Here is a 230,686-nt window from a genome sequence, read left to right as displayed (position 1 = left end):
CGCATTTGCCCAAAGCGCGTGGTCACGGGCCTCTCCGGGGCCATTCATCTCGGCAAAACGGATGATTCCATCCTTGTCGATGACAAAGGTTCCACGGTTTGCGAAGCCCAGCTTGTCGTTGAACACGCCGTACTTCTGCGCAACCTCACCGTGCGGCCAGAAATCGGAAAGCAACGGGAAGGTGTAACCCTGCTCGGCGGACCAGATCTTGTGCGTCGGCGAAGCGCCGACGGAGATGGCCAGGATTGCCGTGTCGTCGTTTTCGAACGTCGGAAGCTCGTCGCGGACCTTGCAGAGTTCACCCTGGCATGTTCCGGTGAAAGCCAACGGGTAGAAGACGAGCAGAACGTTCTTCTTACCGCGGAAGTCTGCGAGCGACACTTCCTGGTTGTTCTGATCCTTCAACGTGAATTCGGGTGCCTGAGCACCAACTTCGAGAGGCATGAATTTCATCCTTCACTGACGATAGGAAAAGTTTCGGAAAATACAACAGTGCATCGGACGTCGCGCTTGCGTCATCCGATGCACTGTTGCTTATTTACCTGCTTGATCAGCGCTTGCCCGCCGGGCGAGCCTTCGGCTGAACAAGTCGGCTTGCCGACCAGTCACCGAGGTTCGCAGCAGACGTCTGAGTCAGTCCTGCTGTAGGGGCAGATTCAGCGATCTCGCTGGGCTCGACGTGTCCGTCGCGCCCTGTCTTAGGAGTGAGAACCCAGACAAAACCTTCGTCTGCGAGAGGACCGATGGCATCCATCAGGGCGTCGACAAGGTCTCCGTCTTCGTCGCGCCACCACAGCAGCACGACGTCAATGACTTCGTCCGAATCCTCGTCGAGCATTTCCCCGCCGATGGTTTCCTCAACCGCGGCACGAATGCCGTCGTCGGTATCCTCATCCCAGCCCAGTTCCTGCACCACCATATCGGCAGTAATCCCGAGTTTCTGAGCGTAGTTCTGGGCATCCGCCGCGGCGACCACGGTGGGGTCCTCCTTTTGTTGATGGTGCACGGAGTCCCCGTGCACCGACCTTTTAACGTTCGATTAGGGAAAGCGAACAGGGTCGAAGGCGTTAGCGCAAGCCGACCACGCCGAAAACTTTTCCCGATTTGTGTCCGCAGACACGCCCGGAACCCTACGCCTCCGGAAATCTGCAGGTCACAGCGCTCCGCATTCGGTGCGGATCGAATCCCGAATTGAATTGGTCGTATCGGTGATCGAATTGATTTCGTCCGGCGAATGATCGCGCGTGACGACGTCGGCAATCGATCGCAGGTTGTCGGCCAGGTCGCCGAACAGTCCGGACAGCGAGGCGGGGACGTCCGCGGTCGCGGTGTCGAGCCACCCTGCGAATTCGTCTGCCGAAGACGCAGCTGCCTGCGCTTTGCTCATCACGTCGGACGCGTCGTTGTTGTTGGCGTCGATGTAGGCGTTGAAGACGGCCACGTCGTCCTTCGATCGGCGGATCAGCTGTTCACAAGTTTGGAATGCGATCTCGACCGCGTCGGCCGCAGCTTTCGACGAAGACGCCGCAATCGACGCTGTCACCTCGGCCTGATAGGCAGCAGCCTGCACCCTGTTCGGAGTCGGTGATCCCTCGACGGCACCCGAACACCCCACGATCACCACAGAACCCACCGTCAACGCGCCGATCCCGATAACCAATCCACGACGTCGATACCGGTCCACGCTTTTTTCCGATCCCCTGACCGGTCCCGCCCTCATCACCGACGAATCCCCCCTCACATCGCGTTGCCATCGGCAACTATTGCAGCCGAACGTCGAACTCGAGAACGCTACCCGACGGTAACCGGGGCCACAGTGTGCCAGGCCGACCGGGATGGTGAAAGATGAGGTACGCGCCATATTCATCATGGAAGTGGATCGGGCCTAACAAGGTTCCGGTCACCTACGTAAGGACGCCCAACCACGCGTCCCTAACCCCTCTGAGGAGCACACGTTGTCTGACCTGATCCAGGGTCCCCCGTCCGAGCCGAACGCCGAATCCGGGGGCACCGGAGTGCCAGGTTCACCATCCCCAAGCGCACCCCCTGGAGCGGACGGCCGTGTCCGCGTCATTCGCGAAGGCGTCGCGTCGTATCTGCCGGACATCGACCCGGACGAAACCACTGAATGGCTCGAGTCGTTCGACGGACTTCTGGATCGATCAGGCCCGACCCGCGCCCGCTACCTGATGCTGCGCATGCTCGAACGCGCCGGCGAGAAGCACGTCGCACTGCCGGCTCTGACGTCCACCGATTACGTCAACACGATCCCGACCGAGAACGAACCGTGGTTCCCGGGCGACGAAGAGGTCGAGCGTCGCTACCGCGCCTGGATCCGCTGGAACGCGGCCATCATGGTGCACCGCGCACAGCGCCCCGGCGTCGGCGTCGGTGGCCACATCTCGACGTACGCGTCCTCCGCCGCGTTGTACGAGGTGGGCTTCAACCACTTCTTCCGCGGCAAGGATCATCCGGGCGGCGGCGACCACATCTTCATCCAGGGCCACGCCTCCCCCGGTATCTACGCGCGAGCATTCCTCGAAGGCCGCATCCCGGCCGAGCAGATGGACGGCTTCCGTCAGGAGCAGAGCCACGCAGACAAGGGCGGCGGACTCCCCTCGTACCCGCACCCTCGCCTGCTCCCCGACTTCTGGGAGTTCCCGACGGTATCGATGGGCCTCGGCCCGATGAATGCCATCTACCAGGCGCGGTACAACCACTACCTCAATGACCGCGGCATCAAGGACACCACCGATCAGCATGTGTGGGCATTCCTCGGCGACGGCGAGATGGACGAGCCGGAGTCACGCGGTCTCGCGCACGTCGCGGCCACCGAAGGCCTCGACAATCTGACGTTTGTCGTCAACTGCAACCTGCAGCGCCTCGACGGCCCGGTTCGCGGCAACGGCAAGATCATCCAGGAACTGGAGTCGTTCTTCCGCGGCGCAGGCTGGAACGTCATCAAGGTCGTGTGGGGCCGCGAGTGGGATTCGCTGCTGCACGCCGACAAGGACGGCGCGCTCGTCAATCTGATGAACGTGACCCCGGACGGCGATTTCCAGACGTACAAGGCCAACGACGGCGCGTTCGTGCGTGATCACTTCTTCGGTCGCGATCCGCGCACCAAGGAATTGGTCAAGGACCTCACCGATCCCGAAATCTGGAACCTCAAGCGAGGCGGCCACGACTACCGCAAGGTTCACGCCGCTTACGCCGCCGCGATGGCTCACAAGGGCCAGCCGACGGTCATCCTCGCGCACACCATCAAGGGCTACACGCTCGGCAAGCACTTCGAGGGCCGCAACGCGACGCACCAGATGAAGAAGCTGACGCTGGACGACCTGAAGGCCTTCCGCGACATGCAGCACATCCCGATCTCGGACGCCGAGCTCGAGAAGGATCCGTACCTGCCTCCGTACTACCACCCAGGCAACGACGCTCCCGAGATCCAGTACATGCTCGATCGCCGCAAGGCTCTCGGTGGTTTCCTGCCGTCCCGCAACACGGACGCAGCACCGCTCAAGCTTCCCGAGGACAAGACGTACGACGTCATCCGCAAGGGTTCCGGTAAGCAGGAAGTGGCCACCACCATGGCCATCGTCCGCATCCTCAAGGAACTGCTGCGCGACAAGGAGATCGGCAAGCGCATCGTGCCGATCATCCCGGACGAGGCCCGCACCTTCGGTATGGACTCGTGGTTCCCGTCGCTGAAGATCTACAACCGCAACGGACAGCTCTACACGTCCGTCGACGCCGAACTCATGCTCGCCTACAAGGAGAGTCCGGTCGGCCAGATCCTGCACGAGGGCATCAACGAAGCCGGCTCGACGGCGTCGTTCACCGCGGTCGGAACGTCGTACGCGACGCATGGCGAACCGATGATTCCGCTGTACATCTTCTACTCGATGTTCGGTTTCCAGCGCACCGGCGACGGCCTGTGGGCAGCAGCCGATCAGATGGCCCGCGGATTTGTTCTCGGCGCAACTGCCGGTCGCACCACACTGACCGGTGAGGGCTTGCAGCACGCCGACGGACATTCGCTGCTCCTGGCATCCACCAACCCGGCCGCGGTCACCTACGACGCGGCGTTCTCGTACGAGTTGGCGCACATCGTCAAGGACGGCCTGCGTCGTATGTACGGCGGCACGGAAGGTGTTGCCGGCTTCGGCGGCGAGAACATCTTCTACTACCTCACCATCTACAACGAGCCGTACGTGCAGCCTGCCGAGCCTGCCGATCTCGATGTCGAGGGACTGCTCAAGGGCATCTACCTCTACAAGGCATCCGATGCGCAGGGCCCCAAGGCTCAGATCCTCGTTTCCGGTGTTGCCATGCCGGAAGGCCTGCGGGCTCAGCAGATGCTCGCAGAGGACTGGGGCGTCTCGGCTGACATCTGGTCCGTCACGTCGTGGGGCGAACTGCGCCGCGAGGGTGTCGAGTGCGAGCGTCAGGCACTGCTCAACCCGGGCGTCGACGCTCCGGTTCCCTTCGTCACCAACGCGTTGGCGTCGGCGCAGGGTCCCGTTGTGGCGGCATCGGACTGGATGCGCGCTGTCCCCGATCAGATCCGCCAGTGGGTTCCGGGCGACTACATCACGCTGGGCACCGACGGTTTCGGATTCTCCGATACCCGCACCGCCGCTCGTCGATACTTCAACGTCGACGCCGAGTCAATCGCCGTGGCCGTGCTCAACGGTCTGGCCAAGGAAGGTTCGATCGACCGAAGCAAGGCCGTCGAGGCAGCTGGTCGGTACCGCATCGACGACGTGAATGCTGCTCCCGAGCAGACCGGGGACACCGGTAGCGCATAGTTTTCATTGCTACTGGAACCACTTCCGCCCATTGCTGCGGGTGTCATCACGACATCCGCAGCGATGGGCGTAGGTTTTTGTCATGCCTGATCCTGATTCTGAAGTGCCTGCAACCGGGGCACCTCCGGTAGGAGTGCGACGCATCCGGTCGTCGACTTCCGGGTTGCAGGCGTCGCTGTCGCGGCGGCGTCAGGTTCGTGATCCACTGCCCGAGGCTTTGCTGCGGCGGGTCAAACAGTTCTCCGGACGGTTGGCGACGGAAGCCGTGACGGTTATGGAAGAACAACTCCCGTTCTTCGACACCCTGGACGCGTCCCACCGCGCAGACGTTCAGCTGTTGGTGCAGACGTCAGTGGTGAACTTCCTCGAATGGCTCAGGCAGTTGGATTCGGAGATCAGCTTCGGATACGAGTCATTTCCGGTCATTCCTCAAGAGTTGGCGCGGCGGCTGACGCTGCGGCAGACGGTTGACATGGTGCGAGTTGCCATGGAGTTCTTCGAGAAGTGGTTGCCGGCGTTGGCTCGCAACGATCAGCAGCTCATCGCGTTGACCGAGGCCGTTCTCCGGTACGGACGTGAACTCGGATTTGCTGCCGCATCGGTGTACGCCAGCGCCGCTGAATCGCGTGGCGCATTGGACAGCCGACTCGAAGCGCTGGTGGTCGACGCAGTGGTGCGCGGAGATACCGGCTCCGACATGCTCTCGCGTGCAGCCACATTGAATTGGGATGCAACGGCGCCGGCAACTGTCATCGTCGGATCACCGCCGCCGGATGAACGCGTCTCGGTCGCGGGAACCGTCCATGCCACCGCTGAGGCGCACGGCCGAGCAGTACTCGCAGTCGTTCAGGGCAGCCGCCTGGTGATGGTTGTCAGCGGCGACGTGACCAGCAAGTCCGCGCAGAGTGAGTTCATGCAGGATCTTCTGCGGAGCTTCGCAGGTGGCCCGGTGGTGATCGGCCCGACGACCCCGAGTCTGAGTGCCGCGCATTTCAGTGCGTCCGAGGCTTTTGCCGGAATCAGAGCGGTCGAGGGCTGGCGGGGAGCGCCGCGCCCGGTGTTTGCAACGGAACTGTTGCCGGAACGCGCACTACTCGGCGATCAGGCTGCCGTCGATGCTCTCCAGGATCATCTCGTCACTCCGTTGGCGGAAAGCGGCTCGGTCTTGACCGACACTTTGGACACTTATCTCGACTGTGGAGGTGCGGTTGAGACTTGTGCACGTCAGCTGTTTGTTCATCCAAATACGGTGCGGTATCGCCTGAAACGAATAACCGAAGTGACCGGTCGGGATCCCACCAATCCGCGCGATGCTTACGTACTGCGCATAGCCGCTACGGTGGGCCGATTAAGCGAAATCGATAACAAATCAGACACAACGTTCACTCCCGTCACACCGTTCACAGTGTGACAAATTGCCTTGTAACCCTTTCGCGTCCAATTCCGATGAGCAAACGCGACGTGGGAATTTGTAGGAAACCTACAAAACACGTCACCAGAGTTCATGGGCACCGACATCTCGAACTTCACTGCTGCCAGTGTTCTCTTAATAAGTGATTTCCTTGCTTGCCCCCGGACAGGGCTCTCAGACACCCGGCATGCTCAGCCCCTGGCTGGCATTGCCCGGAGCGCAGGACCGCCTGGAAATGTGGTCGAAAGCCGCTGGTCTCGACCTCGTCCGTCTCGGAACTACCGCGACAGCGGAAGAAATCACGGACACGTCCGTGACACAGCCCCTGGTCGTGGCAGCAGCGCTTCTTGCATACGAGGAAATCGAATCTCAGGGCCTCCTCGGCGCTGACGTCATTGCCGCCGGTCATTCGGTGGGCGAACTTGCCGCAGCAGCAATCGCCGGCGTCATCACCGCTGACGAGGCGATCGCACTCGCGGCACTTCGCGGCGCAGAGATGGCCAAGGCATGCGCACTCGAGCCCACCGGCATGTCAGCGGTTCTCGGCGGCGACGAAGCCGAGGTGCTGGCGCGCATCGAGGAACTCGGACTCGAAGCCGCCAACCGCAATGCTGCCGGCCAGATTGTTGCAGCCGGTTTACTCAGCGCCCTCGAAGAGCTCGCAGCCAGCGCACCCGAGAAGGCTCGCGTGCGGGCACTTCCCGTCGCCGGCGCCTTCCACACCCGATTCATGGCTCCGGCTCAGGACGCCGTTGCAGCCGCTGCCGCGAAGATCACCCCCTCCGATCCCACGCGCACGCTGCTGTCCAACTCGGACGGCGCACCGGTCTCCTCCGGTGCCGACGCCCTCACCAAACTTGCCGCGCAGGTAACTCGCCCCGTTCGTTGGGACCTCTGCTCCGCTTCGTTGCGGACCGCAGAAGTCACCGCGATCGTGGAACTCCCGCCGGCCGGAACCCTCGTCGGTATTGCCAAGCGCGAAATGCGTGGCACACCGACGGTGGCCCTCAAGAACCCGGAGGATATCTCCGCTCTGTCCGGACTGACCTAGTCCGGGCGCTCCACCCTGAGTTCAGCTATCCAGAAGCTGGACTTGGTTTACCACCTCAATCGATCAAGAAGGGAGCCACACCAGTGGCCCACACTCAGGAAGAAATCATCGCGGAACTCGGCCAGATCGTCGAGGAGGTCACCGGAATCGAGCCTTCCGAGGTCACCGCTGACAAGTCGTTCGTCGACGACCTCGATATCGACTCCCTGTCCATGGTCGAGATCGCCGTTCAGACGGAAGACAAGTACGGCGTCAAGGTTCCGGATGAGGACCTTGCCGGCCTGCGCACGGTCGGCGACATCGTCGCGTACATCCAGAAGCTCGAAGCCGAAGGCGCCGAAGCCAAGAACGCAGAGTGAGCCGACCGTGACTTCCGCTTCTACCCGCAGGGGGAAATTTCCCGACATCGTTGTCACGAGCCTCGCGACGACGACGTCGGTGGCTGGTGATGTGGATGGCACGTGGAAGGCTTTGCTCGCCGGCGAAAGCGGCATCGGAGTCCTCGACGACCCGTTCATCGACGAATTCGACCTTCCGATTCGCATCGGCGGGCACCTCAAAGTTTCACCGGACGAGGGTCTGTCGAGAGTTGAAATCCGACGGATGAGCTGGGTCGAGAGACTCGCACTGACTCTCGGCCGGACTGTGTGGAGCAATGCCGGTAGCCCCGAGGTCGATCAGGACCGCCTTGCGGTTGTCATCGGCACCGGACTGGGCGGCGGCGACACGCTGATCGACGCAGTCGACAAGCTTCGCGGAGGTGGATACCGCAAGGTGTCCCCGTTCTCCGTGCAGATGGTCATGCCGAACGGGCCGGCGGCAACAGTGGGACTCGAGCTCGGCGCCCGTGGTGGCGTCATCACTCCCGTCTCCGCATGTTCGTCCGGCTCCGAAGCAATCGCCCACGCACACCGCATGCTCGTCATGGGTGACGTGGACATGGTGGTGGCCGGCGGTGTGGAGAGCTTCATCGACGCCGTTCCGATCGCAAGTTTTGCCATGATGCGTGCGATGAGCACCAACAACGACAATCCGACTGCGGCTTCGCGTCCGTTCGACAAGGACCGCGACGGATTTGTGTTCGGTGAAGCCGGCGCGCTCATGATCCTCGAAACCGAGGAACATGCAAAGGCCCGTGGCGCGACGATTCACGCCCGTTTGTTGGGCGCGGGAATCACGTCAGACGGTTACCACATCGTGGCACCGCATCCCGAGGGTCTGGGTGCGGCGCGAGCCATGACGCGGGCAATCGAGATGGCTGGTCTCTCGAAGGCCGACATCAAGCACATCAATGCTCACGCCACCGCGACGCCGATCGGCGACATCGCGGAGGCAACGGCAATCAACTCCGCCGTGGGCAACCACGCGGCGGTGTACGGACCGAAATCCGCACTGGGACACTCGATCGGCGCTGTCGGCGCCCTCGAGTCCGTTCTGACGGTTCTGGCTGTGCGCGACGGCATCATTCCGCCGACGCTCAATCTCGACAACCAGGATCCAGAGATCGATCTCGACGTCGTCAAGGGCGAAGCCCGAACCGGCACTTTCGATTTCGCACTGAACAACTCGTTCGGTTTCGGTGGGCACAATGTTGCGCTCGCTTTCGGCCGGGCATAGCCAGTCGTTGACCTTGTCCGCGGGTGATGTTGGAACGGAAATGACAACATCACCCGCGGGCACACCGATCGGCATTTCTGCCGAAGGCACGTATTGAAGGAGGACGCGATGACCATCCTGGCCCCCGTGACTAAGTCCGAATCGTCGACAGATCCGCGCGATCCTCTTGCGCGCCTGGAGAATCTGTTCGATCCGGGAACCACGGTTCCGCTTCACCCGCGCGACAAGTCAGGTGTACTCGCCGCATCCGGAAAGATCGACGGCGTCCGCACCATCGCCTACTGTTCCGATGCCACCGTCATGGGCGGCGCCATGGGTCTCGACGGGTGCAAGCATCTGGTCGACGCCATCAACACCGCCATCGACGAGCAGACTCCCATCGTGGGGCTCTGGCATTCCGGTGGTGCTCGCCTCGCTGAGGGCGTCGAAGCTCTGCACGCTGTCGGACTTGTCTTCGAGGCAATGGTCCGCGCATCAGGCCTTATTCCACAAATTTCGGTGGTCCTCGGATTTGCCGCAGGCGGCGCCGCGTACGGACCGGCCCTGACCGATGTCGTCATCATGGCGCCCGAAGGTCGCGTGTTTGTCACCGGACCCGACGTCGTACGCAGTGTGACCGGCGAACAGGTCGACATGGTCTCGCTCGGCGGACCGGACACACACAGCAAGAAGTCAGGCGTTGCGCACATCGCCGCGCACGACGAGTCCGATGCTCTGCACCGGGCCCGTCGACTCGTCTCCATGCTCTGCGACCAAGGCACGTTCGATCAGCGTGCCGCCGAACTCGGTGATTCCGATTTGCGGGCCATGATGCCGGCGTCGGCGAAGCGCGCGTACGACGTGCGTCCGATCGTTCACGAACTGCTCGACAACGTCGAGGGTGAATCGAGTTTCGAAGAGCTGCAAGGTAACTACGCGCGCAGCATCGTCACAGGATTCGGCCGGATGGCCGGTCGCACGGTTGGTGTCATTGCCAACAATCCGCTGCGACTCGGCGGCTGCCTCAATTCCGAGAGCGCCGAGAAGGCTGCACGTTTCGTTCGCCTGTGCAATGCCTTCGGCGTGCCGCTCGTTGTGGTCGTCGACGTCCCCGGATACCTCCCCGGCGTGTCGATGGAATGGGAAGGCGTTGTCCGCCGCGGGGCAAAGCTGTTGCATGCCTTTGCCGAGGCTACAGTCCCCCGCGTCACCGTTGTCACCCGAAAGATCTACGGCGGCGCCTACATTGCGATGAATTCGCGGGCGCTCGGTGCCACGGCTGTATTCGCGTGGCCGAATTCCGAGGTCGCAGTCATGGGCGCAAAGGCCGCGGTGGGAATCCTGCACAAGCGCGCCCTCGCCGCTGCGCCCGACGACGAGCGTGAAGCCCTCCACGACCGGTTGGCCGCTGAACACGAAGCCATCGCCGGCGGCGTCGATCGGGCCGTCGAGATGGGTGTGGTGGATCGGGAAATCGATCCCGCGAAGACTCGCAGTATCGTCACGGCCGCTCTTGCCGCCGCTCCGAATGTGCGTGGCCGGCACAAGAATATTCCGCTGTAAATAGCGCCTCGAACGTAAGGTGAGCCCCGCCGATAACTGCGAGGCTCACCTTTTCATTCATGCTTTGCGGATCAGCTGACGCGGCGGTGCAACCACATCACTTCAGCGCCCTCGCCGGAGCATCGATACGGTTCCAGCTCTTCGTCCCAGGGTGCACCCATTGCCCGGTCGATTTCTCCGACGATGTCGCCGCCCGCGTCGATGATGGATCGCAGCCGCAGTTCGCCGACAACAACGTCCCCGTTGGCACTGGTGGAACCGCGCCAGAGTCCGAGACCTGGCACGTGGCTGTAGCGCTCACCGTCGACGCCGGCACTGGGGTTCTCGGTGACCTCGAATCGCAGCTTCGGCCACGCGCGTAGTGAATCCACCAGCCGGGCACCGGTTCCGACGGGCCCCGACCAATCCGTTGTTGCACGCAGCAGTCCATTGTCTGCCAACTGCGATGTCCACCGCAGTTTGGCAGGACAGCCCAACGCGGCGGACAAAGCCCAATCCACGTGCGGGCATAACGCTGCGGGTGACGAGTGGATGTAGACCACACCAGTCGTCAGTTCCGCGAGGTGATTCGGTTGCACTCGAGCCTCCTGCTTCGACGAGGGACGTCTTCCCCAACGACCTCTGTCGAATATGTGGAGCAGGCTCGATTGAATAGTGTGCCTGTGTTACTCGTGTTGCGCCAGTGGAACAAGAGAAAATTGTTACCGAATGTCCGTTACTACATGATCAGACAATTCAGTCCATACCGGCTTTGCCCAATCACCGAAGGCGCGATCGGTGAGAACAACGCAGGCAGCGTCGATTTCGGGATCCACCCACAGGAAGGTTCCGGACTGACCGAAATGACCGAACGTTGAAGAAGAATTCTCGAGTCCGGTCCAATGTGGATTCTTGTCTCCACGTATTTCGAAGCCCAATCCCCAATCATTAGGCCGCTTGGAGCCGTATCCCGGCAAAATGCCGTTGAGCCCGGGGAATTGCACCGAAGTCGCGGTTTTGTACGTCTGCGGCGAAATCAGCGTCGGGGCGAGTAGTTCTGCAGCGAAGCCGGCCAGGTCGGCCGCCGATGCCTGGGCTCCGTGGCCGGCCGGTCCGACCAGCGCCGCAGTCGTCATCTGCAGTGGTTCGAAGACCGCCTCAGCCAGGTAGTCGGCAAACGGAATCGAGGTTTCGCGTTCGATCAATTCTGCGAGCACCTCGAACCCCGCACTCGAATAGATCCGCTTCGACGCAACGGGGGCTTGGACGGTCCGCTCCCCGAAAGCCAGCCCCGACGCGTGAGCCAGCAGATGCCGCACCGTGGAACCTTCGGGACCCGCCGGCTGATCGAGTTCGACGGCGCCCTCCTCCACGGCAACCAGAATTGCGTAGGCGCACAGGAGTTTTGTTACCGAAGCCAACGGGAACACGCGGCTCTGGTCGCCGTACGACGCAAAAATGCGGCCGCCCCCGCGGGAATGTTCTCCCGTGAGGACGACCGCTGCCGCGTTGTCGACGGGCCACTGATCGATTACGTCAAGACTGTGCACTCGATCAGAGTACTGGCCCACGAATTCAGCTGTAGATCACCAGTCCGCTTCGGTGTAACGGATCACGCCGCGGATATTCTTGCCGTCCAGCATGTCTTGGTAGCCGTCGTTTACGCCTTCAAGGGTGTACGTGCGGGTGACCATGTCATCGAGGTTGAGCTTGCCTGCCTTGTACATCGCGAGCAGGTTCGGAACGTCTTGGCGGGCATTGCCGCCGCCGAAGATGTTGCCCTGGAGATCCTTCTGCAGCATCGACATCAGGAACAGATTGAGCTTGACGTCCATGTCCGTCAGGTGCCCCATTGCGGTGACAACACAACGTCCGGCCTTGGCCGTGAGGATCATCGCCTCTTCGACGTATTCGCCCTTCATCTCACCGACGGTGATGATGGTCTTCTGAGCCATCCGTCCGTGTGTCGCTTCGATGATGGGTTGAATTGCCGCAGCGGCACTCTCGAACGCGTGCGTGGCACCGAACTTCAGAGCCTGCTCACGCTTCCACGGCACCGGATCGATAGCAAAGACGTACCGCGCACCGGACGCAACGGCGCCCTGCAGAGCACTGATGCCGACGCCGCCGACACCCATGATGACAACGTCTTCGCCTGGCTTGACGTCGGCAATGTGCGTCGCAGAACCCCAACCGGTAGGAACACCACAACCGACAAGCGCGGCAACCTCGAACGGGATGTCCTTGTCGATTTTCACCACCGAGGACTGGTTAACAACCATGTACGGGGCAAACGTTCCGAGCAGGCACATCGGGATCACGTTCTCGCCGCGAGCCTGAATTCGGTACGTGCCGTCACTGATGGCCTGACCGCTGAGGAGCCCCATGCCGAGATCACAGAGATTCTGATGTCCGGCCGAACAGGCCGGACAGGTTCCACAGGCCGGGATGAAGGACAGTACGACATGATCGCCGACCTCGAGACCGGAAACCTCGGGGCCGAGTTTGGTGATGACGCCCGAGCCTTCGTGGCCGCCCATCACGGGGAACGACGGCATCGGCGTGGCGCCGGTGACGATGTGGTGATCGGAGTGGCACATCCCGGCCGCTTCCATGCGGATCTGGACTTCACCGGCTACCGGATCGCCGATCTCGATCTCCTCGACGGACCATTTCTCGCCCAGGCCCCACAGGATTGCACCCTTGGTCTTCACGTCAGTTCACCCTTTCATTTGCACACCCGCATCTATCACTGTGACCATAGCCACAAATAACGGAAATTGGAACGTGTTCTAACGAAAGTTTTCGTTCCGCAGGTCAGACGTCCAATTGAGCTGGGAAAACACGTGCCGGGCATTTCGGAATCAGCCCGCTCAGTGGGACAACAACTCAGTGGGACAACTCTGCCGACCACGGCGGGTCCGCGCCGGGTCGTGACACCGTGACGGCAGCAGCGCGCGCCGCGAACTCCAGCGCGGCCTCCCATTGAGGTGCCGTGAAGCTGCGAACAGCTGCGGGATCGAGCGCGTCGTGGCGCTCCAAGTAAGCCAACAGAGCGCCGTGCACCGTGTCCCCCGCTCCGATGGTGTCGGCGACGCGAACCGTCGGCGCCGGTACCGAAACCTCGAATCCCGATGTCAGCACTGTCAATCCATCGCCGCCTCGCGTCAACAAGATTGCTCCGACACCGTCGGCCAGCCACTCGCGACCGTCGACCGAGCCCAACCACGCCGCGTCGTCGTCGCTCACTTTGAGGATGTCGATAGATGGCAACCAGGTGCGGAACCGTCGACGGTAGGCGTCGGGGTCGCTGATGACCGCGGGTCGAATATTGGGGTCCACCATCGTGAGTCGTCCACGCGTATGGGCCTCGATCAGCATCGCTTCGTATGCGGACGCTCCGGGTTCCAACACCAGCGAGAGGGTTCCGAACGAGAATGCGCGGGCATCGGGAAGTTCCGGCGCACTGAACAGCCGATCCGCTGTGCCCTCCAGATAGAAGCTGTACCGGGCACTGCCGTCGCCGGAAAGATTGACGACGGCAAGTGTGGTCGGCTCCGGGCCACGTTCCACCGCACCGGTGTCGACACCCGACGCGGTCAACGAGTCGATCATGCGATCACCGAACGCGTCGGCCGAGAGCCGGGAGACAAACCCGACAGCCGATCCGAGTCTGCCCAACGTGAGTGCGACGTTGAACGGTCCGCCGCCAAGTTTGGGTGAGAAGTTCTCCCCCACCGGCACCAGATCGACCAGGCCCTCACCACACACCACGACGGATCGATTTCGGGTATCACTCATCGGTAGACCTTAACTTTGAGGCGATCATGGTAATGCCCTGCTCGGCGCGATCGAGTTCGAGCGCCGAGCAGGGCACGATTTCGGATGGGACTCAGTTACCCACGCGCTCACCGGTCGTGGGATCGAAGAGGTGAACCGGTCCGTCTACCCGCTCGAATCCGAGCGTCTGGCCGTACTGCAATTGCGATCGTCCACCCGTACGGGCGACGAGTGAAATGGGATCGGCATCCGTTCCCGGCACGTGGGCGTAGATGTACGACTCGTTGCCCAGTTCTTCGACCAGATCGATCTGAGCGGCGATACCGGTTCCCGCGGGAACCACCTGGAATTGTTCCGGCCTGATTCCGACGGTGACCGAATCCAACCCGGCGGCAGCAATTGCCGTCATCTGCTCACGGTCGAGCGGAACGTCGACGGAACCGAACCGAACGCCGCCCGAGGTTACCGGCGCCGTCACCAAGTTCATTCCCGGCGATCCGATGAAGCCGGCGACAAACGCGTTTGCGGGACGATCGTAGAGCTCGGTCGGTGATGCAAACTGTTGCAATTTGCCACCTTTGAGGACTGCGACTCGATCGCCCATCGTCATCGCTTCCACCTGATCGTGAGTGACGTACACGGTGGTGGTTCCGAGTCGACGCTGCAATGCCGCGATTTGCGTACGCGTCTGGACCCGCAGCTTCGCGTCGAGGTTGGACAGCGGCTCGTCCATGCAGAACACCTGAGGTTCACGAACGATGGCGCGTCCCATGGCAACTCGCTGACGCTGACCACCGGACAGTTTGGCGGGCTTGCGGTCCAGGTACTCGGTCAAGTCGAGGAGTTTTGCAGCTTCGGCAACCTTCTTCTTTCGTTCCTCCAAAGGAACCCCACGCATCTTCAGCGCGAAGCCCATGTTCTCGCCGACGGTTTTGTTGGGATACAGGGCGTAGTTCTGGAAAACCATGGCGATGTCGCGATCCTTCGACGGGACATCGGTCATGTCCTTGCCGTTGATCGTGATTGCACCCGAGTCGATATCCTCGAGCCCGGCCAACATGCGCAGCGCAGTGGACTTTCCTGATCCTGACGGTCCGACGAGGACGATGAACTCGCCGTCCTTGATATCGAGATCGAGGGAATCGACAGCGAGGGTTCCGGCACCTTCGTAGATGCAAGACGCTTTCCGGTAAGAGATTTCAGCCATGACGAACTCCTGAAAGTGTGGGGCGAATGAGTGGATTGCACCGGGTCATTTGATGGCGCCGAAGGACAGGCCGCGCACCAGCTTGTTCTGGGCGAACCAACCGGCCAGGATGACGGGCAATGCCGCCATGGTTGCTGCTGCAGAAAGTCGGGCCCAGTAGAGTCCCTCACCGGTGATGAATCCGACCAGGAACACCGGAATCGTCTGGGCCTGAACAGCAGTCAGGTTAACTGCGAAGAAGAACTCGTTCCACGAGAAGATCACGCAGATCAGCGCAGTGGCAGCGATGCCGGGCGAGATCAGCGGCAGGATCACCTCACGAACCGAGGTCCACAAACTCGCGCCGTCCATACTGGCGGCTTCGAGGAGCTCGCCGGGAACTTCGAGAAAGAACGACCGCATCATCCACACCGCGATCGGCAGATTCATCGATGTGTACAAGATGACCAGTGCCCAGATGTTGTCGAGCAATCCGATGTCGTTGACGATCACGTACAGCGGCACGATCGCTGCCACAACGGGGAGCATCTTGGTGCTGATGAAGAAGAACAGCACATCCTGCGTCTTCTTCACCGGACGGAGCGAGAGGGCAAACGCTGCCGGAACACCCAGTAGCAGAACAAGAATGGTGGACATTCCCGTGGCGAACGCCGAGTTCGCCAGCGTGGTACCCAGACCCGAATCGAGAACGGCGCGGAACTGCTCGAGCGTCGGGGTGAAGAACAACTTCGGCGGATCCGTGTACGCATCGGCTTCGGTCTTGAAGGCCGTCAGAACCATCCAGAAGACCGGAAAGAAGAAGCCCAAGGCGGCAATCCATGCCACAACCGACCAGGGACTGAACTTGCTGCTTTTCTTTTTCTTCACCACGGGCTTGTCGGTCGTCGCGCTTGTCGTATCTACGGTAGTCATCACGCAGCCTCCTCATTACCGGTGAAGCTCTTGAAGATCAATCGGAGCGCGAGTGTCGACACGATGATGGTCGCGATCACTGTCACGACGCCCATCGCCGCAGCTTGACCGACGTCGAAGCCGAGAAACGCACGCTGGTAGATGTAGAACGGCAGGTTCGAGCTGGCGACTCCTGGCCCTCCCGCCGTCATCATGTACACCGCGTCGAAGGTGTTCACGAGGTAGATCGCACCGAGCACTGCGCCGAGTTCTATGAAGCGGCGCAGGTGCGGCAACGTCAATTCGCGGAACATCGCAAACGGCTTGGCGCCGTCGACTCGCGCGGCCTCGAGAATGTCGCGGGGCATGGACTGCAGCCCGGCCAGGATCAGCAACATCATGAACGGGGTCCACTGCCAGATCAGATTGATCATGACCGCCGCGAGCGGAAACTTGCTCACCCAGTCGACCTGGCCGACACCGAACGGCTGGAGAACGAAGTTCACGATGCCGAACACCGGGTCGAACATCGTTGTCTTCCACAGCAATGCGCCGGCGACCGGGGTGATGAGGAACGGCGTGATCAGCAGCGTTCGCACAATTCCGCGGCCGAGGAACGCCCGGTCGAGAAGCAGTGCCAGCGCCAGTCCGAGGATCACGGACACGATGACCGTTCCCACGATCATGATGACCGTGTTGACAGCCACCTCGCGGAACTGACTGTCCTTGAACACCTCGATGTAGTTGTCCAACCCATTGAAATGCCGTGATCCCGGCCGCACGAGGTTCCACGACTGCGTGGAGTAGTACAGCGTGAACAGGAACGGAATCTGGGTGACGACAATCGCGAAGATCAACGCCGGCAACAACGGACCTCGACGACGCCACCCCTCGGCGCGAGAGATCTTCTTGTCGATTCGGACCGGCGGCGCGTCGTCCACCGCAGTTCTGTGCTCAGCAACCGTAGTCATCGGTTCTCCTGATAGGTCTTGCCGACCACCTCGGCATACTGCTGCGATTGTTCGAGTGCTTCTTTCACACTCTTCTGACCCGCGATGGCAGCGCTGATCTGCTGGCTGACGCGAGTGCCCAGATCCTGAAACTCAGGAATCGTGAGGAACTGGACTCCGGTGTACGGAACCGGTTGCACTGTAGGGTTTTTCGGATCTGCATTGTTGATCGATTCGAGAGTAATCTCAGCGAACGCCTTGGCGGCTTCCTGATACTCCGGGATCTCATAGGTCGAAAGACGACTTCCCGGAGGGACTCTCGACCACCCGAGTTCCGTGCCGACTCGCTGGATGTACTCTTTGTTTGTCATCCACGAGATGAACTTCCACGCGTCGTCCTTGTTCTGGGCCGACTCCGGAATACCGAGCGCCCACGTGTACAGCCATCCGGGATCGGATTTCTCGACCTTCGGAGCCTTTGCGTAGCCGATGTTTCCGTACACCTTCGACGACGCGGGATCTTCCAGCACCGATACCGCCGACGTCGCGTCGTACCACATCGCGGTATTGCCCTGTGCGAATTGCGTTGCACACTCACCGAATCCACTGGTCGCAGGACCCGGCTGACCATGCTCCTTCACGGTGTCGACGTAGAACTGAACGGCGTCTTCCACCTCCGGACTGGTCAGCTGCGCATTCCAGTCTTCGTCGAACCAGCGGCCACCGAATGTGTTGATCACGGTGTTCAGCGGCGCGAGAACCTCGCCCCAGCCGGGCTTTCCACGAAGGCAGATACCCGACATTTTGGCGTCAGGGTTGTCGAACCGCTCTGCCCAACCGGCAACTTCCTGCCACGTCGGATCTTCGGGAACCGTGATGCCGGCCTGGTCGAACAGGTCTTTGCGATACATCAGGAACGACGACTCACCGTAGAAAGGAACGGCGTACATGTTGTCCTCATAGGACAGGGACGTCTTGATCGACGGAATGAAGTCGTTTTCGTCGTAACCCGGTGTGGCATTGGCATGCTCGGACAGGTTCTCGAGCCAACCGTTGGCGGCCCACTGCGGCGTCTCGTAGTTACTGATCATGACTACATCGAATTCACCGCCACCGGTAGCCGTCGATGCCGTGATCTTGGCGCGCGCCTGATTCTCGGAGAGGCTGACGAACTTGAGGTCGATCCCCGGGTTCTCGGCTTCGAAAGCGGGTGCCAATTTGATGGCGTCCTGCATCTGTGAGTTCGACACCATCGCAATGGTGACGGTTCGTTCGCCGGAACCACCGAGTGCGCCCGCACCCGCACATCCCGACACCAGGAGGCAGAGAGCTGCAGTAGCAGCGCCCCACACTCGTCTTCCTGTTTTCACGGATTACCTTCCTTCACACTCACGTGTCAGTTGCACGCTCAGCAGGCAGAACTCGTGAGAGCGCTAGCTTTCGAGCAGCCACTGGGCGCACTCGACATCGGTGACGATTACGTGTGCCAAACCTCCGCGCAATGCGCCCAGAACGGCCTGGCGTTTGTGTGTTCCCCCCGAAATCAGAATGGTCTGATCACAGGATTTCACTGCATCGAGCGATACGGAGACCGTCCGCTCGGGCAGTGGCCCCTCCACTGGAGTTCCGTCGACCGTGTAGAAACGGCCCCCGATTTCACCAACCGCGCCGCGACTTTCCAACTCGTCGAGCATGGTCGAGTCGACAAAGCTACCGGCAAACAACGTGGTAGCCGTGGATACGGCACCAACACCGAAAACCATTATGTCGGAATCGATTCCGGCTTGCATAGCCCTCGATATGACCGAATCGTTTCGCAGCGACTCCACCGTCGCCGGATCGGCGTAGAGCGGAGCATTGAGACGAATCGGATTGGCCTGCAACTGTTGTGCACATCGGCCGATAGTGAAGTCAACGCCGGTTTGATAGTCGGTCACCGTCATGGAGCCGTCAAGTTGTACCACAGCCGAGCACTTGGCCGCCCGATCCGGCAAAGAACCTGCAACCGCAACGGTTTCCGGGCCCCACGTGAATCCGAGAATGCTCGACGGCTGCAAACGCCGCACCAGCACGTCAGCAGCGCGACGACCCAACGCATCGTAGTCGGGATCATCCGAATCCGAATTCGCTTCGGGGACAACCAAAACCTCAGCCAGACCGAATCGCTTCTCGAGTTCGGACTCCAGTTCCGTGTTTACCGAACCTTCCAACTCCGGCGGAACCAAGATCTCGACCCTGACCAAACCTTGCGACCGTGCCCGAGCCAGCAAGCGGCCCGCCGTCGGCCTCGAGACACCGAGTTTTGCCGCGATCTCCGCCTGAGTAGCACCTTCGAGGTGATACATCGTTGCCGCACGCAGCGCGAGTCGGACATCTTCGGAAGCCGGCGTCTTCGACGTCTTGAGTCCTGTGGGCTGAGCCGGCTGGTTCACGCGTTCTCCTCGTAAATTTCTTTTGGTCGTGAGCAAATGCTCACTAGATGTTCTTATGCTCATTAAGCTAACATCTACGTTGTGACGCACACAACAGTTTCCGGTGAATCCATCGATCTACCTGCGACAATTCGGGCAAATGTCCTTATTGAGGTCGGAAAGATGCAGATGGAGGAAAGACCGCGACCGTCGCCCGGGCCTGGCGAAGTCCTCATCCGTGTCCACGCGGTGGGCGTATGCGGATCGGACGCGCATTACTACCGCGAAGGCCGCATCGGCCCTTATGTGGTCGACGCTCCCCTCGTTCTGGGACACGAGGCGTCAGGTCGGATCGCAGCCGTCGGGGACGGCGTTGATCCCAGCCGCATCGGACAACGGGTTTCCATCGAACCGCAGAAACCCGATCCGACCAGTTCGGAATCGAAATCCGGCCGGTACAACCTCTGCCCCAACATGGAGTTCTTTGCGACGCCTCCCATCGACGGTGCATTGACGGACTACGTGACCATTGGCGCCGACTTCGCGCATCCCATCGCCGATTCAGTGTCTTATGAGGCCGCAGCGCTGTTCGAGCCACTCTCCGTGGGCATTGCATCTGTCCAGAAGGCGGGCGTCACCGGTGGGTCCCGAGTCCTCGTCGCCGGCGCCGGACCTGTGGGAATTGTGACGACGCAGGTAGCCAAGGCTTTTGGCGCCACCGAGGTCATCGTCTCGGACATCGACGCCGCCCGACGCGAGGTGGCACTGAAATTCGGCGCCACCACCGTGGTCGACCCCCGCGAGAGCGATGTACGTTCACTCGGCGTCGACGCGTTCATCGACGCCTCGGGAGCCACAGCCGCCGTGATCGACGGCATTCACGCCGTTCGGCCGGCCGGGACAGTTGTGTTGGTCGGGATGGGCGCAGACGAAATCCCGCTTCCCGTCCCCATCATTCAGGGTCGCGAACTCGTCCTCACCGGCGTGTTCCGATACGCCAACACGTGGCCGATCGCCGCGGCACTGGTCGCTTCTGGTCGAGTAGATCTGGATTCGATGGTCACAGCCCGCTTTTCACTCGAACGCTCGCGCGAGGCACTCGAAGCCGATCGCGTACCCGGCAGCATCAAAGCCGTTGTCATCGTCGCCGAAGGAGACTAGAACTTTCATGGAACTCAACACGAAGACCATGCACGACTTCGATGCTTCACTCGAAGTGCCGAACTACGACCGGAGCAAAGTCACTACCGGCATAGTGCATTTTGGTGTCGGCGGCTTTCACCGCGCGCATCAGGCCATGTACATCGATACCCTCCTACGCCAAGGAGAAGGCTTCGAGTGGGGCATCTGCGGCGTCGGAGTGATGCCGTCGGACAAACGGATGAAGGATGCGCTCGGAGCCCAGGACGGGATGTACACGCTGGCGCTCAAGCATGCCGACGGAACGCTCGAGGGTCGGGTCATCGGATCTATCGTCGAGTACCTGTTTGCTCCGGACGATCCACGTGCTGTCATCGAGAAGATGGCGTCGGAGTCGACAAAGATCGTATCCCTCACCATCACCGAGGGCGGATACAACATCTTGCACACGACGGGTGAGTTCGACGCGTCCAATCCCGATGTCGTGCATGATCTTCGGCCAGGAGCTCTCCCCCGCACGACTTTCGGGCTGGTGTGCGATGCCCTCGCTCTTCGCCGAGAACGCGGCCTCGCGCCTTTCACGATCATGAGTTGCGACAACATCGAAGGGAACGGAGCCGTCGCACGAACGGCTTTCGGAGCCTTTGCCGCCCTGAAAGATCCGGAACTTGCAGAGTGGATCGAGCAGAACGGTGCGTTCCCCAACTCCATGGTCGACCGGATCACGCCCGTCACCACAGCCGAGGTCACTGCCGAGATCGCCCAAGTATTCGGCGTCGACGATCAGTGGCCCGTCGCCGCCGAACCCTTCACCGCATGGTTCCTCGAGGACGAGTTCACGGTGGGCAGGCCACCTTTGGAAAACGCCGGCGTGAATGTGGTGCCGGACGTTCGCCCGTACGAACTCATGAAACTGCGCCTTCTCAATGCCAGCCATCAGGGCATCGCCTACTTCGGCTATCTCGCCGGATACCGTCTCGTTCACGAGGCGTGCCAGGACGAACTCCTGTCCGGGTTCCTGCTCGACTACATGAACCTCGAAGCGACCCCCACCCTTGACCCAGTCCCCGGCGTCGACCTCGACCAGTACAAGAAGACGCTCATCAAACGCTTCTCGAACCCGCAGGTTCGTGACACGATTGCGCGACTGTGCGCCGAGTCGTCCGATCGAATTCCCAAGTGGCTCTTGCCGGTGATCCGGAAGCAACTCGAGACCGGAGGACCCATCAATCTGTCCACCGCAATCGTGGCCAGTTGGGCGCGTTACGCCGAGGGCGTCGATGAGAACGGCGACCCGATCACCGTGGTCGATCAATTAGCTGACACGTTGGTGCCTCTTGCTCGGAAGCAGTCTGTCGACCCACTCGCCTTCATCGGCAACCGCGCCGTTTTCGGCGACCTGGTCGACAACCGGCGATTTGTCGCGACCTTCCGAACTACTCTCGACTCGTTGCACGCCGTCGGAGCCCGGAAAACTCTCGAGGAGGTGCGCAGGCTCTGACTACCTGCGACCGCTACGCGCCATCGGCGACGCACCCGCCGAAAACATGTGCCGAGGGTCCCGCGAATCACCTCGAGAATTCCACTGAAAACATTGGTACACAACTGAACTCGTAAATGTATGCCGACTCGCCAGATGACCCACACCTACACTGCTTCGTACGAGGACTCGACACCGCCTACGAAGCCATCCGCAAGGGGCTGAGCCTGCCCTGTAGTTCCGGCGCCGTCGACGGGCATGTCGACAGATCGGATACTCAACCGCAATCTGCACCCGGCGCACTTCGTCGCGTAGTCGGGTAGTCGTCCGGACAACCGAGTCCAGGAACACTCACCGGTGACGGAGTTCAGTTCAACGGCGCCTACACACGAACACCACCGACGCCCATCCGAACTCACTGCGACGATTAGCTAGCGAACCTCGCGGATTCGAATCGGAGAATCACCGCAAGCGATAATTCGTTCGGAAACGGTACTGGACATAGATTCGGTCAAACGTGATGCTGAATGCCGACCCTCGAGAAAAATTCTCATCGAAAGGAACCCATGAAAACGGAAATCAGTTGTGGGCCCGCATTCGCGCTAGCCGAGATCAGTGTCCCCGCAGGCGGATCAGTCCGCGTCGAAGCCGGAGCAATGGCGATGATGCGGGGCGACATCGCCATCACCACGTCGACCCGAGGAGGCTTCATGAAAGGTCTCCGCCGCTCCCTCGGTGGGTCGAGCTTCTTCGTCAACGACTTCAGCAGCGAGCACGGTGGTGTCGTAGGCGTCGCCGGAGCACTGCCCGGCGATGTAGTCGAAACCACCATCGACGAAGGGACGGCGCTGCTCGTCCAGTCCGGCTGCTGGCTCGCATCCGACCCGACTATCGACGTCGACTCGAAGTGGGGCGGCAGCAAAGGATTCTTCAGCGGAGCCGGCCTTGTTCTGCTGCGGTGCAGCGGAACAGGCGAGATCCTGCTCTCCAGCTACGGGGCAATCCGGCCGCTGACCCTCACCGCAGGAGAAACGATGACACTCGACTCTGGTCACGTCGTCGCATTCGACGAATCCGTCCAGTACCGCATCCGCAAGGCCGGCGGCTGGAAATCGATGATCCTCGGCGGCGAAGGCGTTGTCACCGAATTCACCGGCCCCGGCCGAGTCTGGATGCAAACCCGCAGTGCAACAGACCTCGTCGACTGGCTCCGCACCCGAATGCCATCGAACAGCAGCGGCACTAACAGCAGCAACAGCAGCTGATCGCGACGAGAAAACCGAGACACTCACCGGCCATGCCGCGAGAAGATCCAGCACATCGCCGCCATCGACCCGACGTGCCCGCCTTGTCAGCAGACCATTCAGAAGATTCCTCCGTTTTTGCGACTGACCCCACTGACGAGACCGTGGAGAATCGAAACCGCGCCTTAACGATGAAGACCCTGCCTCGACGTACGAGGCAGGGCATCTGACGTGGGGCGGGCGGGGCTCGAACCCGCGACCAATGGATTATGAGTCCACGGCTCTAACCGACTGAGCTACCGCCCCATCCGAGTTGCATGACATCTCGGCGCGTCCGAATGTTACCGGCACCGCTGACGTGAATCACAACCGGGCAGGGTGTGACTGGTGTAACTCATATCGGAGCAGGTACCTCTACTTGGTTCGCATGGGTGCCGGAACCCGATAACGTTGGAGAGCACACCCCACTGAACAGGATCATCACATGAAGCTTGCACTCTCTGAATTCAAGAACTCCAAGGCCACGATCCGGATCATCATGTCCGACGGCGCGAAGCTCAACGGCACCGTCAAGGATTTCACTGAGGACACGTTGGTTCTCAACTCCCCCAACGGGGTCTACTACATAAACCCCGCCCACATCGTTCGCTTGTTCGAGCCTTCGGACCGCGCAGCGAAGTAGTCGCTCGCACCATGAACACCAAAGCCCGGCGCAGAATCCTGCGCCGGGCTTTTGCTTCGAACGACCATCGACAAGAAAGGCATCAGATGAAGGTCACCGCAAAGGTCACGAAATCCGGCGATTGGTGGGCAGTCGAGGTGCCCGAGGTCGACGGAGCGTTCACCCAGGCCCGCCGACTCGATCAGATTCCCGACATGGTCGCTGACGCCGTGCACCTTCTCACGGATGTTCCTGCCGAGGATGTCGAGGTCACGCTCGACATCAACCAAACCCACAGCCCCGGCGTGTAATTCGGATAGCTGTCAGTCGGCCGCGTCGCCCTGCAGCCTCGCGAGCTCGGCCCGGAGTTGCCGGGCCACGTCAGACCGGAATCCCATGAGCTGCATCGTGGTCACTGCTTCGGCTCCGATGGGCGACACGCCCAGAAGCTGGATGACGGCGTCACGTGCCGCCTGCCCACTGTCCGCAGCTGCAATCGCTCGGAGAACGTCATGCGGCCGCTCGAGGGCATCGAAGACCTCCAGCAGGCTGCTCTCTTTCGGCCCCGCCATATGCACCAGGACGCCGGTAATGCTGTCGAAAGTCAGCAGAGCACTGTCGCCAGACGGTGAAGTCAAGGTGACCGACCACGCCGCCCTGCCGCCAACGGTGGCCTGCTGAGCAACTGATGGTTCCATTCGCGCACTCATCCGTCGCAGCATGGAATCCAGCCCCATCAGGTCCAACGGACTGAATGCGGGCCCGAGGTGGACGGTTCCGAAATCGCCTCTCTGACGCTGCATCTCGCCGTCGACACGCACGATCGCGTCGCCACCCGCGCTGGAGATGTACACAACCTCGTCGTCACTCTCGATACGCCAGCGCCCATTAGGCCCATGCCAGAATCGGAAGCGCTCGGAGAGGACCCGGTCACCCTTGTTTCCGGTCACTCGCATTTCCCCAGAAACGTACATCGCCTCCGCTGCCACATTTCGTCCGACGAGTTCGACCCATGAAGGTGCTGTCATGACGCCACAATAGGCACGGCACGACTGTTCACAGACGGCACGACCGGACGGACTCTGGAATGCGGGGCTTCATGCCCGATTCGCCCACCGGTCTGTCTGCGGCATCGCTCCGGCGCATGGCGGAGTCCGCACCGTCTCGCCACAAGTTCGGCAGTAGTGCGTCCGGTGCCCACCGTTTTCAGCTTGTGCGCATCCACAGACTTCCCAGCCGACGAGGCAGGTGCCCCCGGTAAGCGCGTGCCCGCTGGGGCAACTGGTCGGCGCAGATTCGACAGACATACTCGCATCTTCGCACACACATTCGAATGCATGTTGTTGGTCGCGCGGAGCCTCACCGGCATCGACTGCCGCAGTGACCACTGGGCCGAGCCAGTCATTTCTCACCCCCTGACATCTGGCGAGGCATTAGGTCCCGTTAAGACCGGTCCGTCTGGTATTAGTATCTAGCGCTCACCGAGCAACGCGTGGGCAAATAATCGAAGGGCAGTGCAGTGACGCAGCAGGGGATTCAGGCTACGACTCAGCAAGCGACTATCAGGAAACAGGGTGCGTGGGGGCTGTGGTGGCTGACCGGCATCACGCTAGGGATCTACTACCTCGTCTGGTACGACCGCATCAACGGCGAACTCGCAGCCTTCACCGGCAGTGAACGCGAGGGTTGGACTCGATGGTGGTCGCAGATCATTCCGTTCTACGGGCTTGTGGGCCTGTCTCGCACCGCGAAGCGACTGAATCAGGCGCACGGGATGATGAACTCGCCGGTGCAAGTATCGCCAGTAATGACCTGGTTGTGGGCCCCCGTCTGGTTCGGGTCCCACACCCGGTACCTGCAGCGCCGTATCAACGCGCTCGCCGATATCCAGGCAAGTCACAGGATTTAACCTCGAAAGCGACGACTCCCACCCTCCTAGCGAGGGTGGGGGCGCTTTGGGTTGAGACGCTGCCGCTGCAAGGAATCACCTGTGACAATTCGTGACAGGCCTCCGACATAATTGTGCAACAAAAAAATCCCTGATCCGCATTGCTGCGGATCAGGGATTCTTCTGAACGCTCCCCCGGCTGGACTCGAACCAGCAACCGTCCGATTAACAGTCGGAAGCTCTGCCAATTGAGCTACAGGGGATTGTCTTGCTCGCTTCGCCCGTTCCGGCGTTGCCTGAGAAACTGTAGCGAATCCACCGCCGAAGTACCAAATCGCCTGCCCAGCGAGTCATCAGGCAGGATGGAGTCAGGACGATCGGTGCTGGAGGGAAGCAGGAATGATGCGTTTGTTGATCGGTGTTGCCGCTGGGTACGTCCTGGGGACGAAGGCAGGCCGCGCCCGGTACGAACAGATCAGTCGGGCCGCGAAGGCGGTGGCGACCAGTCCTGCCACGAAGAAGGTGCTCGACGCGTCGCGTCAGAAGCTGGCTGATTCGCTCAGCACGCAGCCGAAATTGGAGCCCATGAAGCCGATCAACGAGGAGACCACGATCCTGATCCCCCATGACCAGTTGAAGAAGAACCGCTAGATCAGACGCTGTTGTCGCCGACGGCTTGCTCACGCAGCTGTCGGCGGTACTGCTCGAGGGCGACGAGGTCGCCGAACAGCGAGTTGTACTCCTCGGGTGCTGCGGCGGGTGAGATGCGCTGCAGTTTCGATTTGAGGTCTGCGACCTGTTCGCCGACCCAGGCCTCCTGCAGCCGAGCTAGCACGCCGCTGATGTAGCGGGGAACTGTGTCCTCGTCGCACGGCATCGGTTCGACGGCCAACTCCGAGATCACTGAGGCAACTGTCACATCTTCGACGCCCTTGGTGACAACCTCGATCCATTCGGCGCCGCCGAAGCCCTTGCTGGTGCCGCCGGCGTCGGACATCGACTGCCTGATTGCCACGTAGGCGGGATGGGTGAACGTCTCGACAGGCAGTGAGTCGAACACCGTTCCGGCGATCCCTGGGTACTGCAGGGCCGCTTTGAGCACCGCTCGCTGCGTGGACAGCCCCGGATCGTTAGGCCGGGGCCGTGAGATGCCGATCGGGAGGGCAAGCGCGTCGTCGCTCGGCTCCGGAATGACCTGACGACGCTTCGGCGCGGGTGAGGAACCACGGGTGGATGCGCGTTTGCGAGCTTCGTCACGGACGCGTCGACGCACGGACGGTAGGTCGTCCCAACCGACCCATCCGCACAGCAGGTTCGCGTAACTGTCGCGCAGAGTCGATTCCTTGATCTGCGCGACGACGGGAACGGTGCGGCGCAGCGCCTCGACGCGGCCTTCCGCTGTGTCGAGATCGTGCTCGGTGAGTATCGACTTGACCACGAACTCGAACATCGGGGTCCGCCTCGCCACGAGGTCGCGCACTGCAGCATCACCCGACGCCAGCCGAAGATCGCACGGGTCCATTCCGTCGGGTGCGACGGCAACAAACGTCTGCCCCGCCATCTTCTGATCACCCTCGAAAGCCTTCATCGCGGCAGCTTGCCCTGCGGCATCGCCGTCGAAGGTGTAGATGATCTCACCGCGAAAGTAGCTGTCGTCCATCAGGAGTCGGCGCAGCATCGCGAGGTGTTCCTCACCGAATGCTGTACCGCACGAGGCGACGGCGGTTTTGACGCCCGCCAGATGCATCGCCATGACGTCGGTGTATCCCTCGACCACCACAGCCTGATGCCCCTTGGCGATATCGCGTTTCGCCAGATCAAGGCCGAACAGAACCTGAGACTTCTTGTACAGGATGGTTTCCGGGGTGTTGACGTACTTGCCCGGCATGGTGTCGTCGTCGAAAAGTTTGCGGGCGCCGAAGCCGATCACGTCGCCGGCGACGCTCCGGATGGGCCACAGGAGTCGACGATGAAAACGGTCGATCGGGCCGCGTCGCCCCTCTTTGGACAGTCCGGCCGCTTCGAGTTCTTTGAACTCGAAACCCTTGGCCATCAAGTGTTTTGTGAGAATGTCCCAGCCGTCGGGTGCGTAGCCGCACCCGAATTGCAAAGCCGCAGCACCGTCGAAATTTCGTTCTGTCAGATAGTCGCGGGCAGCTTGGGCGTCAGGTTCCTTCAGCCGCGCGGCATAGAATTCCTGCGCGGCGGCGTTGGCTGCGATCAAGCGGGCACGCGTGCCGCGATCGCGTTGCACGGAGGGCCCGCCGCCCTCGTAGGAGATCGAGTAGTTGAGCCGATCGGCCAACTGTTCGACAGCCTCGACAAAACTGATGTGATCCATCTTCTGCAGGAACGAGTAGACGTCGCCGCCCTCACCGCAGCCGAAGCAGTGATAAAGCCCATGGTTGGGGCGAACGTGGAACGACGGCGACTTCTCGTCGTGGAACGGGCACAGCCCCTTGATGGAGTCGCCGCCCGCTCTCTTGAGTGAAACGTACTCACCGACGATGTCTTCGATACGTGTGCGTTCGCGAATGGCCGCGATGTCTCTGTCAGAAATTCGGCCCGCCACGTATGTCAGTCTAGGCGGTCCACGAACTGCGCCTGACACCGCAAGTTCGTCACGGGCGGTCTGGATCCTGGCGGTAGGAGTTCGGCGTGAAACCGAGGACGTTGCGGAAGTCGGCGGACAGGTGGGCGTGGTCTGCGTAACCGAGATCGGCCGCCACCTGCGCGATCTTTACCGACGGATCTTCGCGTAGCCGCTGCGCGGCTTCCTGAAGTCGGTAGCGCCGAATGATCGCCAAGGGAGGCAACCCGACGTATCGCTGGGCGAGGCGTTGGACACCACGGATGGAGGTGCCGAGAAGTTCGGCGATATCACCGACACGGATCACTGTCCGATCCGAAGCGATCAGGTCTTCCATGGCATTCGCCAGTCGACCACTCTCGTCGTCCGGCGCAATGTGCTCGGCCGCCCACTCGGAGAAGGCCGCAATCGCACGCTGCCTACCCACCTCATGGTCAGACTCACCCATCGCCGACATCACTGCCTCGTGCAAGTCCGGCGCCGCGATACGCACTTCGGTGTTCTGGATGGTCTGCGGATCAGCTCGCAACGACGCGAGGCCCGCCGGCCGCAACAGTGCACCCACCGCCCAGCCACTGCCGCACAGGTCACGGTGCGACGCCCCCGTCGACGGGCCGACCAGGGACACCCCGCCGGGTTCGACCACGAGATTGGACGCGGGGAACGGCAGCACTTCCTGGCGAACGGTTCGGCCGGGCGCGAGCTGCCATCGCGGAATCCAGAACCAGCGGATGCGCCCTTCCAACGAGGCGTCGGCCGGTTCGCGGTGGAACGTCGGGAGCTTGGTCGGGTACAGAATCCCGCGACTGTCACCGGGCGTGACCAACTGTCGTCCTCCTCGTTCGTCGCGAATCTTCAAGCCACACCCCATCTGACGGCGCTACCTTCGTTTCATGAACCCAGACAGCATTTCCCAGCAGGGCGTGACCGGCGAGCACACTACAGACGGCATCCCGCACGGCTCGACGAGCCTGACCCCGTTTCTGGCGATCAAGGGAGCCGCCGACGCGATTGAATTTTACCGGTCGGTGTACGGCGCACGCGTCGTCGACATCACCGAGTTCAGCGGCGTCGTCGTCCACGCCGACCTCGATTTCGGAAATGGTCGGCTCCAACTCGGCGAACCCAACCCCGACTACGGCCTCGTCGAGGCGCCTTCCGGCGACGCCGACTCCTACTCGATGGGCCTGTACTGCTCAGATGTCGACGCCGTCGTCGAGCGCGCAGTACAAGCCGGCGCGACCGTTCGTGAATCGGTGAGCACGTTCGTCTCGGGCGACCGGTTTGCCTCGATCCGCGACCCCTTCGGCGTGCGTTGGTCCATCATGACGCGTGTCGAGGACCTCAACGAAGCCGAGAGTGCGCGCAGGGTCGCAGAATGGGCGCTGACGCAAACGCCCTCTAGCTGAGTAGTCAGCCCCAACTGGCCTGCGCGCCGAGGCTGGCTTTATCTACCCGTTCGAGGCGACTCTCGGTGTACGACGCGATCTGATCCACGACAACGCGGGTGCGCGCCGCGTCGTTTTCCGCTCGCTCCCAGGCCGGCAGCAGGATGGGGTCCAATCCGGCGGGCGCGGTTGCCAGCAGCCATTCCGCGACGCGATGAACTCGGTCGCGTTGACGGTCTTGGCGGGCTTTGTGTCCGTTGTCGGACATCACGTAGTACAGCGCAACGGTTTTGAGCAGGGCGACTTCGGATGCCACCGCTTCGGGGATGTCGAGGTCTGCTTGGTATCGCGACAGTGGCCGGTCGCCGTTGGTGAGGCGGGTGCGGGCGATAGCTGCTGTCGCAAAGCGTCCGACCAATTCGCTGGTCAGGTTTTTCAGTGCCACGGAACTGTTCAGGGTTCCGTCGTAGCTGCCGACGCTCTGAACTACGGGCAGTTCCGACAACCGCTGGGCTGCGTCGATCAGATCGTCGATCACAAGGCCGCGGAACTCCGAGGCACCCAACTCGGCGAGAGCACGCTGCTCGCTCGGATCAGCCAATGAACGAAGGTCGATACGACCGGCGATCACGCCGTCCTCGACGTCGTGCACCGAATAGGCGACGTCGTCGGCCCAGTCCATGACCTGCGCTTCCAGCGCTTGCCGACGCCCGGGCGCACCGTCGCGGACCCAGGCCAGCACATCGGCGTCGTCGTCGTAGGCGCCGAACTTGGCTCCGGGTTCCGGCCGGGTCCACGGATACTTGATCGCAGCGTCGAGGGAAGCTCGGGTGAGGTTGAGTCCGGCGCTGCGTCCGCCTGGCCCCAAAATCTTGGGTTCGAGGCTCGTGAGGATGCGCAGGTTCTGGGCGTTACCTTCAAACCCGCCGCAGTCCTTCGCGACTTCGTCGAGTGCCTTCTCGCCGTTGTGACCGTACGGGGGATGCCCGATGTCATGGGCCAGGCCGGCGAGGTCCACGAGATCGGGATCACAGCCGAGGCCGTCGGCGATACCGCGACCGATCTGCGCAACTTCCATCGAGTGCGTGAGCCGGGTACGCGGGGTGTCACCGTCGCGAGGACCGACTACCTGGGTTTTGTCGGCGAGGCGTCGTAGCGCCGCAGAGTGCTGGACGCGAGCGCGATCCCGTGAAAAGTCGGATCGATGTTGGGCGGCGGCAATTTGTGTACCGGGCAATCCCGCGCGCTTGGGCGCCTCGACAATCAGGCGCTCCAGATCGTGCTCGGAGTAGGTTCCGCCGCCGTAGGTGGTGTGTGCCGTCATCTCGGTTGTTCCTATTGCCCTGCCGTGTAGGGGAAGTCAGCGGAGAAGTGCGTCAGTTGGTACCAGAGCAGAGCGCCGGTTTCGCGCGCGATGCCATGCAGCTGGGATTCGCGGGTGAACACGGCCGGCCCTTGTCTTGTGGGAGCGGTCCAGGCTTCGAGGCCGGTGTCGCGTGCCATCGTTCGGGTCCGCAGGGAATGCCACGGGTCACTGACTAGAACTGCGGAATTGATTCCTTGCGAGGCCATTTCGTCGCTGACAGCATCAATACTCAGCAGGGTGTCCGAGCCGGTTTCGACGGCGGTAATCGCACTCGACGGAATCCCGCGGTCGGTGAGATACATCTTTCCCGACGCGGCCTCGGTGTACTCGTCGCCCTCCTGCTTGCCGCCGACCGTGATGATCTGCGGCGCCACTCCACGCTTGTACAGCTTGTACGCCTGCTCGAGCCTGGCTTCGAACACCGAAGACGGAGTTCCCGAATACTGAGCGGCCCCGAGAACCACGATCGCGTCGGCGGGTGTTGTGTCGTCGATCCGCGCAACCTGCCAGACCCGGACCGCTGTTCCACCGATCAAGACCAACGCCATCAGCAGTGCCCCGGCGATGAGGCGTCGGGTCCATCGCGCCAGACCTTCGCCGAAGCCGCCACCAACCCCGGAGGGCGCAGAGTTGCGGGAGCGGTTGCCGAAAGCTGGTTTCACTCCCGCAATTGTGCCAGCCCCGATCGCTCCCCCGCGCTGCCGACGCGCCATAACGGTTAGATTTGCGTCATGGCCTTCGCAGCACACATCGAGCAGTCGTCTCCAGCAGACCACGACCGGGCATTCGTCCGGCCGATCCGGCGTTGGGGAAGCGCGAGCGCCGTCGCGGCGATCTTCGCGATCCTGGCATTGATCTTCAGTCCCGCCGCTGCGTCGGCTGATCCGCCGCTGGTCCTCCCCAACCAGATCACCGACACTTCTGGCGTGCTGGGCGATGGCCAGAAGGACGACATCCAAGCTGCGCTCGACCAACTCAGCGAAGACCATCAGATCGACCTGTGGGTTGCGTTTGTCCCCGACTTCAACGAGATGGGTGGCCAGGCGTGGGCTGAGCAGACAGCAACGAAGTCCACTCTCAGCGGCACCGACGTCCTGCTTGCCGTCGCGACCACGGAAGGCGCCTACTACCTCGACGTGCCGCCAGGCCTGACCAACATCACACAATCCGACATCGACTCCATCAAGTCCGACGCGACGGAACCGGCTCTCGTGGACGGTGATTGGGCAGGTGCCGCGATTGCCACCGCCGGCGCGCTCGGTGACGCAAACGCCAAGAGCGGCGGCATGTCGGTGAGCACCCTCCTCATCGGTGGCGGCGCGGTGACCGTCGGAACGGGTGGAGTGGTTCTGTACTCACGCAAGCGGAAGAGCGACCGAGACAAGGCCAGCCTCGAGGCCGCAAAGAACATCGCACCCGACGACATCGCCGCCTTGAACGCACTTCCCTTGCCGACGCTCGACGAACGAGCTCAGGCCATTCTCGTCGAGACCGACAACGCCATCGCGTCGAGTCAGGAAGAACTCGAACTCGCGCGCAGCGAATTCGGTGATGCGGCAGTCGCGCCGTTTGCCCAGGCCTTCGACAAGGCCAAGGCGACACTCGCCGGAGCCTTCGGCATCAGGCAGAAACTCGACGACGCCATCCCGGAGTCACCCGAGCAGCGACGCCAGATGCTCATCGACATCATTTCCTCGTGTGGCCGTGCCGATCAGGAACTGGAAGCGCGGGTCGACGAGTTCGACACGATGCGTGACCTTCTCATCAACGCGCCCGCTCGCCTCGATGCACTGACTCAGGCTGTTGTGGCCGTCAGTGTGCGTCTGCCGGAGTCCGAGAAGATCCTGACCGAGCTGAAGAACCAGTTCCCCGCTCCGACGTTGGCGCCGGTTGCCGGCAACGTCACGATGGCCGGTGAACGGCTGACTCTGGCCGAGCAGTCCATCGAGCAGGGCCGCGACGCCGTTGCCTTGCCAGCCGGTAAGCAGGGCGCTGCCGTCACAGCGATTCGGACCGCGGAGGCCGCGCTGGACCAGGCTCGCAAACTTCTCGACGCCGTGGATCACGCGGCGGACGACATCCGCAACGCTATCGCTACCCTCCCCGCCGCGATGGACGACGTTCAGCAGGGCATCACCGCTGCCGACGCCTACCTGGCCCAGGGCGGCGATCGATTGGCCGCCGCCCAGGCCGGCGCTCGAGCCGCGTTGGCTCACGCACAGACATCGAAGGACAGTGATCCACTCGGCGCTTTCAACCAGATTGTGGCCGCCGACGCACAGCTCGACGCTCTGCTCGCGGAGGCTCAGGAGCAGAAGCAACAGCTCGAACGGGCACAGCAGCGCCTCGCGCAGGACATCCTGGCCGCCCAGGCACAGGTCACTGCTGCCGGCGATTTCCTCAATACGCGACGCGGCGTCATCGGCGCCGAGGCTCGTACCCGCTACGCCGAAGCGCAGCGCCATCTGCAGGCGGCTCAGCAGTTGCAGGGCACTGATCCGTCGACGGCTCTGCAGCACGCGCAGGCTGCAACAACGCTGGCCACCCATGCTCTGCGGGCGGCTCAGAGCGACGTCAGCACATGGGAGGCAAACCAGCGTCCCCGCGGCGGCGGCAGCGGCGGCGGTAACAACGCGGCCGGGGCCATTCTCGGCGGCATCCTGATCAACAGTGTTCTCCGTGGCGGCGGCGGTGGACCGCGTTCGTACGGCGGTCCGAGCAGCAGCGGCCGGGGCGGCGGATTCGGCGGTGGAGGGTTCGGCGGCGGAGGTGGAGGACGCGGCAGTCGCGGCGGTGGCGGCGGCGGCCGGTTCTGAGTCAACTACTCGAGGTAGTAAAATTCTGACTTTGTTCGCGACCGACCTCGTCGTACGCTTCATCCGGCAAGTCGGGATCACAGATCATACGAAGGTGTTATGAACAACGTCGCTCCGCAGATTACCGTCGTGGTACCCACGTACAACGAGCGCGAAAACCTGCCCAAGCTCGTCGATCGTCTCGCCGCATTGAAGATCCCGAACCTGGCAGTACTCGTCGTGGACGACAACTCCCCCGACGGAACCGGCGAGGTCGCTGACAAGCTCGGCATCGACGGCCCCATCCCGGTGGGTGTTCTGCATCGCACTGCCAAGGACGGACTTGGCCGCGCGTACGTCGCCGGCATGACGCGGGCCCTCGCCGAGAATGCCGACATCGTCATTCAGATGGACGCGGACCTGTCCCATCCGTCCGAAGTTATCCCCGCCATGATCGAGATCCTCACCACAACCGACGCCGCGGTGGTGCTCGGTTCGCGTTACGTCGAGGGCGGCGCCGTGGCCGGCGACTGGCCGTGGCACCGCAAGGCACTGTCGGCGTGGGCCAACTTCTACGTCAACGCAATCCTGCGGCTGCACGTCAAGGATGCCACCGCCGGATTCAAGGCGTGGCACGCAAAGACGTTGCGCGCCATCGACGTCGAATCGGTGCAGAGCAACGGCTACGCCTTCCAGGTCGAGATGAATTACCGAGTTGTGCAGCGCGGCATGAAGATCGCCGAAACCCCTATCCGTTTCGAGGAGCGCACCGACGGCGTCTCGAAGATGAGCCTGGCCGTTCAGATGGAATCGGCCCTGGTTCCCTGGAAGCTGAAGTTCGGCAAGAAGTCACTCTGATTTCGCGCGGAAGAATTCCGCGGTCTCGCGGTCGGACGGATAGAAGCATTCGATCGCAATCTCGGCCAAGGTGACATCGCGCGGCGTACCGAACACGGTGGTGGTACTGAACATCGCCAGTTCGGTGTCGCCCGCGCGAATCCGCAAGGGCACCAAGAGTGAACTCTCGTCCTCGTGCCACTCACCGCCGCTGGGATACGTCAGCAGTTCTTCCAACAGCGCACCCAACTGTGGGTCGCCGGTTACCTCGACCTCGCGGCGCAACCGGGCGACCACGTGATTTCGCCACTGCGCCAAGTTCACAATGCGCGGAGCCATGCCTTCGGGATGCAAACTCAGCCGCAGAACATTGACCGGCGGCTCCAGAAGAAACGGCGCAGCACCCTCCGTCAGGATGCTCACCGCCCGATTGCCGACGATCAGATCCCACTGGTGGTCGACCACCACAGCCGGGTACGGGTCATGCGCGTCGACGATGCGGTTGATGGCGTCGCTGACAGCGGACATCGGCGTTTCCGCCAGCGCACTCTCCGAATACGCCGGTGCGTGACCGCCCGCCAACAACAGCGTATTCCGCTGCCGTAGTGGCACTTCCAAACATTCGGATAGATGGATGATCATGTCCTTGCTGGGTTTCGATCGACCGGTTTCGATGAAACTGAGGTGCCTCGTCGAAACTCCGGCAGCGGAGGAAAGCCCTAACTGAGTGAGCCGTCGTCTCTCACGCCACGACTTGAGCTGGGCTCCCACATGCACGCTCTGGGTCATCCACTCAACGTAGCGACAAGATGCAACTCACGCCATGACCTCCGAGGTAATCGACTGGCGTCACATCCGCTTGGCACAGTGATCTCAGCCGGGGAACAAACCCCCGGACCTCGACAACCAGGAGGATCCGCCATGAGTGACTTCGACGCAATCGCACACGCCTACATCGATCTGTGGAACGAAACCGATGCCGGCGCCCGTCAGGAACGAATCGAGCAACTGTTCGCGGCCGACGGCCGGTACACCGATCCACTGGCGGATGTGACCGGGCACAGCCAGATCGACGCGATGATCAGCGCTGTGCAGCAGCAGTTTCCGGGCATGATCTTCACACTCGCCGGACCGGTGGACGCACACCACAGCCAAGCCCGATTCGGTTGGAAGCTCGGCCCGGTCGGTGCAGAATCCTTGATCGACGGATTCGATGTGCTCGAGCGTAACGACGACGGTCGGTTGACCCTCGTTCTCGGGTTCCTCGACAAGGTGCCTTCAGCCTGAAATCCCCCCACCGACGGCGCTGAGCTTGCGGCGCTGTCGGTGGCCCATGCCATCATCAGTCTCGATGAACGCCGACGGATGTACCTGGTCCACACCGATTCCCGAACCCAAGGGCCTCGTGTACCGACGCGCAAAGACTACGCCCACCAAACTCGGGCAGTTCGTGACGCTGTGGCGACGATCAGACGCTGGGCCGATCCGCCCGTACGATGTTTCCGACGGCGTCGAATTGTTCATCGTGGAGGTATACGACGGAGAACAGCTGGGGCACTTCATTTTTCCTGTCGACGCCCTCATCACGAATCGAGTGGTCTCGACAGACTTCACGGGCGGGAAACGTGCTGTCCGCGTCTACCCGCCATGGGTCACGCCGACCAGTGCACAAGCCCTGAAAACTCAGCGCTGGCAACTGGAATTCTTTGCCCCAGTCACTGCAGCTGATACGTCGCGATGATAACTCCCGTTGAGGTGGAAACACTTTCGGTGAGAGTGAACCGGGAGAGTGCGGCGCCGTCGGGAAACAATCTGCGTCCCGTTCCGAGAACCACAGGATGGATGAGCAGAATGTAGGTGTCGATCAATCGGCGCTGCGCCAACGACGTGATCAGCTCACCGCTACCCAGAATGACCAGATCCGGGCCCTCGGTGCCCTTCAACTCGGCAACCGCGTCGGCGGCGTCACCGCGGAGCAAAGTCGAGTTCTTCCACGGCAGCGGTTCGGTCAATGTTCGTGACGCAACATATTTCTGCGTGTTGTCGAGCACTTCGGTGAACGGATTGTCGGTCTGGTGCGGCCAGTACGAGGCAAAACTCTCGTACGTCCTTCGACCGAAGAGCAACTGCGATCTGGCAGCCATTCCCTCGCCCATCTTCCGCGCCATGACCGCGTCACTGAACGGCGCAGCCCATCCCCCGTGATCGAAGCCGCCGCGACGGTCCTCGTCGGGTCCGCCGGGTGCCTGCATGACACCGTCGAGAGTCACGCTGTTAGTCACGCTGAGTTTTCTCATATGTCTGTTCCTACGCCTCGAAGGCTCTCGGGAACAGCAAAACGGGCGGCCTCCCCCGTTGTCGAGGAAGGCCGCCCGAGAAGGATTCGGCTTAAGAACCGATCAGTCGTGTCGCAAGGTAGCTCTCGACCTGGTCGAGTGCGACGCGTTCCTGCGCCATGGAGTCACGCTCGCGCACAGTGACTGCCTGGTCTTCGAGGGTGTCGAAGTCGACCGTGATGCAGAACGGGGTTCCGATCTCGTCCTGACGACGGTAGCGGCGGCCGATGGCGCCGGCGTCGTCGAATTCGACGTTCCAGTTCTGACGCAACTGCGCTGCAAGATCTTTTGCCTTGGGCGTGAGATCCGCATTGCGCGAGAGCGGCAGGACAGCGGCCTTGACCGGGGCGAGACGACGATCCAGGCGCAGCACCGTGCGCTTGTCGACGCCACCCTTGGCGTTGGGGGCTTCGTCTTCGGTGTACGCGTCGACGAGGAAGGCCATGAGTGAACGGGTGAGGCCGGCGGCCGGCTCGATGACGTACGGCGTGTAGCGCTCGCCGGTTGTCTGGTCGAAGTAGTTCAGCTCGGTGCCCGAGTGCTTGGAGTGCGTCGAGAGGTCGAAGTCGGTGCGGTTCGCGATGCCCTCGAGCTCACCCCATTCGCTGCCCTGGAAGTGGAAGCGGTACTCGATGTCCGTGGTGCCCTTGGAGTAGTGCGAGAGCTTTTCCTTCGCGTGTTCGTACAGGCGCAGGTTGTCCTTGTTGATACCGAGACCGGTGTACCAGTCCATGCGGTAGTCGATCCAGTACTTGTGCCACGCGTCGTCCTCGCCGGGCTTGACGAAGAATTCCATCTCCATCTGCTCGAACTCGCGGGTGCGGAAGATGAAGTTGCCTGGGGTGATCTCGTTGCGGAAGCTCTTGCCGATCTGGCCGATGCCGAACGGCGGCTTCTTACGCGACGTGGTGAGTACGTTCGCGAAGTTCACGAAGATGCCCTGGGCGGTTTCGGGACGCAGGTAATGCATGCCCTCTTCGCTCTCGACGGGGCCGAGGTACGTCTTGAGCATCATGTTGAAGTCACGCGGTTCGGTCCACTGGCCGACGGTGCCGCAGTCGGGGCAGCCGATGAGGTCCATCGTGACGTCGTCCGGGTTGTCGAGCTTCTTCTTCTCCGCGTACGCCTCCTGCAGGTGATCCTGACGGTGACGCTTGTGACAGTTGAGGCACTCGACCAGCGGGTCGTTGAAGACGCCGACGTGTCCGGATGCAACCCACACCTCGCGGGGCAGAATCACCGAGGAGTCGAGGCCGACAACGTCCTCGCGGCTGGTGACCATGTTCCGCCACCACTGACGCTTGATGTTCTCCTTGAGCTCGACACCCAATGGGCCGTAGTCCCATGCGGACTTGGTTCCTCCGTAGATCTCACCGCACGGGTAGACCAGGCCTCGCCGCTTGGCGAGATTGACGACGGCTTCGATCTTGGACTTGGGTGCCACTGGATTGCTCTCCATCTGGGTAATAGATGCACGGTTTTCCTGCGCTTTTTGCATGTCCAGACTAACCGGCCCCGGAAGTGGACTTCGCGCCACGGTTGACATGCGTACTTGTGCATATCAAAATGAATGTGATTTGCAATAGTGTGGTCTGATGGCTACGCAGGAACGTTGTGACACATCCCTCGAAGGAGCCTCGCTGTGAGCATTGCGGATACCGGCGATCTCCACAACCACCATGATCACGACGCGCTCGATCACACCCACGACCCGTTCGAACCCGTCCCCCCGGCCGTGGTTCCGCCCAAGGAAACTCTGACCGCGGCCGGAGAGATCCTGCGAGCGCTCGCCGCACCTGTTCGCATCGCGATCGTGCTCCAACTCCACCAGTCGCAGCGGTGCGTCCACGAACTTGTCGGCGCCCTCGGCGTCACCCAACCGCTCATCAGCCAGCACCTTCGTGTTCTGAAGGCTGCGGGCGTCGTGCGTGGCGAACGCCACGGACGTGAAGTTCTCTATCGACTGGCCGACGACCATCTGGCCCACATAGTCGTGGACGCTGTCGCCCACGCAGAAGAAGGATGATCATCACCACCATGAACACCACCGGTCAGTCTGCATTCAAGCGCAGCGCCACTGTCGGCATTCGATCGACCAAGCAGCGCAGCGCGATCTCCGCGCTGCTCGACGACATCGGCGAGTTCAAGTCGGCGCAAGAGTTGCACGACGAACTGCGCAAGCGTGGTGAAGCCATCGGCCTGACCACCGTCTACCGCACCTTGCAGACCCTCGCCGACGCCGGAACCATCGACGTTCTGCGCACCGACACCGGCGAATCCGTCTATCGCCGTTGCTCTTCCGGCCATCATCACCACCTCGTATGCCGCAATTGCGGATACACCGTGGAGGTGGAAGGCGCGATGGTCGAGCAGTGGTCGCAGACCATCGCCGACGACAACGGTTTCACCGACGTCAGCCACACCGTCGAAATTTTTGGTACCTGCCGCGATTGCGCGGCCGCAGGCTAGTCGGCGAGCTCAGTCAGCCAGCGAGAACCGAAGCAAATTGGATTCGCGCGGCTCGAAACCGAGTTTCCGGTAGAGCTGATTCGCGGCTACCCGTGAGCTCCTCGACGTCAGATCCACAGTGCGGGCGCCGAGTTCCTCCGCACGAGCGAGGGCTGCTGTGGTCAGCGCAGATCCGACCTGTCGGCCTTGAGCCGCTCCGTCGACCACAACATCCTCGATCCAGGCCCGATGACCCGTCGGGGTGGGAAAGACGACGAGCGTCAGCGTTCCGACGATGTGGCCGTCGAGCCTGGCCACGAAGAGTGTGTTCGTAGAGCAGGCCACAACCTTCTCGAGCGACGCCGCGGTGACTGGTGGCGCCGACTTCGACAGCTGAGGAATGAGTCTCGCGCAGGCTTCGACCAGCTCGTCGGTGACTTCGCAGGCCTTGTGGATCTCGAGCGCCATGAACTACTCCTCGGGAGCATCGATGTATTCGGATTTAGGGAAGTAGTCCCTGTCGAGCCGTATCGGCTCCCGTGAGCGCCAGCAGCAGCATCGTGGTGAGCGCTTCGTCTTCCAGTCCCGCCGCCGGGAACGTGTACCGCAGAATGACATCCGCGAGACTGCCGTGCCCGAACACCGCGATGGATCCGAACTGGATGGTGCGGTTGCGCTCGGCCACCTTGCGGTGCAGCGCGGCGCTGACCGGACGGTCCCACGCCAGCACGCACGTCATCGACAGAACGTCGAGGCCTTCGGAGAGGTTCATCGCCTGAACCGAGCACAGCGCGCCGGCGTACTGGAAACCCAGTGAACCGTCTTCGGCCACGTCGACGGTCACAAAATGTGCCAGCGCTTCGGCGGCACGCTCTTGCAGTCGCGCGGCGTTGTCGGTCTCGGTCATATTTTCACCTGTCATTTCACTCCACCAAATCGGCGGTCACGTGAGGCGTATTCGACACATGCGGCCCACAGGTCACGACGGTCGAAATCGGGAAACAGCTTCTCCTGGTACACCATTTCGGCGTACGCGGACTGCCAGATCAAGAAGTTGGACGTGCGCTGCTCCCCTGATGGACGCAGGAACAGATCGACGTCCGGCATATCCGGTTCGTCGAGGTACTTGGCAACGGTCGCCTCGGTGATCTTGTCGGGATTGATCTCGCCGGCGGCAACGCGCTTGGCGATTTCCTTGACCGCGTCGGCAATTTCGGCGCGCCCGCCGTAGTTGACGCACATCGTCAAGTTCATCACCGTGTTGTTCTTGGTGAGCTCTTCGGCGATCTCGAGTTCCTTGATGACGCTCGCCCACAAGCGCGGCTTCCGGCCCGCCCAGCGAACCCGAACGCCCATCTCGTTCATCTCGTCGCGTCGACGACGAATCACATCACGGTTGAAGCCCATGAGGAATCGCACCTCGTCGGGGCTGCGCTTCCAGTTCTCGGTGGAGAACGCATACGCGGAGAGCCACTCGACGCCCATCTCGATGCAGCCACATACCGTGTCCATCAGTACGGCTTCGCCGCGCTCGTGACCGGCTGTGCGCGGCAGTCCACGCTCCTGAGCCCAGCGTCCGTTGCCGTCCATCACCAGCGCAACGTGGCGCGGGATCAGTTCGGTTTGCAGGATCGGCGGTTTTGCTCCGGACGGGTGTGGGTCCGGGGGCCGGATCACCCGATCTGCAGCAGAGTCAAGCGGGGTGCGCGGTTCGCGTCGTCGAATCACGCGTTCCATCCTGCCCCACCGCTGCAGCGCCCTCGACCGCCGCATGCGGCCTTGACCGTTCGATGAGCGGTAGCGTGCGCAATTGCCGCTCCAGATGCCACTGCAAATGCGCTGCGACCAGGCCACTTGCCTGAGTGCGCAGCGAGGTCGGTGCCACGTCGGTACCTTCCCACTCCCCCCGCAGCAACGCTTCCATCAGATCCAGGACACCGGGTGACGGCGTCGCAGATCCGGGTGGGCGACAGTACGTACAGACCGCCCCGCCTGCCGCGACATGGAAAGCGCGGTGCGGACCGGGAGACGAACACTTGGCGCATTCCCCGAGTGCGGGCGCCCAACCTGCATAACCCATTGCTCGGAGAAGAAAAGCGTCGAGAACAAATTCGACAGGACGGCCCTGCTCGGCAATAGCCCGCAAGGCTCCGACGGTGAGCCGCTGAAGTTGCGGCGCCGGTGCACGTTCTTCGCCGGCCAGTCGTTCCGCGGTTTCGAGCACCGCACAGGCCGTGGTGTACCGGCTGTAATCGTCGACAATGTCGGTGGCAAAGGCGTCCACCGTCTGGACCTGCGTGATGATGTCCAGATTTTTACCCGGCAGAAGTTGGACGTCGACATGCGCAAACGGTTCGAGTCGCGCACCGAACTTGGAGGTGGTTCTGCGGACACCCTTGGCCACGGCACGCACCAACCCGAATTGACGGGTGAGCAGCGTGACGATGTGGTCGGCTTCGCCCAGCTTATGCAGGCGCAGCACCACCGCCGTGTCTCGATACAACCTCACCGAACAAGTGTCCCACGCGGCACCGACGGTTTATACGACCGCTAGCGGCGGGATTTTGTCCATCGCCTGGGTTCCCCGCGATACCGGGCCCGGTCGCCGGCGATTCCGAACTTTTTCCACGCCCGCCGCGAGACGGGATTCATCAGCCCCAACTCGTCTGCCAATGCTCGCATTTCGCCGAAGTAGTTCCCCAGGATTCGACGCGACGTAGGACTGTTCCAAAATGCTTCCCGGATCACCGAGTCGGGAATGTCGAACTTTTCCGCAAACTCCTTGGGCGGCGCCATGATTTCGCCGGACAGCCAACGCATCGCGCCGGGGAAGGCGACAGACGTCATCGCACGGCCGAACGGACTCAGTCTCGGAACATGCGTGCGCAGGAAATCATGCGCGAAGGAAATGTGCCTGGCCTCCTCCGCAATGTGAATCTCCATGGTGCGCAACATCACCGGGACGGTGTCCTTGCCTTCGCGGATGAGATCCTTCTGGAAGTGATCGATCGGTTCCTCACCGGCCAGGATGCCAATGAAGAAGATGACCGGGAATCTAGCGCCCAGCAAGCCGACATACGGAGACATTCGGCGAAACAGCGGGCGCATCCCCGGCACGTCGACGCCAACCCGATTGACGAATTCCTGGAACATCTGAATGTGATTGCACTCTTCGGTCATCTCGTGCAGGCAGTACCGAAACTCCGGGGATTGGTTCGGCAGCGCCATGATGTAGTCCATCATTCCGCGAATCAGGATGCTCTCGAACGCCGAACCCACCTTGGTGACATTGGCCTGGCGCCACTTCCCCATCGCGATGCGGCGCTCGAGCGACTGCTCCTGATACCAACTCGTGGCACCGAGCGGATCGGATATCGACGACAGCACCCAGCGCGGATCATCGGGGTCGATCGCGTATTCCGGTGCATCCCAATCGATATCGAGATAGGGGTCGAACCGTCGGTGCACTGAGCCGTCGGACAGCGTCGCCAGCAACTCGCGATACGACTGGTCCATGGTGATCGATGTCGACCTGGCCATCGGTGTCTCCTCACAGTGCCTGTAACTCGATGTGGCTCAACTTAGTGCTACGGCGAGTCTCACACAACCCCTCTAGCGTCGACCTGCTCACTTCAGCTCATTCATCGCCTCTTCCCGAATACGCGGAAACTGCTCACCCATGGCAGCCGCAAGCGCGGTGGCACCCGACAGCGGCCGAACCATCACCGTGAACTCGTCGATCAGCCCGTCGTCGTCGAAATGCAGAAAGTCGCAACCGTTTACGAGCTTGCCGTCCACTGTTGCCTCGAATACCAGCGCATGATCGCGCCCGTCGGCCGACTCGATCTCGCGCACATACCGGAAATCCTCGAACACCCGCATCACACCGCGCAGAATCGACGCCGTGATCGCCTTGCCGGGATACGGCTTGAAGGCGACGGGACTGGTGAAAACCACATTGTCGGAGAGCAGCGCCTCGATGGCGTCGGCATCGCGCGCTTCGACAGCACTTCGGAAGGACTTCATGGTGACTCCTCGTCATGGGGTTGTTCGGTGGGGTTTTCGGCGGCCACGTAATCATGCGCGCTGCGACGCTCAGCCACGCAGCAATCGAATACCCTCGTTCAGCCCTATCGCACGTGTCACTCGACCGAGGACAATGGAACGTACGCCGAAGGGGGTCGAAACATGAACGAGAAGCACTGGTCGGTGGATATCACCATCGACGAACACACATCCGACACGGCCAATCGAACTCGCGCCATCGCGCGGCTACGGGCGCAGGAAGAGACACATTTCGCAGGGGCCGGTTTCGCGCGCTGCAATCCCGCCGACCCAGATGTACCCGAGATCGGTGACGAACTTGCGGTCGCGCGCGCTTTAGCCGACCTGTCTCGTCAATTGATCGAGGCCACAACTTCTGATCTCGCACGCGCTACACACGAAACAATTCGGCTGACGTCCTGACGTTGCGCGGGCAACCCGGCTAGTCCGGGAGCAGCGGCACCGAAACGTCGGGATCGCGGCCGATCAACACTGCCCGCGTCAGAGCCGCCGAGCCGAACTTCTTCCGCACGCTGTCCATCGCGGAGTCGAGGGCAGCGGTATCCGGTCCGCCGTCGAAGGACAGTTCCAATTGCTCGGCGCCGCTTCGGTCCAGATTGGATACGGCAACACCGATCAGCGTGATGCCCTTGTCGGCGATGAGGGGCGCCGCATCGCTCAGCAGCACCATCGCCGCATTCAACAGATCCGTTGTTTCCGCCGTCGAACGGCGCAGCGTGTGGGAACGAGTTGCCCGCGTGAAATCGCCGAAACGCAGCCGGAGTGTGACGGTACGGCCGGTCTGCTGCGCTGAGCGCATACGGCGCGACACCCGATCGACCAGCGACATCAACGACACCTCGAGTTCGGATCGCGAGTGCACGCCTCGACCCAACGCGTGCTGAGCACCCATCGAGCTTCGGCCGCCGTACGCACGTACCGGCCGAGGATCCCGGTTATGCGAGAGCGCGTACAGGTGTCGGCCGGCGCCGCGACCGAGAATCGACACGATCGACGACTCGTCGTGCCGCGCGATGTCCCCCACCGTCGCGATATCGAAATTTCGCAGCTTCTGCGCGGTGATCTTGCCGACGCCCCACAGCCTTTCCACGGGCAGCGGGTGCAGGAATTCACGTTCACCGTCCGGTGGCACCAGCAGCAGACCGTCGGGTTTGGCGTAGGCGCTGGCGACCTTGGCCAGGAACTTCGTGCGGGCAATGCCGACGGTGATGGGGAGGCCAACCTGCTCGGCCACATCTCGTCTGAGGTTGGCACCGATCTGCAGCGGGGTTCCGACAATGCGTGCCAGTCCCCCGACTTCGAGGAAAGCTTCGTCGATCGAGATTCCCTCTACCAGCGGTGATGTGTCGTGAAAGACCTCGAATACGTCCTTGCTCGCTTGTGAGTACGCGTCCATGCGCGGCGGAACGACAATTGCCTGCGGGCACAGCGCACGTGCCTGACCACCGCTCATGGCAGTCCGGACACCGAACGCTTTGGCCTCATAGCTCGCCGCCAGCACCACACCCCCGCCCACGATGACGGGCCGGCCGAATAAACCAGGGTCGTCTCGCTGTTCGACGGAAGCGTAGAACGAGTCGAGATCGGCATGCAGGATCGTGGCGCCACCGGACCGGTGATCGCCGCGGGCATCTGACGACATCGACACGAACAGATGTTCGCACAGCCCACCGACACATTTCACCTCTTCCAAGGGGCAGCGCTGAGGCGCACGATTAGGTGGTGGACGCCTTCACCGGAACTTCGACGCCAATGGCCTCGTGGCAGGTACACCAGCCTGGGCCGGTCCGAACGCACCCACTTGTCGAGGTGCAGCAATCGCGGCCGGTCCCTACCTCGGGCGAACTACTGGTCCGGGTTCTCGCCTGCGGAGTGTGCCGCACCGATCTGCATATTGCCGAAGGTGAATTGCCCGTCCATCGCGCAAACGTGGTTCCCGGACACGAAATAGTCGGTGTGATCGAAGAGGTCGGCCCGGCGGTCGAAGACTTCTCCCCTGGTGATCGCGTCGGAATTCCGTGGCTGCATTCCACGTGCGGCCAGTGCGAGTACTGCTTGCGTGGACGGGAGAACCTGTGCCCGAACTCCACGTACACGGGCTGGGACATCGACGGAGGGTACGCCGAATATGCCGTGGCGACAGCCGAATTCGCGTTGCGCTTGCCGGATGGGTACAGCGATGCCGAAACCGCACTGCTGCTGTGCGCCGGCATCATCGGATTTCGGGCGCTCCAGCGCGCCGAGGTCCCCGACGGTGGACGACTGGGGATTTACGGTTTCGGTGGGAGCGCACACATTGCCGCGCAAGTCGCGATGGCGCGCGGCGCAGAAGTCCACGTCATGACGCGCAGCGAATCGGCGCGCGCACTGGCTTCACAACTCGGCGCGGCCTCGGTGCAGGGTGGCCGTGACCGTCCACCCACTCCGCTGGATTCAGCCATTCTCTTTGCTCCTGCCGGAGATCTGGTTCCGACTGCACTCGTGGCGTTGAATCGTGGCGGAATCCTGTCGATCGCCGGGATACATCTTTCCGACATACCGAGCCTGAACTATCGGCACCACTTGTTCTACGAGCGCGAAATTCGTTCGGTCACCGCAAATACGCGGCGCGACGCTCGGGAGTTCCTGGCGTTTGCCGGCGAGCATCACCTCGAGATCACCACAAACACGTATCCACTAGCCGATGCGAATCGCGCCTTGGTCGACCTGGCCGAGGACCGAATCACCGGCGCTGCCGTCTTACTGCCTCAACTTGTCGACTCAGGAGGACGAGCATGAATGCACCAATTGTCGTGGGCGTGGACGGTTCGACGCGCTCGTTGGACGCGGTTCGCTGGGCGTCGCACGAAGCAGTTCTCCGGGGTCGGCCACTTCATATTGTTGCCGCGATCCGCGGCGAACCGAGCACCTACGGAAACGCGTTCACCCTCGGTGCGCCGCAGTTTGCCGCGAAGCGCCGGGAAGGAAAACTTCGACTGTCCCGTGGTCGCGCGGCGGCGCAGCCTGCAACGGGTGACGGCGCGGTTATCACCGAACATCTCGGTTTCGGTCACCCGGTCGACATATTGCTCGAACAATCGGCCGACGCGGCAATGCTGGTCGTTGGTTCGCGTGGCCTCGGCCGCTGGGCTGACGGGCTACTCGGTTCGATCAGTACGGCGATCGTCCTGCATGCGCGGTGTCCGGTTGCCGTGATCCGAGAACTTCCGCCTGAGGACGAACCGGCGCGAGGCCGTCCCGTTGTAGTCGGCGTCGACGGCAGCGAACACAGCGAACCGGCACTGGCCGAAGCCTTCGAAACCGCGTCGCTGCACGGCGTCGAACTGGTTGCCGTGCACGCCTGGAGCGATTCACACCTGTCCACGGCATTCCGCACCGATCCCGACGGTGAGTCTCTCGACTGGGATGCCGTCGCTATCGCCGAGCACGCAGTTCTTGCCGAACGGCTTGCCGGATGGAAGGACCAATATCCCGACGTCGAAGTTCGTCGAGTTGTAGTGCACGACAACCCGGCTCAAGAGTTGATCACCGAGTCGAAGTCGGCGCAACTGGTTGTTGTCGGCCGACGGGGACGCGGCGGTTTCAAGTCCATGTTGCTGGGCTCGACAAGTCGAAACCTTCTACACCGGGCGTCGTGTCCACTGCTGATCGTCACGCACCCCTGAACTCACACCACCGAGCTATCACACCACAAAGCGGTAACCCATCCCCGCTTCCGTGATCAGATGCTTGGGGTGCGCCGGATCGTCCTCGAGTTTGCGGCGCAGTTGAGCCAGATACACCCGTAGGTAGTGGGTCTCGGTATCGTAGGCCGGACCCCACACCTCGCGGAGAAGTTCCTTCTGACCGACCAACTTTCCCCGGTTGCGCACCAGCATCTCGAGCATTCCCCACTCGGTGGGCGTCAGATGCACCTGCTCGCCGCGCCGACTGACCGTCTTCGCCGACAAGTCGACAGTGAACGAGGCCGTCTCCACCGACGGTTCCGACGTGTCGGTTGCCGATATTCCTCGGCGCGCTGCCGCGCGTACTCTCGCCAGGAATTCGTCCATCCCGAACGGCTTGGTGACATAGTCGTCCGCACCGGCGTCCAACGCTTCGACCTTGTCGGCCGAGTCGGTGCGTGCGGACAACACGATGACCGGCGCGGTGCACCAGCCGCGCAGTCCGGCAAGCACTTCGGTGCCGTCCATGTCCGGCAGCCCGAGGTCGAGAATCACCACGTCCGGAGGCCGTTCCGCTGCAGCGCGCAGCGCACCGGCGCCGGTGGACGCCGTCACCACGTCGTATCCACGCACGGTGAGATTGATGCGTAGTGCCCGCAAGATCTGCGGTTCGTCGTCGACTACCAGTATCCGGCTCATGACTCGCTTCCATTCGTTCCTGCGCCGGCCAGTTCCACGATCATCGTCAACCCGCCGCCCGGAGTGTCGGTGGCACTGACCGTTCCGCCCATCGCGTCGACAAACCCGCGTACTACGGAGAGCCCGAGTCCGACGCCGCCCGTGTTGTCGCGGTCGCCCATTCGCTGGAACGGCTGGAACATCGATTCTGCTTCACCACGGGGTACACCGGGGCCGGTATCCGCGACGGTGATGACGGCACAGTTGCCGACGCGTGCGGCGTCAACCCGCACCGGCGATCTGCCGCCGTATCGCACTGCGTTGTCCACGAGGTTGGCAATCACTCTCTCGAGTAGACCCTGATCGGCTTGCACGGCAACGGTACCCACGTCGACAATCACGCTGTGAGACCGGGAGTCGGACCGGCCGCCGATGCCCAGTCCGAGTAGCGCCCGGTGAACAACTTCGTCGAGATACACCGGCCGCAACGTCGGCTTCACCACTCCCGCAGCCAGTCTGGACGAATCGAGCAGGTTGCCGACCAGCGCCGTCAACTGATCCGCCGACTCCTCGATGGTGGCCAGCAGTTCTGCCGTGTCCTCTGGTGAGAACTCGATGTCGTCGCTGCGCAAGCTCGACACAGCAGCCTTGACGCCGGCGAGAGGCGTCCGAAGGTCATGGCTCACAGCCGAAAGCAGTGCTCGGCGCAGTTGATCGGCCTCGGTCAATGCCGCCGCTTTGCTTGCTTCGACTGTGAGCTTGTCCTGACGGATCATGCCAACCGCCTGGTGCGCAACAACGGTCAGCACTCGTCGATCGCGCGCGCTCAACTCCGGCCCCGACAGCAGCAGTGCGTATTCGCCGTCGTTGACCTCGCACACGGTATCCGCGTCAGCCTCACGCGTGGGCGGTTCTGCACCCACCCCCGCGACAACGCCGTCCTCGTGATGCACTACCGAAACCCCACGTTGACGGTAGATTTCGCGCACCTTCTCGAGCAGCATGGACAGGTCCGCGCCGCGGAGCACCGACCCCGCGAACAGTGTGAGAAGCTCCGCTTCCTCCGAAGCTCGCTTCGCTTCCCGCGCTCTTTTGGCAGCGGCGTCAACCAAAACGGCCACTGCCACAGCCACTATCAACAGAACCACCGTCGTGATGAAGTTGTCGGGTTCGGCGATCGTGAAGCTGTACTTGGGATCGGTGAAGAAGTAATTGAGCAGTAGTCCTGATATCAGAGCAGACACCATCGCCGGCCCAACACCACCGAGCAGAGCAACCAGAACCACCACCACGAAGAACAACGCGTTTTCGCCCTGCACCCCGGAGATCCGGTCGACCAACCCCATGAGCCCTGCAGCAACCGTCGGAACCACCACTGCCGCAATCCACGACAGCAGGCGTCGCTCGGATCTGCCGAACAACGAGATCCGTCGACGGACGGTCGCTTCCTCGTGCGTGACCATGTGCACGTCGATACCACCGGACTGCTGAACTACCGCCGCGCCGATCCCCTCGTCGAGGATGCGGGCCAACCGCGACCGGCGCGAGGTACCAAGGACCAACTGCGTGGCGTTCTCCTCACGCGCGAACTCGAGGAGCGTCGACGGTACGTCGTCGCCGACCACGGTGTGCAGGGTCGCGCCCACCCCGGTGGCCAGTGCGCGGACCTTTCCCATCTCCGGTGCCGAGACACCGGTGAGGCCGTCACCGCGGACGACGTGCACCACCATCAGTTCGGCACTCGACTTGGACGCGATCCGAGAAGCGCGTCGGACCAGCGTTTCCGATTCCGGTCCCCCGGTCACCGCGACGACAACGCGCTCACGCGCTTCCCAGGTGTCCGTGATCTTGTTCTCGGCCCGGTACTTCGCCAGGGCGGCGTCCACCTGATCGGCTACCCACAGCAGTGCCAACTCGCGTAGCGCGGTGAGGTTTCCGCGCCGGAAGTAGTTTCCGAGAGCCGCGTCGACCCGTTCGGGAGCATAGACGTTTCCGTGGGACAGTCTGCGTCGCAATGCTTCCGGAGTGATGTCGACCAATTCGACCTGCGCCGCACCGCGCACAACTTCATCCGGAACCGTCTCCTGCTGCGTTACTCCCGTGATGTGTGCGACAACGTCGTTGAGACTTTCGAGGTGTTGCACGTTGACGGTCGAGAGGACGTCGATCCCGGCGTCCAACACCTCCTGCACGTCCTGCCACCGTTTGTGGTTCTTGCTTCCCGGCGTGTTGGTGTGCGCCAATTCGTCCACCAACACCAGGGCCGGACGACGCGCCAGAACTGCCTCGACATCAAGTTCCGGCATCCGGGTACCCCGATACTCGACCAGCTTGGGCGCGATGATCTCGAGGTCGCCGATCTGCTCGGCGGTGCGGGCGCGGCCGTGTGATTCCACAACGGCCGCGACCACATCGGTACCACGATCACGGCGACGATGAGCCTCGCCGAGCATCGCAAAGGTCTTTCCGACGCCTGGTGCTGCGCCGAGGTAGATGCGCAGTTCACCTCGTTTGCGCGTACCGACCTTCTCAGAAGAACTCACGTGACAATCATCCACCAGTGCTGGACGTGGCACACGCAGGCGCCGTCAATCCGAGAGCCAGATTCAGCTCGAGGACGTTGACGCGCTCCTCACCGAGGAAGCCCAACTGACGCCCGTCGGTGTGCTCGCTCACCAATTCCCGTACCGCGTCTTCGGATATCCCGTTGATCGTGGCAACCCGGGGCACCTGAAGCTGAGCGTAGGCGGGGCTGATGTGCGGATCGATGCCCGAGCCCGAGCCGGTGACGGCATCGACCGGGACGGATGACGGGTCTACACCCTCGCGATCTGCGATGGCGGCCCGACGCTCGACGATGAAGTCGGCAAGAATCTCGCTACTGGGCCCCTGGTTCGACGGCAGCGCAGCCGCAGGATCACCCGTCGCAAAAGGATCCTCGTCCGCAACCGAGCCGACAACTCGGTTGTGGAAGAACGGATCGCGCGCGCCCTCCGGCACCTGCGGATCGATTCCTACCCAAGCACTTCCGACCACACACCCGGCCGCGTCGGTCACGGGTGATCCCTCAGCGGAACCGGAACTGATGCGGCCCACTCCCCACACCGCGGCGGGATAGATCACGCCGAGAATCACGGTGAGAGACAGCAGAACGAGAAGGCCCGCCCACGCCTGTTTGGCAAATCCGATAGTGAAACGCATGGCAGGTCACCCAATCCCGGGAATCAAACGAACAACAAGATCGATCAGCCAGATACCGATGAACGGCGTGATCACACCGCCGAGCCCGTACACGAGCAAGTTTCGGCCGAGCAGCGCCGACGCCGTCGACGGCCGGTATCGAACCCCCTTGAGGGACAGCGGAATCAACGCGATGATCACGAGCGCATTGAAGATCACGGCCGAGACGATTGCCGATTCGGGAGTGGCCAGTCGCATGATGTTCAGCGCATCCAACTGTGGATAGATACCACTGAACAGAGCCGGCAGAATGGCAAAGTACTTCGCGAGGTCGTTTGCCAGCGAGAACGTGGTCAAGGCGCCGCGAGTGATCAGCAACTGCTTGCCGATCTCGACGATCTCGATCAACTTGGTGGGATCGGAATCAAGATCCACCATGTTACCGGCCTCTTTGGCCGCCGAGGTACCGGTGTTCATCGCAACACCGACATCCGATTGTGCCAGTGCGGGAGCGTCATTGGTACCGTCGCCGGTCATGGCCACGAGACGACCACCCTCCTGTTCCTTTCGGATCAGCGCAAGCTTGTCTTCCGGCGTGGCTTCCGCCATGAAGTCGTCCACACCAGCTTCATCGGCAATGGCCTTGGCGGTCAACGGATTGTCACCGGTGATCATGATCGTGCGGATTCCCATGGCGCGCAGTTCCGCAAACCGCTCCGCCATACCGGGTTTGACGACGTCCGAGAGTGCGATGACGCCCAGAACCGATGCCGTCTCACCCTCAGCTGCCGCGACAACAAGTGGTGTACCACCCGCCTGCGCTATCTCGCCCACGGAATCGGTGACTGCAACATCGGCTGTTCCGCCTTTTCGCGCAATCCAGCCCAGGACGGCATCGGCCGCGCCTTTACGGATCTCCCGACCAGGCAGATCCAGTCCGCTCATACGCGTCTGCGCTGTGAACGGAACGAACTCGGTCCGGTTCTCCTCCGCTGTCGGTTCGGTTCCCAGGCCGAACTGCGCGGCGCACAGTTCGACGATGCTTCGGCCCTCGGGAGTTCCGTCCGCCAGGCTCGACAACCGCGCTGCGGCAGCAAGTTCGAACGCCGAGACACCCGGAGCGGGATGCAGCGACGTGGCCCGGCGATTGCCGAACGTGATGGTTCCGGTCTTGTCCATCAACAGGGTGTCGATATCCCCGGCAGCTTCGACGGCACGTCCCGACATCGCAAGCACGTTGCGCTGCACCAGACGGTCCATCCCGGCGATGCCGATAGCGGACAACAGAGCGCCGATCGTTGTCGGAATGAGGCACACCAGAAGGGCGATCAGTTTGATCGGATCCTGCTCGTGCCCGGCGTACAGCCCCATCGGGCCGATAGCAACCACCGCGAGCAGGAAGATCACCGTGAGCGACGCAAGCAGGATGTTGAGCGCAATCTCGTTCGGTGTCTTCTGACGCGAAGCGCCCTCGACCAACGCAATCATGCGGTCCACAAACGACTGGCCGGGTGCCGCCGTGATCTCCACGACGATGCGGTCGGAGAGTACCGTCGTACCACCGGTGACGGCGCACCGGTCACCACCCGATTCACGAACCACCGGTGCGGATTCCCCGGTGATGGCGGACTCGTCGACGGACGCAATACCTTCGACGACATCGCCGTCCCCTGGTATCACCTCACCCGCCACCACGATCACCCGATCGCCGACAAGGAGGTCGGTACCGGACACCATCTCGATAGCGCCGCTCTGCGTGATGCGATGGGCAGTGGTGTCCTGCTTCACCTTTCGAAGACTGGCTGCCTGCGCCTTACCTCGCCCCTCGGCCACGGATTCGGCGAGGTTGGCAAAGATCACCGTGAACCAGAGCCACAGTGTGATCACCCAGGCGAACACGGACGGTTCGGCAACCGCCATCACCGTCGTGATGACGGAGCCGACAAACACTACGAACATCACCGGGTTGCGCGCCAGATGCCGCGGGTCGAGCTTTTGGACGGCGTCCGGCAACGCCGTGATCATCTGCCGCGGGTTGAATGCGCCGGCCTTGACGTGGTGGGAATCGCCGGCATGGTCGACGCTGTCCACCACTACAGATTTCTCTTCGGTGTTCAGGATCATTGGAGCGCCTCCGCGATGGGGCCCAGTGCGAGGGCCGGGAAGAATGTGAGTGCGGCAACCAGGACAACGGTGCCGGTGAGGAGTCCGGTGAACATCGGTCCCGACGTGGGCAGGGTACCGACGGTGGGCGCAACCTTCTTCTGCGACGCCAGTGCTCCGGCCAAGGCGAGCACAAAGATGATGGGCAGGAAGCGTCCCAGCAGCATGGCGATACCGAGCGAGGACTGGAACCAGTCGCTCGTGACGGTCAAACCGCCGAAAGCGCTGCCGTTGTTGTTCGACGCCGACGCGAAGGCGTAGAGGACCTCACTGAAGCCGTGGATCGACCCGGGAGTGCCCGGATCTCCGCCGTTACCTTGATATCCCAAGGTCGACCCCAGTGTCACCGTAATGCCGGTGCCGATGAGAACGAGCGCGGGCATCACCAGAATCGAGAGCGCTGCCAGGGTGATTTCACGTCGGCCGAGTTTCTTGCCGAGGTACTCGGGTGTGCGGCCAACCAGGAGTCCGCCGACAAACACCGCGATCAGCGCGAGGACCAGGATTCCGTACAGACCGGTTCCGACTCCGCCGGGAGCGATTTCTCCGAGCAGCATGTTGAGTAGGACGGCGCCGCCGCCCAAGGGAGACATACTGTCGTGCGCGGAGTTGACTGCGCCGGTGGATGTTCCGGTGGTACTCACCGCGAACAATGCCGATCCGGGAATCCCGAAGCGGACTTCCTTACCTTCCATCATCGAACCTGCTGCGGTTGCCGCAACACCGCGGGCACCGGATTCAGCAGCCAAGGTGACGGCCAGCAATCCGCTCCACAGCAGCCCCATCACGGCGAGCAGTGTCAACCCTTGCCTGCGGTCACCGACCATCGTTCCGAAAGTCCGTGTCAGACACACCGGAATCAGCAGGATCGCCAGAATTTCGACGATGTTACTGAGCGGCGTAGGATTCTCGAACGGATGGGCGGAGTTGGCAGCAAGGATTCCGCCGCCGTTGGTTCCGAGTTCCTTGATCGCTTCCTGCGACGCCACCGGCGCGAGGGCATTGGTGACGGCATTTCCGTCGAGACCCGTCGACGCAAATCCACTGTGGAACGACTGAATCACGCCCTGACTCAACAGGATCAGTGCGATCACGAACGAGAACGGCAACAGGATGCGAAGGCATCCGCGGGTGAGGTCTACCCAGAAGTTCCCGATCTCACCGCCCCTCGCCACCCGGACGAAACCGCGAACGAGTGCAATCGCCACGGCCATACCGACAGCTGCGGATACGAAGTTCTGAACAGCCAAACCCAACGGCTGAACGACATTGCTCATCGTCGTTTCCGGTGTGTAGGACTGCCAGTTCGTATTGGCCACAAAGGAAATCGCCGTATTGAACGCTACAGCAGGGCTCACCCCGGACAGCCCGTCACTGAGCGGCAATACACCCTGAACGCGCTGGAGGAAGTAGAGCAGGAGCGCACTCGCGAGCGAGAATCCCAGCACACTTGCGGCGTAGCCGTACCACGTCTGTTCAGCTCGTGAATCGATCCGGCCGACCCGGTAGATGACGCGCTCCACCCGCAGATCACGGGTCGAGGTGTACACCCGAGCCATGTAATCGCCAACCGGTACGTACGCGATCGCCAATACAACCAAGACAAACGCTATCTGCAGGCCGGCTGCCAGAGCGGGCGACATCAGAACCTCTCAGGATCTACGAGCGCAACAAGGAGATAGACAACCAGGGCCGCGGCCACGGCAATCAGCACGACGCTGACAACGCCGGCGACCGTCACTTGGGAGCGCTCGCCTGTAAGGCGCGAAGAACCAGCGCGCACACGAGAAAACCACCCAGTATCAGAGCAACGTAGGCCAAGTCGGCCATGAGCTTCCCTCTTCGACATCAAAAACCGTGCTGCAGTTCATCGCAGCCATGACGCACTAGGAGCGCTCTCCCAGCTTTGACCGGAAAATGTCGGCTTTGACGCTCTCTGACGATCCGTTTACACAGCGAACAGCCGTATTGACGGAATCTTGACGCGCAACCTACCGTCGTCAATACTGAAAACGCGTTGCCGATCGGTCGCTCGATAAGTTCCGGATTAAGGAGTTCAATGCCGCCGAGACCGCATACGGAACTGCGCCATGCCCCTACCCTGATCGATCAGGTAGCCGGCCTGACGTCGGGCGCCACATCGTCCGTAACGGCCACAACCGAGACACTCGACCGCATCGACGCAGCGCAGTCGACACTCAATGCATTCAAGATCGTTCGCCGCCAGAAAGCTCTCGAGGAAGCCGCCGACGCGGACCGCCGGCTTGCCCGCGGCGAGCGCCTCCCCCTCCTCGGCGTACCCATCGCGGTCAAGGACGACGTCGACATCACCGGCGAGCCCACCGCATTCGGTTGCCCCGGCGACTTCCCCGTCAAGACGGAAGATTCCGAGATGGTTCGACGGTTACGCGCCGCCGGCGCTGTCATCGTCGGCAAAACCAACAGCCCTGAACTGGGGCAGTGGCCGCTCACCAGCGGTAGCGCCTTCGGATACACCCGCAATCCGTGGTCACGTGAGCACACTCCCGGCGGTTCGTCCGGCGGTACCGCGGCCGCGGTTGCAGCCGGATTGGTCAGCGCCGGAATCGGTTCCGACGGAGCCGGGTCGATCCGGATACCGGCGGCCTGGACCAATCTGGTCGGTATCAAACCGCAGCGAGGACGCATCTCCACGTGGCCGGACGCGGAAGCCTTCTACGGCCTGACCGTCAACGGACCGCTTGCCCGCACGGTCGCCGACGCCGCCCTTCTCCTCGACGTAGCAGCCGGAAACCATGACGGCGACCTACACACGCCGACGCCGCTCACCGTCAGCGACGCAGTCGGCCGCGATCCCGGAAGGCTGAACATCGCTCTCTCCCTGCGTAATCCGTTTACCGCCACACCGGTCACACTCGATCCGGAAGTGCGAAGGGCTGTATATGCCGTCGCCGACACGTTGCGCGGTCTCGGCCATCGCGTCGTCGTGGACGATCCCGCCTACGGGCTGATCTTCGGACTGAACTTCCTGCCACGCTCACTGGTCGGGGTGCACGATTGGCTCGGGCGCCTCCCTGATCCGGCGCTCGCAGATCCGAGAACTCGCGGAAACGCACAGAGCGGAAAGCTACTTCGCGGGGCACCGTTGCGCGCCGCCCGAGCAGCCGAGCCGCGAATGCGTCGGCGCATCGGAGCGATCTTCGACAAGTACGACGTTGTCCTTGCCCCCACCACGGCAACTCCGCCGATCCCGGTCACCGCTATCGACGCTATCGGCGGCTGGGAAACCGACAAGGTGATGACCGCAGCGTGCCCCTATGCCTGGCCCTGGAATGTCCTCGGCTGGCCCTCGATCAATATCCCCGCGGGATTCAGCAGCGCCGGACTGCCGATCGGAGCACAATTAATGGGTAGCGAGAGCACCGAACCGTTGCTGGTTTCGCTCGCCTCGCAATTGGAGTCGGTGCTCCGATGGGATCAGAGTCGTCCTCAGCAGTGGTGGTGAGCCCAATGGCCGCAGTAGACATCCGAACGAGCATCCTCGATGCGGTACTGCACATTGTTGCCACCGAAGGCATCTCCGGTGTGAGCAATCGTCGTATCGCATCCGACGCCGGGGTGTCGCTGGGCTCCGTCACGTACCACTTTCCGAGCCAATCGGACATGCTCCGGGCCGCTCTGTCCCGGTTTGCCGCCGAGGAGACGGCCCGCATTCAGGGGCTCGTCGAGCAGTACCGTGACCAGGATCTCAGCGCCGAGGATGCGGCGGCCGCCACAGAGAGCATCGCGCAGGACATCGCTGGTGTGGTCGAGCGGATCGCGCCGTTCGAAATGTTCGTTGCCGCTGGCCGCGATCACGAGCTTCACCAGATAGCCGCGGAGTGTTTTGCGGCGTACGACACTTTGGCGGTCGCAGTCCTGACTGCGCTCGGGGCACCTGATCCGGAATCCGCCGCGTCCTACCTGGTCGCGATGATCGTGGGCCTACAACTGCGCCGCCTGGCAACAGGTATCGACAACGCGGATGTCGCGTCGTCGATCCTGTTGGTACTGAAGGGGGCTGCGCCCTAGAACCCGAGCCGGCCCAACTGCTTGGGGTCGCGCTGCCAGTCCTTGGCGACCTTGACGTGCAACTCCAGGAAGATCCGCACACCGAGGAGCTTCTCGATCTGCAGGCGCGCGCTGGTGCCGACTTCCCGCAGACGTGCGCCGCCCTTGCCGATCACGATGCCCTTCTGGCTGGGTCGCTCGACGTAGAGCAAAGCGTGGACGTCGAGCATCTCGCCCTGCTTCTCGGTGCGTCCTTCACGCGGAATGACCTCTTCGATCACGACGGCGAGGGAGTGCGGCAATTCCTCGCCGAGGCCCTCGAGCGCAGCCTCACGGATGAGTTCGGCCATGAGCACCTCTTCGGGCTCGTCCGTCAATTCACCGTCGGGGTAGAAGGCCGGACCCTCGTCCATCAGACCGGACAACACGTCGACCAGAATCTCGACCTGCTCGCCCGACTGGGCGGACACAGGCACAACCTCGCACTCGGGTCCGAGCAGGGTGGACAGTGCAAGCAACTGCTTGCCGACGGCGTCGCGGCTGACCTTGTCGATCTTGGTGACGATGCCGACCAGCGTGGTCTTGGGCGCCATCTGACGGACCTGCTGCACGATCCAACGGTCGCCGGGCCCGATGGGCTCGTCAGCCGGAATGCACAGGCAAATGACGTCGACCTCGGAGTACGTATCACGGACCAGGTCGTTGAGGCGCTGGCCGAGCAGGGTGCGCGGCTTGTGCAGACCCGGGGTGTCCACCAGGATCAGCTGGGAATTCTCGCGGTGCACGATGCCGCGGATCGTGTGGCGCGTTGTCTGCGGACGAGAGGACGTGATGGCGATCTTGCTGCCGACCAACGCGTTGGTCAACGTGGACTTACCCGTATTGGGCCGACCCACGAAACACACGAACCCCGACCGGAATTCCTTCTTACTCATACCTACTCCTCGTAGAACATCTCGCTCAGTCATCGTTGTCTTCTGCCGCATCGTCTTCCGAGCGAGGCGCACGCTGCACAAAAACCGTGCTGATGCGTACACGTCCACGGCCGGTGTTCGTTCCCTCACCGCGCAGGATCAAACCGTCGTACTCCACCTCGGATCCGGGTAGCGGCACCCGGCCGAGCACGTAACCGATCAAACCGCCGACGGTCTCGACTTCGTCGTTCTCGAATTCCAGATCGAACAGTTCGCCGAGGTCCTCGATGGGCAGGCGCGCCGAGACGCGGAACATCCCGTCCCCGAGATCTTCGACGGGTGGTGTCTCGTCCTCGTCGTACTCGTCAGCGATCTCGCCGACGATTTCCTCGATGACGTCCTCGATGGTCGCCAGGCCGGCAATTCCGCCGTACTCGTCGACGAGGATCGCCATATGGTTGCGGTCGCGCTGCATTTCGGCGAGCAAGCTGTCGAGTGGCTTCGAATCCGGAACGAACACCGCCGGACGCATCACCTCACACACGTTGACGCTGCGGCCGCCGTCGGGCAGGTGATAGGTCTGTTTCACCAGGTCTTTCAGGTACACGACACCAAGAACGTCGTCGACGTTCTCACCGATCACCGGTAGGCGCGAGTGTCCGCTGCGCACTGCCAACGACGTTGCCTGCCCGGCACTCTTGTCGTTCTCGATCCACACCATGTCGGTACGAGGCACCATGACCTCTCGGGCGGACGTGTCACCGAGATCGAAGACCGACTGGATCATGCGACGCTCTTCGTCGTCCACGACGCCACGGGCCTGCGCCATGTCGACAAGTTCGCGCAGTTCGATTTCCGACGCGAACGGCCCGTTCCGAAAGCCTTTACCCGGCGTCAGCGCGTTACCCAGAAGAATGAGAATTCGGCTGATCGGGCCCAGGAGAACACCGATCCACAGCAACGGCAACGACGCAGTCAGGGCAATCGAGTACGCATGTTGACGACCGAGTGTCCTCGGCCCGACACCGATCACCACGTACGAGACCAACACCATGACAGCGGCCGTAGTTGTCAGAGCCCAGCCCATCGACATGATGTCGATGAGTGCGCCCGCCAACACGACCGTCGCGGTGATCTCGCACAAAATGCGAAGCAGCACCATGAGATTCACGTATCGCGGACGATCGGTCAGGATGCGTTGCACGCGCTCGGCGCCTGCTCGCTCCTCTTTGGCCATCTCGTCGATGCGTGCCGACGATATTGTGTTGAGCGCCGAATCCACGGCGGCGAAGATTCCACCGACCGGGACCAGAGCAACGGCTAGTACCAACAGCGCGATTGCGCTACTCACTACAGATCCCCCGGCTGTTCGATTATCGGTCTGCGCCGTCGACGAACCCGGTCTTGCCGAGCAGTTTCTGATCGCGTTCGGCCAGTGCGGCCTCGCGCTCGATCCGACGCAAATCCTCGTACCACTCTTCGAGGAGACTGTTCTGCAGTCCGAACATCTCCTTCTCCTCTTCCGGCTCCGCGTGGTCGTAGCCGAGGAGGTGCAGCACCCCGTGGACCGTCAGCAACGCAAGCTCGTGGGCCAGTGAATGGCCGGCCTTGTCTGCCTGATCGGCCGCGAACGACGGGCACAGGACGATGTCGCCGAGCATCGACGGTCCGGGCTCCGGAGAGTCTGGGCGTCCGCCTGGCTCCAGTTCGTCCATCGGGAAGGACATGACGTCGGTCGGCCCCGGAAGATCCATCCACCGGACGTGCAGATCTGCCATCGTCGCGGAGTCGACGAGAACCATCGACAGCTCGGCCGCCGGATGGACATCCATCCGTGCGATCACGAAACGGGCGACACTGATCAACTCCGGTTCGGAGATGTCCATGCCCGATTCGTTCGAGACCTCGATGCTCATGTGCGACGCTCTTTCCTGGGAAAAGTAGGGGTTGGTGCGTCGCTCAGCCTACCGTCGAGGTGAATGAGCATGCGCAGCGCGGCGTTGTGCTCGGTTGCCGAGCCTCGGCTCCCCGTCGCGATCCGTTTCGTGGCGTTCATAGGCGTCGACGATGTCGGAGACCAATCGATGACGCACGACGTCGCTGCTGTCGAGCTTCGCAAAGTGGATATCGTTGATGCCCGTGAGGATTTCGGATGCCGCCCGTAGGCCCGATCGCGCGCCGCCCGGCAGGTCGACCTGCGTGACGTCTCCGGTGACAACGATCTTCGATCCGAAGCCGAGCCTGGTGAGGAACATCTTCATCTGTTCGGCCGTGGTGTTCTGCGCCTCGTCCAGGATGATGAACGCGTCGTTGAGGGTGCGACCGCGCATGTACGCCAACGGCGCTACCTCGATGACCCCGGCTGCCATCAACTTCGGAATGGCTTCGGGATCCATCATGTCGTGCAAGGCGTCGTGCAAGGGACGCAGGTACGGATCGATCTTCTCGTGCAACGTGCCGGGCAGGAATCCCAACCGCTCGCCTGCCTCGACGGCCGGACGGGTCAGGATGATGCGTGAGACCGACTTGGACTGCAAGGCCTGCACAGCCTTGGCCATTGCAAGGTAGGTCTTACCGGTGCCTGCCGGACCGATACCGAAGACGATCGTGTTCTCGTCGATGGCGTCGACGTAGCGCTTCTGGTTGAGCGTCTTAGGACGAATTGTCTTGCCGCGCCGCGACAAAATGTCGAGCGAGAGTACCTCGGCCGGAGATTCCCCGACCTCGTTGGTGAGCATGCCGATGGTCCTGCGGACGGCGTCGGGTGCGATGGGCTGTCCGCGCCTGGCCAGCACGGCCAGCTCGGCGAATACCCGCTCCGCGAGAGCAACGTCGGCCGAGGTTCCGGACAGAGTGATGGTGCCGCCACGAACGTGAATATCGGCAGAAAGCTCACGTTCGATCGCGGTGAGATTTTCGTCCGTCGATCCCAGGAGCTGACGCACGGTTTCCGGCGCCAAGTCCATACTCGATCGGACAGTGCGCTCCGGGGACAGAGCGCGCTCGGGAATAGTGGATGTACGGTTGCCGCCGAACTCACTGTGTTCACTCACGTGGAGAATATGGCCTGCTTCCTGGTCCGAAAGAGCCCGCTCGACCCGTGGGCTCCGATACTTCGAAGTCTAGCGCCACAGTCCGACACCGCCCACTTCTTAATCCCCGGGCGCAGCGGACGGCACCGACTTTCGGATCCATTTCCAGGCGTCCGCGACTACCTCCGCGCTGCGCTCCGGGCTGATCCCGACCAGGACGAGACACACGATCGCGAAGGACTCTCCCGAGTCCGTGATCACCCCGCTGTTGGCCTGGTCGAACAGCGTGATGGTCACCGATTCGGTCATCGCGACCAAGGTTTCGGCCGGTAGATAGGTCGAGAAGGTACCTTCTCTCTGGCCTTGCTCGACAACCCTGATGCTCAATGCGCGAGCGGGTTCCATCAGATCGAGGATGCGCTGCTCACCCAATTCCTTTCGGGCGAAACCGAGTAGCACCCGGAACCGATCTCCCACGGGCCACGCCAACAACGCCAGCACGGCGGTCGCCAGTTCCGGGTTCTCGGGCGGCTCCCCCGCACGGCTCAACGCCGCCACCAGATCAGCCGACGCCTCGTCCACGATTCCGTTGATCAGGGCGTCACGGCTCTCGAAATGTGCGTACACGGTCCGCCGCACGACGCCGGCGGCTTTTGCCACGTCGTCCATGCTGGCGTCGGGATCGACTGCAAATGCTGTGATCGCCGCTTCGATGATGCGGCTACGGTTCGCCCGCGCTTGACTGCGTCGCGGCCGCGTTGCCGGCGACTCAGTTCCCGATTCCGTCAACGCGTTGTCCGCCTTCCTCGTGTGATCTACATCAATGATAGTTGCACAATGATGTGCAAGTTATTAACTTACACAGCACTGTGCAAATAGATCAGAAACGGAGTCGCGCCATGACAACACTCGTGAGCAAACCGGTCACAGAAATGGGCCAGCCGTATGCACGGCGATGGGCGGCGCTCGGGGTGCTCTGCCTGAGCCTGCTGATCGTGGTCATGGCCAACACGGCACTGATCGTCGCGGCGCCGGACATGACCCGCGATCTCGGACTCACCAGCACACAACTTCAATGGGTCATCGACGGCTACACAGTCCCCTACGCCGCGTTGATGCTGCTGTTCGGCGTGCTCGGCGACAAGTACAGTCGCCGCGGGGCCCTGCTCGCCGGGCTCGCGGTCTTCGCCGGCGGCGCAGTTTTCGGCAGCATCGCCGACACCACCAATGCCGTCATCGCGGCCCGCATGATCATGGGCGTCGGTGCCGCGATCATCATGCCGGCGACGCTCTCACTCCTGGTCGCGACCTTCCCGAAATCCGAACGCTCACGCGCTATCGCGGCTTGGGCAGCTACGTCGGGTCTCGCCATCGCGCTGGGCCCTCTGTTGGCCGGATGGATTCTCGAAAGCCATTCCTGGAGTGCCACATTCCTGATCAACGTTCCGATCGCAGCAGTTGCTGCCCTGGCCGCCGTATTCCTGGTGCCGCCGAGCAAGGCCGAGCACCTCGGCCGCGTCGACTGGATCGGCGGCGCGCTGTCGGTTGTCACCATCGGCGCACTTGTCTACTCGATCATCAACGGTTTCCACTTCGGGTGGACCGCAGGGCCCATCAGCGCAGCAGTGCTCGCCGTAGTCGGCCTCGCGATGTTTGTCGTCTGGGAACTGCGTCATCCCCAACCACTCCTCGACGTCCGCAAACTCGGTCAGCGCGTCGTCGGCGGCGCAACACTTGCCGTACTGCTCCTGTTCCTGGCCGCATTCGGCGCGATCTACTACATCTCGCAGCAATTCCAGTTCATTCTCGGATACGGAGCACTCGAGACCGGTGTCCGTCTGTTGCCCTTGGCAATTGCCGTGTCGATCGGTGCCATGGTGAGCGGCCGGATCACCCCGCTGATCGGTGTCCGCGCGTCCATCGTCGGTGGCATGCTGATCGCTGCGATCGGCGTCCTCATCCTCACGCAGGTGGACGGCGACTCCGGCTACTGGATGTTCGCGGTCCCGCTGATCCTGCTCGGTCTCGGCATCGGCCTCAGTGAACCACCGGCCACCGACGCCATCATGGACAACTTCTCCGAAGACGACCTTGGTGCAGCAGGCGGTCTCAACGACACCGCCATCGAACTCGGCGGTTCACTCGGAATTGCCATCCTCGGCTCGATTCTTGCTGCAAGCTACAAAGATTCGATCGCTAGTTTCATCGGCGGAATGCAGGTCCCGCAACTGACCGGCGAACTGGCCGAGCAAGCCGCCTACGCGCTCGAAGTGTCCGGCGAATCTGTCGGCGGCGCTTCTCTGGTCGCCGAAGAGTTGGCCGGCAACCCGTTGGCCGCAGCCCAGGCTCAGCCGCTACTCGACGCAGCCGGTACCGCGTATGCCGACGCGATCTCCGCCGCTAGTTGGGTGGGTGGCCTTGCACTACTCGTAGGCGCGATCGTCGTCGCGTTCATCCTTCCCGGCAGAAAAGCTCTGGTATCAGAGTGAGTTGATCGGAGCCAGTGGGTCTTCAGCCAGAACCAGTTCACGGGAGAGGCGCCAGGACTCGGCCCCGGGCGAGAGAAACGCATCGTGCCCCTCGCCCGGGGCCACACGCAATGCCACGGGATCACCAACTGCCTGCGCCGCTTTCACATACCGCGCACTGACCTTGGCCGGGACTTGCAGATCCTCGCTGCCCGTCACACAAACGACGGGAACCCCGATCGGCAGACGATGTTGCGGCGACGCATTCCGATACAAATCCGGGTCCGATTCGAAGGGAACGCCGAATAGATCCTCGATGTAGCTGATGCGTCGACCACGCTCGGCCGCCGACGCGAGATCGAGTGCAGCGGCCTGCGCGACAACGCGCTCCGGGCGCGTGAACACGTCCTTCTCCCCCGCCAACCAGACTGCGAGGTGCCCACCGGCGGAGTGCCCGAGAAGGCGAATCTGCGTCAGGTCGAATTCGATCTCGGAAGCTTCGGCCACAATCCCGGGAATCGCGGCGTACGCGGTTTTCACGTCTGTGGACATCTCCGGCCAACCGCCGCCGGCTCCGAGGCGCCGGTACTCGATGTTCCAGACCGCCACACCAGCTCGCGCGAGTTCGACGGCAAACGCGGTGCCGAGGTTCAGCCCGTACTGCCCGCTCCAGAATCCGCCGTGGATCTGCATGACAACAGGCACCGGGCCGTCAGCGACGTCGGGAACGTACAGATGACCGAACTGCTGACTGTGGGAACCGTAGGAAATCTTGATCCGAGACACCAGGAAAACCTAGCTCAGGCGAGGGCGCTGCCCGCGGCCCACTGGTCCCAGGACAGGGTCCAGTCGCCGTTCTGCCACACTTCGAGCGGAGCGCCACCGGTGTTCTTGATCTCGACGACGTCACCGGGCTGTGCGAAGTCGAAGAACCATTTGGCATTGGCCGCACTGAGATTGAGGCAACCGTGCGACGTGTCGGTGTTGCCCTGAGCCCACACGGTGCTTTCCAACTCGTGCAGGTAGATACCGTCGGTGCTGATACGCGTCGCCCAGTTGATGGACTCCTTGTACCCGAGCCGGGAGTTGATGGGCAGGCCGTACGTGGACGAGTCCATGATGACCGGGTTTGCCTTGTCCATGACGGTGTACGTGCCGGGCTGTGTCCAGAAGGACAGGGTTGTGTCGCCGATGGTTTCGGTTCCGCCCATACCCATGGACGTCGGCATTTCCTTGATCACCTGACCGTTTTCGTACACGGTCACCATCTTGGTGTTGTCATCGGCAATGGAGATATGCGAATCACCGATCGTGAAGGCGACCGTGTCGTCCTGCTCGCCGTACAGACCCTTACCCAACTCTTTGCCGTAGATGTTCGCGCTCACCGACACCGTGGTTCCCGGCGTGTAGTACTCCTGTGGGCGCCAGTGCACGTTCTGACTGTCCACCCAGTACCAGGATCCGGTGACGGGCGGATTGGTCGTCACCAGTAGCGATTTCTCGGCAGCGGCCTTGTCTCCGATGGATTCGTCGAAGTGAACCGCAACGACGGTGCCGACGCCGTACGTGCCACCCTCGGAGATGGACGCGCCGCCGGTGGTGTTGATGTATGCCCGCGTTTGATTACTCGGGGCGACCGTCGAGAGCGTCGTATTCTTGGTTGTGGCAACACCATTCGAATCGACTGCATCGACAACCAGGTCGTAGGACTTGCCGTAGCCGAGTGGTTCACTCGGCTTCCACGCCGTCTTGTCGGGGGTGATGATTCCGGCGACGTCCTTACCCTCGGGATTGGTGAGGGTGACGCTCGTCAAAGTGCCCTTGGCGACCTCGACGGTGATGGGGTCGAGCGGGTTGATCGGAGTGCCGCCTTCTGCGGGCGACACCGAGATGACAGCGACACTGGTTGCCGTCGTGGCAACAGCACTCGCAGCCGGATCGGCCTTGTCGTCAGTGGATACGGTGCACCCCGCAGCCAGCATCATTGCCGCGACGGCAGCCACCGCGCCTGCAACCCGCTTGTGCGCACGTGAGCGCATCTTTCCTCCTGAGATTTCCGAACGAGCCCGCGGAACATCGCCGGGCAATTCAACGATAGTGGTCTTGGCTGACACTTCGCTGAGCGCTTGGTCTCAATCGGCTTCAGATCACATACCGCTCAGTGCAGTGGTCGCGGTCCCCAGCGGTCGGTCAGAACACCGATGGCGCCCAATGCAACTGCACCGGCCGTCGAGGTTCGCAGCACAGTCGGGCCGAGTAGCACGGGAGTTGCGCCGGCCTCCGAGAGTGCGGCGATCTCCGAGTCGTCGAGCCCACCTTCAGGTCCGACAACGAGGAAGACCTCGTCGGCGCTCGCGAGTGGCAGCGCGGCTAATGCGGTCGTCGCAGATTCGTGCAGAACAGCTACGACGGCGCCGCGCGCAACGGCTTCGCGAACCAGCGCAACCACAGCCGCGGTCTTGTGCAGTTCGGCGATCTCCGGAACGAATGCCCGGCGCGACTGCTTGGCCGCCGACACCGCGGCACTACGCCAACGAGCGACGCCTTTGGTGAGCTTCGCGCCTTCCCATTTGGCGACGCACCGCAGTGACTGCCAGGGAATGACGGCGTCGATACCGGCCTCGGTGGCCAACTCGACAGCCAACTCGGAACGCTCCGCCTTCGGCAGTGCCTGAACGAGCGTCACCAGCGGTTTCGGTTGCTCGAGCACCTGTACGTCACTGACCAGAAGTTCCAAGCGGTCTTTCCCGGCACTGGTCACCTCGGCGTCGGCGACGCGGCCACGGCCGTCGGCCAGCACGAGGCGCTCACCGACACCGATCCGGCGGACGGTCGCCGCATGGCGACCCTCCGGACCGTCCAGAACTGCAGTCTCACCGACGCCCGGAACGGGGTCGAGGAAAAAGACCGTCGCAGCCACTGTCAGCGGCCGCTGAATGCTTCGCGAAGACGCGAGAACAACCCGCCACTGTTCTGCGACCCCGTTGAGACAACTTCGGCCTCGTCACGATCGCGGAGCAACTTGAATTCCTTGAGCAACTTGGACTGCTTGTTGTCGAGGCGGCTCGGGATGACCACTTCGAGGTGAGCATGAAGATCGCCGCGTGTACCGGACCGCAACTTCGGCATACCGTGTCCACGCAGGACCGCGATGTGGCCGGGCTGAGTGCCGGGTTCGATGGAGATTTCCTTGGGTCCGTCGATGATGGTGTCGACGGTGACGGTCGTACCCAATGCCGCATCGACCATGGGGACACGAATGGTGCAGTGCAGATCTTCGCCGTCGCGGACGAAGACCTCATGCTGCTGCTCGACGATCTCGACGTACAGGTCGCCGGGATGTCCACCGCCGGGGCCGACCTCACCCTGCGCGGTCAAACGGATACGCATGCCGCCTGCAACACCCGCCGGAACCTTCACGGTGATGTCGCGCTTCGCACGCACGCGGCCGTCACCACCACACTTGTGGCACGGATCTGGAATGGTCTCGCCGGCGCCGCGGCACGTGGGGCACGGACGCGACGTCATGACCTGGCCGAGGAACGAACGCTGGACAGACTGCACTTCACCGGCGCCGTTACACGTCTCACAACGGACAGGCTTGGAATCACCGTTCGTGCCGGCGCCCGTGCAACTGTCACACAGAATCGCGGTCTCGACGGTGACGTGCTTGCTGACGCCTGTCGCACATTCTTCGAGAGTCAGTTTGGTGCGCAGTAGGGAATCGGCACCGGGCTGCACTCGACCGCGAGGTCCACGGCCTGCGCCGCCACCGCCGCCGAAGAACGCTTCGAAGACGTCGCCGAGGCCGCCGCCACCGAATCCACCGCCGAAGCCGCCACCGCCGCCCCCACCGGATTCGAGGGGATCGCCGCCGAGGTCCACGATGCGACGCTTCTCCGGATCGGTGAGTACCTCGTACGCTGTCGAGATCTCCTTGAACTGGGCCTGCGCTGCCTCGTCGGGGTTGACGTCAGGGTGCAGTTCGCGAGCAAGCTTGCGGTAAGCGCGCTTGAGTTCCTGATCGGTCGCGTTCTTGTCGACGCCGAGCAATCCGTAGTAATCCCGTGCCACGTTTTTTCTCTCGTCCTTCTCTTACTTCTAGTTTTCCTCGTACCTCACGAAGAGGAGCGTCGGCCTGCGGCGACACACGTCATCGTTCGGAGAGGACTTCGCCGATGTATCTGGCAACGGCGGCAACCGATGCAATTGTTCCCGGATAGTCCATCCGAGTGGGACCGAGCACACCGACACCACCGAAAACGGTACCGGCCGCACCGTAGCCCGTCGAAATCACGGAGGTCCCGCGCATTTGCTCGACCTGAGTTTCTTCACCGATCCGGACAGTGACCATCCCGGCGTTCTGGGTCGATGCCAGCAGTTTCAGCACCACAACCTGCTCTTCGAGCGCTTCGAGCACCGCCCGCAGCGAGCCTGGAAATCCTGCCAGACCGGAGAAGTCGGATGCATTGCGCGTCAGGTTCGACGTTCCGCCGAGGACAAGGCGCTCCTCCGGGTGCTCGACCAGTGTCTCGACCAGGATCGTCGCGGACCGGACAACGGCGTCACGCAGATCGTCTGGAGCCTCGTCGGCCAGTTCGGAGACAGCGATGGACGCTGCTGCCAGACGCTTGCCTTCGAGCGCGCCGCCCAGAAGTGCACGCAACCTGGACAGATCCTCGTCCACGAGTACGTCACCCAACTCGACGATGCGCTGATCGACGCGCCCGGAGTCGGTGATGAGAACAAGGAGCAGCCTCGCCGGGGTCAACGCCACCACTTCGAGGTGACGGACCGACGACGCCGAGAGTGTCGGGTACTGAACCACGGCTACCTGCCGGGTCAATTGAGCCAGTAGACGCACACCGCGCCGCAGCACGTCGTCGAGGTCGACGCCGGATTCCAGGAATTCCAGAATGGCGCGACGCTCGGGTCCGGACAGCGGTTTGACGTCCGCAATGCGGTCGACGAACTCGCGGTATCCCTTGTCTGTCGGCACACGACCTGAACTGGTGTGGGGTTGGGCGATGTAGCCCTCGGCTTCGAGAAACGCCATGTCGTTGCGCACGGTGGCACTGGACACACCAAGATTGTGACGCTCGACCAGAGCCTTCGATCCGACCGGATCCTGCGTGGAGACGTAGTCCGCGACGATCGCGCGCAGAACCTCGAATCGCCTGTCGTCGGTACTCGACATAGTTGCGACCTCCGTTTCCCGCGCTCTGTGCACTGATCTCAACTGGCAGTCTAATCGCCCGAGCGCCAGTCTCGGGTGTTGCCCTTACTGTGGAGTCATGATTTTCAAGGGCGTGATGGACGGCAAGCCGTATCCCGACCACGGACTGTCCCTTCGTGACTGGTCCAAATTTCCGCCGCGTCAGGTCCGGCTCGACGAGATCGTGACCACCACCAAGGTCCTCGAGCTCGACCGCCTGCTGTCGGAGGACTCCACGTTCTACGGCGATCTCTTTCCGCACGCCGTCCAGTGGAAGGGCACCTTGTACCTCGAAGACGGCCTGCACCGGGCGGTCCGTTCAGCACTGCGAAATCGTGTCGTTCTCCATGCACGGGTCTTCGACTACGACGCGATGCCGGGAATCATCGAAGGTTCGCACTAACCGATCTGCAGCGACGCAAGTAGGACGGGATCAGCCTGGCCGGGCCAGGTACCGGTCAGGGCAGGTCCGTGGAACTCGGCTTCGACGTCGACCACTCTGTACACCGTCAGTTCCAGCGTCCCGGATGTGATCGTTGTTGCCGAACCCACGGTGGAGCAGTTCACCGCCCCGATCGAGGGAACCTCGCCGGACCCGCTACCCAACACATGCGCCGTGACCTCACGGGCATCGCCGGGATTCGCGAACTCCAGTGCCGCTTCGGTTCCCGCGGTGACGATGGTCGTTGCCAAGGCGCGGACGTACACGGGATCGCAGCAGGCGTCGTACACCCAGCGCTCGCCCAGGACGGAATGGTCCATGGTGGAGATCAGGAAGGCTTCTGCCCCGGCGAGTGGAGCACCTCGATACGTGAGCGGAACCTGGAGAACCGCTCCGCCGCTTGTGCGGAGCAAATGCGTCTCGATGCCGACCTCACCGTCCGGATCATCGAAGCGGCACGCGTCGATGTGCTCGAGGCTCGACGGGTCAGTGGATCCGACCCACGGTTGCCCGGGCACCCACGCCCGGAGCAGGTCGATCTTCGACGGATTCAATTGCGCGCTGTGTATGAGGGCCACGCAGGTGAGGTTACTGCGACAGTGCGGTTACTGCGATGACGAGTAGCGCCGCACTGCAATCGGGATTGCGAGCGCAAGCAGCACCGCAGTCCACCCGAACGCCGCGGCAACGGGATGCTGCATGGGCCACGAGGCATCGGGCGCAACACTGGTACCCGAACCGAACAGCTCACGCAGCGCTGCGACCACCGCACTGACGGGATTCCACTCGGCCACCGTTGCAACAACACTCGGCATGGTCTCGGTGGGGACAAAGACGTTCGAGAGCATGATCGTGCCGAAGATCAGCGGGGCGAGTTGTTGGAGCATCTGCTCATCCCGGATGGTGCCGCCGAGCACGATCCCGAGCCACGCGAGTGCCCATCGGAATGCCATGAGCAGCGCAATCGCAAGCACCACGTCTGTGGCCGACGCGTCGATACGCCATCCCGACAGATACCCGACTCCCGCCATAGCGGCCAAAGCCACTGCGCCGGTGACGGTTTCCGCCAGGGCCAGACCGGCAGGCATGGCAACAGGATGGATGGGCAATGCGCGAAGTCGGTCGGTCAGGCCGCTGTGCAGATCGGCATTCACCGTCGATGCGGTGACTACCAAGCCCATCGACGCAACAAGGACAAGTACACCCGGAGTGAGATACGACCGATACGCGGCCCCGTCGGCGCCACCGGACAATGCACCACCGAAAACGAAACCGAACAACAGCATCATGCCAAGGGGCGCAGCAAGAGTCACCGCAACCAGGGCAGGAGCGTGGCGATACACCGCAACGATCCGCATGAACAGGATTCGGGTGCCGGTGAACGCCGAGACGGCACTTCGGGTGGGTGTGGTCATGCGGAAATCCTCTCGCTGGTATGGCCGGTGAGGGCCAGGAAGGCGTCGTCGAGTGTCGCCCGGCGACGCCCGATGTCCTGCACGGCAATTCCGGCGTCGTCGAGCGCCCGCAGTATCGGCAGCAGCGTGATCGACTGCCCACTGAAGGCAAAGGACAGTTCCGTCGCCGAATCGTGAGAAGTACCCGCCCGGCCGCCGAATCGCCCGACAATCTCGGTGACGTCGCCACATCGATGCTCGTCGGCGATCACCACGTCGAGACCTGTTCCCACAGCCTGGACGATCTCGTCCGGGGTTCCGGCAGCAACTACTTTTCCGGCGTCGACGATGGTGACGGTGTCCGCCAACTTGTCGGCCTCGTCGAGGTATTGGGTGGTCAGTACGACGGTCGTGCCGTCGTTCACGAAACTTCTTACGTATTCGTAGATTTCGTGCCGGCTTCGCGGATCGAGACCTGTCGTCGGTTCGTCGAGGAACAGAACGGCCGGGCGCACCACCATTCCCACGACGATGTCCAGTCGCCTTCGCATGCCGCCGGAATACGTCTGCACCTGCCGGTCGGCAGCATCGAGGAGTTCAAATCGTTCGAGTAGTTCACCCACATGCAGACGCGCAGCCTTAGGCGCACATCCATTGAGCCTGGCAAACATGGCGAGGTTCTCGGCGCCGGTCAGACGGGGGTCTACGGCATGAAATTGTCCGACCAGTCCGATGTTCTTCTTCACCTGCGCGGCGCCCCGGACTGTGTCGAAGCCGAGAATGCGAGCAGTTCCCGCACTCGGCCGCAACAGCGTGGCAAGCATCCGCACGATTGTCGTCTTGCCGGAACCGTTCGGTCCGAGCAGTGCATGAACCGTCCCCGCAGGGACGCTCAAATCCACACTGTCGACGACGGTGCGTTTTCCGTAACACCTGGTGAGCGATTCCGCTTCGATAGCCGGCACATCAACCTCCTCAATTGGGAACACTGTTCGCAATTAAAGAATAGACAACTGCGAACAGTGTTCGCAACTACAGACGTGGGGCATGCTTGGTGCTATGACCAACGCCGGATCACCGGCCTCGCTGTGGCTGCGAGGCGAGGATGCCAAACGAGGACCCCGCCCCGCCTACACACTCGAACAACTTGCCGATACTTGTGTCCGCATCGCCGACGACCAGGGACTCCGCGCGGTGTCGATGCGCCTGGTAGCGCAGAAACTCGGCACGGCCGCCGCGTCGTTGTACCGATACGTCAACGGCAAGGACGACCTGATGGCACTCATGGCCGACTCCGTCGGGGCCGAATACGACTACCCGGCACTGACCGGAGACGTGCGCACCGACGTCCTCGCCATCACCGTGCAGTCGCGGGCAATTCACCGCCGGCACCCCTGGTTGAGTCACATCCAGCCGACGAGCCTCGGCCCCCAGTCGATGCGTTACCTCGACCAGATGGTCGGCGCGCTGGCGCCGACCGGACTGAGCGCTCCATCGACAATGACCGGAATCGCTCTGCTTACGGGATGGGTTACCAGCTTCGCTGCACAGGAAGCTGCGGGCCTGTCCGCCGGTTCGTCCGCCAACAGCGGAGCCGAACACATCGGTGCACTACTCGCTCGCGGCGACTATCCACACCTGGCTGCGCTCTATGCAAGCGCCGATATCGGCGCAGCCACAACAGAATCAGCAGCCACAACGGAATCGATCGACAACAACACAGCCTTCGAGGCTGGAATCGACGCACTGCTGTTCGGCATCGCTCCCAACAATTGAGCACGCCCCAACCACATCGCAGTGGCCATTTTCGTCCGCAGGTACATAGTGGTCAAAAGTGGCCAGAAATAATGTGTGCTTTTAACCGAACTGTCCGTTATCTTTGCTCAGTGGTTACCTCCGGTGCCGCACCGCCCCTGTGCGGGATTTTGCACAGAGAGGCACAGCCATGGTTCACCGGCGCCGATTACGCCCTGGTAGTCGCGTACAGGGTCTCGCCGTCGTATTGACTGGAGGTGTGCTCACCCTCGCTGCTGTGGCGTTCGCTGCGGCCGGACCGGATGACCGGCCGGTCGAACCACTCGGGAACGTGACTTCCTGGGGATGGGACGGCTCCGCCCTGGCCGCGAAGGCCCCACAAGGCAGTGGCTTCACCGCCTACGCCGAAGGTGGCAGTCATTCACTGGCGCTGAAATCCGACGGCACCGTCACCTCATGGGGAAACGACGGCTCCAAACTGGTCGCGAACACCCCCACCGGGAGCGGCTTCACCGCCATCGCCACCGGCACCTACCACTCGGCGGCGCTGAAGTCCGACGGCACCATCGTCTCCTGGGGCTGGGACACCTACAAGCAGGTCACGAACACTCCTATCGGTAGCGGGTTCACCGCCATCGCCGCCGGTGACAGCCATTCGGTGGCGCTGAATGCCAACGGCACCATCACATCCTGGGGAGACGACGGCTTCAAGCAGGTCACGGACACGCCCGCCGGAAGCGGCTTCACTGCCATCACCGCCGGCAACTATCATTCTGTGGCATTGAAAGCCGACGGCACCGTCATCTCGTGGGGAGGCGACAGCCACCGGGTGGTCACCGGCACTCCTCGGGGAAGCGGCTTCACTGCCATCGCCGCCGGCGCACGCCATTCAGTGGCCCTGAAATCCGACGGCACCATCACATCCTGGGGCTGGGACAACGACAAGCAGGTCACGAATACACCCAGGGGTAGCGGCTTCACCGCCGTCAGTGCCGACGCGAACCATTCGTCGGCCCTGAAGACCGACGGCACCATCGTCTCCTGGGGAGACGATGGCTTCACTCAGGTGACAAACACCTACCCGAAGTAGCCGCTCAGGTCAGTACCGTGCGGATGACGGCGTCAGCGAGTAGCCGACCACGATCGGTCAGGATCAGATGGCCGTCGTCGACGATCGCCAAACCGTCGGCAACAACCTGATCGGCCGAATCATGTTCGGACGCAGTTAATTCCGAGAGCGGAAGGCCGGTGCGCAACCGCGCGGTCAGCATCACGCGCTCCATGTGAATATCGTCGGCGGACAGTTCCTCACTGCCACCGACGGGCAGTTCGCCCTGGGCGAGTTGCTCCGCGTAGCGCGCCGGGTGCTTGACGTTCCACCACCGCACTCCGCCGACGTGACTGTGCGCTCCGGGACCGGCGCCCCACCAGTCGCCGCCGTCCCAGTAACCGAGGTTGTGACGGCAACGGGTGTCCCCCGATTCGACAGTTTCCGCCTTCGCCCAGTTGGAGACCTCGTACCAGTTCAGACCCGCCGCGGACAGGCGCGCGTCGATCCGTTCGTACCGCGACGCCAACACATCGTCGTCGGGAGCGGGCAATTCACCACGACGGACCTTGCGGGCCATCGCGGTGCCGTCCTCGACAATGAGCGCGTACGCCGAAACATGGTCGACGTCGGCGGAGAGAACTGCATCCAAGGACGCGTCGAGATCCTCGTCCCGCTCCCCCGGCGTTCCGTAGATCAAGTCGAGGTTCACGTGCGCAAACCCGGCCGCGCGTGCCTCTTTCGCTGCCGCTACTGCCCGGCCCGGCGTGTGCGTGCGGTCCAGGATCTTGAGCACGTGCTGGGCCGCCGACTGCATACCGAGAGAAATTCGCGTGAAACCGGCGCTGCGCAGAGCGTCGAAGAACTCCGGTGACGTCGATTCGGGATTCGACTCCGTCGTGACCTCGGCACCGGGAGCCAGACCGAAACTGCTGCGTACCGCGCCGAGCACCTCGGACAGGCCGTCGCCGCCCAGGAGCGACGGGGTGCCGCCACCGACAAATACCGTCTCGGCCACCGGCGCCCCCGTCATCTGTGCCGCGAGGTCGAGTTCGCGTTTGAGCCCTTCGAGCCAGGACTGCGGCGACGCCGAGGTCCCCAACTCGCCCGCGGTGTACGTGTTGAAGTCGCAGTAGCCACATCGCGTCGCACAGAACGGCACGTGGACATAGATCCCGAACGGCCGCGTCCCGACGCCCTCGATCGAACGAGCCGGCAACACGAAGGGGGTTGTAGCGGTGGCATTCACTCCACCAGTCTCCCAGCATCGCGGCTGCCTACCTATTCGCCGACCGGGCCAGAGCACCATGTCCCCTGAGCACGCTATTTCCCCCATTTTTCGTGGAAATAGGTCCCCGAGTCGGAATTATCGAGTTGACGTGGCACAATGGTCCGCATGACCGGACTCGGAGTACGACTTGTGGCGCGTCGCCACGTCGACTTCAAGCGCGTGTGCAGTTCCACGTGTCTGCGCTGCTGTTGCTGTTGATCTTCAACTGATCAACCAGCCTTCCCCGCTCATCTCCACCTGTTTCCCCAGCCTTCAGCGTTTTCCGCTGCCTGCTTGGTGAGCACATCTGCCGGCCGCAAGCCTTTCGAGCCCGAGGACAGCCCCCTCACTCGACACGGTCCGGTGCACCCCGATCGGACAGAGTCACAATGCTGCAGCGTTTGCGTGCCTCGTGCCTGATCAACACCGCCGAAGATCCAGGAGTTCATCGATGACGTCGACAACCGACGCCGCCCCGACTGCCGATTCGGCAGCGCCCGCCGAGGCACGGCCCGCTCGCGCTGCTCGCCCCACGAAGCAGCGCGCCGAAGGTCAGTGGGCCCTCGGATACCGGGAGCCGCTCAACGCCAACGAGCAGGCCAAGAAGGACGACAACCCGCTCAACGTGCGAGCACGCATCGAGAACATCTACTCGAAGCAGGGTTTCGACAGCATCGACAAGAGCGACCTGCGCGGCCGGATGCGGTGGTGGGGCCTCTACACCCAGCGTGAACAGGGATACGACGGCACCTTCACCGGCGACGAGAACCTCGACCTCCTCGAGGCCAAGTACTTCATGATGCGAGTGCGCTGCGACGCCGGCGCTCTCAACGTCGAGCAACTGCGCACCATCGCCGGTATCTCGAAGGAGTTCGGCCGCAACACCGCAGACCTGTCCGACCGTGAGAACGTTCAGTTCCACTGGATCGAGATCGAGAACGTCCCGGAGATCTGGAAGCGCCTCGAAGACGTCGGACTCAAGACCACCGAAGCCTGCGGTGACTGCCCCCGCGTTGTCCTCGGTTCTCCCCTGGCCGGCGAATCGTTCGACGAGGTCCTCGATCCGACGCCGGCGATCGACGAGATCGTGCGCCGCTACATCGGCGACCCCAAGTACTCCAACCTGCCCCGCAAGTTCAAGACCGCCATCTCCGGCCAGCAGGACGTCGTTCACGAGATCAACGACATCGCCTTCATCGGCGTGAACCACCCCGAGCACGGCCCGGGCCTCGACCTCTGGGTCGGCGGCGGACTGTCCACCAACCCGATGCTCGCGCAGCGCGTCGGCGCGTGGATTCCGCTCGACGAGGTTCCCGACGTCTGGGAAGGTGTCGTCTCGATCTTCCGCGACTACGGCTACCGTCGTCTGCGCGCGAAGGCCCGCCTCAAGTTCCTCATCAAGGACTGGGGCATCGAGAAGTTCCGCGAAGTTCTCGAGACCGAGTACCTGAAGCGTCCGCTCATCGACGGTCCCGCGCCGGAGAAGCCCACGCGCCCGATCGATCACGTCGGCATCCAGAAGACCCGAAACGGCCTCAACGCAGTCGGTTTCGCGCCGATCGCCGGCCGCGTGTCCGGCGACATCCTGGCGCAGGTCGCCGACGCGGCTGAGAAGGCCGGCAGCGACCGGATCCGCTTCACCCCCTACCAGAAGCTCATCATCCTCGATGTCGCCGACAGCACCCTCGAGCCGCTGATCGCCGACCTCGACGCACTGGGCCTGCCCGCACGTCCGTCGCACTGGCGCAAGAACCTGATGGCCTGCTCCGGCATCGAGTTCTGCAAGCTCTCGTTTGCCGAGACCCGCAAGCGCTCGCAGGTTCTCGTTCCGGAACTCGAAGAGCGTCTGGCCGACATCAACAGCCAGCTCGACGTGCCGATCACCATCAACATCAACGGCTGCCCCAACTCGTGCGCCCGCTCGCAGGTCGCGGACATCGGCTTCAAGGGCCAGCTCGTCGACGACGGTGACGGGAATCAAGTGGAGGGTTTCCAGGTTCACCTGGGAGGCAGCCTCGGATTCGACAGCGCCTTCGGACGCAAGCTGCGCCAGCACAAGGTCACCAGCGTCGAGATGGGTGACTACATCGACCGCGTCGTACGTCAGTTCGCGAAGAACCGCAACGAAGGTGAGCGGTTCGCCGAATGGGCAGTGCGAGCAGACGAAGGAGATTTGCGATGACAGTGGACATTTCGCGAGCAACCGTCGACGAGCTTCGGGCGATCGCCGAGCGCGGTGCCGTAGAACTCGACGGGGCCAGCGCACAGGAACTGTTGCAGTGGACCGAGGACACGTTCGGTGACCGGGCGAGCGCAGCGACGGGGGATCGTAGCGGTTACATTGTTGCGTCGAACATGCAGGACGGTGTGCTGGTTCACCTTGCCGCACAGGTACATCCGGGCGTCGACGTACTGTTCCTCGACACCGGCTACCACTTCCCCGAGACCATTGGCACGCGTGACGCGGTCGAGCAGGTGTACGGCGTCAACGTCATCAACGCTCGCGCACTCGCCAGCGTCGGTGAGCAAGACATCGCGGAAGGCAAGGACCTCTTCGCCCGCGACCCCAACCGCTGCTGCGCACTGCGCAAGGTCGCGCCGCTCAAGCAGACCCTGTCCGGTTACAGCGCCTGGGTGACGGGCATCCGCCGCGTCGAAGCACCCACCCGCGCCAACGCTCCCCTGATCTCCTTCGACGAGGGCTTCGGACTCGTCAAGATCAATCCGATCGCACCGTGGTCGGACGAGGAGATGCAGAACTACATCGACACCCATTCCATCCTCGTCAATCCGCTTGTCGACGAGGGCTATCCATCCATCGGCTGCGCGCCCTGCACCAGCAAGCCAGCCCCCGGCAGCGATCCGCGTAGCGGTCGTTGGGCCGGTGCCTCCAAGACAGAATGCGGGTTGCACGCATCATGACAGTTGATTTGACACTTTCGCGGCCTCAGCTCGACGGCACACAGTTCGATACCCTCGACGCCCTCGAGTCCGAAGCGATCCACATCTTCCGCGAGGTGGCCGGTGAGTTCGAACGCCCGGTCATCCTGTTCTCGGGTGGCAAGGACTCCACGGTGCTTCTGCACCTGGCGATCAAGGCCTTCTGGCCTGCACCCCTGCCATTCACACTCCTGCACGTCGACACCGGCCACAACCTGCAGGAAGTCCTCGACTTCCGTGACCACGTCGTAGCGAAGTACAACCTGCGCCTGCACGTGGCCAGCGTCGAGGAGTACATCGCGGACGGTCGCCTCACCGAGCGTCCCGACGGTATCCGCAACCCGCTGCAGACCGTTCCGTTGCTGGACGCGATCTCCGAGAACCGCTTCGACGCCGTCTTCGGTGGCGCTCGTCGCGACGAAGAGCGCGCCCGCGCCAAGGAGCGGATCTTCTCGCTGCGCAACGCTTTCGGCCAGTGGGATCCCAAGAAGCAGCGCCCGGAACTGTGGAACCTGTACAACGGTCGCCACTCCCCCGGCGAGCAGGTCCGTGTCTTCCCGCTCAGCAACTTCACCGAACTCGACATCTGGCGTTACATCGCCCGCGACAACGTCGAACTTGCCAGCATCTACTACGCCCACCAGCGTCCGGTGTACCAGCGCGACGGCATGTGGATGACGCCCGGCGTCTGGGGCGGACCGGCCGAAGGCGAAGAGCTGCAGACCCTTTCGGTGCGTTACCGCACAGTCGGTGACGGCTCCACCACCGGCGCAGTCCTCTCCGATGCAGCCGACAACGAGGCCATCCTGGCCGAGGTTGCGGCATCACGTTTGACCGAGCGCGGCGCGACCCGTGGCGACGACCGAGTTTCCGAAGCGGCCATGGAAGACCGCAAGCGAGAGGGCTACTTCTGATGAGCGATCTGCTCAGACTGGCAACTGCCGGCAGTGTCGACGACGGAAAGTCCACCCTCGTGGGCCGCCTGTTGTACGACACGAAATCCGTTCTCGCCGACCAGATCGACGCCGTGACCCGTGCGTCGGTGGACCGCGGTCTCGACACCCCTGACCTCTCGCTTCTGGTGGACGGACTGCGCGCCGAGCGTGAGCAGGGCATCACCATCGACGTGGCGTACCGCTACTTCGCGACCCCCAAGCGCACCTTCGTGCTTGCCGATACACCGGGCCACGTGCAGTACACCCGCAACACGGTCTCCGGTGCCTCGACGGCTCAGCTCGTGATCCTGCTGGTCGATGCCCGCAAGGGTGTCATCGCGCAGACTCGCAGGCACGCTGCGGTTCTCGCGTTGCTCGGTGTTCCGAAGCTCGTTCTCGCCGTGAACAAGATCGACCTCGTCGAGAACCCCGAAGAGGTCTTCACCTCGATCTCCGCCGAGTTCAACGAACTCACCAGCTCATTGGGCTGGGCAAGCGAAGACGTCGTCGAGATCCCGGTATCGGCCCTGCACGGCGACAACGTCGCAATCCGCTCGGACAAGACCCCGTACTACACCGGACCCACGCTGATCGAGCACCTCGAGTCGATTCCGGTCGACGCCGAGCCGCACCGTGTCGGCCTGCGTTTCCCCGTTCAGTACGTGATCCGCCCGCGCACGGCCGAGTTCCTCGACTACCGCGGATATGCCGGCCAGGTAGCTGCCGGTTCCGTCGTGCCCGGAGACGAAGTGGTGATCCTGCCTTCTGGCACACGCACCACCGTCGTTCGGATCGACACCGCCGATGGTGAACTGGATGTCGCTCACGCCGGGCGCAGCGTCACGCTGATCCTGGCCGACGACGTCGACGTCTCGCGCGGCGACACCATCGCGTCGCCGTCGGACGCACCCGAGCCCATCGGCGAATTCGACGCCACGGTCTGCTGGCTGGCCGAGAAGTCGCTGCGCCCCGGTGCACGATTGCTGCTCAAGCACGGCACGCGTACGACGCAGGCCATCGTCGGCAGCTTGGTGGAACGCTTCAACGAACAGGATCTCACCACGGATCAGGGCCCGGAAACTCTCGAACTCAACGAGATCGGCAAGATCTCGATCCGGGTGGCCGAGCCGATCGTGGCTGACGACTACGCCGTCAACCGCCACACCGGTAGCTTCCTGCTGATCGATCCCGCTGGTGGAAACACTCTCGCAGCCGGCCTCGTCGGCGACGTCATTTCCGCTGTCGAATTGGGCGAGCGCGTCTAAGTCGATGGTTCCGCTCATTGCTGTTGCGCACGGCAGCCGTGATCCCCGTTCTGCTCGGGTGATCGCGGCTGCCGTCGCGGCACTTCGCGAAGCGCGGCCGGACCTCGACGTTCGGCTGGCTTTCCTCGATCTCAACGCGCCGTCCATCGATCAGGTCCTGGACGGTGTTGCCGCTGACGGATATACACAGGCCGTCGCGGTCCCGATGTTGCTGGGCAACGCCTTCCACGCCCGGGTCGATCTGCCCGGACTCCTGGCCGCCGCCGCGCTGCGTCATCCACAATTGACCGTGTTCCAAGCTGATGTGCTCGGACGCGATACCCGCTTGATCGAGGCGGTGCGCGAAAGAATTCTCGAAGCTGGTGCAGACCCGGGCGATCCGTCGGTGGGGGTCGCTCTTGCGGCAGTCGGCTCGTCCGACGCGCGCGCCAACGCCGCGACCGCAGAGCTCGCGTCCACTCTCCTGAGCGGAACCAACTGGTCGGGTGTTCACATCTGCTTTGCGACGTCCGCGGAACCGACAGTTGCGCAGGCAATCTCCGCACTAGAGCGCGGCGGTGCCGAACGCGTCGTCGTGGCGCCGTGGTTCTTGGCTCCCGGCTTGCTGACCGATCGACTGAGCGCCGCCGCGTCGACGGCATCTCTGCCCACGCGTTTCGCCCACACGATCGGCGGGCATTCTCTCCTTGTCGAAACGATGATCGACCGTTACCGACAAATCGCCGATGCGCTGCCTGACCGTCTGGTTCGTTCTGCCTGATCAGTTTTCACAGGCCGTTATCAGATTGTTACCGTAGTGTTGGTTCTGTCCAGCGGGCGAAGGGTTTTCCTCCACCTGCGAAACAGGTCTTTGGGTGCAATCCCCTCAGAGCGCCGCGAGAGGGAACACCATCACTCACAATCTGCGCCTCGGAACGGCCGGCATCGCCTGGATACTGTCGGTGCTCTACCTGCTGGTCGAAATCTTCACCGCAGGAGCCTGGAAGACGCCCTACAGCTTCGTTCGCGACTCCATCAGCTCGTTGGGCGTCACGACATGCAGCGCAGATTCGTGTTCGCCGATGCACGACGTGATGAACGCAGCCTTCATGATCCTCGGCGCACTCACCATTCTCGGAGCAGCGTTGCTGCACAAGTACATTCCGGTCGGTCGCACGAAGAAATGGATACTGGGACTGGCAGTCGTCGTGGCCTTGAGTACCGCTGCCACCGGAATGTTCCCCGCAAATGACGGCACCTTCGTTCACTGGACTGCTGTCCTGCCCGGATTTGTCGCCCGCCACGCCGTCCTCGTGCTGCTCACCGTGGCGTTCTGGAATCACCAACGGTGGATCGCAGTGTGGTCAGGCCTGTGCGCGGCAACCGGAATCGTCGGCGCCGTACTTCTCCTCGGCAGAACCCTCGCCTTCGGACTCGGTGAACGTCTCACGCTCTACCCGCTTCCCATGTGGATGGCCGTCACCGGCGTCGCGGCGATCCTCGCCCTCATGCGCAGAACCGTTCTGAAAAACGTCGACATGACACTTCTCGGTAACGGATTCATCACTGCCCTGCTGTCACTGCGGCCACGTCGATCGCTGCCCCCGGTCTCCACCGACGTGCTTGCCCGGCGGACCAAGGCTTCCGTGTAGCGAAGCCGCGGTGAGCAGGGACACACTGGAGGCAGGCGACGCGAGGAGACTCCCATGACCAGTGCATCTGTTCGACACGGAATCGTAGCCGGAATCGACGGCTCCCCCGGCGCGGTGAACGCTGCGCGATGGGCGGCGTCCGCGGCCCGGAAATTCGACGAACCCCTACGCCTGACACATGTGCTGCCCGGACAACCGGACTTCAGCGAAAGCGGCGCCGTGACCGACGAAGAGATGTTCGATCGTCACGTCCGTACCGAAGGTGCGAAGTGGGTCGAGGAAGCCGAGAACGCCATTCGTGACGACCACACAGACGTCACTATCGAGCGTGTATTCGTCTCCGGCTCCACCGCGACAGCGCTCGTCGAACTCTCGAAAACCGCACGAATTCTCTCGCTCGGACAAGCCGGTACCACCGAGATGCAGTCGGTGTTCCTGGGATCCGACACGATCCGGGTGGTGAACCGTGCCCATTGCCCGGTGACTGTCTTTCGCGGCAGCAGCGATCACGCCACCACCGATAACAGGCCCATCGTCGTCGGTATCGACGGCAGCAAACTCAGCGAACTAGCCACCGGCCACGCCTTCGAGTTTGCGGCGTTTCTCGATGTGCCCCTCGTTGCCGTCCACACCTGGAACGAACACGCCTCGCTCGGCGGCTACTCCGAAGCGCGGCGGTTCACCGATTGGGGTCCGTACGAGGAGCACGAGAACGCGCTGCTCTCCGAATGCCTCGCCGGCTGGACCGAGAAGTACCCCGAGGTCGAGGTCACTCGCAGCGTACAGAGAAGTGGACCGATGAAGGCGCTTCTCGAGCATTCAGCCGAGGCTCAACTGGTAGTCGTGGGAAGCCACGGTCGAAGCCCGTTCATGGCCTCGATCGTGGGTTCCACCAGTCAGAGCCTCATCCACCACGCCCAGTGCCCGGTGATGGTGTGCCGCGAGGGGTGAGAAACCCCGTCACACCTGGCCGACGAGGCTCACCACCGTTGGAGAGTCCACCGGCGCTTCCGGAAGGTTGGGAACCCGGGTCGCACGGGCGTACACCGTCTCGCCGGCCTCCAGATGCAGAGCAGCGCTGTCTCCGCGCGTGACCTGGGCTGAGAACAACTCCCCCGTCGCTTCGTTGCGCAGATCCACGCGAACCTCGAAGCCCAGGTACACCACACGTTCGACGGTGGCCCTGGTGACGCCGAGCGATTCTGCGGTTCCGGCTTCCTGAGCGAGAGCCATGCTGGGGTCGCGGCCGAGACGGATGTCGTGCGGGCGCACCAACTGGCCGTTGAGCTTGGCGACAGATCCGAGGAAGGACATCACGAAATCGTTGGCCGGACGGTCGTAGAGGTCGGCTGGCTCGCCGATCTGCTCGATCCGTCCCTTGTTCAGCACGGCGATGCGATCCGCGACGTCGAGGGCTTCTTCCTGGTCGTGGGTGACCAGAACCGTCGTGACGTGCACTTCGTCGTGCAAACGGCGGAGCCACGTGCGCAGGTCGGCGCGAACTTTCGCGTCCAGCGCGCCGAAAGGCTCGTCGAGCAGCAGCACCTGCGGATCGACGGCAAGGGCACGCGCCAACGCCATCCGCTGACGCTGACCACCGGAAAGCTGTGCCGGATAACGATGCTGGAAGCCGTCGAGGCCGACGATCCCGAGAAGTTCGTTGACCTTCTTCTCGATCTCCGGCTTCGGACGCTTGCGGATCTTGAGGCCGAACGCGACGTTGTCGCGAACCGTCATGTGCTTGAACGCAGCGTAATGCTGGAACACAAATCCGATGTCACGCTTCTGCGGGGAGACGCCGGTGACGTCCTTGCCCGCAATGGTGATGGTTCCGGAATCGAGTTGCTCGAGACCCGCGATCGACCGCAGTAGCGTCGACTTGCCCGAGCCACTCGGCCCGAGCAGTGCGGTCAGGGAACCGGACGGGATGTTGACGGACACGTCGTCGAGCGCCGCGAAGTCACCGTAGTTCTTACGCGCCCCGGTCACAGTGATCATGTGTTGCTCCTCTTGCGGTCCAGCAGCGTCATCAGCAACAGGACAATGATGGCGATGCCCATCAGCAGAGTAGCTGCCGAATACGCACCAAAGGTGTTGTGATCGTCGATGTATCGCGAATGCACGAGCAAGGTCAACGTCTGGGATACCCCGGGGAAGCCCGACGACACCATGATGACAGCTCCGAATTCACCGAGCGAGCGGGCAACGGTCAACACGATTCCATAGGTCAATCCCCACCGAATCGCAGGCAACGTGATGCGCCAGAACGTCTGCCACCCCGAAGCGCCAAGCGTCGCCGCGGCCTGCTCCTGCTCGTCACCGATCTCGTGCAGGACGGGTTCGACCTCACGGACCACAAATGGCAACGTGACGAAGATGGTCGCGAGCACCATGCCAGGCAACCCGAAGATCACCTTGAATCCCAAGGACTCGATTCCGCCGAACCATCCGTTTGCGCCCCACAGCAGGATCAGTGATACACCGACAACAACAGGCGAGACAGCAAACGGCAGGTCGACGACGGACTGCAGAACACCGCGACCGGGAAACCGCCCGCGCACCAAGGCAAGTGCAGTGACAATTCCGAAGATCACGTTGATCGGCACCACGATCACCACGATGAGCAGCGAAAGATTCAGCGCCGAAATCGCCGCAGGCGTCGTGATCGAATCGATGAACGCGCCGATCCCGTTCTCGAACGTGCGCGTCAAGATCACGCCGATCGGCACCACCAAGAGAACGAACAGGTACAGCAGCGCGACGGACCGCAGTCCGATCCGCGATTTCGTGGAAATGTTCATCAGCCGCGTTCCTCACGTCGTTGACCCCGAGAAGCGAAGAGACGCAGCACGAACAGCGTCACGAACGCGATGAGCAGCAAGGCCACCGACACCGCAGCAGCATTGGTCGGACGGTCGATTTCGATCTGCTGCTGAATGTACTGCGACGTCATCTGCGTCACGCGCGGAATGTTGCCGCCGATGAGGACCACCGAACCGTACTCACCGATCGCTCGCGCAAACGCCAGGCCCGCGCCTGAAATCACGGCTGGAGCCAGCGTCGGCAACACCACGGAACGGAAGATCGTCCAGTTGGACGCACCCAAAGATGCTGCCGCTTCCTCTACTTCGCGATCGACCTCCATCAGCACCGGTTGCACCGAGCGCACCACGAACGGCAGCGTCACGAAGGCCAGCGCGACGATCAGGCCGGGCTGGGTTGCGTTGAGGTGAATGTCGATCGGTGACTGCGGCCCGTACAGCGACAGCAGCACGATCGACGCCACGATGGTCGGCAACGCAAACGGCAAGTCGATCATCGAGTTCACAATTCGCTTGCCCGGGAACTCGTCTCGCACAAGCACCCACGCGATGATCGTGCCCATCACGACGTTGATCAACGCCACGACGATCGAGACGAACAACGTCACCCGCAACGACGCCAGCGCAACAGGTGCGGTGACGGCGTCCCAGAACCCGGCGATACCGTCGTCGAAAGCGGTGACGGTCAGCGCCGCGAGCGGCAGCAGGACGATGACGGAAAGCCACAGGGTGGCCACGCCGATGCCGAGTGGCCCGACGCTTCCCGTGACCCGCGCGAGTCTGGGTTTGCCGGTCACGGGTGTGCGTTCAATGGTGTCGGTCACGGCAGTCTTACTTGGTTGCGTTGTCGTAGATTACGGCGATGGAACCGGTGTCCTTGGTGAACAGTTCGGCGTCGACGGTCTTCCAGCCACCCAGATCCGTGATGGTCCACAGCTTCGTGGGCTCGGGGAACTTGTCGGCGAACTCGGCGGCAACCGCGGGGTCAACCGGGCGGAATCCTGCTTCGGCCCACAGCTTCTGGCCTTCGGCGGTGTAGAGGTAATCCTTGAATGCCGTTGCCTGCTCCAGAACCTTGCTGTTCGACAGCACAGCGACCGGGTTCTCGATCTTGAACGTCGTCGGCGGAGTGACGTGCTCTACCGGATCGCCGTTGCCCTCGATGAACAGCGCTTCGTTCTCGTAGCTGATCAGAACGTCGCCACTGCCCTGCAAGAAGGCTTCCGATGCTTCGCGGCCCGACTTCGGCTGGATCTTGACGTGATCGTTGACGAGCGCGGTGATGTAGTCGAGGCCGGCCTGCGGGTTCTTGCCGCCGTCACTCTTTGCCGCGTACGGCGCCAACAGGTTCCACTTGGCCGAGCCCGAGCTGAACGGGTTCGGGGTGACAACCTCGAGGCCGGGCTGGAGCAGGTCGTCCCAGTCCTTGATGCCCTTCGGGTTGCCGGGACGTGTCACGATGGTGACGACCGATCCGAACGGAATTCCGTTGTAGGCGTCCTGATTCCAGTTCTTGTCCACCAGGCCCGCGTCGACGAGGCGCGTGATGTCGGGTTCGACGGAGAAGTTGACGAAGTCGGCTTCAGCACCGTCCTTCACCTTGCGGGACTGGTCGCCCGACGCGCCGTACGACGGGTTGAACGCAACATTCTTGCCGTCTTCCGTCTCCTGGAAGGCGGGAATCAGCTTGTCGAAGCCGGGCTTCGGGACCGCGTAGGCAAACAGGTTGATCGTGCCGGCGCTACCGTCGCTGGCAACGGTGTCGGCGCCGACGGTGTCGCTCGAGCCACCGCTGCACGCTGTGAGTACCACGGCCCCCATGGTCGCGATCGCAGTGAGGAGTGTGCGGGAACGGCGTTTCATTGCAGATACCTTCCGAAAGGGCTGACAGAAAAGGGCTGGTACAGCGGGAAATCCGAGACCTCTGGGGCTGAATCCATCGGGATGTTCGGACATGAGGAGCCGACGGGGCTTTCAGATGCCCTTGGTCGGGGGGCGCGAACTACGCGCAGAAGAGTTCGAGCGGGGCGCACATGCGCCACCGAGGAATTCGAACTACAGGGAAATCAACAACAGGCGACGTCAGCGACGTCGAGCATGCCGACAGCGATCAACGCCAACTGGTGGCGGATCTGGGGAGCTGCTGCTTCGGACACGTCGTGGACTCTAGCAGAGCATTCCGGCGGTCTCGAATTGGATCTCTAACGAGTGAGAAGCCACGCCACGATACAAAGAAGGATCAGGGCGATCAGTGCAAGAGTGACCCGTGAGCGGGGCATCAGTTTTCCTCGACTTCTCTGAAAGATTTCTCGGGGGTTTTCACGGCGATTGCTGCTGGGTTTCGGCGTAACCACTCGAACACCGGCGACGACAACACAGCTGATAGTCCACGATCCAAACCGATTGCGACGCCGGCACACAGTGGAACTACAACCACCAGGACCAGCACGACCTGCGGGATGAAGGGAAGGCCGGCAATCCACAACTCGACGCCGTCCCACCAGCCTGCAATTCGCTCCACGCCCATCACCCTATCGTTCGCCGCCGCAGGCACCGAACGGCTGTGGAGTGGACGTGCCTCAGATCTGGCCGGACAATGTCCGAATGAGTGTCGACGACGAAGTAATGCAAGCCGTCCCCTCCACAACGGCAGGCCACCATCGAAGCACCTTCCCACCCATCGACGACTACGCATTTCTGTCCGACTGCGAGACATCCTGCTTGATCGCGCGGAACGGGTCGGTGGAGTGGATGTGCGTCCCACGTCCGGACTCGCCGAGCGTCTTCGGCGCGATCCTGGATCGCAGTGCAGGGCACTTCCGGATCGGCCCGTACGGCCAGAACGTTCCGGCAGCTCGCCGCTACCTTCCCGGCGGGCTCATTCTCGAGACCACCTGGCAGACCGAGACCGGCTGGCTGGTTGTGCGGGACGCACTTGTTCTCGGCCCGTGGCACAACGTCGACAAGCGTTCCAGCACTCACCGGCGCACACCCACCGACTGGGATGCAGAACACATCCTGCTCCGCACTGTGAAGTGCGTCAGCGGCACTGTCGAACTCGAAATGAGTTGCGAACCGGCCTTCGATTACCACCGGGGCGCCGCTATCTGGGAGTACACCGGCAAGGTGTACGAGGAAGCGACGGCCACGTGCCATTCCTCGCGGCCCGGCGATCATCCGTCACTGCGCCTCACCACCGATCTGCGCCTCGGACTCGAGGGCCGCGAAGCCCGTGCCCGCACTCGGCTGGTCGAGGGCGACAACGCGTTCGTCGCGTTGTCGTGGTCCGAACTGCCGTCGCCGCAGACCTTCGACGAGGCCGCCGAGATGATGTGGCAGACCGCAAAATCGTGGCGTGAATGGGTCACCATCGGCAAGTTTCCCGACCATCCGTGGCGGGCCTACCTCCAGCGCAGCGCACTCACCCTCAAGGGGCTCACCTACGCCCCCACCGGCGCCCTCCTTGCCGCCTCCACCACATCCCTCCCGGAAACACCTGGCGGAGAACGTAACTGGGACTACCGCTACGCCTGGGTTCGCGATTCCACGTTCGCACTCTGGGGCCTCTACACCCTCGGACTGGACCGCGAAGCCAACGATTTCTTCAACTTCATCTACGACGTCTCGAGTTCCGACCACGGGAAACCACACCCCTTGCAAGTCATGTACGGCATCGGCGGTGAGCGCACCCTCGAAGAGTCCGAACTGAGCCACCTGTCCGGTTACGACGGCGCCCGTCCGGTACGGATCGGCAACGGCGCGTTCGACCAGAAGCAGCACGACATCTGGGGCACCATGCTCGACTCGGTGTACCTCCACATCCGCACCCGCGAACGTGTCCCCGAAGCATTGTGGCCGCTCCTCAAGCGGCAGGTCGAGGAAGCCATCAAGCATTGGCGTCAACCCGACCGCGGAATCTGGGAAGTGCGCGGCGAACCCCAGCACTTCACGTCGTCGAAGATCATGTGCTGGGTTGCACTCGACCGCGGCGCCAAGCTCGCAGAAATGCAGGGCGAGAAGAGCTTTGCGCAGCAATGGTCCGCCATCGCCGACGAGATCAAAGATGACATCCTCGCTCACGGCGTCGACTCACGTGGTGTGCTCACCCAGCGGTACGGCCACGATTCACTCGACGCGTCGCTGCTACTCGCGCCGCTGCTGCGTTTCCTCCCGGCCGACGATCCCCGCATCCGGGCAACCGTCCTTGCCATCGCCGACGAACTCACCGAAGAAGGCCTGGTTCTGCGCTACCGTGTCGAAACCACCGACGACGGATTGAGCGGTGAGGAAGGCACCTTCACCATCTGTTCGTTCTGGTTGGTCTCGGCGTTGGTCGAAATCGGCGAACTCGATCGCGCGAAGCACCTGTGCGAGCGTCTACTCGGATTTGCCAGCCCGCTCAAGCTCTACGCGGAGGAGATCGACGCGCACACCGGCCGACATCTCGGGAACTTCCCGCAGGCGTTCACCCACCTGGCATTGATCAACGCCGTGGTGCACGTGATCCGCGCCGAGGAGGCCGCAGAAGCCGGCGCATTCCAGCCGGCGCACAACGCGACGTAATCGCATGCTGTGCGCCTTTGTCAGCCGCCCGCGGTTAAGAAAGGCGCACAGCAGATAGGTGGCGCTCCGCATCCGCACCGATCCGCCGAACCACGTCGCCGGCGGGATGAACACCGTGCACGAGTCCCACAGCTTCACCGGCGTACACGACGCCGTTGTTCGGGTCGGACGGGTCGTACGCCTTTGCGAGAGTTTCCTCATCGGCATCGACGCCGTCCCAGGCTGCCGTGAAGTCGTTGGCGATGGCGCGGCCACCCCACCGCTGCGGCCACGGCTGACTGCGCGCCCGATCGAACACAGAGGTGTACACCGTATCCGCACTTCCGGCGTCGACGACGCGATCACGCGCGTAATCCGGGCCGACGGTTTCGGGGCTGGCGAGTAGCGCTGTCCCGATCATCACGCCCTGCGCACCAGCAGCAAGAACCGCAGCCAAACCGCGGCCGGTCCCGATCCCGCCCGCAGCGAGCACCGGCAGTGAGGTTGCTTCGAGAATTTCCTGCAGCAGCGGCAGAGTTCCGATGCGGCCGGTGTGCCCGCCGGCCTCACCGCCCTGCGCGATGACGGCGTCCACTCCTGCGGCCTCCACGATACGGAGGTCTTCGAGCGTATTGATCTGTGACACAACAGGAATCCCGGCATCGTGGATGCGTCCGACATAGGCGGCGGGATCACCGAACGACAAGGTGATCATGGTCGGCTTGACCGCGATCGCGGTGTCGAGTATCAAGTCGTTCTCGGGCAGTGACCACGTCATGAGACCGACACCGAATTTCCCGCCGATCGACCGAGCCACCTCGGCTTCGGCCTCGATCCACTCGGGCGTGTTGTACCTGGCCGCCCCCAGCAGACCCAGTCCACCGGCAGCGGAAACCGCGCCGGCGAGAGCACCACCGGCCCGCCCACCCATGGGTGCCCCGAGTACGGGGATCTCGATTCCGAATTCTCGGGACAACCAGGTGGTGATCATGCGCTCCTACTTCTTGGGCTTCTCGCCGACCGATTCCGATGTCAGTGCTGCCACGAATGCTTCCTGCGGAACCTCGACGCGGCCGATGGTCTTCATCCGCTTCTTGCCTTCCTTCTGCTTCTCGAGCAGCTTGCGCTTACGGCTGATGTCGCCGCCGTAGCACTTGGCAAGAACGTCCTTGCGGATAGCGCGAATGTTCTCGCGCGAGATGATCTTTGCGCCGATCGCGGCCTGAATCGGAACCTCGAACTGCTGGCGTGGGATGAGCTCACGCAGCTTCGACGTCATGCGGCCACCGTAGGCACCGGCGTTGGAACGGTGAACGATCGAGGAGAACGCGTCGACGGCCTCGCCCTGCAGCAAGATGTCGACCTTCACCAGGTCTGCCTGCTGCTCGCCGGCCTCTTCGTAGTCGAGGCTGGCGTAGCCCTTGGTGCGGGACTTGAGCGCGTCGAAGAAGTCGAACATGATCTCGCCCATGGGCAATTCGTAGCGCAGTTCGACGCGGGTCTCCGACAGGTAATCCATGCCGCCGAGCTCGCCGCGACGCGATTGGCACAGCTCCATGATGGCGCCGACGTACTCGCTCGGCGCGATGACGGTGCACTTGGCGACCGGCTCGTACACTTCACGAACCTTGCCTTCGGGCCAGTACGACGGGTTGGTGACGATGACCTCGGACCCGTCTTCCATCACGACGCGGTACACGACGTTGGGCGCGGTCGAAATCAGTTCCAGACCGAACTCGCGCTCGAGCCGGTCACGGGTGATTTCCATGTGCAGCAGTCCGAGGAAGCCGCAGCGGAAACCGAATCCGAGAGCAACCGACGTCTCGGGCTCGTAGGCCAGGGCCGCGTCGTTGAGGCGGAGCTTGTCCAACGCGTCGCGCAGCACGGGGTAATCCGAGCCGTCCATCGGGTACAGACCCGAGTAGACCATCGGCTTGGGATCGCGGTAACCGACGAGCGGTTGAGTGGCGCCGTTGCGCGTTGTGGTGACGGTGTCACCGACTCGCGACTGACGAACGTCCTTCACACCCGTGATGAGGTAGCCCACCTCGCCGACGCCCAGGCCGATACTGGCCTTCGGCTCGGGCGAGATGATGCCGACCTCGAGCAGTTCGTGCGTCGTGCCGGTGGACATCATCGTGATCTTCTCGCGCGGACGGATCCGGCCGTCGACAACACGCACATACGTGACCACGCCGCGGTACGCGTCGTAGACCGAGTCGAAGATCATGGCGCGAGCCGGACCGTCGGCATCACCGACGGGTGCGGGGATCTGCACGATTACTTCGTCGAGCAATTCCTTGACGCCCATGCCGGTCTTGCCCGAGACGCGCAGGACATCGCCGGGCTCACAGCCGGTGATGTGCGCGATTTCCTCGGCATAACGGTCGGGATCGGCGGCCGGGAGATCGATCTTGTTGAGGACGGGAATGATCTTGAGATCCTTCTCCATCGCCAGGTACAGGTTGGCCAGCGTCTGAGCTTCGATGCCCTGAGCCGCGTCGACCAGCAGGATCGCACCTTCACACGCTTCGAGCGCACGGGAAACCTCGTACGTGAAGTCGACGTGTCCGGGGGTGTCGATGAGGTGGAGGACAAACTCTTCGCCGTTGACAGTCCAGGGCAGACGAACGTTCTGGGCCTTGATGGTGATGCCACGTTCGCGCTCGATGTCCATGCGGTCCAGATACTGCGCGCGCATCGCCCGCTCTTCGACCACGCCGGTGAGCTGCAGCATGCGGTCTGCCAGCGTCGACTTACCGTGGTCGATGTGCGCAATAATGCAGAAGTTCCGGATCTGCGCAGGATCCGTGAACGTCTTGTCGGCGAAGCTGCTGATGGGAGACCCCTTAATCGGACCGGCACCGGCCCGGATCCGGGCCACTGTCAACCCTTAGGATATCCAAGTCTCACCGCCGCCGCGCCAGGGGTTCCCGCGCAGAGCGCTCCGGTGTTCCCGCGCAGAGCACTCCGGGTTCCCGCGCAGCATGCGATTATGCTCGGTCGCCATGGCAAGCATGTGGAAGCAGCTCGGTAGAACACTCGGCAACTTCGCTCTGGACAAGGGCCCGACACTGCTACGCCAACTGCAGTCGTCGAACGCGTCGACGGGCACGTCCGGTCGACCCGTCGCGGCGCGCACCGTCCCCACCGCGCATCGCGCCCGCAAGGTCGAATACTCCCCCGACCTCGACGGCAAAGCCGATCCCGGCGAGATCGTCTGGACCTGGGTCGCCTACGAAGAGGATCCGACGCAGGGCAAGGACCGCCCCGTTCTGGTTGTCGGCCGAGACGGGAACACACTCCTGGGCTTGATGCTGTCGTCGCAGAGCAAGCGCAACGGCGAGCGAGACTGGGTCGCCATCGGATCCGGCCCGTGGGACAGCGAAGGCCGCCCAAGTTGGATCAGGTTGGATCGTGTCCTCGACGTCCCGGAAGCCGGCATTCGCCGCGAAGGAGCCGTCATGGACCGCAAGAAGTTCGAGCTGGTCGCCACAAAACTTCGGGCCGACTTCAGCTGGAGCTGAAACCGACCCGAAGGACGAAGCACTACAGAATCGCTCGGCTGTCGAGGCGGCTCAGCTGTTCAAGCGATTGAATCGGCCGAACAACGCGCGGTAGATCAGTGCGCCGAGTGCGCCGCCGATGATCGGGAACACGATGAACAACCACACTTGACCCATGGCACCGACCTGATACGGGGCGACGGCAAGGCTACGGGCGGGGTTCACGGACGTGTTGTCGATCGGGATCGAGATCAAGTGGATCACGGCGAGGGTGAAGCCGATGGACACACCGGCCAGCGGAACGTCGGAGATCTGGTCGGTGGACGCCAGAACGACAAACACCAGAAGCGCGGTCAACAGAATCTCGATGATCATCGTGGCGCCGATGCCGTAGCCGTCTGACACCACCATTCCCAGGAGATTCTTCTCGGCCGACGGGCTGTGCGCTCCCCATCCGTTGGCGCCCAGGCCGTCTGCCACTCGGTTATAGGCAGGAAGGCTGTTGGCGACGGTGTAGATGACAACACCGGCGAGCAGACCACCAATTACCTGAGCGACGATGTAAATGCCTGCATTCACTGCCGAAATTCGCCCGATGGCAAATTGGCCGACGGTCACCGCCGGATTGACGTGACACCCCGAAATCGGGCCGATGGCATACACCAGAAACAGCAAGGTCAAACCGAAAGCCAGAGCAACTCCGAGGTTTCCGACTTTCGCGCCGGCAAATACGGCGGTGCCGACAGCGGAGAACACGAGTACAAAAGTCCCCACCGCTTCAGCCACATACTTTTTCACGTCCGAAATCGGTTCGACCTCGGTCAATTCCTGTGCAGTTGGAGACATATTCCCACCTTCTTCGTCAATGAAACGGCAGTAATGCTCACGCGTCTAGATTTGCCGGACTTTACGCAAGGCGAGTGATCTCCACAACAACTTCGAGATCTGTCGATCGGCCGCCGGAAAAGATTCCTTTCAGCGGCGGCACATCCGAATAGTCTCGCCCTATCCCGACCGCGACATGCTGTTCATTCACAGCTATCGCGTTTGTCGGGTCGTATCCCCACCAGGAACCCGTCCACGCCTCGATCCAGGCATGTGATTCCCCCACCACCGTGTCACCGATAGCGGCATCGCGCATCGGATGCAGATATCCGGAAACATATCGACACGGAATTCCCATGGTGCGCAGTATGTCGAGTGTCAAATGCGCATAATCCTGACACACACCTTCGCGGGCGGCCCAGGCTTCGACCGCCGACGTGTGGACGCCGGTAGTCCCGGGCACATACGACATTTCGTCGTACACCCATTTCGATACGGCCACTACCGCTTCCTCCGGCGATAAACCCTGTCGCAATTCTTCGGCAATTGCCGTGAACTTCTCGTCTCGCGGCACATAATCCGTGAAACTCAATTGTTCGTTGAACCGATCCTTGATCGGATCACCGGCCAACTCGTCCCAGCCGACTTTTTCTTCCGGCGCGACAAACGGTTCCGTCTCGACAACGGAAAGACCGGTAACTTCCAGTTCCTTATGTGGCGCATGAAGATCGAAAGCCGTCACCGCGGTACCCCAATAGTCGGTGTACCGGTAGGCACGTGAAGCCGGTTGAGTCTCGACACGGTTCAGGATGACCGTTTGCCGGCTGTCACCCCGTGGAGTCAGTCGCACCTCGTTGTACGACGACGTCACCGGAGCTTCGTAGGCGTATCCGGTGGTGTGCACAACCCTCATTCGCCAACTCACAGTTCCCCCTCCACAGTCGCCTCGGCGTACACAGCACTCGCGTCAGTCCACGCAACCCAGGGCGCGGCATGGAAGTACTGCAACGAAATAGCCTCACCCAGTTCCCGACACGTCTCCTGCCAACCCAACAGTCGCAACTGCAAATCCTCGAGCAACACTCCTTGCGGGAGGAACTCGAGCTCACTTCGTGCCCTACCGAGCAATCGGGTGGCCTCGGCGCGGATCCCGACCCGGCTGGCCTGCTGAGGGTCGAGTTCCTCGAGGCACTTCTCCGCTTGCCGGATCGAGTGGAACACCGACCGCGGAAACAGCCGATCGAGGAGGATGAACTCCACGACCCGGTTCGCGTCGAGAGCACCACGGTAGGTACGCAGGTACGTGTCGTGTGCGCCGGCCGAGCGCAGCACCGACACCCAGGCAGGCGACGTCGGCTTGTCCCCCGCACGGGCCAGGAGCATGCGCACGATCATGTCGACTCGCTCGATAGACCGGCCCAGCAGCAGGAACCGATAACCGTCGTCACGGCTGAGCGTCGAATCCGCCAGTCCCGCAAACATTGCCGCGCGTTCCTCGACGTAGCGGAAGAACTCGTGTGGCCCGAGGTAGCGCGACGCTCGCTCGCGCTCCCCCAATCCGTTGTACGTCGTGTTCAGGCACTCCCACATCTCGCTGGACGTCACTTCACGTGCGCCACGAGCGTTTTCCCGCGCGCTCGACAGTGAGTCGACGATCGATCCGACCTGGTTGCGACTGAACGCAACAAGATCCGTCAGCGAACGCACATCCAGTTCCTCTTCCGGCGCTTCGATTCCGAGGACGCGTAGCAACAACCGCGACGTCCGATCCGGATCGAGGGTCGTGTCGTCGAGCAGTTGGTGGACGGTCACGTCGAGGATGCGCGCGGTGTCGTCGGCCCGTTCCACGTAACGGCCGATCCAGTAGAGAGATTCAGCATTTCTGGCAAGCATCCTTACATCACACTCCGTTCTGTTGATCGCTTCGGCGTGATCACTGTTGTTGTTGATTCAGTTGCGAGAGAGTCAGTTCCGGTCCCTTGTCAGGTTCTGCGGATTCCGGCGGCTCACCGACCAGTTCCTCACCGGCAAGTTCGCCGGCGTCTGTCGATGCCGCGGCAGCCAAGACCCATGTGTCCTTACTCCCGCCACCCTGGCTGGAGTTGACCACGAGCGAACCTTCAGGGAGCGCGACGCGCGTCAACCCGCCGGGCAGCACCCAGATATCGTCACCGTCGTTGACCGCAAAAGGACGCAGATCGACGTGACGCGGCGACAACACGTCACCGATCTTCGTGGGCACTGTCGACAACTGGACAACCGGTTGAGCGATCCAGCCGCGCGGGTCGGCTCTGATCTTTCGGGTAATTTCGGCCAGTTCCGCTGGGCTCGCGTCCGGTCCGAACACAATGCCGTACCCACCGGATCCTTCGACGGGTTTGATCACCAGTTCAGCGACGCGGTCGAGCACTTCCTCACACTCGTCGTCGAGCCAGCATCTGAACGTGTCGACGTTCTGCAGCAGTGGTTTCTCACCGAGGTAGTAATCGATGATCTGCGGCACATAGGTGTAGACCAGTTTGTCGTCTCCGACGCCGTTCCCCACCGCACTCGAAATCACGACGTTGCCGGCTCGGGCCGCGTTGAGCACGCCGGCCACACCGAGAATCGAGTCCGGGCGGAAGTGCATCGGGTCGAGGTACTCGTCATCTATCCGTCGGTAGATCACGTCGACCTGACGTTCACCTTCCGTCGTGCGCATGTAGACGACGTTGTCGCGGCAGAAGAGATCGCGGCCCTCCACCAACTCGACACCCATCTGTCGCGCGAGCAGCGAGTGTTCGAAGTACGCCGAATTCGCGACACCCGGTGTGAGAACAACCACAGTGGGGTCAGCTTCGTTCGTGGCCGCTCCGGCTCGGAGTGCACGCAGCAAATGAGTTGCATAGTCGCCGACAGCCCGCACCCTGTGCGACATGAACAGGTCCGGGAACACCCGCGTCATGGTCCGACGGTTCTCCATCACATAGGACACACCGGACGGTGATCGCAGATTGTCCTCGAGCACCCGGAAGTCGCCGACCTCGTCCCGGACCAGGTCGATACCGGACACGTGAATACGCACGCCGTTGGGCGGCACGATGCCAGTAGCCTCCCGGTGGAAGTGCTCACACGAGGTGACCAGCCGCCGGGGAAGCACGTGATCACGCAGAATCCGCTGTTCGCCGTAGATGTCGGCCAGGAACAACTCCAGCGCTTTGACCCGCTGTTTGATGCCCTTTTCGAGGTGCGCCCACTCTTGCGCCGCGATAACGCGCGGAACCACGTCCAACGGGAAGGGACTTTCCTGCCCCGAGAGCGAGAACGTCACCCCCTGATCGATGAAGGCGCGACCGAGAGCGTCAGCGCGGGCCCCGAGGTCTCTACTGCTCGTCGGCGCCAGCGCGGCGTGCACACCTTGATAGGACTCGCGCACTGATCCGTCGGCGTCGAACATCTCGTCGAAAGCCAACTCGTAGCGACCGATGTCCGCATATCCGTCGAACACTCCGGAGGGACGCGCCCGCGTCGTGGCCGAGCCTGTATTCACCACATTGTCTGTCGTCGGCGTCATAGCAAACATGCTGCTACAGGACCGCGATTTGAGCAGTGCGGAAACATCTCCGCAAACCCCGTGTAACCTTCTCAATCAGGCGCATCGTGCGGCGGTTTGGGATATTCGACCCTGGACTGGTAATCTTGCCAGTCGGTGCATCAGTGTGCCCACAGCTTTCTCGACCGTAACCAGCTAAAGACGACAAGGATTTTACGCGTGGCCAACATCAAGTCCCAGGTGAAGCGAATCCGTACCAACGAGGCGGCCCGACTCCGTAACCAGTCGGTGAAGTCCTCGCTGCGTACCGCGATTCGTTCATTCCGCGAGGCTGCGGCAGCCGGTGACAAGGACAAGGCCAACGAGCTCCTCGTCGCCACCAGCCGCAAGCTCGACAAGGCAGCCAGCAAGGGCGTTATCCACGCCAACCAGGCTGCAAACAAGAAGTCTGCACTCGCGCAGGCTGCAAACAAGATCTGACACATCCTCGTTGACGGTTCGCCGTCATCAGTGGTGTTTCAATAGCCGCTCCGGTCTACTCGACCAGAGCGGCTATTGTTCGTTCACATAATGTTTGTTACTGAGCTGCCCACACGTCGTGCTGCGCGTTTTACTTGCGCAGCGCACAGACCTTACGCACCGCTGATTCCAGCGCGTAGGACGAGTCGACGGCTGCACCTTTCACATCGGCGTTGAGCGCGGCAACAATCTGCATCGCCGCGCCGATCGATGCCGGGTCCCAGCCCTTCACTTCCTTGATAGCCTTCTTGACCTTCCACGGCGGCATCCCTAGCTCCGACGCCAATCGGAACGGATCACCGCCCCTGGCGTACGGGCCGACCTTCGCGACGGTATGCACCGCGTCGGCGAGGGCGTCGGCCAGAAGAACGTGGGGGGTTCCGATCTGGTCAGCCCAGCGAAGCGCTTCGAGCGCGCCCCGGGTATCGCCGACGATTACCTTGTCTGCAACGTCGAACCCCGACACCTCGGCCCTGCCGGAGTAGTACTGATGGACGGCGTCGACGTCGATCTTCCCGCCGGTATCGGCAGCCAACTGGGAACACGCCGAAGCCAACTCACGCAGATTGGAGCCGACACTTTCGATCATTGCCCCGATGACAGCGGGCGAAACCTTGACGTTTGCGGACGAAAACTCGGCCCGAACGAAGTCAGTCAACTGAGATTTGTTGAGTTTGGCGCACTGATGAACGACGGCGCCCAACTTCTCCAGCGCGGGCGCCAGGGCTTTTGCGCGTCCACCACCGGAGTGCAGAACGATCAGCACCACACCTTCGGACGGTTCGCGGGCTGCCTCGAGTACCAGTGCAACGGCGTCTTTACCGGCCTCCGCCGCCGCTTCCAGAACGATCACACGATCTTCCGCGAACAGCGACGGACTGAGCAGTTCGGCAAGTTCTGGCGCATTGGCATCGCCGGCACGCATCCGGGTGATGGGCAGATCCGAGATCCCCTGCCCACGATCACCACGAACGGCCTTGATCAACGTCGACACTGCCCGTTCGATCAGAAATTCGTCGTCTCCGAGAACGAGGTGCAACGGGTCGAGGCCAGCCGGAGTACTCACCCGAAGATCGTCCCACGAGGTACCGACACCACGGACAGAGACCCGTCGCCACTTCCGTACACCGCGAGTGTGCCGCCTTGATCGGTACGTGCCACGACGCCGCCCAGCGATTCCAGCTCGCTCATCACCTGCGGATGCGGATGACCGAAGGTGTTGCCGGCCCCAGCGCTCACCAAGGTCAGTCGGGGGCGAACCGCCTCGAGAAATGCTTTCGATGTAGTTCGTGAGCCATGATGCGGCAGCTTCAGGACATCTGCCCGCACGTCGATTCCGCTACGCATGATCGACGCTTCGCCAGCGGTCTCCGAGTCGCCTGTCAACAGAATGCGGCCCGCACTCGTGTGTGCCATCAGCACCAGGGACTGATCGTTGGCCGATGCGTCCGCGTCCGCGACATCACGCGGTACCGGCAACACCGGACCGAGGACGTCGAACTGCACCGTCCCGAGAACAAACGTCGACCCCGCGCGCAGACCGACCAATGGAATTCCGTGGGCTCGTGCAGCCGCATCCACATCACGAAAACCTGATTCCGGCAACAACATCGGGCCGACGCCCACAGCCGACACCGAACGACCGGCAAGCACGGCGTCGAGCCCGGCGATGTGATCGGCGTGAAAGTGACTGATCAGGACGAGCGCAATATCGTCCACCTCCAACATGTTCAGGCAACGGTCCATCGACGTCGGATCAGGGCCGACGTCGATCACGACTACCCGGCCATCCCCCGTCGCCAACACCAGACCGTCGCCCTGCCCCACGTCGCACATCACCATGTCCCATCCCGGCGCCAGCCGCCCACCTGAGACGACATGGACAAACGCCAGTGCCAGCACCAGTCCCGTCACCACTGCGCCGAGTAGCCACCGTGAGATGCGATTCCACAGCACGACTATCGAGACAAGCACCAGCCCCAGGACTACACATGCCCCGAACAATCCTGACGGAACGGTGAGGTTTGCCCCGGGCACCGAGGCAGCCCGGTCCGCGACGGAGAGCAACCACCACATCGGCGGCCGCACAGCCACTGCCACAAGCACGGCCGCCGGCGCACTGACCAAGGCAAGCAGCGCCATCAGAGCCCCCAATACCGTGAGAACTCCGATCACCGGTGCCACCAACAGGTTTGCGGCTATCGACACGACACTGAGCGTGCCTGCCATCGCAGCCACCACCGGCGCGGTGACAGCAAACGCGGCGCCGGACACTGCCGTCATCTCTGCCAGCCACCGCGGCCACCCGCGCAGCCGAAGTGCGTCGGCCCACACGGGCGCAATGATCACCAAGGCCCCGGTTGCCGTGGTCGACAAGACAAATCCCCAATCCACGGCGAGTTCCGGCATGACGATCACCAGCACGATGACGGCGGCACCCAACGCGGGCAGAGCCTGTTTGCGTCGTCCCGTCACCAAACTCAACAATCCGATCGTGCCCATCACCGCGGCGCGAAGCACACTCGGGGACGGCCGCGCCACAATCACGAACGCCAGGATCGTCACTGCCGCAAGCGCGGCCCCGATCCGGGGATCAAGTGCCGCAGCCCGCACCAGTAGTAACACTGCGCCCAGGAGAATGCTGATGTTTGCGCCGGACACGGCGGTGAGATGGGAAAGACCGGCCGCCGTGAAGTTGTCCTTGACCACCGGAGACAAGGCAGAGGTGTCCCCCACGACCAAACCGGGTAGCAACCCCGCCGCATCGGGAGCCAGCGCCTGAGCACACACCTCCGCAAATCGAGATCGTACGACGCCGGCCCACCGCTGATACCAGGGCGCGTCGCCGATCTCGAGCGGCCCGCCTTCGGTTGTGATCACCGCCAACGTCAGATCCGAGCGCGACGGCACGCTCACCTTTCCCCGAATCGTAAGAATCTGTCCGGGAAGCGTTTCCGGCCACAGTCCGCTCGGCGCACGTACCGTCACGGCGCCGCCTGCGACGTAGTGCTGATTACTCACGGTCACCGATCGGACCGATGCCCGGAAATACACCTGACCGGGACCGATTGACGACGCCGTCGCCCGCGGATCCTCGATGGGACTGACCTGCGCGGTCACCCATCCACCGGACGACGCCGCGCGCGTCAGCGGATGTGCTTCGACATCTGCCATCCGCCACGCAGTCACAGCGCTGAATGCACCGCCGAATACGCAGGCCACCAACAGGACCGGAATCCAGCCCGTAGATCCCCACCGCCACACCCGCACTGCCAGGGCGGCGCAGGCAATGCCAGAAGCCGCCGCGACGTACCAGGCAAGTCCCGACCCGAACACGATGCCCGCAGCAGTTGCTCCCCACACCGCCAACGCCGCGGGCACCAGCCTCGCGTCGAGAACCCGCTGCTCTGCCTCCCCGTTCACACTGTGACCAGAGCTCGCAGCTTGTCGAGCCGCGCCGGGCCTATCCCGTCCACCTCACCCAATTGTTCTATGTCCGTGAACTTTCCGTTGGACGTACGCCACGCGAGGATCGCGCTCGCGGTGACAGGCCCTACTCCGGGAAGCGCGTCGAGTTCGGCTTCCGTCGCAGTATTCAGATTGATCGGCGCCCCATTTGCACTCGCCCCACTCGCACTCGACGTAGCCGATCCCCCACCCCCTGTGGTCGAACTGATCTGCTGATCCGGCAATGCACCCACCGCGCCAACAACTACTTGATCTCCGTCGGACAGTTTCTGCGCCAAGTTCAAGCTCAGAGTGTCAGCGTTGTCGAGCACCCCACCGGCCGCACTCAGTGCATCAGCGACCCGTGAAGTGTCGGGCAGTGTCACCAATCCGGGGTTGTGCACCAGCCCGACAACACTGACAACCACAGACGCCGGAGCAGAGTCATCGGCGAGCACGGTGGGTGGGACCGAACTCGATGTCGCGACCGGAATCCCCACAGCTGCAGGCAGAGCCGGCACCGCCTGGATTGTCGGCGAATCCCACCACAGTGCAAAAACACCGAGTCCTGCGGCGCCCATCGCAATGATCACCAACGCGATTGCTCCGCGCCGGTGCGGACTCCATCGCATACCGCGCCAGCGTTCAGGCACCGCGGCAAACCGAGTGTCCTGCTCAGCCCCATATGCTTCCTCGTCGTCGATATCCAGAAGCCACTCGGGCACTGCCGGACGGGCGACGTCGCCGCTCAGCGCGGAAAGTCGATCACGCACCCTCTCCCGCTCTTGATTGATCCGCATGAGGCGACGCTAGCGAGCGGCCACTGATCTGCGAAGAGGAGAAATCGAGTTGGGGATAACTGGCGGTCTGTGGATAACCGACCGGTCAGGGTGCGTCTTCCGGAAGTGGGCACACCACAACACCGATCGCGCCCACCCCTACGTGCACGCCCAGGACCGCACTGAAATCGGTGACCACGGTTTCGGCGATATTCGGGATTCGCTCCGACAGTTGTGTGGCGATGCCCTCGGCTCGTTCCCGAGCTTTCATGTGATGGACGGCGATAGCCACGCGGCTTCGTCCCGCCCGTTCCACGGCAGCATCAACCAATCTCGCGAGCGCTTTGGTGCTGGTGCGAGTCTTTTCCTTCAAGACCAACTTGCCGTCCACCAGGTGCAGCAGCGGCTTCATCGCCAGGGCGGTGCCCAACAACGCTGCCGCGGTACTGATCCGGCCACCGCGACGCAGTTGGTCGAGCTTGTCCACGAAGATGAAGGCGCGCCCGCGTTCGGCGACGTCGACAGCGCGGTCGTACACGAGGTCGAGCGGCGATCCGGATGCTGCGAATCGCGCCGCTTCCAAGGCCGGGAACCCCAAACCCATACCGGTGGACGCTGAATCGACGATGCGTACCTTGCCGCCGAATTCTTCGGCCGCCTGCCTGCCGGCGTCCCAGGTGCTCGAGAGTTGCCGCGAGATATGTACTGCGACAACACCGTCGCCCTGGCTCAGGTCCAGTGCGCGCCCGTACGCCTCGGTCAGCTCTGCCGGTGAGGCTCCCGCCGTCGAGAGCCCGGACAGGTCCTCGGGAATGGCGTCGACACCTTCGAGGAAATCAGTGCCGTCACGCAGGATGTGCAACGGAACGATCTGGAGCCCACACGCTTCGGATGATTCGTGTGGGACGCAGGCAGACGAATCCGTGACGACGACAACTGACACTTCGCTACCCGACCTCACTCGCCGACGTGGGCGCACGCCGAGCTTCGGCGGCGCGGATCGCGGTAGTCATGGCTCGGGCGACACCGATGTGTCCGTCCCAACCCCAGTGAATTCCGTCCGGGTTGCCATTGTCGGAGAACACGTTTTCACGTACCGCGTCGGCAAGATCCACGACGGGTACGTCTTTGGCCGTTGCCCATTCGGTGATCGCAGATACTGCGGCCGGACGGCCGGCATGGACACTCGCGTACGCGTCACTGCGATGCACGGACGGCAACGTCGCGATCATCGGCAGTTCGGGACGCATGTATTCCAACGCGTTTCGTGAGCTCTCGAGGTATTCGACGCTCAGCTTCGGCGGCAGCGCCACCGGGCGGCCGAGTGGTGCCAGGCGCGGTTGAAGCCACTGGTATCCCTCGCGGACCACGCGTCGCAGTGCCGGAGGCCGCACGTAGCGGATGGTCTCACGCAACGCGGTGGGCAACGGTGACGGCAGAGAATCCATACCGCCGACGGCAAACACGACAGCGCCGGCCCGCGGAACTGCAGCCCACACGCGTGGGTCCTGGGTCAGCGCCCACCACGCATCGCGACACGTCCAGCCGATGCGAGCGACAAGCTCGACGTCCCACCCCAACTCCTCGGCAACGAGGTTGGGCCAGATCCGGGGATGGTCTGCAGCCAGTCCGCCTTTGGGGCCGAAATACGACAGCGAATCGGCGATAACCAGAAGGACGGGGCGCTGCCCGTCGGCACTCTCAGAGGACGTCATTTGCGACACTCGCAGAAGCATTCCATACGTCGAGTCGCCATTCGATGGAAGCCGGATCTCCGTGTCCGCTGAGCTGAACCCAACTCGTATTTCCGAGACCACCCAGAATCGCCCAGCGGTCGATCGGCAAGTCGAGCAGCGCGGCAGTCAACGCCGCGATCAGACCGCCGTGCGCCACCAGGACAACCGGCCGCTCAGCCCAGTCGGGAAGTGCGCCCAGAAGTTCGGTCACCACCGGCACGCTGCGCTTCGCAACGTCGATGCGGCTTTCACCGCCAGGCGGGGCCAACGTGGCATCCGCTCGCCACGACGCCCGTAGCCCAGGTGTCTGCTCGTCGACGTCGCTGTGGGTCAATCCCTGCCAGTCGCCGAGGTGAGTCTCACGCAGACGCGTGTCGGTGAGGACCGGAAGACCGGCCGCATCACCGACAGCGACTGCTGTGAAGTACGCGCGTTTGAGGTCCGAGGACACGATGGTCAGCGGCGCACGGTCGGCGATCACCGGACCAGCACTCTTCGCTTGCGTTCGCCCCAACTCAGACAAGTCGGTGTCGAGTTGCCCCTGCATCCGAGAATCGGCGTTGTACACGGTCTGCCCGTGGCGCAGCAGTATCAGCCGCCGCACTGGATTCGACGCCGCTCCCGGCGCCGAGGAGGTCACAGTGAAGGTTCCTGCGCGTCCGGCTCGGCAACCGTGTCGGTATCGAACACGGTGTGTGCGTCAGCCGGTCCCGGGATGTTCAGGCCGAGGCCTTCGACCTCGACTGCCGGGCAGTCCTTCCACAGACGATCGAGAGCGTAGAAGTTGCGCTCCTCGTCGTGCTGCACGTGAACAACGATCTCGGCATAGTCGAGCAGCGCCCAACGACCCTCGCGGGTGCCTTCACGACGGATCGGCTTGTGGCCGGCCTCGCGGAGGCGATCTTCGATGTTCTCGACGATCGAGTTCACCTGACGCTCGGTAGCGGCGGATGCGATGACAAAGCAGTCCGTGATGACCAATTGCTCGGACACATCGAGCACCACCACTTCAGTGGCCAGCTTCTCGTCGGCTGCCAAGGCCGCGATGCGTGCCATGTCGATGGCTTCGGTTGTTGCGCTCACTCGATGTTCTCCAGTTTCGTCTTCTTGGTATTGCTTCTAGTTCGAATCGGCCGTCTTGCCAGGCGCCGGTTCCGACATGGTTGTCGCACCGTCACGGCGCTCCGCGTCGACAGGTCGATACAGGTTCCGCTTCGAGATGTACTGCACCACTCCGTCCGGTACGAGGTACCAGACGGGACGATCTTCGCTTGCCCGACGCCGACATTCGGTCGACGAAATGGCAAGAGCCGGGATCTCGATCAACGTCACCGCGTCGGCGGGCATCGTGTCGAGGTGAGCGGCCAGGTGTTCGGTATTGAGATCGAAACCCGGTCGCGAAACTCCGACAAATTTTGCCAATGCGAACAACTCTTCCCAATCTTGCCAGGAAAGGATGCTGGCCAGCGCATCGGCACCGGTGATGAAGAACAGTTCCGCGTCCGGATGATAAGCCCGCAGGTCGCGGAGAGTGTCCACGGTGTACGTCACTTTTTCACGGTCGACATCGACCCGGGAAACGGAAAACCGCGGGTTGGAGGCGGTGGCGATGACCGTCATGAGGTACCTGTCCTCTGCCGGGCTGACGCCTCGAGCCTCCTTCTGCCACGGTCGGCCGGTGGGGACGAAGATCACTTCATCGAGCCCGAACCTGTCGGCGACCTCACTCGCCGCGACGAGGTGACCGTGGTGAATGGGGTCGAAAGTGCCGCCCATCACGCCGAGGCGTCGAGCACGTTCCACCGATTGTCCCTTCTGCACAGCTGCCGAGCTTACGTGTCTCACACCGGCAGCAGGCCGGACACCACGTCGGCCAACTGCTGGGCGGAGCGGCACTCGTGCATGCTGATGACCTCGTTGTACACCTTGGCGGCCGAGTCGCCCGACCCCCACTGTCCCTTGGGCTCCGGATTGAGCCAGTGTGCGTGCTTGGCCACGGCAACCATCTGCGCGAGAGATTGCAGGTTGGGGTCGCGGTAGTTGTTGCGACCGTCGCCCAGCACCAGCAGTGATGTGCGGCTGGTGATGCTTTGCGCGAACTTCTCCTGGAATACCCCGAAGGCGTGGCCGTAGTCGGAGTGACCGTCGTACGTGATCAGTTCCGCTTCACGAACCATCCGCGACATCGCGGATCCGAGATCGGCGTTGGAGTCGAAGTAGCGGGTGACCTCGTCGGTGGTGTCGATGAACGCAAACACCCGTACGCGGGAGAACTGCTCTCGCAGAGCGTTGACCAACAACAAGGTGAAGTGGCTGAACCCGGCGACTGACCCGGACACGTCGCACATCACGACAAGTTCGGGACGTGCGCGTTTCGGTTTGCGTTGCACCAGATCGATCGGCACACCGCCGGTCGACATCGATTTGCGCAAGGTTCGACGCAAGTCGATGGAACCGGCTCGGCTGCGACTGCGACGGACGGCAAGTCTGCTCGCAAGCAATCGTGCCAGCGGAGTCACGTTCTTCTTGAGCGTCGTGAGTTCCGCGTCGGATGCGCGCAGGAAGTCGACTTCCTCGGCCAATTTCGGAACGCCGTAGGTGGCGACGCGTTCCTTGCCGAGATTTTCCGCGGTGCGTCGACGCGTTTCCTTCTCGACCATCTTGCGGAAGTCCGCGATACGTTGCGCTGCTGTCCGCTTGGCAACCTCCGATTGATAGTCGGAGTTGTCCTTGCCCTCACTACCGCCCTGCTGATTCCCGAGCAGTCCTTCGAGGATCTTGTTGAGCAGTGTTTCCGGAGCGACGTCCCGCAACGCCTGGTACGCGGAGAACGACGGCCCGTTGCTCGACTGGTATTGCCCGAGCTCTTCGACCATCGCAGCGGTGAGAAGCTCGGTCAGCTCCATGGCCTCGTCGCTGCCGTCGGTCAGCAGTTCGGCGATCAGCTCCCGCAGCGCAGCCAGATCGATGCTGCCGTCAGGCTTGCGCGGCAGGCTGACGTCGACGTCGCCCACCGCACGATCGCCGATCGCCCGCGGGAACCACAGGTCGAAAACGGCGTCGAAGGTCGCCCGATGGGTGGGCCGGCGCAGCAGCGAGCAGGCCAGCCCTTCGCGGAGAGCTTCACGATCGAGGAGATCGAGAACCGACATGACCTGGCCGGCGTCGACGGTCTCGGAGGGGCCGACCATGATGCCGCGTCGGCGCAGGGCCTCGACAAAATCGACGAGGTGACCTGGCAGACCGTATGGCGCCGCCAGTCCGCCCGGCTTGATCGGTGACGTACCTCCGAGTGCCATGACCAGACCTCAGTTCAGCCGGAGTTCGGCGGTGGCGCGCACCTGATCGGACTGGTGCTTGAGGATGACACCGAGGGTTGCGCGTACGGCGTCGTCGTCGAGTGTGTCCATGCCCAGCGCGAGGAGTGTGCGTCCCCAGTCGATGGTCTCGGACACCGAGGGAACCTTCTTGAGCTGCATGCCGCGCAGAACACGAATGGTGTTGACCAGCTGCTCGGCAATGGCTTCTGGCAGTTCGGGGACGCGGCTGGCAAGGATGCGACGTTCGAGGTCTGCATCGGGGAAATCGAGATGCAGGAACAGGCAACGACGCTTGAGTGCCTCGGACAGCTCACGGGTGGCGTTGGACGTCAGCACCGTGAACGGCTTACGTGTCGCGGTGATGGTTCCGAGTTCCGGGATGGTGACCGCGAAGTCGCTGAGAACTTCTAGGAGCAGTCCCTCGATCTCGACGTCGGCCTTGTCGGTCTCGTCGATCAGCAGCACTGTCGGGTCTTCACGGCGAATGGCCTTGAGCAGTGGACGCGCGAGAAGGAATTCCTCCGAGAACACATCGGCCTTCGTCGAATCCCAGCTGTGATCCGATCCGGACTGGATGCGCAGGATCTGCTTCGCGTGGTTCCACTCGTACAGCGCGCGGGCCTCGTCTACGCCCTCGTAGCACTGCAGGCGCACCAACTCGGCGCCTGTCGTCTGGGCTACCGCGCGCGCCAACTCGGTCTTACCGACACCGGCCGGTCCCTCGATGAGCAGGGGCTTGCCCAGTCGGTCGGCGAGGAACACTGCCGTTGCAGTGCCCTTGTCGGACAGGTAACCCGTCTCGGCCAAACGCTCGATCACGTCGTCGACGCTCGAGAAGAACGGTGTTGTGTCGGGAAGAGCTCGGTCCACGGTTAACTCCTAAAAGGGGTGGGGCAAGTCCGGGTGAACGATCAGGCGGGTCGGGTGTGTCCGTCGCCCCAGACGATCCACTTGGTGGATGTCAGTTCCGGCAACCCCATGGGGCCGCGTGCGTGCAGTTTTTGCGTCGAGATGCCGATCTCGGCTCCGAATCCGAACTGCTCACCGTCGGTGAAGGCAGTGGATGCGTTGACCATGACGGCTGCTGCGTCGACGCGGGCGGTGAACTCGCGGGCAGCCGAGAGGTCCGACGTCACGATGGCCTCGGTGTGGCCAGTGCCGTACGTGTCGATGTGCTCGACGGCCTCGTCCAGATCGGCAACAACCTTGAGTGCGACGTCGAGCGTGAGGTACTCGTTCGACCAGTCGTCCTCGGTGGCCGGAACGAGGCCAGGCAGATCGCCGTGAACAACAACGTCATGCATCTGCAGCGCCTGAAGCAGAGCCGGAACCGCGGTGTCGGCGATGGCTTTGTCGACCAGGATCGTCTCGGCGGTGTTGCACACGCTGGGCCGACGGGTCTTGGAGTTGAGCACAATCTTCTCGGCCATCACCAGGTCGGCAGCCGAGTGCACGTAGACGTGGCAGTTTCCGACGCCTGTCTCGATGGTGGGGACGGTGGCGTCACGAACGACGGCACTGATCAGGCCGGCGCCGCCGCGCGGGATGACGACGTCCACGAGACCGCGGGCCTGAATCAGGTGGGTCACGGTGGACCGGTCCTCGCTCGGCAGAAGTTGAACAGCGTCTTCGGGGAGCTTCTGCGCAGCCAGCGACGCGCGAAGAGCAACCACGAGAGCTTCGTTCGATTTGACTGCCGACGACGAACCGCGAAGCAGTGCAGCATTTCCCGATTTGAGGGTCAGACCGAACGCGTCGACCGTGACGTTGGGGCGGGCCTCGTACACCATGCCGACAACACCGAGCGGGACGCGCTGCTGACGCAATTCCAGCCCGTTGGGCAGCGTGGAGCCGCGGAGCACTTCGCCGATGGGGTCGGGTAGTCCGGCAACCTGACGCAGACCCGACGCGATGCCTTCGATCCGATCCGCTGTCAGACGCAACCGGTCGAGCAGCGATTCCTCGGTACCGGCAGCCTTCGCGGTGTCGATGTCGACGGCATTTGCCGCCAGGATCTGATCACTTGCGGCAAGAACTGCGTCGGCCGCGGCGTGGAGCGCTTGGTCCTTCTGCGCTGTTGTCAGCAACGCCAGGACGCGCGAAGCCTTACGCGCCCGGCGGGCAGCCTCGTGCACTACGTCGCGAGTGTCCGAGCCGGTGGAAGTTACAGCAGTCATGAATACACATTAGCGATTGGCTCCGACGCGTTCCTTTCGGGAATGATTCGGACTGTTGCCGCTGTTGCACGGGATCGACCACCTTCGGGTGATCATCCCTTCCCCCAGTCAGGAGTTACTCCGTGAGCGTGCTGTTCGAACCTCTCACCTTGCGCGGCGTCACCATCCCCAACCGCGTGTGGATGGCACCGATGTGCCAGTACTCCGCCGATGTCATCGGCGATCAGGTGGGCGTGCCCAACGAATGGCATCGAACACATCTGGCGAGCCGAGCTATCGGAGGTGTCGGCCTGATTCTCACCGAGGCGACCGCGGTGAGCCCGGAGGGGCGAATCAGCCCTGCCGATCTCGGTATCTGGAACGAACGGCAGGCTCGCGCGTTTGCGGAGATCAATGCGCAGCTCGCGTACTTCGGAGCCGTACCCGGAATCCAGCTGGCGCACGCCGGGCGGAAGGCGTCGACGAAGGTTCCGTGGCGTGGCGGTAGATCGCTCGACGCGGACGACCGACTGTCCTGGACGACGCTCGCCCCGAGCGCGGTGGCATTCGGCGATTACCTACCGCCCTCGGAACTGACAACAGATGCGATTGCCGGCATCGTCGCCGACTTCGCGGCCGCAGCTACCCGCGCTCTCCAGGCAGAGTTCAAGGTTGTCGAAATTCACGCGGCGCACGGATACCTGATCCACCAGTTCCTCTCCCCGCTCAGTAACAAGCGAACAGATCAGTACGGCGGAAGTTTCGAGAACCGAATCCGCTTCCTTCTCGAAATCCTCACCGCGGTTCGAGAAGTGTGGCCGGCCGAGTTGCCCCTGTTCGTCCGTGTGTCCGCCACGGACTGGGTGAGCGACGAGCGTGGGCTCGAGGTCGGCAGTTGGACCGCGGATCAGACTGTGTCACTTGCCAACATCCTCACCGACTACGGCGTCGACCTCGTCGACGTGTCCACCGGCGGCAATTCGCCGGGAGTACAGATCCCGGTCGAGCCCGGCTACCAGGTTCCCTTCGCCCGCCGGATCCAGAACGAATCCCTGGTTCCCGCAGCGGCAGTCGGACTGATCACCGAACCCGAGCAGGCAGAGAAGATCATCGAGGACGGCAGCGCGGTGGCCGTGCTGCTAGGACGCGAACTGCTGCGAGATCCCTACTGGGCACGGCGTGCCGCGCGCGAGCTGAACGCCGAGGTAGGACCGCGAGTTCCGTCGCAGTACGCCCGCGCCTACTAGATTCGACCCCGCACCTAGACGATCAGACTGTCGCGTCCGTCCCAGTAGTGTTCACGCAAACGTCGCTTGTACAACTTGCCGTTCGGGTCCCGCGGTAATACCTCGACAAAATCGACGCTGCGTGGACACTTGTAGGTCGCCAACTCTCGACGGCAATACGCCACCAGCTCTGATTCGAGCAAGTCGTTCGCAAGCGCGGGATCGATCAGTTGCACAACGGCTTTGACGGCCTCACCCATCTCGTCGTCGGGCACTCCGATCACGGCTACGTCAGCGATGGACGGGTGTCCGGCGAGGATGTTCTCGGTCTCCTGAGGGTAGATGTTCACGCCACCCGAGATGATCATGTGCGCTTGACGGTCGGTGAGAAACAAGTATCCCTCCTCGTTGAGGTACCCCATGTCGCCGAGCGTCCTCCACCCAGCGGCATTTGCTACCGACGACGTCTTTTCGGCATCGTTGTGATACTCGAAAGGTCGACCACCTTCGAAGTAGACAACGCCCGCCTCTCCCGCCGGCAGCTCGTCGCCGTTTTCACCGACAATGTGACACGGCTGCATCGGTCGCCCGACTGAACCCGGATACCGCAGCCACTCTTCCGCCGTGATCGTCGTAGCGCCGACATCTTCTGTGCCCGAGTAGTACTCATTGATGATAGGGCCCCACCAGTCGAGCATCTGCCGCTTCACTGCGATCGGACACGGCGCAGCCGAGTGCACAACGTTTCGCAGACTCGAGAGATCGTGCGAAGTTCGGTCTTGCGCCGGCAAGCGCAGCATGCGCACGAACATGGTCGGTACGAATTGGGCGTCGGTGACCCGGTACTGCTCGATCAGTTGCAGGGCGCGACGAGGGTCGAACGTTTCCATCACCACAACAGTTGCACCGGCGCGATGCCAGGACATCGAGAAGACCAGGGGCGAGCCGTGATAGAGCGGCGCCGGCGAGAGGTACACAACCTTCCCACTCGAGCTGTGCTCGAGCATGCCTTTCGCGATCTGGACCGGCGCCGACGACGGGTCCCCGAATACCGCCCCCGACAGAGGTTTACGAATACCCTTCGGTCGGCCGGTCGTGCCGGACGAGTACAGCATCTCTCGCCCCTCGCGCTCGTCCTCCAGGGGCTCCGCCGACGTGCGTGCAAGTATGTCGTCATAGCGTTCGAATCCCACGACATCACCTTCACCCGAGATTTTTGCCCGAATCCGGGTGAGGTTCAGATCGAGTACGACGTCGGCCATCGATTCGCTTGCCACGAGGGCTACGGCACCACAGTCATCCAGAACGTACTGCACCTCGTCTGGACGCAGATGTCGGTTTATCGCGGTGTAGTACAGCCCTGATCGCTGTGCAGCCCAGGCAATTTCAAGGAACGATCGGTTGTTCTCCATGAGAATTGCGACGTGATCACCCGAGTGGAGTCCACGATCACGCAGGGCACGCGCAAATCGGATGGACCGATCCTCCAACTGCTGATACGTCACGACCTCGCCGCTCGATCCCATCACGATCGCGGCCGCTTCCGGCGTTTCGAGCGCGTGGAATCGTGGAGTCATTTGCAAAACAGGGGACATCTGCACCTTGTCCTTTCGTCGATATCGATGGACCAATCTCGTGCGAGCGCGCCGCGAAAACTGATCCAAAATGATATTTCCACAAAAAAGAATAATATTCTTGCATTTCGAAGTAACCTTCCCGGGAGCCCGGCGAAGAGGGTTCACCGCTCCCCTCGCTGCTGGCATCACAGTTCGACATCGACTGAGAGGTCCACATGATCCGATACAAACATGTTCTGATCGCAGCTTTGTCCGCGTCACTCCTGGTCAGCGCATGCGGAAGCACTACCGCCAACACAAACAACTCCCCCGACACGGTGGGTGATCCTGTTTCCGGTGGCACATTGGCGGCCATCCAGGGCGGTGAGCCACGTTCACTCGATCCTGCCGCGATGATCAACGTGTGGATGGCAAACGGCCTGGTGGGGAACGCCCTGTACGGAACGTTGATGATCAACAATTCCGAGACTCTCGACATCGAATACACCATGGCCGAAGCGTTCGAAACTGATGACGGAGGATCAACCTTCACGCTGATACTTCGGCCCGGACTGATGTTCACCGACGGCACACCACTCGACGCCGAGGCGGTCAAGTTCAACTGGGATCGACTCCGCGAACCAGCAACGGCGTCGCCGTCGCTCCCTCAAGCTTCGCAGGTAGCCACCTCGAAGGTGTTGAACCCCACCATTCTCGAAGTAACCATGGTGGCACCAAACCCCCATTTCGCCCATTCCCTGGTCGCGAGCGCCATGAACTGGATAGCGTCGCCGACCGCTCTCGCGAAGGGCCAGGCAGCATTCAACGACGCACCGATCGGCGCCGGACCATTCGAGCTGGTCAGCTGGCAACGACAGAGCGCAATGGAACTGAAGAAGAACCCGGGCTATTGGGATGCGCCGAAGCCGTACTTGGATCAGATCACCTTGCGAACCGTCACGGACACCAACCAACGGATCAACTCGATCAAGACCGGTGGCGCCGATATCGCGATGGAAGCCAGCTGGTCGAGCATCGCCGACGCACAGGACGCCGGTTTCCCCACCGAAACTGTTCCCACTGGCGGAGGACAATTCATCGGAATGAACATGCGGCGTGCACCATTCGACGACGAACGTGCTCGCCGTGCCGTGACTCTCGCGGTAGATCTGGATGTGATGAACACCGCCGTGTACAACGGCAAGGGGAAGATCCCGGAGACGTTATTCACCGAAGGCTCTCCCTTCTACACACCGAATGCTCTACCACAATCCGATAAAGCCGCTGCGCAGAAGCTCTTCGACGAGCTAGCCGGTGAGGGAAAACCCCTCTCTTTCACCTTCCTCGCTTACTCCACGCCCGAGAACAAAGCTGTAGCAGAAGCGCTGCAAACCCAATTGAGTACCTACGACAACGTCGACGCGAAGGTCGAAATAATCGACTTCGCCGCTGGAGTCCCACGAATCGCCGCTCACGAATTCGACATGATTATTCTGTCGTCCACGATTCAAGATCCGGATTCGTCGCTATGGAACACCTTTCACTCCACATCTCGAGGAAACTACACGGGTATCAATGATCGACAACTCGACACAGCACTGGACGAAGGCCGCACCGCTACGACTGTCGAGGCTCGCACAGCTGCGTACGAGATCGCGCAGCAACGACTGATCGAGCTCAATCCCGGTGTGTGGTATACACGTTCGGCACCGACCGTCGTGTCGGGAAAGAATGTGCAAGGCGTCGAGATGTACACGGTCGGATCAACCTTGCCCGAGGAGTTGTGGATGGTGAAATAGCACTTCACACCCGAGAATCGGTTTATGCGTTATCTTTTGATAGCGTGAATGCCTTACTTGCCGGACGTCCGGAGCCCACCAGGGCTTCGGACACTGCCGCGAGCCAGAGCCGTGCGACGGGGGTTGCATCGAGCCACAGGGCCCGCGGACATCATGTTCCCAACCGGCTCATCGGCGAGTGGGCAAGACAAAGATGCGTGCATCAGGTACGTGCCCCGCTCGGTTCGATGATTGCGCTGGGGAGCGCATGTCATGACAACACCAGAGAACTCGATCAGCGCTCTCGAAGTGGCCGAATCACCTGATGTCACCGTCACCGACGACGCATCGGTGAAGCGGGCAGTCAAAGCGACCATGCTCGGAAATGCCATGGAGTGGTTCGATTTCGGCGTCTACGCCTATCTGGCCACCACTATCGGCAAAGTATTCTTCCCAGAAGCCAGTGGCAGTGCGCAGTTGCTGTCGACCTTCGCGATCTTCGCTGCGGCCTTCATCGTCCGGCCATTGGGCGGTCTGTTCTTCGGGCCACTCGGCGACCGCATCGGTCGCAAGAAAGTCCTGGCCACCACTATCATTCTGATGGCCGGCAGCACTTTTGCCATCGGTCTCGTACCGAGTTACGAGTCCATCGGTATGGCGGCGCCGATACTGCTCGTACTCCTTCGTCTACTGCAGGGGTTTTCCACGGGCGGCGAATACGGCGGTGCCAGTACGTTTGTCGCCGAGTACGCCCCGGACAAGCGTCGTGGCTTCTTCTCCAGCTTCCTGGAATTCGGCACCCTGGCCGGCTATGTTGCGGCGGCGGGCATTGTGACGATCATTCAGACAGTGGTCAGCCCGGAAGAACTCCTCCAATGGGGCTGGCGCATACCGTTTCTCCTTGCCGGGCCACTTGGCCTGATCGGCCTCTACCTGCGCCTTCGACTCGAAGAGACGCCCGCGTTTCAGCAGATGGAACAGGCCGAAGAACGTTCTCTCGCCGACGAATCCACAGGCCGGAAGCTGCGCGAAACGCTGGTCGAGAACTGGCGACCACTTGTTCTGTGCATCGTGCTCGTCGCGACCTACAACATCGCTCACTACGGCCTGCTCAGCTACATGCCGACCTATCTGACAAATACCCTCGGCTACGACGAATCCCACGGTCTGGTCCTCATGATCGTGGTGATGCTCGTCATGATGGTCGGCATCAGCTACGTCGGCAAATTCTCTGATCGGGTGGGACGTAAGCCGTTGCTGCTCAGCGGTTTCATCGGGTTCTTCGTGTTGTCACTGCCTGCATACCTGCTGATCGGGGTGGGCAACTACGTCACCGTCTTCCTCGGCCTCGCCATCCTCGGCGGGCTGCTGCTCCTGTTTGTCGGAGTGTTCCCCTCGGTCCTTCCCGCACTGTTCCCGACCGGAATCCGGTACGGCGGCTTGGCGATCGGATACAACCTTGCCGTGTCGATCTTCGGTGGCACCACTCCCCTGGTCTTGACGGCACTCGAAAGTTCGACCGGCAGCAATCTGGTTGCGCCGATGTACATGATGATCGCCGCAGTCATCGGCGGCATCGCAGTGCTGATGATTCCGGAAACAGCGCGCAAGCCACTCGAAGGCTCACCGCCGGCGGTGTCCACCGACGAAGAGGCCAGGCGGATCATCCGCAGGGTTCGACGCAAGAAAGCTGCTGCCGCCGATAACCTGGAGGTATGAGCAAGCCCCGCATTGTTGTCGTCGGCAGCATCAACATGGACCTGACCACCTCGGTCCCCCGATTTCCTGCCCCCGGTGAAACGCTGCTGGGCACTGCCTTTGCCACCACGCCAGGTGGCAAAGGCAGTAATCAGGCGATCGCGGCGGCAAAGGCGGGCGGTGACGTCACGTTCATCGGCGCGGTCGGCGACGACGGTTTCGGTACCCAATTGCGCAGCACTCTCACCGGAGCCGGGGTGGATACCTCACTGCTGCGTAGCGTGGACGGCGCCAGCGGCGTTGCGGCAATTACCGTCGACGCTGACGCTGAAAACAGCATCATCGTCGTTGCCGGCGCAAATGCTTCCGTCACCGAGTTGACCGAAGCCGACCTCGGTGCCATCGCGAGCGCGGATATTCTGTTGTGCCAACTCGAGATTCCGCTTACCACCGTCACGGACGCGGCGCGGCACGCCCGAGCCAACAGCACCACCGTCATCCTCAATCCCTCACCAGTACAGGATCTTCCCGAAGAGCTGATCAGCTCGGTCGACATCCTGATCGTGAATCACACCGAATCGACCCAGCTCGGCTCGGTCACCGATCGAGTTCCCCACCTCGTCACAACACTGGGTGCCGGCGGTGCCGATCTGCGCGCACCCGACACAACTGTCCACGCGGATTCCCCGACGGTGACGCCCGTAGACACCACCGGTGCTGGTGACGCCTTCACCGGCGCCTTCGCGGTGGAATGGGTACTCGGCAGAGATCGCGCACTGCAATTTGCTGCCGTCGCAGGCGCCCTCGCAACTACTGTGAACGGCGCAGCGGTGTCATCGCCGACCCGGTCCTCCATCGAGCGTCACTTACCGAAACGAGTGTGAAAGATGACCGACTACGAAGTTTCTGTGAAGTCCGTGCCGGCGGTCCGGGTGGCGGAGTTGACCGGCACTGCCAAAGCTATGGACCCGTCGTCGATCGGCCCGGTTGTCCAAGGACTCTACGACCAGCTCAGCGCCGGATTGGGACGCGCCGGTCTGGTTCCGACCGGCCCGGCGATCGCGTACTACGAAGAAGCCAATGACGGGGCTAACACCGTCGTCCACGCCGCTTTGCCGGTAGAGACGGACCTCACTGACGAATACGACTTCACCCTGACCGATCTGCCGGCCGAACCCCGGATGGCGACGCTTCTGCATACCGGGTCGATGGACAACTGCCTACCCGCCTACCAGGCACTTGGCCACTGGATCGCGCAGGGCGGATACCGCGCCGCCGGGCCGGGCCGCGAGGTGACCTTGGCGTTCTCAGGCGACGTCGACGGCTGGGTGACCGAGCTTCAGCAGCCGATCGAGAATGCCTGAAACACCCGCCTGTCGGTGCCGTCCTGCACCATGGAGGGCATGACCGCCACCACTGCCCCCGTACTGCGCGATGAAGCCGAGCGTCTGCTCCGTGAACTCGCCGGGCCAGATGCCCGCCTGCGCGAGGACCAGTGGACGGCTATCGAGGCTCTGGTGGTGCAGCGCAAGCGCGCGCTGGTGGTGCAGCGCACCGGGTGGGGTAAGTCCGCGGTGTACTTCATCTCGGCGAAGTTGCTACGTGCGTCCGGTCACGGCCCGACGGTCATCGTCTCGCCGCTGCTGGCCCTCATGCGCAACCAGGTTGCCTCGGCTGAGCGAGCGGGTGTTCGAGCCGCCACCATCAACTCCGGCAACGTCACCGAGTGGGACGACATCCACGCCCGAGTCGCGGCCAACGATCTCGACGTTCTGCTGGTCAGCCCCGAGCGCCTCAACAACCCCGACTTCCGGGACCAGGTGCTGCCGTCATTGGCGGCTGATGCGGGCCTGGTTGTCGTGGACGAGGCGCACTGCGTGTCCGACTGGGGTCACGACTTCCGTCCGGACTACCGCCGCATCCGCACTTTGATCGCGGAACTCGGCGACGGCATTCCCGTCCTCGCGACCACGGCTACGGCCAACGACCGGGTGGTAGCCGACGTCTCGGCACAACTGGGTGTGGGCGGCGAGGAAACACTGATCCTGCGCGGCGGACTCGAGCGAGAATCGCTGCACCTGTCCGTCGTGCACATTCCCGAGGCAACAGCGCGAGCAGCCTGGCTAGCGCAGATGCTCGACACCCTGCCGGGTTCCGGCATCATCTACACCCTTACCGTTTCAGCTGCTCGCGATCTGGCAAGTCTGTTGTCCGAGCGTGGGCATACCGTCGCTGCCTACACCGGACAGACCGACCCCACCGAGCGCGAATCCCTGGAGCAGGACTTGCTGGGCAACCGTGTCAAAGCCCTGGTCGCAACGTCTGCACTCGGAATGGGTTTCGACAAGCCCGATCTCGGATTCGTGATCCACCTGGGCGCGCCGTCGTCGCCGATCTCGTACTACCAGCAGGTCGGCCGCGCCGGCCGATCGACCGATCGCGCCGACGTCATCCTGCTTCCCGGCGCCGAAGACAAGCAGATCTGGAGCTACTTCGCGTCGGTCGCCTTCCCTCGCGAACATCTTGTACGCAGTGTGATCGAGCACCTGGACACCGAAAAGGCCACATCGACACCGGCATTGGAACCCCTTGTCGAACTGAATCGCACGCGCCTGGAAATGGTGCTCAAAGTGCTCGACGTCGACGGCGCCGTCAAACGCGTCAAGGGCGGCTGGATCAGCACGGGCGAACCGTGGGTCTACGACGCCGAACGCTACGGCCGTCTCGACGAAGCTCGACTGAGCGAGCAGGCCGCCATGGTCGAGTACCAGAGCATCACCACCTGTCGAATGACTTTTCTCCGTGAACAACTCGACGATCCCGGGCTGACGCCGGACAACTCGCAGTGTGGACGCTGTGACAACTGCACCGGTCAGCGATACGACACGTCCGTCGACAGCGCAGCGCTCGACGAGACTCGGGCGCGCCTGCAGCGACCCGGTTTCGACCTCGAACCTCGCAAGATGTGGCCGACCGGACTGAGCAAGCTGGGAGTCAACCTTTCGGGAAAGATCAAGGACGGTCCCGAATCCGGACGCATCCTCGGACGCCTGTCGGACCTGGGCTGGGGCCAGCGCCTGCGCGCATTGCTCGACGGCCCCGACGCCGAGGTGCCGGACGCAGTGGTCAGCGCCTGCATCAGTGTGCTGGCGGCCTGGGATTGGGCAGAGCGACCGACCGGTGTGATGGCGCTCGAATCCCACACTCACCCACTGCTTGTCAGCAGCCTCGCAGCAAAGTTGGCTCAGGTGGGTCGACTCACCGATCTGGGTGCGCTGTCGCTGCGCCCAGAACACCCGCCCGTCTCAGCGGCAAACTCCGCCTATCGCGTAGCCGGATTGGTTGACGCCTGGGATGTCCCGGATATGAGTGCCCACAGCGGGCCGGTGCTCCTGGTCGACGCCATGGCCGACACCGGTTGGACTTTCACGATGGCAGCCCGCGCATTGCGTCAAGCGGGCGCTCATTCGATACTTCCACTGGCACTCGCGAGCCCCAAATAGTCGCTCGGGCAACACCAAAAGTTACATAATGTGAGGACCGTCACATACATGGCCTCACCTGGGCCGTACCCGCTTCCACACGGCCCTAAACGGACATCTGCATGACTTCTGTGTCGATGCTTGTTACGTTCAGATGACCGATGAAGCCTGTTGATACGAGAGCTATCCCGACCACCGCGCCGGACGCGGTGTTGTTACGAAGCCCACAGATCGATGACGGAGTCCGGCTCTGGCAGATCGCACGTGATTCACGAGTGCTCGACCTCAATTCGAGTTATGCATACCTGTTGTGGTGCAGGGATTTCAGTGCAACGTCCATCGTTGCGGAAGTAGACGGAAGTGTGGTCGGATTTGTTTCCGGCTACACCCGCCCCAGCGAGCAGGAAACCCTGTTCGTGTGGCAGGTGGCTGTCGACGAAGACCAGCGCGGCAAGGCGATTGCCGGCCGCATGCTGGATGCATTGATGGATCGCACTGCACCACTAGGCGTTACAACAATGGAGACGACGATCAGCCCCGACAACGAGGCTTCGATCGCACTCTTCACTGCGCTTGCCCGACGGCGCGATGTGCCGATCAGTAGGCAGAGCCTGTTCTCGCCCAATAACTTTCCCGATGGACACGAAGCCGAAGATCTATACCGAATCGGCAACTAGCGCGTTCCGCGTTGGTATACAACCTGCCCCGGAGGAACAAAGAAGATATGAATACCGTAGAAGCAAGCATTTTCGAAACCCTCGAATCCGAAGTTCGCAGCTATTGCCGTGATTGGCCCGCAGTGTTCACCAGCGCATCCGGATCCTGGATTCGCGACGAGAACGGCCGCGACTACCTCGATTTCTTCGCCGGCGCCGGCGCCCTCAACTACGGGCACAACAACCCGGTCATGAAATCCGCACTCGTGGACTACATTCTCAGCGACGGAATTACCCACGGACTTGATATGTCCACCGTTGCCAAACGCGACTTCCTCGAGACATTCCAGCGGACGGTCCTCGAACCGCGTGGACTCGACTACAAGGTCCAGTTCCCCGGACCGACGGGCACGAATGCCGTCGAAGCTGCGCTCAAACTGGCCCGCAAGGTCACCGGCCGTGAAGCAATTATCAACTTCACCAACGCTTTCCACGGCATGACTCTTGGTGCGTTGTCCGTCACCGGTAACTCGATGAAGCGCGCCGGCGCAGGCATACCACTCGTGCACTCGACACCGATGCCGTTCGACAACTACTTCGACGGCGTCACCGAGGACTTCCAGTGGTTCTCCCGCGTCCTCGACGATTCGGGTAGCGGAATCAACCGTCCCGCCGCAGTCATCGTCGAGACGGTCCAGGGCGAGGGCGGCGTGAATGTGGCTCGCCCCGAATGGCTTCGGGCGCTCGCAACACTGTGCTCCGATCGCGGAATCCTCCTGATCGTCGACGACGTCCAAATGGGATGTGGCCGTACGGGTCCGTTCTTCTCCTTCGAAGAGGCCGGCATCGTTCCGGACATCGTCACACTCTCGAAGTCGATCGGCGGCTACGGCATGCCGATGGCACTCACCCTGTTCAAACGCGACCTCGACGTGTGGGGCCCGGGCGAGCACAACGGAACGTTCCGCGGCAACAACCCGGCATTCGTGACGTCGAAGGTTGCACTCGATCACTACTGGTCGGACGACGCACTCACCAAGAGCACCCTGAAGAAGGGCGCGCGTATCAGCGAGTGCTTCGCCAACCTCGCCGATCAGTTCCCCGGTGAGGTCTCGACTCGCGGCCGGGGCCTGGTTCAGGGCCTCGTCTTCGAGCAGCCTGAGCGGGCCGGCAAGGTCTGCCAACTGGCATTCGACGAGGGATTGCTGGCGGAAACCTCCGGCCCGTCCGACCAGGTAGTGAAATTGCTTCCCGCGCTGACGATTACCGACGACGAGATCGAACACGGCCTGTCCATTCTGGCCGAAGCGACCGTCAAGGTATGCAGCTAGAGAAAGGAACTCCCCCATGATCGTGCGCACCACCACCGAGATCACCGACACCGACCGCGACATCACCAGCGAAGACGGCAACTGGCGCAGCAAGCGCATCGTCCTGGGCGGCGACCGCGTCGGATTCTCGTTCCACGAAACCACCATCAAGGCAGGATCGGTCAACACCTTCCACTACGCCAACCATGTCGAGGCCGTCTGGCTCGTCGAAGGCACCGGAAAGCTGATCGACCTCGACAACAACACCGAGTACGATCTTGCTCCCGGATCGATGTACCTGCTCAACGGCCACGAGCGTCACCGCGTCGAACCTGACACGGAAATGCGGATGCTGTGTGTGTTCAATCCGCCGGTCACCGGGCGTGAGGTGCATGACGAGAACGGAATCTACCCACTCGTCGAGGTGCCCGCGTAGCGTCAAACCATGACGACTGACACCTCACCACGTGTAGCGATCGGCCCGTCACCCGATGCACTGCTCGACAGTGCAGTGCTTCGGGGTGGCGGATTGATCAGTCCGCTCGAGTCCGCCGACGCCCTGATCTGGGCCGGATCAGCGGATTCGTTTCCGAGTGACTTGCCGCCGTCGATCCGGTGGGTGCAACTCCCCTCGGCCGGCATCGAGGACTGGTTCGAGGCCGGGGTGATCCCGAAGGACACCTACATCACGTGGACGTCTGCCGCTGGTGCGTTCTCCTCGTCGGTGGCAGAGCATGCCCTGATGTTGCTCCTGGCCGGTGTCAAACATCTGCCGGCCCACATCGAGGCAAAGACGTGGCGTCAGTTCGAGTTCTTCCCGAAGGTCGGCACACTGCGAGGTTCCACCGTGGCCATTATCGGCGCCGGTGGGATCGGCCGTGCGTTGATCCCGATGCTGGCCGCACAGGGGGCGGACAGCATCGCAGTCAATCGCAGCGGCAGCCCCGTGCCCGGCGCGTTGTCGACCTACCCGGCAATGCGTATGAACGAGATCTTCTCTCGCGCAGATCACTTCGTCATCGCCGCCCCGGCAACGCCCGCAACCCGGCACCTCATCGGAGCAACTCAACTCGCCGCGATGAAGCCGCACTCGTGGGTGATCAACGTTGCTCGCGGCTCCCTCGTGGACACCGATGCGCTGGTGGACGCCATCGCGACGGAACGGATCGGTGGCGCCGGACTCGACGTCACCGATCCCGAACCGCTACCCGACGGCCACCCGCTATGGGATCTGACCAACGCCATCATCACTCCCCACGATTCCAATCCGCCGGGAGTGCGACCGGCCGCCTTCGCCGATCATGTGTCCAAGAATGTCACTCGGTTTGCCAACGGAGAGACACTCGCCGCACTGGTCGATCCGATCGCCGGCTACTGATCCTCAGGCTTCACCAAGGTCGGCCAGGGCCACCGGCAAGGCGCCCTGGTGCAGGACACCGAGGCGTTGAGTGGCTCGGGTGAGGGCGACATACAGTTCGGCCGCACCCCGCGGACCCTCCGCCAGGATTCGGTCCGGTTCCACCACCAGAACAGCGTCGAACTCCAAGCCCTTCGTCTCCGACGCCGGCACCGTGCCCGGCACATCGGGTGGACCGATCACAATGCATGTGCCCTCGCGGCCAGATTCATCGTGTACGAATTCCGCTATGGCGGAGTCTAATTCGCCGGAATCGACTCGCTTCGACCACGGGGCGACGCCACACGCCCTGACCGACTCCGGCGGCGAGACCGACGGCGCAAACTCCGCGAGGAGGGCGGCGGCGACGCTCATGATCTCTGCGGGAGTGCGGTAGTTCACCGACAGTGACCGGTAGACCCAACGGCCCGGCACGTACGGTTCCATCATCGCGTCCCACGTGATCGCACCTGCCGCCGACCGTCGTTGAGCGAGGTCGCCCACCACGGTGAAGGATCGGTCGGGGCAGCGACGCATCAATACCCGCCAGTCCATTTCGGACAGTTCCTGGGCCTCGTCGACCACAACATGCCGGTACGTCCAATCCCGGTCAGCGGCAGCATGTTCGGCGAGGTCGCGGGTGTCGAGTTCGACAAAGCGATCGGCCAGATCCTCGGCGTACAGCACGTCCTGAGCCAGCAGATGATCCTCGTCGTCCATGAGGTCCTCGCGGCTGATCATCATGTCCAGCACGCCGGCGGCATAGGCGGCTTCCTCCTTGCGTTCGTACTCAGCAGCCTGATCGACGGGTTTGTCCCGGCCCAACAGGTCGACCAACTCGTCGAGCAACGGCACATCCGAAACCGTCCACGCGTCACCCTGCGCGCGCAGCAGCACCTCGTCGCCACCCGCCGCTCGCAGCCGCACTTCAGACGTATACAGCTCTGCCAGAAGCATTTCCGGAGTCAGAATCGGCCACAGGTCGTCAAGCGCGGCGATGAACCCGGCGTGTTCCGTCAGCTCCTCGATCAGGTCCTCCCGCAGTTGTTCCCACGCATCGCGGTCCGAGCGGCTCAGCCAGCCCCGGCCGATCCGGGCTATTGCGCGCTCGGTGAGTGCCCACGTGAGGATCTCGGTGAACACCGCCCGGGCGTCGTTGTGCGCGTGACCACTCTCGCGTGCCTCTTCTCTGGCCCACTGCGCAGTCTCGGCGTCGATCCGCACCGCGGCGTCTGCGAGTTCGATCACCACCGGTTCCGCGGGCAGCTGTTGCCGGTCGGCAACAGCTGCCGCGAGCACGTCCAGGAACTTCAGGGAGCCCTTGATTCGGGCTACTTCCGGAGCGTCCTCAGCCGTGACACTCAGACCGGGCACCAGGTCACCCGTGGTCATGAACACCACATCGGATTCGCCTAGCGACGGTAGTACCCGGCCGATGTGGGTGAGGAACGCCGGGTTGGGCCCGACCACCAGCACGCCGTGGCGTTCCATCCGCTCCCGCTGGGTGTAGAGGAGATACGCGACGCGGTGTAGCGCCACCACGGTCTTCCCGGTTCCCGGTCCACCCTCGATCACCAGTACCCCGGGGTGATCGAGGCGAACAATGTCGTCCTGCTCGGCCTGGATCGTTGCCACGATGTCGCGCATTCCGTTGCCGCGCGGTGCATTCACCGCCGCGAGCAAGGCCGCGTCGCCCCGTTCGGCGCCATCCGGCTGGCCGAGCACCTCGTCGGTGAAATCGACCACACGACGCCCACGGGTGTGGAACTGGCGGCGACGGCGCATGTTCTCCGGGTGAGCTGCGGTGGCGACGTAGAACGGACGTGACGCCGGTGCCCGCCAGTCCAGCAGCACCGGCTCGTACTCGTTGTCCGCGTCCAGTAGTCCGATCCGACCGATGTACGTGCGCTCGCCCTCGAGGCTGTCCAGCCGTCCGAAACACAGCCCGTTGTCTGCCACATCGAGCCGCTTTGCCTCGGTGGCAAGGGCGCGCACCTCGTCGTCGCGTTGCAAGAGGTTTCCGCCGTCTCCTCGCAATGCCGCGGTGTACCTCCCCTTCACTCGCGCACGCTCGGCATCGAGCCGCGCGTAAAGCCCCGCCACGTAACCCTGCTCGGCGCTTAATTCGTCTTCGTACCCCTGGGTTGGCACGTGCCCCTCCACTTCCATGGTTCTTCCGATCCCTCAGTCACCTGGGATCGGAAGAGCCATTCTGCGGCACTACCCCGGCCTTGCCGCAAGCCCCCCAGTCGGCTATATATTGAAAGTGGAAGAAAGCGTTTCCCGCTTTTCACGCAGTTTCTGTAGCTGATCCCAATCGTGGAAGCGGTTTGACAGAGTGGAAACTGGGGCTGTATTCACCACGTTCGCGATAATCCAAGGTCTGATGGTGAACACCCAGCGCTTCGGTTAACTCTCGCCGCGAGATGCCCCGCTCCGCATGCAGCATCGCGATTCGGTTGTAGATGACATCAGAAGGCACTCTGCATCGCCTTGTCTCGCCGCTCCGCCCTGGAAGATCCTGATTCGTGACGTGCCATGCGCCGCAACACTACCGGTGCGATCAGCAGACCGGCGGCTACCCAGTCACCGAGCAGCGACGCGGTCTCGACATGCCGCCAGGACTGGCCGATTTCGATTGCCATTGCGTCCTGCGAAAACAACGCCGAGCGCATTCCCAGGCCGACCCAACAGATCGGAAACGCCCGACCGACCCCCTGCAACCAAACCGGTAGCGCGGTGATCGGATAGAAGATGCCAGAGATCGCAACAAGGCCCATCAACGGCATCGTGAGCAAGAAGCGCGCCCGCGCACCCTCGAGAACACTGCCGAGAATTGCGCCGATGATCAACAAGCCGGCCGCCAGCACGACAAGTACCTGAACTGCCACAGAAGCTGCTGCGGCCGTTATCTTTCCGACGAAGTAGCCGATCATGCCGTTGGGTGATTTCGCCCGTAGCAGCGTGCCGTCCTCACGATCGAGCACCAGCACGTTGGCAATCGCGAATAATCCGTTGAACGTGACGGTAGTGTCGAGCAGACCGGGCAGTGCAAGTTCGGCAATCGAAAGATCGCCACCATCGTATTCTTTGTTGCGCAGCAGATAGAGCGTACCGAGTGCGGTTGCCGGAGTGAGGAATTGGCCGATCAAGTCAGGGCCAGTGGTCAACAGTTTTTCCCAAGGGCTTTGGTCACACTCGGCGAAATAGGGCCAGAACACCGCAAGATGATCGAGCAGTTCGTCGACACGCCTTTTGGCGTGGTCACGCCTCGTGTCCGTTCGGTGGCTATCGAGTTCTGCCTTCTTGATCGGGCACCCGCAAATGACCAGCGCCCGAGGATTACCTCGGTCACTGGCCATTTGTGGGGTCTTTAGTGCGTGCTGATATGCCGGGTGAACTAGCCGATGTTGCGCATGGTCCGCTCCAGCATGAATACACTGACACTCGCGCCGACCAAAATCACGCCCATGATTACGAACACCGAGCGAGTCGGAAGATCGGCGCCCAATGCAAGGCCGACGAGCAGCGGGCCCATGATTCCACCGATCCGGCCCATACCAAGTGCCCAGCCGACGCCGGTTGGCCGCATGGCCAACGGGTACACGACCGTGGCGAGCGCAGTTACGCTCATTTGACCGCCCACGACGCACGTTCCCGCGAGAAATGTGGAACCTAATAGAACTGCAGTAGATGCACCGTCGATCACGAAGCCCATGAGCCCGGTCAAGAGCGCTCCGCCGAGATACACAACGCTGAGGGTTCGGAAGGGGTTGGTGCGATCCATGATCGGTCCGATTACACTGGCTGCGACGATGCCGCCGATGGTGGTCAGGACGGTCGCGGCGATAACGATCGTCCGGGAGTGTCCACTGGATGTCACGATTGTCGGAAGCCAACTTTGCAGTCCATAGAACACTCCAAGGTTCGCAATGAACGCGATCCACAAGAGTCCCGTGGCAATACCCCAGCGACCGCGAACCAGATCGACAGTGCCGGATTTCATTGAGGCACTGGCAGTCTCACGCAGTATGATTTCTCCTCTGAACGACGGTGCGAGGCGCCGCAGCGTAGCGAGTGCACGATCGTGTGCGCCGGTTTTGATCAGGAAGTTCGGTGATTCGGGGAAGTACCGAAGTAGAAATGCCAGCAGAACGAGCGGCACGACGCCGCCGACGACGAACATCGATCTCCATCCCCACGCTGGGATCACAAATCCCGAAATGATACCTGCTGCAACAAATCCCAATGCCAGCCAACAGTAGATGAACATAACGAGTGAGGCGCGTCGTCGTTTCGGCGCGAACTCGCTGACCAACGCAACAATGCTGGGAATTGCGCCGCCAAGACCGGTGCCGGTGAGGAATCGCAAGACGATGAGCTGCTCAGGTGACGTGGCTGCCGCACACAACAAGGTGAGAACAGCGAAAACAGCTGTGCACACGAGGACCAATCGGCGGTGACCGAATCGGTTGGCTAGTGGGGATAACACCAGGTACCCGGCCATGAGCCCTGCGATTGCGGCCGAGAGGATGGGTCCGAGCGCGGAGACCGGCAGTCCCCATTCTCTCGCGATCGACGGTGCCGCAAAACTGATGGCCTGGGTGTCGAAACCATCAAGGCACATGACACTTCCGGCGAGGGCGAGCAGCAGATAGTGAAATCGGCCGATCGGTTGTGAGTCGACGAAGGATGCCATATCTATTGGTTCCTCCAGCGCTCCAACCGAATTCGCCGGGTTGCGGCCGGGGTCGGCGGTCGTGTCGAGATTCATGAGCAAGCCTCCTGATAGTGGTAGACCGATTGGGTAACCTGGTAGGACTCGTTGGCCTCTGGGCCGAGTTCGCGGCCAATTCCGCTGAATTTCATGCCGCCGAACGGCGCGCCCTAATCCGGAACGTAACCGTTACGCCAACGGTTCCGCTCTCGATGCGGCGCGCTATCGTCATACCCCACGCGAGATCGGCGGTCCAGATCGTGCCCGCCAAGCAAGGGGTCCAATTGTGTTACTGGGTCAAGCGAATTGCCGATCGTCAACGACGCAGCAAGTACCGCAAACGCGTGTTGAATGATGCCGGCAAATTTTCCACCCGGCTTCAGCTCTCCCGACCGCAGGAGACGATGCTCAGACGAAGCAGTTGGACGCGAGAGGACGATGTTCTCGGCCGGTGATTCCTATTTGCTTTTGTTCGAGCGCCGAGTACCGAGTACCGAATCTATCGCGATGAATTCGTTTGTCGTGAAACAGAATTCACCTTCCCACGGACCGGTCGAGCACTGACCGTACTTCGAATCCGATACCGCGGCAAGTTGTTTGATTCCTTCAATCGCCGACCGTGCTCAGTAAGGATTGATCAGCTGCGGCGAGCAATCGCGTCGATCTCAACGGATGCGCCACGAGGGAGCGCCGTCACCTCGACGACCGTGCGCGCGGGACGTGGCTCGGTGAAGTGCTTGACGAATTGGTCGTTCGCGAGGGCCCGGTCAGAGATATCGGTGACGTAGTAGGTGAGTTTCACGACATCTGACAACCCCAGGCCGACCGTTGCCAGTCGGCGCCCAACAGTGGCCAACGCCGCGTCCAATGCCTCCTTTCTGCCCTCGATGAGGTTCTGTGCCGCGTCAATGGGCAGGCTGCCCGAGACGAACACAGCATCGCCGATGGTGGCGGTATCGGAGTAGGGGTGTTCGAAATCCGCAGATGACATTCAGTTTCCTTTGTGAGAGATATCGGGTGATCAGGCGCCGGACCGGCCCCACAGGAGCTGGCCCGAGTCCACTGAGAACACGGATCCGGTGATCGCCGAACCGTCGGCGTCCGAAGCCAGCAGGGCATAGACGCCGGTGACGTTGTCGGGCACGGGGGCGATGCCAGTCGGCAAGCGATGGGTGACGTCGCTGGGGTCTGGGAGAGCTCCACCTCCGCCCAGCACTGGAGGCGTAACGAGTTCGGTCTGCACGTAACCCAGTGCCACGGTGTTGACGCGGACCTGGCCGGCGAGGTCGTATGCGAGTTGTTTGGCAAGCCCGAGCAACGCATGTTTCGAAGACACATAGAGCGGTCCTCCGAAACCTGGCGCCAGGCTGGAGATCGAACCGGTGAAGATGACGGATCCGCGTGCCCGGACGAGCTCGCCCAGCGCGGCGTGCACGATCATCAGAGCGCCCTTGAGATTGACTCCGAAGACCTGTTCATATGCTTGATCGAGCTGTTGAGCCGTCAGGTCGCCAATCTTGATGCCCCGATCGTGTACGCCGGCATTCGGCACGAGGACATCGAGCTTGCCGAAGCGTTCTACAGTCACCTCAACCGCCCGTCGGCAGTCGTCCGGATCAGTGACATCACCCGGGACGGCAATCGCATTGTCTCCCAGGGACTCAACACTTCGCTCGAGCCTGCCGGCATCGCGCCCCATGGCGACGACGCGGGCACCTTCGCGAACGAACCTGCGAACCACGCCCGCACCGATCCCGCTGCCTGCGCCGGTTACCAGGGCGACCATGCCGTCGAGTCGACCTGGCCCGGCAGGCACAGCAGACATCAGCTTGTCTCGGTTAGACGACGCCGGCGTCCGGAATCGACTGTTTCTCCAACCCGGTAGACCGCTTCAGGCTGGGCGACGTAGTTCATCTCGTTGATAGGCCACCCCATAGACGCGATGATGTGCAGGGACTCTTCGCCGATGCTCGCAAATCCGTGTACCGCCATGCTCGGCACAATCACCGTATGTCCGGGCCCGATTTCGCGGGTTTCCCCGTCGATAGTGAACCGTCCGAGGCCGGCGACTACGGTGATGTTCTCTTCGAAGTAGTGCCAATGCGGCGGAGCCTCGTTGCCAGGCTCGAGGATCTGTTCTGCGATCCTGACCTGTCGCGCACCGCTGGCGGCGGTCGCCCAGGCACGTGAGCGGACGCCGGGACGCCACTCTTCCCATTCGGTCTTCTCGTGATCAACGACAATCATTGTCAGGTACGCTCCTTGACGTGTATTGAGGATTCGGAATGAAGCCTCGGAACTTCGGGCGTGACTCAGGAACCGTGTGTGAACGATTCCGGCCGGATGGCACCCCAGGCACTGAAGGCGTCGAACTCGCCCGCCTTGCGAACATTCGGCTCGGCGGTGTCACCAAGGATCCGGGGCATCTCAGCGGACAGCTCGTACCGATTGCCGCCCGGAGTCCACAAGTACGAGTAGAGGTTTCCACCAACTCCGTGCCGGCCGGGGCCGGTCTCCAGGAGGTGCCCCGCGCTGGACAACGTGTCGGCGGCGCGTTTCTGGTGCTCCATGTTGTCCACCGTCCAAGCCAGGTGGTGGAGCGAGGCGCCCGGCTGACAGCGGATCAGCCCGACGTCATGATGCACCTCCCCTGCACGGGTCCAAGCCGCCTGCCATTCGTCATCGGCGTTGAGGAAGATATCGGAGATCTTGAAGCCGAGCCCCTCTGACAGGACGTGCGCGATCGCACGTGCCTCGGAATCCGTGCTGAAAGCAATGGTGATGTGGTCGATATCGGCCGGTCCCACGCCGAGACGCTGCGAGCTCTTGTCGAAGCCCGGGTGGCGATACAGCGGCCTGTCCGGACGAGGCAGCAGCACCACTTCCTGCCCGGTAGGTAGCCGGAACGTCACAATCGTGGGCTGCTCCGGTGCGGCGTCGCTACGCCGCTCGGTCTTCACGCCGATCGCGGCAAGCCTCGACTCGAACTGTTCCAACTCGCTCTCGGAATCGACACCGAGAGCGAACGAATTCACCCCGGTCCCGCCGTCGGTCAGTACCAGCTGCGCGTGTGGATCGTCGATATCACAGCTGAGATAGACCTTCCGGCCCTCTCTCCCCACCTCCCGCAGTCCCAGGACGTCGACATTGAACTCGAGCGCCTGGTCGATGTCGGTCACCGCCAGCTCCGCCCAGACCAGTTTCTGAAGCGCCATGCTCACTCTTCTCTCTTGATAACAGTGTTCTTGAACACAGCGCTCTTGCTAACCGTGCTCTTGCTTTCCGTGCTCTTGCTAACCGTGCTCTTGCTAACCGTGGGAAACCCCGGCTTGTAGGCCAGTTCGGACTCAGGACCGAACGGGGTCTCGAGCGCCGACAGATAAGAACTGACCGGCATCCGGCTCAGTTTCTCGACGAACTCCGGTGGCAATGTTCGGGTCCATCCTGTGCGGGTCGAGGTGATCTTCAGCTGATCTCCGGCCGGTCCGGGCTCCACCTCGAGCACGACAATCGCGAACTCATTGCCGATCAGCACTCGTGACTGCGAGGGTTCGTTACCGTAGTGCTCCATCGACTTCCCAGCTCTCTATGTATTCTTTCTTGGTATACTTAGGCATTTCGAACTGCGTCGCCCCAACTGAGGCCTGCCGCAATTGCTTTGCGGTGACGCGCAACAAAAGCCGGCTGGTTCAGTGCGAGCGCTGCGACCAAGGATTCCCCCCGACCGTAGAGAATCGCCCGTCGACGCCCATCGTCGACAACATGAACGCGATCATGGCCGGCCACACTGCCGACGACCTGCAGCTTCACGTTGTACTGATCGGTCCAGAAGTACGGGATCTCGTTCGCGCTCCGGACCATGGATGGTCCGCCGACCAATTCCGACGACAAGTTCGCCGCAACAGTTTGCGCATGGTCAACCGCGGTCGACCAGTGCTCCGCCCGGATCGGGCCCAACAGCGGATGCTCCCATCGGGCCACATCGCCTGCCGCGTAGATTCGTGGCCCCGCTCGCAGCCCCTCGTCGCAGACGACTCCGTCGGCAACGCGCACCGAACTCCCAGTGAGCCAGCCGGTCACCGGCTCGGCGCCGACACCGATCACCACCACATCGGTACGTAACCGCTCGCCGCCGTCGAGCTTGATCTCGTGCACGCGGTTGTTTTCGGCAAAGAACTTTTCGACGCCCGTGGAACAAATGAAACGCACGCCGTGCGACCGATGCAGATTGGTCAGCCAGCCTCCCGCTACCGGCCCGATAGCGCCGGACAAGGGCATTTCACCCCGCTCGACGACTGTCACTTCAATGCCCTTGGCAACCGCCGAAGCCGCAACCTCCAAGCCTATGAAGCCGCCACCGACCACAACCACATGCTTCGCTGATTGCAGATCCTGCCGTAGGGCCATGGCATCGTCGAGTGTGCGTAACGTATGCACCCCTCCCAGATCAGGCTGCCCCGGCAACCGCCGGGGCGCCGACCCGGTCGCGATCACCAGGCCGTCGAAGCGCAGCTCGTTGCCGCCGCCGAGTACGACGGAATCTGCACCAAGTTTGCTGACGACGACGCCCCGGCGATGGTGCACTCCTAGTTCCGCGAGCCGGGCACTGTTTGGCAACCGGATATCCTCCGGCTCTATCAGTCCTTGCAGCAATTGCTTACTGAGCGGGGGGCGATCGTATGGCTGCGTTGCCTCCTGATCGAGGAGGACGATGTCGCCTTGATACTTCTGCGCACGGAGTTCCTGGCAGACACTGACGCCGGCGAGTCCGCCGCCGGCAACGACGATGCGCATCAGCTCAGTCCTCCAGTGCGATCGCCTGGACCGGACATCTGGCCTGCGCCCGGCGAATCTCGTCAACGAGCTCAGGCCTGATGACCGGAATCAGGAGGACCGCCTGCCCTGTACCTTCGTCGATATCGAAGACCCGGTCGGCTTCGAGGACGCAGTTCGCGTATCCGTCGCATTTTTCCAGGTCGATATGTGCTTTCATGGTCTACTCCTCTTCTCCATCGCGTGCTGACAACAGCTCGTCGGGGAGCCACGTCAGTGCCTCGAGCATCAGCGCGTCGACGTACTGAACCTCGCCGGTCAGCACGGACGTGATCTTCAGCCGCTGGCCGTTGGCAGCGGAGTCGTGCTCCAGGCGTACGAGTACGCGGCCGACTGCATCGCGGAGTTCCACCGCGCCTGAAGGCCACGCCGCATCTTCAGAGGAAGACATTGAGGTTCTCGGCAGCCAGCCGAACCTGGTCGAGCACGACCGTGCGTTCAGCAATCTTCCATTGCCCGTCTACCTCGACGAACCGGTCGGTGCGTTCGCCGTAGTAGCGGTTTTCCTGCGATTCGTTCCGAGCCCGGAAGACAAGGACGTTACTGATGGCCACGATCTCGGAGTTGTCGACGGACAGGTCGAGCAGTTGCACGAAGTAGCGCAGCCGAGAAGGCGGCACCTCGCTCCATGCATTGCTACTGGCCAGCTTCTTCACCCGCAGCTCCATCGTCTCTCGGTTCTCGTCGTAGTAGCCGAGCTCACCGGGGGCAGCCACCATCGCCGCTCGCGAATCGGTACTTCTGACCACCGGCATCCGGTAGCGGAAATCCGGCGCGAAGAACGACAGCCAGTCCTGGTAGTCAGCGCGCTGCAGTATCCGGATCTCGTGTCGGTAGATGCTTTCGATCACCGGCCACAGCTGGTCAGGAAGGATTGCGTTGCTCATGTCACTGCTCCATCAGCTGGCGCCAGCGACGGTAGAAGGACCGTTGATTGGCCTCGGTAATGAATGCCTCGCCCATCACTCCCGGCAGCTCGGCCCCGGTCCGTTCCTTCACCTGTACCTCGTGCCCCAGCCCCATCGTGTAGTTGAACGAGTGGCGCTGGGCGACAACCCCTCTGGTCGCCTCGCTTATCGAGTTCCAGATCTCGCCGTCGTCCTGCTCGAACATTCCACTGGGCCCGAAGGACAAGATGTACTGCCGCATGGCCGCTTGCTTGAGGTCCTCCGGCAACGAGCTGTCAATCAAGCACCAGGAGTTGACGTCGATACGGTGAGGGCCCACAGGCTGCCATTGGCGAAGGGTGAGGAACCGCATACTGTCCATGAACGAGAGGTTCGGAAAGATCGAACCGACACCAACGGGGACGAACTCCACAAGTTCCGGCTTATTCTCGCCGATCCGTTCCTGTACCTTGCCGAGATACTCGGTATACGCAGTGACAGCCTCGGTACCTTGCTGCGCACCCCCCTTCTCGCGGGTAAATCCGTGCCCACCCTCGACATGAATGGTGTGCCCGTACTCGGTCACCCGATTACGCAGGCCCACTTCGACACTCGATGCATGGGTGGACGACAGGTGATACTGGTCGCCAGAGAAGTTCTCCGCCGGAATCTTCCAATTTGTCTCGATGGTCCACTTGTGTACCCCGCCGATAGCTTCGAAACCCGCGTCGGACCGCCCCAACATGAGATCCATGTACGGCATGAAGTCACCCAAGTAATCTTGCAGCGACGGCGCGTCCGGATCCCAGGTCGCGAAGATGAGCCCGTGCACAGTGTCGAGCTTCGCCACTTCGATCAGCTTGATCGAACTGCGGTCCAGCTCACCGTGGTACGCCGTCCGCAATCGGGGAACACCGATGAGGTTGCCGTCGAGATCGTAGGTCCAGCCGTGGTAGGGGCAACGAAGAGCCAACGAGTTTCCCTGGTCTGCACGACACAGCTTGGGGCCGCGGTGACGACAACTGTTGAGGAACGCGCGGACTTTGCCTTCTGAATTGCGCGTAACGACTACCTCGTCCTCGCCCATCCTGGTCGAGATGTAGTCGCCTGAGCTGCGCAACTGGGTCTCGTGGCCAAGGAACAACCAGCACTTGGCGAATATCTTCTCCAGTTCTGCCCGGTACACGTCCTCGTCGTGGAACGCCGCAATCCCGACCTCGCTCCCATCGCTACGGACATACGATCCAGGCGTGGCATCGCGTCGTCCCTCAGGTGTACTTGTCATATCAATTCCACTCCATGACTGTCGAAAAGGTGCCAGTGTCGATTCAGTGCAGCGTTCACGACACCGGATTTGTCCTGGTTTAGAAGGTGGCCGCCGCCCGGTACCAGCAAGAACTCCGCTCCAGGGATGCCATCGGCTAAAACCCGACTCTCCGCCGGCCCGGTGATGTCGTCCTGGTCGCCGCACAACACGATCGTCGAAGCCTGGACGGCATCGAGCGCAGAACGGTGATCGGTATCGGCCAGTGTGCGAGTCGCTGCAGTGAAGCCGGCCAATCGGACTGATGCGACCGCGGTTTCGACGATGCGTCGCCGCAGCTCCGACGATGCGTGCTGCGACACTTGCCGGTCAACGCGAGTTTGTGCCCACAGGCGAATGCCGTCGCGTTCAAGCGCCGCGATGCGCGAGTCAAACCCCTCACGGACCGCCGCATTGTTCTTCCGGCCATACGTCGATGACACCAATGCGAGCGTGCGAACGCGCTTTGGATGACGCATTGCCAGCCTGGTAGCCACAAGACCACCCCACGAGACGCCAACCACGTGGGCATCCTCGTGACCGCGCGCGTCGAGCAGGGCCGCAGCCGCATCCGCGTAGTCGTCAAGGCACGGCTCGGCTGCCGGGTCGCTGGAATCTCCGTATCCGAAAGCATCCCATGCAATCAGTTCGAATTCGTGATCGAAAGTCTCGAACTGGGCTCGAAACGACGCACTCGCAGACCCGACACCGTGGAGCAACAGGACCGCGCGGCCGCACCCCTTGGTTCGCGCGCCGACCCGAGCCCCACCCGGAAGGGTGTACAGCGCAGGGTCTGGCAGCACGGCCGGTTTGACCACCATCACTACCTCCACTGAACAGCAATTGTTATGTACGTCACGCTAGCATACTACGTTTGTGTTCTGCAATGGATGAAACCCGAGGACGGATCAACAGCGGCAAATCTCCCCACACAGGGATGCCACTCGCGCTTCAGGCCGACCGAACTCCTTGTATACTGACGTAGTGTCTTAGTCGACGTAGTTTGCTTCACAAAGGGGGGGCTCGATGGCTCGCATAGGCAATGAAGACATGATCGAAAACGAGGACTACCTCGGACACAAGGTCTACCAGGCACTGCGGCATGCGCTGCGGGACGGCGGTATCAGCCCAGGGCGCTTCTACTCGGAGACTGAATTCGCTGAGATGCTCGGAGTGTCCAGGACTCCAGTGCGAGAGGCACTCAAGGCACTCGAGCGCGAAGGGGTAGTGATCGCGGCCCACCGGCGCGGTTACCGGTTGCGCGAGTTCACCGAGGCCGAGGTCGACGAGATCGGCGCCCTACGTGAACAACTGGAAGTACTGGTGGCACGAACCCTCGCCAGCAATCACAACTCACACGACCTCGCCGCGCTGACTGATGTGATTCGACGCCAAGACGCGGATAGCGATGGCAAGTCGATGTTCGCGCTCGACGAGGAGTTCCACTTGTTGGCTGCGGAACGTGCTGGGTTGCCTCGCACCCGGAAGATCCTCGAAGGTCTGCGCAGTGTCATGGCGGCAGTTACTGCCGGCGTCTCGATTCCGCACTCGGAAACGGCACAAAGAGTCGCCGAGCACGACCAGATCGTCTTCGAGATCACACAAGGCAACCCTGACGAGGCCGCCCGATTGATGTCTGAGCACATCAAGGCCGCGCACGACACGTTCCGAGAAGCGATCAGGGCCCATGTCAGCGCAGGCCCGATAATCAAGCCACTCGACAGGTGACCTCGTGTAGAGACATCGCCTGCCTCCCTCGAGTCGAGGCAGTGCCAACTGGTTGTGCGGCTCAGATGTTCGGAGGACTTCTTCGGCATAGCGATTGTACGAGAACGACCCGGAAGTCATGAGCGCCGATGAGACTCATGACTTCCGGGTCGTGACGATCTCGGACGCGAAAAGCGCACTCGCCGTGCGCAATACGCTCTAACGGAACAACAGACCACGCGCTCTCGCAGCTCCGGCGGATACTTCCTCGTTTCCACAGTGACGTCCGTCCCTCATCTACCCAGGATCAAACCTGGTCCGGACGTCTTGCTGAAAAGCTCAGGTCCCAGAAACTGCAGCCCATCAGACTGATTCAGATTCCGCCGCAATGGCACCAGCTCATACAGATTGGTCTACAGCCCCTGGACACGTCCGCCGTCAACGATGACAGCAGTCCCGGTCAGGTACGAGGTGTACGCGGAACACAGGAATGCAACAATCCGCCCGAAGTCGTCCGGATGACCAACGTAGGAGCGGTCCTGACCGCCGAGCTCGATCAACCGCTCCGTGGAATGTGCTCCGGGGCAGACAAGGTTGAGCGTGACCCCCGACGCAGTGAGCTCGTTCGCAGCGGTCTTGGCCCACCCCCACAGTGCGGGACGCGACACGTTTGACAGCGCCAAGTTGTCCATGGGCTGACGAGCCGAGCCGGATGCGATCAGGCAGACGCGCCCCCACTGCTGCCTGACCATGACAGGTCGAGCAGCACGCACCAGGCGGATCGCCGACAGAGTGTTGGCTGTCAGCGAATCGAGGATCTGCTGATCTGTGACATCGAAGGCTCCGCCCGGTGCGGGTCCTGCATTGTTGGACACAACAATGTCGAGCCGCCCAAAGCGCTCGAGTGCACGGTTGACGAGCAACTCTGGCAAGTGTTCGTCATTCATGTCACCTACGACAATCTCGACTTCCACGTCAACCTCATCGCGCAATTGCGTCAACTGGTCAGCTGAACGTGCATTGACGACGAGGCGCACTCCCTCGGCCGCCAGAGCCATCGCTGCCGCCCTGCCAAGTCCTCGCGAGGCCGCAGTAACCAATGCCACCCGATCTGAAATACCCAAGTCCATGACTCTAGAATACTTATATTGTGTACTAGCGGCAACCCATCGAGATTTGACGCAACCGCCGGTCCGTGAAGGAAGACGCCGACGGCCTATCCTGGAATGGTGCCAACCACTGACAGCCGCTTCGACGCCCTTACCGAGCTGCTGTCCGCGCGGCGACTCGCAATTCTGACGGGCGCCGGCATCTCCACCGACTCCGGAATCCCCGACTACCGCGGACCCGATTCACCCCCGCGCAATCCGATGACTTTCCAGCAGTTCATCGGCGACTCCGCGTTCCGGCGCCACTACTGGGCGCGCAACCACATCGGCTGGCGATACATGGACAGTTCACGTCCCAATCAAGGCCACCGGGCCGTTGCCGCACTCGAGCGCAGTGGCCGGGCCGTCGGAGTCATCACTCAGAATGTCGACCTCCTGCACACCAAAGCCGGAGCCCGCAATGTCATCGACCTGCACGGCACGTACGCACAGGTTCGGTGCCTGAATTGTCAGCGTTTGATCTCGCGGACAACGCTGGCCGAACAACTCGAGGCAGCCAACCCCGGATTCGCCGAAACTGTTGCTGCGGCAAAGGGAGTCGAGATAGCGCCGGACGCAGATGCGGTCATCGAATCGACCGCGCATTTCCGCGTTGTCGACTGCGGCGCGTGCGGCGGAATTCTCAAGCCCGACATCGTGTACTTCGGTGAGTCCGTTCCCAAGGAACGAGTTGCCCGCGCGTTCAGCCTGGTCGACGAAGCCGACGCGGTACTGGTCGCCGGTTCGTCGTTGACTGTCATGTCGGGACTACGATTCGTGCGCTACGCCGCAAAGGCGGGTAAGCCCGTTGCGATAGTCAATCGTGGACTCACCCGCGGCGACGAATTCGCCGCCCTCAAACTCGATATCGGTTGCACCGAAGCACTTTCCGCTCTCGCGGCACGTGAGCGCTACAACGCGACCAAGTCATCGGCGTGAACAACCGGACGCTGCATCTCCGCCGGCAGGTCCGCGGTGGAGCGTCCGAGGATTTCCTCGATCTCGGAGGCATCGAACGCAACAACACCACGGGCGACTGGCTTCTCCCCCGGACCCATCAACGACACCACGTCGCCGGCATGGAAATCGCCTGAGACACCGACGATTCCGGCGGACAGCAGGCTACGACGCTTTGTGACGACCGCCCGAACGGCGCCTTCGTCGAGATGCACATCGCCCTGCGTATCTGCGGCATGACGCACCCAGAACCGGCGGGCAGAGAGCCTGGTGGGCCGCGCGGCAAACGCGGTTCCCACCTCGGCGCCGCTCAAGGCAGCAGCCGCATCGGAGGCAGCGGCAAGCAGAACGGGCACACCGGAATCGGCGGCCAAACGAGCAGCGGAGAGCTTGGACGCCATACCGCCCGTACCCAGGGCGCCACCCGAACCTGCCACCACGCCGTCAAGATCCTCGGGGCTGTTGACTTCGGGAATCAGTGTGGCATTGCCCTTCCGGGGATCACCGTCGTACAGACCGTCGACATCCGAGAGGAGAATCAGCGCGTCTGCGCCTACGAGGTGAGCCACCAATGCGGCCAGTCGATCATTGTCACCGAAACGAAGTTCTGTTGTTGCGACAGTGTCGTTTTCGTTCACGATCGCCACCGCGTGCAATGCCCGAAGTCGATCGAGGGTGCGCTGAGCGTTGCGGTGTTGCGTCCGCCGAGCGATGTCGTCAGCTGTGAGCAGAACCTGCCCCACCGTTCGCCCGTACCGCGCAAAGGACGTACCCCACGCGTGAGCCAGCGCCAATTGTCCGACGCTGGCTGCCGCCTGCTTTGTTGCGAGGTCGCGAGGTCGTTTGGTGAGTCCCAACGGAGCCAATCCGGCACCCACGGCACCGGAGGACACCACAACAACGTCCGAACCCGCACGCATGCGGGCTTCGATAGCGTCGGCCAACAGATCCAGCCGATGGGTATCGAGGCCCGCAACCAAACTGGTCAGTGCGGACGACCCGATCTTCACGACAATGCTGTGAGCCGACGCAATCGACTCCCTGGTGGAACCGAGCACAGTCCCGTTCCCTCGCTTCTGGTTTCGCGTGTGTTAGCTGTCTTCGTCGAGCAGGCCGCGGCGAACGCGGCGAGCGTGCTTACGCTCGTCGGCGCCGATGCGCTCGACCTGATCGAGTCGCGGATCGGTCCCGCGGCCCGTACGGGTCAAGTCGATGCCGGCCGGAGTCATCGGCTCCCACTCGAAGCTGACGTCACCGATCGTGACCGAGGCACCAGGCTGTGCGCCCTTCTTGACCAGTGCATCTTCGACGCCCAACCGTGCGAGACGGTCGGCAAGGTAGCCAACGGCTTCGTCGTTGTCGAAGGCCGTCTGACGAATCCACCGCTCCGGACGCGTACCGCGGACGACAAATCCACCGGGAATATCGGGATCCTTCTCGATGGTGAAGCTGGAATCCTTGACCTTGATGGGCCTGATGACCTGACGCTTCGGCTCCGGCTTGGGGTTAGCCTCCTGGTATTCGCGCACCATCTTCGCCAACGCGAATGTCAACGGGCGCAAACCTTCACGGCTCACGGCCGAAATCGTGAATACCGGCCATCCGCGGGCTTCGATTTCCGGGGTGACCATCTCGGCCAACTCGGCAGCCTCAGGCACGTCCGCCTTGTTGAGGATGACAACGCGCGGACGCTTGTCGAGGTCACCGAGTCCCGAGTCGCCGGACAGCGCGGGCGTGTACGCGGCCAGTTCCGCTTCGAGTGCATCGATGTCGGACATCGGGTCGCGTCCCGGATCGAGAGTTGCGCAGTCGATCACGTGCGCGAGTACGGCGCAGCGTTCGATGTGGCGCAGGAAGTCCAGACCCAAACCGCGGCCTTCGCTGGCACCCGGGATCAGTCCGGGAACGTCGGCGACGGTGAAGGTGGTGTCACCACTGGAGACAACACCGAGGTTGGGGACCAGCGTCGTGAACGGGTAGTCCGCGATCTTCGGCTTGGCCGCCGAGAGGACGGAAACCAGTGAAGACTTACCGGCGGAGGGGAATCCGAGCAGACCCACGTCGGCAACCGACTTGAGTTCGAGAACCAGATCACGCTCGACGCCGTCTTCACCGAGCAACGCGAAGCCGGGGGCCTTGCGGGCCTTCGAGGCCAATGCCGCGTTGCCGAGTCCGCCACGTCCGCCTTGAGCGGCGTCGTAGCGGCTACCCACGCCGACGAGGTCGGCCAGGACGTTGCCGTCTGTGTCGAGCACAACGGTGCCGTCCGGAACCTTCAGGATGAGATCTTCGCCGTTGGCACCTTCACGGTTGCTGCCGGCACCCTGCTTGCCGTTGGTGGCCTTCGCATTGGGATGGAAGTGGAAGTCGAGGAGAGTGTGGATGTTCTCGTCGACGACTAGAACGACGTCGCCGCCGCGTCCACCGTTCGCACCGTCCGGACCGCCGAGCGGTTTAAACTTCTCGCGGTGTACGGAGGCGCAACCATTGCCGCCTTTTCCAGCGCTGACGTGCAGCACAACACGGTCAATGAATCGGGACATGACTGCCGGATCCTTCCTCAGTCAATTGCGGGTCTCACGCGATGAGCTGAACTTCTGGTGAGCAGGGTTGCTCGGGGGGTAATAGGCACTGCTTAAACAAACAATAGGGGCGGACCGGGTTATTTCAACCCTGGTCCGCCCCTATTGGGAGCTTGGAACGCGTCACGGCATCACTGAAAGCAGTTGAACCTGTGACGCACAACTAGCGAGAGAGACTAGACCTCAGCCGCAACGACGGCCGGAACGATGTTCACGGTCTTGCGTCCACGCTTCTGGCCGAACTCGACTGCACCGGCAGCGAGAGCGAACAGGGTGTCGTCGCCGCCACGGCCGACGTTGACGCCGGGGTGGAAGTGCGTGCCGCGCTGGCGAACCAGGATTTCGCCTGCGCTGACGGACTGGCCGCCGAAGCGCTTCACGCCGAGGCGCTGGGCGTTTGAATCGCGACCGTTACGGGAGCTGGATGCACCCTTCTTATGTGCCATGCTATTGACCCTCCTCGGGTGAAATTAGCTAGAAAGAACTTGGTTACTTGATGCCCGTGACCTTGAGCACCGTAAGCGGCTGCCTGTGGCCCTGACGCTTGTGGTAACCGGTCTTGTTCTTGAACTTGTGGATGCGGATCTTCGGGCCCTTGGTGTGCTCGACGATCTCACTGGTGACTGCGACCTTGGCCAGCTTGGCCGTGTCGGTGGTCAGGTCAGATCCGTCAACCACGAGAACGGGAGCAAGCGAGACAGCAGTGCCGGGCTCACCCTCGATCTTCTCGACCTTGACGAGGTCACCAACAGCGACCTTGTACTGCTTTCCGCCGGTCTTGACGATCGCGTACGTTGCCATCGGAGGGCTACCCCTTGCTTCTTCGAACTTGCTCGCGCTGCTGCCTGAGGCGTCAAATGCATCGCGACTGGTCTGGTTTATGTCACCTCGGCTCGATGCTGACGCATCGGGACATTCCCGCACTCTAGGCACACGGAATCTCTACCGCCGGGTGGCGACTATGCAAGGTTACGGGAAAGCAACCGTCATGGTCAAACCGCCCCGCCGAGGGGTAAAGCGATCCTGCATTTACTGCGTCTACCAGCAGAAACTTCGGGTCATGGCGTCGGCGCCCGCCACAGCGGGTCGGGCACCGAAGCCAATTTCCGAAAGGAGGTAGTTCTTACTCGCCGTCAACCGGCGGACCGGCCGGACGTGCTGCTGCTCGGCGTCGACGCGGCCTCTTGACCACAACGACATCGTCTTCCACCGGCGCCGCTGCGCCGGCAGCGACAGGCTCCGCTACGGCTTCCGCCACAGGTTCGGGCGTCGGCATGACAAAGACCGTGCCCACCTCGGGTGCCTCGACACTGGGCGCTGACGCAGCCCGAGACGCCCTGCGACTGCGACGACGACTCCGCGGAGCGGCCGCGGCGTCACCACCGCTGCTATCTGCCTGCGCCCCAACACTATCCACAACAACATCGCTAGCCCGGCCAGAATCGGCAGCGGACGAATCCGATGCCAGCGGCGCCGGCTCGGCACTTTTGGATGCATCCACCTCCGCAGGCACAGCGCTCGCCTCGTCATGACTGTGCTCGTCATGACTGTGCTCGTCGTGATGGGCAGCCATCGCCAACGCCACGGGGTGTGCCCGCTTGACTGTCGCGTCGACTGCCGGAACCTCCGGCGTCGGCGCTTCGTGTCCGTTGGACTCTGTGGCGGCCGGCTTGTCCGAGCGGCCACGCTTGTTCTTGCGTGAGCTTCCGGACTCGCTGCGCTGCTGCGAGGACCGCGCACCGCCGTCGTCAGCGGTCTTCATCTCGACCGGTTCCGAATGCACGATGATGCCGCGACCGTGGCAGTGCTCACATGTTGTCGAGAACGCCTCGACCAGTCCGGTGCCCAACTTCTTACGGGTCATCTGGACCAAACCGAGCGACGTGACCTCGGAAACCTGATGACGCGTGCGATCACGGCCCAGGCATTCGGTCAGTCGACGCAGAACGAGATCGCGATTCGATTCGAGAACCATGTCGATGAAGTCGACGACGATCATGCCGCCGATGTCGCGCAAGCGCATCTGACGAACGATCTCCTCGGCAGCTTCGAGGTTGTTGCGCGTCACGGTCTCTTCGAGGTTGCCGCCGGCACCGGTGAACTTGCCGGTGTTGACGTCGACAACAGTCATGGCCTCGGTGCGGTCGATCACCAGCGTGCCGCCGGACGGCAGCCACACCTTGCGATCGAGAGCCTTGGCCAACTGCTCGTCGATGCGACGGGCCTGGAAAATGTCGATGCCGTTGTTCGGCGTGTACTTCTCGAGGCGCGGCAGAAGATCCGGCGCGACGGAGTTGATGTAGTTCTCCACCGTGCCGTGAGCTTTGTCGCCCTCGATGACCAGCTTGGTGAAGTCCTCGTTGAACAGGTCACGAATAACCTTGACCAGCATGTCCGGCTCTTCGTACAGCGCCTGCGGGCTGCCCGACTTCCCGGAGTCCGCCGCGGCGGCCTGCTCTTCGATTCCGGCCCACTGAGCCTGCAGACGAGTGACGTCGCGCGCCAACTCCTCTTCGCTGACACCTTCGGACGCGGTGCGGATGATCACGCCGGCGTCGGCCGGAACGATGTCGCGCAGGATTTCCTTGAGGCGCTTGCGCTCGGTGTCGGGCAACTTGCGGCTGATACCGGTGGACGAACCGCCGGGCACGTAGACAAGGAAACGTCCGGCCAGGGAGATCTGCGTTGTCAGACGGGCACCCTTGTGTCCGACCGGATCCTTGCTGACCTGCACCAGTACCTGGTCGCCCGGCTTGAGAGCCTGCTCGATCTTGCGGGAATTGCCACCGAGACCGGCAGCTTCCCAGTTGACCTCACCGGCGTACAGGACACCGTTGCGTCCGCGTCCGATGTCGATGAATGCAGCTTCCATGCTGGGCAGCACGTTCTGGACGCGGCCCAAGTACACGTTGCCCACCATCGACGCGGCGGCCGAGTTGGTGACGAAGTGCTCGACCAGGACGCCGTCTTCGAGAACTGCGACCTGCGTCGTTGCATGCGGCTGACCACTGTCGGCGCGGTCGCGCACGACCATTACGCGATCAACGGCCTCGCGACGGGCCAGGAACTCGGACTCGGTCAGGATCGGCGGACGACGACGTCCGGCATCACGTCCGTCGCGGCGACGCTGACGCTTTGCCTCGAGTCGCGTGGAACCACTGATTCCCTGAACTTCGTCGCGCACGACACGCGTCTTGCTGCGCGGTTCACGCTCGTGAACAACCGTGTTCGGCGGGTCGTCCTCGGACGTCGTGGTGGCGTCGGCGCCGCTGTCGGAGCCGGTCTTGCGACGACGGCGACGACGGCGACGACGGTTGTTGCCGTCCGCATCGAGGTCGGAATCTTCGCTGCTCTCGGACTCGGCGTCGCTCTCGGCTTCTTCGGACTTGGCCGCGACGTCCGTCGACGTGCTCTTGGCGGTATCAGGAGCCGACTCGGAGGTCGATTCGTCCGATTCGGACTCGTCCTCGTTCTGTTCGCCCGCCTGCTCACCGCGCCCACGCCCACGGCCACGGCGTCCACGGCGGCGACGCCGCGGCTGGTCGTCGTCTTCCTCGTCGGATTCAGCCTCGGCGTTCTCGCCTTCGGCCTGCGGTGCGGTGACGGTCTCCGGGGTCTGCCTGGTTTCGGCTGTACCTGCTTCGACTGCACCTGCTTCGACTACCGATGTTTCGACTGCGGCTGTTTCGGCCGGTGCGCTCTCGGCCTCGACCGGTGCGCTCGACTTCTCCTCGACCACCGGTGCTGCCGGTTCACGACGAGCCCGGCGACGACGCGGCGCAACCTCGACCGCTTCCATGTCAGGCTGCAGGAAGAGCGGGACCTGGGCCGGAGCCTGCTCCGCTTCGGGTGCGTGAGTCTGCGCTGCTTCGAACGACGTGAAGAGATCAGACTGCTCGCGCTCGTTAACCTGCAACGCCGCAGCCGCATCAAGATCTGCGGCGATCTCGGCAACAGCGGGGTCGACTACAGCGGGCTCGACCACAGCGGGCTCAACCACAGCCGGCTCTTCTGCGACAACCTTCTTGCGTGAACGACGCGCACGGGCCGGCTTTTCCGCAACGGGCGGAGCCTCAGGCGCCTCGACAGGCTTCTCGACAGGCTTCTCGACAACGGGGTCGATCAGAGCGTCGAGTTCTGCAGCTACCGGCTCGATGGCATCGGCAACAGCATGCAGAGACGCATGGATCCGCTCGGCGACATCACGGTGCACGCTCGATTGAGCGCTGCGAATCTCGGTTCCGAGAGCAGAAGCCTCCGCGAGGACCTGCTTGCTGGTGATTCCCAGCAACTTAGCCAGCGCATGTACGCGCATCTTGTCCGGAAAGACCGGGGTTTCGTTCGATTCTGAATCTGTTGGGGCTTGATCGGCCACGTAAGTCTCCTCAGCCCCCGGGCGCGTCCAACTCTGCAATCGAGTTGTCACGCGGCCACGCAGGGGCGCGCTGTGTGTACTCGCACTCAGAAGTGAGTGCGAGATTGTAAGGTCTCGCTCCGCATGGCCCGTAGTGCCCGTTATTCACTACGTACGCATGAAGTGCCTGGCTGGATGGCTGTTGTCCGTGAGGTCCGTGGCCCGAGCGCCTGATCATCCAGCGTGCAAAGGTCCAGGGATTTCCTGTTGACCGATAGCAGCGATGAAAGGGCATCGAGCGCAATGTCACGTCGAACCTGGTGTCACATCGAAACTTGGGTGTCATCCGGTTGAATACACGTAGAACAAAAATTGCGCTTCAACCAATAGCAGTATCCCACATCGATGCGCCCGTCACTTGCAAGGGCGCACCAATGTGGGACAAGTACTGCTCGGGGAAACGCGTCGAAGAGTCAGATGGACGACAGAGCCGGGAACCACAGCGCAATCTCGCGCTCGGCAGATTCGACGGAATCGCTACCGTGCACCAGGTTCTGCTGCGATTCGAGACCGAAGTCGCCGCGAATCGTTCCCGGTAGTGCCTTCTCGACGGGGTCGGTACCGCCGGCGAGCTGACGGAATGCGGCGATGGCACGAGGGCCTTCGAGCACTGCGGCAACCAACGGACCGGAGGTGATGAACTCCAACAAGCTCGGGTAGAACGGACGCTCGGCGTGCTCCGCGTAGTGGCTACCAGCCACGTCTTCGGAAGCGGTGCGGAAGTCGAGTGCTGCGATGGTCAGGCCTTTGCGCTCGATACGACTCAGGATTTCTCCCACGTATCCACGGGCAACGGCGTCGGGCTTGATCAGTACGAGGGTGCGCTCAGTCACGTCGGCCAGCCTAAATGGTCAGTCGCGCTGACCCGGAAGCAGGCCCTCATCCATCCGTCGGGATATGTCCCGCCGCAGGTAGAAAAGGTAAGCCCAGACCAAGCCGAACACGATACCCATGATGCCGATCGACACATGGATGAAGAAGCCGAGGATCAGAAGCACCTGCAGAGCGATGTTGAACTGCATCGCCCAGGACCGTCCCTGAACGCCGCCGCCCAGAATCATCAGCACGCCCAACCCGATGATGTACGTGCCGCTGAACCAGGTGAGTCCTCCACCGACAACCTGCACAACCGGGATGGTCAGGAACACCACGATCGATTCGACGATCAGGGTTCCCGCAGCAACACCGCGGAATCCCTTCCACGGATCCTTGGTCGGTGGAGCGAACTGTCCGCCTTGCGACGAATTCGATTCTGACGGGGTGCTCACGCTGGGTCCTTTCCGAACAATGTGCGGGCAGCGCCGGCTGTCACGACGGATCCGGTGACCACAACACCTGCCCCGGATACTGCTTCGCCTGGTTCGGCTACCTGTTCCGCAATTTCGATGGCGGTCTCCAAGGCGTCGACCAACTGCGGAGCCACCACCACCCGCTCGTCGCCGAACTTGGCGACGGCGATATTCGCGAGTTCCTCGATGTCCATCGCGCGCGGCGAACCGTTATGCGTCACCACGATCTCGTCGAAGACGGATTCGAACGCCGTCATGATCGCGTCGACGTCCTTGTCCTTCATGACACTGACCACTCCGACGAGCTTGCGAAAGTCGAACTCGGCCGCCAGCGCCGCCGCCAGCGCGCGCGCTCCGTCCGGGTTGTGTGCCGCGTCGAGGAAAACCGTCGGCGCGCTCCGAACTCGTTCGAGGCGACCAGGATTGACGACGGAGGCAAAACCGGAGCGGATGGCATCCTGATCGAGTTGCCGATCGGGTCCCGCGCCGAAGAAGGCTTCGACGGCCGCCAGGGCGAGTGCGGCATTTCGCGCTTGGTGCTCACCGTGGAGCGGCAGGAAGATCTCGGTGTAGACGCCGCTGAGTCCCTGAAGTTCGAGCTGTTGGCCGCCGACGGCGATCTGGCGGCCAAGCACCTTGAACTCGGAACCTTCGCGGGCCACCGCGGCGTCGACCTCGACGGCGCGGCGCAGCAGCACTTCCATGACCTCGGGGGTCTGCTCGGCGATGATCGCGACGGTGTCCACCGGCACCAGGCTCTCGCGGCCCTTCTTGATGATCCCGGCCTTTTCCTCCGCGATTCCCGCGAGGTCGTTGCCCAGGTACTCGGCGTGATCGAGGCTGATCGGGGTGATGACCGCAACCTGGCCGTCAATGACGTTGGTGGCATCCCACCGTCCACCCAATCCGACCTCGACAACAGCCACGTCGACCGGCGCTTCCGCAAACGCGGCGTACGCCATCGCGGTGAGCACCTCGAACTTGCTCATGGCAGGTCCCCCGGCGGCTTCGGACTGCTGATCGATCATCTGCACGTACGGTTCGATCTCGCGGAACGTGTCTACGTACAGACGCGGCGAAATCGGTGCGCCGTCGATGCTGATCCGCTCGGTCGCGATCTGCAGGTGCGGACTGGTGGTCCGGCCCGTGCGGCGATGCAGGGCAGTCATGAGCGAGTCGATCATCCGGGTCACCGAGGTCTTGCCGTTGGTGCCGGTGACGTGCACGGACGGATAGTTGTGCTGCGGCGAGCCGAGCACATCCATGAGGGCCTCGATGCGCGTGAGTGACGGCTCCATCTTGGTTTCCGGCCACCGCTTGTCGAGTTCTGCCTCGACCAGCGCCAACTCGGCGATGTCGACCGGAGTCGGCACCGAACTGATCGGCGGGAAACCGGACTCCCCGAATTCCGATTCCCCGAACTGCGGGGGTTCTACCGAGCTCACTTGTCGCCCAGCTCCTTCAAACGGTTGGTGATGCGATCGATCTCTTCGACGGCGATCTGACGACGCGTCTTGATCTTGTCGACGACGGCGTCTGGCGCCTTCGCGAGGAAAGCTTCGTTGGCGAGCTTGTTGTCTGCGGTGACCAGTTCCTTCTGTGCCGCCGTCAGGTCCTTCTCGAGTCGCTTCTTCTCGGCGCCCAGGTCGATGGTGCCAGACGTGTCGATGTCGACCGTGACGGTGCCCTTGCTCAGGCGCACCTCCACCGAGATGGAGGCGGTGAAGCCGTCCTCGGGTTCGGTGAGCTTGGCGAGGGCCTGCACGTACGCAAACTGTCCGTCGAGTCCGGCTTCGGAGAGGCCGGACGCGCGCGCCGGAACCTTCTGGGAAGGCTTGAGGCCCTGATCATTTCGGAAGCGGCGCACCTCGGTGATCAAACGCTGGGTGTCCTCGATGCGAGTCGCGGCATCAGTGTCGACGGCATTGCCGGATTGTGTCGGCCACTCGGCAACAACAACCGATTCCCCGCCCGTGAGCACCTTCCACAGGGTCTCCGTCACAAACGGGATGACCGGGTGCAGCAGGCGCAGCAATGCGTCGAGCACGTTGCCCAGCACCGCGCGTGTGTTGGCTGCGACGGTTTCGTCGGCGGCAAACTGAACCTTTGCCAATTCGAGGTACCAGTCACAGACCTCGTCCCACGCGAAGTGGAACAGTCCTTCGCATGCCTTACTGAACTCGTAGCGATCGAACGCCGAATCAGCTTCGGCTGCAACAGTATCCAGTCGATCGAGAATCCACCGGTCGGCGTCGGTGAGCTCACTGCGCGCCGGCAGCGGTGCCGGTGCGGCGCCGTTCATGAGGGCAAACTTGGTGGCATTGAACAACTTCGTGGCAAAGTTGCGCGAAGACTGTGCGGAATCCTCACCGACGGAGAGGTCACTGCCGGGGTTGGCACCACGGGCGAGTGTGAACCGCAGCGCGTCGGCACCGAAACGCTCGACCCAATCCAGCGGGTCGATACCGTTGCCACGCGACTTCGACATCTTCTTACCGAACTGGTCACGAACCAAACCGTGCAGGAACACGTCCTTGAACGGAACCTGCGGACCCGTTTTGCCGGCTCCGGCAGTGATCGACTCGTCCTCGGAGACGTACGTGCCGAACATCATCATGCGGGCGACCCAGAAGAACAGGATGTCGTAACCCGTCACCAAAACGCTGGTGGGGTAGAACTTTTCGAGTTCGGCAGTGCTCTCCGGCCACCCCATGGTCGAGAAGGGCCACAGACCGGACGAGAACCACGTGTCGAGAACGTCGGGGTCCTGGACCCAGCCTTCTGGAGCCGTCTCGTCGGGACCGAAGCTGGCAACTTCGCCCTCGGGGCCGTACCAGACCGGGATGCGGTGACCCCACCACAGCTGACGCGAGATGCACCAGTCGTGCATGTTGTCGACCCAGTCGAACCAACGCGGCTCCTGACTGGCCGGGTGAATGACGGTGTCGCCGTTACGGACTGCGTCACCGGCAGCCTTGGCGAGGCTTTCGACCTTGACCCACCACTGCAGCGACAGGCGGGGCTCGATGGCCTCACCACTGCGCTCGGAGTGTCCGACGCTGTGCAGGTACGGACGCTTCTCGGCGACGACGCGACCCTGCTCGGCCAGAGCTTCGCGAACCTTGACGCGCGCTTCGAAGCGGTCCATGCCGTCGAATTGCGTTCCGGTGTCGGCAATCCTGCCGGTCTTGTCCATGATGGTGGGCATGGGCAGGTTGTGCCGCACGCCCATCTCGAAGTCGTTGGGGTCGTGGGCCGGCGTGATCTTCACGGCGCCGGTTCCGAACTCGGGGTCCACGTAGTCGTCCGCGATGATCGGGATCTGGCGGCCGGTGAACGGATGCTTGAGCGTGGTTCCGAGCAGATGCTTGTAGCGCTCGTCGTCGGGATGAACCGCCACCGCGGTATCACCGAGCATCGTCTCCACACGGGTGGTGGCGACAATCACGTGCGGCTCGCTGTCGTCGAGTGATCCGTAGCGAAGGGAGACGAGCTCGCCTTCGACGTCCTCGAACTTGACCTCGATGTCGGAGATCGCGGTCTGCAGCACGGGCGACCAGTTGACCAGACGCTCGGCGCGGTAGATCAGACCCTCGTCGAACATGCGCTTGAATACGGTCTGCACCGCACGGGAGAGGTTCTCGTCCATCGTGAAGCGCTCGCGGCTCCAGTCCACACCGTCACCGATGCGGCGCATCTGGCCGCCGATGGTGCCACCGGATTCGCGCTTCCACTCCCAGACCTTCTCGATGAAGGCTTCGCGGCCCAGGTCTTCCTTCTTGGTGCCCTCTGCAGCCAGCTGCTTCTCGACGACGGACTGCGTCGCGATACCGGCGTGGTCCATGCCCGGCAGCCACAGAACTTCGAAGCCCTGCATCCGCTTGCGGCGGCTCAATACATCCATGAGGGTGTGATCGAGCGCATGGCCCATGTGCAGGCTGCCGGTCACGTTCGGTGGCGGGAGCACGATCGAGTATCCGGGCTTGTCGCTGGTGGCGTCGGCGCGGAAGTAACCCGCATCCACCCAGCCCTGATACAAATCGGCCTCTACGGCACTGGGGTCCCAGCTCTTGGGGAGGGCGTCGGCGGGGGTCTGCGGGTTCTCTGGAGCTGCACTGGTCACGCCTTGATCCTAATGACTCCCCCGTCCAGCGTGAATTTGCACCTCTCAGCGCACAAACTCGGGATCTGGGAAACGCAGGGAATCTCAATTCAGTAGACGTCACGTACGTAGCGTTTCTCCGCAGCCAGTGCCTTGACGTACGCCTCGGCGCTACGGGGTGCCAGCTTCCCGTATTGCGCAACCACACCGCTCAGGGCGCCGTCGACGTCCTTGGCCATCCGCTCCGCGTCACCACACACGTAGAAATGTGCGCCGTTCTGCAGCCACTCCCACAACAGCGCACCCCGCTCACGCATTCGGTCCTGGACGTAGATCTTCTCCGATTGGTCTCGGGAGAACGCGACGTCGAGTTCTGTGAGGAATCCGTCTCTGCGGAGCTCTTCGATTTCTTCGCGGTAGTAGAAGTCGGTAGCGGCGTGCTGTTCCCCGAAGAACAGCCAGTTCGGTCCGGTATGCCCCAATGCTCGTCGTTCGTGCAGGAAGGCCCGGAAGGGTGCGATGCCGGTGCCCGGCCCCACCATGATCATGGGAGCCGCAGGGTCCGACGGTGGCCGGAAATGACTGGATTTTTGCACGTAGATGCCGATGTCGTCACTACCGGCGTAATCGGCCAAGTACGTCGAGCACACCCCGCGCCGCGGGACACCCACGACGTTGTACCGGACGGCGGAGACAGTCAGCTGCACCTCGTTGGGATTCTCCTTCGGGCTCGAGGAAATCGAATACAGGCGCGGCTGAAGAGGTTTGAGCACACCGAGCCATTCGTCGACGGAAGCCCGGACCGGAGACTGGGCCAACACGTCGACGGATTGCCGGCCCCACGACCAATCCTTGAGCACGGCCTTGTTCTCCGGCTTCAGCAGCTCTGCCAGGTCCGTGTCCCGGGTTCGCTGATGCACGAATCGGAGCAGATCACTGTTGACGCGGGTGATCTCGAGGCGTTCGGAGAGCGCGGTGCGCAGCGTCATCGCGCCGTACTCCCCCAGCTCGACTGTGCTCTCGCCGTCGAGACCGGCGACCGAGAGCCATTCGTCCACGATCGGAGTGCTGTTGCGGGGCCAGACGCCCAGTGCGTCGCCGGCCTCGTAGCTGACGGTTCCCTCCGGCAGATGAAAGCCCAACTGACGCACGTCTTTTGTCGAACCCGGGCGATTGAGGACAACATTCCTGGTCAGGCTGGTAACCAGTGGTGATTTCTTGCTGTACTGGCGCGAACCGTCCGGCTGCGAACTCACCCGATCGGTTCCCGTGACAACAGGAGCCGACCGGTCCCCCACTGCAGTCGCGACCGCGTCCAACCAGCCGGCCGCGTCGTCCTCGTAGTCCGGTTCACAATCGACACGATCGACGATGCGGGTGGCGCCGAGTTCAGACAGCCGAGCGTCGAGTTTGCGCCCGTGACCACAGAAATCGTCGTAGTTGGAGTCACCGAAAGCGATGACGGAATAGCGGGTCCCGGCGAGCGAAGGCGCTTCGTCACCGGTCAGGGCGTCCCACAATCCGCTGCCGTTGTCCGGGGGGTCTCCGTCGCCGGTCGTGCTGGTGATCAGCAGCAGTTCACGAGTGTACGCGAGGTCTGCGACCGAGAACTCATCCATCCCGTACACCCGCACCGGCAAGCCGGCTCCCCCCAGCCGAGACGCGCAGGCTGCGGCAAATTCCTCGGCATTGCCGGTTTGCGACGCCCAAAGCACCACGATCTGCTCCCGCTGTGCGTGGGGCGACGGGGGGCCACCCGAAACGAGAGAACTCCCGGACCGGTCCGCGTCGGGAATCGCCGTTCGTGAGTACAACCCGGCCAGGACACCGTCGACCCACATCCGCTTACCCGAGTCGAACGGCGCGGTCGGCGGCAAGGTCGGAACCCCGGGCGTGCGGTCGGCATCCGATCGCAGCGCGGCGAGCAGACCGGCAAGATACTGCTGTTCGAGTGGATCGAATGCTGGTGCAGGCGTATCGGTTTGACCGAGAACATCAGCGAGAACGTCGACCCTCGACGCGTGCGTGTCCCTCTCTACGGGAGTAGCTTCCGGTGCGCTCACGGCGACCTTGGTCAAGGTGACAGCACAGGCCTTGAATTCCGGTTGCTGCGACGCCGGATCGATTGCATCGTTGGTGACGGCGTTGATGGTCAGGTTTTCACCGAATGCGTCGTTCCAGTGAAATGGTGCAAAGCAGTTCCCCGGACGCACCCGGTCGGTAACCAGGGCGGGCAGCACCGCGCGGCCGCGGCGTGAGGCAACCTCGATCGCGTCCTTGTCGGCGATACCGAACCGGGCGGCGTCGTCGGGATGCATTTCGACAAATGGACCCGGGTTGAGTTTGTTGAGTTTGGCGACCTTGCCGGTTTTGGTCATCGTGTGCCACTGATGTGCGAGACGGCCGGTGTTGAGCAGGAACGGGTAGTCGTCGTCGGGCATTTCTGCGGGCAGCATGTGCGGCCGGGCGAAGAACGACGCGCGGCCACTGGCGGTGGGGAACGCGAGGCGCGGCGTACTGCCGTCTTCCCGAACCAGCAATTGCTGACTGACACCGTCATTGACGTAGCGGATGGGGTGGCGGTCCTGATCACTGTCGGGTGGGCACGGCCATTGGATCGAGTTCTTGCGGAGGCGATCGTACGTGACGCCCCGCAGGTCGTAACCGGTCTTCGGATTCCAGAACTGCTTGATCTCCTCGAACACCTCCTCGGCACAGGTGTAGGTGAATGCATCGGCATAACCCATCTCGCACGCGATCCGGGCGATGATCTGCCAATCCGGTAGTGCTTGGCCGACCGGGTCAAGTGCCTGCTGGAAGAGCGTCAGGTTGCGTTCGGAGTTGATCATCACTCCATCCGATTCGGTCCACAGTGATGCCGGGAGCAGGACGTCGGCGTATTCGTTCGTTTCGGTGCCGAGGAACGCGTCCTGGGTGATGACGAGCTCAGCCTTCTCCAATCCTGCGAGTACCGTCTTTCGATTGGCCACCGTCGCAACGGGATTGGTGCAGATGATCCAGCACGCTTTGATCTCTCCGGCCGCCATCCGGGTGAACATGTCGATGGTTCCACCGCCGACGTCCGTGCGTAGCGACCCGTGTGGGATGCCCCACCGGTCCTCCACGAATTCACGGTCACCGTCGAACATCACTGCACGCTGACCAGGCAAACCTGGCCCCATGTATCCCATTTCGCGGCCACCCATGGCGTTCGGCTGACCGGTCAGCGAGAACGGGCCACTACCGGTCTTACAGATCGCGCCGGTCGCGAGATGCAGGTTACAGATGGCGTTGGTGTTCCACGTTCCGTGGGTGCTCTGATTCAAACCCATTGTCCAGCAACTCATCCAGTTGCCGGCCTCGCCGATCAACCGGGCGGCAGCGCGGATGTCAGCCTCGGGAATGCCGGTGATCTCGGCGACCTTGTCCGGCGTGTACTCCGCGAGGAAGCTGGGCATGACCTCCCAGCCTTCGGTGAACTCGGCGATGAACTCGGGATCGGTGTGACCGTTCTCGACCAGGAGGTGCAACAGTCCGTTGAGCAGCGCAAGATCCGTGCCGGGTGCAATCTGAAGAAACAGATCCGCCTTGTCGGCAGTGGCGTTGCGTCGAGGATCGACGACGATCAACGTTGCACCCGCCTTGACCCGTTCCATCATCCGCAGGAACAGGATCGGATGGCAGTCCGCCATGTTCGCGCCGATCACGAAGAACACGTCCGCATGTTCGAAGTCCTGGTAGGAACCGGGCGGTCCGTCGGCGCCCAGGGACTGCTTGTATCCGGTGCCGGCACTGGCCATGCACAGCCGAGAATTGGATTCGATCTGGTTGGTTCCGATAAATCCCTTGGCCAGTTTGTTCGACAGGTACTGGGCTTCGAGAGACATCTGCCCCGACACGTACAACGCAACGGAATCCGGGCCGTGCTCGTCGACCATCGCGCGCAGACGGTGTGCCGTCTCGGTGATCACAGCATCGATGTCCGCTGCCTCGATCGCACCCCCGCGACTGGGCCGCAGGTAGGCGGACTCCATGCGCCCTGGGCCGGCCAACATGTCCGCGGTCGTGGTGCCCTTAGTGCACAACCGCCCGAAATTCGTGGGGTGAGTCTTCAGACCCGACGACTGTGCCGCTTTTCTCCGTCCCGTTTCCGGGTCTGTGATGATGTCGAGCACCAGACCGCAACCCACTCCGCAGTATGCGCACAGTGTGTCGACCCTGGTATTTCCGAGTTGAGTAGTTCCGAGCTGAGTAGTACCGAGTTGAGCGCCCATCGTTCCTTGCATCCCTTCGACCGAGAATCAAGGTCGATGTTGATCATCGGATGCCGATGTTTCGAGCCTTCGTACCCGACGTTGCGGGTCAATCACTCTTTCCTCACGGCGGACGCTACCGCGATGTGAGGGCCGGCAAACCCATCAGCCGAGGATCTCCGGAAGGGAGACGTCCTCACCCAGGATGTGCTCGGACAGGAAGGCGATCACCACCTCGTACCAAATCTTGGTGTGGGTCGGTTTGAGGACCCAGTGGTTCTCGTCCGGGAAATAGAGAAAACGGTGATCGGTCTTTCCGTCAGCGTCGGCGGGCAATCCGGACTCCGCAAGAAGTTCGTACCAGAGCCGCAGCCCCTCGCCGATCGGAACGCGGTAGTCCTTGTCACCGTGAATCACCAACATCGGGGTGTTGATATCCGCCACGTAGAGGTGCGGTGAGTTCTCGACAGCCATTTCCGGTGACATTTCCCGTTGCCAGTACCACGCCGAATCCGTCGTCGGACCGAATTGATCCAGAGCCCACAGGCTCGCGTGGGTGACAATCGCGTCGAACCTGTCGGTATGGCCCGCAATCCAATTCGCCATGTAACCGCCGAATGAACCGCCCATCGCACCGGTGCGGTTCGGGTCGATCTCGGGAAGTGCCACGGCGGCATCGGTGACGGCCATCAAGTCGGTGAAGGGAGCTTTGCCCCACTGCCCCCACCCGCGCTGCACGAAATCCTGGCCGTATCCCGTGGACAGGGCTGGGTCCGGCAACAACACCGCGTACCCCTTTGCCACCAACAGCCAGGGGTTCCACCGCCACGACCAGGTGTTCCACGAATTCAGCGGACCGCCGTGCACCCACAGCAGCAGCGGCACCGGCGCGTGAGCCGCGGCCCCGGTCGGCAACGCCAGCCAACTCCGAACCTGCGTCCCGTCTTGAGCCCTGGCGCTGATTTCCGTCAAAGTGCCGGGCAGCTCCGGCAACGCGTCGGGCCCGCGCAACGGCAACACCTCACCCGAGCGAAGAGTAATGCGCACCACGCGCGGCGGAGCCTCGTACGATGCCCGAAGCGCGTAGAGAAACTCGCCGTCCGCAGACACTCGAATGTCGGTGTAAGCGGCAGCGTCCTTGGTCAGCCGCACGGGCTGACCCCACAGATCGATCGTGAAGACGGGCCCGCGACCGCCATCGTCGGCAGTGACGACCAGGCCCGATCCGTCCGAGAGCCACGCGAGCGACGTCGGCCGGCGATCCCAGCCGTCGGCAACAGCGGTCACGGCACCGGTCCGGAAATCGTAGAGCCCCAAGGACACTCGTGGCGCATGGTCCGGAGTTGTGAGAGTTTCGCGAATGAACGCGACGCGAGTGCCGTCCGGGGAGACGGACGGACTGTGCACGTCGGCCTCGGCATCGTCCACGAGTGTGGCTCGGTCCCCGCTCACCGTGTCGATCCGCACAATGGTCGAGCGACGGGCAGCGCCGGAATCTCCGACGGCCCACGTGGACACGACAAACAATCCGTCAGCGCTGATCGACATCGAACCCTCGCGCAGCGCCGCACCAGCGCTCGGTGTCACGTCGCGCAGAACAACAGCACCCTCCGAATCGGATTCCCCGACAACAAGATGTGGTTGATCCGGACCTAGATCGTGATCCCAGTGCCGCACCGGATATCCGGTGTGCAGCATGGCCGTGACCTTGCCGTCCTTGCGGGCCGTGCGGATCTCGTCGTCGTGCTCGAGACCACGAGCCGACGCCATCACCGGGGTGTGCGCAACAAAGGTCGGGGCGGACCGCGCGGCCGTCACCGACGACACGCCGCTGCCGCGACTGCACACCACGCTCGCCTCACCACCGTCGGCGGGCAACCGCCACAGTGCCGGTTGCGGCGAGTCCTCCCCCGGTACGGAACGTGTTGCGGTGAAAAGGATGTCGCCGTCGAAGGCAAACGTGGCACCGGACTCGCCGGTTGTGCCCCAGGTCAATCGCCTGGCCGGCCGACGGCCTTGCGTATCCAATTCCCACAGTGATGACACGTATTCGGTCCCGGTGTCGTCGAGAACTGCCCGCCCACAGATCAGCATCGAACCGTCCGGTGAGAGTGCCAGACCCGACAACCTCGGCAAGGCGATGTAATCATCCAACTCGTCGAACGGCGTACCGCCGTGCAGTTCAGGCAACATCACTTCGGCTCCCGCAGCATCTTCGGTTCCCGCAGCATCGGATAAACGGTTGGTCCTCCGTTTGGTATGACGATTTCATCGGTCACTTCGAACCCGAAACGGTTGTAGTACGGGATGTTCTCCTTCTTACTGGATTCGAGATAGGCCGGTATCCGATCGCGATCGCACCGATCAAGCCTCGAGTTCAGCAGCGCCTTGCCGTACCCGCCGCCGCGCGCCTGCGCTCCGGTGCCAATGGTGGCGAGATACCAGTGCGGCGTCTGTGGGTGAGCCTTCTCGAGGACCCCACCCACTTCGGCACCCACCATCATGCGGGTACCCAACGCACGCACTACCGCCGGAAAACTGATCACGGACTCCCACGTCGACTGCTTCCATCGCCCCGGAGGATCCCAGAGCGCCGCTCCCCCGATCACGCCGTTCTCGTCGACCGCTACTTCCGACCCACCGCCGGCCAAGTGGTGATATCGAACTTCGGCGGCAAAAAAACGTGCCAACCGCGCGCGTCGAGACTCCTCGTCGGGCAGTATCCACACCATCAACGGGTCATCCTCGAACGCGTCTGCAAGGACTTCTGCAAGTGCTGGAATATCCGCAGTTTCGGCCGGCCGCACGCTCACACCCATCGTGCGAGCGTACCGGCAAGGCGCCGCGACACACATTTCCGCATTCATGGCATACCCGACGCATTCGGGAGAGTATGGAGTCATGACGCGCAAGGGCCCCATCAACGACATCGACGAGTCCGACCTCGAGGTCACACACCCGAAGGATTACGCTGCCGGCGTTCCCGCTGTCCTCGTCTCGTTGCAACGTGGTGTCGAACAGATGGGCGCACTCCGGACTGTGCGGACCTTGACCAGACTCAATCAACGCCACGGTTTCGACTGCCCCGGCTGCGCGTGGCCCGAAACCCCAGGTCACCGCAAGCCCGCCGAGTTCTGTGAGAACGGCGCAAAGGCCGTTGCCGAGGAAGCTACTCTGCGCACCGTCACACCGGAGTTCTTCGCCGAGCACTCGATCGCGGAACTCGACGGCAAGACCGACTTCTGGCTCGGGCAGCAAGGACGCCTGACGCACCCGATGGTGCTCACTCCCGGTGCGACGCACTACCAACCCGTCGACTGGGACGGCGCCTACGCGCTGATCGCCGATCACCTGACTTCCCTGGCCTCCCCCGACGAAGCCGTGTTCTACACGTCCGGTCGCACCTCCAACGAGGCCGCGTTCCTGTACCAGTTGATGATTCGCAGTTACGGCACGAACAACATGCCGGACTGCTCGAATATGTGTCACGAATCGTCGGGCAGCGCCCTCACCGCGTCGATCGGCATCGGCAAGGGTTCGGTGACGGTTCCCGATCTCGAGAACGCCGACCTCATCCTCATCGCCGGGCAGAACCCCGGCACCAATCACCCTCGAATGCTCTCGACCCTCGAGAAGGCAAAGGGCAACGGCGCCAAGATCATCGCGGTCAACCCGCTCCCCGAGGCCGGACTTCGACGGTTCAAGGATCCGCAGAAGGTCTCCGGCGTGGTCGGTCACGGGGTCGACATCGCCGACGAGTTCCTGCAGATTCGTCTCGGTGGCGACATGGCCTTGTTCCAGGGGCTGGGCAGACTTCTACTGGAGGAAGAGGACCGCAACCCGGGTACGGTCGTCGACCGCGCGTTTGTCGACACGTATTGCGCGGGCTGGGACGACTACGAAAAGAACGTTCGCGCTGTTGATCTCGACACCGTTCTCGAAGCAACCGGGCTGACGATGGCGCAACTGACGGAAACGGCGTCGGCCCTCGCTCGTTCCGAACGCACCGTCATCTGCTGGGCGATGGGCCTGACGCAGCAGGCACACGGCGTCGCGACCATCGAGGAAGCCGTCAATCTGCTGCTGATGCGCGGAATGATGGGCAAGCCAGGCGCCGGAGTCTGCCCCGTTCGCGGACACTCCAACGTTCAGGGCGATCGAACGATGGGCATCTGGGAAAAGATGCCGGAAGAATTCCTGGCTGCTCTCGACACCGAATTCAAGATCACTGCGCCGCGAAAGCACGGCTGGGACACCGTCGACGCGATCCGGGCCATGAACGCCGGCAAGGCAAGCTTCTTCATGGCAATGGGCGGCAACTTCATCGCGGCCAGCCCCGATACAGCGGCCACCGAAACCGCGCTGCGCCAATGCGAGCTCACCGTTCAGGTCTCCACCAAATTGAACCGCAGCCACGTTGTTCACGGGCAGACCGCGATCATCCTCCCCACCTTGGGCCGCACCGACCTCGACGTCCAAGCCGGCGGCAAACAGCTGGTATCCGTGGAGGATTCCATGTCGATGGTGCACCTCTCGCGCGGGCGACTCACCTCGGTCAGCCCGTACCTGCGCAGTGAAGTTGCGATCATCTGCCAACTGGCACGCCATCTTCTCGGCGACGAGCACTCCGTGCGCTGGTCCGCCTTCGAAGGAAACTACGACCTGATCCGCGACTCCATCTCACGCGTCGTGCCGGGCTGCGAGAACTACAACACCCGCGTCCGCCAACCCGACGGTTTCCAATTGCCACACCCTCCGCGCGATTCCCGCGAATTCCACACGCACACCGGCAAAGCCAACTTCGGCATCAACGAACTGCAGTGGCTGCCCACCCCCAGCGGCCGGTTGATTCTCCAGACCATGCGCAGCCACGACCAGTACAACACCACGATCTACGGCCTCGACGATCGTTACCGCGGGATCAAGGGCGGCCGCAAGGTCATCCTCGTCAACGCCGACGACATCACCGCACTCGGATTCCGCGACGGCGACCTCGTCGACATCGTGTCCGAGTGGACAACACCTGACGGCACACTGGAAGAGCGTCGGGTCACGGAATTCCGCATCGTCTCCTACGACACTCCGCGCGGCAACGCTGCGGCCTACTACCCGGAGACCAATCCCCTCGTCCCCCTCGAACATGTTGCAGCCAAATCGAACACGCCGGTTTCGAAGGCCGTCACCGTTCGACTCGAAGCATCAGGCGCCTGACATGGGCCGAGTCACCGCACGAACACCGGTAGTTCGAATCTCAGGAGATCGAGTCGTCACCCGCCCCGACACGCTTGCCGTCGAGGAACCACTCGAAATGCGGGTCGGCGGTCAGGTGCTGGCGGTGACGATGCGAACACCGGGCAACGACGTCGATCTCGTGCACGGATTTCTTCTCAGCGAGGGCATCATCGCCACCCGTGACGACGTCAGCATCGTTCGCTACTGCGACGGCGTCGACGAGAACGGTGCCAACACGTACAACGTCCTCGACATCGCTCTGGCTCCCGGAGTGCCGTTGCCGGATCACACCACGGACCGAAATACCGTCATGAGTTCTGCGTGCGGTGTCTGTGGCAAGACCTCACTCGACGCCGTCCGGACAACCACCAAACACCCGTTGGTCGGCGACACCACCACCGTCCGTTCGACCACGCTGTCGACGATGCCGCTCACGCTTCGACAACGACAACGCATCTTCGAGACCACCGGCGGCCTGCACGCAGCCGGATTGTTCACCACCACAGGCGAACTGCTTGCTCTTCGCGAGGACGTCGGCCGTCACAATGCGGTCGACAAGGTGATCGGCTGGGCCGTCACCGACGGCCGGGTACCCCTGTACGACACGATCTTGATCGTCAGTGGGCGGGCGTCGTTCGAACTCGTCCAGAAGGCGGTGATGGCGGGCATCCCGATCATTGGTGCCGTCTCGGCGCCGTCGTCACTGGCTGTGGAGCTGGCAAAGGAGTCGGGACTGACGCTCGCCGGTTTCATCCGCGGCGATTCGATGAACGTCTACTCGCACCCGCACCGAGTTGCCGTTGTGCCTACTCCGCGCGCAGCTGAGCCGACAGCCGCACAGCGGAGTTGACCTCGCCGTAGCCTTCGTAACCACCCACGCGGTGAACGACCTCGAAGAACAGGTCAGCGCCGACAGTCGGAGTGAAGAGGTGGAAGAACTCGCCGTGAGCGTCCGCGTCGTAGAGAATTCCCGCGCCGCGCATGCGGTCGAGCAGTTCGGCATTGAGACCGAAGCGCGCTTCGAGATCCTCGTAGTAATTCGGTGAAATGGGAAGCGGTGCATAACCCCAGTCCGCCATGGTGGCGGCAGCAGCGAAGATGTTCTCACACGAGAAGGCAACATGGCTGACGCCGCCGCGGCGGACGGCGGGCAACCCACTTCGGCTGCCGTCCACCATGTTCAGCGAAATACGCAGCGTATTCCCGGAACCGTCTTGAACGAGCGTGAGCGCTTGGCTTCGCATGAGTCCGACGGAATCGGTGACGTCCAAACCCTCATGCGGATGCATCTCGAAGACCGACCGCAGGAGCAGCATGACGGAGTCCCAACTCTCGGCCGGGACTGCAAGAGCAACATGGTCGATACCCGTGAGCACCGACGCCTCCGCGCGGTTGCGGGCTGCCGAGAGTGGATAGATATCGAACGCCGATTCCCACGCTGCCGCACTGCCGGGGCCGCGGAGATCGATCGACGTCGCATCGGTGACCTTCAGGCGGACGACGTCCGGAACTTCGGCATTCTCGTCCGCCGAACCTGGCAGTCGCACCTGTTCGACCGGTACCTCCAACGCGAGTGCTCGCCGGCCCCACACTGCGGGTTCACTTGCGCGGATACCGATCTGAGTGAGAACCGGCAGGTCGGCCGGGAGACCGGGCGCGCTCCACACTGTTCCTGCCGTCGCGTCGACGGCGATGGTCAGGAGCCCGTGGCGCCACAACTGTAGATCATGATCGCGATGGCGTCCGACCAGGTGAAAGCCCACCGAAGACAGCATGGTGTGGAGCTGATCCTGCTTGGCCGGTCCCGCCGCGACGCGCAGCGAGACGATCCCTTCGAGCGGAGTCCGCTCCGGTGCCGTGAACAACTCGGGTCCATCCCCGATCGACACGGCGGCAGACACCTGCTCCTCCAAGTGGAGCAGCGACCGGTGAGCGTCGACTGCCGTTCGCTGTGTGTCGGCCCGGCGAAACACGTCGTTGAAGATTTCGAGTGACCACGGTCCCGTATAGCCGGCGGCGTGGACGTGCCCGGCAAAGGTGCTCAGGTCGAAGCTGCCCTGCCCCGGGAAGTTTCGGTGATGCCTGCTCCACTGAAGGATGTCCATCGCCATGAACGGTGCATCGGCCAGCTGCAGGAAAAATATCTTCTCCCCGGGGATATCCCGGATTCCAGCGGGATCGTCACCGCGGGAAAGGATGTGGAAGCTGTCCAAGCACGTTCCGAGTGACGGATGATCGACTTCCTCGACGATTTTCCACGCATGCCGGTAAGTATTGACGTGTCCGCCCCAGGCCAACGCCTCGTACGCCACCCTCTTGCCGAGCTCGGAGGCCAGCTCTGCCAACGCCGAGAATTGCTCCACCAACTGGCCGTCGTCATGGCTTGCAGTCGGCAGGGGCGAGGAACACACAAGCAGTGTTTCGCAGCCCAGCTCTTCCATGAGCTCGAACTTCCGCTGCGCCCGAACAAGATTCCGGGCGAACTGATCCTCGCTGCGGGAATCGAAATCACGGAACGGTTGATACAGATCCAGGGTAAGCCCCAGATCCGCTGCGCGCGTGCGCAGTTCCTTCGGAGACCACGGCGAGGCGACAAAATCCGGTTCGAACACCTCAAAACCGTCGAAGCCCGCCGCGGCAATCGCCACCAGCTTTTCTTCGAGGGTGCCACTGAGTGACACGGTTGCTATCGACGTTCGAACCGGCGTGTTCATCGGGCCACCGCCGCCTGCTCGCCCTGGACGAGGGCAGTCATGTGGGCGAGCATCCGATCACTGTCCGGTTCGATACCGGTGAAGATCCGGAAGGCATCGACGGCTTGGAACACGGTCATCCCGCCGCCGCTGAGCGTCGGGGCACCGATCAAGCGCGCCTGACGGAGGAGCTCTGTTTCGAGGGGGCGGTACACGATCTCCGCAACCCACAGGTCCGGGCGCAGAAGATCCGGGGAGAAAGCCATACCGGGGTGTGCGGCCATTCCCATCGGGGTGGCATGAATCAACCCGTCGGCGCCGGCGAGAGCATCGGCCAGGTCGTCGGTGTGCTTCGCTACCACGCTCTGAGTGGGAAACTGCACTGCCAACGTCCTCGCAAGTTCCTGCGCCCGAGCAAGACTCGAATCCACCAACGTCAGCACGCGAGCTCCGCGCGTCAGCGCCGCATACGCAACGGCAGCACCCGCGCCGCCGGCTCCGAGCTGGACCACCCGGTCCAGCTTCGCGCCGGGGAGTCCCGTGTCGAAGTTACGTCCGAAGCCGGACCAGTCGGTGTTGTGGCCGATCGCTTTGCCGCCGTCGAAGAGAACCGTATTGACGGCTCCGAGTTTGGCTGCATCAGGCGACAATTCGTCGAGATGCTCGATCACCAACTGCTTGCACGGGTGGGTGATGTTGAGGCCGCGGAAGCCGAAACGCTTGGCGTAGGTGAGCAGTTCACCGATATCCGACGGTGCCAGTCCCATCACGTCGAGATCGAGGATGCGGTAGACGTACGGCAGAGACTGCGCCCGTCCCTCCTCCTCGTGCATGATCGGCGTCAAGGAGGCACCGATTCCGGTGCCGATCAGACCACAGAGAATTGTCTCGCTCATCAGTTCTCTTCTCCTCTGATGCAGACGAACTCGACTGCGGCGCTGTACCCGTCGATCCCCAGCCCGCAAATAACAGCGTCTGCAATTCCGGACACATAGGAGTGCTGACGGAAGTCTTCACGCCTGTGAATGTTACTGATATGAACCTCGACAACGGGAGCTTCCAGCGTGACCAACGCATCCCGTAACGCGATCGACGTGTGCGAATAGCCGCCGGGGTTGATCACGATGCCGGCCACCCTTCCGCGCGCTTCGTGTATCCAGTCGATGAGCTGACCCTCGTGATTCGATTGCTTCGCCTCGACGACGGCACCGAAGTTGGCGGCCGCGACCTCGCACCGGGCAACCACGTCATCGAGGGTGTCCCGACCGTAGAACTCCGGTTGACGCTGCCCCAACAGATTGAGATTGGGTCCGTTGAGAACCAGGATCGGTCTTGCTACTGCCATCGGGTCACCTCGAAGCTAATGTACGAACAGCTAATGTACGAACTAGTGAGTTAATCCATTGGACACTACTCCCCCGACGCGCGCTCGACAAGGAACTCACGCAACTCCGTCGCAGATAGAGTGAGGTTCATGGTCTCCGAGCACTCCGCGAATGCACTGGCATCCAAGCCCGAGAAACGACGTCGAAACAGCGACCTCACCCGAGTGAACATCATCGCCGTCGCGACCGAGGAGTTTGCCGACAAGGGTTTCGCCGGGGCCCGCGTGGACGAGATCGCCACCAAGACTCACACCACAAAACGCATGATCTACTACTACTTCACCGACAAGGAAGGGCTGTACAAGTCGGTTTTGGAACACGCGTACAGCGTGATCCGCGCGCAGGAGCGTGAACTCGATCTCGAGGGCCTGGATCCGACGGCAGCTGTTCGCGCCCTTGCAGAACTCACCTTCGATCACCACGAGCAGCACCCGAACTTCATTCGTCTGGTGGCCAACGAGAACATGCTGCGCGGCGAGTACATCGAGAAGTCCGAAGTGCTCAGCGGACTCGGTGCTCCCGCTGCGGATCTGGTGTCACAGATCCTCCTCGACGGTCAGAAGGCCGGCACGTTTCGAGGCGACGTCGACGCCCTCGACGTGCACATGCTGATCAGCAGTTTCTGCGTATTTCGCATCGCCAACCGCTACACATTCAAAGCACTCTTCGACCGCGACCTCATTGCCCCGACGCATCGCGAGCACTTGCGAACCATGGTCGGCGACATGGTCGTCGCTTTCCTGACGGCGCCTACCCCCGCCTGACCGACTTCGAAGCACTTGCTACCAGGGAGGACACACGTGACCGACAACAGCGCGCACGGACTTTCACTCGAGGACAAGGCTTCCTTGACCTCGGGATCGGATTTCTGGCACAGCCAGGCAGTCGCCGGAATTCCGTCGATACTCTTGACCGACGGCCCTCACGGCGTTCGTAAACAACCCGAAGGCGGTGACGCGCTCGGACTCGGCCAGAGCATCCCGGCCACGTGTTTTCCGCCGGCCGTCGGACTCGGTTCGTCCTGGAATCTCGACCTCATCCGCCGCGTCGGCGAAGCGCTGGGCGACGAGGCCAAAGCCGAGCAGGTCTCGGTCCTTCTCGGCCCCGGCATCAACATCAAACGATCCCCCTTGTGCGGCCGGAACTTCGAGTACGTCTCCGAGGATCCCTTCGTATCCGGCCGAGTGGCCGCCGCACTGATCACCGGCATTCAGTCCCGCGGGGTCGGCACGTCGCTCAAGCATTTTGCCGCCAATAACCAAGAACACGACCGCATGCGGGTCAGCGCCGATATCGACGAGCGAACCCTGCGAGAGATCTACCTCGCGGGATTCGAGTACGCGGTCACCATGGCAGCGCCCACCACGGTGATGTGCTCGTACAACAAGATCAACGGCGTCTACGCGAGCCAGAACCATTGGCTGCTCACCGAAGTTCTGCGCGAGCAGTGGGGATTCGACGGCCTTGTCGTCTCCGATTGGGGAGCCGTGAACGACCGGGTTGCGGCGATTGCCGCCGGCCTGGATCTGGAGATGCCGCCCTCGGGCACCGACGGACGGATCGTCGACGCCGTACGCAGCGGCGACCTTGACGAATCCATCGTGACCACAGCTGCCGAGCGCGTGGCGACGCTGGTCGGCCGTACCGCCGGCGCTCGGATCGAGGGCCACACCTACGACGCTGCACGTCACCACGAGCTTGCCCGGACCGCTGCCACCGAATCCGCGGTCCTCCTCGAGAACGACGGAGAGCTCCTCCCCCTGACGCCGGGAGGGCAGACCGTCGCCGTCATCGGCGAGTTCGCGTGCAGTCCGCGGTACCAGGGCGCCGGCAGTTCGCAGGTGGTACCGACCACCCTCGACAACGCGCTGGACGCAATCCTGGCCATCGCGGGTTCCGACCGCGTGACCTTCGCTCCGGGATTCACCTTCGACGGCAGCCCAGATCGAGACAAAGTCACCGAAGCCGTCGACGCTGCCCGCAGGTCGGACGTCGCCATCCTCTTCCTCGGCCTGCCGTCAGCCACCGAATCCGAGGGGTTCGACCGCTCGGACATCGACCTGCCCGCCGACCAGATCGCCCTGCTGAAAGCAGTGCACAGCGCCAATCCGAACACCGTCGTCGTCCTGTCCAACGGTGGCGTCGTGTCGATCAACCCGTGGCGCACGTACGCCGCCGCCATCCTCGAAGGATGGCTTCTCGGCCAGGGCGGCGGCTCCGCGATCGCCGACATCCTGTTCGGCCTCGTCAACCCGTCCGGCCACCTCACCGAGACGATTCCCCTTCGGCTGCAAGACAACCCGTCATACCTTCACTTCCCGGGATCCGCGCAACACGTCCGATACGGGGAAGGGCTGTATGTGGGATATCGCTACTACGACTCCGTGGACCACGACGTTGCCTACCCCTTCGGCTTCGGGCGCAGCTACACCACCTTTGCCGTCACCGATACCGCCGTCGTCGCCGGCGAAAACTCTGCCGAGGTTGCGGTGACCGTACTCAACTCCGGTGATCGAGCCGGTAGCACGGTTGTCCAGGTGTACGTCCATGACGCGAGCTCTGCCGTCGACCGCCCCGCTCAAGAGCTGAAGGGCTTTGCCAAGGTCCACCTCGAACCCGGGGAATCGACAACCACGACGATCACACTCGACCCGCGCGCATTTGCCTACTGGTCCGCCCGGGACCAGGACTGGGCCGTCGAAGCCGGTGACTACGACGTTCGCGTCGGCTTCTCCTCACGCGATATCGCAACCACCGACAGGATCACCCTGCCGGGAAACATCGGCGTTCGCCCGCTGAACTCGATGTCGACCATCGCCGAGTGGTTCGCACATCCGGTCGGAGGCGCAGTACTCGGCGCTGCGATGGCCGCTGCCGCCACCGAAGATTCCCCGCCGATAGCGCCCGAACTGATGGCCATGGCCGGCTCCATGCCGCTCGGCAAACTCGCGGCCTTCGGCCTGGGCATCACAGAGGAGCAAGTCGCCGAACTGGTCGCGGCCACACAGCAGCCTCAACCATAACTCTCTGAACTGGGGTTTTAACAACCAACCGAAGCGTAGCTAGATTTTTATGAACTATTTGGTTAATAATCTTGTGTAGTCGGTGTGGCGTCAGTTACATTCTGTGTATCGCTCTCCGCACAAACGTTCAGAGTACGAACAAGTACGCCGAACACCACGTAGCGGATGTAGAGCCCTCCACTTTCGCTTCCACCAGGAGATGAGCATGTCAGCTAGTACGGTTACACCACCGTCGGGACCTGAGGCAGGGCACTTGCCCACAACAGACACCACCAAGGTGAAACGCGCCGCTACGTCGTCGTTCCTCGGCAGCATGCTCGAGTACTACGACTTCTACATCTACGCATCAGCCGCCGCACTCATCTTCCCGACGGTCTTCTTCCCCGACAGCGGGCACGCGGCACTGCTCTCCCTCGCGACATTCGGAGTTGCCTACGTCGCGCGACCCGTCGGCGACGTGGTCCTCGGACACTTCGGCGACCGCGTCGGACGCAAGAAGATCATGCTGCTGACACTCATCATGATGGGCGCGGCCACCTTCTTCATCGGGTGTATCCCGAGCGCCGACTCGATCGGAGTGTTCGCTCCGATACTGCTCGTGCTGATGCGCATCGCTCAGGGCATCTCCGCAGCCGGCGAGCAGAGTGGCGCGAGCTCACTCACTCTCGAACACGCACCGGAAGGTCGACGCGCCTTCTTCTGCAGCTGGACGCTCAACGGCACTCAAGCCGGATTCATCCTCGCCAGCCTGGTATTTCTCCCCATCGCCGCACTGCCCGACGACATTCTCTACACCTGGGGCTGGCGAATCCCGTTCTGGGGCAGCCTGATCGTTCTCATTGCCGCCTACATCATGCGACTCAAGCTCGAAGAGCCCGAAGAGTTCATCGAGCAGCAGGAATCCAAGGCCGTTGCCAAGCTCCCCGTCGCCGACCTGCTTCGCACACACAGCGCAAACCTGGTCCGCGTCATCTGCTGCGCCTTCATCGCCGTCGTGTCGACCATCTTCTCCGTGTTCGGTCTTGCCTTCGCTACCACTGAAGAAGTGGGAATCCCCAAGTCCACGATGCTGTGGGTTGCCATTGCCGCAAACGCTGTTGCACTGATCAGCCAGCCTGCCTGGGCGATGTTGTCCGACCGAATCGGCCGTCGACCGCTCTTCATCGGTGGCGCACTGGGCAGCGCAGTCTTCATCTACGTCTACTTCGGCGCGATCGCCAGCGGCAACGTTCCGCTCATCTTCCTTGCCGCCATCGGATTGATGTCCGTCTTCTACGCGGCACCCAACGCCATCTGGCCGTCGTTCTACTCCGAGATGTTCAACACCAAGGTTCGCTACTCCGGCATCGCGATCGGAACCCAGGTCGGATTTGCACTAGCCGGATTTGCACCCGCTATCGGCAACGCTCTGATGGGCGGCGACAAGACCCACTGGATGCCCGTCGCAATTCTGACATCCGTCGCCTGCGTCATCTGTGCGATCTCCGCCTTCACCGCCAAGGAAACCTTCCGCACGCCGCTCAAGGAACTCGGCAACCCGATCTAGCCGAACACCCCACATATGACTGTGGCCCGGTATCTCGCGAGAGATGCCGGGCCACAGTTGTTTTGACGTAAAGCCTGATTTGATGTTAAGCCGTCTTGTCGCGGCGTTCGCCGCGCTCAGGCTTGCGCGGGACGATAGTCGGCAGAACATTGTCGATGACGGTCTCGGCAGTCACCACAACCTTCTCGACATCGTCGCGACTGGGGATGTCGTACATCACGGGGAGAAGGACTTCTTCCATGATGGCGCGCAGCCCACGGGCTCCGGTGCCACGGAGGATGGCCTGATCCGCAATCGCGTCGAGGGCTTCCTCGGTGAACTCGAGTTCGACGCCGTCCATGTCGAACAGTCGTCGGTACTGCTTCACCAGAGCGTTCTTGGGCTCGGACAGAATCTGGACGAGCGACGCCTTGTCGAGGTTGGTGACCGACGCGATCATCGGCAGACGGCCGATGAACTCGGGAATCAGACCGAACTTGATCAGATCTTCCGGCATGACCTCGGCAAAACGGTCGACTGTGTCGAGTTCTGCCTTGGAGCGAACCTCGGCACCAAAACCGATACCGCGCTTGCCCACCCGATCGGACACGATGCGCTCGAGGCCGGCAAACGCACCGGCAACGATGAACAGCACGTTCGTGGTGTCGATCTGGATGAATTCCTGATGCGGATGCTTACGTCCACCCTGCGGCGGAACGCTGGCCTGCGTGCCTTCGAGAATCTTGAGCAGAGCCTGCTGAACACCTTCGCCGGAGACGTCCCGGGTGATCGACGGGTTCTCGCTCTTGCGAGCGATCTTGTCGACCTCGTCAATGTAGATGATGCCGGTCTCGGCGCGCTTGACGTCGTAATCCGCAGCTTGAATCAGCTTGAGCAGAATGTTCTCGACGTCTTCACCGACGTAACCCGCCTCGGTCAGGGCCGTTGCGTCCGCAATCGCGAACGGAACGTTGAGCATCTTCGCCAAGGTCTGCGCGAGATACGTCTTACCGCAGCCGGTGGGGCCGAGCATCAAGATGTTGGATTTTGCGAGTTCGACGGTTTCACCGCGGGCATCGCGGCCCTTGTCGCCGGCCTGAATACGCTTGTAGTGGTTGTACACAGCCACTGCGAGCGTCCGCTTGGCGGAGTCCTGACCGATGACGTAGTTCTCGAGGAAATCGCGGATTTCCGCGGGCTTCGGCAGCTCGTCGAGTTTGACCTCGCTTGACTCGGCCAGTTCTTCTTCGATGATCTCGTTGCAGAGGTCGATGCACTCGTCGCAGATGTACACCCCGGGTCCTGCAATGAGTTTCTTGACCTGCTTCTGGCTCTTACCGCAGAAAGAACACTTGAGCAGATCCCCGCCGTCGCCGATGCGTGCCATCTCGTGAGGTCCCTACTTCCTTCATGTACGTGCACTCGCCAGAACGCAGATCCAGAACCAGCCCGTGATGTGACGGTACCCGTTGTTCCGAACCACGGTCGACCTGTTGTCGGCGATTCGTCGACGGATTATCAAGAATATTGTCGGGGAAATGGTTCAGGCACGTCTTCCACCTGCTACTTCCCGACCGATCCGCCTCGCATCGCGCACCGAATATCGGTGGTCGACACGAGGCGGAAATCGACTACTTCTGTGCGCTGAGCTTCCGGTACGCCAAAACGTCGTCGATGATGCCGTATTCCTTGGCCTGCTCGGCCGTGAGGATCTTGTCACGATCGGTGTCGACGCGGATCGTCTGCGGATCCTTGCCGGTGTGCAGAGCCAACGTGTTCTCCATGAGACGACGCATACGCTCGATCTCGGCTGCCTGGATCTCCAGATCGGAAACCTGGCCCTGGATCCCGCCGGTGGCCGGCTGGTGAATCAGGATGCGCGAGTTGGGGAGCGCAAAACGCTTACCCGGCGTACCGCCGGCGAGCAGAACGGCAGCAGCCGACGCGGCCTGGCCGAGGCAGACGGTGGAGATGTCTGCACGCACGTACTGCATCGTGTCGTAGATCGCCATCAGCGCAGTGAACGAACCGCCGGGCGAGTTGATGTACATCGTGATGTCGCGGTCCGGATCCTGCGATTCCAGAACCAACAGCTGCGCCATGAGGTCGTTCGCGGACACGTCGTCGACCTGCGAGCCGAGGAAGATGATGCGCTCCTCGAACAGCTTGTTGTACGGGTCGGACGTCTTGACGCCGTAGCTGGTCTGCTCCGTGAACTGGGGCAGGATGTAGCGCGACTGCGGGCCCGACGGCGCCTGGCCGCCCAGCGAGTTAGCTCCGAAAAGGTTTGTCATCAGTTCTCCAAAGTATGAATTGGGCAGCGATTGGACGGATCAACCGACTCAGTTGCCGGTGCCGCCGGCCTGATTCGCACGAGAGACGACATGGTCGACGAAGCCGTACTCGAGGGCTTCCTTCGCCGTGAACCAACGGTCACGATCCGAGTCAGCGGTGATCTGCTCGACTGTCTGACCGGTGTGCTGGGCGATCAGCTCGGCCATTTCACGCTTGGTGTGCTTGAACTGCTCGGCCATGATCGCGATGTCGCTGGCGCTACCACCGATACCGGCGGACGGCTGGTGCATCATGATGCGGGCGTGCGGCAGGGCGTAACGCTTGCCCTTGGTACCGGCGGAGAGCAGGAACTGCCCCATCGACGCGGCGAGACCCATGCCGAAGGTGGCGATGTCGCACTCCGCGAACTGCATGGTGTCGAAAATCGCCATACCGGCGGTGACGGATCCACCAGGCGAGTTGATGTAGAGCGAGATGTCTCGCGTCGGGTCCTCGGCCGAGAGAAGCAGGATCTGCGCGCACAGCTTGTTTGCGATGTCGTCGTCGACCTGGGTACCGAGGAAAATAATGCGCTCACGGAGCAAGCGCTCGTACACCGAGTCGCTGAGGTTCAACCCAGCGGTGGATGAAGTCATGGCGGGACTCTGCAAAGTCTCCAGGTGATTGGAAGTCACGGTACCTGCCTTCTATGTGGATCTTCTTTACCAAATATGAATTGCTGACACAGACACTAACCAAGTAGGGCGGCACCGGAGTCCCGGTGCCGCCCTACTTCGCTCAAAGCGGAAAACTCATTGCAGTCAATCGCGGTGAAAACACCCGATAACCTGCTTCTTTACTTGTCTTCGCTCTCGGCAGAATCAGACGCCTCTGCGTCCTCGTCATCCTTGCCGTTACCGAAAAGCTCAGCGGTGTCGACAGCAGCGCCGCTGCTGTCGGTGACGCCGGCAGCCTCGACGACGGCTGCGAGAGCCTTGCCGCGACGGACATCGGCGAACATCGCACCGAGCTGGTTGGCCTGCTGGATCTGCTGGATGAACTGCTCAGGAGCCATGCCGTAGCGCTGCGCCTGGAACAGGATGCGCTCGGTGAGCTCGTCCTGGCCGACGGTGACGTCGTTGGCGTCGGCGATGGAGTCGAGCAGGAGCTGCGTCTTGACGGAGCGCTCAGCGGCCTCCAACGTGTCCTTGTCGAACTCTTCGCGGCTGCTGCCCTGCTCTTCGAGAGCCTTGTTCAGAGCCTCTTCGTCGTGATCGAGACCGTGAACGGCGTCGTGCAGTGCAGCATCGACCTCAGCCTTGACGATGGCCTCGGGGAGCGGAACCTCGACGGTCTCGAGCAGCTGCTCGAGAACCTTGTCGCGGATCTGACCGGCCTGCTCGACCTTGCGGACGCGTCCGACGCGCTCGCGGAGGTCAGCCTTCAGTTCGTCGAGGGTGTCGAACTCGCTGGCGAGCTGAGCGAACTCGTCGTCCTCATCCGGAAGCTCGCGCTCCTTGACCGTCTGCACGGTCACGGTGACAACGGCTTCCTTGCCTGCGAAGTCACCGGCGACCAGAGTCGACGTGAAGTCCTTGGACTCCCCCGCCTTCAGGCCGATGATGGCTTCGTCGAGGCCCTCGATGAGCTGGCCCGAACCGACCTCGTGCGACAGTCCGCTGGCCGTAGCCTCGGCAACGTTCTCGCCGTCGACGGTGGCCGACAGGTCGATGGAGACGAAGTCGCCGTCCTCGACTGCGCGGTCGACGCCCGTGAGGGTGCCGAAACGCTGACGCAGCGAGAGCAGCTGCTCTTCAATGGCCTCATCGGTGATCTCGATCGGATCGACCGTGACGTTGATGGAGCTGAAATCCGGGAGTTCGATCTCGGGGCGCACGTCGACCTCGGCGGCGAATTCGAGGACGTCGCCGTCTTCGAGCTTCGTGACCTCGATCTCGGGCTGGCCGAGGGCCTTCACGCCGGCGCTGGTGACAGCCTCGGAGTAACGCGACGGCAGAGCGTCGTTGATGACCTGCTCGAGCACAGCGGCGCGACCGACGCGTGCCTCGAGGAGGCGGGCCGGGGCCTTGCCCGGACGGAAGCCTGGGAGACGAATCTGCTGCGCGAGGGCCTTGTAGGCCTTGTCGAAATCAGGCTTGAGTTCCGCGAAGGGCACCTCAACGTTGATACGGACTCGCGTCGGGCTGAGCTGCTCGACGGTGCTCTTCACGAAACTTCGCTCCTTCGTCTGGTCTTGCTCATAACTGGCTTACTGCAGGTATTCGGTCTTGCTCGTGTGGTCTTGCACGACACTCCACTCCTGCGTGTGCAGTAGTGGAGTCTCGTATACGTACTTGTCGGGATGACAGGATTTGAACCTGCGACCCTCCGCTCCCAAAGCGGATGCGCTACCAAGCTGCGCTACATCCCGTTACTCGCAAACATGCTTCTTACGAACACGCTCGCGAAAACAGCCGCGTACTTGCGACTGCGCCAAACCTTATCGCGCTCACTACTCTCTCACGAACCCGCCCACCATTTGTACACGGATAGCCGTAAGCACGTGCAGCCTGCATCCAGGTCGAAACTCCGGCCGGGCCACCACCAAACGGTGAACCACCAACACTCGCCGGAGATTTCCCCTGGTGAGAGCGCTTTCGACCCCCCGATTATGAAATCCGCACACGCATTGGGTACAGTTTCGAATCGCAGACGACGAACACGGCGATCCCGAGTTCGCGTGTGCACGGGGATGTAGCTCAATGGTAGAGCCTCAGTCTTCCAAACTGATCACGCGGGTTCGATTCCCGTCATCCCCTCCATCGGAGGGAAACTTCCACAAAGATCCGCACCGGCCTCGCCGGTGCGGATTTTTTGTTGCAGCGATCCGTATCCTGGAGTTGTCCGGATCGATACTGCTCGGAGGCCACCCGTGACCACGATTCTTCTCATCCTCGTCGTTCTGGCTGTTGTCGTGTTCCTGGTCATGAAGAGCCAGCAACGCGGTTCCACCCACAGTGCGACGCAACTCGACGACGCCAAAGCTGATGCCAGGCAGGCAATCGAGCGTCTCGGCGGCCAGGTGTACAACCTCACCGGCTCCGACGAACCGTCACGGCAAGCACTGGCCGACGCAGCCGAGCGCTACACCGCGGCGGGATCGCAGATCGATCAGGCCGCCACACCCGTTCAAGCACGACTCGCGAAACAGACTGCGCTGGAAGGGCTTTACTACATTCGCGCGGCCCGAGTCGCCATGGGAATGGATCCGGGTCCCGACGTTCCCACCATCGACGGCCAGAAAGCCGCGGGCGCGGTGACCGAATCCCGGGAGGTCGAGTTCGAGGGCCGCAAGGTCGCGGCATCGCCTACCCCGTCGTCGCGTACCCCCAACTACTACCCCGGCGGACGCGTTGCCGGCCGGCCCGTTCCGGCCGGTTGGTACTCCGAACCGTGGTGGAAACCCGCCCTCGTCGCGGGTGCCTGGGGACTGGGTTCGATGATGCTGTTCTCGACCATGTTCTCGGGAATGGCCGGAGTTCCTTACGGCGCAGAGGCTTTCGCTGCGGGTGGCGATCCCGGCGCGGACCAGGGCGCCGCAGATCAAGGTGATACGGGCGATCAGGGCTACGACCAAGGCGACCAGGGCTACGACTCAGGTGACAGCGGCTACGGCGACAGCGGCGGGATGGACTTCGGCGGGATGGACTTCTAGACCGCCTGGCACACCGGGCACCAGAACAGGTTTCGTGCCTTCATGACGGAATGCAGGACCGGTGCCCCGCAGACCCGGCAGGGTGATCCAGCGCGCCGGTACACGTAGGTGCGTGGACGATCCTTGGCGTAGGCCGGATCACCGTTGTCGTGCTCGGCGCGCACGACGTGCATTTTTCCGCGTCGCACGCCGACTTTCATGAGTTCGACGAGATCCGCCCACATGGCAGTCCATTCGTCGTGGGTGACGAGGTTACCGGGGCGTTCAGGGTTGATGCCGTGGCGGAACAGCAATTCGGCGCGGTAGACGTTGCCCACACCGGCCAGCACCGCCTGGTCCATGAGCAATGCGCCGATTGCCGTCTTGGACTTCGAGATTCGCGCCCACGCCTTCTGCGGGTCGGCGTCGCGGCGCAGTGGATCGGGGCCGAGTCTGGCTTCGATAGCGGCTACCTGCGGCGGCAGCAGGACTTCACAGGCGGTGGGACCACGAAGGTCGGTGCCGAAACCGGCACCGACCATTCGCATCCGGACCTGCCCCACCGGTTCTTCCATCGGGAGGGCGCTGTCGGTGAACTTTCCGTACAAACCGAGGTGCACGTGGACGATCAGACCGTTGTCGTACGTGTGCCAGAGGTGTTTGCCCCAGGCATCCGACGACGTGAGTACATGCCCGTCCACCAATGCCGCGTCCGTGGCGAATCGCCCTTGCGGGCTGAGTACGCGGACTGGTGAACCGACAAACTTCTTGGCATGCAACCGTGCCAATCGATGCAGGGTATGACCTTCTGGCACGGGACTACTTCTCGATCAGGCTTGCGGCAATGCCGGTGCGACGCCGGTCTTCTCATACTCCGAGAGGATGTCGATGCGACGCTGGTGACGCTCTTCGCCGGACCACTCGGTGGCGAGGAAGGCGTCGACGATAGCCAGCGATTCCTCGAGGGAATGCATGCGTCCACCGATGCCGATGAGCTGTGCCTTGTTGTGCTCGCGGGCCAGCTTGGCGGTTTCGACGCTCCATGCCAGTGCGCACCTGGCGCCGGGAACCTTGTTGGCGGCGATCTGCTCGCCGTTACCGCTTCCGCCGAGGACGATGCCCAGGCTTCCCTCGTCGGCGACTACCCGCTTGGCTGCCTCGATGCAGAATGCCGGGTAGTCGTCCACGGCGTCGTACTCGTGTGCACCACAGTCGATGGCCTCGTGGCCATTGGCAGTGAGATGTTCGATGATCTCGTTCTTACGTTCGAATCCGGCATGGTCGGCACCCAGGTATACGCGCATGGGGACAATTCTCTCAGGCTCATCCCCCGGCGCGCACCCGGCCCTCACACTGCTGGACTCAGTCGAACTGGGGGTCTTCGTTGCGCGTGCGCTTGAGTTCGAAGAAGTGCGGGTAGCTCGCCAGCGCAACTGCGCCGTCCCACACTCGGCCGGCGTCCTCGCCGCGCGGGATGCGCGAGAGAACCGGGCCGAAGAAGGCAACGCCGTTGACGTGGATGGTGGGAGTTCCGACGTCGGGGCCAACCGCGTCCATGCCCTCATGATGGCTCTCACGCAGGGCTTCGTCGTACTCGGTCGACTCGGCTGCGTCGGCAAGTTCAGCCGGGAGGCCGACCTCGTCGAGTGAACGCTTGATGACGTCGGCAAAGTCCTTGTTGCCTTCGTTGTGAATCTTGGTTCCCATGGCCGTGTACAGCGGCAGCAGGATATCGTCGCCCTTCAGCTTCGCAGCGGCGATCGCGACGCGCACCGGTCCCCATGCCTTGGTCATCATCTCGCGATACTCCTCGGGCAGGTCACGTCCTTCGTTGAGGACGGCCAGACTCATGACGTGGAATTTCGCGTCGATATTGCGCACCTGCTGCGCTTCGAGGATCCACCGCGAGGTGATCCAGCACCACGGGCACAGAGGATCGAACCAGAAATCAGCTCGATCGGCACTCTTGTTCTCGACTGCACTCACGTAAATAACTCCCTATCGGTCACGGTCCTCGCGGGAACGAACATTTGCGTACCCCGCCATGGCAACAATCATCCTCCACCAATCCTTCCCACATACTCCCGAACCACCTTCTCTCACCAGTAATGTCGAAAGAACACGAGTGCGAAGGAGTGGTTCAACCATGAGCGCAAATCGGAGATTCGTCATCATCGGCGGCGGCTTGGCCGGAGCAAAAACCGCGGAGGCCCTGCGGGAGCGAGATTTCGAGGGGGACATCGTCCTTCTGAGCGAAGAGGACCAGCTGCCGTACGAGCGTCCACCGCTGTCCAAGGAATACTTTGCGGGCAAGAAGACCCTCCCGGAATTCACGGTCCACGACGGTGAATGGTTCCGCGATCAGCACGTGGACCTGCGGCCCGGAACAACCGCAACCGCTTTCGACCCCGTCGCGCACACCGTGACTCTCCCCGACGGTTCCACGCTCTCGTACGACAAACTGGCTCTGGCCACCGGTTCGCGTTCTCGGCGCCTCGATATTCCGGGGGCCGACGCCGACGGTGTGCACTACATCCGCACCATCGACCAGGCGTCGTCGCTACTGAAGACTCTCGCCGCGGACAAGAAACTGGTTGTGGTGGGTGCCGGTTGGATCGGCCTGGAAATCGCCGCGTCGGCGCGCGGGTTCGGCGTCGACGTGACAATCCTCGAACATGCGAGTCTTCCCCTCGAAGCAACGCTGGGGCCGGAGATGGGCGAAGTGTTTGCCGCACTGCACCGCGCGAACGGCGTTGATCTACGAACGAGCACCGACGTGAAGTCCATCGCGGTAACCGACGGGGTGGCCTCGGGCGTCACCCTGGCGGACGGCAGCGTCGTTCCCGCCGACGCCGTCCTGATCGCCGTGGGCGCCCTCCCCAATACCGAGTTGGCTTCTGCCGCCGGAATCGAGGTCGACGGCGGAGTCCTCGTCGACGCGGGTCTGCAGAGCAGCGACCCCGACGTCGTGGCGATCGGCGATATCGCGGCGGCCACGCACCCCATCCTGAACGCACGAATCCGGGTGGAGCACTGGGCAAATGCTCTCAACCAACCGGCGACAGCCGCGGACACCATGCTCGGCAAACCGGCCGAGTACGTGCGGATGCCGTATTTCTTCACCGACCAGTACGACCTCGGCATGGAGTACGTCGGGCACGCTCCCCACGGCAGCTATGCCTCCGTGGTCACCCGCGGTGATGTCGGCAACCGCGAGTTCCTGGCCTTCTGGCTCGACGGCGACAACAAGGTTCTGGCGGGCATGAACGTCAACATCTGGGACGCCGGTGACGCGATCAAGGAGTTGGTTGCATCGAGTGCACCCGTGGATCCGAAGCGCCTGGCAGATCCGTCGGTTCCACTGACGGAAGCGTCCGCGATCACGAAGTAGTCCCCGCCGTGATGGGATGGACGCATAAGGATCCACACCATCAACGAGGAGATCTTCGTGGCCGCACCGAACCTGACACGCGAGACGGCAGCAGAACGGTCAGCGCTACTGACCGTCGACAACTACCTGATCGAACTCGATCTCACCGACGGCAGCGATGCCCCTGGTGAGGAGACGTTCTTCTCCAAGACCACCGTGACCTTCTCGGCCACCGCAGGCTCGAGCAGTTTCATCGACATCATCGCTGCCCGAGTTCATTCCGCAGTGCTCAACGGCACCCCGATCGACATCTCCGCCTATGACGAGGCCACCGGAATCGCCTTGACGGACCTCGCCGCGAGCAACGAACTGGTCGTCGAGGCCGACTGTGTGTACTCGCACACCGGGGAGGGCCTGCACCGCTTCGTCGACCCGACGGACAGCGCCGTCTACCTGTACTCGCAGTTCGAGACCGCCGACGCCAAGCGCATGTTCGCGTGTTTCGATCAGCCGGATCTCAAGGCCACGTTCGATGTCCGCGTCGCTGCGCCGACCTCCTGGAAGGTCATCTCCAACTCCGCCGCCGCGCCGACACTTGCCGCCGATCCCGGCAAGCACATCTTCCGCACAACACCGAAGATGAGCACGTACCTCGTGGCGCTCATCGCCGGCCCGTACGCCGAGTGGACCGACAACTACTCCGACGAGCACGGCAACATCCCCCTCGGAATCTTCTGCCGCGCTTCGCTTGCCGAGTTCATGGACGAAGAGCGCCTGTTCACCGAAACCAAGCAGGGCTTCGATTTCTACCACCGCAACTTCGGTGTGCCGTATGCCTTCGGGAAGTACGACCAGTTGTTCGTCCCGGAATTCAACGCCGGCGCTATGGAGAACGCAGGAGCGGTGACGTTCCTGGAGGACTACGTCTTCCGGTCCAAGGTCACTCGCTACTCGTACGAGCGTCGTTCCGAAACCGTGCTTCACGAAATGGCCCACATGTGGTTCGGCGACCTCGTCACCATGACGTGGTGGGACGATCTGTGGCTCAACGAATCCTTTGCAACTTTCGCGTCTGTGCTCTGCCAGACCGAAGCCACCGAGTACAAGAACGCCTGGACAACCTTTGCCAACGTCGAGAAGTCGTGGGCTTATCGTCAGGACCAGTTGCCGTCCACCCACCCCATCGCGGCCGACATTCCGGACCTGGCGGCAGTCGAGGTCAACTTCGACGGCATCACGTACGCCAAGGGCGCCAGCGTTCTCAAGCAATTGGTGGCCTACGTCGGCCTCGACCCCTTCCTCGCGGGACTGCGTGAGTACTTCCGTGAGCACGCATTTGGCAACGCCACCTTCGACGACCTCCTCAGCGCTCTCGAAAAGTCCTCCGGCCGCGACCTTTCCGACTGGGGAACCCAGTGGCTCAAGACCACGGGCCTCAACATCCTGCGTCCCGACTTCGACGTCGACGCAGACGGAAAGTTCACCCGTTTTGCCGTGCTGCAGGACGGCGCAGCCCCCGGCGCCGGTGAGCGACGTGTTCATCGCATCGCGATCGGCATCTACGACGACGTCGACGGCAAGCTCGTGCGGAGCCGCCGCGTCGAACTCGATCTCGACGCCGCCGAAACCACTGATGTTCCTGAGCTTCTCGGAGTTCATCGCGGTCAATTGATTCTGCTCAACGACGACGATCTCACGTACTGCTCGGTGCGACTCGATCCGCAGTCCCTCTCAACGGCAATCGACCGCGTAGGCGACATCGCCGAATCACTCCCCCGCACTCTGGTCTGGTCCGCAGCGTGGGAGATGACCCGTCAGGCCGAACTCAAGGCCCGCGATTTTGTCGCGCTGATTCAGCGCGGCATCAGCGCCGAGACCGAGGTCGGTGTGGTTCAGCGCCTCCTGCTCCAAGCACAGACCGCCATCGGAAGCTACGCCGATCCGGTCTGGGCCGCAGCCGAAGGTTGGGCGGACTTCGCCAACCGGCTCCTCGAACTTGCCCGCGAAGCCGAGGCCGGTTCCGATCACCAACTCGCATTTGTCAACGCGCTCACCGGAGTTGCGCTCTCCCCGTGGCACACCGAGGTCCTGAGCGAGTTGCTCGACGCCGACCCCGCGACCGTCGGCCTCGACGGTCTGGTTGTCGACACCGATCTGCGTTGGCGCATTGTCGGAGCTCTCGCCGCGGCCGGCGAGGTGGATGCCGAGGGTCTCGAGACCCCGTTCATCGACGCCGAGGCCAAGCGCGACCCGACTGCTGCAGGTGCCAGACAGGCCGCTGCCGCAGCTGCCGGTCGACCGCAAGCTGCGGTGAAGGAGCAGGTGTGGGCAAAGGTGGTCGGCGACGATTCGGTACCCAACATCACGGCGCGGTCCATCATCGGTGGTTTCGCCCGAGAAGGACAGGACGATCTCCTCGAACCGTTTGTCTCGCGCTACTTCGACGACATCGCCGGCGTGTGGGAACGCCGCTCGAGTGAGGTGGCGCAGACCGTCGTCGTCGGTCTGTATCCGTCGTGGTCGGTCAGTGAAGAATCCGTCGCAGCGGCTGATCGTTTCCTCGAAGGTGACATTCCTCCCGCGCTGCGTCGCCTTGTCGTGGAGGGCCAGGCCGGTGTAGTTCGATCGCTCACCGCCCGAAAGTTCGACGCCAGCTGATACAAAAGGCCGGCGCCCGCCTCGAGAAAATCGAGGCGGGCACCGGCCTTACTGCAAGGACTACGAACTACGGCGCAGAGATTGCTGCTGCCATGACACGGATTCCGCTGATCAGTCCGTCGATCAGGTTTCCTTCGCTGATCGAGCTCACCGCTGCGGTGGCACCGAGCTGTGCAACCCGATCGGTGACCCGATCGGCAACGACGCGGCCACTGCGGACCTCGACGACGCGCTGGTTGGGCGATACGGCGATGAGAACCGAACGCTCCGCCTCAGGTGTGGTCGGGAACAGTGCGTCGGCACCGGCGGCCGGGTCTGCGCCCAAATCGCCGACGTACGCGTTGAAACGCACCTTGGTGGAACGGGTGGCCTCGGTCAGTGCGACGTCGAGGGCAACCAGGTCTTTGGTCGTGAACGGAAGGTCGTCAACGAACGGCTCCCCCACACGATGCACGCCGGAGATACGGCCACTGGTCGTGATGACGCTGCCGACGGGCAGGTTTTCGGGCGCTACTGCGACCGCTGTCGAGTGATCACCACTTGCCACTTGCGGTTCCTCCAATCAGGTCAGCCGAGCCGGCTTCGATCGCGTGTGCGCTGCCGTGGTGACCGCCGCGAACGGTCACTTCGTCGACAGCACTCCACAGGATGGGGGCGTGATCCCACGACTCACCCAGATGGAACGCCGGCGGAACCGGACCCGGCGTCTTCTTCCCGAGGAAGGACGCACCCGCGAAGAAGGCGGTGATCAGGGCCGGGATCCCAACGTATATCAGTACTACCTCGAGAATGCTCACACCAGATAACGTAGCCCAGAACGCCAGGAAGGACAGCGTCAGGGCCACAAATTATCGAGGCAATTGTTTCGGGCAGTTCGAGTCAGGCAGCACCGACACCGAGATAGGGCACCCACGACGGGTGAAGTTCCTTGGTTGCGGCCAGCAATCGCCAGTGCGGACCGGAGGGCGGAACCAATTCCGCGCGCAATGTCCACCCCAGTTCACTGAGCATCTTGTCCGCTTTGCGATGGTTGCACGGCGCGCAGCACGCCACGCAGTTCTCCCACGAATGCCCGCCGCCGCGACTGCGCGGGACAACGTGGTCGATGGTCTCGGCTTTTGCGCCGCAGTACGCGCATCGGAAATGGTCACGATGCATCAGTGCCGCGCGGGTCATGGGGATGCGGGCGCGGTACGGGACGCGCACATAAGTTCGTAGGCGAATGACCGACGGCACCTGGACCGACCAGTCCGCAGAGTGGACTATCGGTCCGAATTCGTCTTCGTGAACGGTGTCGGCTTTGCCGCAGGCCATCAAGACCACGGCCCGTCGTGCCGGCAGGGCAGTCAGTGGTTCGTAGGTGACATTGAGTAGTAGCACTCGGCGTTTGATCCACTCGGGGACCACGTGATCCGTGGCGAATTCGGCAGCATGACCGAATCCGTCAGGAACAACTTCCAGAACAGCCCCTGACGCGTGCTCATGCCGCGCGTCTGCGCGAGCGATGGCACCACGGCCGCCAGCGGGCTGAAGTTGTCGGTGATTTCGTGCAGCGTGTCGGTTCTTCATACGACCTCCGGGAGACTGCCCCCAAGTTGACCACGGATTTTCCGGTTACGCACTCCCATTTCGCACAAAATTGCTCGGATTGCCGGTGAATTTCGGGTGAACGGACCTCCAGTCGACCCGGAAACCGACCACGCCCGCCATCAGGCACAATGGAACACGCCATGAATGACGTACAGCAGACCTTCTACGACGCCGTCGGCGGAGCCGAGACGTTTCACAAGCTCACCGCGCGGTTTTACGAGGAAGTCGCGAAGGACGAGGTTGTTCGCCCGCTGTATCCGGAGGAGGATCTCGGTCCAGCCGAGCGCCGAATGCGGATGTTTCTCGAGCAGTACTGGGGCGGTCCGCACACCTACTCCGACGAGCGTGGACACCCTCGTTTGCGGATGCGGCACAATCCGTTCGTGATCGGCCCGATCGAACGGGACGCGTGGCTACGCTGCATGCATGTTGCGATCGCGTCCATCGACGAGAAGACCTTGGACGCCGCGCATCGCCAACAGTTGATCGATTACATGGAGATGGCTGCAGCGTCCATGGTCAATTCCGCCATCTGAACCGCTAGCGCCTGACCATTCGTCCGAGCTTGCGCACAGCCCGAACACCGAACGACACGCTCGGGTGCAGTGGCACGCTCAGAATCGCGTGTTTGCGGACGTAATCCTCGACGTGCCATTCCGACCAGCTGCCGGCGCGAAAGAGTGCGGCGTCACCGACAGCCAGCGTGCGCTTCGCGACCCCCTCGGACTCGACCGTCACCGATCCTTCGAGGATCTGAACGATCTCGTCGGCACTGAAGTACCACCGGAACCGCCTCTTGGTGCAGTCCCACACGTGCGTTGTCGTAGTGCCGTCCTTGCTGGCAGACCACTGCGCGGCGCGGGCGACCGGCTCCCCGGAAATGATCCAGTCCGCGTTGATCGGATCGTCGTTCAACGGAAGTTGGTCCAAACTCACTGCTTCGATTGCCGACAAACTCATGATTTTCCCCCCTCGAGAAACCGGTAGCGCAAAGATTGCCGACGGCAGAGTCTTCGCTCCTGGAAAGTACACCAAGGTGAGGTAAAGAACCACCAAACAGCCGTGTCCAAGTCGTGCGAGTGCTCGAGGTTTGGCACTATGAGAACTTGTGAGTAGCCCCGCGGATTCGACCGTTACCAACCCGTCCACTCCGCCTTGGTGGAACGAGGCAGTTTTCTACCAGATCTATCCGCGATCTTTTGCCGATTCCAACGGCGACGGTATCGGTGACCTCGGCGGAATCGAGGACAAACTCGGGTACCTGGAACTGCTGGGCGTCGACGCCCTCTGGTTGAGCCCGGTCATGCGGTCGCCGATGGCCGATCACGGGTACGACGTCTCCGACCCGCGCGACATCGATCCCCTGTTCGGCGACATCGCCGCTATGGATTCACTGATCAGCGCGGCACACGAGCGCGATATCAAGATCACGATGGACCTGGTGCCCAACCACACCAGCGACCAGCACGAATGGTTCCAAGCCGCGCTGGACTCCGCGCCAGGTTCCCCGGAACGATCCCGCTACATTTTCCGCGACGGCAAGGGCGAGAACGGCACCGAACCGCCCAACAACTGGCCCAGCATCTTCGGGGGTCCGGCGTGGACCCGCATCACGGAGGCCGACGGAAAACCCGGGCAGTGGTACCTCCATATCTTCGCGAAGGAACAGCCGGATCTGAACTGGGACAACCCCGAGGTGTTCGAGGATCTGGCCAAGACTCTGCGCTTCTGGCTCAGCCGGGGTATCGACGGATTTCGGATCGATGTCGCCCACGGAATGGCCAAGCCGGAGGGTTTGCCGGACCATGACTGGGATCTCAACGAGCTCATGCGCAACGACGACGACGATCCGCGATTCAACAATCCGGAGGTCCACCAGATCCACCGCGGAATCCGCAAGGTCATGAACGAATTCCCCGCGGCAATGACCGTGGGAGAGATCTGGGTTCGCGACAACGAGCGCTTCGGTGAGTACATCCGTCCGGACGAGCTTCACCTCGGTTTCAACTTCCGCTTGGCAGAAACCGACTTCGCGGCGGAATCCGTGCGGGCGGCGGTCGAGAACTCACTCGCCGCAGTAGCCGAGGTCGGCGGCGTCCCCACGTGGACGCTCTCCAATCACGATGTCGAACGTGAGGTCACCCGATACGGCGGCGGCCAGATCGGAACTTTGCGCGCACGGGCGATGGCCTTGGTCGAGCTTGCACTTCCCGGTGCCGCCTTCATTTACAACGGCGCCGAACTCGGACTGCCCAACGTCGAGCTTCCCGACGACGCCCTGCAGGATCCGGTGTGGGAACGTTCCGGTCATGCCGAGCGTGGCCGCGACGGATGCCGAGTGCCACTGCCGTGGGAGGGCACCGCTCCGCCCTTCGGATTCACCACCGCAGCGAGCACGTGGTTGCCGATGCCACCCGAGTGGTCTGCGCTGACCGTCGAGGCTCAACTCGAGGACGTCGATTCGATGCTCTCGCTGTACCGCAGCGCCCTCGAATTGCGTTCGTCCCGGCCGGAGATCTCGGGTAGCGATATCGACTGGTACGGGAGCCCTCCCGGGTGCCTGGCTTTTCGTCGACGGGGCGGGTTGATCTGCGCCCTCAACACGTCGGATGTGCCTATTTCCCTGCCCGCCGGCGACGTCATCCTCAGCAGCGCTCCGTTGGTCGACGGTCTGTTGCCCGTCAACACCGCTGCGTGGCTGATCTGAGCTCGACCCCAACTCACCGAGGCTCGATCCTGGCGGTTGTTGCCGCTGCTGTGCTGTTCGGAACCACCGGAACCGCACAGGCCTTGGCGTCGGAAAGTCTCGGATACGACCTCGATCCCCTGGCCGTCGGTTCCGCGCGGGTGGTTCTCGCAGGCCTGATCCTCGCGGCGTTTGCGTACGCGCGCGGCGGCCTCGGGTTCACTCGCTCGACCAGCCGATCCGCCCTCATGGGCGGATTCGGTGTCGCCGCATATCAATTGGGCTTCTTCACCGGCGTGCAGGCGGCCGGAGTTGCCGCGGGCACGATGGTCGCACTGGGATCAGGGCCGGCGTTCACCGGCGTACTGCAGTACCTGGTGGACCGCCGTCGGCCCGGCCCGTTGTGGTTCCTCTCGACCCTGGTCGCCGTCGCCGGTATGACGCTCATCGTCGCCGGCCAACCCGGCGGCGAATCGTCGAACGTCCTCGCCGGTGCGGTGCCCGCACTCATCGCCGGACTGGGTTACGCGGTCTACACCGTTGCCGGCGCCCACATGATCACGGCGGGAGTGTCCACGCAGGGCGCGATGGGTCAGATGTTCGGCATCGGTGGGATCCTCCTACTACCGATCCTGATGTGGCAATGGCCGGGTGGGCTCGATACCGGCGCCGGGGCAACCGCGGTGGTCTATCTCGTTGTAGTTCCGACCGTGCTGGCCTATCTGCTCTTCGCCGCGGCCCTGCGACACCTCAACCCGGCGACGGTCGCAACGCTGACGCTCCTCGAACCGGTAGTCGCCGCCGCACTCGGCGCAGTTGTTCTCGGCGAGACCATCACCACGGTGGCACTGCTCGGCATGGCCACCGTCGTCGCGGCCCTCGGTCTGTTGACGGCAGGCACACTGCGTAACGGCTAGCTAGCGGGCCACCATCAGTGGAATAGACCCGCCGCGGTGGCGATAGATCGAACCGAAGCGCGCATCGAGGCGAATCCACGATTTACTTGCCCGAACCCGCACCAGTTCCGTCTCGTCGATTCGGTTCACATCGACGAATCCCATTGCGGTCAGCGCAAATATCGCGCGCATCGAGATCCCGGCCGTGATGGTCGGCCCGCTGACCTCGAGCACCTCTTGATCGAGCAACGAGACGGGCGGTCCCGAACTGCTGCCGTGTTCCTGCGCCAAAGCATTTCCGCGCTGTGCCAATTCGATCAAGACCTGAGCCGGGACATCGTCGAGATGCTCGAATCCTTCGGCCGGCGGCAACGCTCCCCGCCACGCCGAGTCCATCGAGAATCCCGGATCGATCAGTTCGCCGGACGCGTGGGACAGCGCAGCCAACAAGGCGTCCCCCGCGGCCGAGGTGTCGTCGGGATTGACGGTGCCGACGATAGTGCGCGTCGCCAGGGCGTCGAACCCTGTTGCTGCCCACACACTCACGTGATCCGGGCCGCGTCGACGCATCCTGATGACGGCCGATTCGTCCAACCTCAACGCGTGCCCGATGAATCCGGCCAAGTTCTTTCGCTCGGCGTCATCGGGCACCGTCAGCATTCGCTCATGCACGCTGCCAACGCTCCAAGTACTCACGCTCGGGACCGCTGAGCCGGCGCAGTCGTTGCGTGTCGATATCGAAAGCCGCGATCTGCGTCGATGCCACGATGGCCGGCGCCACCGAGGGCCCCGCCGACTTGGGGCGCACTTCGTATCCGATCGTAAAGTCCACGGCTCGAATCTTTTCCACCCACATCAACACGTCGAGCGGTGAATCGTCGTGCCGCAACTGCCCCCGATACCGCACATGCAGATCCGCGACAACCGCACCGTCACGCAATGACACCGTCGGGCATCCGTCGTGGAACAGCCACGGAATCCGAGCTTCCTCGAGCAGTGTCACCATGCGCGCATGGTTGACGTGTTGGAAGACGTCCATGTCGGACCATCGAACCGCCACGTCGGCATGAAATCCTTCGCTCAACGCCCTACCTCCGATCGGGTGCCCATGCTGCGCACCATGCTGCGAACCTGCCGCGCCGCTACCGAGAGCGTCGCGAGGTCAAGCGTCCCAGACTCGAAGATCTCACCGAGAGCGGCCCTCGCCCTGCTCAGCCTCGACGCATTGGTAGCTTCCCATTCGTCGATCTTTTCCTGCGGCGATTCTCCCGGCTCACCGCCGATGAGCACTTCCATGGTGAGTTGCCGCAACGAGCTGTACAGATCGTCGCGCAACGCCAGACGGGCCAGTGAATGCCAGCGATCCCCACGCTCGAGTCCGGACACTGCCGTGAGCAGCCAGTCGATCCCGAGGTGTGCATCAAGCGTGTAGTAGAGCTGCGCAACTTCCGCGATGTCGTGGTCGGCGATGTCGGCGATGTCCGCGATGTCGAGGAGGCAGTACACGTCCAGAAGCCGGAAGACTTCGAGTGCCAGAGCTTCGGGGGCACCACGGTCGATGACAAATTGAGCTCGGGCAAGCAGATCCGTCAACTGATGGCCGGCGAGCAAATCGGGAACAAGAGGTGCCGTCGACCGGTAGGCCGCGGAATAGCGAGATACCTCAGCTCCCACCGCGATGGGTTGTGGCCGATTGGCGAGAAACCACCGTGAGGCTCGGTCGAGGAGTCGGCACGATTCCACGATCAGATCGTTCTCGAGATCAGCTGCGAGTCCGGCCGAACGGATCCGCCCCCACACGTCGTCGAGCGCAAATACCTCACGGACGGCTGCGTACGCGCGAATCGAATCCGTACTGCTGGCACCGGTTTCCTCTGCCAGTCGGTACGCGTAGGTGATTCCGCCGTTGTCGATGACCTCGTTGACCAGCATGGTCGCCACGATCTGTCGGCGCAGTGGGTGGTCCTTGATCTGCGCGGCAAACCGATCGCGCACCGCACCCGGGAAATACCCGGGAATCTGCTGCGCGAAGTACTCGTTGTCCGGCAACTCCGTGGCGAGCAGATCGTCCTTGAGTGAGAGCTTCACATGCGCAGTGAGAGTTGCCAATTCCGGTGACGTCAAACCGGATCCGATCGACAGGCGCCGGTCGATCTCTTTGTTGGTCGGTAGTGCCTCCAGTGCGCGATCGAGTCCGCGCGCGGTGCTCAGTTCGCTGATCTGCCGCCGGTGGACGCCAAGCATCTGTGGCGCCGTGACCCGCGAAATACCCAGCAGAGCATTCTGGGCGATGTTGTCCGCCAGAACGAGACGCGCGACATCGTCGGTCATCAAGGCCAACAACGGGTTCCGCTCGTCTGCGGGGAGCGCGCCGGACCGAACCAGCGTGTCGAGCAGGATCTTGATATTGACCTCGTGATCGGAGCAGTCCACGCCCGCCGAGTTGTCGATCGCGTCGGTGTTGATGTGTCCGCCGTTGGCACTGAACTCGATTCGCCCCAGCGCCGTCACACCGAGATTGCCGCCCTCGCCGACCACCTTGACCCGTAGGTCTGCTCCGTCGACACGGACCGCATCGTTGCTCTTGTCGCCGACTTGCGCATTGGTTTCAGCCGACGCCTTGACGTACGTTCCGATTCCGCCGTTCCACAGCAGATCAACCGGCGCGGACAGGATCGCGCGCATCAATTCGGGCGGCGAGAGTTTGGTGACTCCGTCGTCCAATCCCAGGGCAACGCGCACACTTTCGGAGATCGGGACGGACTTGACGGTACGGTCCCACACACCACCGCCGTCGCTGATCAGGCTGGCGTCGTAATCCGCCCACGACGATCGCGGAAGTTCGAAAAGTCGGCCACGCTCGACAAATGATCGCGCGGCATCCGGATTGGGGTCGAGGAAGATGTGACGGTGGTCGAATGCCCCGACCAGTCGGATGTGACGGCTCAGCAACATACCGTTGCCGAATACGTCACCGCTCATGTCCCCGACACCGACTACGGTAAATTCCTCGGTCTGCGTGTCGACACCGATTTCCCGGAAGTGCCGCTTGACGCTTTCCCATGCGCCGCGAGCGGTGATACCCATTCCCTTGTGGTCGTATCCCACCGAACCACCCGAGGCAAATGCGTCACCGAGCCAGAAGTTGTACTGCGCAGCAACGGAGTTCGCCAGGTCGGAGAACGATGCCGTCCCCTTGTCCGCGGCGACGACCAGGTATCGATCCTCGTCGTCGAGTCGCACGACCCGATCCGGCGTCACCACTTCCCCGGTCTCGGGATGAACGTTGTCGGTAATGTCGAGCAGACCCGAGATGAATGTCCGGTAGCACGCTTTGCCGGATTCGAGCGTGGCACTGCGATCGGTTGCCGGATCTCCGGTCGGGACCGGCGGATTCTTCACGACAAATCCGCCCTTGGCCCCGACGGGGACGATGACCGCGTTTTTGACTGCCTGCGCCTTCACGAGGCCAAGCACTTCGGTCCGGAAATCTTCCCGACGGTCCGACCACCGCAGACCACCACGGGCCACCGCTCCGAACCGCAGGTGCACCCCCTCGACCTCCGGCGAGTACACAAAAATCTCGAAAGCCGGCCTGGGCTTGGGCAATTCACTGATCCGCGAGGGATCAAGTTTGATCGAGAGATACCCGCGCGAGCGCCCACCTGTATCCAGGACGTAGAAGTTGGTGCGTAGCGTTGCCTTCACCAGCGAGAACATTCCCCGCAGGATACGGTCGGCGTCGAGGCTGAGAACTTCGTCGATCGAGGCCCGCAGTTGCGACTCCAACTCCTCGATACGCTTCCCACCAGTCAATTTCGGATCGAACTTCGCCTCGAATAGTTCCACGAGTGCCGCCGCGGTTCGCGGATGCGACAGCGCGATTCCCTCGATATGAAACTGACTGTACGGAAAAGTGGCCTGCCGCAAGTATTTTGCGTAAGCCCGCAGGATAACTGCCTGTCGCCACGTCAACCCCGCCCGCAGCACCAGTTCGTTGAACCGGTCAGCTTCGGCGCGCCCGAACCACACGGCACCGAATGCCGCGGTGAACCGCTTCTGCACCTCGGTCAGCGCTACCGTGCTGGTTTCGAGTGGTACTTGCGTGTCGAGGTCCGCCTGCACGGACGCCCGCAATTCCGCGGGCACAGACAACCCGAAATCGTAGATCCAGCACTTCACCCCGTCGAGTCGCTGCACCACATGTGGCCGTTCGTCGAGCACCTCGACACCGAGCGACTGCAGGACCGGGAGAACCTGGCTCAACGAAATGGCGTCGCCGCCGACAAACAGCGTGAACCGCCACTGACCGGGTTCGGAATCCTCACCGCGGTAGAGCAACACGTCGATCGAACCAGGAGCCAACGCTTCGAGCCGTGAGATGTCGGACAACGCGCGGGAGGGCTCGAAGTCCTCCTTGTATCCGTCGGGAAGAACCCGAATGTACCGCTGCACCAATTCCAGATCGAGGTCGGAGCGCTCACGCACGAGATCGGTGATGCGGTCGTCCCAACTGCGGCTGACCTCGGTCAGCAGCGCCTGCACGCGTTCACGGTTTTCCTCGGACACATCGAGCCGAATCGGTTCGATGTCAGGCTCACGCCGGATCGTCACGTGCAGCAAAGCAAGGTCGTTCTCACTCACCCGGGCTGTGTAATCCACTGTGCCCGGACCGAATTCACGCCAGAGGGTGTGCTGCATCGCCAACCGGACACGCGTTGTGTAGCGGTCTCGCGGCAGGTATACCAGACAGGACACAAACCGACCGAACGTGTCTTCGCGCACGAACAACCGCACCTGACGGCGCAGGCCGATGCTGTGCACCGCGTGAACGGTCTCGAACAAGGTGTCGGTGTCGCTGGAGAACAACTCCGTGCGTGGGAATGACTGAATGACCTCGAGCATCGCCTGACCGGAATACGAATCGAGGTCGACACCGGCCCGGCTGATCACCTCGCGCACCCGTCGCTCGATCAGCGGAATGGCAAGTACGTTCTCGTGAAGGGCCACCACGGTGAAGACGCCGAGGAACCTGTGCTCTCCCACGATGTTTCCGTCGTCGTCGAGTATCGACACCCCGACGAAGTAGGGATACACGGCGCGGTGAACGGTAGCGGGGAATGACCCCTGCGTCAGGACGAGCAGCGGTCGATCCGGGAGATCGGCCACCGGCGGCAAGCTCATCGGACCGTCGGTGACGGCGTCGGATCGCAGCACACCGAGCCCACTGCCGTCCACCGTGCGGGAGCCGTCCGGGGTGCCGACGAACCGTCGATATCCGAGCACGGCGTAGTTGCCGGCAGCCATCCACCGCAGCAGCCCAGCCGTGTCGGAGAATTCTTCCGACGAGACGCGACCGGTGGCCGAGGCTGCCGACGCCTCGAGTTCGTCGGCGATGCTCAATTGCAGGGCAGTCATGGACGGGGTGTCGTCGGCGACCACGCGGACGTCGGCCAATACCGTGCCCAGGTGTTCTTCGATGGCGTCGAGTTCGAAATCCTGCGCTCCCGCGTCCAACTGCACGTGCATCCAGGATTCTTGGATACCCGTGTCTCCCAAAGACTTCAAATTGCCCGAATTGTCGCGATCTGCCCGAAGGATCGGATGGGCATACTGACTGATACCCACTCCCAGCCGATTGAGCAGCGCGGTAATGGATTCGACCAACAGTGACATGTCGTCGTTGACGATCTGGATTGCCGCACCCAACTTCGCCGGATCCCCGGGACGATAGATCCGCCACACCGCCGTGCCCGGCACCCGAGTGCGCCCGAGTTCGAGATGCGCTTTCAGGACGCGATCGGATTGGCCGTTGATCACATCGCCGCTGTCACCCTCGTCGATATGTGTGAAAAAAGCCTCGCGAAGGCGCGTGAGTAACGTCGCTTCGTCGAGGCTTTCGGAATTGTGTGGTGCTCGGTCGGTCATTCCTGGCTCACATCCTGTGGGTTCTGATCACCGCGGCCAATCTCATGCTCGAGACTAGCCGCGGTGACCGCCACCTAGGGTGAACTACGCCGGAACAAGCGCGGCTTCCAGCACCAAACGCTCGCTGTCAGCGAGGGGTCTGGACTTTTCGGACACAGTGTCGAATCCGACCATCAATGCGTCACCGGATGCGCACTCGGCACCGGTGTTGTCGCGGACGACGTGCCGGACCGTGAACGAAGAGGTCCCGACATGAGTCGTGAAGATCTCGACGTTCAACGGACCGGAACGATCCGTCACCGGCTTGAGGAACTCGATGGACATCTTTCGGACGACAACGTATCCCGGACGGCCGCCATGAGCGGCAAGCTTCGACGTCAGGAACTGGATGCGAGCTTCCTGCATGTACTCGGCATACCTGGTGTTGTTGACGTGGCCCAACCGGTCGGAATCACCCCACCGAACCTGAACCTCACACGTGAATACGTCCGACACCGATCAGTCCCTTGTGAGCTTGCGGTGCGTGACGCGGTGCGGACGCGCGGCGTCGGGGCCGAGACGCTCGACCTTGTTCGCCTCGTAGCCTTCGAAGTTTCCTTCGTACCAGTACCACGCAGCTTCGTTGTCGCCGAAGCCGCCTTCCCACGCGAGGATGTGGGTACACGTGCGGTCCAGGAACCAGCGATCGTGCGAGATCACGACGGCGCAGCCGGGGAACTCTTCGAGAGCGTTCTCCAGCGAACCGAGGGTTTCGACGTCGAGGTCGTTGGTGGGCTCATCGAGCAGGATCAGGTTGCCGCCCTGTTTGAGCGTCATCGCCAGGTTGAGGCGGTTGCGCTCACCACCGGAGAGAACTCCGGCCGGCTTCTGCTGATCGTGACCCTTGAATCCGAACGAGCTGATGTACGCACGCGACGGGAATTCGGTCTGACCGACAACGATGAAATCGAGTCCGTCGGACACGGTCTCCCAGACCGTCTTCTTCGGGTCGATGCCGGATCGGTTCTGGTCGACGTAGCTCAGCTTGACCGTCTGACCGATCTTGACCTCACCGGCGTCGGGCTCTTCGAGGCCGACGATGGTCTTGAACAGCGTCGTCTTACCAACACCGTTGGGGCCGATGACGCCGACGATGCCGTTGCGCGGCAGCGTGAACGAGAGGTCCTTGATCAGAACACGGCCGTCGAAGCCCTTGTCGAGGTTCTTGACCTCGACGACGACGTCGCCGAGACGCGGCGGTGCGGGGATCTGGATCTCGTCGAAGTCGAGCTTGCGGGTCTTCTCGGCCTCGTTTGCCATTTCTTCGTAGCGATCGAGACGAGCCTTGTTCTTGGCCTGACGGGCCTTGGCGCCGGAACGTACCCAGGCGAGTTCGTCCTTGAGGCGCTTCTGCAGCTTCTGGTCCTTCTTGCCGGCAACCTCGAGGCGTGCGGCCTTCTGCTCCAGGTAGGTGGAGTAGTTGCCCTCGTACGGGTAGAGGCGTCCGCGGTCGACCTCACAGATCCACTGCGCCACGTGATCGAGGAAATAGCGATCGTGGGTGACGGCGAGGATAGCGCCGGGGTATGCAGCGAGGTGCTGCTCCAACCACAGAACCGACTCGGCGTCGAGGTGGTTGGTGGGCTCATCGAGGAGCAGGAGGTCGGGCTTGCTCAGCAGCAGCTTGCACAGCGCGACGCGACGCTTCTCACCACCGGAGAGATGGGTGACCATGTCCTCCGGCGGCGGGCAACGAAGCGCGTCCATGGCCTGTTCGAGCTGGGAATCGATCTCCCAGGCGTCAGCATGGTCGAGCTTCTCCTGAAGCTCACCCATCTCTTCCATGAGCTCGTCGGAGTAGTCCGTAGCCATGAGCTCGGCGATCTCGTTGTATCGCTTGAGCTGAACCATGGTCTCGCCGAGGCCTTCTTCGACGTTCTCACGAACGGTCTTGGTCTCGTCGAGCTGCGGCTCCTGCATGAGGATGCCGACGGATGCGCCGGGAGCGAGGAAGGCCTCGCCGTTGCCCGGCTGATCCAGCCCGGCCATGATCTTGAGGATGCTGGACTTACCAGCGCCATTGGGTCCGACGACACCGATCTTCGCGCCGGGGTAAAAGCTCATCGTGACGTCATCGAGGATGACCTTGTCACCGTGCGCCTTGCGCACCTTCTTCATCGTGTAAATGAACTCAGCCATGACCGCCAGCCTATCGGTGTTTGTCGCATTACCCACATTGCGTCGACGGGTTCACACGCTCTGCAGTTCGGTCGGCAGTTCCAATGCTTCACTGGAAGAAGCTGCGAGAAGCTGCGCGTACCGTCCCCCTTGTTGCACCAGTTGCTCGTGTGTGCCCTTCTCCACGACAACACCCTGATCCAGAACAGCGATCAGATCCGCATCGCGAACCGTGGAAAGCCTGTGCGCCACAACCAAAGTGGTGCGGCCGACCATCAGCTCGTCGAGTGCATCCTGCAGCGCACGCTCGGTGCGGTTGTCCAACGCGCTGGTCGCTTCGTCGAGAACGAGAATCGGCGGATTCCGCAGCACAGTCCGTGCGATGGCGATGCGTTGCTTCTCACCACCGGAGAAGCGGTAACCGCGCTCACCGACCATGGTGTCGTAACCGTCATCCAGACCGGAGATGAACTCGTGGATCTGGGCAATCCGCGCAGCTTGCTCGATCTCGTCATCGGTTGCATCCGGCTTTGCGAACCGCAGATTCTCGCGAATCGTCGTGTGGAACAGATATGTCTCCTGCGATACGACGCCGACCAGATCCGACACCGTCGACAGATCGAGGTCGCGCAGATCGACGCCGTCGATCCTGACCGATCCCGCCGTCGGGTCGTACAGCCGCGCGGCCAGGTAACCAAGGGTGGCTTTGCCAGAACCGGTGGAGCCGACAAGCGCCAGTGTTCCGCCGGCCGGGACTGTGAGGTCGATGTTGTCGAGAGTCTTGCTGTCTGTTCCCGGATATGAGAAGTCGACATGATCGAATCGCAGTTCGCCCGACAGTGCCGATACGTCGAACTCCTTCGACTCTTCCGGATCAGCGATGTCGATCGGCAGATCCAGGTACTCGAAGACGCGACTGAACAGTGCCATGGAACTCTGCACCTCGACGCCCGTATTGAGCAGCATCATGGTGGGCCGGAACAACTGAGTCTGCAAGGTCGTGAACGCGACCAGCGTGCCGACGGTGATGGTGTTGCCGTGGTCGAGAGTGAATCCCGCAAACCAGTAGACCAGTGCCGGCATGGCCGCAAATGTGATCGACATCGACGCCATGCGCCATTTGCCGGCCATCATCGCCCGGAGTTCGACGTCGGCAACCTCGGACGACCGTTCGGCGAAGCGGTCGGTCAACGCGGACTTCGCACCGGTTGTCTTCCCCAGCAGAATGCCGCTGACCGAGAGTGATTCCTCGACTTGAACGGACAGATCGCTGAGCAATTTCTGCCGCTTGCCGGAGATCTTGCGGCGCTCGTTACCGATCTTGCGGGCGATACGGATGAACACCGGCAGGATCGCCAGCGAGAAGATCGCCAGTCGCCAGTCGAGCAGGAAGAGCGCAACGATCGTCGCTGCGACAGTGGTGGCGTTCTGCGCAATCGACGTTGCCGTGTTGGTGACCACCGATTGCATTCCGCCGATATCGTTGGCGATACGTGACTGCACCTCGCCGGTCCTGGTTCTCGCGAAGAACCCCAGGGACTGATTCTGCAGGTGTGTGTACACCCGGACACGCAGTTGGTGCATCAGTTTCTGGCCGATGCTGTTGGACATCCACGTCTGCACAACACCGAGGCAGCTGGTGATCACGGCAATCGCGATCATGCCGATTGCCAGGATGCTGACCAGTCCGAGGTCCTTGTCCGGGATTGCCTTGTCGAGCATTTCGCGCAGGAGCAGTGGGCTGCCCAACGCCACGATAGCGCTGAGCGTGATGACCGCCGTGACGATGGCGATCTGCGTCCGATACGGCGTGAACAGCTCGAGGACACGTCGTGGTGATACGGGGTCCGCCGGAGTGGTCTCGACAGCGGAGTTTTGGAAATCTCTGATGTGATCTGGTTTCACGTTTACCTCCTGGAGGCTTTCTCACCTTAGTTTCATATTGATGAGGTTACCTCACTATGAGGCTGACACCAACAACGCTAGACTGACGCCATGCATTCCCGAGAGCGCGAACTCACCGATGTCGTGTTGTCCGTGGCGCGAACCATTCGCCGACGCCAGGTCGCGGCCCTCGAGCCATTTGGCCTCTCCCCGTCACAGAGTCGCGCTCTGAGAGTGCTCACCCGAGTGGGCGAACCGGTCCGATTGGGCTTTCTCGCGGAAAAGCTGCGCATCGTTCCCCGCTCCGCCACCGATGTCGTGGATTCCCTCGAAGCGGCGGAATGGGTGAAGCGCACTCCTGACCCCCATGACCGACGAGCAGTGCTCCTCGAACTCACCGACGCCGGCGCTGCCCTCGCAGCCGAGGTCGCACAGGCTCAACGCCGAGAATCCTCGGACATCTTCGACGACCTCGACGACACAGAACGGGTTGTTCTCACCGAACTGCTCGAGCGAGTAGACGCGGGGCACGACCACGGCCGCCCCCGCGACTGCCCGAAAACCCGGGCCTGACCTAAGCCGCCGCAGTCTCTGTCTCTGCCGGTTCGTCCCCTGACACAGGTTTGCTGTGCCGCTCGATCTTTGCGATGCACCGGGCAAGGTCGGGCCCCACCGCAGTTGCTCTCATTTCCAGGTCGGACCGAGCAATGCCCTCCTTGGTGGTGTACTCGTTGGTGCGCAACTCCCCCGTCGCCATCACCGGATCACCCTTCATGATGGATGCTCCGACGCCGGTCACCAGCCGTCGCCAACACGTGACCGTGAGATAGAGCGTGGCGCCGTCGGTCCATTCCCCGGTCACCGAATCCTTGCGTCGTGCGTTGCTGGCCATCCGAAAGCTCAGCACCTCTTCACCATTGGTGGTTTGCCGCTTCACCGGATTGGTGATGACGGTGCCGACAACCGTTGCCGATGTCTCGTACATGTTCCATCCCCCTTGAATCTCTTTGGCCACTGAATCCCACCTGAAGATTCTGAATCGAAAAACGGGTTGCCGTCGCAATCAAAAAGAACCTGGGGATGAACCCAATGCCTGTGGAAAACCAGCACTGCCCGGACCAGATGGTCCGGGCAGTGTCGGTGTGTGGTGCTAGGTGCCAGAGGAAGACGATTCATCTGATTGTTGTGGTTTAGGGCCCCAGCCCTCACGGTCGCGCCGCGCAAGTTCGGCAAACATCGCATTGTGCGCGGCCAGGTCTGCATCGTGATCGCGTTCGGCTGCGCGGTCCGTTCGCACCGCCGTCTTCCGGTCGGAGCGTGACCACTGCACCAGCAGTGCGAGCATGACCACCATCAGCGGGATCTCACCCGTCGCCCAGGCGATACTGCCGCCCAACTTCTGATCGCCCAGAAGATCGTCGTTCCAGCCCAAGCCAAGTGAGCGGAAGAACTCGCCGCCCATGATCGTGGTGGTGCTCATCAAGGCGATACCGAAGAACGCGTGGAACGGGAGCGAGCCGAAGACCATGGCCAGTTTGGTCACGGGTTGGAGTTGGCGCGGCGACGGGTCAACACCGATCGCGACCCAGTAGAAGAGATAGCCGCTGAGAATGAAGTGCAGGTTCATCAGCAGGTGCGCGCTGTGGGAATCGACCGTGGCTCCGTAGATACCGCCGAGGTAGAGCACGTAGAAGCCGCCGACAAAGAGAACCGCAGCAACAATCGGGTGAGTGATGAATCGCGAGAACGGACTGTGCAGGGCAACGAGGATCCACTCACGAATGCCGGGTACGCCGTCCTTGCCTGCGGGTTCGAGCGCGCGCAACGCCAACGTGATGGGCGCACCCAGAACCAGCAGAACGGGCGCCAGCATCGACAACGCCATGTGTCCGGCCATGTGAACGCTGAACACGGCAGTCGCGTATTTTCCCACTCCCGACGACGTGGCGATCAGCAGGACCGCGCATCCGATCATCCAGGAAATGGTGCGGCCCACCGGCCAGGAATCGCCACGCTTCGACAGCTTGCGCAGGCCGAGGAAATACAGAACCGCAGCCACGATCGCGGCAGTGCCGAACATCAAATCGAAACGCCACTCGGTCACGAATGCCATGAACGACGGCGGGTCCGGCAGGTTGTAGCCGAGTTCGACCTCAGGAATGGTCGGGATGCTCGTCGGCGGAGGCGGCGGTGTGCGGCCGAGGCCGATTGCCAGCCCGATGGTGGCGGCAAAGATGATGCCTTCACCACCGGCAAACCGGATCAGCGCCGAACGGGAGTTCGGGTTCTCGGCGAGCGCAGGCAACGCACGACTGCGCTGCAACCAACCGAAGCATCCGAGGACGATCAGCGCGACGATCTTCGCGACAATCAGGCGACCGTATGTCGTCGTGAACAGGTCGTCGAGTGGGAGACGAACAATCGCGTTGATGACGCCACTGAAACCCATGACGACAAAACAAATGGTGGCGACGGTCGAAAAGCGCTGAGCAGCGACGTCCGTGTGGTCACCGCCGCGGCGAGCATGTGCCAGGAGCGCAAACAATCCACCGGCCCACAGCGACGCCGCAACGAGGTGCAAGATCAGGCTGTTGGTCGCGATGTCGTGCGAGCCACCCGACGACGAGTGCCCGGTAAGAGCGAGGGGCATAAGGCCGAGCAGGCCGACCACCAGCAGCAACGGCGTCCACCACCAGCGCAGGGTCAGTCGAGCCAGAATTGCCAGGACCACGGCGATGACAGCCGTCCAACGCCAGGCGCCGGCGATTTCCACCTGATCGAGTCCGGACCACAGATTCGCCGGTTTGATCGCTTCGGAGAACGGCTGACCCGACGTATCGGAGAGCGTCAGCGGAATCAGCACCAGCGAACATGCCGCCCACACGATCGAGGCATGCGATGCCGTCCGGACCGCTCGATATCCGTCGACGTCGAGCACGCCGGACTTTTGTGGTGGGACGAAAAACGCGGCCAACAGTAGTGAGCCGATCGCGATGACAGCGGCAATCTCGGCAACAGCGCGAACTGCGGGCAGCCCGTATGTCGTGATCGCGCCGGGGTCGGGAATGCCGAGCAGGGTCAACGCTCGAGATGCGGAAAACCCGACGACAAGAGCTGCGACCATCCCGGCAATCAGTCCACAGACCACAAAGATTGCGGTCGAAGAAGCGCGGACGCTTGTTTGTGGAGGGGACTGCGTCTGCGCAAGGTCGGGTGTAGCCATAGCTACCAGGGTAGGACGTATGGGATCGTCGACGACAATCCACCTACTACTGTGCGTCGGAGACTGCAGTGAACAGGGCCCGCAGAGCGGTCAATCGATCAGCTGGAAGAACGGCGTCGCAGTACGGCAATGCCGCTGCCATGGAACCGGTCAGGGGTTCGAATCCGGCCGCACCGGCACGGGGATTGAGCCACACGACACGGTGGGCGCGGCGCCGCACTCGGGCCATAGCGCGCAGGAGGATGTCGGGATCGTCACTGTCCCAACCGTCGGAGGCGATCACGACTACTGCCCCTCTCAGGGTGTGTCCGTGATGTGAGGTGAGCAGTGACGCGACGGATGTTCCGATGTGGGTGCCGCCGTACCGGTCCACAACTCTGGCATTTGCTTCGGCGATGGCCGCGTCGGCGCTGCGATGCGCCAGGATCGCAGTGAGCCGCGTCAATGTGGTCGAGAACGCAAAAACTTCGGCGTCGCCGCGCCGGGCGGCAACTCTCATCAGATGCAAGTACATGTCCGCGTATCCGTGCATCGAGCGACTGACGTCGCACAACACCACAATTGTGCGGGGCCGCTGCTGTGGGCGGGCGCGGGCGAGGCGTACAAATTCGAATCCGGTGCGCCTCGCGGTGCTCATACTTGCGCGCAGGTCGACGGTTCCGCGCCGGCCGAGTCGGCGTCTTCTCCGGCGGCGCCTCGGCCAGTCCGCCTCGGCCTGTTCGATCCACTGCCCGAGGAGTGCAAGGTCGCTCGGGCTCAACTGAGCAAAAGGCTCCTCGGATTTCCCGGCAAGCGCGCTCGGAAGTAGAAGACCCGGCCGAACCTGATCCGGCACGGCTTCTCGCCCACTCGACGTCGCGCGCCCGATCCACGGCACGTCGATGATGTCCCTACCTCCTCGCGACGCACCAGCCACAGCACGAGGCGCGTCGCCGACCGTGCGGTCGTTGCCCACGCGTCGCGCAATCGGGTCCACTCCCAGAGTCGCACCGACAAAAACTCGTTCGAACTGCGCGTCGAACACCTCGAGGTCTTCGTGACGGTTGATCAGAGTGATCCGCGCGGTCCAGTACAACTGCGTCCGGGTGCGTGGCGATTGGACATGCACCGCTTCACTGAAGTTGGCAGCCCCGACGGCCGACACTCCAACACCCTGCCGACGCAACAGGTCGACCAACGCAGTGGCAAAAGCAGCAACATCCACACCACGCAACAGAGTGGCGCCCGCGTGAGGAATCATCTGCTTCGACGACGCAGCACTACAAACACGACGATCGCCGCAGCTACTGCAACAATAAGTGGCAGAGCACGTTTCGCGATGGACCCGCCGGCAAGTTCCACAATGTCGAGGGGTTCAACGGCACGGGGTTCGACCGTCTGAGGTTCAGCATCCGGTGTTTCCATAGTTTGTGCCCGTCCGGCAAGTTTCTCTTCCAACGATTTCGCAAACTCCCCCATCAACTTCTCCGAGACCTGCGTGATCATGGAACTGCCGAACTGTGCCAGTTTGCCGACGATCTTCACATCGGTATCCACACTCACTCGCGTCTGCGCTCCTTCGGGATGTAACTGCGCAGTGATGGTGGCACTCGCATTTCCGGATCCGCGCTTGTCACGGCCGCGGGCATTGATCACAGCCTTGTGCGTTTCCTCGTCCCTCTCCACGAATGTCGCGCGGCCGGCAAATTCACTGAGCACCGGCCCCACTTTGACTGTCACGGTGCCCAAAAAATCGTCTCCCTCTCGTCCGGTCATCTGTGCCCCCGGCAGAAGCGGCGCGATTCCTTCGAGGTCGGTCAGGGTTGTCCACGCCTCCTCGACGGGTGCGGTGACGGTGAATTCGTGTGCGATCTTCATGGTGGCCCTTTCATCAACTCGCCGCGCAGTACTGCGCGATCGTCCGGAGTTTTTGCCAATGCACCCAAGCTGACAATGGCGTCCTCCCGAACCAGATCGGCCACCCCCAAAGTCACGAGAGCTGATACCCAGTCGATGGTTTCGGCGACGCCCGGCGCCTTGTCGAGATCGCCCCCTCGGATCTGTCCGACAAACGCGGTGGCGTGCTCGATCAATGCCAGATTCGCCGACGGCACCATGCGTCGTACGATAGCGACCGCACGCCCGGGTTCGGGGTAGTCGATCCAGTGGTAGAGGCAACGCCGCCGGAGCGCGTCATGGAGATCGCGGCTGCGGTTCGACGTCAATACCACCACCGGGGGACGTATAGCGGTGAACGTACCCAGTTCGGGTACCGTGACGGCCGATTCACCCAGAAACTCGAGGAGCAGCGCCTCGAATTCGTCATCCGCACGGTCGATTTCGTCGACGAGCAGTACGGGAGCCGACGGCCCGCGGTGCCGCACACATCGCAGAATCGGGCGTTCCTGTAGGAACTCCTCGGTAAACAGGTCAGCTTCGTCGAGCGCATCCCCTCGTGCTTCGGACAGTTTGATCGCCAGTAGCTGACGTTGGTAGTTCCAGTCGTAGAGAGCTTCGTTGGCGCTGAGTCCTTCGTAGCACTGCAATCTGATCAACGGCGCATCGAGCGAGAGTGCCAAAGCCTTTGCCGCAGTAGTCTTCCCCACTCCCGGCTCACCTTCGAGCAGCAGCGGCCGACCCAGTTCCAGAGCAAGATACAACGCTGTTGCCGTGCCCACATCCAAGAGATAGTCGTATGCGTCGAAGCGGCGGATCAACTCCGCGACATCGGTGAATTCGCCGCTCATGTCTTCTCGTACTTATGCAGACAACCCGGCGAACAGAACCACACGTCGACGCCGTCATCCTCGAGATGCGGTGTGTCAGCAGTGACGGTGACCGTCATCCCACAGATCGGATCGACGGCCGTCCTCGCCACCAGTTTATTCCGCGCAACACTCACACCATCGAGACGGATGGCGCGGACCACGTCGACAACTATGGAAAGTGCTATCTCTGCGGGTGTTTTGGCGCCGATGTACATCCCGACCGGGGTGTGAACTCGCGCCCGCTCCGACTCCGTCAATTCCAGTTGTTCGAGCACCGCGGCGCCCCGTACCCGGCTCGCGACCATGCCGACGTACTGCACTCCGGCATCGAGCGCAGCGCGAATCGTCAGCGCCTCCTCGCCGCCGAGGCTTGCGATAATCACGGCTGTTGCATCCTCAGTCACGGCTTCTGCCGCAGATACCCGCACAACGTCGAGGTCAAGCACACGGGCAAACTCGACCACCGCATCCGCGATCGGGGTATCGCCGTACAGAGACAGCACATGTGCCGGCAGCGTGGGTTCCAAGAATATTTCCATCGCGCCGCCGGACAGACACGGGTTGACCACCACGTCGGCTCCGCTGGTTGTCGGAAATGTCGGCGCGCCATCGGGAAGTACTCGCAGCAGCACACTTTCACCGCTGTTCAGCGCTCCTCTGGCTGCTTCGCGTACCGAATTCTGCGCACATTGCCCGCCGACAAATCCTTCGATTGTTCCGTCCGAGAGGACTATTGCCGTATTTCCAGGATGCACCGACGTCGGTTGCTGGGCCCGGACGACGGTTGCAGTCACAAAGGGACGACGCTCACCGATCAATTGCTCGGCGCGCAATCGCACGTCGTGAGTGGTGCCGTTCATTGCCCAGCCTTTCTCGGATCCAGCCTTTCTCAGATAGGTGGCCTACCTCGACCTTCCATTGCCTCCCACACTCGCGACGGCGTCAATGGCATATCCGCGTGCCGAATCCCGAAGGGCTTCAAGGCGTCAACTACCGCGTTCACGACGGCCGGCGGTGAGCCGACGGTTGCGCTTTCCCCAATTCCTTTGGCACCGATCGGATGATGCGGCGACGGGGTCACGGTGAACCCGGTTTCGAGATTGGGCACTTCCATCGCTGTCGGGATGAGGTAGTCCATGAAGGAACCGCCGAGGCAGTTGCCGTCCTCGTCGAAGCTGATGATCTGCATCAACGCCATGCCGATGCCGTCGACGATACCGCCGTGCACCTGCCCCTCGATGATCATCGGATTGATCCGGGTTCCGCAGTCGTCCACCGCGAGGAATCTGCGAACAGTCACTTGCGCCGTTCCCGGGTCGATGTCGACCACACAGAAGTAGGCACCATACGGATAAGTGAGATTCTCGGGGTTGTAACAGATTTGGGCTTCGAGACCGCCTTCGATCCCCTCGGGAAGATCGGCGGCACCGTGTGCCCGCATCGCAATATCCGCGATGGTGACCGCTGCCGACGGATCACCTTTCACGTGAAAGGACCCCTTCTCCCATTCGAGGTCCGCGACGGACACCTCCAGCATCCCCGACGCGATGATCTTGGCCTTGTCTCGCACTTTGCGTGCCACCAGAGCAGCGGCGGCGCCGGACACAGGGGTTGATCGACTGCCGTAGGTACCGAGCCCGAATGGAGTGTTGTCGGTATCGCCGTGCACAACGTCGATATCGTCCGGCGGAATGCCGAGTTCTTCGGCGACAATCTGAGCAAACGTCGTTTCGTGTCCCTGCCCTTGAGTTTGAACCGAAATCCTCACTACCGCTTTACCGGTGGGGTGAATTCGCAATTCGCAACCGTCGGCCATTCCCAGCCCGAGGATGTCCATGTTCTTGCGCGGCCCCGCGCCGACGGCCTCGGTGAAGAAAGACATGCCGATGCCCATCAATTCCCCGCGCGAGTGCTTCTCGGCTTGCTCGCGCCGTAAGGCGTCGTAGCCGATCATGTCCATCGCCTTGCGCATGGTTGTCGCGTAGTCGCCCGAATCGTATTTCCAGCCGGTCTTGCTCGTATAGGGAAACTGGTCCGGCTTCAGCAGGTTTTTCAATCGCAGTTCGGCTGGATCCATATCCAGGTCGAAGGCAAGGCAGTCCACCAACCGCTCCACCAAGTAGACCGCCTCGGTGATCCGGAAGGAACACGCGTAGGCAACTCCGCCGGGAGCCTTGTTCGTGTACACAGCCGTCATCGCGCAGTATGCAGCCTCGAGGTCGTAGCTGCCGGTGAAGACGCCGAAGAACCCGGCCGGATATTTGGTGGGCGCCGCCGTTCCATTGAAGGCGCCGTGATCGGCCAGAACATGAGTACGGATGGCCTGGATCTTGCCTTCCTTGGTTGCCGCGATCTCCCCGAGCATGATGTAGTCGCGGGCAAATCCTGTGCTGGTGAGGTTTTCGCTTCGATCTTCCATCCACTTGACGGGTTTCCCGGTCACGAGTGAAGCGACTATCGCGCACACGTACCCCGGATAGATCGGGACTTTGTTTCCGAACCCGCCTCCGATATCCGGGGAAATCACCCGGATCTTGTGCTCGGGCAAACCTGCCACCAGCGCGTAGAGAGTGCGATGCGCGTGCGGCGCCTGGCTGGTGGACCACAAGGTCAGCTTCCCGGAGACACGGTCGTAATCGGCAACTGCCCCACAGGTTTCCATCGGAGCTGGGTGCACACGCGGGTAGACGATTTCCTGTTTTGTCACAACGTCGGCTGCAGCAAACACCGCGTCGGTGGCAGCTTTGTCACCGGTCTCCCAGTCGAAGCAGTGATTGTCCGTCTTGCCGTCGAGATCGGTGCGGATCACCGGTGCGTCCGGCGACAATGCAGTACGTGCGTCGATCACCGGATCGAGGATGTCGTACTCGACCTCGATCAACTCCAAGGCGTCCCGCGCCGAGTACCGATCCTCGGCCACCACAAATGCGACCTCCTGCCCTTGAAAGCGCACCTTGTCGGTGACCAGCACCGCTTGCACGTCGCTGGACAGCGTCGGCATCCACGCGAGACCCTGCGCGGCCAGATCCGCTCCTGTCACCACCGCCTTCACTTTCGGATGTTCCTGCGCTGCAGTGGTATCGATGCTCACCAGTCGGGCGTGTGCCACCGGTGCGCGCAGAATTGCGAGATGCAACATGCCAGGCAGTTGCACGTCGTCGAGGTAGTGACCCTGACCCCGGATGAAGCGAGGATCCTCCTTGCGGAGCATTCGCCCGTGCCCGCACGGCTTTCCGTCGTTGACCTCCAACTCGGGCGCCGAGTCGACGCTGGTCATCACGAACCTCCTACCGGATGCGCCGCTGCCCATTGCACCGAGCGCACGATCGTCGTATATCCCGTGCAGCGGCAGATCTGACCGGAAATCGCTTCCCGGATTGTTGATTCGTCAGGGTTTGGATCGCGATCAAGGAGTGCCCGCGCGGTGATCATCATCCCGGGAGTGCAAAAACCGCACTGCAATCCGTGGCAGTGCATAAATCCCTCTTGAATCGGGTCGAGCACACCGTCTCGTTCGAGACCTTCGACGGTTCCGATCTCGTGACCGTCGGCCATAGCCGCCAGCATGGTGCACGACTTCACCGGTTCACCGTCCACCGTCACCACGCAGGTCCCACAATTGCTGGTGTCGCATCCCCAGTGAGTTCCTGTGAGCTGCAGTTGGTCTCGCAGGAAATGCACCAACAACATGCGCGGTTCCACGTCTTGGGACACCGGCTCACCGTTGACCGTCATCGTTACCCGCATATCAGTCTTCCCCAATCCTGGCCACAGCGCTTCGCAGAGTGCGGACAGTAAGTACGCCTGCGAGGTGGCGTTTGTAGTCGGCACTTCCGCGCTGATCGGTGACGGGCTCGCAGGCCTGTTCTGCCATCTCCCCGGCGCGCCGGTAGACCTCCTCGGATGGCGCCTTACCCTCCAGATACCCGGAAATCTCGGCCAGCGCCTGCGGATCGGAATTGACCGCGGTAAGGCCGAGCCGTCCCCCTTTTATGGCATCGCCTTCCATCCACACCGCGCTGCCCGCAGCGGTGATCGCCCAATCCCCCACCCGCCGTTCAACCTTCATGTAGGCGCTCGAACTGTTTGCCCGACGCGCAAGCCGAATCTCTACGAGAATCTCGTTTGTGCTGAGGGCAGTCTCATAGGGGCCGACATGAAATTCCGCCATCGGAATGTCGCGGGTTCCCGAAGGACCACGTACGACGCACGTCGCGTCCAACACCGAGCACACCGTGCTGAGGTCTTCCGCGGGGTCGGCCTGACACAGCGAACCGCCGATAGTTCCGCGGTTTCGCACCACCGGATCGGCTATCACCTTTTCCGCGTCCCGAAAGATCGGGAAGGCGCCGGCAAGTTCGTCGGATTCGAGAAGCTGCCGATGACGCACCATCGCGCCGATCCGGACGGGCCCGTCATCAAAAGCGATGTAACCGAGTTCGTCAGCCAAGTCGTTGATATCGATCAGATACCCGGGGTTTGCCAGTCGCAGCTTCATCATCGGAAGCAGGCTGTGTCCGCCCGCAACAACGCGCGCCTGATCGCCCAGTCGCTCCAGCAATCCGATGGCGTGGTCGATACCGGTTGCCCGCTCGTACTCAAACGGCCCAGGAACCTGCATGTGATGCACCCCACATTCGACTGTTATCTCAGCTTCTGCCGAGCGCCACAGCGAGTCAAGGGGGCGCGCATTTCTCCAGGTCAGCGGCTCTCGAATTCCCCTGAACTGCGATGAATGGGACCCTCCAACCCGCTCAGCGGCTTACCCTCACCGCCCCACCGCAGCGCGATTATCTCCGCCGCGATCGACACCGCGGTTTCCTCCGGTGTTCGCGCGCCGAGGTCCAAACCGATCGGACTCGCCAGCCTCGTCAACTCGCGGTCGGTGACACCTGCCGCGCGCAACCGGTCGAGCCTGTCGTGATGTGTGCGACGCGAACCCATCGCGCCGACAAACCCGACTTCCGGTAGTCGGAGCGCAACCTCGAGCAGGGGCACGTCGAATTTCGGATCGTGAGTCAACACACAAATGACTGTGCGTGAGTCGATTGCCCCGGCTTCTGCCTGTTCTGCCAGGTACCGATGCGGCCAGTCGATCACGACTTCGTCAGCCGTCGGAAACCGTGATGGGGTCGCAAACACCTCCCGGGCGTCGCACACCGTCACGCGGTACCCGAGAAATGAACCTTGCTTGGCAACTGCGGCCGCAAAATCAATGGCCCCGAATACCAGCATCCGAGCGCGGGGAGCGTAGCTCGCGACAAAAACCCGCATGCCCTCGCCTCGACGCTCACCGTCCGGTCCATACGTCAGTACCTCCGTGCGCCCTGCCGCCAACAGGCCACGAGCGTCGTCGGTCACCGCGGAATCCGCGCGCGCCGATCCGATTGAACCGTCCGTGGTGTCCGGTCGTATCACCAAGCGTCGGCCCACCCACAGTGGATCCGGGTGAGCAATGACGGTTGCTACCGCCACCGGGCGGTGCTCGTCGACATCGGCTGCCACACTCTCGAGACTGTCGAACGTCTCCCTCGACACAGCTTCGACAAACACCTCGATCGTGCCACCGCACGTCAGCCCCACCGCAAATGCGTCGTCATCGGCAACGCCGTACCTTTCGAGGGTCGGTACACCGGATTCGATTACTTCCGTGGCTGTTTCGTAGACGGCACCTTCGACGCACCCACCCGACACCGAGCCCGTGACCGAACCGTCCGGGGCCACCAACATCGACGCACCCGGCATCCGGGGAGCTGACCGGAACGTCCGCACCACTGTTCCGACACCTGCCGTACCGTCGGCTCGCCACACCTTCATCAGTTCGGACAGAACATCCCGCATCTGCAGCTCCCATTCGGTGTCTTCTCATATCGAGCGTATTCCAGACGGGGGTGATCGAGCGCTGTCACGCGGGCAGGTAATATCGTCTCCGCGCCTCCGTAGCTCAGGGGATAGAGCAAGAGCCTTCTAATCTCTTGGTCGCAGGTTCGAATCCTGCCGGGGGCACCATACTTTCTTGTCAGAACGGTGGTGGCTCGTCCACCACCGGGGCTGGAATCGCAGCGCGAAGCGGTGGCCGCCGTCTCCGCCATCCCGCCACCGTGGAATCGAGCAGGAACTCGAGATCTGCCTCGATACTCCGGCCATGGCATCGGAACAACCGCTCAACCACATGACTTTCCGTAAGCCGGAACCGCTCGACTTCATCGGGCTGCACATCGGGATCACAAAACGCACCCCGCGGCTTCGTTACGACAAGTGAACCCGTCGGCGCGCCCCATTCAAGCGCCCCGCCTCCGATCTGCCGCACAGTCCAGTAACCCCAAGTCTTGAGCCGATGATGCTTGCGGCACACGGATGCCAGGTTCTGCTCGGTGGTGAGCCCACCGCGGTCAGGATTCTCGTAATTGAACGGCACCGTATGATCGAGATCGCAATTCTCAGCCCGCACAACACAATTCGGGAACCGGCACGTACCGTCGCGGGTCCGAACCGTCTGCGCCAACGAAGTGGAAGGTCGATACGTCCGCTCCTCCCGGTATCGCTTCCGCGCTGCAACGGCGGCAGGCGATACTAATGGTGCGCTCGACCGTCCACCCACCCCGAGTACAGGTCCACCAGCCTTGAAACCATGTGTTCCCGTGAGGTTTTGGCAGAGAATCCGACGATCCTTCTCTGAGAGCGTCAGCACCTGCCGCCACACAGCATCGGCCGCGATTTCCCGCGCCAACTCCGCATCGATAGCACCGTAACCATGTAGAAAAGCCGGCAGATCATCAAAACCGAGCAACGTGGAAACACTGACGCCCACCAGAATTGTCGCCGGCGACGGAGCTGATACCGACTCCACATCCCGTCCACAATCAGTGCCACAGGCACAGGCTAGAACCGATCGACCTTCCGACAGCGCAACTAAAGCGTCGGCGCGACGTTGCGCCAAGGTACGAGGATCGCGCGCACACACTTGCCGCGACATCGTCTGCAGCTTTGCCGCCACGACCTGGGCACCAACCGCCGGCAGCACACCGTCGAGCGTCGACATACCGTCGACACCTGCACTGATCCGCACATCGCGGTCTTCCTGCGCGCGGCGCCGCCGAGCGCGCGCACCTTCCGGATCATGGCGTGCGATCAGGCTGCGCGCGCGGGCCTTGAGCCTGCTGCTGCTGCATGTGGCGGCACCGTCCAGAAGTAACTGTTCGATGAGATCAAGTGCATCGTCGGACACATTGGCCAGCGCATCCGACAACGCTGTCGCCTTGCCGAGATCAATCTCTCCTGACGCAAATGCCGCAGACACCCGATGCAAGCGCAAGCGTAGATCGCACCCCAACGAGATCATCCGCGTTGCCGCGTACTCCGTGATACTCAGAACAAACGCAACTTCGACATGAACGAATTCGCCCTGAACCGCGGCATTGCGACCGGCGTTCTCATCCTCGCCGCACCGCTCGAAATACAGCGACGTGACGGCATCAACTTCGAGGAACTGGGCGCGCGCAATGGACGCATGTCCTTCGACCAACGCATCCACGATGCCGCTCATCAAACCCCCCAGTTCGAACGTACAATCGATTCTAGCAGCCATCGATATCTATGGGAATAGCTGTGTCACAACACTTTTGAATAAATCCGCGCCGGCGCAGCCTTCTCCAACTTGTCCAGGGCAGCAACCAACCGCACAAAATGATCAGTGTGCGTGTGAGCGTCCAGGTGTGCCTGGGATTCCCATTCCTCCACCAACATCAGCTCACCGGGATTGTCGCTTTGCTGAAGCAATTCGTAGCTTATGCAGCCGCTCTCCTTGCGGGTCTCGCGAACAAGCTCGCGGTAGAGATCTATGACCTCCGCGAGGTTTTCCGGTTCGACCGCACTGCCCACCAACACCCTGATCGCCGACATTCGGCAATCCTGCCCGAACCCACCGACAAGTCGAGGGCAGGCGCAATGTCTGTGAAACATTCCCGATACAGAAGGTTCGTAAAGTGATCGGCAATCGGGTCGCAACAAGCTGCCCTGGGCCGCGCGAGGGGTACGTCGATGAGTGGAAATGCAGTTCGTCTGCAAGCGATCAAGGACGTCGAGGCCTACACACCTCCCGTCGTGAGTTTCTCCGGCGACGAAGCTCCCGGCGAGGTGTTCGGCGCCAACGTGTTCAACAAAGTGGTCATGCAGAAGCGCTTGCCCAAGCAGATCTACAAGTCCGTGATCGCCACGATCGAACAGGGCAAGCCCCTCGACCCGGCGGTTGCAGACGCCGTCGCATCGGCCATGAAGGACTGGGCGCTCGAGAAGGGCGCCACCCACTACGCGCACGTCTTCTACCCACTGACCGGACTGACGGCTGAGAAGCACGACAGCTTCTTCGAGCCGGTCGGCGACGGGTCGGCTCTCGCCGAATTTGCGGGCAAGACACTCATCCAGGGGGAGCCGGATGCGTCGAGCTTCCCCAACGGCGGCCTGCGCAATACGTTCGAGGCTCGCGGCTACACTGGCTGGGACGTCACCAGCCCGGCGTACGTGCTCGAGAACCCCAACGGTAATACCCTCTGCATCCCTACGGTTTTCGTGTCGATGACCGGCGAAGCACTCGATCACAAGACTCCATTGCTCCGTTCGCAGCAGGTGATGGGCCTGCACGCCGAACGCATCCTCAAGCTGTTCGGCCACATCGAACCTGAGCAGATTGTGTCCTTCTGCGGTCCCGAGCAGGAGTACTTCCTGATCGATCGGCACTTCTTCCTCGCCCGCCCCGACCTGCTCAATGCCGGCCGCACACTCTTCGGCACCAAGCCGCCCAAGGGCCAGGAGTTCGACGACCACTACTTCGGCGCCATCCCCGAGCGTGTACTCGGTTTCATGATGGATACCGAACGTGAACTGTTCAAACTCGGCATTCCCGCAAAGACCCGTCACAACGAGGTCGCTCCCGGCCAGTTCGAGATCGCGCCGATGTTCGAGCGCGGCAACATTGCCGCCGACCATCAGCAGCTCTTGATGACCACGTTCAAGACCGTCGCCAAGAAGCACGGTATGGAGTGCTTGTTCCACGAGAAGCCGTTCGACGGTGTCAACGGCTCCGGCAAGCACGTCAACTTCTCGTTGGGTAACTCGGAACTCGGCAGTTTGCTTGTCCCCGGCGATAATCCGCACGACAATGCTCAGTTCCTGGTGTTCTGTGCAGCCGTGATCCGCGCCGTCCACAAGTATGCGGGACTCCTGCGCGCCTCCGTGGCGTCGGCTACCAACGATCACCGCCTCGGCGCCAACGAGGCTCCGCCCGCGATCATCTCGATCTTCCTCGGCGACCAACTTGCCGACGTGTTCGAGCAGATCGCCAAGGGCGCTGCGACATCGTCGAAGGACAAGGGCACCATGATGATCGGTGCCGACACACTTCCCGTTCTCCCCACCGATCCCGGCGACCGCAACCGGACGAGCCCATTTGCCTTCACCGGCAACAGGTTCGAGTTCCGCGCTCCAGGTTCCATGCAGACGGTCAACGGTCCGATGGTCACCATCAACACGATCATGGCCGAAGCGCTCGACTACATGGCGACCGAACTCGAAACTGCAGTTGCCGACGGCGCCGATTTCGACACCGCTGTCCAGAACCTGCTGACCGATATCATCACCAACCACGGTGCCGTCGTCTTCAACGGTGACGGATACTCGGACAACTGGCAGATCGAAGCGGAGGCACGCGGTCTGCCCAACCTGCGGACCACGTTGGACGCTTTGCCGGAACTCATCTCCGAATCCGCTTTGGAGCTCTTCGACAAGTACAACGTCTTCAACCATCGAGAGATGCACAGCCGCTACGAGGTCGGGCTCGAGCAGTACGCGCTGAGCATCGGCGTCGAGGCACGCCTTGCGGTTGAAATCGGCACGACGCTGATCCTGCCCGCCGCTGTCCGCCATCAGACCGAGATCGCGCAGAACTTCGTTGCGTTGAAGGCTGCCGGTCTCGAACCGGATTCAGCGCCACTGACCGAGGTTTCCGAACCGGTGACCGCTCTTCGGGCAGCACTTGCCGCTTTGCGCGCGGCGATCAAGGAAATTCCCCACGACTCACCGCTCGAGGCAGCCACGCATGCGCAGGAAGCATTGATGCCGGCCATGACAGATGTTCGCGCCGCTGCGGATCTCCTGGAAACCATGGTTGCGGACGACCACTGGCCGCTCCCCACCTATCAGGAAATGCTCTACATCCTCTGACGACAAAGAATATGGCCTGCAACCGAATTCCGGTTGCAGGCCATATTGCTACGCTGGGGGCATTCTCATCTCGAGGAGTTGGGCTTCGCCGGTTGTCGCTGGGTCCGGCCGGTCGCGCGAATCCGACGACGACATCTTCATACCCGTCAGGTCCGTCTGCATGTAGATCACGTTGTAGCGGTCCCACGTTGTCGCGACAAACTCGAGCGTGTTGCCGGTTCGAGAGGTCCACGGGTGCATGAAGCCGCCGTACAGGCTCGGCAAGGTGTATCCGCTCAGAAGGGTCTGCGTGCCACTCCACGGTCCCTCGGGATGGTCGGCCTGCCGAATCACCAGGTTGCCGTCTGCACTGGTGTACATCGCGACGTACTTGTCCAGATAGTCGTTCCACTGCACCGCGAGTTCACTGACCGGGGCCTTGATGACCTGCACCGCGTCGTCGGAGTTCACACTCCAACCCGTACCGTCCCAATACGTGTAAGCAAGGGGGTTTCGCAGTTCAGCACCGGGGACGCGTGCCAACACTGCCTTGCCGAAGCGTCCGGACGGGGTGCCGTACTCGTAGATGTAGCCGTCGCCACCGTCGACGAACGCGCTCTGCTGAAAGTTCTCGTTGATCGAGGACACTGCCGGAATTCCCGGAATGTCGAGGCCAGGAGTGTTTGCACGCACCGTCGCGGGATCGATGTCCCAGTTCTCGCCGTTGTCCGTCGAGTAGGCCAGCGCCGAGTAGTTGGTTGTCCAGGCGCCCGGTTCGTCCCATGTGCGAACAGACATGAACCGGATGTATTGCACACCGCCGTAGGAGATGCCGGCCGTCGGGATCGTGGTGAACTCGAACGGGATGCCGAATCCGGGGATGATTTCCTTGGAGTGATTCGGCCGGTCCTTGGGTGAACTGTCGATCCGAAGCCCGTCCTGGAAATCGGTGTTACTACTGCGGAAGAGCACATTGCTGCGCCAGTCGTCGCCTTCGACCTCGCAGTCGCCGACAGTGTCACCGAATGCCATCAACACGTTGTGGTCAGCTCCGGAAAGCCCGTTGTCCCACATGATTCCGAGGTCTGTACCCGAGACGTTGAACCGGTTGATCGTGTCGTTCGGGCTACCCGGGCCGGTCACCATTTCGATTGCCTTGGTCCGGCCGGTCAATACGGGCAACGCGCCGTTCGGTGCGCCTGTGATCCAGGGCAGCGAATTGACCAGCGATCCCGTGCCGGCACTGCCCGAGAGGGAACCCGTCATCGAACCCGTCAGCGAGCCAAGCGAACCGGTACCGCCTGCCCCACACGGTCCACCTATCGCCGATGCCACTGGGGCCGACGCGATGGTTGCCGCAATCGTGACGACACCTATGGACAACAACGCTGACAAAGACCGTTTCGAGCGCACACGCATCCCCTCTGTCTATTTGTTCGCTCCGCCAGCAAACCACCAGCGCAGTGTTAACAGAGTGAAAGAAGAGCAAATCGTTATAAAACGGTCACTTGATTTCCAGGAAAACCCGGTGTGGCGGATTTCACCTTCACCCAACGGATGCCGGATTGGGCAACAAAGGCGCCTACTATGTAACGGAAATGTAAAAAAGTACTCACAATGTCAGGTAGGTGAGCGGTGTCCGTACGTGACCGCGTAGCGCAGATTTATGATCAGGTGTTGGTTCGCAATGCAGGTGAGCCGGAGTTCCACCAGGCTGCAGCCGAAGTTTTCGAATCCCTCCACGTCGTACTCGAGCGCCACCCGCGCTACGCCGACGCCGGACTGATCGAGCGCCTGTGCGAGCCGGAACGCCAGATCATCTTCCGCGTGCCGTGGACCGACGACAACGGCAATGTTCACGTCAACCGTGGCTTCCGCGTCCAGTACAACAGCGCACTCGGCCCGTACAAGGGCGGCCTGCGCTTCCACCCCAGTGTCAACCTGGGCATCGTGAAGTTCCTCGGCTTCGAGCAGATCTTCAAGAACTCCCTCACCGGCCTGCCCATCGGCGGCGGCAAGGGCGGATCGGACTTCGATCCCAAGGGCCGTACCGACGCAGAGGTCATGCGTTTCTGTCAGTCCTTCATGACGGAACTGCAGCGCCACATCGGTGAATACACCGACGTTCCGGCCGGCGATATCGGCGTCGGTGGCCGCGAGATCGGTTACCTGTTCGGCCAGTACAAGCGGCTGACCAACACCTACGAGTCCGGTGTTCTCACCGGCAAGGGCATCACCTGGGGTGGATCTCAGGTCCGCACCGAAGCCACCGGCTACGGCGTTGCCTACTTCGTCGCCGAAATGCTCAAGGCCAAGGGCGAAGACCTCGAAGGCAAGAACGTCGTGATCTCCGGATCCGGCAACGTCGCCATCTACGCGATCCAGAAGATCCACAAACTCGGTGGCGTCGCGATCGCCTGCTCCGACTCCTCGGGGTACATCGTGGACAAGAAGGGCATCGACCTCGACCTCCTCAAGGAGATCAAGGAAGTTCGCCGCGGCCGCATCAGCGAGTACGCCGACGCCGTTCCGCACGCACAGTTCATCGCCGGCGGTTCCATCTGGGACGTGCCGTGCGACGTTGCACTCCCCTGCGCAACCCAGAACGAACTCGATGAAGACGCAGCAAAGACCTTGATCGCCAACGGCGTTCAGGCTGTTGCCGAAGGCGCGAACATGCCCACCACCCCCGGCGGCATCGCACTCTTCCGCGACTCCAATGTCGCATTTGCTCCGGGTAAGGCAGCTAATGCCGGTGGCGTCGCCACCTCGGCTCTCGAAATGCAGCAGAACGCGTCACGCGATTCCTGGAGCTTCGAGTACACCGACGAGCGTCTCGCCCGCATCATGCGTGGTATCCACAGCCGCACCATCAACACAGCTGCCGAGTACGGCAAGCCCGGCGACTACGTGCACGGCGCGAACATCGCCGGCTTCGTCAAGGTCGCCGACGCCATGATCTCGCTGGGCGTTATCTAAGAAGTACCGTCTAACCGGCAAAGGACGCCTCCACTGTTGTGGAGGCGTCCTTTTCGTTGCCGGATCAATGTCGACGAATCAGTTAAGTCGGTGGTTCGGTTTGGTCGTCAGCAGCGGCTTTCTTTGCCGCCTCACGCATTTCGATACCGTCGGATACCCAGTCCCCGATTTCCCGGGTCACGTCGCGGACTGCACCGGCGATGATCATCGCGATGGATCCGACGTGCGTAGCCGCCGATTCCGTCAATTCCTGGACGGTGTCTTTGCGACGTTCAAATTTCCCGACCATCACATGTGGGCCTCTCAGGCTACGGTTCTCTGGCGTTCGACAATAACACCGGTGAGACTCTGTGACTTGATCATTCCAGGCGGCAAAGCAAACTTGAAGATCTTGCCCCATACCGATCCGATCTGCTTCCAGAAGCCACCCGTGTTGTAGGGAAAACCGTACTGCGCACACAGCGCCTCGACCTCAGGCGCAATCTGCGGGTATCGATGTGCCGGTAGATCCGGGAACAGATGATGTTCGATCTGGTGGGACAAGTTGCCGGACATGATGTGGAACAACGGGCTGCCTTGGATGTTGGCACTGCCGAGCATCTGACGGACGTACCACTGCCCCCGAGTCTCGTCGGCCGTCTCGTCCTCCGTGAAACTCTGTACGCCGGTGGGGAAATGGCCACAGAAGATGATCGAGTACGTCCACACGTTCCGCACGAGATTTGCGGTGACATTTCCTGCCAGAGTGGTGACGAACAGGGGTCCGGTGAGAACTGGGAAGATAACGTAGTCCTTGAGGACCTGCTTGCCCGCCTTCTTCCACCAACCCTTGATCAGCGGCTTGACGTCGTACCATTTCCGCTTACCGGCGAGGACATTCTCGATCTCGAGATCATGCATCATGACGCCCCACTCGAAGAGCATCATCAGGGCGAACGCCCACACCGGGTTACCGAGGTAGTAGGGGTTCCACTTCTGGGCGGGGTCGATACGCAAAATGCCGTATCCGATATCCCGATCTTTGCCCAGAATATTTGTGTATGTGTGATGCATGTAGTTGTGCGAGTGGCGCCACTGGTCTGACGGGCACACCGTATCCCATTCGAACACTTCGGAATTGAGGCCAGGTTCACGCATCCAGTCGTACTGACCGTGCATGACGTTGTGCCCGATCTCCATGTTGTCCAGGATCTTCGAGATACTCAGCGCGCCCACCGCGGCGAGCCACACCGGCGGCAGGAAGCCCAGGTACATCAGACCTCGGCCGGCAACCTCGAAGCCACGCTGCGCCTTGATGATCCGATAGATGTACTCACGGTCCTCGGCGCCGAGCGATGCGACCGTGCGATCCCGGATCGCATCCAACTCACGGCCGATTTCCTCGACCTGGTCGTAGGTGAGAACTACCGGAGCGTCGCCCTTTTTGTCGTCACCACTGCCGAGAAAAGGAAGGGTCGGTAAGGAAAGTCCAAACATGACTGTCTCCAAAGAGTGTTGGTCAGATATCGACGGCGACATCGCCGACCGGTGCGCTGACACAGAGTTGGATCTTCTTGTCGGGTTCGTCGTCGGTCTCGCCGGTGCGGATATTGCGTGTTCTGCCGAGCTTCTTGACGGAGGTACACGAAAAGCAGATGCCCATACGGCAGCCGTATTCTGGACTCAGCCCTGCGGCTTCCGCCTGTTCGAGGAGAGTTTCGCCTGAGTTTTCGGCCGCCACTCCACTTTTCGTGAACGCCACTTCTCCGCCCGCTTCGCCGGGTTCTGCTGCGATCGGTGCAAACTCCTCGGTATGGAGCAGGTGCTCGACGTCGAGTTCGCGAAAGACCTCACGCACTCCGCGCATCAGTCCGGGTGGTCCACAGAGGTACGCCTGCGCATCGGCCGCTTCCGGATCGGCGATCCAGGGCGCCACTGCACTTAGGTGCGTGCTGTCGAAGAATCCGTCAAGGTGTCCCCCACCGGATTCGGTGTACACAAGTACCAGTTTCACATTCCGATACTGCTCAGCGATCGCCTCCAAGGCGTGGAGATACGACACGTCGTTCTTGGTGTTCACGTAATGCAGGAACACGATCTCGCCGCTGTGTCCGTCGTCTACGAGGGTGCGCAGCATCGACATCACGGGGGTAATTCCGCTGCCACCGCTGATCAGGAGGACGTGGGAGGGCCTTGCAATGGGGAGCGTGAAGACACCGTCGGCCTGCGACAAGCTGACTACAAGTCCCGGTTCGGCATGCGCATTCAAATACTGCGACACCAATCCGCCTGGGTGAGCCTTGACGGTGAGTTCGATAAGCCCGTCACGGCTGGACGCAGAACCGGCGGGCGAGTAGCAGCGGGTATGACGCACCCCGTCGATCACGACGCCTACCTGGACGAACTGTCCGGCAGAGAATCCGCGCCACTGACGCGTCGGACGCAGGGTCAATGTCACTGAATCAGCGGTCGGATGGTCGACCGATACGACCTGCGCACGAATGTCGCGCACCGTCGCCATGGGATTGACGAGCTCGAGGTATCGATCGATCTGATGCGGAGCAGCCATGGCTTCGATCAGGGCCAGCCCGCGTCTGGCCAGAGTCTTGGAGGTTGATGCCATTGTCAGCCACTCCTTCCAGGTTGCATAATTTCAGTGTACAAATGTTCACTGATAATAGTGTGACAGGTGCACACAGGTATGTGTCAAGATGAATGTGACGTGGGTTACGCGATCCACAGAAGGAGTCCACCGTGCCGGTACCTACACTCGTACATCGTGACCAAGGCTGAGCCGGAAAATCGCGCCGCCAAGAAGGAGCGCACCCGTCAAGCGCTGCTCGATACTGCGATGGATCTCCTCGCCGACCGTAGTTTTGCCGGCATCAGCCTCCGCGAAGTAGCCCGCGAGGCGGGTATCGTCCCCACAGCCTTCTACCGCCACTTCGCCTCGATGGAAGACCTCGGAGTCGTCCTGGTCGAGGAGAGCATGCGCATGCTTCGGCAAATGCTGCGCGACGCCAGGCGCGACCCTGGTCCCAAGAACGCCGACACCTCCCTCGATATCCTTGTCCGCCAGGTTCATTCATACGAACGCGAGTTTCGATTTCTGTGCCGCGAACGCTACGGCGGCATCAGCGAGATACGACGCGCTATCAACACCGAGATGCGATTGTTCGTCAGCGAACTCACTGTCGACCTCTCACGAATGTCGGGACTGGAGACTTGGCGACACGACGATCTGGAAATCGCCGCCGACCTGATCGTCGGCGCGATGTTCACCGCCGTTGTGGCACTCCTCGACGCGGGCTCACCGGGATATCCCAGCGAAGATGCTGTGATCGCACGGGCCGAGAAGCAGTTGCGGCTCATCATTCTGGGTATGGCTACCTGGGATCCCGCTCGAACCTAGAAACAGAGTCGAACACTACGAACTCGTACACGAGGCGTAGTTCCGGTCAGTAGTGGATCCGGAACCCGCCGATGAATGTCAGGGTGTTGCCGTCAGGATCGCTGATACTCGACAAGTTGAGCAGCGCCAGACCCGCGCGGCGAGTGTCCACCATGACCTGCACCCATCCGGTGTCAGTCACACGCCATTCTGCCAAGTTCACCATCGGGCGATTGTCAGGCCCGCGGCCGAACAGACTCGAGTACCACTGCGCTGCCTCTGCGAGGTCTCGAACGGGGACGACAGCGAGAACATGATCGATCGACATAAGTTTGTACCTCTCGACGTAGACGATGGCGCTCGTACTCAGATACTGACCCGACAGACCGGGCTAACTCATCGGCGAATTGCTTCTCTTATCGCAGCGTTCGCGAACATTCCAACGCAGCACACACCTGTTCTGCCGCGATCCGTGAGACCCTCGACGCATGAGCGATGTCATCATCATCGGTTCCGGATTCGCCGGATTATGGGCCGCGCTCGGCGCTGCTCGGCGGCTCGACGAACTCGGGATACCGGCCGGGCATGTGTCGATCACGGTGCTCAGCGCCCAGCCCTTCCACGACATCCGGGTGCGCAACTACGAGGCCGATCTCAGCGCCTGCCGCATCCCACTGGCCGATGTCCTCAACCCGGCCGGGATCGCCTATGTCACCGCGGAGGTGACCGCAATCGACACCGGTGCGCGGACCGTCTCCGCAAACGTCGGTGGTCAGTCACAGACGTACGGCTACGACCGCCTCGTTCTGGCGGCAGGTAGCCGTGTAGCCCGACCCGATATCCCGGGTCTGACGGAGTTCGGGTTCGACGTCGATACCTACGACGGCGCAATGAAACTCGACGCTCATTTGACCCTGCTGGCCGAAGGACCCGTCACACCCGCCGCGGCGACCGTGGTGGTGGTCGGGGCCGGCCTGACGGGCATCGAAACCGCCTGCGAGCTGCCAGGCCGGCTCACTGCCCTGTTTGGCACCGACGTGACCTCGCGCGTGGTGCTGGTGGACCACAACCCTAACGTCGGATCGGATATGGGTGCGTCGGCGAGGCCGGTCATCGAAGCGGCATTGTCCAACACCGGAGTCGAGACACTGACCGGGATGAGCGTGACCACGGTGAACCAGAGCGGGGTCACGCTGTCTTCGGATGAGATGGTGCCCGCCGCGACGGTCATCTGGTGCGCCGGCATGAAGGCAAACCCGTTGACCGCGCAATTCCCGGTCGAACGTGATCGGCTCGGACGGCTCCCGGTCGACGACTATCTCCAGGTGATCGGCGTACCAGGCGTATTCGCTGCCGGCGACGTCGCCACCGCGAAGATGGACAATCAGCATCAGTCGGTGATGTCCTGCCAGCACAGCCGGCCGATGGGCCGCTACGCCGGGTACAACGTGATCGGCGATCTGCTCGGCAATCCAATGCTGGCCCTCCGCATCCCGTGGTATGTCACGGTTTTGGACCTAGGCCCGGCAGGTGCGGTCTACACCGAAGGCTGGGATCGGCAAGTTGTGGCGACCGGCGCACAGGCCAAAGCCACCAAGAACACCATCAACACCCAACGCATCTATCCGCCGTTGACCCGCGATCGGGCCGCCTTACTGACCGCCGCCGCACCAGAACTACAGACACGGCCGGCCCGCGGACACCAGTAGTCTGCCTTTCGCACACCTTCCCCCGAGCGTATCGCCTGCTGAGGCGACCGCCGGTCATCAATTCAGCCCGAAGTGTGGTGTGGATCCGGAGTTGCCTCGTACGGTGGCACCATGTCCTCCACGAATACGTTTCGGATTCCTGTCGGCGACCTGACCTTCGACGTCCTGATTTCCGGTCCGGACGACGGCGTCCCACTTCTTGCCTTGCATGGATTCCCCGAAAGCGCCGCGTCGTGGGGCAAGGTGACTCCCCTACTGACGGCCGCCGGATTTCGCGTCATAGCGCCGCATCAGCGCGGATATTCCCCCGATGCCCGTCCCTCCGGCGTCGACGCCTATCGCATCGAACACCTTGTTGCCGATACCGTCGGCCTGCTCGACGCCTTGGGGTTGCCCGACGCTCATCTCGTCGGCCACGACTGGGGATCCGCCGTGGTGTGGCAGGTCGCGGGACGGCATCCGCAGCGAATTCGCAGCCTGACCGCGATCTCTGTTCCCCACCCCACCGCTTTCGGTTGGGCGCTGCGCGAAGACCAGGATCAAAAGGAACGCTCGACGTACATCCGGCTACTGCGCCAGGAAGGGAAAGCAGAAAAGGTGTTGTCGGAGGACAACTTCCGCCGGTTGCGGGCGATGTTCGACGGCCGGATCGATCCCGAGTTCGCCGACGAACATATTCGCATCCTCAGTGGCGATGGAGCATTGACCGGCGCATTGAACTGGTATCGCGCCATGACTCGCGATTTCGGAGACATAGCTCCCACCACTGTTCCGACGACGTACGTCTGGAGTACGGCCGACACCGCACTCGGCCGCGCCGCAGCGGAACGATGCGGTGAGTTCGTGGATGCGCCGTACGAATTTGTGGTTCTGGAGGGCGGCAGTCACTGGGTACCCGAGGAACGCGCCGAGGAACTGGCGGACGCGATAATCCGGCGAGCGGGAGCCTGATCCGACCTACACCTCACCTTCTATGTAGGTTGTCATACATATGTTGCTTTCACCGTCAGGAGCTTGTCGTGACCACAACCGTTGCACCCCCGCATCCGTTTGATGCCGCCGTCGACCTGGAATCCATTACGCCGGGTCTCTCGACCGGGCACACCAGTGCCGCATACAACAACATGGTCGGCCCGTTCGGCGGAATCACCTCGGCCACGTTGCTGGCCTCGGTTCAGAGGCACCCCGAGTGCCTAGGTGAACCGCTGTCGCTGACGGTCAATTTTGCAGGCCCGATTGCCGAAGGCCCGTTCGAGATCACTGCGCGCCCGGTGCGCACCAACCGGACGACGCAGCATTGGTGGATCGAACTCGCTCAGAACGGCACCGTGGCGACTACCGCAACAGCGGTGTTCGGCCTCCGCCGCGAGACCTGGGACTCCACGGAAATCGAGATGCCCGCGGTGCCGGCTGCAGAAGATGTTCCCGCGCAACCGTTCCCCGAGTTCATCGCGTGGGCTCAGAATTACGAAATGCGGTTCATCGAGGGCGCAATCCCCGATCTGGAATCCGGCGAGCATCCCGACTCCGTCTCGACGCTCTGGGTTCGTGACAGCCCGCCACGCGCGCTTGATTTCATCTCGCTGACCTCGTTGTGCGATGTGTTCTTTCCGCGAGTGTTCCTGCGCCGCGGCAAGATGGCTCCCGCGGGAACCGTATCGCTGACGATCTACTTCCATGCCGACGCCGCAGCGCTGGGCCGGCAGTCCGATCGCTCCGTCCTCGGAACCGCACGCACCCAGCGCTTCGGTAACGGTTACTTCGATCAGAGCGCCGAATTATGGGGCAGTGACGGCGAATTGCTTGCCACCACTCACCAATTGGTCTACTTCAAGGACTGACAGCCTCCGCGCTGTCGCCTTCGGGCGCCTTGACCAGCGACAGGGCAGCCAGGCCCACAGCAAGAACTACCAACAGTCCGACGATGCCGGCGCGATCGGCACCGAACATCCACGCGAACAGGCCGAACAGTGTCGGCGCAAGAAACGACACTGCTCGGCCTGTGGTCGCATACAGGCCGAACATCTGACCTTCACGTCCGGGCGGAGTGATGCGCGCCAGGAACGTTCGAGCAGACGATTGTGCCGGCCCGACAAACAGGCACAGCGCGAGTCCGAAGATCCAGAACATCACCGGCCCGGACACCGCAATCAAAATTGCACCGACCACGATCATCGATGCGAGCGATACGGTGATGACCTGCTTGGGCCCGATCCGGTCGTCGAATCGCCCTGCCACCAAGGCGCCGATGGCCGAAATAACATTGGCGGCAACGCCGAACAGCAGGACGTCCGCCGCACTGATGCCGTACACGTTCACGGCAAGGACAGCACCAAAAGTGAACACCCCGGCGAGTCCGTCGCGGAACAAGGCGCTCGCGATCAAATACCAGATCGTGCGACGGTCGACGATCCACAGTTCGCGCAAGTCGCGCCACAGCACGCGGTAGGAATCGAGGAACCCCGCCTTTGCCGCACCCGGATCTGCGTCGGGCGTAGGCAACTCGGGCACCTTGAAGAACACCGGGATCGCGAAGACGGCAAACCACACCGCCGCAAGCAGCGCGACCATCCGGATATTCAGGCCGCCGTCGGTGGTCAACCCCAGGAAACCTCGTGTGTCGCCGTCACCGACGATGAACCCGAAGTAGCAGAGCAACAGAAGAACAATTCCGCCGAAATAACCCATGGCCCAGCCGAACCCGGACACCCGTCCCAGGTTTTCCGGCGTCGACACCTGCCGCATCATGGCGTTGTAGGGAACTCCGGCCAGTTCGAAAATCACCGAACCGATGGCGAGGAGCACAAGCCCCAGCCACAGATACCGATAGTTGTCCTCGACGAAGTACAACCCGGCCATCGACAGGACGGTGATGGCGGTGAGGATTGCCAACGACCACTTGCGCTTGCCTGACGCGTCGAACCGTTGCCCGGTAATGGGAGCAAGAATCGCGATGAAGAATCCGGCGATTCCGAGTGCCCAACTGAGCCATGTTGTTGCCGACACCGAGCCGGGCAGATCGTCGCCCACCGCGTCGGTGAGGTAGACGGAGAAGACAAACGTCAAGATCACCGCATTGAATGCGGCCGATCCCCAGTCCCACAGCCCCCACGCAACCACCTGACTCTTGGTCGCCGCGGCACCTATCCCTGCGGGCGGTTCCGCCTGCGTGCTTGTCGACTCTGCGCTCATGATCGCGAGCTTATTCGAGCGAGACGGACAAAACAGGGCGAAACTGTGGCGAGTATGCACTTGGTTGCATATGGGACGAGGTGCATACATACTTCCCTCATGGCACTCGAACACGCGCTCCTCACCTCGCTGACCGAGCAGGAGGCGTCGGGCTACGACCTGACCCGTCGATTCGACAAGTCGATCGGGTTCTTCCACAGCGCAACGCACCAGCAGATCTACCGCGTACTCAAGCGGATGGACGACGCCGGGTGGCTCGAGGTGGAAACCGTCGCTCAGGACGGGCGCCCGGACAAGAAGGTGTATCGGGTCTCCGCCGCCGGCCACGCCGAGCTGACGCGCTGGATAGCCGAACCGTCCGAACCCAGCCATCTGCGCAACGAACTGGCCGTGAAGATCCGCGCCGCCGGTAGCGCAGACATCCCCGCCCTTCGAGACGAAGTCCTTCGCCACCGCGACGGCCACGCCTCCCGGCTCGACGTCTACCGACTCATCGAGAAACGCGACTTCCCCAATCCCACAGCCCTATCCGGATCGCCCCTGCATCAGTATCTCGTTCTGCGCGGCGGCATCCGCGTCGAAGAGGGCTTTGTCGACTGGTGCCAGGAAATTCTGGACGCCCTACCCCCTGCCGAAAACAACTCCGCCGACAGCAACTCGGAAGGACACCCGCACCCATGACAACTCCGCAGTTCCCCCTCCTGTTCGAACCGCTCGACCTCGGGTTCACCACACTGAAGAACCGCGTAGTCATGGGTTCGATCCACACCGGCCTCGAGGACCGCGCCAAGGACACCGACAATCTTGCCGAGTACTTTGCCGAACGAGCCCGCGGCGGCGTCGGATTGATCATCACCGGCGGCTACGCCCCCAACCGCACCGGCTGGCTCCTGCCATTCGGCGCAAAGCTGACCAACAAGATCGAAGCGCGCCGCCATCGCCGCATCACCAAGGCAGTACACGACGCGGGTGGCAAGATCGCACTGCAGATCCTGCACGCCGGCCGGTACAGCTACCAACCGTTCAGTGTGTCGGCGTCGTCGATCAAAGCGCCGATCAATCCCTTCCGGCCACGGCGGCTCACTGATCGTGGAGTGCGCTGGCAGATCCGCAACTACGTCCGTTGCGCCAAGCTCGCTCAATCCGCCGGATACGACGGTGTCGAAATCATGGGCGGCGAAGGCTATTTCATCAACCAGTTCCTGTGCGAGCGCACGAACAAGCGTAAAGATCAATGGGGCGGTAGCTCCGAGAACCGTCGACGCATGGCGGTCGAGATCGTCAGGCGCACCCGCCGCGCCGTCGGCCCGAACTTCATCGTCGTGTTCCGGCTGTCGATGGCCGATCTGGTCGAGGGCGGTCAGACATGGGATGAAATCGTCACTCTGGCACAGGAAATCGAAGCTGCCGGCGCCACGATCATCAATACCGACATCGGCTGGCACGAGTCCCGGGTGCCCACCATCGTGACCTCCGTACCCCGCGCCGCCTTTGTCGACATCACCGGCAAACTCGAAAAGCACGTCAGCATTCCGGTGGTCGCATCCAACCGCATCAACATGCCCGAGACCGCTGAGGAAATTCTCACCCGCGGCGACGCGCAATTGATCTCCATGGCCCGCCCGATGCTGGCCGATCCCGACTGGGCAAACAAAGCACAACGCGGAGCACCTGACGAGATCAACACCTGCATCGCCTGCAACCAAGCCTGCCTCGACCACGCGTTTGTGCGCAAACATGTGTCCTGCCTGCTCAATCCACGCGCCGGACGTGAGACGACGCTCATCCTCTCCCCTACCCGCCGCAGCAAGAACCTTGCTGTTGTCGGCGGCGGACCTGCGGGCCTCTCTGCTGCGTTGAATCTCGCACAGCGCGGCCACACAGTCACCCTCTTCGAGGCGTCTGACACGATCGGCGGCCAGTTCGGGATCGCACAGTTGATCCCGGGCAAGGAAGAGTTCACCGAAACCATCCGGTACTACACCAGGCAACTCGAGCTTGCGGGCGTCGACGTCAAACTCGAAACACGAGTGACTCCAGCCGATCTCATCGGATCCTTCGACGAGGTAGTGGTCGCCACCGGCGTGACTCCGCGAGTCCCGAACATCCCCGGCATCGAGAATCCGAAGGTACTGACATACGCCGAGGTAGTGCGCGAGGGTAAACCCGTCGGCAAGACTGTCGCCGTGATCGGAGCCGGTGGCATCGGCGTCGACGTCAGCGAATTCCTCACTCACCCAACATCACCCACCTTGCACTTGAAGGAATGGAAGCAGGAGTGGGGCGTCACGGAACCCGAGATGGCACCGGGAGCACTCACCACACCCATCCCCGAGCTTTCCGAGCGCGAGGTCTACCTCCTGCAGCGCAAGCCCGGACGCATCGGCGCCGGCCTCGGCAAGACCACCGGCTGGGTCCATCGCGCCGCACTGAAGAACAAGGGTGTGCACGAACTCTCCGGGGTGAACTACGAACGGATCGACGACGCCGGCCTGCACATCACCTTCGGCGAGAAGCACGAGAAGCCTCGCCTCCTCGCAGTCGACACCATCGTGATCTGCGCCGGACAGGAATCGGTGCGCGATCTCGTCGACGAGCTGACCGTCGCCGGCATGGTGACCCACATCATCGGCGGGGCAGACGTAGCCGGAGAACTCGATGCAAAACGTGCCATCGAACAGGGCACACGACTGGCCGCGAAGATCTGACCGACTACGCTGACTGATCGTGAGCCTGCCGACACCCACCACCACAGCCCGCGCCGTCGTGACCGGTGCCTCCTCCGGAATCGGAGAGGCACTGGCCACTGATCTGGCCTCCCGCGGACACTCCCTGATCCTGGTCGCACGACGCGGCGATGTCATGGAGGGTCTCGCCGAGACACTTCGCGCCAAGCATGGCGTCGACGTCGAGGTCCGTGCCTGCGATCTCTCGGACAGCGCGGCCCGCGCCGTCCTGGTCGAGGAACTGGGCACGCGTGAGATCAGCATCCTGTGCAACAACGCCGGTATCGCCACCTTCGGGCCGGTAGCCGAGCTCGACCCGAGCTACGAGCGCGCACAGGTCGAACTCAACGCCGTCGCGGTGCACGACCTCACCCTGGCCGTTCTGCCCGGCATGGTCGAGCGGAAGTCCGGCGGCATCCTGATGGTCGGATCGGCCGCCGGAAACATGCCGATCCCCAACAACGCGACCTACGCCGCCACCAAGGCCTTCGTGAACACGTTCGCGGAATCACTGCGCGGAGAACTCAAAGGCAGTGGCGTCAACGTCACTCTCCTCGCCCCCGGACCGGTTCGCACCGAAACCCCGGACCCCGCGGAGGCCTCGATCGTCGACAAGCTGGTCCCGGACTTCTTCTGGATCTCGAGCGAGTACACCGCCAAGGTCTCCCTCGACGGCCTGGCCGAGAACAAGATGCGCGTTGTCCCGGGCATCCTGAGCAAGGCGATGTCCGTCGCCGGCGGTTACACCCCGCGCGCTGTGGTCGCTCCGATCGTGGGCACGTTCTACAAGAAGCTCGGCGGCTGAATCAACCGAACTTCTTGATCCTGGGCAGTAGGGGCAATCCTTCTTTTTGACCGGAGGGTTGCCCCTACTGCTTCTCGACTAAAAGGACGCCGTCAAACTCGGCCGCTTCTCCGTCAAGTACCCGTCAAGACGAGGTCCACCAGGCCTGTTTCGGAGTAGATCTGTTGGTAGCCCCGCACCGAGCGGGTCACCCTCAGGAGATCGACGTGACGCTTCTCGACATCTTCCCGTCCCTACGCAGCGCGATGACGCCGCGCTTGGATCCGGCCTTGTGGCCCATCAGCACTCGCCACGATCAGAGCGGCCGCATCTGCATCGGCGACGTTTCCCTCGAAGAGATCGCCGACCAATACGGAACCCCGACCTACGTCGTCGACGAGGCTGACGTGCGCCACCGTTGCCGGACGTACCGGGAAATCTTCCCCGACGCGGAAATCGTGTACGCAGGCAAGGCACTCATGATCCGAGCGATGGCAAAATGGGTCTCCGACGAGGGACTCGGGGTAGACGTCTGCTCGGCCGGCGAACTCACCATCGCACTGACAGCCGGTGTGGACCCGGCACGAATCATCCTGCACGGCAACGCCAAATCTGTTGCAGAGCTGAGAGTAGCCGTCAACGCAGGTGTCGGGCGGATAGTTCTCGACTCCCACAGCGAAGCACTACGACTGGCCTCGGTCTGCACCCGGCCGCAGAAAGTACTGATCCGAGTCACACCCGGTATCGACATTCACGGACACAAGGCGGTGGCCACCGGCGTCGTCGACCAGAAGTTCGGCCTACCGGCGTTCTCCGAAGAATTGGATCGTGCGGTCGCTGCCGTCAGCGCAGCACCTCACCTCGAACTTATCGGCCTCCATTGCCATCTCGGCTCGCAGATCGCCGAGCCCGAACACTTCCGCCCCGCGATCGACACGATGATCGCGCAGATGGACGACATACGTCGTTCGCACGGAATCATTCTCACCGAACTCGATCTCGGGGGCGGGCACGGAATCGCATACGTCCCCGGTGATGCGCAGCTCGACCTGACTCGACTGGCAATTGTCATCGACGAGTCACTCGATGACGCCTGCACCCGTAATCGCTTTCCCCGCCCCGAAATCGTCCTCGAACCCGGTCGGGCCATCGCCGCTCGGGCCGGTGTCACGTTGTACCGCGTGGCGAACATCAAGACCATCAGCGGCGGCAGGACATTTGTCTCCGTCGACGGCGGCATGAGCGACAATCCGCGAGTGTCGTTGTACAGCAGTCGCTACGACGTCGAGTTGGTCAACCGCCATTCGAATGCGCCGCTCGAGGAAGTGACCGTCGTGGGGCGGCATTGCGAATCGGGAGACGAAATTTCCGTCGGCATACAACTTCCCGCAGACCTCCACGAGGGCGATCTGTTGGGAGTGCCGTGTACCGGCGCTTATCACCACAGCATGGCATCCACCTACAACAGTGTGTGCCGTCCGCCGGTGATTGCCGTGCTCGGCGGCGTCGCACGACCGTTGATCCGACGCGAATCGATCAACGACCTGCTCGCCCGCGAGGTCGGCATCTGACACTCGCGGGCATCGAATCATCAGCGCCTGCGGCGACTTCCGGTCCCGAAGATGCTGCGTGAGATTTCCCGACCGGCAGCAGATGCGGCCGATTTGAGGAAGCTCTTGACCGCAGAATTGCCGAGAATCTGCTCGGCGATATTGGGGCCCTCCGGCTCGACCGACGGGGGCGGCGGAAGCTGCGACAGATCCGGTAACGGCGGCAGATCCAGCGACGGGTCTGCCGTGGGCGCCCCGGCCACCTTCGCCGTCAGCCTCTCGTACGCCGATTCACGATCGACGGTCTGGCCGTACTTCTGGTGGAGCGGACTCGACGCGGCCGCGGCCTTGATGGCGTCGTTGCCGATCGTGTCCATCAAGGAACGAGGAGGACGAATCTTGGTCCAGGCCACCGGCGTCGGCGCACCCTTCTCCGAGAGCACGGTCACGATAGCCTCACCGGTTCCCAACGACGTAAGGGCCTTTTCGAGGTCGTAATGTTCCGTCTTGGGGTACGTGCGAACCGTCTTGTTGAGAGCCTTCTGATCGTCAGGAGTGAACGCGCGCAGAGCATGCTGCACCCGAGCACCCAATTGCGACAGAACCGAATTGGGGATATCGGTGGGCAACTGCGTGCAGAAGAACACACCGACGCCCTTGGAGCGAATCAACTTCACGGTCTGTTCGACCTGCTGGAGGAAGGCCTTCGACGCGTCGGCGAACAACAGATGCGCCTCGTCGAAGATGAAGACCAACTTGGGCTTCTCCAAGTCCCCTTCTTCCGGCAAGGTCTGGAACAGGTCGGCCAGTACCCACATCAGGAACGTGGAGAACATCGCCGGACGCGCGGCCTGCGCACCGAGCTCGAAGAGTGTGATGACGCCCGCACCACCGACTACCCGCAGCAGGTCCTCGGTTTCGAGTTCCGGTTCACCGAAGAAAGTGTCACCACCGTCGGCCTCGAGATTGACGAGCGCGCGCAGGATGACCCCGGCCGTGGCCGTCGACACGCCGCCGATTCCCTTCAGATCCGCCTTGCCTTCGGCACTGGTGAGGTGCGCGATGACCGAACGCAAGTCCTTGAGATCCAACAACGCGAGGCCCTGAGTATCCGCCCAGTGGAAAATCAATCCGAGCGTGGACTCCTGAGTCTCGTTGAGGCCCAGTACCTTACTGAGCAGGATCGGCCCGAAACTGGTGATGGTGGCGCGGACCGGAATCCCGATACCGCCGGTTCCCAGCGACAGGAACTCGACCGGCATCCCGGACGGAGTCCAAGAGTCGTCACCTGTCTCGATCGCCCGAGCCGTGATCTTGTCGTTGCTCTCACCCGCTGTGGACAATCCCGAGAGATCACCCTTCACATCCGCCATCACGACGGGCACACCCGCGGCAGAGAGCTGTTCCGCGATGCCCTGCAACGTCTTGGTCTTGCCCGTACCGGTTGCGCCGGCAATCAGGCCGTGACGGTTCACGGTGGCCAAGGGAATACGCACCCGAGCGGCGGGATCTGCCACTCCGTCGACAACAATCGACCCCAGCTCCAGTGCCCGACCCTCCGACGAATAGCCAGCGGCGATCTCGGCTGCGGCACCCGAAGGAGCCGGCGGCGTGGCGGCGCCTTCGCCGGCAGCACTCTCGGCAGCTAGCGCCTCACGCTCAGCGTCCTCGGCGGCTTGTGCGGCCTCGGCCGCAACCCGAGCAGCTTCGGCAGCAGCAGCCTTGGCCACTTTCGCCTTCTCGGCCGGCGTCAGTGAAACAGCACCGTCCTTGGGATCCACGGTCATACAAGGCCCTCCTCATTTGCATTACAAAAGAAGATCTACACGTGTCGACTTGTCACCGCAGACCCTATCCTTCCGTCCGCGCCCACTACTGTGTTCCTGGTGCAGGACAAATTGGTATGGATCGATTGTGAAATGACCGGGCTGCGGCTGGAGTCGGACAAACTCATCGAGATTGCGGCTCTGGTAACCGACAGCGAATTGAACATCTTGGGCGAAGGCGTGGACATCGTCATCCACGCCGACGACGACGCGCTGGCCGCAATGCCGGACGTCGTGAAGAAGATGCACGCCAAATCGGGTCTGACCGAAGAAGTTCGCAAGTCGACGGTCACCCTTGCCGAGGCGGAAAAGGAGGTGCTCGCCTACATCCGTCAACACGTGCCCGTAGCCGGCACCGCTCCCCTGGCGGGCAATTCCATCGCGACCGACCGCGGATTCATCTCGCGGGACATGAGCGCCCTGGACACCTACCTGCACTACCGGATGATCGACGTCAGTTCCATCAAGGAGCTGTCGCGTCGCTGGTACCCGCGAATTTACTTCGGCCAGCCCGAAAAGGGCCTCGCCCACCGCGCCCTGGCCGACATCAAGGAATCCATCCGCGAACTCAAGTACTACCGCGGCACCGCATTTGTCCCCGCGCCCGGACCGTCCAGCGCGGAGATCGCAGCCGTCGTAGAGGGCCTCGGGCCCGCCTGACCTGCCGATTGGCATCCTGGCCAACTTTCAGGCTAGTATCTTCTACGTCAAAGCAACCGGGTCAAACCGGTCGTCGAGACAATGGTGGGCGTAGTTCAGTTGGTAGAGCACCAGGTTGTGATCCTGGCTGTCGCGGGTTCGAGTCCCGTCGCTCACCCAAAGGGAACCCCCGGAAATGTCGAAAGATATTTCCGGGGGTTCTTTTGGTTGTGCAACACCACATCTGGTCGTAGAGATACAGAAATGCCCCCAGCCGATCGGCTGAACTGGTCCCCGATAGTTGGACTGGCCGGCTTGCAGCTTAAGCCGCGAGGGCCTGGGCTCGGTATTGCACCGGG

The 230,686-nt window shown here is 62.4% G+C and carries 212 protein-coding genes and 6 tRNA genes (1 of these 218 cut by a window edge); 77 read left to right on the top strand and 141 right to left on the bottom strand.

Translation table 11 applies throughout. The annotated features are described in order from the left end of the window. From V2B23_RS23435 to V2B23_RS23425, 3 genes are all read right to left on the bottom strand, one after another. A protein-coding gene (locus V2B23_RS23435) for a peroxiredoxin (protein ID WP_033233192.1) crosses the window boundary here: on the bottom strand, nt 1-444 show its 5' portion. It extends 21 nt beyond the left edge of the window; only the first 444 of its 465 coding nucleotides appear in the window; its start codon is at nt 442-444; the stop codon falls past the left edge of the window. Between the two features lie 106 nt (nt 445-550). Beyond that, nucleotides 551-976: a DUF3052 domain-containing protein gene (locus V2B23_RS23430; protein ID WP_033233108.1), complete on the bottom strand. Its 426-nt coding sequence runs from the start codon at nt 974-976 to the stop codon at nt 551-553. A 177-nt stretch (nt 977-1,153) separates the two neighbouring features. Continuing rightward, nucleotides 1,154-1,684 (bottom strand): hypothetical protein, encoded by a 531-nt coding sequence (locus V2B23_RS23425; RefSeq protein ID WP_430952503.1) that lies wholly within the window; start codon nt 1,682-1,684, stop codon nt 1,154-1,156. Between the two features lie 271 nt (nt 1,685-1,955). Between V2B23_RS23425 and aceE the strand changes: the two genes are divergently transcribed. From aceE to V2B23_RS23395, 6 genes are all read left to right on the top strand, one after another. Then, nucleotides 1,956-4,811, top strand: coding sequence for a pyruvate dehydrogenase (acetyl-transferring), homodimeric type (aceE, locus tag V2B23_RS23420; protein ID WP_430952502.1), 2,856 nt, complete (start codon nt 1,956-1,958; stop codon nt 4,809-4,811). Nucleotides 4,812-4,893: 82 nt separating this feature from the next. Continuing rightward, nucleotides 4,894-6,222, top strand: a complete 1,329-nt coding sequence (locus tag V2B23_RS23415) for a PucR family transcriptional regulator (protein WP_430952501.1) — start codon at nt 4,894-4,896, stop codon at nt 6,220-6,222. 142 nt (nt 6,223-6,364) lie between these two features. Then, on the top strand, nt 6,365-7,273 hold the full coding sequence (locus tag V2B23_RS23410) for an ACP S-malonyltransferase (RefSeq protein ID WP_430952500.1): 909 nt from the start codon (nt 6,365-6,367) through the stop codon (nt 7,271-7,273). A gap of 83 nt (nt 7,274-7,356) precedes the next feature. Next, entirely contained in the window at nt 7,357-7,632 is a 276-nt protein-coding gene (gene acpM, locus V2B23_RS23405) for a meromycolate extension acyl carrier protein AcpM (protein WP_033233096.1), read from the top strand. 7 nt (nt 7,633-7,639) lie between these two features. Further along, nucleotides 7,640-8,890 (top strand): KasA/KasB family beta-ketoacyl-ACP synthase, encoded by a 1,251-nt coding sequence (locus V2B23_RS23400; RefSeq protein WP_430952499.1) that lies wholly within the window; start codon nt 7,640-7,642, stop codon nt 8,888-8,890. 108 nt (nt 8,891-8,998) lie between these two features. Further along, on the top strand, nt 8,999-10,432 hold the full coding sequence (locus V2B23_RS23395) for an acyl-CoA carboxylase subunit beta (RefSeq protein WP_430952498.1): 1,434 nt from the start codon (nt 8,999-9,001) through the stop codon (nt 10,430-10,432). A gap of 71 nt (nt 10,433-10,503) precedes the next feature. Here V2B23_RS23395 and V2B23_RS23390 read toward each other — a convergent pair whose 3' ends face one another. The 9 genes from V2B23_RS23390 to V2B23_RS23350 form a co-directional block, all read right to left on the bottom strand. Beyond that, complete coding sequence (locus V2B23_RS23390; RefSeq protein WP_430952497.1) at nt 10,504-11,010, bottom strand: DUF3145 domain-containing protein; 507 nt, start codon at nt 11,008-11,010, stop codon at nt 10,504-10,506. A gap of 123 nt (nt 11,011-11,133) precedes the next feature. Continuing rightward, a complete protein-coding gene (locus tag V2B23_RS23385) occupies nt 11,134-11,961 on the bottom strand; it encodes a serine hydrolase domain-containing protein (protein WP_430952496.1) in 828 nt (275 codons plus the stop codon). Between the two features lie 36 nt (nt 11,962-11,997). Further along, the gene (locus V2B23_RS23380; protein ID WP_033233085.1) at nt 11,998-13,125 is read right to left on the bottom strand and encodes an NDMA-dependent alcohol dehydrogenase; all 1,128 of its coding nucleotides are present in this window, start codon (nt 13,123-13,125) and stop codon (nt 11,998-12,000) included. 175 nt (nt 13,126-13,300) lie between these two features. Continuing rightward, nucleotides 13,301-14,212, bottom strand: a complete 912-nt coding sequence (locus tag V2B23_RS23375) for a carbohydrate kinase family protein (protein WP_430952495.1) — start codon at nt 14,210-14,212, stop codon at nt 13,301-13,303. A 91-nt stretch (nt 14,213-14,303) separates the two neighbouring features. Continuing rightward, a complete protein-coding gene (locus tag V2B23_RS23370; RefSeq protein ID WP_430952494.1) occupies nt 14,304-15,398 on the bottom strand; it encodes an ABC transporter ATP-binding protein in 1,095 nt (364 codons plus the stop codon). Between the two features lie 45 nt (nt 15,399-15,443). Further along, nucleotides 15,444-16,310 (bottom strand): carbohydrate ABC transporter permease, encoded by an 867-nt coding sequence (locus V2B23_RS23365; protein WP_045067029.1) that lies wholly within the window; start codon nt 16,308-16,310, stop codon nt 15,444-15,446. Next, nucleotides 16,310-17,260, bottom strand: a complete 951-nt coding sequence (locus tag V2B23_RS23360; protein ID WP_430952493.1) for a carbohydrate ABC transporter permease — start codon at nt 17,258-17,260, stop codon at nt 16,310-16,312. The genes V2B23_RS23365 and V2B23_RS23360 overlap by 1 nt, the downstream gene beginning before the upstream one ends. Next, nucleotides 17,257-18,609 carry an ABC transporter substrate-binding protein gene (locus V2B23_RS23355; protein WP_430952492.1) on the bottom strand — a complete coding sequence of 451 codons (1,353 nt, stop codon included), beginning with the start codon at nt 18,607-18,609 and terminating at the stop codon, nt 17,257-17,259. Before V2B23_RS23355 ends, V2B23_RS23360 begins: the two co-directional genes overlap by 4 nt. Nucleotides 18,610-18,672: 63 nt before the next feature. Then, a complete protein-coding gene (locus V2B23_RS23350) occupies nt 18,673-19,671 on the bottom strand; it encodes a sugar-binding transcriptional regulator (RefSeq protein ID WP_430952491.1) in 999 nt (332 codons plus the stop codon). 129 nt (nt 19,672-19,800) lie between these two features. Here V2B23_RS23350 and V2B23_RS23345 point away from each other — a divergent pair, with 129 nt between their 5' ends. From V2B23_RS23345 to V2B23_RS23335, 3 genes are all read left to right on the top strand, one after another. Beyond that, nucleotides 19,801-20,811, top strand: a complete 1,011-nt coding sequence (locus V2B23_RS23345) for an NAD(P)-dependent alcohol dehydrogenase (RefSeq protein ID WP_430952608.1) — start codon at nt 19,801-19,803, stop codon at nt 20,809-20,811. Between the two features lie 7 nt (nt 20,812-20,818). Next, on the top strand, nt 20,819-22,291 hold the full coding sequence (locus V2B23_RS23340) for a mannitol dehydrogenase family protein (RefSeq protein WP_430952490.1): 1,473 nt from the start codon (nt 20,819-20,821) through the stop codon (nt 22,289-22,291). A 545-nt stretch (nt 22,292-22,836) separates the two neighbouring features. Next, the gene (locus V2B23_RS23335) at nt 22,837-23,535 is read left to right on the top strand and encodes a TIGR00266 family protein (RefSeq protein WP_430952489.1); all 699 of its coding nucleotides are present in this window, start codon (nt 22,837-22,839) and stop codon (nt 23,533-23,535) included. A 211-nt stretch (nt 23,536-23,746) separates the two neighbouring features. On the opposite strand, the gene V2B23_RS23330 is transcribed toward V2B23_RS23335, so the two are convergent. Next, nucleotides 23,747-23,820 (bottom strand) — tRNA-Ile (locus V2B23_RS23330). Between the two features lie 178 nt (nt 23,821-23,998). Between V2B23_RS23330 and V2B23_RS23325 the strand changes: the two genes are divergently transcribed. Together V2B23_RS23325 and V2B23_RS23320 are read left to right on the top strand one after the other, a co-directional pair. After that, on the top strand, nt 23,999-24,196 hold the full coding sequence (locus V2B23_RS23325; protein WP_258957221.1) for a hypothetical protein: 198 nt from the start codon (nt 23,999-24,001) through the stop codon (nt 24,194-24,196). 86 nt (nt 24,197-24,282) lie between these two features. Next, nucleotides 24,283-24,486, top strand: coding sequence for a hypothetical protein (locus tag V2B23_RS23320; protein WP_430952622.1), 204 nt, complete (start codon nt 24,283-24,285; stop codon nt 24,484-24,486). 12 nt (nt 24,487-24,498) lie between these two features. Here V2B23_RS23320 and V2B23_RS23315 read toward each other — a convergent pair whose 3' ends face one another. Further along, the gene (locus V2B23_RS23315) at nt 24,499-25,203 is read right to left on the bottom strand and encodes a hypothetical protein (protein ID WP_430952488.1); all 705 of its coding nucleotides are present in this window, start codon (nt 25,201-25,203) and stop codon (nt 24,499-24,501) included. A 491-nt stretch (nt 25,204-25,694) separates the two neighbouring features. Here V2B23_RS23315 and V2B23_RS23310 point away from each other — a divergent pair, with 491 nt between their 5' ends. Next, complete coding sequence (locus tag V2B23_RS23310) at nt 25,695-26,084, top strand: hypothetical protein (RefSeq protein ID WP_430952487.1); 390 nt, start codon at nt 25,695-25,697, stop codon at nt 26,082-26,084. A 169-nt stretch (nt 26,085-26,253) separates the two neighbouring features. On the opposite strand, the gene V2B23_RS23305 is transcribed toward V2B23_RS23310, so the two are convergent. After that, nucleotides 26,254-26,326 (bottom strand) — tRNA-Asn (locus V2B23_RS23305). Between the two features lie 136 nt (nt 26,327-26,462). Between V2B23_RS23305 and V2B23_RS23300 the strand changes: the two genes are divergently transcribed. After that, on the top strand, nt 26,463-26,714 hold the full coding sequence (locus tag V2B23_RS23300) for a hypothetical protein (protein WP_033233058.1): 252 nt from the start codon (nt 26,463-26,465) through the stop codon (nt 26,712-26,714). 1 nt (nt 26,715) lies between these two features. Here V2B23_RS23300 and dnaG read toward each other — a convergent pair whose 3' ends face one another. Together dnaG and V2B23_RS23290 are read right to left on the bottom strand one after the other, a co-directional pair. After that, a complete protein-coding gene (gene dnaG / locus V2B23_RS23295) occupies nt 26,716-28,635 on the bottom strand; it encodes a DNA primase (protein WP_430952486.1) in 1,920 nt (639 codons plus the stop codon). 49 nt (nt 28,636-28,684) lie between these two features. Continuing rightward, nucleotides 28,685-29,479, bottom strand: coding sequence for a helix-turn-helix domain-containing protein (locus V2B23_RS23290; protein ID WP_430952485.1), 795 nt, complete (start codon nt 29,477-29,479; stop codon nt 28,685-28,687). 67 nt (nt 29,480-29,546) lie between these two features. Here V2B23_RS23290 and V2B23_RS23285 point away from each other — a divergent pair, with 67 nt between their 5' ends. After that, nucleotides 29,547-30,062: a VOC family protein gene (locus V2B23_RS23285; RefSeq protein ID WP_430952484.1), complete on the top strand. Its 516-nt coding sequence runs from the start codon at nt 29,547-29,549 to the stop codon at nt 30,060-30,062. Nucleotides 30,063-30,066: 4 nt separating this feature from the next. Here V2B23_RS23285 and V2B23_RS23280 read toward each other — a convergent pair whose 3' ends face one another. Further along, nucleotides 30,067-31,365: a deoxyguanosinetriphosphate triphosphohydrolase gene (locus V2B23_RS23280; protein WP_430952483.1), complete on the bottom strand. Its 1,299-nt coding sequence runs from the start codon at nt 31,363-31,365 to the stop codon at nt 30,067-30,069. Between the two features lie 11 nt (nt 31,366-31,376). Beyond that, complete coding sequence (locus V2B23_RS23275; protein ID WP_430952482.1) at nt 31,377-32,069, bottom strand: YdcF family protein; 693 nt, start codon at nt 32,067-32,069, stop codon at nt 31,377-31,379. A 69-nt stretch (nt 32,070-32,138) separates the two neighbouring features. Between V2B23_RS23275 and V2B23_RS23270 the strand changes: the two genes are divergently transcribed. Both V2B23_RS23270 and V2B23_RS23265 read left to right on the top strand, forming a co-directional pair. Continuing rightward, nucleotides 32,139-34,223, top strand: a complete 2,085-nt coding sequence (locus V2B23_RS23270; protein ID WP_430952481.1) for a TPM domain-containing protein — start codon at nt 32,139-32,141, stop codon at nt 34,221-34,223. A 99-nt stretch (nt 34,224-34,322) separates the two neighbouring features. Continuing rightward, on the top strand, nt 34,323-35,060 hold the full coding sequence (locus tag V2B23_RS23265) for a polyprenol monophosphomannose synthase (protein WP_430952480.1): 738 nt from the start codon (nt 34,323-34,325) through the stop codon (nt 35,058-35,060). Here V2B23_RS23265 and V2B23_RS23260 read toward each other — a convergent pair. Further along, the gene (locus tag V2B23_RS23260) at nt 35,052-35,828 is read right to left on the bottom strand and encodes a helix-turn-helix domain-containing protein (RefSeq protein WP_430952479.1); all 777 of its coding nucleotides are present in this window, start codon (nt 35,826-35,828) and stop codon (nt 35,052-35,054) included. The genes V2B23_RS23265 and V2B23_RS23260 overlap by 9 nt on opposite strands. A 132-nt stretch (nt 35,829-35,960) precedes the next feature. Between V2B23_RS23260 and V2B23_RS23255 the strand changes: the two genes are divergently transcribed. Then, on the top strand, nt 35,961-36,326 hold the full coding sequence (locus tag V2B23_RS23255; protein ID WP_430952478.1) for a nuclear transport factor 2 family protein: 366 nt from the start codon (nt 35,961-35,963) through the stop codon (nt 36,324-36,326). A gap of 64 nt (nt 36,327-36,390) precedes the next feature. Then, nucleotides 36,391-36,780 carry a MepB family protein gene (locus tag V2B23_RS23250; RefSeq protein WP_430952477.1) on the top strand — a complete coding sequence of 130 codons (390 nt, stop codon included), beginning with the start codon at nt 36,391-36,393 and terminating at the stop codon, nt 36,778-36,780. Here V2B23_RS23250 and V2B23_RS23245 read toward each other — a convergent pair. Together V2B23_RS23245 and V2B23_RS23240 are read right to left on the bottom strand one after the other, a co-directional pair. Beyond that, nucleotides 36,755-37,321 (bottom strand): dihydrofolate reductase family protein, encoded by a 567-nt coding sequence (locus tag V2B23_RS23245; protein ID WP_430952476.1) that lies wholly within the window; start codon nt 37,319-37,321, stop codon nt 36,755-36,757. The genes V2B23_RS23250 and V2B23_RS23245 overlap by 26 nt on opposite strands. Before the next feature lie 106 nt (nt 37,322-37,427). Then, nucleotides 37,428-38,819 (bottom strand): glycine--tRNA ligase, encoded by a 1,392-nt coding sequence (locus tag V2B23_RS23240; RefSeq protein WP_033233186.1) that lies wholly within the window; start codon nt 38,817-38,819, stop codon nt 37,428-37,430. Nucleotides 38,820-39,017: 198 nt separating this feature from the next. On the opposite strand from V2B23_RS23240, the gene V2B23_RS23235 reads away from it, so the two are divergent. Together V2B23_RS23235 and V2B23_RS23230 are read left to right on the top strand one after the other, a co-directional pair. Then, nucleotides 39,018-39,401 (top strand): ArsR/SmtB family transcription factor, encoded by a 384-nt coding sequence (locus V2B23_RS23235; RefSeq protein WP_430952475.1) that lies wholly within the window; start codon nt 39,018-39,020, stop codon nt 39,399-39,401. An 11-nt stretch (nt 39,402-39,412) separates the two neighbouring features. Next, nucleotides 39,413-39,844, top strand: a complete 432-nt coding sequence (locus V2B23_RS23230) for a Fur family transcriptional regulator (RefSeq protein WP_430952474.1) — start codon at nt 39,413-39,415, stop codon at nt 39,842-39,844. 9 nt (nt 39,845-39,853) lie between these two features. Here the strand turns inward: V2B23_RS23230 and V2B23_RS23225 are convergent, their stop codons facing one another. From V2B23_RS23225 to V2B23_RS23200, 6 genes are all read right to left on the bottom strand, one after another. Next, the gene (locus V2B23_RS23225) at nt 39,854-40,291 is read right to left on the bottom strand and encodes a GNAT family N-acetyltransferase (RefSeq protein WP_430952473.1); all 438 of its coding nucleotides are present in this window, start codon (nt 40,289-40,291) and stop codon (nt 39,854-39,856) included. Between the two features lie 34 nt (nt 40,292-40,325). After that, a complete protein-coding gene (locus V2B23_RS23220; protein WP_430952472.1) occupies nt 40,326-40,745 on the bottom strand; it encodes a YbjN domain-containing protein in 420 nt (139 codons plus the stop codon). Then, nucleotides 40,742-41,560, bottom strand: a complete 819-nt coding sequence (locus tag V2B23_RS23215; protein WP_092808653.1) for an isoprenyl transferase — start codon at nt 41,558-41,560, stop codon at nt 40,742-40,744. Before V2B23_RS23215 ends, V2B23_RS23220 begins: the two co-directional genes overlap by 4 nt. Further along, nucleotides 41,517-42,332, bottom strand: a complete 816-nt coding sequence (gene recO, locus V2B23_RS23210; RefSeq protein ID WP_033233019.1) for a DNA repair protein RecO — start codon at nt 42,330-42,332, stop codon at nt 41,517-41,519. Before recO ends, V2B23_RS23215 begins: the two co-directional genes overlap by 44 nt. Nucleotides 42,333-42,373: 41 nt before the next feature. After that, nucleotides 42,374-43,363: an AurF N-oxygenase family protein gene (locus tag V2B23_RS23205; RefSeq protein WP_430952471.1), complete on the bottom strand. Its 990-nt coding sequence runs from the start codon at nt 43,361-43,363 to the stop codon at nt 42,374-42,376. 87 nt (nt 43,364-43,450) lie between these two features. After that, on the bottom strand, nt 43,451-43,849 hold the full coding sequence (locus V2B23_RS23200; protein WP_430952470.1) for a nuclear transport factor 2 family protein: 399 nt from the start codon (nt 43,847-43,849) through the stop codon (nt 43,451-43,453). 162 nt (nt 43,850-44,011) lie between these two features. Between V2B23_RS23200 and V2B23_RS23195 the strand changes: the two genes are divergently transcribed. Next, complete coding sequence (locus V2B23_RS23195; protein WP_430952469.1) at nt 44,012-44,290, top strand: DUF1876 domain-containing protein; 279 nt, start codon at nt 44,012-44,014, stop codon at nt 44,288-44,290. Nucleotides 44,291-44,309: 19 nt separating this feature from the next. Here V2B23_RS23195 and dinB read toward each other — a convergent pair whose 3' ends face one another. Beyond that, a complete protein-coding gene (gene dinB, locus V2B23_RS23190; RefSeq protein ID WP_430952607.1) occupies nt 44,310-45,530 on the bottom strand; it encodes a DNA polymerase IV in 1,221 nt (406 codons plus the stop codon). Nucleotides 45,531-45,640: 110 nt separating this feature from the next. Between dinB and V2B23_RS23185 the strand changes: the two genes are divergently transcribed. Further along, a complete protein-coding gene (locus tag V2B23_RS23185; protein ID WP_430952606.1) occupies nt 45,641-46,666 on the top strand; it encodes a zinc-dependent alcohol dehydrogenase family protein in 1,026 nt (341 codons plus the stop codon). After that, on the top strand, nt 46,663-47,553 hold the full coding sequence (locus V2B23_RS23180; protein WP_430952468.1) for a universal stress protein: 891 nt from the start codon (nt 46,663-46,665) through the stop codon (nt 47,551-47,553). Before V2B23_RS23185 ends, V2B23_RS23180 begins: the two co-directional genes overlap by 4 nt. 18 nt (nt 47,554-47,571) lie before the next feature. Here the strand turns inward: V2B23_RS23180 and V2B23_RS23175 are convergent, their stop codons facing one another. From V2B23_RS23175 to kdpF, 6 genes are read right to left on the bottom strand one after another with little or no spacing between them, the layout of a single operon-like run. Beyond that, entirely contained in the window at nt 47,572-48,252 is a 681-nt protein-coding gene (locus V2B23_RS23175; RefSeq protein WP_430952467.1) for a response regulator, read from the bottom strand. Then, nucleotides 48,249-50,774, bottom strand: coding sequence for a DUF4118 domain-containing protein (locus tag V2B23_RS23170; RefSeq protein ID WP_430952466.1), 2,526 nt, complete (start codon nt 50,772-50,774; stop codon nt 48,249-48,251). The genes V2B23_RS23175 and V2B23_RS23170 overlap by 4 nt, the downstream gene beginning before the upstream one ends. 7 nt (nt 50,775-50,781) lie before the next feature. Beyond that, entirely contained in the window at nt 50,782-51,432 is a 651-nt protein-coding gene (locus tag V2B23_RS23165; protein WP_430952465.1) for a potassium-transporting ATPase subunit C, read from the bottom strand. A 6-nt stretch (nt 51,433-51,438) separates the two neighbouring features. Further along, on the bottom strand, nt 51,439-53,535 hold the full coding sequence (gene kdpB, locus V2B23_RS23160; RefSeq protein WP_430952464.1) for a potassium-transporting ATPase subunit KdpB: 2,097 nt from the start codon (nt 53,533-53,535) through the stop codon (nt 51,439-51,441). Then, nucleotides 53,532-55,217, bottom strand: coding sequence for a potassium-transporting ATPase subunit KdpA (gene kdpA / locus V2B23_RS23155; RefSeq protein ID WP_430952463.1), 1,686 nt, complete (start codon nt 55,215-55,217; stop codon nt 53,532-53,534). Before kdpA ends, kdpB begins: the two co-directional genes overlap by 4 nt. After that, complete coding sequence (gene kdpF / locus V2B23_RS23150) at nt 55,217-55,315, bottom strand: K(+)-transporting ATPase subunit F (RefSeq protein ID WP_033232997.1); 99 nt, start codon at nt 55,313-55,315, stop codon at nt 55,217-55,219. The genes kdpA and kdpF overlap by 1 nt, the downstream gene beginning before the upstream one ends. 318 nt (nt 55,316-55,633) lie before the next feature. Here kdpF and V2B23_RS23145 point away from each other — a divergent pair, with 318 nt between their 5' ends. Together V2B23_RS23145 and V2B23_RS23140 are read left to right on the top strand one after the other, a co-directional pair. After that, entirely contained in the window at nt 55,634-57,058 is a 1,425-nt protein-coding gene (locus V2B23_RS23145) for an amidase (RefSeq protein WP_430952462.1), read from the top strand. Between the two features lie 5 nt (nt 57,059-57,063). After that, entirely contained in the window at nt 57,064-57,624 is a 561-nt protein-coding gene (locus V2B23_RS23140) for a TetR/AcrR family transcriptional regulator (RefSeq protein ID WP_430952461.1), read from the top strand. On the opposite strand, the gene era is transcribed toward V2B23_RS23140, so the two are convergent. The 5 genes from era to V2B23_RS23115 form a co-directional block, all read right to left on the bottom strand. Beyond that, nucleotides 57,621-58,538 (bottom strand): GTPase Era, encoded by a 918-nt coding sequence (gene era, locus V2B23_RS23135; RefSeq protein ID WP_033232991.1) that lies wholly within the window; start codon nt 58,536-58,538, stop codon nt 57,621-57,623. The two genes, V2B23_RS23140 and era, sit on opposite strands and share 4 nt — an antisense overlap. 25 nt (nt 58,539-58,563) lie before the next feature. Next, nucleotides 58,564-59,868: a hemolysin family protein gene (locus tag V2B23_RS23130; RefSeq protein WP_430952460.1), complete on the bottom strand. Its 1,305-nt coding sequence runs from the start codon at nt 59,866-59,868 to the stop codon at nt 58,564-58,566. Between the two features lie 22 nt (nt 59,869-59,890). Beyond that, nucleotides 59,891-60,433 carry an rRNA maturation RNase YbeY gene (gene ybeY / locus V2B23_RS23125; RefSeq protein ID WP_033232989.1) on the bottom strand — a complete coding sequence of 181 codons (543 nt, stop codon included), beginning with the start codon at nt 60,431-60,433 and terminating at the stop codon, nt 59,891-59,893. A 48-nt stretch (nt 60,434-60,481) separates the two neighbouring features. Continuing rightward, nucleotides 60,482-61,570 carry a PhoH family protein gene (locus V2B23_RS23120; protein WP_430952459.1) on the bottom strand — a complete coding sequence of 363 codons (1,089 nt, stop codon included), beginning with the start codon at nt 61,568-61,570 and terminating at the stop codon, nt 60,482-60,484. A 99-nt stretch (nt 61,571-61,669) separates the two neighbouring features. Further along, the gene (locus tag V2B23_RS23115) at nt 61,670-62,338 is read right to left on the bottom strand and encodes a TetR/AcrR family transcriptional regulator (RefSeq protein WP_430952458.1); all 669 of its coding nucleotides are present in this window, start codon (nt 62,336-62,338) and stop codon (nt 61,670-61,672) included. A 110-nt stretch (nt 62,339-62,448) separates the two neighbouring features. Between V2B23_RS23115 and V2B23_RS23110 the strand changes: the two genes are divergently transcribed. Continuing rightward, entirely contained in the window at nt 62,449-64,038 is a 1,590-nt protein-coding gene (locus V2B23_RS23110) for an MFS transporter (RefSeq protein ID WP_430952457.1), read from the top strand. Here V2B23_RS23110 and V2B23_RS23105 read toward each other — a convergent pair. From V2B23_RS23105 to hrcA, 5 genes are all read right to left on the bottom strand, one after another. Then, complete coding sequence (locus V2B23_RS23105) at nt 64,030-64,803, bottom strand: alpha/beta hydrolase (protein ID WP_430952456.1); 774 nt, start codon at nt 64,801-64,803, stop codon at nt 64,030-64,032. The two genes, V2B23_RS23110 and V2B23_RS23105, sit on opposite strands and share 9 nt — an antisense overlap. Nucleotides 64,804-64,817: 14 nt before the next feature. After that, nucleotides 64,818-66,056 (bottom strand): L,D-transpeptidase, encoded by a 1,239-nt coding sequence (locus V2B23_RS23100; RefSeq protein ID WP_430952455.1) that lies wholly within the window; start codon nt 66,054-66,056, stop codon nt 64,818-64,820. Between the two features lie 119 nt (nt 66,057-66,175). Continuing rightward, nucleotides 66,176-66,937 (bottom strand): 16S rRNA (uracil(1498)-N(3))-methyltransferase, encoded by a 762-nt coding sequence (locus V2B23_RS23095; RefSeq protein ID WP_430952454.1) that lies wholly within the window; start codon nt 66,935-66,937, stop codon nt 66,176-66,178. A gap of 2 nt (nt 66,938-66,939) precedes the next feature. Beyond that, on the bottom strand, nt 66,940-68,091 hold the full coding sequence (gene dnaJ, locus V2B23_RS23090) for a molecular chaperone DnaJ (RefSeq protein ID WP_430952453.1): 1,152 nt from the start codon (nt 68,089-68,091) through the stop codon (nt 66,940-66,942). 79 nt (nt 68,092-68,170) lie between these two features. After that, nucleotides 68,171-69,214, bottom strand: a complete 1,044-nt coding sequence (gene hrcA, locus V2B23_RS23085; RefSeq protein WP_430952452.1) for a heat-inducible transcriptional repressor HrcA — start codon at nt 69,212-69,214, stop codon at nt 68,171-68,173. 97 nt (nt 69,215-69,311) lie between these two features. Between hrcA and V2B23_RS23080 the strand changes: the two genes are divergently transcribed. Then, on the top strand, nt 69,312-69,635 hold the full coding sequence (locus V2B23_RS23080) for a type II toxin-antitoxin system VapB family antitoxin (RefSeq protein WP_033232977.1): 324 nt from the start codon (nt 69,312-69,314) through the stop codon (nt 69,633-69,635). Here V2B23_RS23080 and V2B23_RS23075 read toward each other — a convergent pair. The 3 genes from V2B23_RS23075 to V2B23_RS23065 are packed head-to-tail and all read right to left on the bottom strand — an operon-like array spanning nt 69,632 to nt 72,033. Further along, the gene (locus V2B23_RS23075) at nt 69,632-70,252 is read right to left on the bottom strand and encodes a CG0192-related protein (RefSeq protein WP_430952451.1); all 621 of its coding nucleotides are present in this window, start codon (nt 70,250-70,252) and stop codon (nt 69,632-69,634) included. The genes V2B23_RS23080 and V2B23_RS23075 overlap by 4 nt on opposite strands. 27 nt (nt 70,253-70,279) lie before the next feature. Continuing rightward, nucleotides 70,280-71,089 carry an ABC transporter permease gene (locus tag V2B23_RS23070; protein WP_430952450.1) on the bottom strand — a complete coding sequence of 270 codons (810 nt, stop codon included), beginning with the start codon at nt 71,087-71,089 and terminating at the stop codon, nt 70,280-70,282. Next, nucleotides 71,086-72,033, bottom strand: a complete 948-nt coding sequence (locus V2B23_RS23065) for an ATP-binding cassette domain-containing protein (RefSeq protein ID WP_430952449.1) — start codon at nt 72,031-72,033, stop codon at nt 71,086-71,088. The genes V2B23_RS23070 and V2B23_RS23065 overlap by 4 nt, the downstream gene beginning before the upstream one ends. A 94-nt stretch (nt 72,034-72,127) precedes the next feature. Here V2B23_RS23065 and V2B23_RS23060 point away from each other — a divergent pair, with 94 nt between their 5' ends. Both V2B23_RS23060 and V2B23_RS23055 read left to right on the top strand, forming a co-directional pair. Then, entirely contained in the window at nt 72,128-72,844 is a 717-nt protein-coding gene (locus V2B23_RS23060; RefSeq protein WP_430952448.1) for a TetR/AcrR family transcriptional regulator, read from the top strand. A gap of 238 nt (nt 72,845-73,082) precedes the next feature. Further along, nucleotides 73,083-73,913 (top strand): RCC1 domain-containing protein, encoded by an 831-nt coding sequence (locus tag V2B23_RS23055; RefSeq protein WP_430952447.1) that lies wholly within the window; start codon nt 73,083-73,085, stop codon nt 73,911-73,913. Nucleotides 73,914-73,917: 4 nt separating this feature from the next. Here the strand turns inward: V2B23_RS23055 and hemW are convergent, their stop codons facing one another. Then, complete coding sequence (gene hemW / locus V2B23_RS23050) at nt 73,918-75,120, bottom strand: radical SAM family heme chaperone HemW (RefSeq protein ID WP_430952446.1); 1,203 nt, start codon at nt 75,118-75,120, stop codon at nt 73,918-73,920. A gap of 472 nt (nt 75,121-75,592) precedes the next feature. Here hemW and V2B23_RS23045 point away from each other — a divergent pair, with 472 nt between their 5' ends. The 7 genes from V2B23_RS23045 (at nt 75,593) to V2B23_RS23015 (ending at nt 82,863) form a co-directional block, all read left to right on the top strand. After that, the gene (locus tag V2B23_RS23045; RefSeq protein ID WP_430952445.1) at nt 75,593-77,323 is read left to right on the top strand and encodes a nitrite/sulfite reductase; all 1,731 of its coding nucleotides are present in this window, start codon (nt 75,593-75,595) and stop codon (nt 77,321-77,323) included. Beyond that, the gene (locus V2B23_RS23040) at nt 77,320-78,063 is read left to right on the top strand and encodes a phosphoadenylyl-sulfate reductase (RefSeq protein ID WP_430952444.1); all 744 of its coding nucleotides are present in this window, start codon (nt 77,320-77,322) and stop codon (nt 78,061-78,063) included. Before V2B23_RS23045 ends, V2B23_RS23040 begins: the two co-directional genes overlap by 4 nt. Then, on the top strand, nt 78,060-78,995 hold the full coding sequence (cysD, locus tag V2B23_RS23035) for a sulfate adenylyltransferase subunit CysD (RefSeq protein WP_033233176.1): 936 nt from the start codon (nt 78,060-78,062) through the stop codon (nt 78,993-78,995). The genes V2B23_RS23040 and cysD overlap by 4 nt, the downstream gene beginning before the upstream one ends. Beyond that, complete coding sequence (locus tag V2B23_RS23030; RefSeq protein ID WP_430952443.1) at nt 78,995-80,281, top strand: sulfate adenylyltransferase subunit 1; 1,287 nt, start codon at nt 78,995-78,997, stop codon at nt 80,279-80,281. The genes cysD and V2B23_RS23030 overlap by 1 nt, the downstream gene beginning before the upstream one ends. Before the next feature lie 4 nt (nt 80,282-80,285). Next, on the top strand, nt 80,286-81,041 hold the full coding sequence (locus V2B23_RS23025) for a sirohydrochlorin chelatase (protein WP_430952442.1): 756 nt from the start codon (nt 80,286-80,288) through the stop codon (nt 81,039-81,041). A 94-nt stretch (nt 81,042-81,135) separates the two neighbouring features. After that, on the top strand, nt 81,136-81,912 hold the full coding sequence (locus tag V2B23_RS23020) for a DUF998 domain-containing protein (protein WP_430952441.1): 777 nt from the start codon (nt 81,136-81,138) through the stop codon (nt 81,910-81,912). 54 nt (nt 81,913-81,966) lie between these two features. Beyond that, on the top strand, nt 81,967-82,863 hold the full coding sequence (locus V2B23_RS23015) for a universal stress protein (RefSeq protein ID WP_430952440.1): 897 nt from the start codon (nt 81,967-81,969) through the stop codon (nt 82,861-82,863). A 9-nt stretch (nt 82,864-82,872) separates the two neighbouring features. Here V2B23_RS23015 and V2B23_RS23010 read toward each other — a convergent pair whose 3' ends face one another. From V2B23_RS23010 to V2B23_RS22985, 6 genes are all read right to left on the bottom strand, one after another. Next, nucleotides 82,873-83,910: a sulfate/molybdate ABC transporter ATP-binding protein gene (locus tag V2B23_RS23010; protein ID WP_430952439.1), complete on the bottom strand. Its 1,038-nt coding sequence runs from the start codon at nt 83,908-83,910 to the stop codon at nt 82,873-82,875. Continuing rightward, nucleotides 83,907-84,713, bottom strand: coding sequence for a sulfate ABC transporter permease subunit CysW (cysW, locus tag V2B23_RS23005; protein WP_033232959.1), 807 nt, complete (start codon nt 84,711-84,713; stop codon nt 83,907-83,909). The genes V2B23_RS23010 and cysW overlap by 4 nt, the downstream gene beginning before the upstream one ends. Continuing rightward, nucleotides 84,713-85,558, bottom strand: a complete 846-nt coding sequence (gene cysT / locus V2B23_RS23000) for a sulfate ABC transporter permease subunit CysT (RefSeq protein WP_430952438.1) — start codon at nt 85,556-85,558, stop codon at nt 84,713-84,715. Before cysT ends, cysW begins: the two co-directional genes overlap by 1 nt. Before the next feature lie 7 nt (nt 85,559-85,565). After that, entirely contained in the window at nt 85,566-86,597 is a 1,032-nt protein-coding gene (locus V2B23_RS22995; protein ID WP_430952437.1) for a sulfate ABC transporter substrate-binding protein, read from the bottom strand. Between the two features lie 203 nt (nt 86,598-86,800). Further along, on the bottom strand, nt 86,801-86,890 hold the full coding sequence (locus V2B23_RS22990) for an Ms4533A family Cys-rich leader peptide (protein WP_309599224.1): 90 nt from the start codon (nt 86,888-86,890) through the stop codon (nt 86,801-86,803). Nucleotides 86,891-87,012: 122 nt separating this feature from the next. Then, the gene (locus V2B23_RS22985) at nt 87,013-87,255 is read right to left on the bottom strand and encodes a hypothetical protein (RefSeq protein ID WP_430952436.1); all 243 of its coding nucleotides are present in this window, start codon (nt 87,253-87,255) and stop codon (nt 87,013-87,015) included. A gap of 83 nt (nt 87,256-87,338) precedes the next feature. Between V2B23_RS22985 and V2B23_RS22980 the strand changes: the two genes are divergently transcribed. Then, the gene (locus V2B23_RS22980) at nt 87,339-89,297 is read left to right on the top strand and encodes a glycoside hydrolase family 15 protein (protein WP_430952435.1); all 1,959 of its coding nucleotides are present in this window, start codon (nt 87,339-87,341) and stop codon (nt 89,295-89,297) included. 34 nt (nt 89,298-89,331) lie between these two features. On the opposite strand, the gene V2B23_RS22975 is transcribed toward V2B23_RS22980, so the two are convergent. Continuing rightward, on the bottom strand, nt 89,332-90,267 hold the full coding sequence (locus V2B23_RS22975) for an NAD(P)H-dependent flavin oxidoreductase (RefSeq protein WP_430952434.1): 936 nt from the start codon (nt 90,265-90,267) through the stop codon (nt 89,332-89,334). Between the two features lie 6 nt (nt 90,268-90,273). After that, nucleotides 90,274-92,166: a translation elongation factor 4 gene (gene lepA / locus V2B23_RS22970; protein ID WP_033232951.1), complete on the bottom strand. Its 1,893-nt coding sequence runs from the start codon at nt 92,164-92,166 to the stop codon at nt 90,274-90,276. Nucleotides 92,167-92,284: 118 nt separating this feature from the next. Here lepA and V2B23_RS22965 point away from each other — a divergent pair, with 118 nt between their 5' ends. Then, nucleotides 92,285-92,803 (top strand): type II toxin-antitoxin system PemK/MazF family toxin, encoded by a 519-nt coding sequence (locus V2B23_RS22965; RefSeq protein ID WP_430952433.1) that lies wholly within the window; start codon nt 92,285-92,287, stop codon nt 92,801-92,803. 51 nt (nt 92,804-92,854) lie between these two features. Here the strand turns inward: V2B23_RS22965 and V2B23_RS22960 are convergent, their stop codons facing one another. From V2B23_RS22960 to V2B23_RS22945, 4 genes are all read right to left on the bottom strand, one after another. Continuing rightward, nucleotides 92,855-93,628, bottom strand: a complete 774-nt coding sequence (locus tag V2B23_RS22960; RefSeq protein WP_116102866.1) for an aquaporin — start codon at nt 93,626-93,628, stop codon at nt 92,855-92,857. Nucleotides 93,629-93,689: 61 nt separating this feature from the next. Then, on the bottom strand, nt 93,690-94,520 hold the full coding sequence (locus V2B23_RS22955; protein WP_430952432.1) for a transglutaminase family protein: 831 nt from the start codon (nt 94,518-94,520) through the stop codon (nt 93,690-93,692). An 8-nt stretch (nt 94,521-94,528) separates the two neighbouring features. After that, nucleotides 94,529-95,500 (bottom strand): alpha-E domain-containing protein, encoded by a 972-nt coding sequence (locus V2B23_RS22950; RefSeq protein ID WP_430952431.1) that lies wholly within the window; start codon nt 95,498-95,500, stop codon nt 94,529-94,531. 40 nt (nt 95,501-95,540) lie between these two features. Further along, nucleotides 95,541-97,160: a circularly permuted type 2 ATP-grasp protein gene (locus tag V2B23_RS22945; RefSeq protein WP_430952430.1), complete on the bottom strand. Its 1,620-nt coding sequence runs from the start codon at nt 97,158-97,160 to the stop codon at nt 95,541-95,543. Nucleotides 97,161-97,358: 198 nt separating this feature from the next. On the opposite strand from V2B23_RS22945, the gene rpsT reads away from it, so the two are divergent. Beyond that, nucleotides 97,359-97,619 carry a 30S ribosomal protein S20 gene (rpsT, locus tag V2B23_RS22940; protein WP_033232941.1) on the top strand — a complete coding sequence of 87 codons (261 nt, stop codon included), beginning with the start codon at nt 97,359-97,361 and terminating at the stop codon, nt 97,617-97,619. A gap of 130 nt (nt 97,620-97,749) precedes the next feature. On the opposite strand, the gene holA is transcribed toward rpsT, so the two are convergent. The 11 genes from holA to V2B23_RS22885 all read right to left on the bottom strand — a co-directional run bounded on the left by holA (nt 97,750) and on the right by V2B23_RS22885 (nt 109,117). Continuing rightward, complete coding sequence (gene holA / locus V2B23_RS22935) at nt 97,750-98,724, bottom strand: DNA polymerase III subunit delta (protein ID WP_430952429.1); 975 nt, start codon at nt 98,722-98,724, stop codon at nt 97,750-97,752. Next, nucleotides 98,721-101,081 (bottom strand): ComEC/Rec2 family competence protein, encoded by a 2,361-nt coding sequence (locus tag V2B23_RS22930; protein WP_430952428.1) that lies wholly within the window; start codon nt 101,079-101,081, stop codon nt 98,721-98,723. The genes holA and V2B23_RS22930 overlap by 4 nt, the downstream gene beginning before the upstream one ends. Next, nucleotides 101,078-101,905, bottom strand: a complete 828-nt coding sequence (locus V2B23_RS22925) for a helix-hairpin-helix domain-containing protein (RefSeq protein ID WP_430952427.1) — start codon at nt 101,903-101,905, stop codon at nt 101,078-101,080. The genes V2B23_RS22930 and V2B23_RS22925 overlap by 4 nt, the downstream gene beginning before the upstream one ends. 85 nt (nt 101,906-101,990) lie before the next feature. Further along, nucleotides 101,991-102,827: a DegV family protein gene (locus tag V2B23_RS22920; RefSeq protein ID WP_430952426.1), complete on the bottom strand. Its 837-nt coding sequence runs from the start codon at nt 102,825-102,827 to the stop codon at nt 101,991-101,993. A gap of 4 nt (nt 102,828-102,831) precedes the next feature. Then, the gene (gene octT / locus V2B23_RS22915) at nt 102,832-103,599 is read right to left on the bottom strand and encodes a diglucosylglycerate octanoyltransferase (protein WP_430952425.1); all 768 of its coding nucleotides are present in this window, start codon (nt 103,597-103,599) and stop codon (nt 102,832-102,834) included. Next, the gene (locus V2B23_RS22910) at nt 103,586-104,260 is read right to left on the bottom strand and encodes a histidine phosphatase family protein (RefSeq protein WP_430952424.1); all 675 of its coding nucleotides are present in this window, start codon (nt 104,258-104,260) and stop codon (nt 103,586-103,588) included. Before V2B23_RS22910 ends, octT begins: the two co-directional genes overlap by 14 nt. Then, nucleotides 104,257-104,703, bottom strand: a complete 447-nt coding sequence (gene rsfS, locus V2B23_RS22905; protein WP_033232927.1) for a ribosome silencing factor — start codon at nt 104,701-104,703, stop codon at nt 104,257-104,259. The genes V2B23_RS22910 and rsfS overlap by 4 nt, the downstream gene beginning before the upstream one ends. A 36-nt stretch (nt 104,704-104,739) precedes the next feature. Beyond that, nucleotides 104,740-105,441, bottom strand: a complete 702-nt coding sequence (nadD, locus tag V2B23_RS22900; RefSeq protein ID WP_072782446.1) for a nicotinate-nucleotide adenylyltransferase — start codon at nt 105,439-105,441, stop codon at nt 104,740-104,742. A 20-nt stretch (nt 105,442-105,461) separates the two neighbouring features. Next, nucleotides 105,462-106,919, bottom strand: a complete 1,458-nt coding sequence (locus tag V2B23_RS22895) for a vWA domain-containing protein (RefSeq protein WP_430952423.1) — start codon at nt 106,917-106,919, stop codon at nt 105,462-105,464. A gap of 9 nt (nt 106,920-106,928) precedes the next feature. Continuing rightward, entirely contained in the window at nt 106,929-107,810 is an 882-nt protein-coding gene (locus tag V2B23_RS22890) for an AAA family ATPase (RefSeq protein WP_033232924.1), read from the bottom strand. 41 nt (nt 107,811-107,851) lie between these two features. Next, nucleotides 107,852-109,117 (bottom strand): glutamate-5-semialdehyde dehydrogenase, encoded by a 1,266-nt coding sequence (locus tag V2B23_RS22885; RefSeq protein WP_430952422.1) that lies wholly within the window; start codon nt 109,115-109,117, stop codon nt 107,852-107,854. Between the two features lie 122 nt (nt 109,118-109,239). Here V2B23_RS22885 and V2B23_RS22880 point away from each other — a divergent pair, with 122 nt between their 5' ends. Next, a complete protein-coding gene (locus tag V2B23_RS22880) occupies nt 109,240-110,343 on the top strand; it encodes an NADH:flavin oxidoreductase/NADH oxidase (protein WP_430952421.1) in 1,104 nt (367 codons plus the stop codon). A 14-nt stretch (nt 110,344-110,357) separates the two neighbouring features. Here the strand turns inward: V2B23_RS22880 and V2B23_RS22875 are convergent, their stop codons facing one another. Continuing rightward, nucleotides 110,358-111,899 (bottom strand): acyl-CoA synthetase, encoded by a 1,542-nt coding sequence (locus V2B23_RS22875; protein ID WP_430952605.1) that lies wholly within the window; start codon nt 111,897-111,899, stop codon nt 110,358-110,360. Between the two features lie 215 nt (nt 111,900-112,114). On the opposite strand from V2B23_RS22875, the gene V2B23_RS22870 reads away from it, so the two are divergent. From V2B23_RS22870 to V2B23_RS22830, 9 genes are all read left to right on the top strand, one after another. Next, on the top strand, nt 112,115-113,677 hold the full coding sequence (locus V2B23_RS22870) for an ABC transporter substrate-binding protein (RefSeq protein WP_430952420.1): 1,563 nt from the start codon (nt 112,115-112,117) through the stop codon (nt 113,675-113,677). Between the two features lie 252 nt (nt 113,678-113,929). Further along, nucleotides 113,930-115,375 carry an MFS transporter gene (locus V2B23_RS22865; RefSeq protein WP_430952419.1) on the top strand — a complete coding sequence of 482 codons (1,446 nt, stop codon included), beginning with the start codon at nt 113,930-113,932 and terminating at the stop codon, nt 115,373-115,375. Further along, nucleotides 115,372-116,238 carry a ribokinase gene (locus tag V2B23_RS22860; RefSeq protein ID WP_430952418.1) on the top strand — a complete coding sequence of 289 codons (867 nt, stop codon included), beginning with the start codon at nt 115,372-115,374 and terminating at the stop codon, nt 116,236-116,238. The genes V2B23_RS22865 and V2B23_RS22860 overlap by 4 nt, the downstream gene beginning before the upstream one ends. A 3-nt stretch (nt 116,239-116,241) precedes the next feature. After that, a complete protein-coding gene (locus tag V2B23_RS22855) occupies nt 116,242-116,718 on the top strand; it encodes a GyrI-like domain-containing protein (protein ID WP_430952417.1) in 477 nt (158 codons plus the stop codon). A 39-nt stretch (nt 116,719-116,757) separates the two neighbouring features. Beyond that, entirely contained in the window at nt 116,758-118,857 is a 2,100-nt protein-coding gene (locus V2B23_RS22850) for a RecQ family ATP-dependent DNA helicase (RefSeq protein ID WP_430952416.1), read from the top strand. Between the two features lie 140 nt (nt 118,858-118,997). Beyond that, entirely contained in the window at nt 118,998-119,513 is a 516-nt protein-coding gene (gene ectA, locus V2B23_RS22845) for a diaminobutyrate acetyltransferase (protein WP_430952415.1), read from the top strand. Nucleotides 119,514-119,560: 47 nt separating this feature from the next. Further along, the gene (gene ectB, locus V2B23_RS22840; RefSeq protein WP_430952414.1) at nt 119,561-120,823 is read left to right on the top strand and encodes a diaminobutyrate--2-oxoglutarate transaminase; all 1,263 of its coding nucleotides are present in this window, start codon (nt 119,561-119,563) and stop codon (nt 120,821-120,823) included. A 16-nt stretch (nt 120,824-120,839) separates the two neighbouring features. Beyond that, complete coding sequence (locus V2B23_RS22835) at nt 120,840-121,238, top strand: ectoine synthase (RefSeq protein ID WP_033232898.1); 399 nt, start codon at nt 120,840-120,842, stop codon at nt 121,236-121,238. A 9-nt stretch (nt 121,239-121,247) separates the two neighbouring features. Next, nucleotides 121,248-122,180 (top strand): D-isomer specific 2-hydroxyacid dehydrogenase family protein, encoded by a 933-nt coding sequence (locus V2B23_RS22830; RefSeq protein WP_430952413.1) that lies wholly within the window; start codon nt 121,248-121,250, stop codon nt 122,178-122,180. Nucleotides 122,181-122,183: 3 nt separating this feature from the next. Here V2B23_RS22830 and helR read toward each other — a convergent pair whose 3' ends face one another. The 15 genes from helR to V2B23_RS22755 form a co-directional block, all read right to left on the bottom strand. Next, on the bottom strand, nt 122,184-124,349 hold the full coding sequence (helR, locus tag V2B23_RS22825) for an RNA polymerase recycling motor ATPase HelR (protein WP_430952412.1): 2,166 nt from the start codon (nt 124,347-124,349) through the stop codon (nt 122,184-122,186). A 139-nt stretch (nt 124,350-124,488) separates the two neighbouring features. Next, the gene (locus tag V2B23_RS22820) at nt 124,489-124,647 is read right to left on the bottom strand and encodes a helix-turn-helix domain-containing protein (protein ID WP_430952604.1); all 159 of its coding nucleotides are present in this window, start codon (nt 124,645-124,647) and stop codon (nt 124,489-124,491) included. A gap of 22 nt (nt 124,648-124,669) precedes the next feature. Beyond that, the gene (locus tag V2B23_RS22815; RefSeq protein ID WP_430952411.1) at nt 124,670-125,368 is read right to left on the bottom strand and encodes an ABC transporter permease; all 699 of its coding nucleotides are present in this window, start codon (nt 125,366-125,368) and stop codon (nt 124,670-124,672) included. A gap of 230 nt (nt 125,369-125,598) precedes the next feature. Continuing rightward, nucleotides 125,599-126,972 carry an MFS transporter gene (locus tag V2B23_RS22810; RefSeq protein ID WP_430952410.1) on the bottom strand — a complete coding sequence of 458 codons (1,374 nt, stop codon included), beginning with the start codon at nt 126,970-126,972 and terminating at the stop codon, nt 125,599-125,601. Between the two features lie 580 nt (nt 126,973-127,552). Next, complete coding sequence (locus tag V2B23_RS22805; RefSeq protein ID WP_430952409.1) at nt 127,553-127,906, bottom strand: RidA family protein; 354 nt, start codon at nt 127,904-127,906, stop codon at nt 127,553-127,555. Between the two features lie 30 nt (nt 127,907-127,936). After that, nucleotides 127,937-128,740, bottom strand: coding sequence for an SDR family NAD(P)-dependent oxidoreductase (locus V2B23_RS22800; RefSeq protein ID WP_430952408.1), 804 nt, complete (start codon nt 128,738-128,740; stop codon nt 127,937-127,939). After that, the gene (locus V2B23_RS22795; protein ID WP_430952407.1) at nt 128,740-129,162 is read right to left on the bottom strand and encodes a cupin domain-containing protein; all 423 of its coding nucleotides are present in this window, start codon (nt 129,160-129,162) and stop codon (nt 128,740-128,742) included. The genes V2B23_RS22800 and V2B23_RS22795 overlap by 1 nt, the downstream gene beginning before the upstream one ends. Before the next feature lie 65 nt (nt 129,163-129,227). Next, on the bottom strand, nt 129,228-130,130 hold the full coding sequence (locus tag V2B23_RS22790; protein ID WP_430952406.1) for a VOC family protein: 903 nt from the start codon (nt 130,128-130,130) through the stop codon (nt 129,228-129,230). A 2-nt stretch (nt 130,131-130,132) separates the two neighbouring features. Beyond that, entirely contained in the window at nt 130,133-130,486 is a 354-nt protein-coding gene (locus V2B23_RS22785) for a hypothetical protein (protein WP_430952405.1), read from the bottom strand. 38 nt (nt 130,487-130,524) lie between these two features. Next, entirely contained in the window at nt 130,525-131,709 is a 1,185-nt protein-coding gene (locus V2B23_RS22780) for an NAD(P)/FAD-dependent oxidoreductase (protein ID WP_430952404.1), read from the bottom strand. Between the two features lie 4 nt (nt 131,710-131,713). After that, nucleotides 131,714-131,908: a ferredoxin gene (locus tag V2B23_RS22775; RefSeq protein WP_430952403.1), complete on the bottom strand. Its 195-nt coding sequence runs from the start codon at nt 131,906-131,908 to the stop codon at nt 131,714-131,716. Nucleotides 131,909-131,911: 3 nt separating this feature from the next. Continuing rightward, nucleotides 131,912-132,139 (bottom strand): hypothetical protein, encoded by a 228-nt coding sequence (locus V2B23_RS22770; protein WP_430952402.1) that lies wholly within the window; start codon nt 132,137-132,139, stop codon nt 131,912-131,914. Beyond that, nucleotides 132,126-132,635 (bottom strand): aromatic-ring-hydroxylating dioxygenase subunit beta, encoded by a 510-nt coding sequence (locus tag V2B23_RS22765; RefSeq protein ID WP_430952401.1) that lies wholly within the window; start codon nt 132,633-132,635, stop codon nt 132,126-132,128. The genes V2B23_RS22770 and V2B23_RS22765 overlap by 14 nt, the downstream gene beginning before the upstream one ends. Before the next feature lies 1 nt (nt 132,636). After that, nucleotides 132,637-133,920 (bottom strand): aromatic ring-hydroxylating dioxygenase subunit alpha, encoded by a 1,284-nt coding sequence (locus tag V2B23_RS22760; RefSeq protein ID WP_430952400.1) that lies wholly within the window; start codon nt 133,918-133,920, stop codon nt 132,637-132,639. Continuing rightward, a complete protein-coding gene (locus V2B23_RS22755) occupies nt 133,917-134,759 on the bottom strand; it encodes an alpha/beta fold hydrolase (protein WP_430952399.1) in 843 nt (280 codons plus the stop codon). Before V2B23_RS22755 ends, V2B23_RS22760 begins: the two co-directional genes overlap by 4 nt. Nucleotides 134,760-134,964: 205 nt before the next feature. On the opposite strand from V2B23_RS22755, the gene V2B23_RS22750 reads away from it, so the two are divergent. Continuing rightward, nucleotides 134,965-135,666 (top strand): GntR family transcriptional regulator, encoded by a 702-nt coding sequence (locus tag V2B23_RS22750; RefSeq protein ID WP_430952398.1) that lies wholly within the window; start codon nt 134,965-134,967, stop codon nt 135,664-135,666. 392 nt (nt 135,667-136,058) lie between these two features. Here the strand turns inward: V2B23_RS22750 and V2B23_RS22745 are convergent, their stop codons facing one another. Further along, nucleotides 136,059-136,775: an SDR family oxidoreductase gene (locus V2B23_RS22745; protein WP_430952397.1), complete on the bottom strand. Its 717-nt coding sequence runs from the start codon at nt 136,773-136,775 to the stop codon at nt 136,059-136,061. Between the two features lie 99 nt (nt 136,776-136,874). On the opposite strand from V2B23_RS22745, the gene V2B23_RS22740 reads away from it, so the two are divergent. Then, nucleotides 136,875-137,732: an NAD-dependent protein deacetylase gene (locus V2B23_RS22740; protein WP_430952396.1), complete on the top strand. Its 858-nt coding sequence runs from the start codon at nt 136,875-136,877 to the stop codon at nt 137,730-137,732. Here the strand turns inward: V2B23_RS22740 and proB are convergent. The 12 genes from proB to V2B23_RS22680 form a co-directional block, all read right to left on the bottom strand. Next, nucleotides 137,705-138,808 carry a glutamate 5-kinase gene (gene proB / locus V2B23_RS22735; RefSeq protein ID WP_430952395.1) on the bottom strand — a complete coding sequence of 368 codons (1,104 nt, stop codon included), beginning with the start codon at nt 138,806-138,808 and terminating at the stop codon, nt 137,705-137,707. The genes V2B23_RS22740 and proB overlap by 28 nt on opposite strands. 33 nt (nt 138,809-138,841) lie before the next feature. Then, complete coding sequence (gene obgE / locus V2B23_RS22730) at nt 138,842-140,293, bottom strand: GTPase ObgE (RefSeq protein ID WP_430952394.1); 1,452 nt, start codon at nt 140,291-140,293, stop codon at nt 138,842-138,844. A gap of 215 nt (nt 140,294-140,508) precedes the next feature. Further along, nucleotides 140,509-140,778, bottom strand: a complete 270-nt coding sequence (rpmA, locus tag V2B23_RS22725; RefSeq protein ID WP_003944532.1) for a 50S ribosomal protein L27 — start codon at nt 140,776-140,778, stop codon at nt 140,509-140,511. 43 nt (nt 140,779-140,821) lie between these two features. Further along, nucleotides 140,822-141,133 carry a 50S ribosomal protein L21 gene (gene rplU / locus V2B23_RS22720; protein WP_033232889.1) on the bottom strand — a complete coding sequence of 104 codons (312 nt, stop codon included), beginning with the start codon at nt 141,131-141,133 and terminating at the stop codon, nt 140,822-140,824. A gap of 322 nt (nt 141,134-141,455) precedes the next feature. After that, nucleotides 141,456-144,707 (bottom strand): translation initiation factor IF-2 N-terminal domain-containing protein, encoded by a 3,252-nt coding sequence (locus tag V2B23_RS22715; protein ID WP_430952393.1) that lies wholly within the window; start codon nt 144,705-144,707, stop codon nt 141,456-141,458. A 452-nt stretch (nt 144,708-145,159) separates the two neighbouring features. After that, on the bottom strand, nt 145,160-145,579 hold the full coding sequence (gene ndk / locus V2B23_RS22710) for a nucleoside-diphosphate kinase (RefSeq protein ID WP_430952392.1): 420 nt from the start codon (nt 145,577-145,579) through the stop codon (nt 145,160-145,162). A gap of 18 nt (nt 145,580-145,597) precedes the next feature. Beyond that, on the bottom strand, nt 145,598-146,014 hold the full coding sequence (locus tag V2B23_RS22705) for a DUF4233 domain-containing protein (protein WP_430952391.1): 417 nt from the start codon (nt 146,012-146,014) through the stop codon (nt 145,598-145,600). Continuing rightward, entirely contained in the window at nt 146,011-147,417 is a 1,407-nt protein-coding gene (folC, locus tag V2B23_RS22700; RefSeq protein ID WP_430952603.1) for a bifunctional tetrahydrofolate synthase/dihydrofolate synthase, read from the bottom strand. Before folC ends, V2B23_RS22705 begins: the two co-directional genes overlap by 4 nt. Nucleotides 147,418-147,476: 59 nt before the next feature. Next, a complete protein-coding gene (locus V2B23_RS22695) occupies nt 147,477-150,158 on the bottom strand; it encodes a valine--tRNA ligase (RefSeq protein WP_430952390.1) in 2,682 nt (893 codons plus the stop codon). An 89-nt stretch (nt 150,159-150,247) separates the two neighbouring features. After that, nucleotides 150,248-154,411: a molybdopterin-dependent oxidoreductase gene (locus tag V2B23_RS22690; RefSeq protein ID WP_430952389.1), complete on the bottom strand. Its 4,164-nt coding sequence runs from the start codon at nt 154,409-154,411 to the stop codon at nt 150,248-150,250. 144 nt (nt 154,412-154,555) lie between these two features. Then, nucleotides 154,556-156,583 carry a S9 family peptidase gene (locus tag V2B23_RS22685; protein ID WP_430952602.1) on the bottom strand — a complete coding sequence of 676 codons (2,028 nt, stop codon included), beginning with the start codon at nt 156,581-156,583 and terminating at the stop codon, nt 154,556-154,558. Then, complete coding sequence (locus V2B23_RS22680) at nt 156,583-157,209, bottom strand: GNAT family N-acetyltransferase (protein WP_430952388.1); 627 nt, start codon at nt 157,207-157,209, stop codon at nt 156,583-156,585. Before V2B23_RS22680 ends, V2B23_RS22685 begins: the two co-directional genes overlap by 1 nt. Nucleotides 157,210-157,291: 82 nt before the next feature. Between V2B23_RS22680 and V2B23_RS22675 the strand changes: the two genes are divergently transcribed. Together V2B23_RS22675 and fdhD are read left to right on the top strand one after the other, a co-directional pair. Continuing rightward, nucleotides 157,292-159,601, top strand: a complete 2,310-nt coding sequence (locus tag V2B23_RS22675) for an FdhF/YdeP family oxidoreductase (protein ID WP_430952387.1) — start codon at nt 157,292-157,294, stop codon at nt 159,599-159,601. Between the two features lies 1 nt (nt 159,602). Beyond that, nucleotides 159,603-160,472, top strand: coding sequence for a formate dehydrogenase accessory sulfurtransferase FdhD (fdhD, locus tag V2B23_RS22670; RefSeq protein ID WP_430952386.1), 870 nt, complete (start codon nt 159,603-159,605; stop codon nt 160,470-160,472). On the opposite strand, the gene V2B23_RS22665 is transcribed toward fdhD, so the two are convergent. The 3 genes from V2B23_RS22665 to aroQ are packed head-to-tail and all read right to left on the bottom strand — an operon-like array spanning nt 160,429 to nt 163,660. Next, nucleotides 160,429-162,336 (bottom strand): TIM barrel protein, encoded by a 1,908-nt coding sequence (locus V2B23_RS22665; protein WP_430952385.1) that lies wholly within the window; start codon nt 162,334-162,336, stop codon nt 160,429-160,431. The two genes, fdhD and V2B23_RS22665, sit on opposite strands and share 44 nt — an antisense overlap. After that, nucleotides 162,333-163,211 (bottom strand): shikimate dehydrogenase, encoded by an 879-nt coding sequence (locus V2B23_RS22660; protein ID WP_430952384.1) that lies wholly within the window; start codon nt 163,209-163,211, stop codon nt 162,333-162,335. The genes V2B23_RS22665 and V2B23_RS22660 overlap by 4 nt, the downstream gene beginning before the upstream one ends. Further along, on the bottom strand, nt 163,211-163,660 hold the full coding sequence (aroQ, locus tag V2B23_RS22655; RefSeq protein WP_430952383.1) for a type II 3-dehydroquinate dehydratase: 450 nt from the start codon (nt 163,658-163,660) through the stop codon (nt 163,211-163,213). Before aroQ ends, V2B23_RS22660 begins: the two co-directional genes overlap by 1 nt. A 129-nt stretch (nt 163,661-163,789) precedes the next feature. Here aroQ and V2B23_RS22650 point away from each other — a divergent pair, with 129 nt between their 5' ends. The 3 genes from V2B23_RS22650 to V2B23_RS22640 all read left to right on the top strand — a co-directional run bounded on the left by V2B23_RS22650 (nt 163,790) and on the right by V2B23_RS22640 (nt 168,269). Beyond that, nucleotides 163,790-164,464 carry a TetR family transcriptional regulator gene (locus V2B23_RS22650; protein WP_430952382.1) on the top strand — a complete coding sequence of 225 codons (675 nt, stop codon included), beginning with the start codon at nt 163,790-163,792 and terminating at the stop codon, nt 164,462-164,464. A 36-nt stretch (nt 164,465-164,500) separates the two neighbouring features. Then, a complete protein-coding gene (locus V2B23_RS22645; RefSeq protein ID WP_430952381.1) occupies nt 164,501-166,723 on the top strand; it encodes a glycoside hydrolase family 3 C-terminal domain-containing protein in 2,223 nt (740 codons plus the stop codon). Between the two features lie 205 nt (nt 166,724-166,928). Continuing rightward, on the top strand, nt 166,929-168,269 hold the full coding sequence (locus V2B23_RS22640; RefSeq protein ID WP_430952380.1) for an MFS transporter: 1,341 nt from the start codon (nt 166,929-166,931) through the stop codon (nt 168,267-168,269). Nucleotides 168,270-168,354: 85 nt separating this feature from the next. Here V2B23_RS22640 and clpX read toward each other — a convergent pair whose 3' ends face one another. From clpX to V2B23_RS22615, 5 genes are all read right to left on the bottom strand, one after another. Next, a complete protein-coding gene (gene clpX / locus V2B23_RS22635) occupies nt 168,355-169,635 on the bottom strand; it encodes an ATP-dependent Clp protease ATP-binding subunit ClpX (RefSeq protein WP_033232860.1) in 1,281 nt (426 codons plus the stop codon). Nucleotides 169,636-169,879: 244 nt separating this feature from the next. Further along, the gene (locus V2B23_RS22630) at nt 169,880-170,542 is read right to left on the bottom strand and encodes an ATP-dependent Clp protease proteolytic subunit (RefSeq protein ID WP_033232858.1); all 663 of its coding nucleotides are present in this window, start codon (nt 170,540-170,542) and stop codon (nt 169,880-169,882) included. Nucleotides 170,543-170,590: 48 nt separating this feature from the next. After that, the gene (locus V2B23_RS22625; RefSeq protein WP_430952379.1) at nt 170,591-171,178 is read right to left on the bottom strand and encodes an ATP-dependent Clp protease proteolytic subunit; all 588 of its coding nucleotides are present in this window, start codon (nt 171,176-171,178) and stop codon (nt 170,591-170,593) included. Between the two features lie 200 nt (nt 171,179-171,378). Continuing rightward, a complete protein-coding gene (tig, locus tag V2B23_RS22620) occupies nt 171,379-172,752 on the bottom strand; it encodes a trigger factor (RefSeq protein WP_430952378.1) in 1,374 nt (457 codons plus the stop codon). 127 nt (nt 172,753-172,879) lie between these two features. After that, nucleotides 172,880-172,953: transfer RNA gene (locus V2B23_RS22615), tRNA-Pro, on the bottom strand. 317 nt (nt 172,954-173,270) lie between these two features. Between V2B23_RS22615 and V2B23_RS22610 the strand changes: the two genes are divergently transcribed. Then, a tRNA-Gly gene (locus tag V2B23_RS22610) sits at nt 173,271-173,344 on the top strand. 164 nt (nt 173,345-173,508) lie between these two features. Further along, nucleotides 173,509-174,237, top strand: a complete 729-nt coding sequence (locus V2B23_RS22605) for a DUF1542 domain-containing protein (protein ID WP_430952601.1) — start codon at nt 173,509-173,511, stop codon at nt 174,235-174,237. On the opposite strand, the gene V2B23_RS22600 is transcribed toward V2B23_RS22605, so the two are convergent. The 3 genes from V2B23_RS22600 to V2B23_RS22590 are packed head-to-tail and all read right to left on the bottom strand — an operon-like array spanning nt 174,234 to nt 176,208. Next, on the bottom strand, nt 174,234-175,031 hold the full coding sequence (locus tag V2B23_RS22600; protein WP_430952377.1) for an Fpg/Nei family DNA glycosylase: 798 nt from the start codon (nt 175,029-175,031) through the stop codon (nt 174,234-174,236). The genes V2B23_RS22605 and V2B23_RS22600 overlap by 4 nt on opposite strands. Before the next feature lie 15 nt (nt 175,032-175,046). Further along, nucleotides 175,047-175,520 carry a ribose-5-phosphate isomerase gene (locus V2B23_RS22595; protein WP_033232848.1) on the bottom strand — a complete coding sequence of 158 codons (474 nt, stop codon included), beginning with the start codon at nt 175,518-175,520 and terminating at the stop codon, nt 175,047-175,049. Nucleotides 175,521-175,578: 58 nt separating this feature from the next. Beyond that, nucleotides 175,579-176,208 (bottom strand): DsbA family protein, encoded by a 630-nt coding sequence (locus V2B23_RS22590; RefSeq protein WP_430952600.1) that lies wholly within the window; start codon nt 176,206-176,208, stop codon nt 175,579-175,581. 154 nt (nt 176,209-176,362) lie between these two features. Here V2B23_RS22590 and V2B23_RS22585 point away from each other — a divergent pair, with 154 nt between their 5' ends. Both V2B23_RS22585 and pepN read left to right on the top strand, forming a co-directional pair. Beyond that, nucleotides 176,363-177,607 (top strand): NAD(P)/FAD-dependent oxidoreductase, encoded by a 1,245-nt coding sequence (locus V2B23_RS22585; RefSeq protein ID WP_430952376.1) that lies wholly within the window; start codon nt 176,363-176,365, stop codon nt 177,605-177,607. A gap of 57 nt (nt 177,608-177,664) precedes the next feature. Continuing rightward, nucleotides 177,665-180,244, top strand: a complete 2,580-nt coding sequence (gene pepN / locus V2B23_RS22580; RefSeq protein ID WP_430952375.1) for an aminopeptidase N — start codon at nt 177,665-177,667, stop codon at nt 180,242-180,244. Nucleotides 180,245-180,311: 67 nt separating this feature from the next. On the opposite strand, the gene V2B23_RS22575 is transcribed toward pepN, so the two are convergent. The 3 genes from V2B23_RS22575 to V2B23_RS22565 all read right to left on the bottom strand — a co-directional run bounded on the left by V2B23_RS22575 (nt 180,312) and on the right by V2B23_RS22565 (nt 181,813). Next, a complete protein-coding gene (locus V2B23_RS22575) occupies nt 180,312-180,791 on the bottom strand; it encodes a DUF5130 family protein (protein WP_033232840.1) in 480 nt (159 codons plus the stop codon). Further along, nucleotides 180,778-181,041 (bottom strand): aa3-type cytochrome oxidase subunit CtaJ, encoded by a 264-nt coding sequence (ctaJ, locus tag V2B23_RS22570; protein ID WP_033233164.1) that lies wholly within the window; start codon nt 181,039-181,041, stop codon nt 180,778-180,780. The genes V2B23_RS22575 and ctaJ overlap by 14 nt, the downstream gene beginning before the upstream one ends. Nucleotides 181,042-181,123: 82 nt before the next feature. Next, a complete protein-coding gene (locus tag V2B23_RS22565) occupies nt 181,124-181,813 on the bottom strand; it encodes an HNH endonuclease (protein WP_430952374.1) in 690 nt (229 codons plus the stop codon). A gap of 161 nt (nt 181,814-181,974) precedes the next feature. Between V2B23_RS22565 and V2B23_RS22560 the strand changes: the two genes are divergently transcribed. Further along, the gene (locus V2B23_RS22560; RefSeq protein ID WP_033233162.1) at nt 181,975-182,370 is read left to right on the top strand and encodes a globin; all 396 of its coding nucleotides are present in this window, start codon (nt 181,975-181,977) and stop codon (nt 182,368-182,370) included. Between the two features lie 4 nt (nt 182,371-182,374). On the opposite strand, the gene V2B23_RS22555 is transcribed toward V2B23_RS22560, so the two are convergent. Next, the gene (locus V2B23_RS22555) at nt 182,375-182,794 is read right to left on the bottom strand and encodes a cupin domain-containing protein (protein WP_430952373.1); all 420 of its coding nucleotides are present in this window, start codon (nt 182,792-182,794) and stop codon (nt 182,375-182,377) included. Nucleotides 182,795-182,942: 148 nt separating this feature from the next. Between V2B23_RS22555 and V2B23_RS22550 the strand changes: the two genes are divergently transcribed. Continuing rightward, complete coding sequence (locus V2B23_RS22550; protein ID WP_430952372.1) at nt 182,943-184,541, top strand: glycoside hydrolase family 13 protein; 1,599 nt, start codon at nt 182,943-182,945, stop codon at nt 184,539-184,541. Then, nucleotides 184,529-185,437 (top strand): DMT family transporter, encoded by a 909-nt coding sequence (locus V2B23_RS22545; RefSeq protein ID WP_430952371.1) that lies wholly within the window; start codon nt 184,529-184,531, stop codon nt 185,435-185,437. Before V2B23_RS22550 ends, V2B23_RS22545 begins: the two co-directional genes overlap by 13 nt. Here the strand turns inward: V2B23_RS22545 and V2B23_RS22540 are convergent, their stop codons facing one another. From V2B23_RS22540 to V2B23_RS22515, 6 genes are all read right to left on the bottom strand, one after another. Continuing rightward, the gene (locus tag V2B23_RS22540; RefSeq protein ID WP_430952370.1) at nt 185,438-186,088 is read right to left on the bottom strand and encodes a hypothetical protein; all 651 of its coding nucleotides are present in this window, start codon (nt 186,086-186,088) and stop codon (nt 185,438-185,440) included. Continuing rightward, nucleotides 186,081-186,500, bottom strand: a complete 420-nt coding sequence (locus V2B23_RS22535; protein WP_430952369.1) for an acyl-CoA thioesterase — start codon at nt 186,498-186,500, stop codon at nt 186,081-186,083. The genes V2B23_RS22540 and V2B23_RS22535 overlap by 8 nt, the downstream gene beginning before the upstream one ends. Next, nucleotides 186,497-191,344, bottom strand: a complete 4,848-nt coding sequence (locus tag V2B23_RS22530; protein WP_430952368.1) for an NAD-glutamate dehydrogenase — start codon at nt 191,342-191,344, stop codon at nt 186,497-186,499. The genes V2B23_RS22535 and V2B23_RS22530 overlap by 4 nt, the downstream gene beginning before the upstream one ends. 84 nt (nt 191,345-191,428) lie before the next feature. Continuing rightward, nucleotides 191,429-191,839 (bottom strand): acyl-CoA thioesterase, encoded by a 411-nt coding sequence (locus V2B23_RS22525; protein ID WP_033232828.1) that lies wholly within the window; start codon nt 191,837-191,839, stop codon nt 191,429-191,431. Between the two features lie 3 nt (nt 191,840-191,842). Then, nucleotides 191,843-193,522: an energy-dependent translational throttle protein EttA gene (ettA, locus tag V2B23_RS22520; RefSeq protein WP_033232826.1), complete on the bottom strand. Its 1,680-nt coding sequence runs from the start codon at nt 193,520-193,522 to the stop codon at nt 191,843-191,845. A gap of 51 nt (nt 193,523-193,573) precedes the next feature. After that, on the bottom strand, nt 193,574-195,406 hold the full coding sequence (locus V2B23_RS22515; protein ID WP_430952367.1) for an ABC transporter ATP-binding protein: 1,833 nt from the start codon (nt 195,404-195,406) through the stop codon (nt 193,574-193,576). A gap of 90 nt (nt 195,407-195,496) precedes the next feature. On the opposite strand from V2B23_RS22515, the gene V2B23_RS22510 reads away from it, so the two are divergent. Beyond that, a complete protein-coding gene (locus V2B23_RS22510; protein ID WP_430952366.1) occupies nt 195,497-195,958 on the top strand; it encodes a MarR family winged helix-turn-helix transcriptional regulator in 462 nt (153 codons plus the stop codon). A gap of 1 nt (nt 195,959) precedes the next feature. Here V2B23_RS22510 and V2B23_RS22505 read toward each other — a convergent pair whose 3' ends face one another. The 10 genes from V2B23_RS22505 to V2B23_RS22460 form a co-directional block, all read right to left on the bottom strand. Beyond that, entirely contained in the window at nt 195,960-196,370 is a 411-nt protein-coding gene (locus V2B23_RS22505) for a single-stranded DNA-binding protein (RefSeq protein WP_430952599.1), read from the bottom strand. A 165-nt stretch (nt 196,371-196,535) separates the two neighbouring features. Further along, nucleotides 196,536-198,608, bottom strand: a complete 2,073-nt coding sequence (locus V2B23_RS22500) for a cytochrome c oxidase assembly protein (protein WP_430952365.1) — start codon at nt 198,606-198,608, stop codon at nt 196,536-196,538. A 46-nt stretch (nt 198,609-198,654) separates the two neighbouring features. Continuing rightward, nucleotides 198,655-199,848, bottom strand: coding sequence for a vWA domain-containing protein (locus V2B23_RS22495; protein WP_430952364.1), 1,194 nt, complete (start codon nt 199,846-199,848; stop codon nt 198,655-198,657). Further along, a complete protein-coding gene (locus V2B23_RS22490) occupies nt 199,845-200,465 on the bottom strand; it encodes an SRPBCC family protein (RefSeq protein WP_430952363.1) in 621 nt (206 codons plus the stop codon). Before V2B23_RS22490 ends, V2B23_RS22495 begins: the two co-directional genes overlap by 4 nt. Further along, nucleotides 200,462-201,334 carry an AAA family ATPase gene (locus V2B23_RS22485; RefSeq protein ID WP_430952362.1) on the bottom strand — a complete coding sequence of 291 codons (873 nt, stop codon included), beginning with the start codon at nt 201,332-201,334 and terminating at the stop codon, nt 200,462-200,464. Before V2B23_RS22485 ends, V2B23_RS22490 begins: the two co-directional genes overlap by 4 nt. Beyond that, a complete protein-coding gene (locus V2B23_RS22480) occupies nt 201,331-202,215 on the bottom strand; it encodes an XdhC family protein (protein WP_430952361.1) in 885 nt (294 codons plus the stop codon). Before V2B23_RS22480 ends, V2B23_RS22485 begins: the two co-directional genes overlap by 4 nt. A gap of 29 nt (nt 202,216-202,244) precedes the next feature. After that, complete coding sequence (locus V2B23_RS22475; protein WP_430952360.1) at nt 202,245-204,632, bottom strand: aerobic carbon-monoxide dehydrogenase large subunit; 2,388 nt, start codon at nt 204,630-204,632, stop codon at nt 202,245-202,247. Next, nucleotides 204,632-205,102: a (2Fe-2S)-binding protein gene (locus V2B23_RS22470; RefSeq protein ID WP_430952359.1), complete on the bottom strand. Its 471-nt coding sequence runs from the start codon at nt 205,100-205,102 to the stop codon at nt 204,632-204,634. Before V2B23_RS22470 ends, V2B23_RS22475 begins: the two co-directional genes overlap by 1 nt. A 1-nt stretch (nt 205,103) precedes the next feature. Continuing rightward, on the bottom strand, nt 205,104-205,976 hold the full coding sequence (locus tag V2B23_RS22465) for an FAD binding domain-containing protein (RefSeq protein ID WP_430952358.1): 873 nt from the start codon (nt 205,974-205,976) through the stop codon (nt 205,104-205,106). Nucleotides 205,977-206,056: 80 nt separating this feature from the next. After that, nucleotides 206,057-207,196, bottom strand: coding sequence for an XdhC family protein (locus V2B23_RS22460; RefSeq protein WP_430952357.1), 1,140 nt, complete (start codon nt 207,194-207,196; stop codon nt 206,057-206,059). A gap of 92 nt (nt 207,197-207,288) precedes the next feature. Between V2B23_RS22460 and V2B23_RS22455 the strand changes: the two genes are divergently transcribed. Continuing rightward, nucleotides 207,289-207,364, top strand: a tRNA-Arg gene (locus tag V2B23_RS22455). A 10-nt stretch (nt 207,365-207,374) separates the two neighbouring features. On the opposite strand, the gene V2B23_RS22450 is transcribed toward V2B23_RS22455, so the two are convergent. After that, nucleotides 207,375-208,901 (bottom strand): DUF222 domain-containing protein, encoded by a 1,527-nt coding sequence (locus V2B23_RS22450; protein ID WP_430952356.1) that lies wholly within the window; start codon nt 208,899-208,901, stop codon nt 207,375-207,377. A 65-nt stretch (nt 208,902-208,966) separates the two neighbouring features. Further along, complete coding sequence (locus tag V2B23_RS22445) at nt 208,967-209,257, bottom strand: putative quinol monooxygenase (RefSeq protein WP_430952355.1); 291 nt, start codon at nt 209,255-209,257, stop codon at nt 208,967-208,969. A 138-nt stretch (nt 209,258-209,395) separates the two neighbouring features. Here V2B23_RS22445 and V2B23_RS22440 point away from each other — a divergent pair, with 138 nt between their 5' ends. After that, nucleotides 209,396-211,573: a glutamine synthetase III gene (locus V2B23_RS22440; RefSeq protein WP_430952354.1), complete on the top strand. Its 2,178-nt coding sequence runs from the start codon at nt 209,396-209,398 to the stop codon at nt 211,571-211,573. Between the two features lie 48 nt (nt 211,574-211,621). Here the strand turns inward: V2B23_RS22440 and V2B23_RS22435 are convergent, their stop codons facing one another. Further along, on the bottom strand, nt 211,622-212,971 hold the full coding sequence (locus V2B23_RS22435; RefSeq protein WP_430952353.1) for a DUF4185 domain-containing protein: 1,350 nt from the start codon (nt 212,969-212,971) through the stop codon (nt 211,622-211,624). A 216-nt stretch (nt 212,972-213,187) separates the two neighbouring features. On the opposite strand from V2B23_RS22435, the gene gdhA reads away from it, so the two are divergent. After that, a complete protein-coding gene (gdhA, locus tag V2B23_RS22430) occupies nt 213,188-214,531 on the top strand; it encodes an NADP-specific glutamate dehydrogenase (protein ID WP_033232785.1) in 1,344 nt (447 codons plus the stop codon). A gap of 82 nt (nt 214,532-214,613) precedes the next feature. Here gdhA and V2B23_RS22425 read toward each other — a convergent pair whose 3' ends face one another. The 3 genes from V2B23_RS22425 to V2B23_RS22415 are packed head-to-tail and all read right to left on the bottom strand — an operon-like array spanning nt 214,614 to nt 217,139. Further along, the gene (locus tag V2B23_RS22425; RefSeq protein WP_430952352.1) at nt 214,614-214,820 is read right to left on the bottom strand and encodes a hypothetical protein; all 207 of its coding nucleotides are present in this window, start codon (nt 214,818-214,820) and stop codon (nt 214,614-214,616) included. A gap of 14 nt (nt 214,821-214,834) precedes the next feature. After that, nucleotides 214,835-216,007 carry a fatty acid desaturase family protein gene (locus V2B23_RS22420; RefSeq protein ID WP_430952351.1) on the bottom strand — a complete coding sequence of 391 codons (1,173 nt, stop codon included), beginning with the start codon at nt 216,005-216,007 and terminating at the stop codon, nt 214,835-214,837. Nucleotides 216,008-216,029: 22 nt separating this feature from the next. Then, complete coding sequence (locus tag V2B23_RS22415) at nt 216,030-217,139, bottom strand: ferredoxin reductase (RefSeq protein ID WP_430952598.1); 1,110 nt, start codon at nt 217,137-217,139, stop codon at nt 216,030-216,032. A gap of 150 nt (nt 217,140-217,289) precedes the next feature. Here V2B23_RS22415 and V2B23_RS22410 point away from each other — a divergent pair, with 150 nt between their 5' ends. Next, the gene (locus tag V2B23_RS22410; RefSeq protein WP_430952350.1) at nt 217,290-217,922 is read left to right on the top strand and encodes a TetR family transcriptional regulator; all 633 of its coding nucleotides are present in this window, start codon (nt 217,290-217,292) and stop codon (nt 217,920-217,922) included. Between the two features lie 46 nt (nt 217,923-217,968). Here the strand turns inward: V2B23_RS22410 and V2B23_RS22405 are convergent, their stop codons facing one another. Beyond that, nucleotides 217,969-218,229, bottom strand: a complete 261-nt coding sequence (locus V2B23_RS22405; RefSeq protein ID WP_430952349.1) for a VOC family protein — start codon at nt 218,227-218,229, stop codon at nt 217,969-217,971. Between the two features lie 160 nt (nt 218,230-218,389). Between V2B23_RS22405 and V2B23_RS22400 the strand changes: the two genes are divergently transcribed. The 3 genes from V2B23_RS22400 to V2B23_RS22390 all read left to right on the top strand — a co-directional run bounded on the left by V2B23_RS22400 (nt 218,390) and on the right by V2B23_RS22390 (nt 221,451). Further along, nucleotides 218,390-219,610 (top strand): NAD(P)/FAD-dependent oxidoreductase, encoded by a 1,221-nt coding sequence (locus tag V2B23_RS22400; RefSeq protein ID WP_430952348.1) that lies wholly within the window; start codon nt 218,390-218,392, stop codon nt 219,608-219,610. 111 nt (nt 219,611-219,721) lie between these two features. Beyond that, the gene (locus V2B23_RS22395; protein WP_430952347.1) at nt 219,722-220,561 is read left to right on the top strand and encodes an alpha/beta fold hydrolase; all 840 of its coding nucleotides are present in this window, start codon (nt 219,722-219,724) and stop codon (nt 220,559-220,561) included. A gap of 68 nt (nt 220,562-220,629) precedes the next feature. Further along, complete coding sequence (locus V2B23_RS22390; RefSeq protein WP_430952346.1) at nt 220,630-221,451, top strand: acyl-CoA thioesterase; 822 nt, start codon at nt 220,630-220,632, stop codon at nt 221,449-221,451. Here the strand turns inward: V2B23_RS22390 and V2B23_RS22385 are convergent. Further along, nucleotides 221,441-222,802, bottom strand: a complete 1,362-nt coding sequence (locus V2B23_RS22385; RefSeq protein WP_430952345.1) for an MFS transporter — start codon at nt 222,800-222,802, stop codon at nt 221,441-221,443. The genes V2B23_RS22390 and V2B23_RS22385 overlap by 11 nt on opposite strands. A gap of 99 nt (nt 222,803-222,901) precedes the next feature. Here V2B23_RS22385 and V2B23_RS22380 point away from each other — a divergent pair, with 99 nt between their 5' ends. The 4 genes from V2B23_RS22380 (at nt 222,902) to lysA (ending at nt 227,883) form a co-directional block, all read left to right on the top strand. Then, nucleotides 222,902-223,483, top strand: a complete 582-nt coding sequence (locus V2B23_RS22380) for a PadR family transcriptional regulator (protein WP_430952344.1) — start codon at nt 222,902-222,904, stop codon at nt 223,481-223,483. Beyond that, a complete protein-coding gene (locus V2B23_RS22375) occupies nt 223,480-225,510 on the top strand; it encodes an FAD-dependent oxidoreductase (protein WP_430952343.1) in 2,031 nt (676 codons plus the stop codon). Before V2B23_RS22380 ends, V2B23_RS22375 begins: the two co-directional genes overlap by 4 nt. Before the next feature lie 19 nt (nt 225,511-225,529). Further along, the gene (cmrA, locus tag V2B23_RS22370) at nt 225,530-226,333 is read left to right on the top strand and encodes a mycolate reductase (RefSeq protein ID WP_033232762.1); all 804 of its coding nucleotides are present in this window, start codon (nt 225,530-225,532) and stop codon (nt 226,331-226,333) included. Between the two features lie 206 nt (nt 226,334-226,539). Then, nucleotides 226,540-227,883, top strand: a complete 1,344-nt coding sequence (gene lysA / locus V2B23_RS22365; RefSeq protein WP_430952342.1) for a diaminopimelate decarboxylase — start codon at nt 226,540-226,542, stop codon at nt 227,881-227,883. Nucleotides 227,884-227,903: 20 nt separating this feature from the next. Here lysA and V2B23_RS22360 read toward each other — a convergent pair whose 3' ends face one another. Next, on the bottom strand, nt 227,904-229,649 hold the full coding sequence (locus tag V2B23_RS22360; protein WP_430952341.1) for a helicase HerA-like domain-containing protein: 1,746 nt from the start codon (nt 229,647-229,649) through the stop codon (nt 227,904-227,906). A gap of 99 nt (nt 229,650-229,748) precedes the next feature. On the opposite strand from V2B23_RS22360, the gene orn reads away from it, so the two are divergent. Both orn and V2B23_RS22350 read left to right on the top strand, forming a co-directional pair. Continuing rightward, entirely contained in the window at nt 229,749-230,348 is a 600-nt protein-coding gene (orn, locus tag V2B23_RS22355) for an oligoribonuclease (protein WP_430952340.1), read from the top strand. An 84-nt stretch (nt 230,349-230,432) separates the two neighbouring features. Next, nucleotides 230,433-230,505, top strand: a tRNA-His gene (locus V2B23_RS22350). Nucleotides 230,506-230,686: the final 181 nt, after the last annotated feature.

Source organism: Rhodococcus sp. 24CO (assembly GCF_050586165.1).
Lineage (GTDB): Bacteria > Actinomycetota > Actinomycetes > Mycobacteriales > Mycobacteriaceae > Rhodococcus_F.
The sequence above is the reverse complement of the archived record's forward strand: the minus strand, read 5'-3'. Positions and strand labels throughout refer to the sequence as shown.

Excerpts from the sequence above, each read along its gene's own strand:
- V2B23_RS23415 (WP_430952501.1), top strand. The coding sequence starts at position 4,894 with ATGCCTGATCCTGATTCTGAAGTGCCTGCAACCGGGGCACCTCCGGTA.
- V2B23_RS23395 (WP_430952498.1), top strand. The coding sequence starts at position 8,999 with ATGACCATCCTGGCCCCCGTGACTAAGTCCGAATCGTCGACAGATCCG.
- V2B23_RS23375 (WP_430952495.1), bottom strand. The coding sequence starts at position 14,212 with ATGAGTGATACCCGAAATCGATCCGTCGTGGTGTGTGGTGAGGGCCTG.
- V2B23_RS23370 (WP_430952494.1), bottom strand. The coding sequence starts at position 15,398 with ATGGCTGAAATCTCTTACCGGAAAGCGTCTTGCATCTACGAAGGTGCC.
- V2B23_RS23365 (WP_045067029.1), bottom strand. The coding sequence starts at position 16,310 with ATGACTACCGTAGATACGACAAGCGCGACGACCGACAAGCCCGTGGTG.
- V2B23_RS23360 (WP_430952493.1), bottom strand. The coding sequence starts at position 17,260 with ATGACTACGGTTGCTGAGCACAGAACTGCGGTGGACGACGCGCCGCCG.
- V2B23_RS23340 (WP_430952490.1), top strand. The coding sequence starts at position 20,819 with ATGGAACTCAACACGAAGACCATGCACGACTTCGATGCTTCACTCGAA.
- V2B23_RS23335 (WP_430952489.1), top strand. The coding sequence starts at position 22,837 with ATGAAAACGGAAATCAGTTGTGGGCCCGCATTCGCGCTAGCCGAGATC.
- V2B23_RS23325 (WP_258957221.1), top strand. The coding sequence starts at position 23,999 with ATGAAGCTTGCACTCTCTGAATTCAAGAACTCCAAGGCCACGATCCGG.
- V2B23_RS23320 (WP_430952622.1), top strand. The coding sequence starts at position 24,283 with ATGAAGGTCACCGCAAAGGTCACGAAATCCGGCGATTGGTGGGCAGTC.
- V2B23_RS23315 (WP_430952488.1), bottom strand. The coding sequence starts at position 25,203 with ATGACAGCACCTTCATGGGTCGAACTCGTCGGACGAAATGTGGCAGCG.
- V2B23_RS23300 (WP_033233058.1), top strand. The coding sequence starts at position 26,463 with ATGATGCGTTTGTTGATCGGTGTTGCCGCTGGGTACGTCCTGGGGACG.
- V2B23_RS23285 (WP_430952484.1), top strand. The coding sequence starts at position 29,547 with ATGAACCCAGACAGCATTTCCCAGCAGGGCGTGACCGGCGAGCACACT.
- V2B23_RS23280 (WP_430952483.1), bottom strand. The coding sequence starts at position 31,365 with ATGACGGCACACACCACCTACGGCGGCGGAACCTACTCCGAGCACGAT.
- V2B23_RS23270 (WP_430952481.1), top strand. The coding sequence starts at position 32,139 with ATGGCCTTCGCAGCACACATCGAGCAGTCGTCTCCAGCAGACCACGAC.
- V2B23_RS23265 (WP_430952480.1), top strand. The coding sequence starts at position 34,323 with ATGAACAACGTCGCTCCGCAGATTACCGTCGTGGTACCCACGTACAAC.
- V2B23_RS23260 (WP_430952479.1), bottom strand. The coding sequence starts at position 35,828 with ATGACCCAGAGCGTGCATGTGGGAGCCCAGCTCAAGTCGTGGCGTGAG.
- V2B23_RS23255 (WP_430952478.1), top strand. The coding sequence starts at position 35,961 with ATGAGTGACTTCGACGCAATCGCACACGCCTACATCGATCTGTGGAAC.
- V2B23_RS23250 (WP_430952477.1), top strand. The coding sequence starts at position 36,391 with ATGAACGCCGACGGATGTACCTGGTCCACACCGATTCCCGAACCCAAG.
- V2B23_RS23230 (WP_430952474.1), top strand. The coding sequence starts at position 39,413 with ATGAACACCACCGGTCAGTCTGCATTCAAGCGCAGCGCCACTGTCGGC.
- V2B23_RS23225 (WP_430952473.1), bottom strand. The coding sequence starts at position 40,291 with ATGGCGCTCGAGATCCACAAGGCCTGCGAAGTCACCGACGAGCTGGTC.
- V2B23_RS23220 (WP_430952472.1), bottom strand. The coding sequence starts at position 40,745 with ATGACAGGTGAAAATATGACCGAGACCGACAACGCCGCGCGACTGCAA.
- V2B23_RS23215 (WP_092808653.1), bottom strand. The coding sequence starts at position 41,560 with ATGGAACGCGTGATTCGACGACGCGAACCGCGCACCCCGCTTGACTCT.
- V2B23_RS23205 (WP_430952471.1), bottom strand. The coding sequence starts at position 43,363 with ATGGCCAGGTCGACATCGATCACCATGGACCAGTCGTATCGCGAGTTG.
- V2B23_RS23200 (WP_430952470.1), bottom strand. The coding sequence starts at position 43,849 with ATGAAGTCCTTCCGAAGTGCTGTCGAAGCGCGCGATGCCGACGCCATC.
- V2B23_RS23195 (WP_430952469.1), top strand. The coding sequence starts at position 44,012 with ATGAACGAGAAGCACTGGTCGGTGGATATCACCATCGACGAACACACA.
- dinB (WP_430952607.1), bottom strand. The coding sequence starts at position 45,530 with ATGTCGTCAGATGCCCGCGGCGATCACCGGTCCGGTGGCGCCACGATC.
- V2B23_RS23185 (WP_430952606.1), top strand. The coding sequence starts at position 45,641 with ATGGCCTCGTGGCAGGTACACCAGCCTGGGCCGGTCCGAACGCACCCA.
- V2B23_RS23180 (WP_430952468.1), top strand. The coding sequence starts at position 46,663 with ATGAATGCACCAATTGTCGTGGGCGTGGACGGTTCGACGCGCTCGTTG.
- V2B23_RS23175 (WP_430952467.1), bottom strand. The coding sequence starts at position 48,252 with ATGAGCCGGATACTGGTAGTCGACGACGAACCGCAGATCTTGCGGGCA.
- V2B23_RS23165 (WP_430952465.1), bottom strand. The coding sequence starts at position 51,432 with ATGCGTTTCACTATCGGATTTGCCAAACAGGCGTGGGCGGGCCTTCTC.
- kdpB (WP_430952464.1), bottom strand. The coding sequence starts at position 53,535 with ATGATCCTGAACACCGAAGAGAAATCTGTAGTGGTGGACAGCGTCGAC.
- kdpA (WP_430952463.1), bottom strand. The coding sequence starts at position 55,217 with ATGTCGCCCGCTCTGGCAGCCGGCCTGCAGATAGCGTTTGTCTTGGTT.
- V2B23_RS23145 (WP_430952462.1), top strand. The coding sequence starts at position 55,634 with ATGCCGCCGAGACCGCATACGGAACTGCGCCATGCCCCTACCCTGATC.
- V2B23_RS23140 (WP_430952461.1), top strand. The coding sequence starts at position 57,064 with ATGGCCGCAGTAGACATCCGAACGAGCATCCTCGATGCGGTACTGCAC.
- era (WP_033232991.1), bottom strand. The coding sequence starts at position 58,538 with ATGAGTAAGAAGGAATTCCGGTCGGGGTTCGTGTGTTTCGTGGGTCGG.
- ybeY (WP_033232989.1), bottom strand. The coding sequence starts at position 60,433 with ATGAGCATCGAGGTCTCGAACGAATCGGGCATGGACATCTCCGAACCG.
- V2B23_RS23110 (WP_430952457.1), top strand. The coding sequence starts at position 62,449 with ATGACAACACTCGTGAGCAAACCGGTCACAGAAATGGGCCAGCCGTAT.
- V2B23_RS23100 (WP_430952455.1), bottom strand. The coding sequence starts at position 66,056 with ATGCGCTCACGTGCGCACAAGCGGGTTGCAGGCGCGGTGGCTGCCGTC.
- hrcA (WP_430952452.1), bottom strand. The coding sequence starts at position 69,214 with ATGTCGAGTACCGACGACAGGCGATTCGAGGTTCTGCGCGCGATCGTC.
- V2B23_RS23080 (WP_033232977.1), top strand. The coding sequence starts at position 69,312 with ATGATTTTCAAGGGCGTGATGGACGGCAAGCCGTATCCCGACCACGGA.
- V2B23_RS23070 (WP_430952450.1), bottom strand. The coding sequence starts at position 71,089 with ATGACCACACCCACCCGAAGTGCCGTCTCGGCGTTCACCGGCACCCGA.
- V2B23_RS23060 (WP_430952448.1), top strand. The coding sequence starts at position 72,128 with ATGACCAACGCCGGATCACCGGCCTCGCTGTGGCTGCGAGGCGAGGAT.
- V2B23_RS23045 (WP_430952445.1), top strand. The coding sequence starts at position 75,593 with ATGACGTCGACAACCGACGCCGCCCCGACTGCCGATTCGGCAGCGCCC.
- V2B23_RS23040 (WP_430952444.1), top strand. The coding sequence starts at position 77,320 with ATGACAGTGGACATTTCGCGAGCAACCGTCGACGAGCTTCGGGCGATC.
- cysD (WP_033233176.1), top strand. The coding sequence starts at position 78,060 with ATGACAGTTGATTTGACACTTTCGCGGCCTCAGCTCGACGGCACACAG.
- V2B23_RS23030 (WP_430952443.1), top strand. The coding sequence starts at position 78,995 with ATGAGCGATCTGCTCAGACTGGCAACTGCCGGCAGTGTCGACGACGGA.
- V2B23_RS23025 (WP_430952442.1), top strand. The coding sequence starts at position 80,286 with ATGGTTCCGCTCATTGCTGTTGCGCACGGCAGCCGTGATCCCCGTTCT.
- V2B23_RS23015 (WP_430952440.1), top strand. The coding sequence starts at position 81,967 with ATGACCAGTGCATCTGTTCGACACGGAATCGTAGCCGGAATCGACGGC.
- V2B23_RS23010 (WP_430952439.1), bottom strand. The coding sequence starts at position 83,910 with ATGATCACTGTGACCGGGGCGCGTAAGAACTACGGTGACTTCGCGGCG.
- cysW (WP_033232959.1), bottom strand. The coding sequence starts at position 84,713 with ATGAACATTTCCACGAAATCGCGGATCGGACTGCGGTCCGTCGCGCTG.
- V2B23_RS22995 (WP_430952437.1), bottom strand. The coding sequence starts at position 86,597 with ATGAAACGCCGTTCCCGCACACTCCTCACTGCGATCGCGACCATGGGG.
- V2B23_RS22980 (WP_430952435.1), top strand. The coding sequence starts at position 87,339 with ATGAGTGTCGACGACGAAGTAATGCAAGCCGTCCCCTCCACAACGGCA.
- V2B23_RS22975 (WP_430952434.1), bottom strand. The coding sequence starts at position 90,267 with ATGATCACCACCTGGTTGTCCCGAGAATTCGGAATCGAGATCCCCGTA.
- V2B23_RS22965 (WP_430952433.1), top strand. The coding sequence starts at position 92,285 with ATGGCAAGCATGTGGAAGCAGCTCGGTAGAACACTCGGCAACTTCGCT.
- V2B23_RS22960 (WP_116102866.1), bottom strand. The coding sequence starts at position 93,628 with ATGTCTCCAACTGCACAGGAATTGACCGAGGTCGAACCGATTTCGGAC.
- V2B23_RS22955 (WP_430952432.1), bottom strand. The coding sequence starts at position 94,520 with ATGAGGGTTGTGCACACCACCGGATACGCCTACGAAGCTCCGGTGACG.
- V2B23_RS22950 (WP_430952431.1), bottom strand. The coding sequence starts at position 95,500 with ATGCTTGCCAGAAATGCTGAATCTCTCTACTGGATCGGCCGTTACGTG.
- V2B23_RS22945 (WP_430952430.1), bottom strand. The coding sequence starts at position 97,160 with ATGACGCCGACGACAGACAATGTGGTGAATACAGGCTCGGCCACGACG.
- V2B23_RS22925 (WP_430952427.1), bottom strand. The coding sequence starts at position 101,905 with ATGCGGATCAATCAAGAGCGGGAGAGGGTGCGTGATCGACTTTCCGCG.
- octT (WP_430952425.1), bottom strand. The coding sequence starts at position 103,599 with ATGACGTCCTCTGAGAGTGCCGACGGGCAGCGCCCCGTCCTTCTGGTT.
- V2B23_RS22895 (WP_430952423.1), bottom strand. The coding sequence starts at position 106,919 with ATGGCACTCGGAGGTACGTCACCGATCAAGCCGGGCGGACTGGCGGCG.
- V2B23_RS22885 (WP_430952422.1), bottom strand. The coding sequence starts at position 109,117 with ATGACTGCTGTAACTTCCACCGGCTCGGACACTCGCGACGTAGTGCAC.
- V2B23_RS22875 (WP_430952605.1), bottom strand. The coding sequence starts at position 111,899 with ATGACTCCACGATTCCACGCGCTCGAAACGCCGGAAGCGGCCGCGATC.
- V2B23_RS22870 (WP_430952420.1), top strand. The coding sequence starts at position 112,115 with ATGATCCGATACAAACATGTTCTGATCGCAGCTTTGTCCGCGTCACTC.
- V2B23_RS22865 (WP_430952419.1), top strand. The coding sequence starts at position 113,930 with ATGACAACACCAGAGAACTCGATCAGCGCTCTCGAAGTGGCCGAATCA.
- V2B23_RS22860 (WP_430952418.1), top strand. The coding sequence starts at position 115,372 with ATGAGCAAGCCCCGCATTGTTGTCGTCGGCAGCATCAACATGGACCTG.
- V2B23_RS22855 (WP_430952417.1), top strand. The coding sequence starts at position 116,242 with ATGACCGACTACGAAGTTTCTGTGAAGTCCGTGCCGGCGGTCCGGGTG.
- V2B23_RS22850 (WP_430952416.1), top strand. The coding sequence starts at position 116,758 with ATGACCGCCACCACTGCCCCCGTACTGCGCGATGAAGCCGAGCGTCTG.
- ectA (WP_430952415.1), top strand. The coding sequence starts at position 118,998 with ATGAAGCCTGTTGATACGAGAGCTATCCCGACCACCGCGCCGGACGCG.
- ectB (WP_430952414.1), top strand. The coding sequence starts at position 119,561 with ATGAATACCGTAGAAGCAAGCATTTTCGAAACCCTCGAATCCGAAGTT.
- V2B23_RS22835 (WP_033232898.1), top strand. The coding sequence starts at position 120,840 with ATGATCGTGCGCACCACCACCGAGATCACCGACACCGACCGCGACATC.
- V2B23_RS22830 (WP_430952413.1), top strand. The coding sequence starts at position 121,248 with ATGACGACTGACACCTCACCACGTGTAGCGATCGGCCCGTCACCCGAT.
- V2B23_RS22820 (WP_430952604.1), bottom strand. The coding sequence starts at position 124,647 with ATGCTGCATGCGGAGCGGGGCATCTCGCGGCGAGAGTTAACCGAAGCG.
- V2B23_RS22810 (WP_430952410.1), bottom strand. The coding sequence starts at position 126,972 with ATGAATCTCGACACGACCGCCGACCCCGGCCGCAACCCGGCGAATTCG.
- V2B23_RS22805 (WP_430952409.1), bottom strand. The coding sequence starts at position 127,906 with ATGTCATCTGCGGATTTCGAACACCCCTACTCCGATACCGCCACCATC.
- V2B23_RS22800 (WP_430952408.1), bottom strand. The coding sequence starts at position 128,740 with ATGTCTGCTGTGCCTGCCGGGCCAGGTCGACTCGACGGCATGGTCGCC.
- V2B23_RS22795 (WP_430952407.1), bottom strand. The coding sequence starts at position 129,162 with ATGATTGTCGTTGATCACGAGAAGACCGAATGGGAAGAGTGGCGTCCC.
- V2B23_RS22790 (WP_430952406.1), bottom strand. The coding sequence starts at position 130,130 with ATGGCGCTTCAGAAACTGGTCTGGGCGGAGCTGGCGGTGACCGACATC.
- V2B23_RS22785 (WP_430952405.1), bottom strand. The coding sequence starts at position 130,486 with ATGGAGCACTACGGTAACGAACCCTCGCAGTCACGAGTGCTGATCGGC.
- V2B23_RS22780 (WP_430952404.1), bottom strand. The coding sequence starts at position 131,709 with ATGCGCATCGTCGTTGCCGGCGGCGGACTCGCCGGCGTCAGTGTCTGC.
- V2B23_RS22775 (WP_430952403.1), bottom strand. The coding sequence starts at position 131,908 with ATGAAAGCACATATCGACCTGGAAAAATGCGACGGATACGCGAACTGC.
- V2B23_RS22770 (WP_430952402.1), bottom strand. The coding sequence starts at position 132,139 with ATGTCTTCCTCTGAAGATGCGGCGTGGCCTTCAGGCGCGGTGGAACTC.
- V2B23_RS22765 (WP_430952401.1), bottom strand. The coding sequence starts at position 132,635 with ATGAGCAACGCAATCCTTCCTGACCAGCTGTGGCCGGTGATCGAAAGC.
- V2B23_RS22760 (WP_430952400.1), bottom strand. The coding sequence starts at position 133,920 with ATGACAAGTACACCTGAGGGACGACGCGATGCCACGCCTGGATCGTAT.
- V2B23_RS22755 (WP_430952399.1), bottom strand. The coding sequence starts at position 134,759 with ATGGTGGTCAAACCGGCCGTGCTGCCAGACCCTGCGCTGTACACCCTT.
- V2B23_RS22750 (WP_430952398.1), top strand. The coding sequence starts at position 134,965 with ATGGCTCGCATAGGCAATGAAGACATGATCGAAAACGAGGACTACCTC.
- V2B23_RS22745 (WP_430952397.1), bottom strand. The coding sequence starts at position 136,775 with ATGGACTTGGGTATTTCAGATCGGGTGGCATTGGTTACTGCGGCCTCG.
- obgE (WP_430952394.1), bottom strand. The coding sequence starts at position 140,293 with ATGTCCCGATTCATTGACCGTGTTGTGCTGCACGTCAGCGCTGGAAAA.
- rpmA (WP_003944532.1), bottom strand. The coding sequence starts at position 140,778 with ATGGCACATAAGAAGGGTGCATCCAGCTCCCGTAACGGTCGCGATTCA.
- rplU (WP_033232889.1), bottom strand. The coding sequence starts at position 141,133 with ATGGCAACGTACGCGATCGTCAAGACCGGCGGAAAGCAGTACAAGGTC.
- V2B23_RS22690 (WP_430952389.1), bottom strand. The coding sequence starts at position 154,411 with ATGGGCGCTCAACTCGGTACTACTCAGCTCGGAACTACTCAACTCGGA.
- V2B23_RS22685 (WP_430952602.1), bottom strand. The coding sequence starts at position 156,583 with ATGTTGCCTGAACTGCACGGCGGTACGCCGTTCGACGAGTTGGATGAT.
- V2B23_RS22680 (WP_430952388.1), bottom strand. The coding sequence starts at position 157,209 with ATGGGTGTGAGCGTGCGGCCGGCCGAAACTGCGGATATTCCAGCACTT.
- V2B23_RS22675 (WP_430952387.1), top strand. The coding sequence starts at position 157,292 with ATGACGCGCAAGGGCCCCATCAACGACATCGACGAGTCCGACCTCGAG.
- fdhD (WP_430952386.1), top strand. The coding sequence starts at position 159,603 with ATGGGCCGAGTCACCGCACGAACACCGGTAGTTCGAATCTCAGGAGAT.
- V2B23_RS22665 (WP_430952385.1), bottom strand. The coding sequence starts at position 162,336 with ATGAACACGCCGGTTCGAACGTCGATAGCAACCGTGTCACTCAGTGGC.
- V2B23_RS22660 (WP_430952384.1), bottom strand. The coding sequence starts at position 163,211 with ATGAGCGAGACAATTCTCTGTGGTCTGATCGGCACCGGAATCGGTGCC.
- aroQ (WP_430952383.1), bottom strand. The coding sequence starts at position 163,660 with ATGGCAGTAGCAAGACCGATCCTGGTTCTCAACGGACCCAATCTCAAT.
- V2B23_RS22650 (WP_430952382.1), top strand. The coding sequence starts at position 163,790 with ATGGTCTCCGAGCACTCCGCGAATGCACTGGCATCCAAGCCCGAGAAA.
- V2B23_RS22640 (WP_430952380.1), top strand. The coding sequence starts at position 166,929 with ATGTCAGCTAGTACGGTTACACCACCGTCGGGACCTGAGGCAGGGCAC.
- clpX (WP_033232860.1), bottom strand. The coding sequence starts at position 169,635 with ATGGCACGCATCGGCGACGGCGGGGATCTGCTCAAGTGTTCTTTCTGC.
- V2B23_RS22630 (WP_033232858.1), bottom strand. The coding sequence starts at position 170,542 with ATGACAAACCTTTTCGGAGCTAACTCGCTGGGCGGCCAGGCGCCGTCG.
- V2B23_RS22625 (WP_430952379.1), bottom strand. The coding sequence starts at position 171,178 with ATGACTTCATCCACCGCTGGGTTGAACCTCAGCGACTCGGTGTACGAG.
- V2B23_RS22605 (WP_430952601.1), top strand. The coding sequence starts at position 173,509 with ATGAAGAGCCAGCAACGCGGTTCCACCCACAGTGCGACGCAACTCGAC.
- V2B23_RS22595 (WP_033232848.1), bottom strand. The coding sequence starts at position 175,520 with ATGCGCGTATACCTGGGTGCCGACCATGCCGGATTCGAACGTAAGAAC.
- V2B23_RS22585 (WP_430952376.1), top strand. The coding sequence starts at position 176,363 with ATGAGCGCAAATCGGAGATTCGTCATCATCGGCGGCGGCTTGGCCGGA.
- V2B23_RS22565 (WP_430952374.1), bottom strand. The coding sequence starts at position 181,813 with ATGAAGAACCGACACGCTGCACGAAATCACCGACAACTTCAGCCCGCT.
- V2B23_RS22560 (WP_033233162.1), top strand. The coding sequence starts at position 181,975 with ATGAATGACGTACAGCAGACCTTCTACGACGCCGTCGGCGGAGCCGAG.
- V2B23_RS22555 (WP_430952373.1), bottom strand. The coding sequence starts at position 182,794 with ATGAGTTTGTCGGCAATCGAAGCAGTGAGTTTGGACCAACTTCCGTTG.
- V2B23_RS22530 (WP_430952368.1), bottom strand. The coding sequence starts at position 191,344 with ATGACCGACCGAGCACCACACAATTCCGAAAGCCTCGACGAAGCGACG.
- ettA (WP_033232826.1), bottom strand. The coding sequence starts at position 193,522 with ATGGCTGAGTTCATTTACACGATGAAGAAGGTGCGCAAGGCGCACGGT.
- V2B23_RS22510 (WP_430952366.1), top strand. The coding sequence starts at position 195,497 with ATGCATTCCCGAGAGCGCGAACTCACCGATGTCGTGTTGTCCGTGGCG.
- V2B23_RS22505 (WP_430952599.1), bottom strand. The coding sequence starts at position 196,370 with ATGTACGAGACATCGGCAACGGTTGTCGGCACCGTCATCACCAATCCG.
- V2B23_RS22500 (WP_430952365.1), bottom strand. The coding sequence starts at position 198,608 with ATGGCTACACCCGACCTTGCGCAGACGCAGTCCCCTCCACAAACAAGC.
- V2B23_RS22495 (WP_430952364.1), bottom strand. The coding sequence starts at position 199,848 with ATGATTCCTCACGCGGGCGCCACTCTGTTGCGTGGTGTGGATGTTGCT.
- V2B23_RS22490 (WP_430952363.1), bottom strand. The coding sequence starts at position 200,465 with ATGAAGATCGCACACGAATTCACCGTCACCGCACCCGTCGAGGAGGCG.
- V2B23_RS22485 (WP_430952362.1), bottom strand. The coding sequence starts at position 201,334 with ATGAGCGGCGAATTCACCGATGTCGCGGAGTTGATCCGCCGCTTCGAC.
- V2B23_RS22480 (WP_430952361.1), bottom strand. The coding sequence starts at position 202,215 with ATGAACGGCACCACTCACGACGTGCGATTGCGCGCCGAGCAATTGATC.
- V2B23_RS22475 (WP_430952360.1), bottom strand. The coding sequence starts at position 204,632 with ATGACCAGCGTCGACTCGGCGCCCGAGTTGGAGGTCAACGACGGAAAG.
- V2B23_RS22470 (WP_430952359.1), bottom strand. The coding sequence starts at position 205,102 with ATGCGGGTAACGATGACGGTCAACGGTGAGCCGGTGTCCCAAGACGTG.
- V2B23_RS22465 (WP_430952358.1), bottom strand. The coding sequence starts at position 205,976 with ATGCAGGTTCCTGGGCCGTTTGAGTACGAGCGGGCAACCGGTATCGAC.
- V2B23_RS22460 (WP_430952357.1), bottom strand. The coding sequence starts at position 207,196 with ATGCGGGATGTTCTGTCCGAACTGATGAAGGTGTGGCGAGCCGACGGT.
- V2B23_RS22450 (WP_430952356.1), bottom strand. The coding sequence starts at position 208,901 with ATGAGCGGCATCGTGGATGCGTTGGTCGAAGGACATGCGTCCATTGCG.
- V2B23_RS22445 (WP_430952355.1), bottom strand. The coding sequence starts at position 209,257 with ATGTCGGCGATCAGGGTGTTGGTGGGCAGTGCGGTCGAACCGGAAAAC.
- V2B23_RS22440 (WP_430952354.1), top strand. The coding sequence starts at position 209,396 with ATGAGTGGAAATGCAGTTCGTCTGCAAGCGATCAAGGACGTCGAGGCC.
- V2B23_RS22435 (WP_430952353.1), bottom strand. The coding sequence starts at position 212,971 with ATGCGTGTGCGCTCGAAACGGTCTTTGTCAGCGTTGTTGTCCATAGGT.
- V2B23_RS22425 (WP_430952352.1), bottom strand. The coding sequence starts at position 214,820 with ATGGTCGGGAAATTTGAACGTCGCAAAGACACCGTCCAGGAATTGACG.
- V2B23_RS22420 (WP_430952351.1), bottom strand. The coding sequence starts at position 216,007 with ATGTTTGGACTTTCCTTACCGACCCTTCCTTTTCTCGGCAGTGGTGAC.
- V2B23_RS22405 (WP_430952349.1), bottom strand. The coding sequence starts at position 218,229 with ATGTCGATCGATCATGTTCTCGCTGTCGTCCCCGTTCGAGACCTCGCA.
- V2B23_RS22400 (WP_430952348.1), top strand. The coding sequence starts at position 218,390 with ATGAGCGATGTCATCATCATCGGTTCCGGATTCGCCGGATTATGGGCC.
- V2B23_RS22395 (WP_430952347.1), top strand. The coding sequence starts at position 219,722 with ATGTCCTCCACGAATACGTTTCGGATTCCTGTCGGCGACCTGACCTTC.
- V2B23_RS22385 (WP_430952345.1), bottom strand. The coding sequence starts at position 222,802 with ATGAGCGCAGAGTCGACAAGCACGCAGGCGGAACCGCCCGCAGGGATA.
- V2B23_RS22380 (WP_430952344.1), top strand. The coding sequence starts at position 222,902 with ATGGCACTCGAACACGCGCTCCTCACCTCGCTGACCGAGCAGGAGGCG.
- V2B23_RS22375 (WP_430952343.1), top strand. The coding sequence starts at position 223,480 with ATGACAACTCCGCAGTTCCCCCTCCTGTTCGAACCGCTCGACCTCGGG.
- V2B23_RS22360 (WP_430952341.1), bottom strand. The coding sequence starts at position 229,649 with ATGACCGTGGATCCCAAGGACGGTGCTGTTTCACTGACGCCGGCCGAG.